The following is a 230,686-nucleotide window of genomic DNA, read 5'->3' as shown; positions in this document are numbered from 1 at the left end:
ATAATGAGAATCTGTTCTAGCTTCGTTACGTGAATGAGTAGTATGTAAATAGTCCGTAATTTCTTGGTTTGCTGCAATTTGCCGGACAATCGCTTGTTTTTCAGAAAACATGCTATTAACGGACTCTGCAGTGGCATTACTTTTTGTTGAAAGCTCTTCTTCAACATCGTGTATAAGAAGAGATTTCGTATAGGTATAATTCATCACGCCAGTTACTGAAAAAACAATGATGATTGCAACTAGAAGTGAAAGTGACAATTTGGTTGAAATACTTTTTTTCAGCCATGAAAGCGCTAACTTGCTTTTTTTCAATTTTATCTCCTGCCTTAGTAAAATTTTTCTGTAATGTAGTTATTAAACAACTTTATTACTATAAACTAGATTGGCAAATGTAGTCAATACTACTAATTCGATTTTTATTGACAATTCTTTAGTTAAAGAAAATAGATTAGGTATTCAGGCTAAAGAATTACTTTTTAATACACTAATTAGTGGAATCAAACAGCTCATATGTGAAAAAATCCTCGCTATGATATGATAAAAGTAAGCAAAAATATTTAAATAGAAGGGCCGTTATTTTATGAATTCAACAATCAATACCTTACTGGCTGAACAGGGTGAAAATGTTTTAAAAAGCATGAAGGAATTAAAACGTCTCGCCAAGAAAAAAGGAAAAGCTAGATTTGATGCGTTCGAAAAATTTTGTGCGAACCAACATTCTTTTGGCGTATATACATTTACTGATCCAGCTATACAAGAGATGGGTGAGATCAAGGATTTCCAAGAGAATATGGAAGCTTTTAGAGATACCTTCCAGGTAGTTAGTACAGACTTTGACGCAACAATGGATATTTCTTTAGTAGATTCTATTTATGAAGCAACCTTCACTTCTTATAATGAGATGGTTATTGAATTTAATTTGTTGGACCGCAGACTAGATGCCAAAAGATTTTAGAAAAGGTGGTTGAAGAATGCCAATTCATAATGTTTTGGAGCCAATTATCGACCAAGATACCCGTGTGCTGATTCTTGGTTCTATGCCCAGCCAACAATCGCTTACCAAGCAGCAATATTATGGCAATCCCCGCAACCATTTTTGGCCAATTATAGGTGAAATTCTAGGTTCTGATATTCCAAATGACTATCAACTGAAAATCCAACTTCTTATTCAGCACAGGATTGGCTTGTGGGACACTATACAATCCTGTGAACGGCAGGGAAGCCTTGATTCTACGATTAAAGAGATCGTTCCGAATGATTTAAGTAAAATACTTAGAATATATCCATCTATTCGCTTGATCTTATTTAATGGAGGAAAGTCTTTTGATGTATTTAAAAAGTATATTGGTTTAGATTTTTTAAAAGATGTAGATGTTGATTTTGCAAAAATGCCTTCCACTAGTCCAATACCTGGAAAGAACATCAAATCATTCAATGAAAAGATAGAAGAGTGGCGGATAATAGAAAGGTATATATCATAAACAAGTGCGAATAATTCACTGGTTTTTTGTATGCATTATACTAGAAGAGTATTTTTTACACTATAAAAAGTCGTAAGCAAGGTTTTTAATGACATAATTATCTGAATATTGTAAAATAAATGGTATATTAAAAGATAATGAGGTGTAGGACGATGAATGTGCCATTAGTGCTTACAGATTTTTTAGATCGTGCAGTGGATTTTTATGGAGAGAAAAAAGCGATTATAGATGAAAATAGAGAGCTTACATACAATGAGCTGAATGGTCGGGTAAACCGATTATCACGGGGGATGCATTCAATGGGAGTTAAAAAAGGCGATCATGTTGCTTATTTAGCTTCTAATACGATTGAAATGTATGAAGGTTTTTATGCCATCTATCAATTGGGAGCAGTCATGGTACCTCTTAATATTCGACTGAAACCTGAAGACTATCTATTTATCCTAAATCATAGTGAATCAAAAATATTGTTTGTTGATCAAGATTTTTATCATTTAATTTTACCTATTAAAGATAAACTAGAAACAGTAGAGCATATTGTAGTTCATTATAAAGAGAATGGAACATCCGAACTTAGTTATGATGAGTGGCTTACTGGTTTTAGTGAAGCTCCTTTTCCAAGAGAGCCGCTTGAAGAAAATGACATAGCAAGCCTCTTATATACAAGTGGAACAACAGGCGATCCAAAGGGTGTGATGCTAACACATAGAAACAATTACTTACATGCAATTACAACAATGCACCATTTACGAGTGACAGATGAAGATGTGCTCCTTCATGTTTTACCGATGTTCCATGTGAATGGATGGGGGTCACCATTTTATTATACAGCCAATGGAGCAACCCAAATATTTTTACGAAAATCTTCTCCAAAAGCAATTTTTGATGAAATCGCTGAACACAATGTCTCCGTTGTCCATATGGCTCCTACCGTATTAAACAGTTTAATTCAATATTTCGATGAAGAACAGCCTGAACGATCTGATAAACTTCGTGTAGTAATAGCGGGTTCTGCTCCTCCAGTAGCATTTGTAGAAAAAGTAGAAAAGGAAATCGGATGGGAATTTGTCCAAGTATATGGCATGACAGAATCCTCGCCACTAAGTACAATTTCACGTATATTACCTCAATATGAGCATCTACCAAAAGAGGTAAAGTATGAATTAAAGGCGAAAGCCGGAACACCCATGATTGGCACAAAAGTAAAAGTTGTAGATGAATTAGGTGAAGAAGTGCCACACGATGGGGAAACAGTCGGAGAAGTCATTGTTCGAGGCAATGGTGTAATGAAAGGATATTGGAAAAATGAACAAGCTACACTTCAAACAGTCAAAGATGGTTGGCTGCATACAGGAGATGTAGGCCATATAAATGAAATGGGCTATTTAACTATTACGGATCGTAAAAAAGATATCATTATAAGCGGTGGCGAGAATATTTCATCTATAGAAGTAGAAGGCGTCTTGTATGACCATCCAGATATCCTTGAAGCTGCTGTAATCGCTGTTCCGCATGAAAAATGGGGAGAGACCCCACATGCATACATTGTATTACGGAAAGGTAGCACATTAACAGAGTCTGAGGTAATTGAGTTCTCTCGATCAAAATTAGCGCATTTTAAAGCAATTACAAGTGTTACATTTATTGATGAATTACCTAAAACAGCTTCTGGCAAAATTCAAAAAGTGCATTTGCGCACTAATTATTCAGATAGCACTCATATTCATAAATGATGGTAAGAAGAGTTCACTTTCTCTTGAAGTGAACTCTTCTTACATAAATGGATTTACATTTTTTTCTTTCAATTCATTTTTTTATAAGGGTGGCATATAAAGGTAGTGATTGATCAATTATAAAAGGAGGTTTTTAGATGAATAAAGAAGAAGTGGATAGCAAAATACAAAAAGTTAAAGATAAGATTTCAAGCTCTCAGCATAAAAAGCAAGCAGATTTTATTTTACGTAACGCAAAAGTAGCGGATGTGTTTAACCTTGTTTGGCGAAAGGCTGACATCGTAGTGAAAAATGAAATGATTGTAGCGATTGATGAAGAGGGTAAATTTGAAGCTTTAGAAGAAGAAGATGCGAAAGGCCAACATGTTATTCCTGGGTTGATAGACACTCACATCCATATAGAATCCACTTTACTACCCCCTTCTGAGTTTAGCCGTGTAATCTTACCATTTGGCGTTACGACTGCTATTACAGATCCCCACGAAATTGCAAATGTTGCAGGTACGCTCGGGGTTCAATATATGCTTTTAAGTGCACGTCAGGCAGAAATGGATATATATACAATGGTCCCTTCCAGTGTCCCTGCTGCTTCTTTTGAACATGCTGGCGCTAAACTAGATGCAGAAGCTGTTGGGCTGTTTATGAATGAATATGATGTGCTTGGATTAGCTGAAGTAATGGATTATGAAGCTTTTTTCAAGAGAGAAGATGATATCCTAAAAAAGATTGTGGAAACCAAGAACCTTGGAAAACTTGTAGATGGTCATGCAGCTGAATTGACGAAGACTCAAATTCGAGGTTATCGGGCGGCTGGCATACATACCGATCATGAAAGTATTTCAGCAAAAGAAGCAAGTATTCGTGTACAACAAGGGATGTATGTTCTTATGAGAGAAGGGTCCGCTGCTAAAAATGTTTTATCTATTTTACCCGCTGTTACCGCAACTAACGCTAGGCGATTTTGTTTTTGTACCGATGATAAGCATGTTGATGAACTAATGAAAGAAGGCAGTATTAATCATGCTGTATCAATTGCGATTGAAGCAGGAATGGAGCCGTTGTTAGCAATACAAATTGCTACGTTAAATGCGGCTGAATGCTATAAGCTAAATAAAAAAGGTGCATTAGCAGAGGGATATCTAGCAGATTTTGTGCTTTTAAAGGATTTAAAAAAATGCGAATCTCAAGCTGTATGGAAAAGTGGAAAAAAAGTCGCTGAAAATGGAAAAATGCTAACTGAGAGAAAAAAAAGAATCCCTGTACCTCATTCAATTTTACACTCCGTAAAACTGCCACTCGTGAAAAAGGAAGATTTGGCGATACCACTTAACCCGAACGAGCAAGTGCATATAATTGAAATTATCCCAAATGAATTAGAGACAAAATTAAAAGTAGAAAAAGTTCCTGTGAAAAATAATGAATTTGACCCTTCACTTAAAGAAGATTTATTAAAATTAGCTGTCATTGAACGTCATCATAATCTAAATTGTATAGGAAAGGGCATTGTCAAAGGTATAGGGATAAAAAGGGGAGCTATTGCTACAACATTTGCACATGATTCTCATAACTTGATTGTATGTGGAACGAATGATGAAGATATGCTGCTAGCTATAAATGAAATAAATAAGATACAAGGCGGCTATGCGATTACAGCAGATGGTGAAGTGTTGAGTTCAATCCCTCTGCCTATCGGTGGATTAATGTCAGATCTAGACGCAAAAGCAGTAGCGGATAAAATGAAAGATCTTCATAAGGCACTAGGTAAAATAGATACAAACCTATCATTTCATTTGTTTATTACACTCTCGTTTCTTGCACTACCTGCCATTCCAGCTTTAAGACTGACTGATCAAGGATTATTTAATACGAAAGAGTTCAAATTCATTCCATTAAATCATAAATAAACTATGTAAAGCAGATTCCTTTAAAAGGAATCTACTGTTAAGCTTTACAAGAACAACCGAACTAAAAAGAGAAGGATAGATAATGCGATTAACACAAGCCCTATCCAAACAAGGACGACTGAACTAAATATTAGCCCGATAAATAATAAGAGTAGCCCTATATTGAATAGGTAAAACTGCCAATTTTCCAATTCTCCGGAATTAGTATATTGATATGCATAGCCAATTACTGCATTAGAAAGCCATCCGAGTATAAGCAGGTGTGCATAAATCACCCAATCATATGTGTCGGTTGCATACATATAGATTCCGTAGCCTACGCTAATTGCAAAATAGATAGATGCTATTCTCAACCAACTAGAAACCATACATTTTCACCTCCTATTCTTTGTATAATATGCTTGTTCATTGCTCAGAGGTTGGGTTAAATGGCAATGCATCAATACTCATAAAAGGGGTTGAATTAAAGGACTCAGTGCATATATCAAACTATTCCAGAACTACATTTTTGAAGAGTATATAAAAAGAGACATTGTCTAATGTAGAACAGACAATGTCTCTTTTATAAGGCTAGAATTAATTGCTATGGGGTTTTTATAAATCATGAAAGATAAACATTTATTTTTCTTAAAAATATTTCAAGATTAAATAAGAACGATTCACTAGGTGCCGTAATATCCTGACTAACCATTGGATAACAATGTAAATGTGACTCAATTCTTTAAAGGCAATTTTTATTGCTGTTTCGCTAAAAAGACCGACAATCCCTTCTCCTAAAAGAGCAGCCATGATAGGGCCTGTTTTAAATTAATCTTCTGTAACTTTTTTTCATGGTGTACTTCAGAAAAGACAAACCAAAAATCATAAGGGTGGGAAGGCAATTCTATATTAATTTATCTACTCATAAGATTAACTAATAAATATTTGCAAGGAGGCGGCATTGTTCTGCTTAGAAAGATGAAAATTATATTTAGTGGCAGTATCTTACTATCCATAGGAATTAATTTATTTTTGGCACCTAATCAAATATTGGACGGTGGCTTTATTGGATTATCATTAATTCTCTATTATCTTTACAATTTAACACCTGGATTAATGATAATCATCTTAAGTATACCTGTCTTTATTATTGCATGGTTTAAAAATCGTGCTTATCTTTATAATAGTATCCATGGCTTAATTATTTCTTCTTTGATGATTGATTTATTTAAGCCTTTACGAGTACTTATGCGGATGGATGCCATGTTTAGTGCAATAATCGGAGGTATACTTATAGGCCTTGGCATTGGAATCATGTTACGTGCGGGTATCAGTACTTGTGGTAGTGATTTGCTTGCTCTCTTTATTAATGGAAAAACCGGTCTAAATGTAGGCCTGCTCATTTTTATCTTTGATAGTTTCGTCATCACGCTTGGCGGGTTATTGCTTTCTGCGAATACATTCTTGCTATCGATTGTGGCTATCTTCTTTGCGGGCATGACAACCAGCTTAGTAACAAGTAGAACATTTACCAGAACATTGGCGTCTTGAAATTCGCAATTGGCAGGTTATTTCTTAAACAACATATATTGATTTATTTCTATAAGAGTAGCATTATAAGAATATGTGTTCTTTCAAGGGCTGACAGTCAAAGTTAAGGAGAGAGACAGGAGGTTGAATGACAATAGAACAAGTTGTTATACTCGCGGAAAAACCTTCGCAGGCTAAGGCTTATGCAGAGGCTTTTCAAGTTGCTAGAAAAACAAAACATTACATAGAATTAAAACCTTCTCCAGTTTTACCTCATGGAGCAACGATTACATGGGGTATCGGCCATTTGGTAGAACTAAAGCAGCCTGCTGATTATAAAGCTGAATGGAAGCGCTGGTCGCTTTCACAATTACCCATGATTCCGGATCGCTATGAATTTAGAGTAGGGAAGGGAAAGTGGGAACAATTTCAAGAGGTGAAACGGTTGTTCAAGGAGGCGAGCCTCTTAATTAATGCTTGTGATGTCGATCGGGAAGGTTCTAATATCTTTTATTCTATATTAAAACAGACAGGTGTAAGAAATAAGCCAGTTCAAAGGCTCTGGATTAATTCCTTAGAAGCAGAGGAAATCAGAAAAGGTTTCTCAAACTTACGCGATAACCGAAAAGATCTGTTGCTCTATCAAGAAGCGCAAACACGCCAAATTAGTGATTGGCTAGTCGGCATGAATGCAAGCCGTTTATATACAATGCTTCTGAAAGCAAAAGGGTACAATGAAACGATGTCCATTGGCCGTGTTCAGTCACCAACTGTTTTTATGATTTATCAGAGACACCTCGAGATTGAAGATTTTAAGCCTGCCAAATTTTATGAGCTAACTGGTGAATTTGCTTCGCAGCAAGGAAAATACCAAGGGAAAGCTAATATAAAAAAGGACAAGCGTGAAGAAGTAGAAGAATTGTTGAAGCAAGCAGGAGTGCAAGAAAATACTCCGTTGAATGGTATTGTTAAAGATGTAAAGAAAGTAAAGAAGTCCATTAGACCGCCAAAGTTGCATTCACTTTCTACATTACAAGCAAAAGCCAACAAGATGTGGAAATATAGCCCGGCAAAGGTGTTGGAAATCGCTCAATCCTTGTATGAAAAAAAACTGATTTCTTACCCACGCTCAGATTGCCAATACATTACGGATGCAGAATTTAACTATCTTTCTGGAGGGCTATCAGGATATCAACAACTCATCGGCCAGCAATTTAAAGCAACTCATACTAAACCACAAAGAAGATATGTTGATGGATCTAAAGTGGAAGAGCATTATGCTATTATTCCTACTAAAACGATTCCTACTTCAGCTAAGTTAAACGGCTTATCGCTTCAAGAAAAAAATCTCTACCTAGAGGTAGTCCGTACGACTATTTCAATGTTCCACCATGACTATCTATATGAAGAGACAACCATTATTACAGATGTAGTTGGTATTGAGTTTAAGACTACAGGAAAAATTGAACTTGTTCGAGGCTTTCAGGAATTATGGCCAGCTCCAGCGAAAAAGAAAGAAGAACCGTATTTGCCTAAAGTTTTAAAGAATGAAAGTGTGGAGGCTATTCTTCATATCCATGAAGGTACTACCCAACCCCCAAAACCTTATACAGAAGGCCAACTAATTCAAATGATGAAAACCTGTGGTAAAATAATCGAGGATTCAGGAGAAAGTGATATTTTGAAAGAGGTGGAGGGTTTAGGGACAGAGGCTACGCGAGCAGGTATTATTGAAACAATAAAAAAACACGGTTATATTGATGTCGCCAAAAACATTGTTTCCATCACAGATAAAGGACGCATACTCTGTGAAACATTAGAAGGCTCACTTCTCGCAAGTCCATCTATGACTGCTAAATGGGAAAACTATTTGCGTAAAATTGGAAATAATACTGGCACGCAAGAAGCTTTTTTAAACAGTGTGAAAAAATTCCTACATCATTTGATAGAGACCACGCCTGATAAAGTGGAGAAGACTGCAATTCAGATCCCACAAGAATCTTTGCGTAAAGAAAAAATAGATATTCTATGTCCACTTTGCCATAAGGGCAAGCTGGTCTCGCAAAAAAATTTTTATGGTTGTTCTCACTATAAAGAAGGTTGTAGCTTAATTATATCTAAAAGAGTGGCCAGCAAAATGCTATCACCAAACCAGATTAAAGAACTATGCCAGAATGGAATCACGAAAGAAATCAAGGGTTTTAAATCCAAAAAAGGTACGACCTTTTCGGCTCAGTTAAAGCTTGAACAAGGGAAAGTAACCTTTGTATTTAATTAGTGGTTGTTATTAAAAGGAAATCGATAGATATACTGGTCGTTTCATATTTGTTAATTTAATAGTTATTCAATTGGGTTGACAATTCGAGAAAAGTAAGAGATAATGTAATTTATGCTGATTAGCTAATTTTAAAGTTATTGGCATTCTACGATGTGTTTTTGAAGATACTTATTCATACTGGCGTGGCTATAGGGCTACAAGGACGCGAAAGTAGGTAGGGTTCGCGTTGCTTAAGTTAGAGAACTTTCCAGTAGGATTTTACCGCGGCAACAGTAAACGTGATAGATATTCCCCGGATGATCGGGTTGAAATAAGAACTTTTTTAAATTAGCTAATAAAATATCAAATCCAAAGGGTATATTTGCCATAACGGCAGATATACCCTTTGTCCAATTTAGGGAGTTTATCCGCATGAATGAATGCTTTTTGTGCATTCTAGATGTGGAGGTGAAAAACATGACTAACAACAAAAAGAAAAAGTCAAACAATTTAGACCGTGAGGAATTTGGTTACGGCTATGATATAAGTCCAGACGATTTAGATGTAATAGGGCAAAATAACTCAGCAAAAGCTAAAAATGATAATGAAAACAAGGATAGACCAACAAATAAAACAAATCCTTCACGTCTCAACGAATAATTAAAAGTATTTATTTGATTCAATGTATTGTTCCAATTAGGCAATTTTTCTACAGGTATAAGAACTCGAAAGTAGTTAGGGTTCGCATTGCTTAACTTAGAGGAAAGAACTTATAGCAGGATTTAACTGCGGTAGCAAGATTGGCCAGGATAAAATAAGAATTTTTTTGATATTAGCTTATAGAATATCGATTCAAGGGGTATATATGCATAACGGCAGATATACCCCTTGTCCACTTGTGGGCATTTATCTGCATGAATGAGTGCTTTTCGAGCATTCTAGATGTGGAGGTGAAGAAACATGGCAAACAATGAAAAGAAAAATTTATCTACCAAGAAAGAAGATCGTGAGGAATCTGGTTTGAGTTTTGATTTGAATCCAGATGATTTTGAGGAAACAAAACATGATAATGCTGCCAAGGCGAAAAGTGATACGTATAATGTAGGTAAACAAACTGAGGCAGATACTTCTAAAAACAACGATTAAATAAAAAGTGCCCATTTGATACAATTTATTTATTGTACCGTTTGGGCACTTTTTTAAGCTTTTAATGTGAAGTAATCTTATTGAAGATAATCAGGATGATCATATTCTTTAGGCTTTTCAGTTAATTCATCAAAAATAGTGGGTTGTTGTGTTGCAGCATCAGTAGTTGTTTGTGAAGAAATATCTCGTTGGTAAGTTTCCATTATTTTTTTAAATTCTCCAACAGTTAAGGGTTTGGCTTCATCCATTAATTCGTAACCAAGCAAACCATTAGGTTCAATAGTAGCCGTTTTAATATCTTGATAACGCGATACACCTTGGTTGCGAAGTCGCATTTCCAACTGGTCTATTGTCAATCGAACTTTCTTGATGTTACGAATGTTTAATTTTCCATTTTCGATCACCACTTTGCTTTTTCCCGTAATAAGTTTTTCTATGGCATTAAACTTTAATTGAAGATATTCTAAAAAAAGAACTAATAATACAAGAATTCCTACAGCCATAATTGTATGAGTGATTCCTTGACCTGCAATCGGTTGGACAAGAATTGTTCCAGTAGAAATCATTAAGATGGTGGTGCTTAAGTTCATCTGTGAAATGGATTTTCTGCCTGAAATTCTTAATAAGATTACACCTGATAAAATGAGAAGCAACGTTTTCAAGATTAATGCCACATCATTCACTCTTTTCAATTGAATTTGTCTTTTTAAACTGTGCAATAATTGTATTGCTATACGAATTATGGTTTTGCAGTATTCCTTTGAAATGTTTTTATGTATAATGATGATGGACTAAAAATATAGAAAGTAGTGATCATAATGGCAACAGCTTCACACACAGTAGAAGTAAATGTTCCACAAAAAGATGTCTGGGATTTTGTTAGCAAAATGGAAAATTGGGCAACTTTAGTGCCTGGCTATAGAGAACATGAAATGATCGATGAGCAACATTCAAATTGGACATTTGCAGGAAATGTTGGTGTATTGAAAAAAGAAGTAAAAGTGGAGATTACTATCACAAGCTGGGATGAGCCTAATAAAATTTCATTTACATTAACAGGTTTGACTGATAAGTTTACTGGTAACGGTTACTTTGAAGGAGAAGCAATTAGTGAAGAAAAAACGAAAATGACTGGTTATCTAGAGGTGAAAGCTGGAGGGTTTGCTGCACCTGTGTTAAACCCGATTTTCCAAGCTGTTCTGCCAAAGGCAACAAGTATGTTGACGAATCGTGTAGCTAATCGGATCGGTTTAGTACACGTATAAGAGAAAACAGTATTTGAAGGTTTTACATACACGTATGTATTTAAAAAAGAATGGATTGCTTTTAGCAATCCATTCTTTTTTTTGCTTCTGGTGTTTTTTTCTTTAAAATGAACATGATCAAGGAAACAATGAACAACATGGGTATTGCGTAAATTTGACCAACAAATAATTTCCAGCCGACTGAATTGTATCCTTCAGGAGCTGGGAGGGTGGTACAAATTATACAAACAATCAGATAAGCTAGTACAGGGGGGACAAAGTAATTCATTTTCATATACAACTGCCTCCTAGCCTTTATCGTACTCTAAGTTATTTCTATTTCTACTATTTTATTCTATCATATACATTTCGTTCCTGAAATAGATTTCAATAATATAAAGAAATTAATTATATAAAATTTACCAAAAGAAAACTATGCATTTTGACTTTTTTCACAGAAAATACTCTTTTAAGATGGAAAGTCTGTGAAGAAAGGTGTATTATTCATTATGTAGGTTAAAAGTGGGGAGAATACTCCATTTAAATATTCGAAGCATACTGATTTTCAAGGCGCTTAACATGATTGGCAAACACACTTTTTGAGTGAAAGTGTGTAATTTGGATGTGTTTTGGCATGCTTGGCCAAAAGCGTCTTATTGTTAGATGTCTAAGGATTGTCAAGTAATGCTTCTTTAGGTTACTTTGAAATATGTAGTTAATAATAGTTATTGCAAAGGAGAATTGGATATGTCAGAAACGACTAATCAATTACAAGCTGAACAAAAAGCTGTAAGCCAAGAAAAACTGGATGTATTGGATCAATTATTGAAACCTGAGGTACAAGAATCAATCACTGCTTTGGTTAATGAATTGCCAAAATTGACAGAAATGATGACTACTCTTACAAAAGTTTATGACTTAGCTCAATCTTTAACAACAGATGAAGTTTTGAAAAACGATATCGTTGGTGCTGTTAGTGAAATGGCCAACCCAGTAGTAAAATCTGCTAAAGGACTAGCAGCAACAGCAATCGAAGCGAAAGACCGTGCTGATGCTAGCACTGAAACAATTGGCCTTTTCGGTATGCTTCGCTTGATTAAAGAACCTCAAGTACAACAACTTTTCCGTTTTGCGAATGCTTTCATCCAAGTGAACGAAGAACATAAACATTTAAAATAGAATTATTAATTCTGAACATGGAGGATTTATTATGTCAAAAAAAATCATCATTTTAGGCGGAGGATACGGTGGCGTTTTAGCTGCATTAACATTCCGCAAATACGCAACAAAAGATGACGCGGAAGTAACGGTTGTCAACCAATTTCCTACTCATCAAATTATTACAGAACTTCACCGTTTAGCTGGCGGCACAATCAATGAAAAAGCAGTTTCTTTCCCACTTGAAAAATTATTCAAAGGTAAAGACATTGACCTTCACATTGCTAAAGTGACTGAAATTTCTCCAGACGGCAAATTCGTTAAATTAGATGATGGTTCATCTCTTTCTTTCGATATCCTTGTAGTTGCACTTGGCAGCCAAACAGGATTCTTCGGAATTCCAGGACTTGAAGAAAACAGTATGGTACTTAAATCTGTTAACGATGCAAACAATATCTTCAACCATATTGAATCAAAAATTAAAGCTTATGCAGAAACAAAAGATCCTGCAGATGCAACTATCGTAATCGGTGGAGGCGGCTTGACTGGTATTGAACTTGTCGGTGAAATTATCGACAATATGCCAAAAGTTGCTGAAAAATATGGTGTAGACTTTAAAGAGTTCAATGTAAAATTAGTTGAAGCAGGTCCAAAAGTGCTTCCTGTATTACCAGATACTTTAATTGAACGAGCTACTGAATCTTTATCAAAACGCGGTGTTGAATTCTTAACAGGACTTCCTGTTACTTCTGTAGAAGGTAACCAAATTTCATTAAAAGATGGTCAAGTGATCGTTGCCAATACATTTGTATGGACAGGCGGAGTTGCAGCACTTCCAGTAGTAGCAGAGTCTGGCTTAGAAGTAGATCGTGGTAAAGCAACAATTAACGAATTCTTACAATCTACTTCACATCCTGATGTATTCGTAGTAGGTGACTCTTCTGTTATGATTCCTGAGCCAGGTGCACGTCCACTGTATGCTCCAACAGCTCAAGTAGCATGGCAAATGGGTGAAACAGCGGGTTATAACTTGTTTGCTCTATTGAAAGGTCAACCAATGAAAACATTTGTAGCAGTGAACTCTGGTACACTTGCATCTTTAGGCCGTAAAGATGGCGTAGCAACAGTTGGTGCTAATAATACACAACTAAAAGGTTTGTCAGCTACGTTAATGAAAGAAGCAAGTAATATTCGCTACTTATCACATATTAAAGCATTATACGGATTAGCTTACTAAGCCGATGATAGCAAAACCGACTTCTTTAATGGAAGTCGGTTTTTTTAAACAAAAGAGGGTGGCAGAATGAAACAACAAATTACCATTATTGATTATGCCTTTCACGGGCCGATAACCTGTTTTATTCATGTTCAAGGATATGACGAAACAAAAGAACAAAAATTTTCAGGAATGATACGTATGGTGGATGGTACACCATATGGAGATATAATTAGCAAAAACAAGAGTCCTTTATCAGCTGAATGCATTCAGTCTATAAAAGACTATGTTATTCAGAAATATAAAAATGGCTATTTTATATAAGTAAGCTTTAAAGGAGGTAAAGAAATTGAATACATACGGAAGTGCTGCTAAAGAAAAAATTATTAACTCAGCAAGAGAATTTGTATACGCAGAACTGGGTGGAGATAGTAGTGGCCATGATTGGTGGCATGTTCACAGAGTAACAGAATTGGCGATGACAATTGCTGAAAAAGAAAGTGCAAATATTTTTATATGTGAGCTTGCAGCCTTATTGCATGATGTCGCAGATGAAAAATTAAATAAAAATGAAGAAACTGGAATTAATAAAGTTAAACTATGGTTGAAAGATAATGGAGTGGATGATGTCACTGCAGCTGACATTCTAGAAATCATTACGACTATGTCATTTAAAGGTGGAACACAGAAAAAAGAAATGAGTACTCTAGAGGGTAAAATTGTACAAGATGCAGATAGATTAGACGCAATGGGTGCCATAGGTATCTCTAGAGTTATGTGCTATGCGGGCTTTAAAGGGCGACCAATACATCACCCTGATATGAAACCTAGAGATAACTTAACATTGGAAGAATATCGTTCAGGTAAAGATACAGCTATTATGCATTTTTATGAGAAATTATTAAAACTGAAAGACACAATGAATACTAATATGGGTAAGGACCTAGCAGAAGGAAGGCATCAATTCCTAGAAACTTATTTAGAACAATTTTATGCTGAATGGGATGCCAAAAGGTAATATTATTCGTATTGAAGATAGCTAACATGGAACTACAGCTCATTGTAAATTTTTTACAGGTGTCTGTGGTTTTTGTTTTTTAATATTATTTTACGGCCATTCGTATTCAAGCTCTAATTTATGCTAGTTCATCGAGTTTACTATGGCTGCTATTTGTAAATATATTTTTCGATAAGCTATATTAAATATCTCGGTTTTGTTAGGAATTTGATAGAATGTTGTATAAAAAGTTCAAAAATTTATTCAAGTTTAATAAATCAATAAATTTGGGTACTTTGGACTAATATATTTCGTATGAAATAATGCTATTATATTAGTACTTAGATATGTCACTATAACTCTAGGTAGATATTGAAGGGTGGGAATTCTATAAGTAGAAGTTAGTAACACAATTACTGGACTTTATTTGTACTTCTATTTGGAATAATAAAGGGGATGAGAGAATTATGTCTGTTCAAAAGAAAATAAGTGTAGGATTTATTGCTTTATTACTCTTTCTACTGATTCTGATGGGTGTAAATGCAAATAGAATGAACAAATTGGTTGGTTCGTTTAATGAACTAATCAATACAAATATACATACGATTAACCAAATCAATGCAATTAAATCAAATCTTGCCTTTGAAGGTTTATATGTGAGAAGTTATTTGTTAGACAGCAATGCATCTAATAAGCAAAAATTATTGTCTTACCAAGAAGCAACAACCAAATCGATTAATGATTTAAAAAAGAATGCTAATACTAAAAAGCTTCGTGACTATTCAGAGATGATGAATGACTTAACAACAGATTACAACAAAGTTATTGATGGGATTGTTCAATCTAAAGAACAAAATATGGATGATAATGCAGCTTCACAATTAACGAGTGCAGAATCTGCAAGTCATGATTTAATGGGGATTGTAGCATCAGCCGATAAGTATGAACAAGACTCGCTGAAGGCTGCACAGGATCAGGTAGATTATATCGCGAAAAATGCGAAAATTTTAAACTTTGTAATAGCAATTCTCGGTATTTTAACAGCCCTGCTATTTATTAATAATGTAAGAAGAATTATTGTTAAGCCACTGTTGGATGTCGTTAAAGGTGCACAACAAATTGCAGCAGGTGATTTGTTGCAAGATGATATTCCTATAAAATCTAACGATGAAGTAGGAAAATTGGCTGCTTCTTTCAATGAAATGAAAAAGAACTTGCAAGGTATTATTCGACATATTGCAGCGGGATCTCACCAGCTCTCTTCTTCGATTGAAGAATTAGCTGCATCCACAGAAGAAATTTCACATGCAGCAGATAAAGTTTCTGATAATGTCGATGAAACATCCCGAGGAGCACAGGACTCGGTAGATGTAGCGCAGGAAGCAGCGAAAGCCATGCAAGAAACTTCACTTGGTGTTCAACGAATCGCAGAGGCTTCACAGACACTCTTTGATAGAGCTAAAAATGCAACAGAACTAGCAAATCAGGGCGGTAAAATCTTAAATGTTGCGAAGAACCAAGTTCAGTTAATTTCAGATTCTACTAATCAGACAAATAACTTGATAATCGGTTTGAAAAAACAAGCTGAAGAGATTCAGCATATGACGAATTTAATAACAGATATTGCAGAACAAACTAATCTTTTAGCTTTAAATGCAGCTATTGAAGCGGCAAGAGCTGGTGACCATGGTAAAGGTTTTGCAGTAGTAGCGGATGAGGTTCGAAAATTAGCAGAAGAATCCAAGAACTCAGCTGTGCAAATTGTAAAACTAACTACCACAATCCAAATGGACACTGAGACAGTTGCAAAATCGGTAAATTCGAATCTTAAAAATGTAGACGAAGGTGTTCATATAATAACGGATGCTGCAAACTCTTTTGATGATATCGTAGAGTCAGTAGATGAAATGACGACACGCTTAGAAGATGTAACTACAACATCAGAGCAACTTTCAGCTGCTGCTGAAGAAGTTACCGCATCTGTAGAAGAGATAGCCACTCGAGCAGAAATGTCTGCCACCTCAGCAAAAAACATTTCTGGTTCTGTGGAAGAGCAAAATGCAACACTGCAAGAAATTAATGGAGTTGTACAAGAACTTAATAAACAAGCGACAGGTCTCCAAGATCTGACCTATAAATTTAGAGTATAAGAAATAGTGGAATAATTAAAAACTGAAGAAAAAGAAAACCTCGTGAGATATTAACTTCTTCCGAGGTTTTCTTTTTTACTATATACGATTTGTGAAAAACATGTATAAAAAGATTCCTGAATAAAACAAGTCTATGTTATTAGGAGATTCAAATCGTAGTTTATTATTTTCACGTTCAACAGCAAAATTTATTGTCTTTCTTTCTCAACCTTTGACTGTGAAAAAATATGCATTTTATAGCGTATACAATACACCTTGTAGAATTATTAGAGACTTTAACTCATCAGTGTAACAAGACATATTTCTCATAATAATCATTACAAAAATGCATGATAAAACATAAGATAATATACTGTACATTATAAATAAAAGGTGTTAGTCTTGATGTAATCTAATTGTGAACAAATATTGAGCGTTTTCCTCAAAATAAAGATTAAAATTGTGATTTTTATTTGACAAGAAATTAACTATTATATGCTCATTATATAAAAAGGAGTTTTAAAAAATGAAGTTATTAGCACCTCAACCATTTACATTAAAAGGGGACCACAGGGCTGTCTTGTTATTGCATGGTTTTACAGGAAGCACAAAAGACGTTAAAAAGTTAGGCCAATTTTTAAACAAGCAAGGCTATACTTGCCATGCGCCTATGTATCGTGGTCATGGGGTCAGCGCTGAAGAAATCTTGAAATATGGTGCGAAGTATTGGTGGGAAGATGTAACACGGGGATATCATCACTTGAAAGAACTTGGCTATCAGGAAATTGCAGTAGCAGGTATTTCTTTAGGAGGAGTCTTCACCTTAAAAGTTGGAGCAGAATTTCCTGTTAAAGGTGTGGTATCAATGTGTGCACCGATCAAACGTAAATCAAAAGAAGGTCTTTTCGAACGTTTATACAATTATGCGCAAGTATATAAAAAACTAGAGGGTAAAGACGAGAACCAAATTCAAATCGAATTAGACGCATTAAAAGCTATGCCAAGACAGGCTTTGGATGAGGTCCAAAAGATGATTCAGCATACTTCTGATGAAATAGAAGAAATCCATTCACCTACATTAGTACTACAAGGCAAATTGGATGACTCTTTATACCAAGAGAGTGCACCATATATATATGAAACTGTTGAAGCAGATGAAAAAGAAATCATCTGGTATCAAAATTCTGGCCATATTATAACTTTAGGTAAAGAACGTGAAAAAGTGTTTGAAGATACTCTACATTTCCTTGATGAATTAGATTGGTCTACTGAAGCACAAATTCTTCATGCCTAGTATTATAGCGGTGAAAATATTTATACAGAGAAAGAACATCACTTTTATAACGTGATGTTCTTTTTTTATATAAAGAGTCATCAAAAAGCCCTATTATTTCAGAACATTCGTTTGCAATATATATGGTATGATAAAGAAAATATTTATCGAATGGAGTGAGACTGTTGAAAATTTTCCATACGGCTGATTGGCATCTAGGAAAATATGTACAAGGGGTCTCCATGATTGAAGACCAAGCATATATACTACAACAATTTATTGCAGAAATTGATAAGGAAAAACCCGACGTTATTATCATAGCAGGAGATTTATATGATCGTGCTGTTCCACCAACTGAGGCAGTCCAACTGTTAGATAACATATTCTTTGAAATAGTGATCAAACGTGAGATACCAGTTCTTGCAATAGCAGGTAATCATGATAGTCCTAATCGTATCCACTTTGGTGCGCGTTTTATGGCTTCACGTGGGCTTCATTTAATTGGGAATCTGACGTTAGATCAAACACCGGTTATTTTAAAAGATGATACGGGAGAAGTTCATTTTCACCTTGTACCATATACAGATCCAACGCAAGTTCGATATCTTTTCCAAGATCCAGCTATAAGAACACAGCAACAAGCGATGGAAAAGATTATCGATTCAATTGTCCCTAACATGGATCCTAAAGCCCGACATATTTTTATTGGACATGCTTTCGTTACAAAGAATGGGGCGGAAGAACAAAATCCTTCTGACGCTGAAAGGCCTTTATCTATAGGGGGATCTGAATGCATTGATGCCAAGCTTTTTGAGCCTTTTCATTACACTGCTCTTGGGCATTTGCACCAAGCACACTTTGTCGATTCAGAAAAAATTAGATATTCGGGTTCGCCGTTGAAGTATTCTATTTCTGAAGAAAATCATAAAAAGAGTTATTTGATTGTTGAAATAGATGGTGCTGGGCAAATTACAACAACCAAGAAACCATTAATGCCAAAACGTGATATGAGAACAATCGAAAATACAATGGAACAAATATTAGTGTCACCGACTTGCGAAGATTATTTGTTTATCAAGTTGTTAGATGAAAGTCCCATTATATCTCCAATGGAAAAGATTAGATCCGTCTATCCAAATGCGATGCATGTGGAACGCATATCCTTTTTGGATTATAGAAATAAACCATTAGAAGAAAATATATCAAAGAGAAAAATGGATGATGTGACATTGTTCGAGTCTTTTTATTATGAAATTACGGGACAAGAACCAGATTCGGATACGCTTGACCTGTTCAAAGAAGTATTACAAGAAGAATTACTTCACAAGCAAGAAATTGAGGTGGAATCCAAATGAAGCCATTACAGCTAAAATTAACCGCATTTGGTCCATACAAACAAACGGAAATCATTGATTTTAGGGAGCTTGGGGAACATAGACTCTTCGTTATTGCAGGAATGACTGGGGCTGGGAAGACAACAATTTTTGATGGAATCTGTTTTGCCTTATATGGTTCTGCTAGTGGGGAAGACAGAGCAGAAATAAGGGAAATACGTAGCCATTTTGCAGCAGAAGATATTCATACATCGGCTGAACTTTTATTTACAATTAAGGGCAGTACTTACCGCATTTTTCGTCAATTAGCTCACAAGAAAAAAGGAAATAAAAATGCTACGGGCGATAAATTGGAATTTGTTAAAGTAGAATCTGATAGTGAAAAGCCAGTAGTTGAATCACAAAAACTCACAGAAATAAATCGGAAAATGGAAGAACTGATAGGTTTATCGAAGGATCAATTTAAACAAATAGTTATGTTGCCACAAGGAGAATTCCGTAAGTTGCTAACGTCAGAAACGGAGAATAAAGAAGCTATTCTGCGGAAAATTTTTAAAACGGAATCCTATCGCCATTTAGCGGATAGTTTAAAAATTAAAAGAGACTTAGCAATGAATTCTTTAGAAAAAGCGCACGCTAAGAGAGACTTATATATTAAACAAATTCAATCCGTAATACCTGAACGTAATTCACATCTCAACGAAGTGTTAAGCGCAGAACATATTAATATTTATCAGTTGCTATTTGCGTTAGCTGAAGAGGTACAATATTACCAAGAGCAGCAGGCTGAAAAAGAAGCTCTAACCCAAGAGCTTAACTTGAAAATCAACTTACATCATACCCTTCTTGTTGAAACAAAAGAGTTTAACAAACGTCTAATATCCTATCAGGGAAAAGAAGCAGAGCTGAAACGGTTAGAAGAACAAAAAGAGCATTTTGAACAAATAAAGCAAAGAATTGAAAATGCTAAAAAAGCCAGCCATATTATTCCGATAGAAGAAAGGTACTATGAAAAATTACAAGATAAGAAGCAGAAAGAACAAGAATTAGCCAAGTTGGAAGAAGAATATCGACTTACAGCAATGGAGCATCAAAAGCAAGAAGTGGAATTCAACGAAGCAAAACAGAATATGCCAAGGATAGAGCAGCTTACTATTGAGCTTTCAACATTGCAAAAGCTTGAGGTGAAGCTCAATGAACTTGAGAAGGTTTCTGAAAAATTATCGAAAAGGCAACTAGATGTTGAAAACTTTGCTAATCGATTGAAGTTGATTACAGCTGACTTAGAGACGGTTGATAATCAACGAAATCAGCATGCAACACAAATTACTGCCCTTCTTAAACCATTAGAAACCTATGATGAAAAGGTCGTCACTCTAACAGAATTAAAAGAAAAACAATCAACTTGGCAAAAGTGGCAGAGACAAATGTTATCTTTAGAACAGTTGCTCATAGATGAAAAAACCAAAAAGCAAATGTATGAATCAAAACTTGAAAACTATGAGCGTGAAGAGAAGAAATGGATCAATAACCAAGCAAGTGTCCTTGCCACGAAGCTTGTGGATGGTGAACCATGTCCTGTTTGCGGAAGCTTGGAACATCGATCGCAAGAAGGCAATCATGATATTTCGCTAACAGAGCAGCAATTGTCTGCGTTGAAATACGAGGCGGATACAGCTTCTACAGCTTACTTTGAATACCAAGCCAGTGTAAATGCCGGTAGACAACAAAGTCTTCAGTGGGAAGAAGAGCTACGTAGATTGGGTATGGCGCCGACAGATGGTGAAAAAATCTCCCAAGAGTTTCAACTATTAGAGCAAGAAGTTAATGATTTAAAGAGACAAAAGAAGAAGTTAGAAGTACTTCGACAAGAGAAGCAGCTACTTGATGATAAGAGGGAAATGTTACAACAAAAATACACAACCCTTGAACAAGAGAAAAATGCTAATCTTGAGGGCTTTTATCAAGTACGAGGAGAATACGAAAGCTTACAAAAGGAGATACCAGCTGGCCTTTCCTCTATACAAGCATTGACCGCAAAAATTAAAGAGCTATCTCTTAAAAAAGATGAGTTAGTTAGGCATTATGAAGTAATAGAAAAGAAAATAGAACAATCGAAGAATAAGGTCGTCTCTCTTAGAGCAACAATCGATAGTGCTGAGAAAAATTATATCTTGGCTAAACAAGCCTTAGAAGAGGCACAAAGTCAGTTTAAAGAAGCGGTCTATTCTGCGGGTTTTGATCAAGGAAGTGCCTATCAAGCAGCGAGAATAAAACTTTCAGACATTGAAACATTGGAATCTTCCTATGAAGCATATAAATTGCATTTATACGCATTGAAGGAGCAAATTAAAGCAGGCTTGGAAGAATATGCAGGCCAACAAACAAAAGATGAAACTAATTTAGAGCGTCAGCTTGCAGCTATTCAATTGGAAGCAAAGAATTTAAATGAACAAATCCACGCTATTAAAAAGTATCAAGCAGATGGGCACCGGTTGGTAAAAGTAATAGAAGAAAGCGGTAAAGAGATACAACAGCTAGAAGAAAAAACCGCGAAAATTATAGATTTGTATAATGTCTTACGTGGTCAGAATTCACTGAAGATTTCTTTTGAACGCTTTTTGCAAATTGAATATTTAGAGCAAATCATCCATGCAGCCAATACGAGATTGCATCCAATGTCAGGGGGACAATATCGACTTGTTAGAAGTGACCGACAAGAAGCAAGGGGAAAACAGAGTGGTTTAGGCTTAGATGTCTATGATGCGTATACTGGACAAAAACGAGATGTAAAAACTCTATCAGGTGGCGAAAAGTTCAACGCATCCTTATCATTAGCTCTTGGTATGTCCGACGTTATTCAATCATTCCAAGGTAATATTCAAATTGACACGATGTTTATTGATGAAGGATTTGGCACTTTAGATGAAGAAGCATTAAACAAAGCAATTCGAACACTGATTGATCTGCAGAATAATGGTAGGATTGTTGGTATTATTTCACATGTGTCCGAATTAAAAGACGCAATGCCCGCTCTATTAGAAGTGAAGAAAAGCAAGGAAGGGCATAGTCATACAAAATTCGTTTTAAAATAGCAAACTTATAAGAAAAAAAATAGCCTAATCTCGATGTTAGGTATATAATGGGGCGATGGGACGTAAAGTCTACAAAGAGCAAGTTTGTATATTAATGTTGAGGTGTGAAAAAAATGATAAAGAAATATTGTATAAATCTAGTATGTTCTGGTATTATAGGACTCACTTTTTTGATGGGACAAGGTTCTTATGCCCATGCACAAACGGCTTCTTCTACCAATTCAATGAGTGTGGAAAGTAATTCAACAACTGTTGCTAGCTCACATGAAGGTAATAAAGCAGAATTTGTACAAAATACACTACCCCAAACAGGTGTAGAAGCAAACCATTCAGGTTTATATTTTTCAATTGCAGGTTTCTTTTTATTATTGGCTTTGATTACAAGCCGTTCTAAAACAGCAAATCGTAGCAATGAAAAAACTAAAAATAAATAAAATAGTCTAATTAAGACAAAAAGCTGTCGATGTATATATACATCAACAGCTTTTTTATTACAGATTTGCATTTTTATTTATCCAATAAAGCTGATAGTTCGCGCGATTTAGCTTCAGCATTTTGTACACAGGCCATAATAATTTCTTTGAAATCATGCTCTTCTAATGCTTTAATGCCTGCTTCTGTTGTTCCGCCGGGACTTGTCACTTTCCTTCTTAATTCGCTAGGCTCTTCATTGGTTTGTTTTAACATTTCTGCAGCGCCGGCAATCGTTTGAACAGCTAAATTGCGTACTGTTTTTTGGCTTAAACCAAATTTCATACCAGCCTGTTCGAAAGCCTCCACCAAATAGTATAGATAGGCAGGACCACTGCCCGATAATGCCGTGACTGCATGCAATTCATCTTCCTCGACTTCAATAACTAATCCAATGGCTTCAAGCATGCCTATAAATACGTCTTTTTGTGAATCAGTGACTAGGCGATTAAACGCTATACCACTTGCAGACATGCCAATTGAAGCAGATGTGTTTGGCATAACACGCACAATGGGCCGTTTGCCAAGTTTCTCTTCAATGGACTGCATAGAGACACCAGCTGCCACCGATAACACAGTGGTATTTACACCTAGATAAGGAAATAAATTCTCCATGGCTCCTTGGATATCTTTTGGTTTCATAGCGAGGATTAAAAGATCTGCTTTCGCTAAAATGGCGCGATCTTCACAAACGATTTGGACTCCATATTTATGAGCAATTTTTTGTAGCTTTTCTTTATCCGATTTATTCATAACGTACATGTTTCTCGGCGGTACGACACCTTCTTTCACAAAGCCCTGAATGATTGCTTCTGCCATTGCTCCAACGCCTGCAAATACAATTGTCTCCATAAAATCGCCTCCTACATGTAATTTTTCTATAAGCGCGGAAATTATACTTGCAAATAAAAAAGCATTTTCATCCCAACTAATAAGGACGAAAATGCAGAATCCGCGGTACCACCTTGTTTCGCTGCGAGTGCAGCACAACTATTGCCCTTTATCGCAGAGTTACGGCTATGTTTGCATAGCAGCTCGGAAGCAGGTTCCAAAGAAATTTGAATATGCAGCTTTCAGCACGTGGCCGCATTCTCTTGAAACAAATTTTCTGTGTACTATTCTTCGTCTTCGCTTTTAGATATGTAAATGAGATTATAGGCAAAATTGTTAAATCTGTCAAATCAAAAGAATGACGATTCCTCTAAAAAGAGATACAATAAAGTGAATAGTAATTCATTTAAGCAAAAGGGGTTTTCGTATGATACAAAAAATAACGACACCTGTTCCATACCCAGAAGGAACAGTTAACTCATATTTACTAAAAGATGATGCGCTTTCCATTATTGATGTGGGAACCAAAACAAGTATTGCTTTAGAAGCAATGGAAGCGGGAATAAAAAATGCCGGTTATCAAATGACTGATATTGAACAAGTAATTCTAACGCATCACCATCCTGACCATATTGGTTTAATAGATGCATTTCCGAACGCCAAAGTATTTGGACATGTTTATATAGATGCATGGCTTCGCCGTGATCCTGTTTTTTTAAATTCTCATAATGACTTTTATCTTGAGCGAATGAAAGAAGAAGGGGTACCAGAAAAATACTTTGGATGGGTAAAAAAAATGACACGTTCAATAGAAATGCTTGGGGAGCGTACCTTGACCGATCTTATACACGAGGGAGATGAAATACCAGGTCATCCCGGACTCGTTGCAATAGAAACACTAGGTCATGCACAAAGCCATTTTGCTTTTTGGAACGAAAAGAAGAGAAGTATTTTTGGTGGTGATCTGCTCCTCGATCGTATCGCTTCTAATCCGTTAATAGAACCACCGTTAAATCCAAAGTCTAAAAGAGCTAAATCATTGTTGCAATATAACAATTCATTGAAAAAACTATTAACATTACCAATAGATGTCCTATACAGTGGACATGGTGGCGATATTCATAATGTTTCAGAACTAGTGAATGCAAGGCTAGAAAAGCAGCATCTTCGAGCAATGAAAGTATTAAGTTTACTAGAAGGAAAGCCTCAAAATACATTTGAGCTGACTAAAATAATCTTCCCTACACATTATGAATCACAACTGGGTCTGACACTTTCCCAAACAATCGGCCAAATCGATTATTTGCTAGATTGTGAGTTAATTAGAGAAGAAACGGATTCCAATGGAGTATTTTGGTATGAAAAAAAGTAAAACCATTTTGGTTACTGGTGCAACGTCTGGAGTAGGACGTCTTATTGCATTAAAGCTTGCAGAACGTGGTGATAATATAATTGCAACAGGCCGAAATTTATCAGCTTTAGAAGAGGTCCGTGCAAAAAATATTACCGTAATACAAAGTGATTTATCAAATGTAGAAGGTGTGTTGGGGTTAGTAAATCAGTTGCCAGAGCTAGATGTGGCAATTTTTTCAGCTGGGATTGGTACGTTTGAGTATGCCACAGAAACAGAGAATCAGGATATTATGGATATGATTTCAGTAAACGTACAGGCACCCATTTTATTAACAAAGTATTTAGTTGCAAAAATGAAGGAAGAAAAAGGAAGCGGGCAGCTGATTTATATAGGCTCGCAAGCAGGAAAAGTAGCAACTCCAAAGTCTGCTATCTATGCAGCGACAAAACATGCACTCATTGGTTATACTAATGCACTGCGTATGGAGCTGAAACCCTATTGCATTGCTGTAACCTGCATACATCCAGGTCCTATTGATACACCGTTTCTAGATAAAGCGGACCGTACAGCCTCCTATAGGAGTGCTATGAAAAACATATTACTCGAACCTGAGAAAGTGGCGGATGCTACAATCCGTACAATAGGAACAAGAATAAGGGAAGTCAATTTGCCGAGTGTTATGGGCATTACGAGCAAATTTTATGCTATAGCACCGGCGTTGATTGAGAAGCTGGGGAAGAGTTTTTTTTATAAAAAGTAAGAGTTTTATTCTTACAGCGGTGATACGTACTATGCGTATTACCGCTATTTTTGTGTTTTAAAAATGAAGATTTCCTATGTTGATAGTACTGAATGAAATTTGAGTAAAGAAGACTGATTCAAGTGAAAAAACAAATAATTTATAAAAATGTATGAACATTCACTTGAATTAATAAATATTACATGTTACTATGAATGCATAAATATAAATTAAATGTGTATAAAAATACATAAAGGAGGAATGGGCAATGTCAAAAAAAGTAGTATTAGCTTATTCAGGAGGCTTGGATACATCTGTAGCAATCCAATGGTTGAAGGACAAAGGATATGAAGTGGTTGCTTGTTGTTTAGATGTAGGGGAAGGTAAGGACTTGGATTTTGTAAAGAATAAAGCACTCGAGGTCGGTGCTTCAGAGTCGTATATGGTAGATGCGAAAAATGAATTTGCAGAGGAATATGCGCTGCTCTCATTACAAGGTCATACATGGTATGAACAGAAATATCCGCTTGTATCAGCGTTATCAAGACCGCTTATTTCAAAAAAACTCGTTGAAATTGCACAAAAAACAGGCGCAACTGCAGTGGCACATGGTTGTACAGGAAAAGGGAACGACCAAGTTCGTTTTGAAGTATCTATACAATCTTTAAACCCAGATTTAGAAGTATTAGCGCCTGTGAGAGAATGGGCATGGAGTAGAGAGGAAGAGATTGATTACGCAAAATCTAAAAACATTCCTATTCCTATCAATTTAGATAGCCCTTTTTCAATTGATCAAAATCTCTGGGGACGTGCAAATGAATGTGGTATTTTAGAAGATCCATGGGCAGCACCGCCAGAAGATGCGTATGAGTTGACTGTATCCCTAGAAGATGCGCCTGATACAGCAGATACATTAGAAATTGAATTTGTAAAAGGAGTACCTGTTGCAATCGATGGAGTAGAGTATAAGTTGGCAGATCTGATTTTAAAACTAAATGAACTAGCAGGCAAACATGGAGTTGGACGCATTGACCATGTGGAAAATCGTTTAGTTGGGATTAAATCACGTGAGGTATATGAAGTGCCTGGTGCTCACACACTTCTTCTTGCTCATAAAGAATTGGAAGATTTAACGCTGGTAAAAGAATTGGCCCATTTCAAACCAGTAGTTGAGAAAAAGTTAACTGAATTAATTTATGAAGGTCTTTGGTTTTCACCATTACGTATTGCCATCGAAGCATTTATTAAAGAAACGCAAAAGTTTGTTAACGGTACCGTACGCGTTAAATTGTTTAAAGGCCATGCAATTGTCGAAGGTCGTAAATCACCCAATTCTCTATATGATGAAAAGCTAGCTACTTATACAAAAGATGATGCATTTAATCATAATTCAGCGATTGGATTTATTGAGTTATTTGGCCTTCCTACAAAAGTTAATGCGATGATCAACAACAAAGAAGCAAAGAAGGTGCAAGTATGAGTAGCAAACTATGGGGAGGGCGCTTTCAAAAATCAGCCGAAAAGTGGGTAGATGAATTCGGCGCTTCCATTAGTTTCGATCAAGAATTAGTCTTGGAAGATTTGGAAGGAAGTATTGCCCATGTAACTATGCTCGGGACAACGGGAATTCTTAATCAAGAAGAAGTTGTCGCTATCAAAAAAGGACTTCATACACTACAGAAGAAGGCAGAAGAAGAAGGGCTCCACTATTCCATTGAGCAAGAAGATATTCATCTAAATCTAGAAAAAATGCTAATCGATATTGTAGGCCCTGTAGGTGGAAAACTTCATACGGGACGAAGTAGAAATGACCAAGTTGCAACGGATATGCACCTGTTTTTAAAAAGACACGTAAAGAAAACAATTGCTCTTATCATATCTTTGCAAAATACAATTATTGAAAAGTCAAAAGAACATATTGAAACGGTAGCTCCTGGTTATACTCATTTGCAACGTGCTCAGCCTATCTCTTTTGCACATCATTTAATGGCCTATTTTTGGATGCTTGAAAGAGATAAATCACGGTTTAGTGAGTCAATCAGCAGAATTGATCTATCACCTCTAGGAGCGGGAGCTTTGGCTGGAACTACATTTCCAATTGATAGAGAGTTGACTGCGAATCTATTGGGATTCTCAGATATTTACCAAAATAGCATAGATGCTGTAAGCGACCGTGATTTTATAATCGAATTCTTAAGCAATAGCTCAATGCTGATGACACATTTATCTAGATTGGCGGAAGAAATTATCCTTTGGTCGAGCGAGGAATTCCGATTTATTGAATTAGATGACTCTTTTTCAACTGGCTCGAGTATTATGCCACAGAAAAAGAATCCAGACATGGCCGAGTTAATAAGGGGAAAAACAGGCCGTGTATATGGCAATTTGATCGGTTTGCTAACGGTAATGAAAGGCTTGCCACTTGCTTATAATAAAGATTTGCAAGAAGACAAAGAAGGCATGTTTGATACACTTCATACAATTACCGGCTCACTGCGTATATTTGAGGGAATGATTCGTACTATGAACATAAATAAAGATAGTTTAAATAAAGCAGTTCATAATGATTTTTCAAATGCTACTGAATTAGCAGATTACTTAGTGACAAAAGGTTTGCCATTTAGGGAAGCACACGAAATTACGGGTAAGTTAGTATACTACTGTATTGAAAGTAGCAATTTTTTACTGGATCTATCATTAGAAGAGATGCAACAAGCGAGTCCTCTTATTGAAAGCGATGTATTCAAAGTATTAGCTCCTGAAACAGCAGTTAGGCGCCGTAACTCTCAGGGTGGAACAGGCTTTGAAGAAGTTCGGAAGCAAATTGAAAAAGCACAAGATATCTTAAGTTCACTAATAAGTATGTAATGAAATTCATGACCAGTTTCCAATGGGAGGCTGGTTTTTCTTCGATTTCAAGATATTGCACCAAAAAGACTTCCCTTTTCTTGTCATTCCGCCTTATAATAATAGCAATAGATTGCCTCATTATAGAAATATTCTGTTGAAAGTATCCAAATGAGGGCCAAAAGTATTGTGTTAAATCGAGAAAAGCCTACTCTATGGAGATCGCTTTAACAACTATAACTTAAATCAATAGGTGTATCATCACAAAGTTCAAAAATATGTCACAACCTAAATTTATGTTATTTCGTACAAAGTTTGTTACGATAGAAACAATAATCAAAAGGAGCGACGTACATAAATGAATACTGACGTTAATGTTTTTCTGGCGTTCGGAGCCGGATTTTTAAGCTTTATTTCGCCGTGCACGCTGCCTCTTTATCCAGCGTTTTTATCTTACATAACAGGTGTATCCTTTGATCAACTAAAGAATCAAAAAGGAATGATGCAAAGAAGAGCCATTTTGCATACCGTCTTTTTCTTAATTGGATTTTCAATGATTTTCATTGCATTAGGCTTTGGAGCATCATTTGTGAAAGGCATATTTGTAAGATATGATGAATTAATACGCCAAGTAGGCGGAATTCTTATTGTTGTTTTTGGTTTAGTGATTACTGGAATTTTTACGCCGAAATTTTTAATGAAAGACCGTAAATTTGAGTTAAAAAGTAGACCATCAGGATACATTGGGTCTATACTAATTGGGTTAGTATTTGCGGCAGGCTGGACTCCATGTACTGGTCCAATTCTGGGGTCTATTATGCTATTGGGTTCTACTCATCCAGATTCAGCAATCTGGTATATGTTGGCTTATGTTTTAGGCTTTTCTATTCCATTTTTTGTTCTTTCGTTCTTTGTTTCTCGTATGAATTGGATTAGAAAAAATAGCCAAAAAATCGTTAAAGTCGGTGGCTATATTATGATAGTAGTCGGCATAGTTCTATTTTTTGATGGTATGACTTATTTTAACCGGTTAATATCGCCACTATTTGGTGGTTTCCAAGGATTCTAGTTTAGGAATGGTGATGGGGTGAAAAGGTGTCAACAGTCTTAGTAGTAGATGACGCAGCATTTATGCGTCAAGCGATATCAGGCATGCTAGTAGAAGCCGGATTTCAAGTTATTGGTGAAGCAGTAAATGGCAAAGAAGCAATTGAGCAATATCTTAAGTTGAACCCTGATATTGTCACAATGGATGTGACAATGCCTATTATGTCTGGTTTGGAAGCAACGAAAGAAATTATTAAAGAAGATCCTAATGCTAAAATTTGCATGGTAAGTGCATTAGGTCAACAAAAAATGATCCTTCAAGCGCTGAAATATGGAGCAAAGGATTTTGTTATTAAACCTTTTGAGAGGGAACGTTTAGCCGCAACTATACGTCAAATGACCGAATAATTATTAAAAGATAGGTGACCTTTATGCTACAATCCATACCTTCTCAATATATGTTGGTAGGCTCAACAGTGGCTGTCGTATTCATGGGCATCATGATGATGTTTATCCGTGCGAGATCTGCTAAAAAGCCTGCAAGTGCAAGGAAGATAATTATACCGCCAATTGCAATGTCTACAGGTGCTTTAATGTTTTGTTTTGATTATTTCCGAGTGCCGTGGCCGCAAGTATTTGAGGTAGTTATTGTTGGAGTTATTTTTTCAACCGTTCTAATAGCTACTTCTAAATTCCATATCGTCGATGGGGAAGTATATCTTAAACCATCAAAAGCTTTCTTCTTTATTTTAATAGGGCTGTTGATAATAAGAACTGTTGTTAAAGTTTATTTAAGCAATACTATCCATTTAGGAGAGCTTGGAGGAATTTTCTTCTTGCTTGCTTACTCTATGATTGCACCTTGGCGTATAGCTATGTTGATCCAATACAAAAAGTTGGAAAAACAATTACACTTACAGCAACAGCCGTAAATAACAAAAGGTTCTTTTCCTTAAAGGAAAAGAACCTTTTGTTATTCTAAAATATCTTCGTAAGGGGATATATCAATTTGCATTTGATTGAGTTTTTTGCGCAAAAACTTATGATCCCTTTTCGGCGAGGCTTGTATGTATCCTCTAATGATGAGATCCATGTTAATTTTTTTTGCTCTTTCTTCAAGAGCAAGCTCACCAATTTTTCCAGCTATCTTTTGTTTTGCTACATCTCGGAATAAATCTGGAACTGGGCTTACTAGCTCATTTAGCAACGCTTTTTCTTCTGGCTGCCACATATGCAAAGTTTTTTGTACATAGTAATCTTGCCAATCAAGTGTGGATTTGCCATCATCTTTTGGCATAGATTTTAAAAACTTGCGGAACATGAAAAAACCACCAATAGCAAATAGACCAACGAGTACAACTACCCAAAATAATATAAAGACTAAAAACCAGCCGTTTAACACACTATTCACCTCATCACCATTATAAAAGGAAAGTAATAAATTTGCATCTATTAGTCTCCTTTTCACTAGAAATGTCTATATAGGAAATGAGTAGGGGGAGTAATTGAATATCTTTGATAATTGAACTACATGAAAGTTAAGTTGCTCAATGATGAAGATTGGATTTTTTGGATTTCAAAATTATTAAAGAAGCTATTTGTGATAAAGGGGTAGGCGCTTTAATAAGGGAGGAGGAAATGCGTTGGCTGAATGGGTCTCACTCATACAAGAAATAGGTTTTCCTATTTTTGTGTCATTCTATCTCATGCATCGAGTGGAAACCAAGTTACAAGCAATTCACGAGGCACTCTTAGATTTGAAGTAGAAGATTCACAAAGTTGACCAAAGAATTTTTTTGTGCGAGTCATATTCTATGATACAATTTAGTTAGGAATATCGTACATGAGGTGAAAGTTATATGAAAAAAATACTATTCTTACCATGTTTATTGATCGTCTCGGCGATTTTATTATCTGCATGCGGCGGTGGCAATTTTAAGGCTGAGACGGATTGGAAAGTACAAAATTTTAACTATACCAACCAAAATGGTGAGAAAGTTTCACTAGACAGCTTAAAGGGAAAACCTTGGCTTGCCATGTTTATCTTTACGAGCTGTACAACAGTGTGTCCACCGATGACCATGAATATGACAGCGATTCAAAAGGATTTTAAAGAAAAGGGATTAAAGGATTACCATATTGTCGGCTTTAGTGTGGACCCTAAAACAGATACACCTGAAAAGCTTAAAAAATATTTAAAACAATATCCTGTTCCAGACACTTCTAAATGGGACCTACTTACAGGGTACTCACAAGATGATATTGCTAATCTTGGACTTAAATCCTTTAAAACATTTGTCAAAGATGATCCTAACTCCAATCAAGTAATTCACGGGTCAAGTTTTTTCCTAGTAAACCAAGAAGGCGTCGTTGTTAAGAGTTATAGTGGTTATAAAGAAGTACCATATGATACGATTTCTGTAGATATGGAAACAATTATTGAAGATGGAAAATAAGTAAATTGAAATTATCTTAATAAATATTTTTAAAGCAGATAATACCCAATCTTCGCGTACAAGTGGCGCGTTGGTTGGGTTTTATTTATTTCTTACTAAACCAAGCATAAATAAAAGGCGAAACATATAAGCCAGATTGTATATGTTCGCCTTTCAAGTTGCTTTTTAACTATTCTTTTTTTCATTTTCTTTTAGCAAATCTCTTATGTCTTTCAAAACATCTTCTGTAGTCTCCACTGGTACATCAGCTGCTTTTTCTTCTTTTTTATGAAATTCAAGTTTCGAGGCTATCTTTGTTACTAAAAAGATGGAAAAAGCGATAATAAAGAAATCTACAACATTTTGAATAAAAACACCATACATGATTTTATGGTAATGTAACTCTTTAAATTCTACTTTTCCAAGGAAAAGTGCAAAAATAGGCATAATAATATCATTCACTAAAGAAGAAACAATCTTGCTAAAAGCTCCACCAATTATTACCCCTATAGCTAATTGCATGACATTACCCTTTAAAGCAAACTTCTTAAAATCTTCCCACAAACTAATTTCCTCTTTCTATTTAAAGTCACAACCATCATATCAAATCTAGTAATTCACCTCTAGGTAAAACACTTATTTCATGATAATATTAATATTTGACGATTATTTATTAGAATAGAGGTTGTATATATGAATAAAGTTTTTGCCGCTGTCTTATTAGCAACGGCGCTGGCAGCGATTGAAGGGACAATCGTATCGACTGCCATTCCAAGTATTACCTCAGACCTCTCGGGGGCTGAACTAATTAGTTGGATTTATTCTGCTTATTTACTAACATCCGCGATTGCCGCTATTATTTTTGGTAAATTAGCAGATTTATTTGGCCGAAAAAGAATGATTATGATAGGTATTAGTATTTTCTTATTAGGTTCCTTATTGTGTGGTATCGCAACTTCAATGGAAATGCTCATCATCTTCCGTGCTATTCAAGGGATTGGAGCAGGATCCATTTTACCGATTACCTTAACTATTGTTGGTGAACTCTTCGAAACAGAGAAAAAACGCGCAAAAGGCCAAGGGTATATCAGTATGGTATGGGGAGTTGCAGGAGTTGTAGGTCCGTTGATTGGGGGCTTCATAGTCGATCAATTAACATGGCACTTTATCTTCCTGCTAAATATTCCATTCGGACTCGGCGCTATATTTTTAATTGCTAAATATTACGAAGAAGAACGTGTAATTGTCAAACGTTCAATCGACTATGCAGGAGCATTTCTTTTCTCTGTCGGAATGGTTTCCTTGCTATATGCTTTGATTACAGGGAGTAATACACAAGAATGGCTTACAGTTAAACAAATTATTATGTACATTCTAGCTTTATTATTCCTAGGTTTATTTATTGCTGTTGAGAGACGGGCAAGTGAGCCAATTATCCCGCTTTCATTATTTAAAAATAAGAAGTTAAATATAGTTAATGGCTTGACGTTATTTTGCTTTGGTATCGTCATCAGCCTATCGGCATACTTGCCAGTATATGCACAAGCTGTTTTAGGGAAAAACGCTACTGCAGCTGGTTTAATGCTAACGCCGTTATCAGTGATGTGGACAGTTGGCGCCATCATTGCAGGTAATTTAATTGGACGTATAACCAGTAAAACAAACATTATGACAGGTACTGTCTTTTTATTGATTGCGACATTTATGCTGATGTTCTTTTCTTCTACAACACAACCGTTATTTGTCTATCTATCAACGGGGCTTTTAGGACTTGGCATGGGTTTTATCGCACCAATGCTAATTATTACAGTACAAGCTTCTGTTAAAAAAGAACAGTTTGGAATTGGAATAGGTTTGAATTCATTCACGAATACATTTAGCCAATCTATTGGCGCAGCGGTATTTGGTGTATTGTTCAATACTGCTACAAGTAGTAAACTTGCTGACATGCATGCAAGCCATATCAATTTAAACGGTACATTTGACACGAAGTTATTTTCACCAGAACAAATCGAAAGTATTATAAATATTATAGCTGGCGGCATTCACTCTGTTTATACAGGGGCATTTATTTTTGCGATTATAGGATTTATTTTCTCCATCTTTATCGCTAAAAGAAAAACCGAAGCATAACAAAAAGAACCCATTAAACGAGTAATTGTTTAATGGGTTCTTTTTTTTTATAAAACATTCGCTCCCAAAGCTTCTTTGAAGTGTCTTAGAGCCCATGTATGGCCATCTTCGTTAAAGCTTGCAACTGCATCAGAATAAATATGAAGGTGATATCCTAAATTGTAAGCATCGACAGCTGTATGTAATACACAGATATCTGTACACACGCCAGCCAAATATAATTCATTAATTTTTCTTTCTCGTAACAGCAGTTCCAGATTGGTTCCGGCAAAAGAGCTATAACGTGTTTTGTCCATCCATTTGACATTAGGCAGGTGTTTTATCTCTTCATACAGAGTCTGGACGCTATGGTATAATTCTCTGCCCTTTGTTCCTCTAATATTATGTGGAGGGAAAAGTGAAGTTTCTGGATGGAATGGATCGTTATCTTCATGTAAGTCGCATGCAAAGATGACTAGTTCGCCATTGTTTACAAATTCATTAATGTGTTCAATCATCTTTTCTTCAATCCTTTGTCCAGGCTCACCACAAGTAAGCAGCCCATCTGCAGCTACAAAATCATACGTATAGTCAATAATAATTAATGCTTTCTCCATTAAATAAACAGCTCCTTTGTGTCTTTACATATATCATGACATAATTAAAGTATAATTGTATAAAAACTTAAAATAAAAAATATTTTGCATATTTATATTATCTAGACTATAATAACAAAAAACAAGAAGGGTGTTGGAGCTAATGGATCATAATGTAGGGAAAAAGTTAAATAAGCAAGCATTGCTCTTTGTTTTTATACATTCTATCTTCTTTCTAAATCTTGCTTTTGATTTTATCGAAATTCCAATTCATTAAAAAAACGTGAATATAAAATGATTTTCTTGGCTGCTCTTATGCAAAATACTGCATAAGAGCAGCCTTTTTAATAGGTCTCTATTTGTACAGAAGCGAAAGTTGTCGAAAAAAACATTGACACTTTCGACAATTTTAAATTATATTTCTAGTATAAAGTTTTAGAAATCAGTAGGCTGACACTTTATTTTAGGTCGCTTTATTGTATAGCGGTTTGAAAACTATATTTGTAGAACACAATGATTAGCAAATTTGCTGCTTTAAAGCCTCATACTAATAAATGTTACCGCTTACAAAGGGGTGTTCTGATTGACTTTGCAACAAGATGAACAAAAAGTGTTGGTTAAACAAGGGGAAATATCTGCGGGAGCACAGGAAGAAACACATTTAAAGAGAAAATTAAAATCTCGCCATTTGACGATGATTTCAATTGGCGGTGCAATTGGTACTGGTTTATTTTTAAGCAGTGGTTCAGCCATTCATACAGCAGGACCAGGTGGAGCACTGCTCGGTTATATGTTAGTTGGAGCAATGGTCTATTTCGTTATGACAAGCTTAGGAGAAATGGCTGCATATATGCCAACTAGTGGATCGTTTAGTTCGTACGCCTCCAAGTTTGTTGACCCTGCTTTTGGATTTTCAATAGGTTGGTTATATTGGTTTAACTGGGCGATGACAATTGCTGCAGAATTGACCGCATCTACAATGATTATGAAATTTTGGTTTCCGGATAGCCCCTCATGGATCTGGAGCGGCGGATTTTTAGCTATTATATTCTTGCTAAATTATTTATCAGTTAAGGGCTATGGTGAAGGTGAGTATTGGCTATCGTTAATTAAAGTTAGTGCTATTGTTATTTTCTTAATTGTCGGAGTCTTAATGATTTTCGGAATTATGGGCGGCGAAGCAGTAGGGTTTAAAAACTTTACAATGGGTGACGCTCCTTTCTCAGGTGGCATCCTAGGAGTATTCGTAGTCTTTATTGCGGCTGGTTTCTCCTTCCAAGGGACTGAGATTGTCGGTGTAGCAGCAGGGGAAAGTGAAGACCCTGCCAAGAATGTTCCAAAAGCAATCAAAAGCGTATTTTGGCGTATCTTGTTATTCTACGTTTTCGCTATCTTTGTAATAGGATTATTAATACCATATACAAATGCCAATTTACAAAATGATTCAGTTATGGTCAGTCCATTTACATTAGTATTGAAAAAAGCAGGGATTGCTTTCGCTGCGTCGCTTATGAATGCAGTTATATTGTCTGCCGTATTATCAGCAGGAAATTCAAGTGTCTACGCTTCAACTCGTATGCTGTTTTCAATGGCGAAGGAGGGACAAGCGCCTCGAATTTTTGGTAAATTAAATAAACGCGGTGTACCAGTAGTGAGTATGATTTTCACTTGTGCAATTGGCGCACTTGCATTCTTAGCATCATTTTTCGGTGATGGAACTGTTTACTTGTGGTTAATGAATGCCATTGGTATTACTGGGTTTATATTCTGGTTAGGTATTTCAGTAAGCCATTATCGTTTCCGGAAAGGATTTTTAGCGCAAGGACATTCGTTAGATGAATTGCCTTATCGTGCAAAGTGGTTCCCGATTGGACCAATTTTCGCGGTTGCATGCGGTATAATTGTGATTATTGCACAAAACTTCCAAGCCTTTTTAGCTGATAAAGTTGACTGGGGTAGTGTGGTAGCAGCTTATCTAGGTATCCCATTATTTTTAGTCTTGTTCTTTGGTTATAAATTTGTCAGAAAGTCTAAAGTTGTTAAACCAGAGGAAATGGATTTTACGTTTAAAGATTAACGATACAGAGAAGCAGGTTTATTCCTGCTTCTTTTTTTGTTGATTTTAATGAAAAGGCTTTCATGTTTTTATTGACAACAGATAGAAAAGATATTATGATTAAACAAATGTTTGATTAATAAACAAATGTTTGAAAGGTGATAAGATGCCTGAAAAAATAACTGATAAAGAGCAGTTGATTTTGAATGCGATACGCAAGAATCCTTATGTGTCTCAGCAAGAGCTTGCAGAGATGTTAGGCTTATCTCGTCCATCAATTGCTAATATGATTTCTGGGTTAACTAAACGAGGTAATATTTTGGGTAGGGCCTATATTTTAAGTGAATCCGAACAGATCATATGTGTTGGCGGAGCCAATATAGATCGGAAATTTCATATCAAAGATAACGCTCAATTAGGCACTTCGAATCCAAGTTATACTACACAAAATGCTGGAGGAGTAGCCCGTAATATTGCAGAGAATTTAGGAAGGCTTGGTTGTGATGTGTCGCTGTTTTCTGCAAGTGGTCTCGATATGGATTGGTCATTCATTGAAGACGCATCATCTCTTTATATGAAGCTTGATACAGTAGCTAAATTCCCTGAAAAGGCGACAGGTTCTTACACTGCTGTTTTGGATGCACAGGGTGAATTAATCATAGCCCTTGCAGATATGGAAGTATATGAAGCTATCACGCCTGATTTGCTGTTAAAAAATGAAGCTTTATTAAGTCAATCCAAATGCATTGTGGCAGATTTAAATTGCCCTAAGGAGACCATTCAATTTTTGTGCAGCTTTGCTAAAATCCATAACTTGCCAATAGTGATAATTCCTGTTTCATCTCCGAAAATGAATCGCTTGCCAGATGATTTGGCAGGGGTATCATGGATTATTACCAACCGAGATGAATCGGAAACTTACTTTAAAACTGAAATTAAAACAAATGAAGATTGGGAAAAGGCTGTTGAAAAGTGGCTAGGTTTAGGTATTGCTAATGTAGTCATCACAAATGGCAAAGAGGGGTCTATGATAGGTAATAGAAATGAAGGAATCCTACATATCCCACCCATACCAGTCGAAGAAATTGCTGATGTAACAGGAGCTGGAGATGCGTTTTCGTCTGCTGTTATTTACTCTTGGTTGGAAGGAAAACCTTTAACCGAAATAGCTAGAGCTGCAAGTGTGAATGCTTCTAAAACATTGGCATCACCATATACGGTTAGACAAAATTTATCCGCAATACAATTACAAAAAGACATGGAGGAATTATCATGAATGAATACATCACTTTATCTGAGGAAGTACGTGCAGCAAAAGAACAAGGGAAACCAGTTGTGGCTTTAGAGTCAACCATTATTTCTCATGGCATGCCTTATCCGCAGAATGTAAAAACAGCACGTGAAGTAGAGCAAATAATCCGTGATAATGGGGCAGTCCCAGCAACGATTGCTATAGTGGATGGAAAAATAAAAATTGGCCTATCAGATGAGGAATTAGAAATGTTCGGCAAGAGCTCGGATGTAGCGAAAGCGTCACGTCGTGATTTAGCTTATTTACTTGCTACAAAAAAACTTGGAGCTACTACTGTAGCTGCAACAATGATTTGTGCAGAGGCAGCTGGAATCAATATATTTGTTACGGGTGGTATTGGTGGTGCTCATAGAGGTGCTGAGAATACTATGGATATTTCAGCAGATTTAGAGGAATTGGGTCAAACAAATGTAGCAGTAGTTTGTGCCGGAGCTAAATCTATTCTAGACTTAGGATTAACTATGGAATATCTTGAAACAAAAGGTGTACCAGTAATCGGTTATAACACGGACGTACTTCCAGCTTTCTATACACGCAAAAGTGAATTCCCAGTCAACTTTAAAGCAGAAGATGTCGAGACAATTGCTTCAACATTAAAAGTGAAGTGGGATTTAGGCCTTAAAGGCGGAGCTGTTATTGCCAATCCAATTCCTGAAGAATATGCAATGGACGAATCTGTAATTAATGAAGTGATTGAATCTGCATTAAAAGAAGCAGTAGAAAAACAAATTACAGGTAAAAATGTAACTCCTTTCTTATTAGGAAAGGTAAAAGAACTAACAAAAGGTAAAAGTCTTGATGCCAACATTGCATTAGTGAAAAATAATGCAGTGATTGGTGCAAAAATAGCTGTCAACTACAATCAACTTTAAGTATCAACAAAGTAGATAAATAGAATAGAAAATGAGTGGCCTTAATCTAAATGATTAAGGCCTTTTATTTTTGAGAAATATTTTTTAAATTGTCGAGTTTCTTCTTTATATATATAAATATAAAAATTATTTTGTTTTGCAGATTATATTATTATATAATTCAGAATAAACTGTATATTAATCATTTGTCAGGAGGAGAGAAAAAGAGATTTATACAGAATCAGAATCAAAAGGGGGCAGGAAAGTTGAAAGCATTAAGATCCATCTTATTATGGGGAGTAATTTCTGCTATTGGGGCAATAAGTTTTGGTTATGTTGCTTTAAAACGTGGTGAAAGTATCAATGCAATATGGATTTTGACCGCAGCTCTTTGCGTTTATGCTATTGCCTATCGTTTTTACAGTAAATTTATAGCGAATAAGGTTTTTCAGCTCAATGATTCTAGACAAACGCCAGCAGTAGTGAACAACGATGGAAAAGACTATGTTCCTACGAATAAATGGGTTTTATTTGGACATCATTTTGCAGCTATTGCAGGTGCAGGTCCGCTAGTTGGGCCTATTTTAGCTGCACAAATGGGCTATTTGCCTGGAACACTATGGATTGTGGTAGGCGTGGTGGTAGCCGGAGCAGTTCAAGATTTTATTATTCTATTCGGGTCAATGCGACGCAACGGAAAATCGTTAGGTGAAATGATTAAAGATGAAATTGGCAAAGTAACAGGCATTATAGCAATGGTAGGAATTTTAGGCATTATGGTCATATTATTAGCTGTATTGGCTCTAGTCGTTGTTAAGGCTTTAGCGGGTAGCCCTTGGGGTATGTTCACCATCGCAGCAACAATTCCTATTGCTATATTAATGGGGATTTATATGAGGTATATCCGTCCTGGAAGAGTGGGCGAAGGTTCAATTATTGGTATTATTCTATTAATTTTATCTCTTTATTTCGGACAATATGTATCAGAACATGAAACGTTAGCGCAAATGTTTACCTTTAAAGGCGAAACAATTGCTCTTATGATGATCGCTTATGGTTTTATTGCTTCTGTATTGCCGGTATGGCTTTTGCTGGCTCCGCGCGATTATTTAAGTACGTTTTTAAAAGTAGGGACTATTGCCGGCCTGGCGCTAGGGATATTAATTGTAGCTCCTTCATTAGAAATGCCTGCTGTAACCAAATTTATTGATGGTACTGGTCCTGTCTTTTCAGGTAACCTTTTCCCATTCCTATTTATTACTATAGCTTGTGGATCGGTATCAGGGTTCCATGCATTAGTTTCATCAGGTACTACTCCAAAAATGATTGAGCGTGAATCACATGCGAGAGCAATCGGCTATGGAGCTATGCTAACTGAATCTTTTGTAGCTGTGATGGCCATGATAGCAGCATGTGTTCTTACACCAGGTATCTATTTTGCTATCAACAGCCCTGCAGCTGCAATTGGCACTGATGCTGTTACTGTAGCTGCTACAATAAGTGATTGGGGTTTTAAATTGACTCCTGATGATTTAACAAGGCTTGCCGATCAGGTGGGTGAAGCCTCTATTCTTTCAAGAACGGGTGGAGCGCCTACATTAGCAATCGGAATGGCAGTCATATTCTCGAAGGTAATTGGCGGAACGACTATGATGGCTTTCTGGTATCACTTTGCCATTCTTTTTGAAGCGTTGTTTATTATGACAACTATTGATGCAGGTACTAGGGTTGGCCGTTTTATCATTCAAGATTTAATAGGGAACTTCTATAAACCATTCGCAAAGACTGATGCCTGGGTACCGAACATTATTGCTACGGCACTATGTGTTGCAGGGTGGGGGTATTTCCTCTATCAGGGTGTTGTAGACCCATTAGGTGGAATTAATACACTTTGGCCGTTATTTGGTATCGCCAACCAAATGCTCGCGGGGATTGCGCTCGTCTTGGGAACAACTATTCTCTTTAAAATGGGGAAAAAAGTTTACACATGGGTCACATTGTTACCGACCACTCTATTGTTAGTTGTAACAATGACAGCGGGGTGGCAAAAACTGTTTCATGACAACCCTAAAATCGGCTTCTTATCACATGCGAAAGTATTTCAAAATGCGCTTGATAAAGGGGAAGTATTGGCACCAGCAGCTACTATAGCTCAAATGCGTCAAGTTTTAGTCAATGATTATGTAGATGCTGCCCTTTGTGCAATCTTTATGATTGTCGTGATTACTGTCTTTATTTCCGCTCTACGAATTTGGTTCAAAGTATTAGGTAATAAAAAAGTAACGCTCCATGAAACCGTGTATAAACGAAGTGCATAAAGGAGGAGCTAATATGCTAACTATTTTAAAAAAGGTTCTAGAACAACGAAATCAATTTATCTCGCTTTTAGTTGGAGTTCCGAGCTATGAAACATATGTAAAACATATGATAGAGGCAAATCCAGATCAGCAAATAAAAAGCAGGAAGGAGTTTTTCTGCGAAGCGCAGGAAGAATGTTACAATGGGAAAGATGGTAAAGTTTCACGCTGCTGCTAGGCTTTCAACTATATAAATAGAAATTTACGAAGCCTCCAATTCTTTTAGAATTGGAGGCTTTTATTATACAAAGAATAGAATATTTTGGTTTTTATTACGTAAAATTTAGCAAAAACGGGTAAACAAAACAAAATTAAATATTACTTTAAGATAGTTATTGTAAATAAACGATTTGTTCAAAGTGAACAAAAATTGAAAATCTATTAGAAAAAATGTACACTAGCTATTGTGTAATTTGTTTAAAGTGTCTAACGACCAACTAATACAAAATGATTATAATAATCTATGTATCTAGTATATGACAAAATTCGAGCGTTTTTACGACGAATCTTTGAACATTTCAAGAATATTAGTAAAGACTTTGCCTCTTTATACGCTGCTTGAATAATAAGTGTTTGCGTATTAAACTAGCTAAGCCATGCAAACTATATTAGAAATAGTCAAAACAGACATTGAGAGGAGAAGGAATTATGACTTCATATGATTTGATTATACGAAACGGCAATATAGTAAGTGCTGATTCTGTTCAGCTAGGAGATATAGCGATTAAGGACGGAAAAATTCAAGAAGTGGCATACGGAAGAAAAATTGACGGAGATGCCCTTAAAGAAATTAACGCAGAAGGTCTTCATGTCTTTCCGGGTTTAATAGACTCACATGTTCATTTTAATGAACCAGGTAGAGCTGAGTGGGAAGGCTTAGAGACAGGTAGCAAGAGTTTAGCTGCAGGTGGTGCAACAACATTTTTCGATATGCCGTTAAATAGTACTCCTCCGACAATTAACGCTGAAAACTTAGCTTTGAAAAAAGCACTTGCGGATCAAAAAGCTGTTGTTAATCCTCGTTTTTGGGGTGGCCTAGTCCCTGAAAATATTAAAGATTTAAAGGGATTGCATGACAATGGCGTTATCGGTTTTAAAGCTTTCATGTCTCCAAGCGGCATTGCTGATTTTAATCACAGTGATGATGAAACCATTTTTAAAGGAATGAAAGAAATTGCTTCATTCGGTTCTATTCTTGCTGTGCATGCTGAAAGCACTGTCATTTGTGAGCAGCTTGCTGAAGAAAAAATTAGTCAAGGTAAAACTTCTGCAAGAGACTATGTAGAGTCTAGACCTATCATTTCTGAAATTGAAGCAGTTAGAAGAATTATTTCTTATTCAGAAGCGACAGGTTGTAAACTACATGTAGTACATGCGAGCAGCCGTAAAGTTGTAAAAATCATTGAAGAAGCAAAACAAAGAGGCGTGAATGTAACAGTTGAAACATGTCCTCACTATCTTGCATTAACAGTAAAAGATTTAGAAGAAAAAGGCGGCTTAGCAAAATGTGCTCCTCCTTTACGCGATGAAGATGAAGTGGAAGAGTTATGGGCTGCACTAGCTAATGGCGAAATTGATGTCATCGGTTCAGACCATTCTCCAGCACCAGCTTCTATGAAAACTATTACAGATAATTTCTTTGAAGGCTGGGGCGGAATCTCAGGTGCACAATCCACACTGAATATTTTGCTTACAGAAGGGTACTATAAACGCAATCTGCCATTAGAAAAAATCGTAAAACTAACAGCTGAAAACCCAGCGAAACGCTTTGGACTTTCTACAAAGGGTAAAATAGCTACAGGCTATGATGCTGACTTGGCAATTGTTGATTTAAATGAAAGCTTTACCCTTCATAATGAAGATTTATACTATCGCCACAAACACTCTCCATATGTGGGCATGACTTTCAAAGGGAAAGTTAAAAACACATTGGTTAATGGCGAAGTAGTCTTTGAAAACGGCAAAATTATAGTCGATAAAGTGCAATAAGCTTATTCTTTATTCGAGAGAGGAGTTCTTAAAGTATGTTTGATTTATTAATAAAAGGCGGTAACGTTGTTTTTCATGATGGCGTACGCAAGGTAGATATTGGAGTCAAAGATGAAAAAATTTCTTGCATTGCAGAACATATCACTGAAGATGCTAAAGAAGTGATTGATGCAGCAGGACAATTTGTAATGCCGGGTATGATTGATACGCATGTGCATATCAGTGAACCAGGTCGTACAGAATGGGAAGGTTTTGAAACAGGCTCTAAATCAATGGCAGCCGGTGGTACTACAAGTTATGTAGAAATGCCGTTAAACGCTCTTCCTGCTACAATTAATAAAGAAGCATTAGATCTTAAACTGGAAGCAGCCAAAACACAAAACTATGTGGATTATGCGTTTTATGGAGGTCTTGTTCCTGATAACTTGGACAAGTTAGAAGAATTAGATGCAGCTGGAGTACTTGCATTTAAATGTTTCTTATCTGACATAACGAGTGATATTCCTGGTGACTTTACAAATGTAGATGATTATACATTGTATAAAGGAATGCAAAAATTGGCTGAGTTAGACCAACTGCTTTGCATACATGCAGAAAATCCATCTGTAACGAAAAAACTTGCTGAAGACATGGTAAGAGAAGGCCGTACTACTGCAATGGATTACGTGGAATCACGTCCTATCTTTACTGAGGTAGAAGCAGTTTCCCGTGCAATCCTTTTTGCCAAAGAGACAGGCTGTAAACTTCACCTTGTGCATATTAGTACATCTGAAGCAGTACAAGTTATCGTAAAAGCACAACAAGAAGGTGTGGACGTAACACTAGAAACTTGTCCTCATTATTTGGCTATTACTGCTGAACAAGTGGAAGAAATTGGGCCACGCGCAAAATGTCAGCCGCCACTAAGAAAAGCAAAAGACCAAGAAAAACTTTGGGATGAGCTAATGAAAGGCAATATTAACTGGATTACATCTGACCACTCTCCTTGTACTGAAGACTTAAAACAAGGCAACATATTTGAAGCATGGGGCGGTATTAGTGGTGTTCAAAATAATGTCGATTTGATGTTTGACTTAGCTGTAAAACAACGAGGTTTACCAGTTAACAAGTTCGTTGACTTAATTGCGACGCATCCATCTGAACGCTTTAACTTGCCAAACAAAGGTGAAATCGCTGTCGGTAAAGATGCGGATATTATTTTTGTTGACCCTGACCAATCTTATGTAGTGAAAAGAGAAGATCTTTACTATAAAAACAAATTTAGTGCCTATGAAGGCAGACAAATTGATTGTCGTGTCACTAAAACAATTGTACGCGGTAACGTTGTGTTCGACTTAAATGAAGGTATTGTCGGGGAGCCAATCGGAAAATTGATGGCTGCTCAAAAATAATTCCTTAAATTAAAAAAGTGAAATGGGCGCGGGTATTGCTGTGCAATGCCCGTGTTAAATGAGAGGGTATTTTAGAATGACAAATAATACAAATGAGGTACAGCCACACAGCGGTGAAGACGAAACTCTACACCCGAAAACGGCTGACAAAAGAACAGTAAATCCACTTTCATATATGTTTATGTGGATTGGTGATGGTGTTAACCTTGGTAATATGACTTTGGGAGCGAGTTTGGTAGTAGCAGGTGCTGCAACATTAAACATGTTCCAAACATTTGCGGCAGCTATTATTGCCATCGCAATTATTTCAACCATTTTCATCTTAAATGACAGACTAGGTTACAAAGAAGGCGTTCCTTATGTTGTACAACTAAGAATGTCATTCGGTTTTAAAGGAACAATCATTTCATCCTTATTGCGAGGAGTTCCTGCGATAATCTGGTATGGTATTCAAAGCTGGATTGGTGGTACTGCATTAAACGAAATCCTAACAATCGCAACGAATGGTGCTTTTGATAATATTGCTATTTGCTTCGTTGCTCTTGTATTATTGCAAATTGTTTTATCTTTATTCGGTTTCCATGCTATTAAATGGGTAGAAACTCTTGCTTCTGTCGTTATCATGGTAGCATTATTGTACGTATTCATCATTTTAGTGCGTTCACATGGTACTGAAGTAGCGAAAAATTGGATCCATGTTCAAGGTTCTTGGGGTCTACATTTCTTCGGTTTCATCATGGTATTCTTAGGTAACTACGCAGCGATTTTCCTAAGTGCTGCTGACTATTCTCGTGAATTAAAAGCAGGTTATAGTGATACAAAACGAGGATTCTTATACTTTTCTCCAATCATGATTGCTTATGGATTTGTTATTACAATTGGTGCAATGCTTGCATCAGTAACTGGTATTACAAACCCTTCAAAAGCATTAGCAATCATTATTAATAATGATGCAATCACAATCGGTGTTTCAGCATTCATTGTGTTAGGTGTTATTGCAACAAACATGGTTGCTAATATTATCCCGCCTGCATACGTTATTACATTGTTAACAAAAGCGAAATACAAAGTAGCTGTTACTGTAACTGGGGTACTTGCACTTGTTTCATTCCCTTGGATGCTTGTTCAAGAATCTTCAGCAAAAGGTTTAAATATGTTTGTTTTAATCTACTCAGCATTCTTAGGACCAATCGTTGCTATTCTATTGGTTGAATACCATATCTTTAGAAAAGGTAAAGTCGACGTTGCGGATTTATATAATGCGAACGGTCCATATAAAGGGTTTAACCCTGCAGCAATCATTGCAATGCTGGTTGGTGCAGCAGCAGCCTTTATTGAAGTAGACTTAGCTTGGATTATTGGTTTCTTCGTAGCTGGTATTGCTTATTACTTAATCACGAAATTTGGATTTAAAAATTCTCCTTTCAAAAAAGGAACAATATTCGAGAAATAAAAGGAAAAGGATTGGAGATTTATCTCCAATCCTTTTTTTAAAATAATATTGACGGATCTTCATTTTCTTCAAGAAGGGTACCAATCAATAATGCCACTCTTATTCGCAGAGAGTCTTGCGGATCGTGAAAAGAACGGCCTAGCATATCTTCTGCTTTTTCAATCCTATACTTTACTGTATTTCGATGAATAAATAATTTTCTAGAGGTTTCAGATATCTCGCAATGTGAATCGAGATAAACTTGGATAGTTTTGACTAATTCCACATCTTCTTTTGATTTAGGATAAGCAAGGGTTTTAAGTGTATTTTCATATAGTTCTTTTAAATTCTTTTTTGGTATCATATTGAATAATTCTTTTATTTCTCTTGTTTTATAAAAATGAATAAAAGAAGTTTTTTTCAAATCGTACCCATTTGAAATAGCTTCGGCTGCCTCTTGGTAGATCAGTGAAATGTCATTGAGCGATGGAGTTGGGTTACTAATTCCAAACGACAATGAAAAATCTCCGTCAATACTTTGGATGTTCTGTACAATATTCAGTAACTTTTGTCTTTCAGCTTCTGAATATTGTTCAAATTGCAAGAGCAGCACAAAATACTTTTCCTTCGTAAATAATGTTCCGTTCATTTCACCGTTAACCATTTCATCTTCTAACTGATCATAAATACTATTATGCAAATCGCTTACCTTTTTTTCATACAGTTGAAGCGTTTCATAATTTCTTCCCACAGGATCAATGTTGCAAACAATGCAAATAGTTTCTAATTGCGGGTATAATCCGTAATATTGGCATCTTCCAATAATCTCTTCCTCTGAGCTAATCCTTTTTTCAATTAAATCTGCAAAAAAGTTATTTTTAAATAATCGAGAGTTTTCCTCAATTGCTTGCTCCTTAACCAGAGTGAAAGAGATGACATTGCTTGCTTGTTCAATCGCCACTTTAGAAGCAGGATAGGGAAGGGTCAAAGCATCTACAATTACTAGCATACTTTCATGCTGTCGTTTTGTTTTAACAGGATAGCTTGCAGCTGACTTATAGCTTTCAGAAGTGAGGGTATACGTTGTTCCATGTCGCGCTTCATAAAGATTATTTTTTACCAGTTGGATGATTTCCTGTTCAACAATCTTCATCGGCTCTTTATTAAATTCATGTGTATGAGCAATTTTTTCTCCACGATGATTTAATAATAAGGCAGGGCGTTTAAGGAAAAATCCTAACTGTTCCACAAGAGCTGACAAAGTGTACCCTTTAATCAACATATCAGAGAACTCTTTATGCACATGCATGGCATAATATAATTGTTCTGACTCCGCATCATTTAAATAATTTAGTATATGTCTTGATACATTTCCTAATGTATGCTCAGTTGGCAAATCGATAATAGGGAAGGCTAATTCATCAGCCAGCATTTTAACCGTTTCAGGCAATTGGCCTAAGAAACGATGTGTCTTAATAATAATACCTGAACAGTTACGTGTATGCATTTGCTGGATAAGTTCATATAGCTTTTCTGTATCGTCTTTAAAAGCGTAACCAGTTGTTAGAAGCAAGTGGTTTTCGTTTAAAAATTGTATCACATCGGGTGTATCAGAAATGTTCACAAATTGTACTGAACGGCCAAGACCTCTATGTCCAGCTAGCACAACACAATCCTTCATAACATCTAATATAAATAAGTCATTCATTGTTTTCATAGTTAATCCCTCATTGTAAGGTTATGTGTAGGTAACTATTATACGTTAACAATAAACAAAAAACAAATGGTTTTTTAGTCATTTTAAACAATGACAAGTTTGTAGTAATGTACTAAACTTATAAGGATGTTTTAATATATAGGCCAATATATCGATAGGAGGGAAGATCATGGAGTGGCAAGCTCGCACAATAAGTGCTGAGATTCATCCTATACTTAAAAATAATCCGCAAGGTAACGTCCATAGTGTATTTAACAACAGTTTTAATTTGGCGTTCGGTGGACATCTCATTCATATTGGGACATCGGAGAACGGTACCCCTCCATTTGGTATTACCTTAAAGGAAGGAGCCCAAAAGCTTGCCCAACAGGTAATCCAAAACGAAGAAGTAATGTGGAATTCCGTATTGGATGCGCTTGTTTTAGCACCGAATCTTTCCATTTCATTGAAGAAGGCAGCTATAACAATTCCTGTTCTTCAACATACAGAGGTTAATTCTACTAGCATAAATGAAATTATCCGGGCAATTGCAGTAGAGCTTACTACAGACAACTGGCAAACGGGTCTTACACAAAACCTAGAAGATAATCAACTTATTAAGGAGTATATCTTAACCAAGAATTTCAAATCGGTTCAGCCGATTTTAAAGGAATTGGATAAGTTAAGTTTGCTTGCCTCTGGTGATGAATCAGTAGAACCGAAAAGCGTTTTCGATTTCTGGATTGGTAGAGGATTGGGCTTAACACCTAGTGGAGATGATTTATTAACTGGTTTATGTGCTGCTCTTACGGCACTCGGTAGTCAAAAGAATAGTTTCCAAAAAAAGCTACACTCGTATTTAGTGGAATATGGGATGAAGCGAACAACTTCTATTGCCTTAGAATACTTAATGTACGCCACACAAGGCAAATTTCATTCCCATCTTATAAACATGATGCAAATCATGACAAATCCACAAAATGAAAATTTACACGACGCGCTTTTGGAAATGAAAAAGTTAGGGCATACATCCGGTACAGACACATTATTAGGGATGTTACTTGGCATTAAAGCTCTTTCTATTTTGGAATAATATTGTATAAGAGGTGTACACATGAAAGAATTATTAAAATCTAGCAACTGGATTTCGGGCTTGCAATGGCTCTTTTTTATTTTTACAAATATAGTAGTAATCCCGATTACGGTAGGTGCAGCATTTGATTTACCACAAGGTAAAATTGTCAGTATGCTACAACTATCATTTATCGTAACGGGTCTTGCTTGTATCGTTCAGGCACTTGTAGGACATAAACGGGCAATCATGGAAGGGCAATCAGGTCTATGGTGGGGCGTAATTTTAGCGCTTGGCACTACTGCAGCTGCTCAAGGAATGCCTTTGGACGTTTTAGGCGGAAGTTTAACTGTAGGTGTCATTATATCAGCTATTTTAACATTTCTTATTGGTATTACTGGTCTTGGTCCACATCTTGCAAAGTTATTTACCCCTGCTGTTATGGGCGTATTTATGTTTTTATTTGGATGCCAAATTATTCGGATTTTCTTAAAGGGAATGCTAGGTATTCCTTTTGGTAACGGAGCAGATAATGCACATATTGATTTGCCGATTTCTTTGTTATCTATCATTATTGCTATACTTGTTATTGTGATTAGTGTTAAAGCTCCGGTCAGCATAAGACGCTATGGTTTGTTAATAGGTATTATTGTTGGTTGGATTGCTTATTCATTGATTTTCCATTCAGGTAATACAACAAGCGAATCAGGTTCATTTAGTCTTGATTTGTTTCCTTTAGGTAAACCAGCATGGGATCCAGGTATTATCATAACTGCTGTCTTAGCAGGCTTATTAAACTCAGCCAATACATTTGGAGCACTAAAAGGGACAGAAAGCATGTATAAGGTGAAAACGACGAACTCAGAATATAGAGTTTCATTCGTTATTACAGGTATATTCACTTTTATTGCGGGTTTGTTTGGACTTGTACCTTATTCTCCATATGTGTCTTCTATTGGATTTTTAAGCCAAACAGGTATCTTGAAAAGAATGCCATTTATTTTAGGTGGATTTATGTTCTTAGTTATGGGGTTAATACCGCCGCTTGGTCATTTCTTCTCATTATTGCCGCTGAGCATTGGTAGTGCAGCGTTGTTTGTTTCTTACTTGCTTCTTTTGAATTCTTCTTTCGCTTTCTTCAGACAAGTTAAGTTCAATACAATCAATGCATACCGTTCTGCGGTTCCATTGTTCGTAGGTATAATCATAATGACACTTCCTGCTTCTTATTTTGAAAGTATTCCAAGTGTTATCCGACCTTTGCTTAGCAGTGGTTTGCTAATGGGAATTATTTTAGCACTCTTAATGGAAAACTTAATCAAATGGGATCGTTACGGTGTAGAAGACGATAGTAAAAAAGCGTAAATATATGTAATGCTAAAAAGAGCTAAAGAATGAAAATTCTTTAGCTCTTTTTCTTATAGGTATTGATCTAAGAATTGAACAACCTCTTTAAAGGCATTTTGGACGTCAGAATTACCCCAATTTTCATCAAAAACATGCTTTCCACCTGGAATGGTGATTAGCTTACTTTGTACACCAGCTTCTTGCAGTTTTTCTTGCATTACAACAGATTGTTCATATGGGACATCTTCATCGTCTGTGCCATGAAGCAACAAAGTAGGTGGAAATTCAGCATTTGCTAAAGCTGCAGGACAATGCTGTAGTAGTTTATCTTTGAATATTACAGGGTGAAGACCGCTGATTTGTTCAATCCAATTGCCACTTTGTCTAGCATACATGTAGATCGCATAGCGTTTCTCTATAGGTCCTACTGATATCGGTTGGTCTGAAACAAGCATTTTTGCAAGCTCTGCCGGAACAGCTGTCATTTTTTGATAATGTGGGCTAGGTTTTGTTGCCCAATTGCCTGTAATGTCGCCATAGCCATAGAAAGAAACGATTGCTTTAGGCTTTTGATTAAATAATCCAGATAAGAGAGCTAAATACCCACCAGCAGAACCACCAATAACAGCTATTCTTTCTGGATCATATTTAAATTCATTAGTGCCTTTATTTTCAAGCCATGAGAGAGCACTTTCGATATCCGTACGAATTTCTGAAATTTTCGTTTCAGGTGCTAGACGATAATCGATAGAAAAAATATTGTAGCCTGCTTCATGGTAAAACTCAATTTGTTCCGCTTTCAAATCTTCGCGTGAGCCCCAAAACAAGCCACCACCATGTATATAGACAATTACTGGTTTATTTGCTTCATCAGCTGGATAGAAGTCTCCCTTCAACTCGAAGTTAAATTCCTTTTTAAAGGAAACAGTCGTTTTTAACATGTACTTCACTCACACTTTCTTTAAATCGTATAACCATATACTGGCTATAACGATCATTTGATTATAGCTAAATGAACTATGTTTTTCATTTGCTGTGTTATTATTGTATAATAATATGATGAATGTTTGCATGTATAAAGCAAAATTCATGTAGCAGTCGTTTCTTAACTAAACGTGCATTATCAAAAACTAGGCTATGCTGCTTAAAAGCTTAGCAGGTTAATGATTAATAAACTAATGTAAAGGACCATGGCAAATGGAATTTAAAGTATCCGACCTATTAAACTTAGCCCCACTTCAAAATGCAATCGTATTAGGTGGTGAGCGTTTTTTAAATAATGATGTTTCAGGTATTACCATTATGGAAGGACCTGATATCGTTGAATGGATTAAAGGCGGTGAAGTTATATTAACTAGCCTCTATTCCATTCGCTCGTTCAATGACAAAGAACAAATTGAGTTTATTGAAAGCTTGGCAAGAAAGAAAGTTAGTGCTCTCGTCATTAAGAATCTTGATACAGATATCTCTAATCCGTTGGTTGGTGCTGCTGAACAATTAGGCATGCCAGTCATACAGATGTCGAAAGAAATTCCTTTTATCGATGTAATGTATCCTGTAATGGGCGAACTATTTAATCGTCAAGTGAAGAAATTGCAATACTATAAAGAAATTCATGACCGTTTTACTGAAATCTCTCTGGCTGATAAAGGTATTGATAGTATAATTGCGACTCTTTCCGATTTGATCGGTAATCCTGTTGCGCTCTTCGATAGAAACTTTCATTGCATTGTTTCAACTGTACCTTACCTTGAAACGTTTGAATTGGTGGAAAAGGTTCATTTTTATGAGGAAACGATCAATATTAAATATCCGCATTATCGTCAAATCGTAAAATATCAAGAGATCCCAAATCAAAAAAGTCACCAAATCGTTGTTCCGCTTGAAACCATCAATCATATAAAGACATATCTGCTAATTGGTGAAATCAATAAGTCGTTAGAAGAACTTGATTTTATCGCTGTTGAAAACTCTGCTAATGCATTATCGCTTGAATTGGTTAAACAATTTGCGGTCTCCGAAGTTGAGAAGAAATTTAAAAACGATTTGGTTGATGAGTTAATTAGCGGTAAAATCCGTTCAATGCAATCCATATACGAAAAAGCAAATGTCATCAGCTGGGATTTTGAAGGTTCTTTTGTAGCTGTCTTATTTAAAATTCATCCACTTACTGAGACGTCGTATTCTAAAGAGAGCAACAAAAGTAATCTCCTAGATCGAAGCCATGCAGCGCTATATGATGCGGTAAATCATTATCTCCCTGGGGGAATTATTACTAACAAAGGCAATATGGTAACTGTGCTGTGGAAAGTTAAAAAGAAAAATGAATATGATGATAAGTCATGGCGAAAGGGCGTTCAAAAAACAGCTGCAAATATTCAACACATTATCGAGAAACAAATTCAAGATGTAGCAGTACAGGTGGGAATAGGAAATGTTGCAGAAAGTATTATCGAAATTTCAAAAAGCTACAAAGAAGCGCAAGATGCTCTCGATGTTGGTGAAAAGCTAAATGGTCAAAAATCTATTACTGCATTTGCAGAGCTAGGGATTTTCAGGCTTTTAAGCCAATTTGATGATCCACAAGTGTTAACTCAATTTATCCCACAATCATTACAGCGCTTGCTTGAATATCCCCAATCGAATCGCACAGATTTGCTGATTACATTGCAAACATTCTTGGAATGCCAACAAAATGCATCTAAGACGGCAAAAGTTCTTTTTATCCATTATAAATCTGTAATGTATCGGTTGGATCGAATAAAAGAAATAACTGGCATTAATTTTGATGATTCAGAGGAAACTCTGTCTGTACAAGTTGGTCTAAAAATCATCAACTTTTTGAAACGCGAAAGAGAAAAGTAATCACATTGTGTTTAAAAACCCTACCAACAAGGATGTTGGTAGGGTTTTTGTCTTATGAGGATAAAAAGATAAATAATATTTATCCAAGTATCATAAAGACTATTTGGATAAAAAAACTTACAATAGGAAGTGGAATTTTTATCACGATATAGGGTAAAAATAAACAAGTACGAATGTCCAAAATTAAATGCGGCATTTTATAAACACAGCTTTTTACAGGCTATGCGCAAATTACATAGTACAGTTCAACCCCATTTTTGGAGAATATGTACTGGTGATTTCCCTATAAAGATAGAAAGGAAGATGAGTGATTTGGCAATAGATGCAATGGATTTTTCTGCATTACCTGAAGAAACAGCTGGAAAGCTAGAATGGCTAGGCAGTTTTGGTAAGGATGCTAAAGGCGGTGTATCCCGTCTGCTTTACTCAAAAGAATGGGTCGAAGCACAACACGCTTTAAAAGAGTGGATGGAAAGCTTTGGTCTTTCTGCTCGCTTTGATGAAGTCGGCAACCTATTCGGTACATTAAAAGGTAAAGATGAATCAGAAACAATTTTAACCGGTTCTCATGTTGATTCCGTTGTTAACGGCGGTAAATACGATGGAGCATACGGGGTTATCGCTGGTATTATTGCGATTAAATATTTAAAAGAAACTTACGGAGAGCCACTTCGAAACATTGAGATTGTTTCAATGGCTGAAGAAGAGGGAAGTCGTTTCCCTTATGCTTTCTGGGGTTCTAAAAACATTGTTGGAAGCGCTAAACGTGAAGAAGTTGAATCAATTAGCGATTTCGAAGGCGTTCCTTTTGTAGATGCAATGAAAAATGCAGGTTTTGGCTTCAGAGATGAAAGCAAAGGACCTCGTGAAGATCTAAAAGCATTTGTAGAAGTGCATGTAGAACAAGGTAGCGTTCTTGAGACCGAAAAGAAATCAGTGGCAGTTGTCAATAGTATTGTCGGTCAAAGAAGATATACAATCGAAATTTCTGGTGAAGCAAACCATGCAGGTACAACACCAATGGGCTACAGAAAAGACGCTATGTATGCTGCAAGCCATATGATTTATGAAATCATTAATATGGCAAAAGAAGTTGGAGATCCTCTTGTAACTACAGTCGGCAAAGTGGAAGTAACGCCAAACATTGTCAATGTAGTACCAGGGAAAGCTCTATTCACAATTGATGTACGCCATACTGATAAAGATGCAATTGTATCCTTTACAGAAAGCATGACTGCTCGAATGAACGAGATTTCAAAAGAGCATGGTGTGGAAACAGATATTGATATGTGGATGGACGCAGATCCTGTTCCAATGGATAAAAACGTGGTTGAACTTATTGAGAAACAATGTGAAGAAAATGGATTGAACTATAAAGTAATGCACAGTGGTGCAGGCCATGATTCACAAATCTTTGCACCGTTTGTACCAACAGCTATGTTGTTTGTACCGAGCCTAAAAGGAATCAGCCACAACCCTGCGGAATTTACCGAGCCTGCTGATTTAGCTGAAGGCGTAAAAGCTCTTATTGGTGCATTGTATGAATTAGGCTATAAATAATCTTCAAAAATAATATAAAAAATAGATTAGGGGATGTATTTAAATGGGTTATCCTAAAGACTTACTTTCAAGCAGATCAATTATTAAACATGGTTTATATGCATTAATCGCTCCAGAAGGTTTAGTAAATAATGTGGTACCTGGTTTTGAAAACTGCTCTATGTCAATCTTAGGTTCACCAAAATTAGGCGCAAGCTTCGTTGATTACATCGTAACAATGCATGAAGGCGGCAAAAACAGCGAAGGCTTCTGCGGCCAAGACGATGTAGAAAGCTTTGTTTATGTACTAAGCGGCCAAGTGAAAGTTAAAGCTGGCAATGAAGAGTACACACTAAAAGAAAGCGGCTATGTATATTGCCCTCCAGGCGTTGCAATGTATTTAGAAAATGTAGAAGCTGGCGATTCTCGCTTGTTCCTTTATAAACAAAAATATAGACCACTTGAAGGTCGTAAACCATGGGTTGTATCTGGCCATTCAAACGATATCGACTACAGAGACTACGATGATATGACAAATGTTCATATCAAAGACTTGCTACCAATGGATATTGATTTCGATATGAACTTCCATATCTTATCATTCGATCCTGCAGCAAGCCACCCATTCATCGAAACTCATGTTCAAGAACATGGCGCTTACCTGTTGTCTGGTGAAGGTATGTATAACCTAGACAACGAATGGATTCCAGTTAAAAAAGACGACTACATTTTCATGGGTCCTTATGTACAACAAGCTGGCTATGCAGTGGGTAGAGAACCATTAACTTATGTATACTCTAAAGACTGCAACCGTGACGCATCACTATAATATCATTTTGCCTTATGCTCAGCGCATTTTAATTTTTGCTGAGGGTTAATATAGCAATCGGGCTGTACGGAACTCCACCTGAGCCTAATAGCTTGAGGTGGGTTAAAAGCCCGTTAATGAGAGATAATATCGAAAGCAAAGAGGTGCTACGATGAGAGTTAGCAAAGAAGATTTAAAAAGTTTAATCAAAAATAAGCTTCATAAAGCAGGGTTAAATGAAGAACATGCCTCAACAGCAGCTGACGTTCTTGTATTTGCGGATGAAAGAGGAATTCACTCTCATGGCGCAATGCGTGTAGAGTACTACGCTGAAAGAATTGCTAAAGGCGGCATGAACACAAATCCTGATTTCAAATTTGAAAAAACAGGTCCTGCAACAGGTGTTTTCCATGGTGATGGCGGTAATGGCCACACAGCAGCTAAACTTGCTATGGATGAAGCCATTAAAATGGCTAAAGAAAGTGGCGTCGCTATTGTAGGCGTACGTGACATTTCACACAGTGGAGCTATTTCATACTTCACAAATCAAGCGGCAGAATCAAACCTAATTGGATTCTCTGTTTGTCAATCCGACCCAATGGTAGTTCCATTCGGCGGAGCAGAGCCTTATTATGGCACAAACCCGATTGCTTTTGCTGCACCAAGCACAGACGATCGTAAAATGACATTAGATATGGCTACTACTGTTCAAGCTTGGGGTAAAATTCTACATGCTCGTTCTAAAAATCAAACAATTCCAGATACATGGGCTGTAGATGGAAACGGTGAACCTACAACAGATCCTTACAAAGTAAACGCATTATTGCCAATCTCAGGTCCTAAAGGCTATGGTTTAGCAATGATGGTGGATGTACTATCTGGTGTATTACTAGGCCTTCCATTCGGTAATAAAGTGTCTTCTATGTATGAAAACCTTTCAGAATACCGTAAATTAGGTCAACTTCACATTGTTATTAATCCAGAATTCTTTATGGGAATCACAGGCTTCCAAAAAGATATTGCACAATCTATGGACGACTTGAATGGCATTAAGCCTGCTCCAGGTTTCGACAAAGTATTGTATCCTGGACAAAACAATGATGTAGTGATTGCAGATTATAAGGAAAATGGTATTGAAATTGTAGATGATATTTATGATTATTTAAAATCGGATGTTATTCATAACAATCAATACGACCATAAAAATCCTTTTGCAGAATAAAATCAAATGGGGATCATAGGGGTGGAGCACAATGAAAGTAACAAAGGAAAAATTAAAAGACTTAATCTCAACAAAACTTCATAAAGCTGGACTCACAGAAGAGCATGCCAATGGGGTTGCGGACGTTCTTGTTCATGCTGATGCTAGAGGCGTTCATTCACATGGAGCTATGCGAGTTGAGTATTATGCCGAAAGAATCGCTAAAGGCGGAATTAATAATGAACCTAACTTCAAGTTCGAAAAAACAGGTCCTTGTACTGCTGTTTTTGACGGCGACAATGGGGTAGGTCATGTAGCTGCTAAGCTAGCTATGGATGAAGCTATCAAAATGGCGAAAGAAAACGGCATTGCTGTTGTTGGTGTTAAGAAAATAAGCCACAGTGGGGCACTTTCTTACTTTGTGGGGCAAGCAGCACATGAAAATTTAATTGGAATTTCTGTTTGTCAATCTGATCCTATGGTTGTGCCATTTGGCGGAGCGGAACCTTACTATGGTACCAATCCTATTGCCTTTGCTGCTCCTGGTAAAGATGGAGACCAAATCACATTTGATATGGCTACTACCGTTCAAGCTTGGGGAAAAGTTTTACATGCACGTTCAAAAAATGAACCAATACCTGAAACTTGGGCAGTAGACAGCAATGGTGAACCTACAACTGATCCATTTAAAGTTAATGCATTATTGCCTATTGCAGGTCCTAAAGGCTATGGTCTTATGATGATGGTGGATGTGCTTTCAGGTATCTTGCTGGGCCTTCCATTTGGCGGCAAGGTGTCTTCTATGTACCACGATTTGACTGAGTATCGTAATCTTGGCCAATTGCATATTGTCATTAATCCAGATTTCTTCACAACTTTAAGTGCATTCCAAGAAGGCATTTCTACTACTATGCAGGATTTGAATAACATAAAACCTGCACCTGGTTATGACAAAGTTTATTATCCAGGACAAAGAAGTGCTGAAAGAGTTAAGAAATACGAAGAAAATGGCATTGAAATTGTTGACGATATTTATGAGTACTTAACTTCAGATGTCATTCACAATAATGCATATGATCATAAAAATCCTTTCGCGGAATAAAGGATGAATAAGGGGCAATTATTTGCCACCCTTATTACAAAAGCAAATTTTATAAAGAGGTGCATAACAACATGCTTCATACAATTATTAAACAGAACTCCTACCAGGATTCAGTAAACTTAATGCTTCTCACAAACAAACTTTCTACAATGGAAGGCGTTAATAAAGTCCAAGTAATGATGGGGACTCCTGCGAATAAAGACATTTTCAAATCATCAGGTCTATACTCTGAAGATCTTGAAAGAGCAGCTGCAAACGATATGTGTATCGTTGTCGATACAGATGCAGACGAAAAAATCGAAGAAATTCTTGAAGAGATTGACACTTATTTAAATAACCAATCTATCAACAACAGCAAAGAAGAATTCCAAACAGTAAAAACTTGGGATAAAGCAATGAAAGCTTTGCCAAATGCAAACATGGCTCTTATTTCTACACCAGGTCAATACGCTGCTGAAGAAGCTGACAAAGCACTTGATAACGGTTTGCACGTTTTAATTTTCAGTGACAACGTAACTGTTGAAGACGAACGTCGCCTAAAAGAAAAAGCACATGATAAAGGATTGCTTGTTATGGGTCCTGACTGCGGTACATCTATTGTTTCAGGTGTTCCAGTTGCATTTGCTAACGTTGTAAAACCAGGCAACATCGGTATCGTTGGTGCTTCTGGTACTGGTATCCAAGAAGTATCTGTACAAGTCGATCGTTTGGGCGGAGGCGTTTCTTCTGCTATCGGTACAGGTGGACGTGACCTTTCAGATAAGATTGGTGCAATTACAATGTTGGATGCAATCAGAGCATTGGCTAACCACAAAGATACAGAAGTCATCACAATGATTTCTAAGCCACCAGCAAAAGAAGTGCGTGATGAAGTTGTTGAATTGCTACAAAGCGTTTCAAAACCAGTAGTTGCTATCTTCTTAGGTGAAGAACCACACAACCATGAAGGTAACATCTATTATGCAAATACACTTGAAGAAACTGCAGCTATCGCAGTAGATCTTGCAAGTGGTAATACAGTTAAACCTAATTACTATGGTGCAGCTATTGAAGTTCCATCTGTGAACCTAAATGCAGACCAAAAAACAATTAAAGGTTTATACTCTGGCGGTACATTAGGTTATGAAGCTGCTACTCTTATCAGCAGAGGCCTTGGATTGGCTCAAAGTGGTCATCATGATGAAGGGTACCTATTAAGTGCAGATGGATTTGAAGTAGCTGACCTTGGTGATGATATTTATACACAAGGTAAACCACACCCAATGATTGATCCAGATACAAGAATTCAATTCTTCAAAAAAGCTGCAGAAGATGACTCAACTGCAATTATCTTATTCGACGTTGTACTTGGTTATGGTTCTCATGAAGATATGGCAAGCGCTTTGGTTCCTGGTATCCAAAAAATTCAACAAGAAGCAAAAGCAAAAGGCAAAGAAATTTACTTTGTTGCAACTGTTTGCGGTACTAACCAAGACCCTCAAGATATTGCAGATCAAAAAGCAAAACTTGAAAGTGCTGGCGTTATTCTAAGAGACAGTAACAACCAAGCTGTTCGCACTGCACTTGGCATGCTTGATATTCAAATTGAAGAAAAAGATAAAGAAGTGGTTGCTGGTAAAGAAACAGCTTCAAAAGACTTCACTGTTTCAGAAGCAATTGAAAAATTATTGAAAGAAAAACCAAGCGTAGTCAATGTTGGTTTGAAAAAATTCACAGAAGCAATTACTGCTAATAATGGTAGAGTTGTTCAGTTCGACTGGCGTCCAGTTGCTGGCGGAAATGAAAGAATGCGCAAAGTATTAAGTGTTCTTCGTTAATCTGCTTAAGCAAGAGAATCAAAAAATGGAAGTACAGTTCTTGAAATTGGAGGAAAAATAGTATGTACGGACAATATAATACAATCGATGAAGCTAACCGCGCCGTGTTAGATAAAATTGTTGCAGGTGCACCATTCTTATTAGATGTGGTTCCAGCAAAATCAGTTATTGAAGAATTAAACGGAAAGGTCTTGCTTCATGCAGGCCCTCCGACTAAATGGGAAAACATGCCAAGCCCAATGCAAGGTTCTTGCGTAGGTGCTGCATTATTCGAAGGCTGGGCATCTAATGCAGATGAAGCTTTCAAAATGTTAGAAAACGGTGAAGTAGAATTCATTCCTTGCCACCACGTAAATGCTGTTGGACCAATGGGCGGTATCACTTCTGGAAGCATGCCTGTTCTAGTTGTAGAAAACCGTGACGGTGGAAACCGTGCTTATTGCACAATGAACGAAGGTATCGGTAAAGTTCTTCGTTTCGGTGCTTACTCTGAAGAAGTAACAAATCGTCTAGCTTGGATGAGAGATGTTCTTGGACCAGTTCTTTCTAAAGCTCTTAAAGAAACTGAAGATGGCATGAACATCAACGTAATGATCGCTAAAGCTATCACAATGGGTGATGAATTCCACCAACGTAATATCGCTGGTTCACTTATTTTCTTAAAAGAAATCGCTCCTTATATTTTAAAAACAGATGCAAGCGAAGAAGAAAAACAAGCTGTAATTAAATTCTTAGCAGATACAGATCAATTCTTCCTAAATATTGCAATGGCAACAGGTAAATCAATTATGGATACTGCTAGAACTATCGAACATGGTACTGTTGTAACAGCTATGTGCCGTAATGGTTACGAATTTGGTATCCGCATCGCAGGTATGGGCGACCAATGGTTTACTGCTCCTGTAAACACACCACAAGGTTTGTTCTTTACTGGCTATTCACAAGACATGGCATGCTCAGATATGGGTGATAGTGCAATCACTGAAACATTCGGTGTCGGCGGTTTTGCTATGATCGCTGCTCCTGGTGTTACACGTTTTGTAGGTGCAGGCGGATTTGAAGATGCACTAAAAACAAGTAATGAAATGCTTGAAATTTGTATTGACCAAAACCCTAACTTCTCTATTCCAACTTGGGATTTCCAAGGTTCTTGCCTAGGAATCGATGCAAGAAAAGTTGTTGAATTAGGAATTGAACCAGTCATCAACACTGGTATTGCACACAAAGAAGCTGGAGTTGGCCAAATCGGCGCAGGTACTGTTCGTGCACCATTAGCTTGCTTCGAAAAAGCAATCGATGCTTATGCAGTTAAATTAGGTCTTATCGACCCACAATAGTCTGATCAAATGATGAAGGAGAGGCATCGTCCTCTCCTTCTTTCTGACAAGAATATTATTATTTTTACTTTAAGGAGAGAAATTAATGAACAAAATTGTTTTAGCAATCGGCGGTAACGCGATTATTAAAGAAGGCCAAAAAGGTACAATTGAAGAACAACAACAAAATATCAATGAAAGCTGTGAACCAGTTCTTAAATTAGTTGAACAAGGTAACACAGTAGTTATCACACATGGTAACGGCCCACAAGTTGGGAATTCATTAATCAAATCTCAAATGGCAGAATCTGTTATTCCTAACTATCCACTTGATGTTTTAGATGCCGAAACTGAAGGTAACTTAGGTTACTTAATCCAACAAGCATTTAAAAACAAAATGACAGAGAAAAACATTAATAAAACTGTTGCAACTGTTATCACTCAATCAGTTGTTTCTCAAGACGATCCAGCTTTTGAAAATCCAACTAAGCCAATTGGTCCTTTCTTTACTAAAGAAGAAGCTGATAGAATTTCTGCAGAAGAAAATGTTAGCTTCGTTGAAGACAGCGGCAGAGGCTACAGACGCGTAGTTGCTTCTCCAAAACCAACTCGCATTGTAGAAAAAGAAGCAATTGAAGCATTATTAGAAAAAGATATCACAGTAGTTACTGCTGGTGGCGGTGGTATTCCTGTAATTGAAGAAAATGGTATGCTTAAAGGTGTAGAAGCAGTTATTGATAAAGACTTTGCAAGTGCTTTGCTTGCAGCTGACATCAATGCTGATTACCTATTCATCTTGACTGGTGTTGAACAAGTAGCGATTCACTTCGGTACACCACAACAACAAAACCTTTTAGAAATGACTATTGATGAAGCATTGCGTTACATGGACGAAGGTCACTTCCCTAAAGGAAGCATGGGTCCAAAAATTGAAGCTGCTATTTTGTTCTTGAAAAAAGGCGGCAAAAATGTCGTAATCACTTCTATCGACAAACTTCAAGAAGCTCTTGAAGGTAAAACAGGTACTCGTGTAACATTATAAAAATTTAAAGTGAAAGCAGGCGGAGAAGAGTTCATATTTCTCCGTCTGTTTTTATTTATCAGTAGCGATATAAAGATAAAAAATGGTATTACAGTTTTGCATAGAATGTATAGTAAAATGAAAAAAGTAAATCTATAAAGCCAGGAGTGGTTGCTTTTGAAAAAGCAGGATAGCAAGTTCCGATGGGTTGTTTTCACAACCGTTTTAGTTACATATCTTTTAATAGCAAGCCAGCGAACTGCCCCAGGCTTAATAACAGATCAATTGATGGGTGAATTTAGTATACCTGCCTCAACAATAGGCCTTTTGACAAGCATACAGTTTATGGCCTATGCCGGTCTGCAAATACCGGTAGGAATTCTTTCTGATCGATTTGGCCCAAACTATTTTTTGGTTGGTGGAGCTATTGTAAATGGGCTAGGCACCCTAATGTATAGTCTATCTTCTAATGAGTTTTTCCTTTTCTTTGCGAGGTTATTAGTAGGAATAGGTGACGCTACTATCTGGATTAATCTAGTACTCATATTAAGTCAATGGTTCAAGTTGAAAGAATTTGTGGGTTTGCTAGGGCTAGCAGGTATGAGCGGGAGTCTTGGATTTTTATTTGCAACTGTTCCATTTTCATCATGGATTACTGCTACAGGATGGAGAACTCCATTCTTAACAGTTGGCATATTGCTATGCCTATGTGGGATTCTTCTCTATTTAGTGCTAGTTAAACATCCTAAAAAGATGGAGAAGAGTATTTCTCGAGACACCACACAGTCAATTAAAAAAGAAAAGCCACAGCGAGAAAAGACTTTGATTTTATTGCGCAGAATTTTTACCGAGCGCCAAGCTTGGGCAACCTTCTTATGCCATTTTGGGTTGGTCGGTACCTATGTCGGTTTCATTGGTTCGTGGGCAGTTCCATTTGGAATGCATCTATATGGTATGAGTCGTCAGGATGCGAGCCAGCTAGTCATGATTGGGTTATTTGGAGCAATAATCGGCGCTCCGCTAACAAGCTGGATAACCAGCCGTATAGGTACAATAAAAAGACCTTATATAATTGTTCAATTGTTTGTCTTTGCATGCTGGACCGCTTTCTTGTTTTTAGGGGGTAAACCTCCCATGGGCATGCTTTATGTACTTTTCTTTATTATTGGATATGGTAATGGAGCGAGTGCATTGACATTCGCCGTGGTAAGAAATTCTTTCGATATAAAAGAAGTGGGCGTAGTATCAGGCTTTGCAAATACGGGTGGTTTTTTAAGCGCTGTATTATTGCCAAGCATTTTTGGTAGTGTTTTAGATCATTTTCATTCGTCGTCTGTAAGTACTGGTTATCAATACGGCTTTATTATACCGGTGATTTTCTCATTAATTGGTGTCATCGGTGCACTTTTGATTCTAGAGAAACGGAAGGACGCTAATGAATCTAACGACATTACCATATAGTTTAGAGTTTTAAAAATAAAATCACTTTCGCTTTAAATAAAAAATCTATTGACTATAGCTTTGTTATTTGTGATAATAGATTTAACTTAATACTGGTACCTTTAAATCAGTCCAGAGAGGCTGACAAGGACAGCGGAATTGCTTAGAAAAAGATGGTGTTAGATTATGCCCTTTTTCTATGCTGAAAAAGAGGCTTCTTGTCAGAATTATGGCAAGAAGCCTCTTTTGTTTTCCCTGCAGGTACGATACCGGAGATCCTATTCTCGGTACCAGTTTTAGATTGTTCTAAAACAGGAGGAATGTTTTGTATGGAAAACAAAAAAGTAGACGCAGACTTTTCATTGCAGGCGGTGCCCGCGTCACACCGAAACGGTTTCTTTAGAATGTTGGTAGTAATGCTTGGCTTTACTTTCTTCTCAGCCAGTATGCTCTCTGGAGGAACACTTGGCTTAGGCTTATCAATGAAACAATTTATTGTCATTGTTCTTTTAGGTAATCTATTACTAGGTGCATACACAGGTACTCTCGCTTATATAGCTGCGAAAACAGGTTTATCTACACATTTATTGACACGTTACGCATTTGGATTAAAGGGTTCTTATCTGTCTTCCTTTATCCTAAGCTTAACCCAAATTGGCTGGTTTGGAGTAGGGGTTGCGATGTTCGCTGTACCTGTTCATAAAGCAACTGGCATAGATACGTATCTTTTAATCATTATAATGGGGTTACTCATGACGGCAACTGCTTTTTTCGGCATGAAAGCACTCACGATCTTAAGTTTTATTGCGGTACCTTTGATTGTTATATTAGGAAGCTACTCAGCATGGGATGCAGTGGACATGCTTGGCGGATTTGACGCTCTCATGCAGCATCAGCCAAAAGAAACAATGAGTTTTGCAGCTGCTCTAACAATTTGTGTAGGATCGTTCATCAGTGGTGGTACCTTAACGCCAGACTTTACAAGATTCTCAAATACGAAAAAGACAAGTGTGATCACTACAGTACTAGCTTTCTTTGTTGGGAATACGTTAATGTTCTTGTTTGGGGCGATTGGAGCGATTGCAACAGGGCAATCAGATATTTCAGAAGTGATGTTTTTACAAGGGCTAATCATCCCAGCAATTATCGTGCTAGGCTTAAATATTTGGACAACGAATGACAATGCCATTTATGCATCAGGTTTAGGGATATCTAACATTACAAAAATAAAGAAAAGTAAGGTAGTTATTGTTAACGGCATTGTTGGGACATTTCTAGCTATGTGGCTATACAACAATTTTGTTGGATTCCTCACTATGCTTGGAGCTGCACTGCCGCCAATTGGTGCGATTATTATTGCAGATTTCTTTATCGTACACCGAGGCATGTATAAAGAGTTTGAAACAATGAAATTTAAAGCGTTTAACTGGAATGCAATTATAGCGTGGGGAATCGGTTTTGTAGCAGCGAAATTCATACCAGGCATACCACCATTGAACGGACTTATCAGCGCAGCTCTAATCTATTTAGTGTTATCCCTTCTATTAAATAAGGAAGCGGAATCTACTGCAAGTGTAAAACCAATGACAATCAATGAGGTGAAAGAAGCATGATCATTAAAAATGCGAAGCTTAGAAAAAGAGAAGGATTATGGCAAATCCATATACAAAATAAGAAGATAGTAAAAATAGCTCAAAAAATTGAAAACAACGACCAACAAATTATAGATGTGCAAGGGTGCCTAGTGATTCCTCCATTTATTGAGCCACACATTCATTTGGATACCACATTGACAGCAGGCGAACCAAACTGGAACGTAAGCGGTACATTGTTTGAAGGGATTCAAAGATGGTCGGAGAGAAAAGAATCTTTAACAGCCCAAGATGTAAAAACAAGAGCAAAAACAGCATTGAAATGGCAAATAGCGCAGGGGATTCAGCATGTCCGCACACATGTTGATGTCACAGATCCAGATCTGACAGCACTAAAGGCTATGCTAGAAGTAAAAGAAGAGATGGCGAAGTTTATTGACTTACAGCTGGTAGCCTTCCCACAAGAAGGGATTCTTTCTTACCCAAATGGCTATGAATTGTTGGAAGAATCATTAAAAATGGGTGCTGATGTGGTTGGCGGTATTCCACACTATGAATTTACACGTGAATATGGTGTGGATTCATTAAAAGCTGCCTTTCAGTTAGCTGAAAAATATGATCGCCTTGTTGATATACATTGTGACGAAATAGATGATGAACAATCTCGTTTTGTGGAAGTAGTTGCGGCAGAAGCATACCGCCTCGGAATGGGCAGCCGAGTAACTGCAAGCCATACGACAGCTATGCATTCCTATAACGGAGCCTATACATCAAAGTTATTTAGATTATTAAAGCTTGCAGATATCAATTTTGTTGCAAACCCACTGGTAAATATACACCTTCAAGGACGCTTTGATACTTATCCGAAACGAAGAGGCATTACTCGTGTGAAAGAACTGCAAGAAGAGGGGATCAACGTATGCTTTGGCCATGATGATATATTTGATCCGTGGTATCCGCTAGGTACAGGCAATATGCTACAAGTGTTACATATGGGCTTGCATGTTACTCAACTAATGGGCTATGACCAAATTGTGAATTCAATTGATTTAATCACAAACAACAGTGCAAAAACGCTTGATATAGAAGAACAATATGGAATAGAAGAAGGGAAGCCAGCAAACTTGATTGTATTAGAAGCAGCTAGTGAATACGATGCAATCCGCAAACAAGCTTCCGTTCTATATTCAATTAGGAATGGTGAAATAATAGCTGAAACAAAGCCTAGAGATACGAAAATCATGCTAGATGGTGTTACAGAGGGAGTTACATTTGATCGATAATATTTTCCTTAAGAGTTTTGAATAAAATGACTGCTGCGGTAAAAGCTTAAACCGAAAGCACTGCAGGAAAGCGAGATTGAAGCCAAGCCCGCGGAAAGCGCCATCTGGAATGGAACACAAAACTAAATTTTCGTGATAATTTTTCTTAATGAATAGGAATCAAGCAAAATAATAATCAGAAATCGAACTAGTATGAGATTAAATGTCATACTTAGTTCGTTTTTTTATTAGTAAAACCTCTTGTGCAAACTCTTTAATTTTTGTATGAGTTAAATTAACGCATATAAATAAAACTGCGGTTATTTGTTTTATATTACTTCTTTATTTCTATATTCCCATATAAGCCCTATCTTCTATATATATTTTTCTAAAAAATAGGTGTATTCATCCTTGTAACAGGGTAGTGACATAATGAGGAAGCATGCTTTTTTATGAAAATTGAGAAGTGATAAGAAAAATTTATATCAATCTATAAAATTAATGTTATTTACTTATGTGTTGTTTTCTATTATTATTGGTATTGGAGAAAAGAAGCTTATATGAAGCCCTTTTCAGTAGATAATTAAAGGGGGAACCGAACATGGCAAACAATAACTTGCACAACAGTCGTTCTTCATTCGAAGTTAACGGTAAATCTTACAACTATTATCGTTTAGCTGCAATCGAAGAAGCTGGTATTGCACAAGTATCACGCCTTCCTTATTCAATCAAAGTTTTATTAGAATCTGTATTACGTCAATATGATGGCTATGTAATTAAAGAAGACCATGTAGAAAACTTAGCGAAATGGGGCAAAGATGCAGACGAAAATGCTGAAGTGCCTTTCAAACCTTCTCGCGTTGTTCTTCAAGACTTCACTGGTGTACCAGTAGTAGTTGACCTTGCATCATTACGCGATGCAATGAAAAAAATGGGCGGAGATCCAAACGAGATCAATCCAGCAATTCCTGTTGACCTTGTTATCGACCACTCTGTTCAAGTTGACAAATACGGTAACGAAGCAGCTCTTAAAGCGAATATGGATCTTGAATTCGAACGTAATGCTGAGCGTTACAATTTCTTGAAATGGGCTCAAACAGCTTACGATAATTTCCGTGCTGTTCCACCAGCAACAGGTATCGTTCACCAAGTAAACTTAGAGTATTTGGCTCCAGTAGTTCACGTGAATGAAAATGCTGATGGCACTTACGAAACATTCCCAGACTCTGTTGTGGGTACTGACTCTCATACAACAATGATCAATGGTATTGGTGTTCTTGGATGGGGTGTTGGCGGTATTGAAGCAGAAGCTGGTATGTTAGGCCAACCATCATACTTCCCAATTCCTGAAGTAATTGGTGTGAAATTAACTGGCAAATTGCCAAGCGGTTCAACAGCTACTGACTTAGCACTTAAAGTAACTCAAGAATTGCGTAAAAAAGGTGTAGTCGGCAAATTCGTTGAGTTCTTCGGACCAGGCGTTTCTGCATTACCTTTAGCGGATCGTGCAACAATTTCTAACATGGCACCTGAATATGGTGCTACATGTGGTTATTTCGCAATCGATGATGAATCATTAAGCTACATGCGCCTTACAGGCCGAGACGAAGAACATATCAATATTGTAGAAGCTTACTTAAAAGCAAACAACATGTTCTTTGACCCAGAATTAGAACCTACTTACACAGATGTATTAGAAATTAACTTAGATGAAATCGAAACTAATCTTTCAGGTCCTAAACGTCCACAAGATTTAATTCCGCTTTCAGATATGAAAACACGCTACCACGAAGTAGTAGTGGCTCCAGCTGGCGTTCAAGGTTTTGGCTTAACTCCAGATGAATTCACAAAAACTTCAACTGCTAAATTTGCAGAGGGTGATGTTGAAATTCCAGCAGGTGCTGTAGCAATTGCTGCAATTACTTCTTGTACGAACACATCTAACCCTTACGTTCTAATCGCTGCAGGTCTTGTTGCGAAAAAAGCAGTAGAAAAAGGTTTAACTGTTCCTAAATGGGTTAAAACATCACTTGCTCCAGGATCAAAAGTTGTTACTGGCTACTTAGAAGATTCTGGTTTACAAGATTACCTAAATACACTAGGTTTCAATACAGTTGGTTACGGTTGTACAACATGTATCGGTAACTCAGGTCCACTATTACCAGAAATTGAAGAAGCAATCATGTCTAAAGATTTATTCGTGACTTCTGTACTTTCAGGTAACCGTAACTTTGAAGGCCGTGTACATCCTTTAGTGAAAGCTAACTACTTGGCTTCACCACCATTAGTAGTAGCTTATGCGCTTGCTGGTACTGTAGATGTAGACCTACGTAAAGATTCATTCGGTAAAGACAAAGATGGAAATGATGTATTCTTTGATGACATCTGGCCATCATCTGATGAAGTAAATGCCGTTCTTTCAAAAGTTGTTACACGTGAATTGTTCCAAAAAGAATATGAAACTGTATTCAATGCAAATGAAAAATGGAATGCAATTGAAACTTCTACAGATTCACTTTACGAGTTTGATGAGAATTCAACTTACATTCAAAATCCGCCATTCTTCCAAAACCTATCTGCAAAACCAGAAGCAATTCAACAGCTTATGGGTATGCGTGTGTTAGCGAAATTTGGTGACTCTATTACAACTGACCATATTTCTCCTGCTGGTGCAATTGGTAAAGATACACCTGCCGGAAAATACTTGCGTGAACATGGCGTAGAACCACGAAACTTCAACTCTTATGGTAGCCGTCGAGGTAACCATGAAGTAATGATGCGCGGTACTTTCGCAAACATCCGTATCCGCAACCAAATCGCACCTGGTACAGAAGGCGGCTTCACTACTTACTGGCCAACAGGTGATGTAGAGTATATCTACGATGCAGCAATGAAATATGCTAAAAACCGTGTAGGCTTAGTTGTACTTACTGGTAAAGACTACGGTATGGGTTCTTCACGTGACTGGGCAGCTAAAGGTACTAACCTTCTTGGCGTTAAAACAGTTATCGCAGAATCATACGAACGTATCCACCGTTCAAACTTAGTAATGATGGGTGTTCTACCACTACAATTCGTTGATGGTGAAAGCTCAGAATCACTAGGATTGACTGGTGAAGAAACATTCTCAGTTAATATTACAGATGAAGTTAAACCTCGTGATATCCTAACTGTGACTGCTACATCTCCAGATGGCGATACTAAAACATTCAAAGCGCTTGCTCGTTTTGACTCAGAAGTAGAAGTAGATTACTACCGTAACGGCGGTATCCTACAAATGGTTTTACGTAACAAATTATCTAAATAATATGGTTCAAACAAGTGCACAATAATTTTGTGCACTTGTTTTAGTTTATAAGACAAAGGAGATTTTATGAAAGAAGAAAAGCTATGGAAGGATTTTCTCCCAAAATAACGGTATACTTAACATGAGGTGAACAACATGTTTGTAAGTGAAAAAGAAATTGAAATTCGTTATGCGGAGACAGATCAAATGGGCGTTGTATACCATGCTAATTATGTTATATGGATGGAATTAGGGAGGACGCAGCTGATTCATGATTTAGGCTTTAGCGTGACTCAATTAGAAGAAGCAGGCTATGTATCGCCTGTTATGAATGTCAATGTTAGCTACAAAGCTGCACTACGTTATGGTGAAAAAGCGATTATACGTACATGGATTGTATCACAGGAACGTCTTCGTACCGTGTATGGCTATGAAATCGTACATAGTGATGGAACGATTGCAGCAACAGCAACATCCGAACATATTGTGGTGAAAAAAGAAAATTTCCGACCTGTTGCTTTTGAACGGATTAATCCGGTGTGGTTTAATAAATATAAAGAAATTGCAGAAATCAAATAACTCTTGGATGAGTAGTTTAAAAAAGCATGCCCGAATTAGGCATGCTTTTTGCTTTCGTTATCTACTTGTAGTCAAATTTAAGTTCATCTAATTGGCGATCTACATCTACATATAAATCATGGTTGTTAAAAAACCATGTATCGTCTTGCTCAATAAAAAAAGTAGTTCCATTATGCTCTAATACAACACTTGGATTAATTGGCGAGTCTTGACTCATGCCGAGAGAAAACCCTTCGTGGAAAGGATTTGAGCCACCATATCTAGCATAAAAACGAATGGTATCTCCTTGCGCTACATCCATTTCATCAGAAAACCACTGAAATGCTTGTTCAGACATGATAATTTTCATAAGAACACTCCTTTTTTATAACCATGTTACTTTTGGTTCAGTTCCCTTTTTTATGCGCGATATATTAGATCTATGGCGATAAAAAATAAAGACTACAATAATGGAAATAATGATAAGTAAAAGATATTCATTATATAAAATACCATAAATAAGTGCGTAAATAAAAGCTACAACAGCTGCAAACATAGATGCTAGACTCACCATTTTATACACTTTTAAGCAAAGAAGGAAGGCGATAAGGAGCAAGATAAAGATTGGCCAATGGTAGCCAAGTAAAATACCTGCAGACGTAGCCACAGCTTTGCCTCCTCGGAAGCCAGCGAAGATAGGGAACATGTGCCCGACGACAGCAATGATGCCAGCAACTAGTGGGTGGATACCACTTCCTTGGAAAACAGCTAGAATAGGAAGTATAGTTGCAAGTGTGCCCTTTAATATATCCATAAGTGTAACGGCTATACCCGCTTTTTTTCCAAGCGTACGGAAGGTATTAGTAGCACCTAAGTTTCCGCTTCCGTGCTGTCTGATATCGGTTTTATAAAAAACTTTACCAACCCATAAACCGGATGGGATGGAACCAATTAGATAAGCCAATACAACAACTAAAATACTATTCATTTAAAACTCCCTCCAACATTAGTAGTTGGTATTATTAGATTATAATAATATTTTATCACGAGACTGTAAGCGTACACAATGACCAACTTTCTCAATAATTGCCGGTTCTTATTGTCCAATAGATTAAACGAATGATACAATAAAACCTGAGTCTAACTGAACAAGAAGTTGACAGTATCTATTATTGTGTATATGATTTATAAAAGTAGAACGGATGTTTGTGTTTAGGGGGAATATTTTTTGACAAATAAACAAACAATCACCTCTTATAGTGAAGATGATATTCAAGTATTAGAAGGTTTAGAAGCCGTAAGAAAACGTCCGGGTATGTATATTGGCTCTACAGACAGCAGAGGCTTGCACCACCTTGTATACGAAATCGTCGACAATGCTGTAGATGAGGTATTAGCGGGTTTTGGCTCACATATTGTTGTGAAAATCCATAAAGATCAAAGTATTAGTGTTAGAGATTATGGACGAGGCATGCCAACTGGGATGCACAAGACAGGGAAATCAACTCCTGAAGTAATCTTTACCATTTTGCATGCAGGCGGTAAATTTGGTCAAGGTGGTTATAAAACAAGTGGTGGTTTGCACGGTGTAGGAGCATCTGTTGTAAACGCCCTTTCTTCATGGCTTGATGTAACCATTTACCGAGATGGCCATAAATACAGCATGCGCTTTGAAAATGGCGGTAAGCCCGTAACTACACTTGCTAATCTAGGCAAAACGAAAGAAACAGGCACATTTATTCATTTTAAGCCTGATCCAGAAATCTTTTCTACAACCAAGTATCAATTCGATACATTGGCTGAACGTTTACGTGAATCAGCTTTTTTATTAAAGGGCTTAAAAATAGAGCTTATTGATGAAGAAACCGAGCGACAAGAAGTGTATCATTATGAAAATGGAATTGAAGCCTTTGTAGCCTATCTTAACGAAGAAAAAGATGTATTGCATCCAGTTAAATATGTTGAAGGCGAACTAGATGAAATTGAAGTTGAATTTGCTTTTCAATTCAATGATGGTTATTCCGAAACTATCCTTTCCTTTGTTAATAATGTTCGCACGCGTGATGGAGGCACACACGAAACAGGCGCAAAAGCTGCAATGACGCGTGTGTTTAACGAGTATGCACGTAAAGTCGGACTCCTAAAAGAAAAAGATAAAAATTTGGATGGTTCGGATATACGTGAAGGGTTAGCTGCCATCATCTCAGTCCGAATTCCTGAAAATCTATTACAATTCGAAGGTCAAACTAAAGGCAAACTTGGCACAGCTGAAGCACGTAGCTCTGTCGATGGTGTCGTATCCCAAAAATTAATGTACATTTTGGAAGAGAATGCGGAGCTTAGTGCATCGCTTGTACGTAAAGCTATTCGTGCACAGCAAGTTCGCGAAGCAGCACGGAAAGCAAGAGAAGACGCACGTCATGGTAAAAAATCCAAAAAACAAACCATCTTATCAGGAAAATTGACGCCAGCACAATCTAAGAATGCTGCCAAAAATGAATTATACTTAGTCGAAGGCGATTCTGCGGGCGGCTCAGCTAAACAAGGCCGTGACCGTTCTTTCCAGGCCATCTTGCCTCTTCGAGGAAAAGTAATCAATACGGAAAAAGCAAAGCTTCAGGACATCATGAAAAACGAAGAAATTGCTACCATTATCCATGCAGTCGGTGCTGGAGTTGGTACAGATTTCAATATTGAAGATGCTGCTTACGATAAAGTTATAATCATGACGGATGCCGATACGGATGGCGCTCATATACAGGTATTACTATTAACTTTCTTCTTCCGTTATATGAGACCACTTGTTGAAGCAGGAAAAGTATATATTGCCTTGCCGCCACTTTATAAAGTATCTAAAGGGACTGGGCGCAAAGAAGTAATTGAATATGCTTGGACAGAGAAAGATCTTCAACAAGCAATTAAGAAAATTGGTAAGGGGTATATTCTTCAACGCTACAAAGGTCTTGGTGAAATGAATGCTGAGCAGCTTTGGGAAACAACCATGAACCCTGAAACACGGACATTGGTTCGCGTTCAAATCAATGATGTTGAAAGAGCAGAAAAAGGCGTTGCCACATTGATGGGTGATAAGGTAGAACCACGAAGAAAATGGATTGAATCGCATGTGGACTTTGGCCTTGAAGAAGACAGTACGATATTAGAAAGCGAATTTATACAACATGATGGAGGGGATCTTACATGACGCAGTCCGAGATATTTCAAGACTTGCCTTTAGAGGAAGTCATCGGTGATCGCTTCGGTCGTTATAGTAAATACATTATTCAAGACCGTGCTTTGCCAGATGCAAGAGACGGTCTTAAACCAGTACAGCGCCGTATTCTATATGCAATGTTTATGGAAGGCAATACACACGACAAGCCCTTTAGAAAATCGGCTAAAACAGTCGGAAATGTAATCGGTAACTATCATCCACATGGTGATAGTTCTGTTTACGAAGCTATGGTACGTATGAGCCAGGACTGGAAAGCCCGCCATATGTTAATAGAAATGCATGGCAATAACGGTTCTGTCGATGGTGATCCGCCTGCTGCTATGCGTTATACAGAAGCCCGTTTATCTTCTATTGCAGCTCTAATGCTGCGGGATATTCAAAAAGATACAGTGGATTTAGTGCCAAATTTTGATGATCAAGATTTAGAACCAACTGTACTGCCTTCACGTTTTCCTAATTTATTAGTGAATGGGTCGACAGGGATATCCGCAGGCTATGCGACTGACATCCCACCGCATAATCTAGCTGAAGTGTTAGATGCAGTATTAATGCGTTTGAAAAATCCTCAAGCTACAGTTCAAGAACTAATGCAGGTATTGCATGGACCTGACTTTCCAACAGGTGGCATTATTCAAGGGATTGACGGGATTAAAAAAGCTTACGAAACAGGCAAAGGAAAGATCATTGTCAGAGCTAAAGCAGAAATTGAGAAGCTCAAGGGTGCTAAAGAGCAAATTGTTATCACTGAAATTCCATATGATGTAAACAAGGCAAATCTTGTTAAAAAAATGGATGAAATGCGATTAGATAAACGCTTAGATGGCATTGCAGAAGTACGTGACGAGTCTGACCGTTCAGGCTTACGAATAGTAGTTGAATTAAAGAAAGAAATCAGCGGAGAACCGATTTTAAAATATTTATTGAAAAATACCGATCTACAGGTTACATATAACTTCAATATGATCGCTATATACAATCGTCGTCCAACTATGATGAGTTTACAGATGCTATTAGACGCATACATTGCTCACCAAAAAGAAATTATTGTAAGACGATCTCGGTATGATTTAGATAAAGCTAACAACCGTTTACATATTGTAGAAGGGTTGATGAAAGCACTATCAATTCTAGATGAAGTTATTGCAGCTATCCGTGCTTCAAAAGATAAAAAAGATGCTAAGCATAATTTGCAAGAGAAGTTTGGTTTTACTGAAATTCAAGCGGAAGCAATTGTTTCATTACAGCTTTACAGATTGACCAATACAGATATCACAGAACTTCGGCAAGAACAGAAAGAACTTGAAGAAAAGATTCTTGAACTTAAGAGTATATTAGAGAGCGAGAAGAAGCTTGTGAGCGTGCTACAAAAGGAATTAAAAGAAGTGAAAAAAACGTTTCAAGAACCAAGACGCTCAGAAATAGAAGAAAAAATTGAAGAAATTAAAGTAGACTTAGATGTTTTAGTGCCAAGCGAAGACGTAGTCGTGACAGTTACTAGTGATGGCTATGTAAAGAGGACAAGTATTCGTTCGTATAATGCTTCAAATGGTGAAGATTTTGCCATGAAAGAGTCCGACCATTTACTGTACGAGGCACAATTAAATACGCAACAGCATGTATTGGCCTTTACAAATAAAGGTCATTATATATTCCTTCCAGTCCATGAGCTGCCAGATATTCGTTGGAAAGATTTGGGACAGCATATTTCAAGTATAATTCCTTTAGACTCTGAAGAAAAAATTATAAATGTTGAAGGCGTTGCAGATTTTAATACAGATCAATATGTTGTCAGCATTACGAAGAATGGACAAATTAAACGAACTGCTTTGGCAGATTTCCAGGTACAACGCTATAATAAGCCATTTAAAATGATGAATCTTAAGAAAGATGATCTTATAATAGCTTCTGGAATAGCAGATTCGGGTGCGGAAGTCTATTTAACATCTTATCTGAGCTATGCTATCAGATTTAAACTCGACGAAGTACCGGTGGCAGGCATAAGGACTGCTGGCGTAAAAGCGATGAATTTATTGGATGGGGATATGGTAAAAGCAGCAAATATCATTCCGCCAAACCATAAAGGTAAGGTAATGATTGTTACAGAACGCGGAGGCGTTAAAAAGATGGCCCTTGATGAAGTAGAGACAGGCAATCGTGCACTACGTGGTGTACTTACACTTCGAGAGCTCAAAAAGCAACCACACCGTATTTATACGGTTGTCTATGTAGAAAAAGGTGAAGGCATTCAAATAATTACTGAGAATGGCTTAAAAGAAGATTTGCGAGAAGAAAATTATAGCTTGTCGGAAAGATATTCAAATGTATCTTATGTAATTGATGTTAAAACAGACGGCTTCATATCTCATATTTTAAAACTATCAGCTAAAGAGGGAAATCCTAAATAAATATGTAAGCATTAATCACTTATTATATGGATGAAATTAGCTGACATTTTTAAGTTGCCACTCTAGCCAATTTTTCTAGGATTACGCAATGATAGTAATGGGCTGGTCCAGTAGAAAACCTGAGCTTGCTATGCCACAGAAAGATAAAACCCTGTGAGAAACTGATTTTCAGTTTTCTCTCAGGGTTTTTGTTTTTTGGAATTAAATTTTAGAGAAATTACAAAAGAATATAGAATGGCTGATAATTGTCGTTGCATCTTTATTTCAAATATGGATACTAGTTATGGTAGAGAGAGGACTTACCTGTAGGAACTATATATGTACTATTTGTAGGGCTAAGAACTTTTGAGAGTATGTATAATCCTACGAGATGATGCAATAAAAGCAAACATCCTGAAGAAGTATATGTAAGGTGAAAAGTAGCGAATGGTTAAACATTCCTCAAAAATAAGCGGCTCATCGAACTGATAAGCCACTTCCATACAAATTGTATTATTGTAATAATGCGATTTGTATATGAGCTAAGTGATGCTCTTCATGCCAAGCTAATTTGGCCAGTTTTGTCGCAACTGTTATTACACCGTTAGTCTGAAGAGTAAAGTATCGATCTAATTGATCTTCAGTTAAACTATTTCCTAAGTATACGATACGCTCATTTATACCTTCTAAAATTTTAATGGAAGCTTCTACAGGAAGTTTTGTATCTGGTTGTATCGCCCACTTTTCTTCATCAAAAGCAGGAACTGTTGCATTCTCATCTGTTAAAGTTAGTTTTAGTCGTTGATACATGTTCAACTGTGAATCTGCGATGTGATGCACAAGTTGACGAACTGTCCAACTGCCATCACGATAGGTTCTGCTTAATTCCTGATCGTTTAATGTTCCTACTGTTTCTCTTAATCGATTTGAAAAAGTCTCGATTTTACTCAGCCATTCTTGTAGATTTTCAACTGTTACTTTATCAGGGACATTTAGTTTACCAATTGGGTATTTTCTATCCATCATATCCATACCTCCTTATAGTTTAAAAGCTATTCACATCATTGTCTTAAAATAATATGGGCCGTTTTTCTTTTAGGCTTGCATAGAGGGAGAAGGCCTTTTCAAGAATGTGAGGTATTTATCCCCAAGTTTCTCTTTCGCTTCTTCAAAGTGGTTAAGTAATTGTTAAATAACTACTTCTATTGTATGTCAACTTCGTTTGGATCAAATAATGGGGAAGGAATATCAGGTTGTTCTGATAAAATAATTAATTTTCCTTTTATTGGATTAACTTTAATTCTATTTTCCCTAATACGCTCGAACTGAAACTTTATAAATTCTACATTCCCTGTGTTCTAACTGGATAAAAATATCATGAAGGCTAGAAGCATTAGTAATAATTTCAATCATAACATTTTCATCATCCTCCAAAAAAAATGATGAATTTCCAATAGAACCAGTTGGAATAGTATAGCCATCTGTCTAATTCAATAAATGCAAGATCAATTATAAATATTTCGTAAAATGGTAATTGTAAAATAATGCGAAGGATTTTTCCTTTTGTTTACTGTTGATATGAAACAGGTGCCTATAGTAATAACTGGATATGAAAGCTCGATTGATTCTTATTATTACTTTTCAAGGCACATTTTAGAAAATAGGTATTATAAGCAAAATTGGTACGGGTATTTTTTTCTTTTTTACAAGTATTCGAGTATTAGTGTTTGCTTTATTGATTTATTCTTAAATTTAAACAAAAATACTTTTTTATCAAAAAACAGTCAATTTTTTAGCGTTCATACCATATTATAGAAAACTTAAATCGCAGTTACGTGGCCTGACAAGTTATAAGGTTCATTTTTTGCGAAATAATAATATGGCTATTCATTACTGAATAGTAGTTAGAGGAAGGGATTGATGTAATGCTAACGTTAACTATTAATAAGGAGAATAAGGATTATGTAGTAGAGTACCTTTCTAAGAAAGAAAAAGGGGTTTTATGGCTCTCTAAGGATTCCCTTTACGAATCTATTTACAAGCTAGGTCGCAACATTCATCTTAACGATGTGCATTTTCGTATAACGAAGGATTTGCGATTGCCTTTACTTTCTTTTCTGTCGATTGAATATCCTGGTGAACTTTATGAACACAAAATCACCATTATGGATTAAAAATTCAAAGCAAAATTCTAACTAGTATTCCTTGTCATTTCCTTATAATAGGCTGGGAAAATCCTTTCCTTTGGCAAAACCTACACTTTTGTGTAGGTTTTTTATTTTATCCGAAATCCTTTTTATTTGTATTTTAATTAAAATTCTGTTTATTCATTGACGTTTTTTATGTTAATGAATATAATGTAGTCAATACTATATATGAGCATTTGTTCATATATTGCTAGTGAAGTAATTAAGGGCTTAAATTTGCATACATTTAACATATGAATATTTGATCATATATTATTGAGAGGTGATGGGAATGCAAATAAAAGTAAATAGCTTGGTTAAAAAGGGTAGGGATTGTATGAAAGAACAGAAAAAAGAGAAAGGAGGATGAGTAAATTGGAAAACAAAGTAAAACATAAATTTCTGTTAGAAGGACTTGATTGTGCAAATTGCGCGATGAAAATTGAAAAAAGTGTAAATGGTATTCAATCCATTACTTCTTGTAATGTTAATTTTGCCACGAAAACATTGACGATGGAGATGGATAAGGCAAAAGAAATAGATACCATTGAAGAGGCAAGGCGTAATATTCATAGGCTAGAGCCACACATCAATATATTAGAAAAAGGACGGAAAGCAAGAAATACTCATAACCACACTCTGTACTTGGATGGACTTGATTGTGCAAATTGCGCAGCAAAGATAGAAAAAAGTGTAGGAGAATTAGAAGGAGTTACCAGTTCCTCTGTAGATTTTGTATCGAAAAAATTAATAATAGAAGTTTCCGAATCCGCCACTTCGGAACAATTGGTGATAAATGAGGCAGTGAAGCTAATTAACCGGATTGAACCACACGTGAAAGCCATAGAAGAATACGATAAAGATCCCCATGAACACAATCATGAAACTGGAAATATAAAAAAAGTGTTGGTTCGACTGGGAATTGGTATAGTTATAGGCTCGCTTGGCATGTTTACTCCTGTTTCAGGTATATATGAGTTAGCTATATTTCTTCTCGCCTATTTAATCGTAGGTGGGGATGTCATCTATAGGGCCTTTAGGAATATCTTGCGTGGTCAAGTATTTGATGAGCATTTTCTAATGGCTCTCGCAACCATTGGCGCGTTTGCAATCAAGCAATATCCAGAAGGTGTGGCTGTTATGCTGTTCTACCAAGTGGGCGAATTATTCCAAGGCATTGCTGTAAACCGTTCTCGGAAATCCATTGGCGATTTGATGGATATCAGACCGGACTATGCCAATATAAAAGTCGGAAATGAAATAAAAAAAGTTTCCCCTGATGAAGTAAAGATTGGGGATATCATTGTCATTAAACCAGGCGAAAAGGTTCCATTAGATGGAAAGGTCTTAGAAGGAAACTCCATGGTAGACACATCCGCGCTAACAGGTGAATCAGTTCCCAGAGAAGTGCAGTCTGGTTCTGATGTACTAAGTGGGTTTATCAATAAAAGTGGGCTATTGAGTGTAGAGGTAACTAAGGTATTTGGCGAGTCGACTGTTTCTAAAATACTAGATCTCGTACAAAATGCTAGCAGTCGAAAAGCACCAACCGAAAATTTTATTACGAAATTTGCTCGTTATTACACACCGGTTGTCGTTATTGTAGCTGCTGCATTAGCTTTCATACCACCGCTATTGTTAAATGGCGCAACTTTTTCGGATTGGATTTATCGGGCGCTGGTATTCTTAGTTATCTCTTGTCCTTGTGCGTTGGTGGTTTCTATTCCATTAGGATTCTTTGGGGGAATAGGAGCAGCATCTAAGATGGGTATCTTGGTCAAAGGAAGCAACTATTTAGAAGCTCTAAATAATGTGAAGTATGTTGTGTTCGACAAGACGGGTACCTTAACCAAAGGCGTATTTGAAGTCACGACCATTTGCCCATATGGTAATATTTCGAAAGAAGACCTATTGGAATATGCTGCTTTTGCTGAAACTCATTCCAATCACCCAATCGCACAGTCAATACGAAATGCATATGGGAAAGAATTAAGCGTTGACAAGATACAAGAGTACAATGAAATTTCAGGCCACGGTACTGCTGTAACAGTTGATGGAAAAGAAATTTTAGCTGGAAATGCAAAACTAATGAACAAAGAAAACATAGCATTCAAGGAACCTAGTGAGATTGGAACGATTGTTCATATTGCCCTAAATCGTAATTATGCTGGGTATATTGTTATAGCAGATGAACTAAAAGAAGATTCTGTTCAAGCAGTTCGTTCTTTAAAAGAACTAGGCATAAAAAAGACCATCATGCTGACTGGTGATGCAGCATCTGTAGCGAAATCTGTGGGCGAGAAACTTGGGCTTGATGAGGTGCATGCTGAATTATTGCCGCAACACAAAGTAGAAGAAATCGAAAAAATTGATGCCCAGAAAAATTCTAAAGAAAAGTTAATTTTTGTTGGGGATGGTATCAATGATACACCTGTATTAGCTCGTGCTGATGTCGGAATGGCAATGGGAGGATTAGGATCAGATGCAGCGATTGAAGCAGCAGATATCGTTATAATGACCGATGAACCTTCTAAGATACCAGCAGCTATAGGTATTGCAAAACGGACTCGAGTGATTGTGTGGCAAAATATTCTCTTTGCATTAGGTGTGAAAGGTATATTCCTGCTATTAGGTGCCTTTGGCATTGCCACTATGTGGGAAGCAGTTTTCTCTGACGTTGGGGTTACATTGCTAGCTGTGTTAAATGCTATGCGTGTCCTTCGAGTACCGAACCGCTAATTTTCTACCGCAAGAACCCTAAAACTCTAAGTATTAAAAGAGTTTTAGGGTTCTATTTATCAATATTGAGGGCTTTTTTAGTAGATTTTTAATTCAACAAAATAAAAAAAGTTTTAAAAATAGATTGACAGTCAAAAAAAATTCAATTACTATAAGCCTTAGCAAAATAAAGTTGCTCTTATTAAAAACCGTTGAGACGAGGGGTCTAAGATACGGTGGCAAACCAAACTGATATTTATCAGTTCATGGGGCTCAACCTGAGCACAAAATGTACAAAGTTTTGTGAACGATAAGAGGATAAGCAGTTGATATTAATCGAAGCTTTCCTTCTAATGGTTGGAGAGCTTTTTTGTATGCTAATATTTACATTTTTTAGTAGGAGAGGATTATATTGACTGAAAAAATTTTATTTACTTCGGAATCGGTGTCAGAAGGACATCCCGATAAAATCGCAGACCAAATCTCGGATGCTGTATTAGATGCAGCTTTAGCTCAAGATCCATTTTCAAGAGTTGCATGTGAAGTGTTTACGACAACAAATATGGTTATTATCGGGGGAGAAATCACAACTTCTGCCATATTAGATATTGAGAGAATTGCTCGTGACACATTACTTGAGATTGGTTACAGTGATGCACAATTCGGTATTGACGGACATACTTGCAACATTCAAGTACTTGTTCATACACAATCACCAGATATTGCAATGGGTGTCGATTCTTCAAGTGATCTAAAGGAGATTGGAGCAGGAGATCAAGGGATAATGTTTGGCTATGCAACGGATGAAACAGAAACATATATGCCGCTTGCAATTGAAATCGCTCATACCTTGATGAAAAAAGCTTCTTTCTTAAGAAAAATTGGAGACTTTAAATGGGCACGCCCAGATATGAAATCTCAAGTGACGATCGACTATACAAATCCGACTAAACCAAGAATAGAAACAATATTACTCTCTATTCAGCATGATGAAGATGTAAATATGGCTGAATTCAAGAATTATATAAACGAACAGATTGTACAAGAAACAATTCGCACATTTGGAATGAATGAAGATGTAAATACATTAATCAATCCAACAGGACGTTTCGTTATTGGAGGACCACATGGCGATGCAGGTCTTACCGGCCGTAAGATTATCGTGGATACTTATGGAGGAGCAGCAAAACACGGAGGCGGCGCATTTTCAGGGAAAGATTGTACAAAAGTAGACCGCTCAGCAGCTTATGCAGCTCGTTATGTTGCTAAAAATATTGTAGCTGCTAAATTTGCCAAACGTTGTGAAATCCAGCTGTCTTACGCCATAGGGGTTAGTGAGCCAATAAGTATCGCGATTGATACCTTCGGAACAGAAACCGTAGACAAAGATCAACTACTGCAAGCTATTCGCAAGACATTCGATTTAACACCTGGAGGAATTATCAATATGCTTAATCTTCGGAATCCTCAGTTCAAACAGGTAGCAGCATATGGACACTTTGGGCGACATGATTTAAATTTGCCATGGGAACAGCTTGATAAAGTAAGTGCTTTAAGGGAAGCCGTTGCAGGCGATTTAGCAGGAGCAACTCGTTAATGGCACAAGTGCTGCAAGAAATCCTTAACGAAAAATATGATATTTGTTCCCAAGAACGGATGCCGTTGTTTGAAGCGCTCGTTAACTATGCAAAGAAAAATACCACCCCTTTTGATGTGCCGGGGCATAAAATGGGAGCTTTAAAAAGCCCATTAAACGATGTCTTTAGTGACTTTACGATGAAAATGGATGTCAATTCGATGAAAGAATTGGATTTATTAAGCCATCCGTCATCAGTCATTCAAGAGGCACAACAGTTAGCAGCAGAAGCTTTTAGGGCAAAAGAGGCGTATTTTTTAGTCAATGGAACATCGATTGGTATCTTAGCTATGATTCTATCGGCGTGTAAGCCAGGGGATCATATACTGGTTCCAAGAAACTGTCATAAATCAGTAATGAATGGCATAATTTTGAGCGGCGCCTGTCCAGTATTTTTAGAGCCTGAAGTGGATCAACACTTTGGAATTTCCCATGGTGTCTCTGTTAGAACGATTGAAAAGGCATTAACATTACATCCAAACGCAAAAGCTCTGCTCGTTACGTATCCAACTTATTTTGGGACGATGAATGATTTGGAGAAAATTTGCACACTTGCACATAAGCAAAATATAACAGTGATTGTGGATAGCGCCCATGGAACGCATTTATCATTTGTTGACTCTTTGCCCGACCCCATCCAAGCAGGAGCAGACTTGGTCACAATGAGTATGCATAAAACTGGTGGTTCGCTAACGCAAAGTTCTATCTTGCTTTTAAACAGCGATCGAATTTCGAGAGAACAAATTCAAAAATCATTGAATATGCTCCAGTCGACAAGTGCTAGCTATCTTCTAATGAGTTCCTTGGATGTTGCTAGGCATGAATTAGTATTATATGGTGCCATTCGTTATCATTCTTTAAAAGAAATCATTGAACAAACAATCATTGAAATAGAAGAACATACTTCCTTTGAAGTATTAAAGAATAGCTATGTAAAACATAGATTTAGTCAATTGCATGATTATACAAAGCTTGTCATCAGAGTGAATGAAAGCGGACTATCAGGTTTTGAAGTGTATACGCTTCTAAAAGAAAAATATAATATTCAAATGGAATTAGCAGAAGGTTATGTTGTTATGGCTGTAATCACTCCAGCTGATACAAAAGAATCTCTAGAAAAGCTAGTGACTGCTTTAATTGATATTGAGCGCAAATACGGCAAAGGGAAAAGTATCCGATACCCGCATGTTACGCCTTTTAGTGCAAACACTTTACTTTTAACACCGAGAGAGGCTTACTATGCAGAACATGAAGAAATACCCATTCACGAAGCAATAGGAAGAATAAGTGCTGATTCTCTCATGATTTACCCACCAGGAATACCTCTTGTTATACCTGGAGAATACGTTTCAAAAGAAGTTATCGAACAGTATCATTATTATATCCAGAATTTTGGTAATATTTTATCAGATTCACCTAGAAAAAATCATATTACGGTCGTAAAGGAGAAAAAGTAAATGGGTTTAGAATTAAATACTTTAGGAAGACATGTATTAATTGAGTTATACGGGTGTCCAAGTGAAATAATAGAGAATAACGCATTAATTGAACAATATATGTGTGAAGCAGCAGACTATTCTGGTGCAACAATAGTTGAATCTGTTTTTCATCATTTTAATCCGTATGGAGTTTCGGGAGCTGTGATTATATCTGAATCTCATTTAACCATCCATACATGGCCTGAGTATGGTTTTGCATCTGTAGATGTTTATACTTGCGGAGAGTCAGTTAGCCCATGGAAAGCCGGAGATTACTTAGCTGAAAAGCTTAAAGCAAAAAAAGTGGAATCCTTTGATTTTCCTCGAGGAACGGTTGAAAAAATTCGCCAATTTGCTAATCGTGAATTAGGCAAAATTCAAGTGAAACCAGAAGAATATGAATTAGAAGGTGCAAAATAATGAATTGGTATACAGAACAATGGAGCGAGGACTGTAAGTTTTCAATTTCCTATGATGAGCATTTGCATAGTGAGCAATCGCCCTTTCAAAAAATCGATTTCTATAAAGGTAAAGAGTTTGGCACATTTTTCACACTTGATGGACTAATGATGGTAAATGAAAAAGACCAATTCATCTACCACGATATGATTGTCCATCCTGCTTTTGCTACAAACCCAAATATCAAGAAGGTTTTGATCATTGGGGGAGGGGATGGCGGTACTGCGCGTGAAGTATTGCGTTATCCTACAGTTGAAGAAGTAGTTATGGTGGAAATTGATGAGCGGGTGTTTCGCTTGTGCCAAGAATATTTACCTGTCACTGCTGAAGGGGTAGAAGAAGATCCACGCATGTCTCTAAAATTTGAAGACGGCCTAGCTTATGTAAAAGAAGCAGCTGATGCATCATTTGACTTGATTATTGTGGACTCAACAGATCCAATTTCTGTGGGAGAAGGTTTGTTTACAACTGCCTTTTATCAAGAGTGCTACAGAGTTTTAAATACTGATGGAATCTTAATCAATCAACATGAATCACCTTATTTTGCAGAGTATGCGGACAATATGAAAAAAGCACGGCATAAACTATCAACCATTTTCCCAATTGCTGAAGTTTACCAATATCATATGCCAACATACCCTTCAGGCCATTGGCTATTCGGATTTGCATCAAAAACAAAACACCCGATTACTAATATAGATCCACAAAAGTGGAATGCATTCGGTTTGAAAACGAAATATTATAATACAGATTTACACCTTGGAGCTTTTGCATTGCCTAGCTATGTAAGGGAGGCATTGAAGATTGCAAAGTAAAACAATGAATATATCAACATTTATTGGCTGTGACAACAGCTATGAGGAGTCTGAACTGACTCTATTTGGGATTCCATTTGATGGGACAACTAGTTTTCGTCCAGGTACCCGTTTTGCAATGCAAGCTATTCGTCCTGACTCATATGGGTTAGAAACGTATTCTCCTTACCTTGATCGAGACTTAGAAGATATTGCTGTGCATGATTCTGGCGATCTTGATTTACCACTTGGTAATACTGAAAAAACAATGAATGAAATTCTACTATTTACAAGAGGCCTTGTTGATGACGGGAAAAAGTTTGTAATGGTCGGTGGAGAGCACTTGGTAAGCTACCCAACCATCCAAGCTGCATTCGAAAAATACCCGGATTTACATGTTATTCATATTGATGCACACACAGATCTTCGAGAAGACTATATGGGTGAAAAACTATCACATGCTTCTGTTATTAGACGTTGCCATGAATTCTTAGGCGACGGACGCATCTTTCAATTTGGCATTCGTTCAGGCCTTAAAGAAGAATTCGAATGGGCGAAATACCATACCTATATGGAACGTTTTTCAATAGAAACTTTACCTGAAATCGTAAAAAAATTAGAGAATCTTCCTATATATATAACTATCGATCTCGATGTATTAGATCCGGGCACTTTCCCAGGCACTGGAACACCTGAACCAGGTGGTATTACGTATAAAGAATTGTTAGCTGGATTAAAGGTACTTGATGATTTGAATCATGTGGTAGGAGCAGATGTTGTGGAGTTATCCCCTCCTTATGACCCAACAGGCGCATCCACTGCTATTGCATGTAAAACGATTCGTGAATTATTATTAATCGTAGGAAAATAGATTAAGAACACTGCCACACTTATTATAAGTGTGGCTTTTTTAGTAAATAGCTTCATCTTTAGAAAACTTCTTAGGCACACTTTTAGATTATTAACATAAAGTAACAAGGACGCATTTCAAAAAAGAGATGCGTTTTTTTATAACCCTATTTCTAACAATTTAAAAAACACTTTACTAAATGAATATTTATGCTATTATGTTTATAAATATAATATAAAGTCAATTCAGTTAATAAGGAGGTCATCATGGAGAGTTGGTTAGAATTATATGAACAGATGGGCGATTATCTAGCTCCTAGTATGGCAAAAGATCATCCAAATTTACCGGTGATAAAGGAAGAAGGGTGTTACTATTTTGGAGCAGACGGCAAGACATATCTTGATTTCACTTCAGGCATTGCTGTAGCAAATACTGGTCATCGTCATCCGAAAATTGTTCAAAGTATAAAAGATGCAGCAGATCAATTAGTCCATGGTCCATCTGGCGTTATTATGTATGAATCTATATTAAAGTTATCGAAGAATCTAGCGGAAATCACACCGGGAAATTTAGATTGTTTTTTCTATGGAAATAGTGGTACTGAAGCAATTGAAGGAGCAATAAAATTAGCGAAATTTACTACAGGGCGACCTTATATAATTTCTTTCACAGGTTGTTTTCATGGCCGTTCTCTTGGTGCATTAAGTGTGACAACATCCAAAAGTAAATATCGTAAATTTTTGAACCCATCTAATGTCTATTCGATAGCGTATGCCAATGTAGATGATGCTCCCACGGGCTTTGATCCAGTGCAATATACAGTGGATCTGCTTGAGAAAAATGTAAAGACACTCTTTAAGCATCAGGTTACACCAGAAGAAGTGGCGGCATTTATCGTAGAGCCTGTGCTAGGTGAAGGGGGCTATATTATACCGCCGAAAGAATGGCTACAAAAACTCCGGGAACTTTGCAATGAGTATGGTATTTTGCTTATTTTTGATGAAGTTCAAACTGGTTTTGGGCGCACAGGAGAATGGTTTGCTGCACAAACATTCGGTGTTACACCAGATATTATGGCAATAGCGAAAGGGATTGCTTCAGGTCTGCCTCTAAGTGCAACTGTTGCAAGCCGAGAACTTATGGAGAAGTGGCCAATGGGCTCACATGGGACGACATTCGGTGGTAATCCAATTTCATGCTCAGTTGCATTAACAACGCTTGAAGTAATGAAAGAAGAAAATTTGCTCGAGAATACAAAAGAAGTAGGGGCTTATGCAGTCGATTTTTTAAAAGGCATTCAAGAAAAATATGACGTGGTCGGGGAAGTTCGAGCAATTGGCTTAATGATTGGTATTAACATAATCGATCCAAAAACAGGGTTAGGGGATGGGATAGCATTAAAGGAGATATTGGATAATGCACTCAAAGAAGGCGTCCTCTTTTATCTTTGTGGTAATGACAATGATGTGATACGAATGGTACCTCCTTTAACAGTAACGAAAGAACAAATAGATGATGGCTTAACAATGCTTGATCATGCAATACAAAAATATATGGATAAACGGAGTGAGTAGAATGAAAAAATGGTTATTTGCTGCAATAGCCTTGCTAGCGGTATTGTTGGTAGGCTGTGGAACAAAAGATACGGAGAAAAATTCGGATGCACAAGCAGAAAATAAAGAAAAAGTTCTTGTTATGGGCACAGCAGCAGACTATGCACCTTTCGAATACATTGATGCGAAAGTTTCTGATGAAATAATAGGTTTCGATATTGATCTAGCCAAAGCGGTTATGAAGAAATTAGGTTATCAAGTTCAAGTGAAGGATATGGAGTTTAGTAGCCTTATTCCTGCGCTTCAAGCGAACAAAGTAGATTTTGTACTTGCTGGTATGACGCCAAATGAAGAACGTGATAAGGTAGTAGATTTCTCAAGTTCCTACTATGATACAAAGGAATACATTCTTACGAAGAAAGGAAGCGGTATAGAAAAAGACTCAGATCTTGCAGGGAAAGTGTTGGGTTCTCAAACTGCATCTATTCAAGAGAAATTAGCGAAAACATTAGCGAAAAAGTACAAAGGTGTTAAATTAGTAAGCCGAGATCGTATTCCTGAACTTGTGCAGGAAGTAAAGTTAGGGAGAATAGATGCGATCATAACAGAAGATATAGTAGCAGACAATTATCTAAAAGATAATAAGGATTTAACCTATTATGTTATTGAGGAGCAAGAAGATCAATCCAAATCAGCTGCTTTTCCTGAAGGTAGTAAACTAACAGAGAAATTTGACCGTGCTATGGAAGAGCTAGAAAAGGAAGGTAAAGTAGAAGAATTGAAGAATAAATGGTTTAAAGTAAAGTAATCGTATGCCCTGTTTTCTTAACGAGAGCGGGGCTTTTTTGTATCTAATTAAGAATGGAGGTATACTAGAAGACGTATTTTCTGTTAAGGGTTGTGTTATTATGATTGTACTAACTACGATAGTCTGTATATTTATTCTCTTGAATTTATTTATTAAAGTAAGTGAAGTTTCTATTCCTACACCTGCAGGAGCTGTAGTGATGGCAATGGGGATTTTATCAATCGGTATTATTCAGTTATTTCCCCATTATCATGAAGTGATTGGTTTGATATATGCTTGTGTTTTATTCATCATCTATACTTTACTATTTGTTTTATTGCTTCTCAATCTAAAGAGAGGAGATTTTGCAAAGAAACATATTGTAGACCCAGTCAACAGTTTTGGAATAGGGACATGGATTGCTGCTACATCCATTGTTTTATTGAATATGGACAATCACTTATCTCAGATGAAATGGGATCAAATATTTCTCTATTCTATGGCTATTCTTCTGTATGTAGGATATATTGTCATAGTAGTTCGGAATTACTTATTTTTATTTAAAAATAAATCTTTTGCAAATAAGATAAATGGTGTAGCACTATTGCCAAGCGTAGCGACCCAATCGTTAGTGATTGCAGGTTTTACATTATTCCCGGACCTATTTAATAAAGGGAGTATTTCATTCATTTTGCTTATAGATCTGATCTTTTACTGCCTGAGCATATGGCTTTTAATAAGAGCGATGCGTTCACAATCATTTCGTGAACAGATAAAAGAGTGGAAAAGCACAAATTGTATTATTCACGGAGCTCTTTCAATCACTGGATTATCTCTATGTATTACGAAAATATCAGACGGCAAAAGCTTATTTGTACTTTGGATTATTGTCTCACTTATATTTCTTATAGTAGAGAGTATTGAAATATTACGTTTAATTGAACGGTTGAAGGCATATGGAATAAAAAAGGGAGTACTTCAATACCAAACTTCACAATGGGCAAGAAACTTTACATTTGGTATGTACTTAAGCTTTACGATGCATTTGCCGACGGGTCCATTAAGTTCAATTAGATATTACATTATCGATGTAGGGAAATATTTGGTCATTGGTTTCTTTTTGTTTGAGGCCATGCTAATGGTAAGATATTTATTAAAGGTAAAAATTTACAGATTCCACTAGAAGTAATATAAAGCATTTAACCAGTACCTAAATGGAACTGGTTTTTTATGCATAAAAAACAGGAGATATAGAAGTGCCTTAGTTGATTAAGAATTACACTTTAAACGAGGTTAAAAAGTATTTTACTATGCATATAGCTAATGAATAGGTTTAGATTTGCAAGAGTAATCGAGAAGAAATTGGCAAGAAGCCAATTGATGCTTTATTGATATCCAACTACCTGGCTATCAAAACGTTATGTAGCTATGAAAAGCTAAGAAAGGTTACAATAACTAAATAAATAATATTAGGGAATTATAAAAAAACGCGGTTTTAGCTTTAACACCGCGTTTTTTATCTTAGCATAGTTAATCTGCAGGTCTAGGTCCTCTAGAGCCTTGTTTAATTTCTGAAGTTATAATTGGCTTAACAGTTATGTCTTCAATGACACGAATTTGACAAGATAAACGTAAACAATCTTCATATAAATTCTCGTCAATATTCTTAATAGCAAAGGCGTTTTTTTCTACTTTCGAAATATCTTTGTATTCGCCAGCTAAGACTTCCACTCTACAAGTAGTACATTTAGCTTTTCCGCCACACTGGTGAAAGATTTCAATTCCATTATCTTCAAGGGCTAAAACTAATTTTTTACCAGCTTCAACTTCAAATGTTTCTCCTCCAAATACTGTGACAAGTGGCATTTATGAATACTCCTTTCAATTTCCGCATTATCAGGTTTTACGAAGTAAATGTTAATATCAGTTTGTATTAATCTGACTATTCTCATACAAAAAACATTCATTGACGGAAGCTATCGGTTTAATGAGTGTCCGAATGGTGGTTAGTTTGAAGAAGGCTTTTTAAATGTAGTTATATTTAATTGGTTAGCTGTATAAAATAAATTTCATGCAAGATAATGAAGAATATGCCATCAATTATTAATGCATGGGAAGCCAATAAATTAAGGTGATAAACTCGCTGATATCATAAAATACATATTGGAAATACAGAGTATCACGACTAAATGAGATTTCTGATAGAAACCTGGCTGAATCTTGCTTTAGACTGCCTTCATAACATTATCTATTGAATTCGAAATGATTATTGCCTGAGGAATAAGGTAATTAGACAAAATAATACAAATGTAATTGTAATTATTTAAAGATTCTGTTAATATATTTTTAATAGAATCTATTTATTTTTATGCAAAAAATACTTTTATTTTTTTATTAATATGTTATTATAATTATAAATTAAAATCTATAATTATTCATTTGAATTCATAATAAAACACGACGTTACATAGAGTGGTTTTATTGAAACAATGACGAGATAGGAGATTTGGACAATGAAAAAGAAATGGTTATTTACAGCAGCAGCAGTTTTATCATTAACTCTCGCAGGGTGCGGATCAGATTCCAGCAAGGATGGTTCATCTTCCGATAACAATCAAAAAAAGGTTTTAGTGATGGGCACATCAGCAGACTTCGCACCATTTGAATACATCGATGCAGCAAAGTCAGATGAAATTATTGGATTTGACGTTGATTTCGCCAATGCAGTAACTAAAAAAATGGGTTATCAATTGAAAATACAAGATATGGAGTTTAATAGTTTAATTCCATCCGTACAAGCAAAAAAAATTGATTTTGCGATGGCGGGCATTACACCAGATGAAAAACGTGCTAAAGTGGTGGACTTTACGGATTCCTACTATGATACAGAAGATTATCTCATTACTAAAAAAGATGTGTCATACGACAAACTTGAGGATTTGAAAGGTAAAAAAGTCGGTGCGCAGGTTTCATCCATTGAAGAAGATACAGCCAACGAAATTGCAGATAAAGTGCCAAGCGTAAAAGTAGAAACGCGTGACAGAGTACCAGAATTGATTCAAGAAGTGAAATTAGGAAGACTAGACGCCATTGTACTAGAAGATATTGTAGCTAAAAATTATGTTAAACAAAATAAAGATCTAAAATTCTCGACGATTGACGGTGTCGATAACCAGAAAAAAGCAGCAGCTTTCCCTAAAGGTAGCAAATTAGTGAAAGATTTCAATAAAGCTGTAAAAGAATTAAATGACTCTGGCGAAATCGATAAGATGAAAGCCAAATGGTTCAAAGTTGATTAATTAAGGGAAGTAGGTAGTTTAGATGAATCTAGATTTTTCAGCCATTGCAGACTCCATCCCTTATATATTAAAAGGGATTGGCGTGACGCTTGAGATAGCCGCGTTCGCATGTGTTTTTGGCTTTATTTTGGGTGTATTATTATCACTCATTAAGTTAAGTGGAATAAAACCGTTACAATGGCTTGCAGATTTTTATACATCTGTATTCCGCGGTACACCGCTTGTTTTGCAATTAATCATTATTTATATGGGAATTCCGCAAATGTTCCCAAGCATTGACATAAGCCCTATGCCAGCAGCAATATTAGCTTTCTCACTTAATTCAGCTGCTTATATTTCAGAAATTATTCGTGGCGGTATTATGGCCGTAGATAAAGGGCAGAGTGAAGCTGCCCAAGCGCTTGGTGTATCCTATACGAGCATGATGAAAGACATTATCTTGCCACAAGCATTAAAAAATATTATTCCTGCTTTAATGAACGAGTTCATCTCGTTAACAAAAGAATCCGCAATCGTTACAGTAATTGGAGCACTCGATATTATGAGACGGGCTTATATTGTGGGTGGAGCTACATTCCACTACATCGAGCCATTGCTAGTAGCAGGTTTAATCTATTACATTATTGTTCTGATACTATCATATGCAGGAAAATTGGTTGAGAAAAGGATGAGAATAGGTGATTAAAGTACAAGACTTGCACAAAACATTTGGCAATAATGAAGTGCTAAAAGGAATCTCAACAACTGTTCAAGATGGAGAAATAATTGCGATAATCGGCCCATCCGGCTCTGGTAAATCAACATTTTTACGCTGTATCAACATGCTAGAAACACCAACCAGCGGTGATATCCAAATTAACGATCAGTTGATCACTGAGAAAAAAACAGACTTAATGAAAATCCGTGAAAAAGTAGGCATGGTATTCCAGCATTTTCACCTGTTTCCACATAAGACGGTAATGGAGAATTTGACGTATGCTCCCATGAAAGTATTGAAAATTTCAAAGGAGAATGCTGAAAAAAGGGGAGAAGAGCTGTTAAAGCAAGTAGGTCTTTTGGAGAAAAAAGATGAATACCCAAATCGGTTATCTGGCGGCCAAAAGCAGCGTGTAGCCATAGCAAGAGCATTGGCGATGGAACCTGATCTTATGTTATTTGATGAACCTACATCAGCGCTAGATCCAGAGATGGTCAAAGAAGTGCTAGATGTAATGAAATCGTTGACTAAAACAGGGATGACCATGTTGATCGTCACGCATGAAATGGGATTTGCTCGTGAAGTGGCAGACAGGATATTCTTCTTGGACGGTGGCCAACTCATTGAAGATGCTGCACCAACAGACTTCTTTAACAATCCTTCCACACAGCGTGCAAAGGATTTCTTAGAAAAAGTATTGTAGTAGAAAAGAAAACAGGCAATCCTTAAGTCCGAAGAACTTAAGAATTGCCTGTTTAATTATTTATTTAATTTTTCCATGAGTTTCTCTTTTTCTTTGAGATACTCTTCTTCTGTTAAATCCTCTTTTTGTAAGAGTTCTGCTAATCGCTGTATTTCCTTTAGTAGTTCTTCAGGTGAATAAGTTTTTTTATCTGGATGTTGTAATGACATGAGACAACCTCGTTTCCTCGTTAAATCTTACTCTTCTTATTCTACAAAGAATATAAAAAGATTTCAAAAGATTTTCTGCCTTTCAACCAAATTTTAAAAAAATTAAGCCTTTTGATCATCCTTCATTTTCCAGAGTGTAAACAAATTAATCAATATAAATAAAGCAAATGGGAGAATAACGCCAAGCATCATATAAATCTGATTTTGATCATTTTGCAGATACTCTCTTGTTTGAGGAATTCTTAATAATAGACCAAAGATTCCTAAGGTTAAGATAAAAGCAAGGGCGCCATAGAATTCTCGTTTTTTTTTGGTAGAGATATACAAGACAGCAGTCAAAACGACACCAATGATCAGAATCCAATCTATTGGAGGACCAACTTTCACGATACCTTGCTTAGGTGCATAAAACTGAATGAGGAAAAAGACGCCGAATGATAGCATAGATATCAACCATAATATGAAAAATTGTATAAACTTCGGTAATTTTGCCTTCATATAAATACTCACATGTATTAATTTAAACACACCATAGATCAAAGCAATTGAAAACACCCCGTTCATTAAAAGAACAAAGATGTTTATTTGTAAAAGGGGAGCTGTAAAACTTCCTATGAATACAAACAAAGAACTAATTAAGAATAGCCAGCCACTCATTTTAAAGATGGATTTCCAAGAGGGTCTATCATACTGTTTTGTTATTTGGTCTACCAATTCTTTAGGATGTTTTCCAAAAAAGCTTTCTGCAGATTCACCATGTTTCTGTGCTTCTAATATATCTTGTAATATCATCATTAATTGCTTTTCTGTTTCCAATTCATTATAGAAAAGACCAAGAGTACGCATATATATTAAAATATCTTCATAGTACGCCTTATTTTCTTTGGACAACAGTTCTCTAAGATGATTATTTTGTTCAACCAATTGTTCGGCTGAAGAATTTGCCACTTTATTCACTCTCCTCATTTTCTACTATTCGGTTAACCTTTATTATTAATGAATTCCATTGTTCTTCAAAATTCATTAATTGCTCTTCACCATAAGCTGTGATAAAAAAGTATTTCCTATTAGGCCCATCTGGTGAAGTTAACTCCTTGCTCTTAATAAGCCCTTGTTTTTCTAATTTCTGCAGTAAAGGATAGATGGTCCCGCCTACAATTGTATTAAATCCATAATCCCTCATAATTTGTACTAGCTCATAGCCATAAACTTGTTGTCGCTTAATGATGGCTAAAACACAGCCCTCCAATACGCCCTTTAACAATTGGGTTTCTTTCATTTGCTCGCCTCACTACTTTGTATAACATAATAGTACTGTATCATATGTTAACTACTTTGTAAAACATACTAGTGGAGAAATTATTTTATTTTCTGAAAAAACAAGGTTTTTAATTGGGAGATATTGTATTAATATATAGACTGAACGAGTTTCCAAGGGGGATTTCAACTTGACGATACTAAATTTTAGGGAAGAAATGAATGAGATAATTAATTTAACATATTTTGATTCAACAGATTATTTAAGAGAAAAACCCACTAACCGTTCCAAAGTAAAAGAATTGATTATTCAAGCTCAATACTTATTGAAACAGGATTTGAAAGAGGAGGAATTATATATTTTAAATGGAGCATTAGGCAATTTATATAGAATTAATGGAAAGCAAAAGAAGGCCATTGCTTGTTTAAAATACTGTCTTTTGTATGCTCAGAAAGAAAAAAGCACAACAAAAGAAATTATTACTTCCATTCGACTTGGCGAGGCGTATAAGTATGATAATGAACATGGAATAGCTATAGAGCATTTTAATTTTGCGATGAAATTAAGCAAAGAAAATAAAACCGATGAATATCTGGACTTTGTTTTGCAGCACAAAGGAAATGTCTCTTAGAATTAACGAGATTAGATGAAGCAGAAGCCTGTTTTATAGAAGCTATGAAGTTAAGAGTCAAGAAGGGTAAACCAGCTTTAATTCAATCAACTCAAGATGCACTAAATTTATTAAAGAGAATCAGAAATGAATTGTAGCTTGCTATAGATTAATACTTTATTTTCCAGTAATATAATTTTTCTTCAAATTTCTGTTGATTTTTATTTCTGTCTTAGTGTACTATTTAATTAGGACACTAAGACAGAGTGACAGAAGGATGTGTATTACATGTTAGCTTTTCAAGGGCTATTGAAAAAGGACTTTCATATTTCAAAAAATTGGTTCTTTTTATGGATTGGATTTCTTGCGTTGTTTTTGATTTTACCATTCGCACTAGAAGTTTATTTTCACCAGCCATTATCTTTTCTTCCAATAGCCGTCATCATGCTACTTGGTTTTCATGTATTTTTCTTGCCGGGGATGCTACTATCTATGCTTCGTTTAGAAGGGAAAACCCAATTATGGCTTTATAACCCTCAAAACAGCAAATTATTGATTCTGTCAAAGATAGTTATTTCCATTGCATATCAGCTGATTGCTCAATTATTTATAACTTGCGTTGGGTTAGTGATCTATCTGTTCTTCAAAGATTTATTTATTTTGGATAAAGCAGATTTATTTATCGAATTGACCACACTAAATGCCGGTTTAGTATTGATAAGCTTGTATTTTTCTCTCTGGTGTTTGTTTTATTGGACGGTTTATCACTCATTAGGTAAATATCCGAAAATGAAAAATTGGCGCTGGCTCTTCGTGTTTGTTTTATTCATACTGCTGAGCCTAATTTCTTCTTTTTTAGAAAGTATCGATGTTTTACAAGTCATATTAACTAAATGGAAGATCCCCGTTATAATGGGTGCGAGTTTTAAATACAGTCATGCGGGTTATACGCTTGGATTAAATACAATGAATTTACCGGTTTTAACTCTTGTTTTGTATGTGGCTATTTCTGTTGGATTATTTGTAATATCCTGCCTGCTTCTCGACCGGAAAGTTGAGGTGTAGAAGATGACAAAAGAATTTCAAGCATCAAAGCCCATCTATATCCAAATAGCCGATCATTTGTCATCCCAAATCGTAAGAAGAGAGATCAAACCAGGCGAGAAACTTCCGTCTGTACGAGAAATGGCGATCGTATCAGGTGTTAATCCTAACACAGTCCAAAGAACGTATAGTGAGATGGAAAGGATGGGAATTGTGGAAACGAAGCGTGGCCAAGGAACATTTGTCATACAAAATGAAGAGATTGTGGATTCATTAAAAACTCAGTTACAAAGAGAAATTATTGATCGTTTTGTCCAAAGTATGAGAGGACTTGGGCTCTCGGAAGAAGATATAACGGAAGGGTTAAAGCAATATTTAAGGGGGGAGCAGGATGGCCGTTAAACTAAGCAATGTTTCGAAAAAGTATGGAAAAGAATTTTCTTTAAAGAATGTTTCTCTTACATTCGAAACAGGCAAAATTTATGGGCTACTGGGACCTAATGGCAGTGGGAAGTCCACTACTCTAAAAATGATTGCTGGTCTTGTTTATCCAAATAGCGGCAAAGTGGAAGTTGGAAATGAAGAAGTATCAAGAAAAATTTCTAAAAATGTGGCTTATTTAACAGAACTTGATATGTTTTATCCAGGCTTTACAGTAGCGAATATGATAGATTTTTATACTACTCAATTTACTGATTTTGATCCTGTAAAAGCAGAAGAACTATTGAAAGAAATGAAGCTAGAACGAGAAAAAAAGATAAAACAATTATCAAAGGGAACTAGGGGCCGGTTAAAACTTGTTTTGGCGCTCTCAAGAAATGCACCTGTACTTCTTTTAGATGAGCCATTTTCAGGTCTTGATCCAATGGTTCGCGATTCCATCGTGAAGAGCTTATTGTCCTATATTAATTTTGATTTACAAACAGTGATTATTGCGACACATGAAATCGACGAAATCGAACCTCTACTTGATGAAGCGATTGTCATTTTCCACGGGAAAATAATTGGTCAGAAAAATGTAGAGGAGTTAAGAGAAGAAGAAGGACTATCGGTATTAGATTGGTTTAAGGATACTGCAAAGAATATGGAGGCGAAGATGAATGGCTAGTCCGGTTGTGCAATTGAACCATGTAACTAAAGTAATCAAAGGGAAGAAAATTATTGATGATTTGAGCTTCAGTATTGAAGAGGGAGAAGTATTTGGTTTTCTTGGTCCTAATGGAGCGGGAAAAACAACAACTATTCGTATGATGGTTGGATTGATGGGAATCACATCAGGCGAAATCTTAATTTGCGGAAAAAATGTAGAAAAAGAATTCGAAGCGGCTCTGATGAATATTGGAGGCATCGTAGAGAATCCAGAGATGTATAAATTTTTAACTGGTTATCAAAATCTTATGCAATATGCTCGTATGATAAAAGGTATATCTAAGCAAAAGATCGACGAAGTAGTCGAATTTGTTGGTTTAAAAGAACGTATTCACGATAAAGTTAAAACGTATTCACTTGGAATGAGACAACGATTAGGCCTGGCCCAAAGTTTACTTCACGATCCAAAAGTAATGATTTTAGACGAACCTACAAATGGTCTTGACCCAGCAGGGATAAGAGAAATTCGAGATCATTTGAAAAAGCTGACGAAAGAAAAAGGAATGTCGGTAATTGTTTCTAGCCATCTATTATCTGAAATGGAAATGATGTGTGATCGTATAGCGATTATACAAAATGGAAAGCTCGTAGACATTCAAAAAGTTCACGATTATGTAAATGACACAAAGCAAAAATACTTCTTCGAGGTCAATTTGGAAAATGACGGTATACTAGAAAACATTCCATATGAAAGAGTAGACAAAGGATATGAGATCGAGCTTGAAAAAGAAGATGTACCGAAAATGATTCAAAAATTCATTGAAGCAGGTATTGCAATATATGAAGTAAAACCAATAGCTAAATCATTAGAAGATCGATTTATAGAAGTTACAACAGGGGGGGAGAAGCATGCTTAATCTTATTAAGAATGAATGGATAAAGATATTTAAACGACCTGGAACTTACGTGATGATCGGGCTACTAGTCCTTGCAGTGCTAGGGACTGGCATCCTGACAAAAGTTTACGGAGATTCAGGCCAGAGTACAAATCCGCAGTGGAAGCAGGAATTACAACAGGAAACAAAAGAGTATAAGAAAGAAATAAAAGAGCTTCCGAAATCAGCAAACACCTATAAACAAAGCCTAGAAAGAGATATAGCTATTAATCAATATCGTTTAGATCATAATTTACCTCCTGAGCAAGAGGAAACAGGGTGGTCATTTATTTATGACAGTGCGTCGTTCATTTCCTTTGCTGGATTGTTTACGATCATTGTCGCAGCAGGAATTGTGGCAAGCGAGTTTGGATGGGGAACGATCAAGCTATTGCTTATACGTCCAATCAAACGAACGAAAATTCTATTTTCGAAATATTTAACTGTTATTTTATTTGATGTATTTTTATTAGCTATTTTATTTATCACCGCTGCCATTTTAGGATTTGCATTATTTGGTACAGGTGATGGAAATAATGCGCACCTTGCATATGCCAACGGTACAGTTGTTGAACAAAATATGCTGCTGTATTTAATTAAGAGATATTTGTTAGCTTCAATCGATGTTATCATGATTACTACTATGGCATTTATGATTTCTGCTGTATTTAGAAATAGCTCTCTAGCAACAGGCTTATCCATCTTCCTTTTATTTATGGGAAGTTCAGTTACAGCAATCATTGCTTCTCAATACAATTGGGCTAAATATATCTTATTTGCCAATACAGATCTATCTCAATACTTCGATGGAATCCCAATGGTTGATGGTATGACGCTAGGATTCTCTATTACAATGTTATTAATTTACTTCATTGTCTTTATGCTTCTTGCATTTGGTGTATTTACAAAACGAGATGTAGCTGCGTAAGACTAAGAGAAATAATAGTTTAGAACATTATTTAATGGTGTCTGATCCCATTTTTCATGAAAATGGGCAGGCACCATTTTAGATTAAAAAAATCCTTACAATTATTTGCTTAATTTCAATCAACCTTATCTAGTTTATTTATATAAGAGTAATTTTATAAACCTCGCTAGTCTATATAAAAATAAAAAAAATGACAGTAACAAATTATTTTAAATTCTTTTAAAAAACGATTGTAAAATTGCTATTTGAAAAATACAGTAATAATAATGAAGTAAACAGAACTATTTTTCAAAGAAAATTTATAAGAGAACGTAACTTGTAACATTGAACGATGTACAAGAGAAAAAGTGGAGGTGAAGAATTGAACTTGATCGCCTGGTTGATCGTTGCTTGTGAAATCGCATTTTGGGTGGTTATATTAGTCGGACTGACTTTAAGGTATGTATTTAAGCGAAAAAAGTTAAGCCTATTGTTTTTTACGTCTGTCCCTTTAATCGATTTAATATTGCTGGTTGTAGCAGGATTGGATATTTACTTTGGTGCTAAGCCTACAGCTGCACATGCTATCGCCGCTGTTTATATTGGCAGTTCTATCGCATTTGGTAAAAGCATGATTGCTTGGCTTGATGAGAAATTTCGGTATTATATTATGAAAGATGGCTCTAAACCTGTTAAAAGATATGGGATGGAATTTGCTCGTCATGGTATGAAATCATTTGGACAACATGTTTTTGCTTATATAATAGGTGCATTATTATTATTTGGTATGATTTTAATAACGAATAATCACGTGCAAAATGCGCCTTTTTATGAAATCCTACAATTATGGACTTTGATAATAGGTATTGACTTTGTAATATCGATTTCATATTTTATTTGGCCAAAGAGATCTTTATAAATGAATTAACAATATTTCCTGGTGAAACAATAGATGAACAAGATAAAAGTTGATAAAAAGCCTGTAAATTCTTTTACTAAGATTTTATAGGCTTTTTTATTTTTGTTTATATTGAATTTATGATTATGATTTTGATTGTTTACCCTGGTCAATCGCGGTTTGTGCCAGCTTCGTAATAGTCATGTCATCCATTGGTGGATTATGAAGACCAGCTCGGACATCTCGATAATAGCGTTGTAAAGGATTTGAATTTTGAAGACTTTTTGCGCCTGCAATTCGCATAGCAATATCTACAATTTCAATTGCTGCGTTAGTAACAGTGTGTTTCGCCACAGCCAGTTCATTTGTTAAATATGGACGCCTTTCTAAATCATCGTATGCCTCGGCAGCCCCATATAAAGTAAAGCGTGCTTGATCCAGCTTTAATTCAATATTTCCTATATGCTGCTGTACGTTAGGAAGAGTAGCAATCGGCGCATTCAAGCTATTAGGTTGATGATGATTGGCAAAGTTTATTACATAGTCACGTGCAGCCTGGGCAATCCCAAGATATGTGGCAGGGATTTGCAAAATCCAGCCATTGATATGCGTGCCTCCAAAGGGACTTTGCGGATATTCAACAAGTGCTGAAGCTTCCACCTGGACATTTTCAAGCACTAAATCATGGCTGCCCGTACCTCGCATGGACATTACATCCCAAGTTTCTTCGATTGATAACCCGGGAACATCCTTATCGATGAGGAAAAAGCCGATTACTTGTTGTTCCTTAATCCAAGCGCTTACTAGGAAATAGTCTAAAATTGGTGAAGCAGTTGTGAAAATTTTACGGCCGTTTATAGTCCAACCATTCTTTGCACGTACAGCATGTGTAGCAGGACGGCCGCCCCGCGTTGGGCTACCGGTATGAGCTTCACTTACGGCCCGATTAATAAAGATATTTTTCTGTACTTCTTTTGAAAATGATTCTAATAGTGCTGGATCCCATAGCTTATGTTCATAAAGCTCGCCGATAATGCCTAGTGTCCAGCCAATTGCTAACGAAGTATTTGCGTCATAGCTTGCTAACGTTTCTTGAAGAAGAATCATGTCATACACAGAAAAACCTTCTCCGCCATATTCTTTAGGTAAAGTAATTTTGGGATAACCCGCTTTTCTGAGAGTTTCAAGGTTTCTTATTGGAAAAAGAGCATTTTTATCAATTTCTAAAGAATCTGCGGAAAGCTCGGCTCGTAATGTTTCAAGTTTGTGCAGCCAGCTACGCTGTAGATCAGTTCTTATAAATATCTCTTTCATATATACACCCCACAATTAAAATAAATAAGACTTAGAGGTTTACTAGGATTATAGTTAAAATAAAATCCACTCAATTTAAAACAGGGTGGACTACTATAGATGTTTAATATTCTAATTTATATTATCAGATAATAAAGTCTATACGCAATTAAATATGTATCTAAATTGACTTATTTTATTAAGAGGTGTAAAGGAGTAAACTTAAGGATTTAATAAGTTTCTTTATCATATACTATACTTTAAATAACAAGGATGTGAGAAGGAATAATGAACATAGGGCATATTATTTCTAATTTAGATAAAAACTTAGATAATTTAACAGATATATATGGTGTGCAAATTTACATTTTCTTATTTCTAGTTGTTTATTTAAAAACCGCGTTTATTGTTTTAACATTTTTGCCGGGGGACTCTATAGTATTTGCAAGCGCTGCACTAGCTGCAGTAGGGAAATTGAATCTATGGATATTATTAGCTCTCTTTATATTTGCAACAATAAGCGGAGATAGTCAGAACTATTATATAGGTACTTTAATAAGAAAATGGCAGCAAAAAAAACCGAGGCTGAATTTCTTAAAGGAGAACCAAGTTCAATCAGCAGAAGCATTTATCCAACGTTACAGAAATATTTCTATAATCTTTTCTCGGTTTATTCCGTTTATGCGAACAACCATTCCTTTTGTAAGTGCGTATACAAATTATCCATTTTATACTTTTTTAAAATTCAATAGTATAGGCGCAGTTCTATGGACGTTCTTTTGGGTTACTTTAGGCTATGTTTTGGGCAATCTTAAGTGGGTTGAAAACCATTTAGCGGTGTCTCTGGCTATTATTTCAATGATACCTATATTAGTTCCTGTAGTTTTTATAATAGTAAAAAAGGGAGGAACGTTTAGAAGAAAGGGAAACATGCAATGAAAATGAAAGAAAACCTTTCTTTACAATATTGACCACCTATATTTTACTGCAATCAAATACAAAACTGATAAGTACTTATTCATCCATAAAAATATCCGAACTATTCACGGTGCTGATAAAGTGCCTTGGGTCAGTTCGGTTTTTTTAGTATCACTTATTGGTTTCTTTAAACTTAATTCCGATTAATTCTCCAGTTGTATTATCAATTTTAAGATCAACATACACTCCAAATTCTTTATTACTATCTTTTATCCAAAATCTAAACTTTTCTATAGAGTAATCTGTTATGGAAACTTTTCCAATATGAAAATAATCAATAATTTTAGCATGAGGATATTGCTCTTTTGTTTTTTGAATAGCAACTTGTCCCCATTTGTAATAAGTAGAAATCGTATGTTTATTATTCGTAATTTGATCCAAATCATTATGTGAAATATCACCAAAAAACGTTGAAAAAAGAGCGAATTGGATTAATGAAATTGTTTTCATATCATTGCTCCCTTTGAAATTAGTCTTTGAAATTGACGGATGATTATTTATATAGTCTCATGAAGGATATAGACGCTTTCATAACGAACCTATATATGAGAATAAATTACAAAGAATGCTAAATTTGGAGGGATGAAAAGTCATTAAGAACTCCTATAAATACTCGTTTACGATTATAGTTCTCCTTATTATCGTAGTAATATCTGTCATTTATACTCATAAAAATGCTGAAAAATCATGGTTAATAACCCATAGTCATAAAATTAGCTCGTTGACATCCAATGATTATTCAGACTTGAAATTTTTGTCGCCAATATTAAAGGACAAACAGTATGTTTTTCTCGGTGAAAGTTCACATGGCATCTCTGAATATAACCAGTCCAAAGTAAGATTAATAAAATACTTGCACGAAGAATTAGGATTTGATGTTGTGCTATTCGAAGGAAATATTGGTGAGGGAGCTGCTGTTTCTGCAGAAAGTTCAATCAACCAGTATATGAATTCAAATGAAATATTATCTGCATTTCTTTCTCCGTGGAATAATCAAGAAACAAAACCCTTAATTGATTATTTAATACAACAACGAAACACAAATGACCTATCTTTTGGAGGATTTGATATGAGGGTTTCAGGTTATTTTATTCAATTTCTAAGTAATTGGATTAAAACCTATAATAATGATCTTGCGCAGCAATATAAAAAGCTAGAATTTAACTGGCGTGAAACATATGATAATACAATGGAAGAGGGAATGAGCCTCTCAAAGGAAATATTAAGTAATTATAAGAAATCCTATCAAGAGTTAATAGCATTCATACATGCCCATTCAGAAGAATTAAGGCGTGAATATCCGAACGAAAAAAATCTTGAAAAAGTAATAGTAAAAACTTTAGAAAACCGCTTTGTGATGTTGGAAAAATATTATAAGGTTAAAAAAACAGAGGAAACCACAACAGAGGAAACCGGTAGTATAATTAGAGATAAAATGATGGAAGAAAACTTGCTATGGTTATCTACTCAGGTTTACCCAGATAAAAAAATAATAGTGTGGGGACACAACAATCATGTCCGAAACCGTCAAATCGAAATTGCAGGAAAAGATATTGATAGGAATATCTTTCAGAAATGGAAAATACAATCTATGTATGAGAATCTACCAAGCGATTATAAAAAGAAAAGTTATATAATGGGTTTTTATATGCATGATGGAACAATAGCAGAAAGATATGCTACAGTCTCTAATCAAGTGAATTTTGATAAAAAGTATAGCAAGAATAGTCTTGAATTTATCCTAAATGAGATACCTTATGACTACTCATTCATTGATTTAAAGTATCAGAAAAAAGAGAAATATAATGAGTGGATGTTCGAACCAATCACTGCATTAAATCAAGGATATTGGGAAGACCGTATGATCATCAGAAACCATTACGACGGTATTTTTTTCATTAAACATGTAAGCCCCTCTCATTATTTTCAATAGGGTTAAATTGTATTATAATTTGAATTGTATTTATATAGTAAAATTGCAGAAATAATTTAATCGGTTTATAAAAAAGTTTATTAATTATATTGACAAAAAATTTATTAAGTATAAAATTAAAAACAATTCAAAAACATTTGTATAAAACAAAGGCTATGAAAAGAAATAGTATCAATTCATTTTTACAAACAGAAAGTTACCGGTTGTTGAGAGGTGCATGTAAAAAGATTGAGAATTCATCTTGGAGCTGTGTACCGAAAAGATTTTTCTTAGTAGGCTATACCGGTAAGCATCCGTAATCATGTGCAAGAGTATCGTCAGTAAATGACTGGCCGTACTTTCTAAGGTAAGCAATGTGAGTTGCTTACAAATTAAAGGTGGTAACACGAGTTGAATCGTCCTTTTGGTTAATCCAAAAGGGCGTTTTTTTTTATCCTTTTTGCACAAAACATTTTGAAAATTTCACAGGGTGAGGAGTAAGGAAGTATGAAAGAAAATTATCAAGATTCACAGTTGAAACGTGGTTTAAGTAACCGTCATATGCAATTAATTGCTCTCGGTGGTTCGATTGGCGTCGGGTTATTCTATGGTTCAAGTTCAACGATTCAATTAGCAGGTCCTGCTGTATTGCTAGCGTATTTAATTGGCGGATTAGTCATCTTTACGATCATGCGTGCATTGGGCGAAATGGCTGTTGCTGAACCTGTCTCTGGCTCATTCAGCAAGTATGCCGATAAATATGTAGGGAAATTCGCGGGCTTCTTAACAGGATGGACATATTGGTTCATGTGGATTGTCGTTGGGATGGCAGAATTAACAGTGGTAGGCGTATATATTAACTACTGGTTCCCAGATATACCACAATGGGTGACAGCACTTGTCGTTCTTGTCGTCATGACACTTGTTAACTTAGCGAATGTAAAAATGTACGGTGAATTCGAATTCTGGTTCGCGATGATCAAAGTTGTAGCAATTGTTGCAATGATTATTGTAGGTTTATGTATTATTATTTTCGGTGTCGGTAATAATGGCGAGCCAATGGGCTTAAGTAATCTTTGGGAACATGGCGGTTTTATGCCAAATGGTCTTGAAGGATTGTTAATGTGTTTCGTCTTAGTAATGTTCTCATTTGGTGGCGTAGAACTAGTTGGTATCACAGCTGGAGAAGCGAAAAATCCCAGTAAATCAGTGCCAAAGGCAATTAACAATATCGTTTGGCGTATTTTAATTTTCTACATTGGCGCTTTAGGTGTTATGATGGCCATTTATCCTTGGGATGAAGTTGGTTCAAGTGGCAGCCCATTCGTTCAAATATTCGATTCAATCGGTATTCCCGCAGCAGCACATATTATTAACTTCGTTGTCATTACAGCAGCGGTATCAGCATTCAACAGTGGACTATATGGTTCAGGCCGCATGTTATACAACTTAGCATTACAAAATCAGGGATCAAAAGTGTTCAAGCGAGTAAGCAAAAATGGTACACCTGTCCGTGGTATTTTATTCTCGTCTGCGATGTTGTTAATAGCCGTTGTCTTAAACTATGTCGTACCAGAGCAAGTATTCACATACATCTCAGCGGTGGCAACTGTTGCCGTTGTGACGAGCTGGACAATAATTTTATGTACACAAATTAAATTCCGTAAAGCAAAATCAAAAGAAGAAGTTGCAGCGCTGAAATTCAAAATGCCTTGGCATCCAATTTCTTCATATATTGCCCTAGCATTCTTATTAATGGTCGTTGTCTTAATGGCGTTCATTCCTGGTATGCGGGTTGCATTGTTTGTTGCACCGATTTGGTTCTTGATTCTTTACATTGGATACAAATTAATAAAGATTAAACGGTAGATAGTTTATTCTATTGAAAAATGAAATTCAAGTAAATGTCTTTACTACCCATGGTGAGACATTCTGAATGATATATTTATAATGGTTAAACTAGATAATTTCTTTAATGTTGAAAAAGGTGACATTAGCGTGGAATCTATTTTCCAAGCTAATCCAGACCCGTTAATTATTCCTGATTTACGAGAAACCCAATTCGTTTCGCTGGATACTATTATCACAACGAGACAAAGAATTATTACTTACAGCCGAGACTATGAAGAGGCGATTTTACTGAAAATCAAGTTTTTCTGCCTTTATTACCAAGAAGAACATAATCTGGAATGAAGCAATACCTATAATGAACAAAGTATATAATAAGTGAAAAAAGAAGAAAGTAAAAACACGAAAAAAATGGTGGTGGTAATTTATGCATGATAACCCTATATGGAGTATACTTTTTCTTTTATTACCAATTTTCACCATCTGGTTTGCAACCCGTAAGAAAACAAAGGAACAATTTTTTTATGACCCAGAATGGGAACCGTTTCGAAAGATAACTCCTTTTTCGACAAAATTTAACTTTTATTTATGGACTAACTTTCTATTTTGGGGATCCATATTTCTCATAATTGTGTTGATAATTAAAATTTTGTATGACGCATCAATTCTTGATTAAGATATTCTTTCAATATTACAATATTTTTATAGATTCTTGAAAGACAATTGGGATAATTCTTATACAGAGCTGGACTAAGTTATGCTATCAGAATTGCAAATGAACACTACCAAAATATGGTTATATAAAAAATAAAAGGATTCTAAATTGTTAACTATGAAAAGGAATATGATATTTATGTTAATTAATTATAATTAACTTGGTTTACTCTATTATTTTAAAAGATATATATAGACCTTAATCTCTTAGGGGATTAAGGTCTTTTAAGTTAAAGAAGGAAAAGAAGATGCTAAAAATACAATTGTATTGGCATTTCATTATTCTTGTCTCTAGTGCAAATAATAGTTCAATTATGTATTACAAAAGATAGAAATAAATTCATAGAGACTCGTCAAGCAAAATTCGTTAGTAAGTCTTTAACAATTCAGAAAAGTTTGATTTATTTGTTTTTCTAATTGAGCGAGGCGTCATAATGTAAAAATCACAATACAAGCTCACTACAAGTAGTGAGCTTTATATTTCTTATAGCTGCAACCTTGCCATCTGGTTGTATACGAAGTTTTTAATGTACTATCATTCTTAGAAGAGTTTGACCTTGAAGTATCGATGGGTCAAAATAAAACAGAGTGATTTAAAAAGTTTGTAACATATCCCGTCATTTTATACGGTTGTTAATAGCTGCTTTGTAAAGATGGCTAATTCTCCATTTGCTGATCCATAGCAAATGGAGAATTGTTATTAGTAACTCTTTTTTTGGTTTAATGTATATTTCATTAAAGAATGATTTAGTAGATGTAGTATCAAATATAGTGTTAGATCCTAGAAATAAGTAATTAGGGAATAGGAAGAGGGGGAATTCTTGAATAATGCTTGATTTAGAATTTTTTTTATAAGGATTATTTGCTTTAGTTTTTTTGATATCCAGTATCTATATTAGTTCTCAAGAAAAATCTATTCTTTGGAAAATTATTAAATATGTTTCTATTTTCTTTTTGCTAGGCACACTTGGTATGTTGATTGGAGGATTATATGAAATTATTATTAATGGATATCGTCCTTAATAGTAATTAAAAACAAAGAAAAAAACATAAAAATTTATCGTAAATTTCTTGATAAGTAGGATGGTGAGTTATAGTAAATGACTAGATAGTGATATTTCTAGTTATTTTGCAAAGCTGGAGACTTATAATCAAGTATTGAATACAATAGGAGCCTTTGTTTATGCTTTATTTTTAATTTATTTGCTAGTAGTAATAGAATCAAGAGGATATAGAGTTATAAGGACTTCTAGCCAGTTTTCTGAGAAGATAGAAGATAAAATTCCAGTCTGATATAGGCTGGGTTTTTTGTTTGGTTTAAAATACCGAGACCTGAAATACCTAAAGATGATTTAATTTACTCCTCCTTTTCGAGGATTTATAACTACTGAGCGATTTACAACCGTCTGGCAAGTTTACTGCAAAAGGGAACAATATTTAAGTGTAATTCGTAACGTCTTTACGACCCTTCTCTATTTGTTGATTGGTGGGTAACTTATTCCTATTAAGTAGTTGTAGAGTACGGCACGGTAGGGACATTTAATAAAGAGCCCATGAGGATGGTCTGTGTCAGGGAACAATATTTATTCCTGTACCAAGCAGATGCTATTCAATCTGTTCTACAAAGCATCTTGTTAAGTGACTTTTAAAAAATGGGTTGGTTGGAACTTTATAGAATATAAGTATTTATGGACAGATACCTTCTATGATAAAATGGTAGAAATATAATCTGTGAATCAAATCAGTTCGTATAATGGGAGGAGACTTTAACATGAAGAGTAAGGTTATTCAGTGGGTTGTTGCTTCTGCGCTTCTGGGCTCTGCACTTACCGCCGTGCCAACATTTGAGGCAAAAGCAGCAACAAATATCTCGGCATCTGTATCTAAAGCCGTGAAAAAAGCAAAAGTTGCACAAGATACTTATATCAATTCGCCAAGAGTAGTGTCAGGATCAGATGTTAACATTAGGTTTATGATAGGGATGAATTATTATAAGGCAACCAAAAAACTTGTAGAAAAAGACAAGAGCAAGAATAAAGAAAAGTATGTGAAAGATCTGAAGAAAGCACATTTATATCTATTGCATGCTAAGAATTATATAAAAGCGTTAAAATACGGCAAACATATGAATGCGCTAGGTTCAAACTTTAATGGGATTTTACGTATTGAGACGAGTGTTTATGAAAAAAAAGCAAGGAAAAAAATTCGCGATGGTTATGCGGATTTTGGAAAAGAAATGGCACATGCTGAACGAGAGATACGACAGCTCGTTTATGGCAGTAATGCTGAAGAGTTAGTGGTTGATGAATATCTTTCCTTGCCAAAAGAAGTGCAGCCATTAACGAGAGCATATTATCTTTCAATGAAAGCGGAAAAAGATATAGCTAATGGCAATCTGGCATCCGCACAGTCTCGCCTAGCAGATGCAAAGGCAGAGCTTTTGCGCAATAAAGGAAAAGAAGAGACAGTGTCTAAGGATACACGCGTAGCAGCAACAGAAAAGTTGCTTGAGGTGAATAAAACTTTAGAAGGTGCACAACATCCAGCGATACAAAAAATTCGAGCAGTGAATCCTACATTGATTGAAGTCAGTTTTAGTGCACCGATGGATAAAGAGACTGTGAATCATTCTGTTTCCATAGACAATATCACAGTAGAGAACACGTCGAGTTATGTGCTGTCAAAAGATAGAAAAACACTACAAGTGCGTGTACCGCAATTGAAAGTAGACCAAAACTATACCATACGTGTTAAAAACGTAAAGTCAGCTGTAGGCAAAGCTGTGCCAAATGGTGAAATAGAAATCCTATTCAATGATACGGAACCGCCAGGTCCAATGAAATTTAAAACAACAAAAGATGCCGCAACAGAAATGGCAACTGTTGAACTTACATTCACTGAAGATGTAATTGCGACTGAAGAAAATTTCCTTGTTGATGGTATGGTGCCTTCTAAAGTAATAGTGGATAAAAATAATGTCACCATCATAGCTCAGTTGAATAAAAATACCGCAGGACACACTTTAGAAATAAAGGAAATAGAAGATTTATCAGGTAACACATCGAGTTCTCAATGGTCGTTACATCCTTAACAACTTTGTGAGGTCTTCGCGTTGAATAATAGTCTTTAGTGCAAAGTTCTGAAGCCATTCTCGTTGTGTAGAACAGATAGTGACTGAAATAGAAAAAACATAGTAAAGGAACCTTTTTATCTATCTTCGATAGATGAAAAGGCTTTTTTATTGAGCAAAATATCACATGGAGGGAGTTTACCGCCGTTTAGAGAAATTTATATCCACCAAGTCAAATGTACTAGACTGATACTTATTAGTTACTGTATTTGAGTTTGTTCTTTAAATATACAAATTGTACTACTTCCTAATGACATCTAAAAAAATATGTATTAATTTCAAACTAATGGTTAAAAATTTAACATTTTATACTGTTTTTTTACAATATATATATATTTATTAATAAATTTAATATATGATGGTTTTTTGTTATTTGTAACATAAATATTCCATGGAGGTAACAAATGAATAAAAAATTTATTAAATCAGTTTCTGTTTTTACTATTCTTGCAATGTTAGTAAGCTTTATTCCTCAATTTGCAATCGATGCATTTGCTCAAAGCAATAGTGAACCTTCTACTGATTCAGAAGAAACAAAAGGAACTGAAGCGACTGATAAGTTGGACACATCAGCTTTCAGAGAGATTAAAAAAGAAAGAACAGAAACCACTAAGACGTTCAAAGACAATAACGGAAATTATTATAAGGAAATATATTCAGATCCAATTCATAAGAAAGATGCAACTGGCTATGAAGACATTTCTGAGAATCTAACTTCTACAGGAACGGGCTATGTATCTACTGAAAAGACATCATTAGAATCTATGTTTCCTCAATCAATAAAAAGTGATTCGACAATTGAGTATAAAAAAGGCGATCATTCTCTAGAATTTACATTAAACTCCGCTTTAAAAGATGGTGAATCCATTGCTCCTACACTCAAAACGAAAAATATCACTGAAGAAAATAAAAGTACTTATGAAGACATCTATCCTCAAATTGATTTACGCCACATTACATTTAATGAAGAAGTAAAAGAAGATTGGATTGTCAAGAAATATACAGGTATTCACCAATTTAAATATACAATTCAAACGGATTTAATTGCGAAATTAGAATCCGATGGTTCCATATCATTTAAAGAGAATGCGAACAATGTAGACGCCATCTTTACTCTTCCTCGTCCTATGATGATGGATTCTAATATAGATGAAGCTAAAGGGGAAGGGGTTTACTCAGACAAAGTTCATTACGAACTTACGAAACAAAAAGATAATACTTATGAGTTAACTTTAAATGCAAATGAAGATTGGTTAGCTTCTTCTAAAAGGGTTTATCCAGTTTATATCGATCCATCCGTCAGCACTAAAATGACCGCTACTGCGCTAGGGGATACGTATGTAACAAGTAAATATCCTACGGCGAATTTCAATAAAACGTGGGATCCTACACAGGGTGAATATGTTTTACAAACAGGTTATTATGATGCAACATCTGGTACTAACTATGCTTTTATTAAATTCGACATAAATGATTTAAAAGGTGCTACTATTGATCAAGCACAATTAAGTACGTATGTTACACACGCTTATTATGCAAGTGAAAAGAACGGACTCTGGGTTGATGCTGTCAATGATATTTGGCATACTGCTGATTTGACTTGGAATAACAAACCATCTTCTACAAAGATTACAAGTGTAAATGTAGGACGAGATGAATGGGCAAATTTTAATGTTACTGGCACAGTACAATCATGGATGTCTGGAGAAACACGTAACAACGGGTTTAAATTACACACGAATGGTCACGGAAAAACATATTGGAAGAAAATTAGCGCTGAAGAAAATGCAAACAAACCAAAAATCACTGTTTCCTATCATTATGAAGACAGTCCAAAACCAACTGTTACGGCAACGGCTTATAATGATGGTTCAAATAATGGCTATACAAATGTGAAATGGCCATCTGTTTATGGAGCTAAAGGCTATAAATTGTTGTTATATGATGGAGCAAAGTACGAAGAAGTCTATTCAGGGACAGCTAACAGTTGGACTTCAAAAGGCAAAAAAATATTCCCTAAAAGTCCTTATAAAACAACTACTACGTTTACAGCAGAAGGGGCTGGCGTAGAGTTTCCTGATGATCCATCTGGCTTTTTTGCTGCAAAGGGAACAGCTAATTATAAAGAGTATAAGTTCCGTGTTGTCGCAGTCTATCCAACAGGAGACGGTCCACAGTCGGAGTTTGCTAAAAAGGTGATACCCCTTGCTTCAAATGCACCAGAGAGACCAATTGTAACTGGTTATCAATATCCTGAAACTGATAATGAAAATGCCGGACGCGGTTGGCTTGATATTAAATGGAAGCCAGTTGCAAATGCAACGGGTTATAAAATTTTAATTTGGAATGGAACAAAATATGATGAATTTACAGTAGGGAAAGATATCACTTCTATTAGCACAAAAGGGAAAAAGATCTGGCCTACTGACGCTGAGATTGCAGCAGGTAAAAGTACACTTCATCAAACTGCTTTAGATAAAACGACTAGTAGTGGTACAGGTGCTGAGCTACCAATGTATCCAGGTCTAACATATGGTAATACATCGAAACGTTACAGCATTCGAATCATTGCCACTTCTCCAGCTGGTGATTCTGAACGTTCAGATATAAATTATGGTTATATACCTTTGTATGCTCCTAAAAATGTGACAATTGCTTCAAATGACGATGATTTAACTGAAAATAAAACAAGTTTATCAGTGAAGTGGGATAAAGTAGAGAATGCTAAATATTATGAAGTGAATGTGACAGGGACTAAATCCGGTGTCATAGAAACTTCCCAAGTTAAAAGTGCGACAACTTATACCACCAAAAAGATGTTTAATTTAAATGATAAAAATAAGGTTACCGTAAAAGCTTATTTTTATGATGATAAGGAAGCTCCTGCTGACGAAGAAGATAATCCTCTAATGGATGGCATACAACGAGGAATAAGCCCTGATTCTTCTGAAGTGACGGCCAATCTAGATTTACGAGAAGACCTATTGGGTTTAGAAAATTATTTTACGTATGATGAAAACCAATTTGGTAATGCGACGGCAAATGTCAATGTAACAACCGGGAATATGGCGTTGCAATTTACAGATGAGTCACTCTATACACGCAGTGATTTAGGATATGACTTCACACGTACGTATAACTCTCGCTCAACTAAAGAATCTGCCTTAGGAATAGGGTGGACTTTTGACGGAAATGAGACATTGACCGCTTTAAAGAATGGAGACATATCTTACACAGATGAAGATGGAACAGTCCATCTATTTATAAAAAAAGATGATGGATATGAATCACCAGCAGGTCTTTATGAAACTTTAAAAAGCGTAGACGGTACAGTTTATACCATGGCGGATAAAAATCAATTCGTGAAAACGTTCAAATTAGGGGATAATTCAGCGCAATATTTCATTGCATCATATAAAGATGAATACGGCAATAAAATTGATTTCACAAGGAATAGTCAAAACCAATTACTTGAGGTCTCAGAAGCAAAAGGAATTGAAAAACAAGAGAAGATTCATCTTTCTTACAATGAAAACGGAAAAGTGAGTAAAATAGCTTTTGCAGATCATTGGACAAAATTTGAATATGATGGAGAATTACTTACCAGTACTCAAATTGGCAGTAATAGCCCTAACACTAAAACTATATCGGAAGTATTTGCGTATGACAAAAATGGACAGCTGAAGTCATATACTGATGGTAAAGGCCAGACGAAGGAATTTTCCTATGTAGGAAATGAACTAACAATCTACGATAAACTTTCAGCAAATACGAGAACTGCTTCAAATACGTATCAATATGAGAAAAAGAAAAATACATCCATAATTATAGTTGATGGCGATATAAATTCAATGTTTGTATGGGATGAAGCATCTTATGTAGTCAAAAAAGTAACAGAGTCTTCTGAAGAAGATTCTGCAATCCCAACATCTTATACTTTTGATGACAACTATAATATTTTAACAGTAACAAATCCAGATGGTTCAACAGTAAATAATGAATACAAAAAAGAAAATGGAAATCTTCTAAGCTCTACTTCTTCAGAGGGCACTGAAACCTATGAATATAATGTTCAAAACAACAAAGTAGAAAAAATAATTGCCACAAATGGGGAAATAACGAACAATAATTTTGAGGGTCCTTATTTAAAATCTACTACGGTGAATGATGAAACTACTCATTATGACTATGACGAGTTTGGTCGCATGACAAAAATGACATTTCCAAATGGAACATATTCGCAGACAGTATTTGAGGATAACGAGCGCAAAGTGACACTGATAGAAGGTAAAATGGATAATAATAAAACTACATCCATTACGTATACCGTTTATGGTCAAAAACAAGCTGAAACAGATGCAGTAGGGAACACTAAATTCTATACCTATGACCCTCTCTATCCTGATACCATTACATCTATAACATCTATTGTGGATGGAAAAGAATATACTACGAAATATGAATATGATGCTAATAATAATTTACACATCTTGACAGACGCATTAGGACGTACTAAGAAATATGAGTATGATAAAAATGATCAAGTAACAATGGTAGAAATGCCAAAAATGAAATTTCAATATCACTATGACACAAATGGTGAAATGGATGAATCTATTCTCCCTTCAGGTCTTAAAACAGTATTTAGCTACTCTGATGGACTAGTTGAGACTGTCCAAATAAAAACATCGACAGATGAAATCTTATCATCGACTGCCTATCAGTATGATGAAAACGGCAATACAAGTAAAATTACGCTAGATGGAAAAGAATTAAAAACATTCGACTATACAGCTGAAACAAGTTTACTTAAGCAATATACAGTAGGTTCATTTACACAAGGGTATAACTACAATGATTCGGAGAATCCTGAACGTGAAACACAACGTAAAACACTCTACGGTAAAGAAGGATTTTCCATTACAGAAGATTTTTCTTTTAAAGAAAAAAGTGATGATCTTGATCATGTAAGAGTTGGATATGGTGAAAAACCGGTCCATGATTATCAATTTGAACAAAAGACAGCAGAAAATCTAGCAACTGTTACAATTAATAATGATTTGCTGAAACAAGAAGCACAATTTAATACTTCTAACTTATTATCTTCTTTAACTTATACAACAAAAACACAAAAACCGTTTGAAATTACTTATGATTATAAGAAAAACGGCAATATTTCGAAAGAAACAATTCAAGGTCAAACAACAGCGTATGAATACGATAGAAATAATCAATTAGCAGAAGAATTATTCGATAATGGTCAAGTCAATTCATATCACTACGATGAAGTAGGCAATCGTAAAGAAGTTACTATAAACGGGAATACTGATACATTCGAATATAACGAAGCTAACCAAATTAAAACAAAAAATGGTGTATCTTATCAATATGATACGGATGGTAATTTAACACAGGATGAGAATTACGTGTATATTTACAATCCAGCTCAACAATTAACGAAAGTCCAAACATTTACAGGTAAAGTAGTGGCAACATATACCTATGATGAAAATGGGCTACGTTTAACAAAAACGGTTGGCGATACAACCCATGAATACTTTTATAACGATGAAGTTTTAAACATGGAAGTTGTTAAAACAAATGGAAAGACGCAATATCGTTATTATGAATGGAATGGCTATACACCCCTTGGTATGATAGTTAAAGAGGATGGAGAAGAAAAGGCTTATCAGTTTATTACCAACCAGCGCGGCGATGTATTAAGCATCCGAGATGAACAAGATCTAGAAGTAGGTTCTTATCAGTATGATGCATATGGGAATGTTTTGTCGGTTGAGGGAGATATGGCTAAGAAAAACTCAATTCGTTATGCAGGATACTATTATGACGACGAGACAAAAAATTATTATTTACACGTAAGATATTACAATCCAGCGAACGGTGCTTTCTTAGCCCTCGATCCACATCCTGGGGACGATGATGAACCATTATCGCAAAATGGTTATACTTATGGGAATAATAGTCCTGTTATGTATGTAGATAATAATGGTAGATTTGCTGAAACTATTTTAGACGTATTTAGCGTAGGCTATAGTATATTTAAATTTGTCTCGAAGCCTTCTTGGGGAACATTTGGATACTTAGCTTGGGATACAGCGTCTGTCTTTATACCTGGATTACCCGGAAGTTATGTTGCTAAAGGAGCAAAATCTTTTAGTAGTTTAAAAAGATTTTTAGGGTCAGCTGGAAAAGGATATGCTTGGCATCATATTGTAGAGCAAAACCCTTCGAATATGAAGAAATTTGGTGCTGAAAATATTCATAATACATTAAACGTTATAAAGGTACCACATGGTAAGGGGAGTATACACTCAAAAATAAGTGCTCATTATTCTTCCAAACAAAGCTTTACTCATGGTAAAACAGTAAGGCAATGGTTACAAACAAAATCATATAAATACCAATATCAATATGGTGTGAAAATTCTTAAGAAGTATGGTGTGAAAATAAAATGACAATCCAGATGATAACAGTATAGAAAAAATCTATTAACCTTTATATTAAAGTTAGGACAAATAAAGGGGAAATACTTTAAACAGCTTTTCAAACTTTATTAAAACATAAAATTACCATAACTCTAGAATATTAAAGAAATGAAAGAGAATTTTGTCCTAAAATTTCACAAACTAAGGATACTATAAAAATTAAAAGGACCTTTAAAGGTCCTTTTAATTTTTATTATCTATTTATTTAAGATACTCTTTTAAATTTCCTTCGTCCCATTCGCTAAGTAACATTTCTACGGCAAAACCAAAAAGTTCAGGTTTATTCTCTAATTGTTTTAATACTTTTTTTGCTTTTCCCTCATTTATTGACAAGAAATGCGTTGCTGCACTGAGTTTAACATAATCATTTGGATGTTCAAGTAATTTTTCCAGTTCATTAATACCTTTTATTTTTACACTTTTTAGTTCTTTAAAGTTTTTGAAACATTTATCATATAACTTATTTGTTTTTTTTGGTTGCTCAACAATTTCATATGCAGAAATACCATAGTCAATAGCTGATTCAATACACTTTTCTACCAAGAGACTTATTTCCATAAGACACACTCCACATTTTACAATTTATTTAACTTTCATTTAAAGTGATACCTATTTTTCTATCTTTAAATTGATTACAGAAAAAACATTATTTTTAAATTAAACCTATAGATCATAATTATAGCTACTCCAATCAATATAGCATAGTTATTTGTTAATAAGAAGCATAACACTTTATGTTGCTCTCCCTATGGCAACCTACAACATGCTGCATTAGTGTACTATTAAAGTTTTACCATTTATAGTACTTTTGATGTTATTTATGAGAGATTAAGTAATTAAAAATATTAATATAAAAATACAAATACGACATTCCATTCATATGAATTGTCGATTAATAAACATTGAACATCCCATGAGCCCAGAGAGTCATTTACGTATGCAGGAAATGAACTAACAATTTACGATAAACTTTCAGTAAATGAAAGAACTGCTTTTACCACTTATCAATTTAATAAAAAAGATAATCAATCCACAATTAAGACGGATGGCGATATAAATTCAATGTTTGTATGGGATGAAGCATCATACGTAGTCAAAGAAGTAACAGAGCCTTCTGAGCAAGAGTCCGAAATACCAACATCTTATACTTTAGATGAAAACTATAATATTTTATCAGTAACAAATCCAGATGGTTCAACAGTAAATAATGAATACAACAAAGAAAATGGAAATCTTCTAAGCTCTTCTTCTTCAGAGGGCACTGAAACCTATGAATATAATGCTCAAAACAAAGTGGAAAAAATAATTGCCACAAATGGTGAAATCACGAACAATAATTATGAGGGTCCTTATTTAAAATCCTCTACGGTGAATGATGAAACTACTCATTATGACTATGATGAGTTTGGTCGCATGACAAAAACGACATATCCAAATGGAACATATTCGCAGACAGCATTTGAGGATAACGAGCGTAAAGTGACAATGATAGAGGGTAAAATGGATGATAATAAAACTACATCCATTACGTATACCGTTTATGGTCAAAAACAAGCTGAAACAGACGCAGTAGGGAACACTACATCCTATACCTATGACCCTCTCTATCCTGATACCATAACATCTATAACATCTATTGTGGATGGAAAAGAAAATACGACGACATACGAATATGATGCTAATAATAATTTACACATCCTAACAGACGCATTAGGACGTAATAAGGTGTATGAGTATGATAAAAATGATCAATTAACAATGGTAGAAATGCCAACAATGACATTCAAATATCACTATGACACAAATGGGGAATTGGATGAATCGATTCTACCTTCAGGGCTTAAAACTTTATATAGCTACACTGATGGTCTGGTTGATACTATTCAAATAAAGTCATCAGATGAAATCTTAACATCGACAGCCTATAAGTACGATGATAACGGCAATACAAGTAAAATTATGCTAGATGACAAAGAAATAAAATCATTTAGCTATACACCTGCAAACTTACTTGAGAAATATACCTTAGGTTCATTTACACGTATATATAAATACGAGGATGAAAAACACCCAGAACGGGAAACACAACGCCAAACATCTTATAATAACGTAAGCATCACTGAAGATACTACTTTCAAAGAAGATAGTGAAGATATTGATCATGTGAAATACAGAGTTGGTGAAAAAACAATACATGATTATCAATTTGATCATAATACTACTGAAAATCAAGCTACCACTACTCTTAACAATGATTTACTTAAACAAGAAGTTAAATTCAATAGCGTCAACTTATTAACATCATTAACATATACAACAAAAGCACAACAGCCATTTGAAATTACCTATGATTATACAAATAACGGCAATATTTCAAAAGAAAATATTCAAGGGGATACTGTAACCTATGAATATGATGGCAATAATCAATTAAAAGCAGAAATATTCGATAATGGTCACGTTAATTCATATAAGTATGATGAAGTAGGTAACCGTAAAGAGGCTACTGTAAATGGGCAGACTAATACATTTGAATATAACGATGCTAACCAAATCAAAACAAAAAATAGTGTATCTTATCAATATGATATGGATGGTAATTTAACACAGGATGAGAATTATGTTTATACTTACAATCCAGCCCAACAATTGACGAAGGTCCAAACTCTTACAGGTAAAGTGGTGGCAACATATTCCTATGATGAAAATGGGCTACGTTTAACCAAAACAGTTGGAGATACAACACATGAATACTTTTACAATAATGAAGTATTAAACATGGAAGTCGTTAATACAAATGGAAAGACGCAATATCGTTATTATGAGTGGAATGGCTATACGCCACTTGGAATGATTGTTAAAGAGGATGGAGAAGAAAAAGCTTATCAGTTTATTACCAACCATCGCGGCGATGTCTTAAGTATTCATGATGAACAAGATCAAGAAGTGGGTTCTTATCAGTATGATGCGTATGGGAATGTGTTATCAATAAAAGGCGATATAGCAAAAGAAAATCCTCTTCGATATGCGGGATACTATTTTGATGTTGAAACAAAGAATTATTACTTACAGGCACGATATTATAATCCAGCAAACGGCGCTTTCGTTGCCTTGGATCCACATCCTGGTGATGAAGACGAGCCCTTATCACAGAACGGTTATACTTATGCAAATAACAATCCAGTTGCTAATATTGATTACAATGGTGCATGGAGTTTACCAACAAGAGTAATTAAGACTGTAATTGATTTAGCAGTTACGGCTATACCCGCTTTATGGGGAATAAATAGACTTATGAGTCTAAGAAAGATGACACCCGTTTATAGATTATGGAATGGAAATAAAATTAGAGTAACAACCACAGTTACAAATACTTTTACACGTCTCGGTCTAAGTTGGACTCTTGCAAGAGCTATTTCAGGCATGATTGCAAATTCTATATTAACTATATTTGATACCTCAGTAGGTGGAATAGCTGTTAAAGTACTAAAGAAATATTTTTTTAAAACTTATAAAAAGAAACAGAAAAAATATTTATATTGGGGACCAATAACTAAGGTTGAATATATAAATTTTAGTAAGCGTAAATAATGGATTGGAGACACATTTTATATGATTGAAACTTTGTATAAAGCTAGCTTTTTATTACTCTGGATTTATTTATTATGTCTATTTGTTGTTAATGTATTATTAAAGAAAAATGAGCCAATTTCTAATAAAAGTGCATATAGATGGATAAGCGTCTTGGTAGTCATTCTTATATTTATAATAATAATGACTATATTAAAAGGCTGAAGACCGTAAATACTATAGAATCCTTTTGATATATTATTAACCATTAGACAGTAGTAATCTATGCAGTGAAAACTTATTTCGCCGGTTCTGATAGAGTATTAGCATCTAAGTAGCGTTTTATTCCTAAGCACTCTCACAAAACCGTAAGAGTGAAATCCTAGCTCAATTCATATGAATTGTTAATTAATGAACATTGAACTTCCCATGAACCCAGAGAGTAAAATCTCTGGGTTTTCTTTTTGTAAGTCCACAAAAGTTAGATTTTGAAAAGGGGAGAAAATTTATAGGGATTAAGATGTTAGAAATTCGATTGTTCGCAAAATACCAATTTAACGAATAATCAATTGTAGTTTTAATTTTGCTTCATTTATATTATGTCTTCGCTTAAGTGTTGTCAAAGATGATTATTGTAAAATAATTCCGAAAGAAAATAAATTACCAACAGATATAAGTGTGCTTCAAGATACCTTTTCTAGAAAAACAATTTCAAAAAACGCAAAAATCTCTTTTCTAGTTTAGATGCCGGAGAGAACTAAGAAAACAATATCGAAATCTCCTTCGTTTCATTACATATTATTGTAAAAAAGCCAGCAAACAATATAGAATTGCTAGCTGGTTCGTATATCGAATATGTAAATGGCTAAAAGAGAATCACCTTATTTTTCCTTTTTTTGTCTTTCTGGCATAAACTCTTACTTTGGCAAAGTAAGTATAATTTTAGTGCCAGCTGCTACTTTTTGCTCTTTCTTATCAAAAATATCACTCGTTTGAAGGGTGAATTCCCTGGGGTTGCTACCATTTTCTAAAATATAACCAATATTACCTTTTTTCGTTTCATGCGGCTTGATTTCTCCTGTTAAATCGTCCAGGTATATATCATGTTCAAACGTCCACTTTTGTCCGGTATTAGCAGTCAGTGATCCAACAGGGGAGAAAAGTAAACTCTTATCGCTATTATTCGTGATTTCTACGAATGCTTTTACTACGCTAAATGTTTCATCTTGTGTTAAAACATGAAAATAATCCATCATGCTATACGTTGGTTCAAGATGAATTTTTTTTACATCACGAATGGTTAATGTGATGTCTCCAAGTTTATAGTTTTTTTGAGCTAGATTAAGACTCTCTAATTTTGCATATCCACGTTTGTCAGTTATATCATCCGCGGTTTTTAAAAGTGTACGATCGTCTGTTACTTGAGGATTAGGTTGATAAGTTTTTAGGTAATCCTTATTACTTGCAGCTTCAACATGTGTATCAGTTGAAGAGTTTGATTGGAATGAGCAGCCCGCAGTTAATGTGGCAAAGCAGAGACATATCAAGGTCATAGATAACAATTTTTTCAAAGAAAACCCTCCAACTTATGAAAAGAGGCGCCATTTAGACGCCTGCTTTCTCACAGATTTAATAGAAAATATACCTGTTTTGGGATGAAAAGATATTAAAAGCTGAGTATTATTTATCTTTAATCTTTGTTTTATTCTTTTTATTTTTCTCAATTAGATGAAAGATAATTTTCGCTTGATCTGTATTATCGATTTGGCCTGCAAATTTTGTTGATTCTGGACCAAATGCATAAACATTTACATCTTCTCCAGTATGCCCGCCAGTAGTCCAGCCTGTGTTTGAACGCTTATCGTAAATTTTTTCGATGGCATTATCGATATCTGTTACTTTACCTGTGTTGGCTTCTTTTACAGAATTGATTTCATCTTCCGTTAAAGACAAACCGCTATATTTCTTTAATGTACCTTCAACATCGGCTCCACCAGCAATTTGTGCTGCCATAAAATCAGGGGTTTTCTTTGCAGCTTTAATGGCTTCAGGGAACCAATTATAGTCATCATTTGCTGCTAACGAAAATCCGCCAGTAGAGTGATCGGCAGTTGCCACAACTAATGTGTTTTTGTCTTTTTTAGCGTAATTGATAGCAGCTTGAAATGCTTTTTCAAAATCCTTCATTTCACTCATAGCGCCAACGATGTCGTTGTCATGGCCTGCCCAATCAATTTGGCTTCCTTCAATCATTAAGAAGAAGCCGTCTTTATCTTTGCTGAGCTGTTTTATTGCTGAATTGGTCATATCTGCGAGAGAAGGGGTTTCGGCATTTCTATCAATCATCTTGTCCATACCGCCATCAGCAAATAATCCGAGTAATTGATTATTCTTATTCTTTTGTAATTCAGCTTTCGAGGTAACATAATTATAGCCATCTTTTTTAAATTCTTTTGTCAAATCACGATCTTCACGTACGAAATTAGATTTGCCTCCGCCGAGTAATACATCAATTTTATGTTTTCCTTTTACTAATTCATCAAAGTAATCATCTGCAATACCGTTCATATTCTTACGGCTTTCCTCATGTGATCCGAAAGCAGCGGGAGTAGCATGTGTAATTTCAGAAGTAGCAACTAAACCAGTTGCCTTACCCATTTCTTTTGCTGATTCGAGGACTGTTTTCACATCTTTCTTATTATTATCGACTGCTATTGCATTATTGTACGTTTTTACCCCTGCTGACATAGCCGTTGCTGCAGAAGCAGAGTCGGTTACATTTTGTAACGGATCTTCTGGGTAAGTCATTTGTTGACCAACTAAGTACCTGTCAAATGATGTTTGGTTTTTAAACTTTGAGTTTGAAGAATTTTTCAAATACCGGTACGCGGAAGTATATGAGTTCCCCATACCATCACCGATTAGGAAAATGACATTTTTAGGCGTTGTTTTCTTAGAAGTACTTTTTGCCTCTGCCTCTGACCCAGCAGTAGTAAAGCTGCTAAGTGCTAGAGTAGATACGGCTGCAATCGAGATTAGCTTTTTTGATAAGAATGATTTCATCAATAACATTTCCTCCTTTATTTGGTCTAACTATACTTTAATCAATTATTATTAAGCAGATATTGATAGAAAGATAAGATATTGTAAAGAAGGGGTATTTTGGTTAAAAAATTTTTGGGAGGGACTATTTTAATAGAGATCCAGCTTTTGTGCGAAAGTATGTTGAAAATAGCTGGCTTCAGGAAATATGCCAGCTATTTTTCTAGCTATAGGTGCTCTGCAACAACAGATGAGAGTTGGTAGAGGCTGGTGAGGCAAATCTTGGGTCATGTACATGTGAAAACTGTGAGAAATAGGAAGAGAATGATATAATTAAGTAAAATATTAATTAAAAGGATTGGAAAATGGATATAATAACAAATTTTTTTGAAAAGTGGCTAATACTACTAAACTTTAATACTAATATAATACATAATACGGCTCTAATCATACTCTACCTCCGTTTATTATATTTACCTATCAAGATGATTTATATAGTAGCGAAGAAGAGAAACGAAGAAACTGTGCCTTCTTCAATAATTAAGATTTTTAAAAAAATAATTATTGTACTGTTCTTTAATTTTCTACTCGGTTCGGCCTTACTCAAGTTCCTGCAGCCAAATTATCTAGCCAATTGGATGCCAACAGGTTGGCGGTCTGATTACATTCTGTTAACAGTGATTGCTGCCTTAGTTATCCTATTATTATTTATTTTTATACCTCGCCAAATTTATCAATTGAAGAAAAAAGAACAAACCTTAGGTAAAATGTTCTTCAAATTCAGCTCGTTTTTAATAACGGTGTTTTTCGTTTTTTCATGCTTGTTATGGGGTTTTAATGGACTTTTCGCACCTAAAAGAATCGAATTAGAATCACCTGTTGTACTATTCGATTTAAAAGGAAAGCCAATATCCGTCGTTAAAATAAGTAAAACTACTCCCAATGGAACAGAAAATGGAATAACCACCAACAGCAAAGGCTTCTTAATGAGTGCTATTGATCTTCATACTGGTAAAAAGCTGTGGAGTAGGATCTCTACTTGGCAAGAATACTTAATAGGAGAGACTAGTGAAGGCCTGTTGGTGTTAAATAATAAAAAGAAAACCCTTTATTTTATAGATCCCAAGACAGGGAAAAAGCAAGCAGATGAAAAAGACTTTCTGCATAAATTCCCTGTATTAGCAGATAATTTAAGCTACATGTATACTGACTATTCCATTAAAGGTCCAAATAAAGTCTATCTTTACGGCTTAGATGGTCGTTATTTTAAATTAAATTTAGCTACGAATGAGATAAAAGAAGATCCGAGTTATGCTGATAAAATACGTACTTTACCTGTAGGATGGGATGAACGTGTAGCTGGCGTTGAAAAGCGAAGCGATAAAATAAAAAAACTTTACCCCGAGCTAATGGGCGTAAGGCTAGTTGAAAGTAAACCTGTTGAAAAGCAGCTCATTGTTTATCAGAAAAAGCGAAACGATAATCGTCAGACCTTAGCCTTGCTTGATCTTACGAAAAGAGACTTGATTTGGGAGCAACTTTTAGATGCTCCACTTGAAAATGCCACCACTTCATTAGAAGTATTCGCTGACACAAAGTTTGTCTATGCTTGGACGGGGCGTTATCAATATAAAATCAACAAAGAGACAGGGAAAGTAGTTTATCAGTATGATTATAAGCTTGGAAAATAATTATTAAACGAAATTACTAAAGTCTCTTTCTTCTACTTTATTTACTATAAACATCTATAAAAGCCGATGAAATTCTACTTAGCTGTAAAATTTCATCGGCTTTTAAATTGGAAAGAGTATTTTTCCACTTTTATTTGTAAATTTCATATCCACTAGTAATCAAAAAAGAAAATAAACATAAACCTAAACAACCCAATGCAACACCCATAAAAATAAATGTTACTGTTAAATTTTTATTCATTGATCGGAAGAAATTAACTAAGAAAATGACTAAACAAATGATAAAGAAAGAAGTCCAATAAGGTAGCAATGTACGAGTAAGACCTAAAATAAGAAAATTAAGAAGAAATACAAAGCTTACAAGCAAAAAAAAAGTCAGTATTTTTTTCATAGAATTACTCCTTTGTAAAATGTGGGTAATAACATTTTAACAAAATTTTCTAAAATATATAGTGCTTATTAGATAAATAATCATTGAAAATAGATAAAAATAATAAATATATAAACCTCGTTAGTCTATATAAATAATAAAAGAAACAGCAATAAGAAAAATAAAAATCTTTTAAAATATTATTTTATATTGACAATTCAAAAATGACCATGTATAGTAAAAATCAATCAAATAATCATTTTTCTTATCCAGAGAAGCGGAGGGACTGGCCCTGTGAAGCTTCGGCAACGGACATATGCACCGTGCCAATTCCAGCAAGCGATTAAGCTTGGAAGATAAGAACACGTATTTGTACATATGAAGCCATATGTCTTTGTGTCCTTCTTCTTCCATGGAGAAGGATTTTTTTATGGCAAAATTAATTTGAAAGGGGGAATTAAAAACACAGTTTAGCAGATGTACCACATATACTTAATTAAATATTGCTCTTATCAAGAGAGGTGGAGGGACTGGCCCTTTGAAACCTCGGCAGCGGACATTTTTGCACCGTGCCAATTCCAGCAAGCGATTAAGCTTGGAAGATAAGAAGACGTTTCCGTACATATGAAGTCATATGTCTTACTGTCCTTCTTCTTCCATGGAGAAGGACTTTTTTGTTGAAAAAATCGGAAGGAGATTGAACGGATGATAGAATTCCAAAATGTTTCTAAAGTGTATAACAGCGGAGGAAAGGAGATACGAGCATTAAATTCGATTAATTTAAAAGTTAATAAAGGTGAAATATTTGGCGTAGTCGGCTTCAGTGGTGCAGGAAAAAGCTCCTTAATTCGTTGTGTAAATTCACTAGAAAAACCTACTTCCGGAAAAGTCATAGTAGACGGCCATGACTTAACAACCATTAGCAAAAAGCGAATTCGCGAAGTAAAGAAAAGCATTGGTATGGTATTTCAACACTTTAATTTGCTCAATTCCAAAACAGTATATGCAAATGTAGCCATGCCGCTTATTTTAAGTAAAGTTCCTAAGGATCAAATCAAACAAAGGGTTTCAGAATTACTTGAATTCGTTGGTTTAGGTGACAAAGCTCAAGTCTATCCTGATCAACTATCCGGCGGCCAGAAACAACGCGTAGGCATAGCGCGGGCTTTAGCAACACAGCCTTCAATTCTACTTTGTGATGAAGCGACCTCTGCTCTAGATCCACAGACAACGGGTTCCATATTGGAACTCTTGAAGAAGATTAACAAAGAGTATGGGATTACGATTTTAATGATCACGCATGAAATGGCTGTAATTCGAGAAATATGCGACAGAGTGGCTGTGATGGAAGCGGGGAAAGTGATCGAGGAAGGAACAGTATTTGATATCTTTTCCGCGCCGAAAACTAACACTGCTCAAAACTTTGTTAGTACCGTAATGCATGATCAAATTCCACCATCAATTCTCAATATGATGGAACGCAAGCAAGCACTAAATCATATTTTCCATATTACGTTTGTCGGCGAGTCTACAGGCAGTCCTTTTTTATCACAGTTATCTAAAATTCTCGATGTGGAAATCAATGTGCTATTCGGCAATATTACTGAACTGCAAGGTATTCCTTTTGGCAAACTGATTGTTGAAATCCAAGGAGCCGATACGGAAGTGAAACGAGCATTATCATATATGCAAGCTCAACAAATTCTTTACAAGGAAGTGGTAGCACATGCTAGTTAATTCTGAACAAATCATTGAAGCGCTCATTCAAACTATTCAAATGGTTGGTTTTTCATTTATCTTTTCCATCATTATCGGCCTTCCGCTAGGCATCCTGTTATTTGTCACTCGTAAAGGACAGATCATTGAGAACCTTCCAGTATTCACGGTTTTAAATGCAGTGATCAATGTTTTCCGATCTGTGCCCTTTATTATTTTGCTCGTAGCCATCATCCCAGTTACCCGGCTCATTGTCGGAACATCTATTGGAACATCTGCAGCTATTGTTCCACTAGTCTTCTACGCAGGCCCTTACATTGCTCGATTAGTTGAAAGCTCGCTACTAGAGGTTGATAAAGGTGTTTTAGAGGCGGCAGATGCTATGGGGGCTACTCCATTTCAGACAATTTTCAGGTTTTTACTGCCTGAGGCTCTTAGTTCACTTATTGTGAATTTTACCATCGCGACAATTGGTCTGATTGGCGCATCGGCTATGGCAGGAACCGTAGGCGGCGGTGGTATTGGCGACTTAGCCATAACGTTCGGCTATCAACGTTTTGATACGACCACCATGCTAATTACCGTAGCCATACTAATTGTTTTGGTTCAGGGGCTACAGTCATTTGGCAACATTTTATCGAAAAAAATAAGAAGAGGTTAATCTAAGGAGGAAATTAAAATGAAAAAATGTTTACTATCCATTCTTGTGCTGTCACTAGTTATTTTTACGGCAGCCTGTTCAAGCGAATCCAGCGGGAAGGAGGCAGATGGAAAATCAAAAACATATAAAATCGGCATTACGGGGACAGATACGCAAATTTGGGATTATGTAGCGAAAAAAGCAGCTAAAGAAGGAATCAAAATTAAGCTTGTATCTTTTAATGATTACGTACTTCCAAATACAGCGTTAGCAGATGGTGAGTTGGATGCCAATTCATTCCAAACTGTTGCTTATTTTGACCAATTTATTAAAGAACATAATCTTAAACTTGTTCCAATTGCTACAACATGTTTAGCACCAATGGCTGTTTACTCAAACAAATTGAAGGACATTAAAGATATCAAAAAAGGTGCAAAGATTGCTTTGCCAAATGATGTTTCAAATCAAGGGAGAGCCCTTTTATTACTACAGCAGGCTGGCCTTATAAAATTAGTAGATGGTTATGATGGCTTAGGTTCTATTAAAGATAGTGTTATTGAAAACCCTAAAAATATTGAGCTTATTCCTACTGCTCCTGCTCAAATACCGAGAGCATTAGAAGATGTGGATGCAGGCGTTATTAATAATGGTATTGCTCGAGATGCAAGCCTTAATCCAATCAAAGATTCAATTTTCCATGAGAGCGAGACAGCAATTGATTATCTGAACATTATCGCAGTGAATGACAAAGATAAAAACAACAAAACATTAAAACGAATTGCAGAGTTATACCAAGAGGAAGATACAGCGAAATTTATCAATAAAGAATATGGCGGCACACTGATCCCAACATTTGTACCATTGAAGAAAATAGGTTGGTAGAAAGATTGTTGCTAGAAGTTTAATAAAATATGAGGAGAATCTAATATGACACATGTACTTATACATTTAAGTGAGGCAATAACTACCAATGTTGATGTTAATCAAGGAAGGTATATTGAAACAAGCCACAAGATTCATAATAATCCAGAGATCGGAAATGAGGAATTTTTTGCTTCTGAAGAATTAACAAACCTTCTCCAAGAAGAAGGTTTTGCAGTAGAGAGGGATGTGGCTGGTCACAAAACAGCATTTGTTGCTCGCTATAAATCTACTAAACCAGGTCCATCAATTGCTTTTTTAGCTGAATATGATGCTCTTCCTGGAATCGGTCATGCATGTGGGCATAATATTATTGGAACCATGAGTGTTGCTGCTGCTATCAGTTTAAGCAAAGTGCTGGATGAAGTTGGTGGAGAAGCGGTTGTCTTTGGTACACCTGCTGAAGAGGGAGGACCAAATGGAAGCGCGAAAGGTAGCTTTGTGAAACACGGATTAGTAGAAGGAATCGATGCGGCAATGATGATTCATCCCCAAGGTGTAACCAATCTAACATCGCCTTCGCTTGCAGTAGATCCGCTCGATTTCGAGTTTATCGGAGCAGCGGCGCATGCAGCAGCAACCCCTGAAAAAGGTATCAATGCACTAGATGCTGTTATTCAATTGTTTAATGGCATTAATGCCCTACGCCAACATGTGACAAGTGATGTTCGTATTCACGGCATTATTACACATGGTGGAGATGCACCGAATATTGTGCCTGAATATGCAAAAGCTAGATTCTTCATTCGAGCAGCAACAAGAAAAGGTTTGAACGAAGTAACCAAACGTGTAAAAGCTATCGCTGAAGGAGCAGCACTCGCAACTGGGGCAAAACTTAATATAATTGCCTTCCAAAATGAAGTAGATAATCTGTTGCTTAATGATACATTCAATGAAGTGTTTAAAGACATAATAGAAGAGTTAGGGGAAAAGGTTGCTGGCGGACGTGATGGAATCGGCTCTACAGATGCAGGTAATATCAGCCAGGTAGTCCCTACTATACATCCATATATTAAAATTGGTCCAGATGATCTTGTACCTCACACGATTGAATTTAGAGAAGCTGCAAGATCTAAAAAGGGTGATGAAGCGTTAATTAAAGGTGCTAAAGCACTTGCTCTTACAGCATTACGCTTGATAACTGAACCTTACTTGTTAGATGCAATCAAAAAAGAATTTAACCAGAAAAAAGCAGACGAAGCAGAATAGAACTAAAAACCCCTCAGTAATTAGCTGAGGGGCTTTATTTTATCTAGATACAGAAAATTATTATTAAGGATGATAAACTATAGCTAATTCATTTGGAAAACCACTCTATTTGTTTGGAACCTTACATAGTAAATAATATAAGGAAAGAGATGATTATATGATAAATGGACAAAATGAGATAATTAAACATCATCAATATGCTATAGAATTTGTGCGATCATTGAATAATTTAAGAGAAGAGAAATGGAGGATGAAAATAGAAGAAGGGAAATGGACTGTAGCTGAAATCATTGGACATTTAATTCCTTGGGATGAATTTGTCCTAAATAATCGTTTACCTTACCTATTTTCAGTTCAGGAACTTCCAATAGGGCCGGATGTAAAAACATTAAATGCTACATCTGCTGGTAAAGCTAGAGAACAAGAAAAAAAGGTAATTATAAACGACTTTATTTCAGTAAGAAGTGAACTTCTTCAAAAAATAGAGGGAATTCCAGATACACGTTGGAATGAAGAGATAACTATTGGACAAACAAAGCTAAATTTATATGATTACTTTAAAGGTCTTGCAGAACATGATCTGCATCACTTCAATCAAATAAAATACAAAATTAACCAATAATGAGCTTAGGGTGGGGATATCTCATCCTTTTTTATTTTGTACAATTGAATAGTTAAACATAACCAATATTTATATACCTCGTCAGTCCATATAAAAAATATAAACACTACAATAAGAAATATATAGTTTTGATATTACTCAGGTTTTATTGTATTTCTGAACAATTTTTTTATATTTAAGGTTTAATTAAGGTTTAGATTAAAACAGTGTAAGGTAGGCCCTTTATAATCTGAAATGTAGTCATTAAGGGAGGACATTTCAATGAAAAACATCTTATCCGCAAAAAATGTTCAAAAAGTGTATGGGACAAAAGGAAATCAATATAAAGCATTAGAGGATATTGACTTTAAAATAAATGAAGGTGAATTTATTGGTATCATGGGTCCTTCAGGTGCAGGGAAATCTACATTGCTGAATATATTTTCTACCATCGATACACCCACTTCAGGAGAAGTGATCATCGCTGGGCAAAATATTGTAACCATGAAGGAAGAACAGTTATCAGATTTTCGACGCAATAACCTCGGTTTTATTTTTCAAGATTATAATTTGCTAGATACTTTAACAGTAAGGGAAAACATCTTATTACCTCTTGCATTGTCCAAAGTGTCTCCAAATATAATCGAAACCCGTGTAAAAGAAATAGCCGAAACGTTTGGTATTCAAGGAATACTTGATAAATATCCATATCAAATCTCTGGCGGGCAAAAGCAGAGAACAGCTGCTTCAAGAGCAATGGTGACAAAACCAAGTCTTATTTTGGCGGATGAGCCAACAGGGGCTTTGGATTCAAAATCTGCTACTGATTTACTGGAAAGTTTAACAGCTCTTAACGAGCAGAATCATTCAACCATAATGATGGTCACACATGATGCCTTCGCAGCAAGCTTCTGTAAACGCATTTTATTTATCAAAGATGGAGGAATCTATGCGGAAATTCAAAAAATGCAACTTTCCCGTGAAGAATTCTTTCAAAAAATACTAAATGTCCTTGCTTCTCTTGGAGGTGGACAATAAAATGACGCTATTTAGCATCGCCCGAAAGAATATTCGAAAAAACTTTGCTAACTATTCTTTGTATATAGGCTCAATGATTTTTAGTATCATCATTTACTTTACCTTTGTTTCTTTAAAGTATGACCAATCAATACAAGAAACCACAGAATCATCCGATAAAATTAGCTCAGTCTTTAATGGTGCTTCCATTGTGCTAATCATATTCGTTGCTGTATTTATTTGGTATTCAAACTCATTTTTTGTGAAGAAACGTAAGAAAGAAGTCGGTCTCTACTCTTTACTTGGAGTTCGCAAGAAGCAAATAGGCCGAATGCTATTTTACGAGAATTTTATTATGGGTCTCATTGCTTTAGTGTTCGGCATTATCCTTGGTTTGTTCCTGTCAAAGGTTTTTGTCATCATTTTAATGAAAGTAATGGGATTTGAAGCCATTGGAAGTCTAGCTATTTCTTCTCAAGCAATTGTAAATACGATTATCGTATTTTTACTGATCACCGCTGTTACATCAATACACGGATATCGGTTAATTTATCGGTTTAAATTAATTGAGTTATTTAAAGCGGAGCAAGAAGGCGAAAAAGAACCCAAGTCGTCTGTAATCACTGCCATACTTTCGGTTCTCTTAGTTGGGATTGGATATTGGCTTGCACTACAAAATATTTTAGTGTCTGAAGTATGGAGAAAAGTTGGTTTTTTGGTAACACCAGTTATCATCTTAGTCACAGTTATTTTGGGTACGTATTTGTTGTTTAGTACATTAACAGTTTATTTATTAAAACTATTAAGAAAAAATAAAAACCATTTTTGGAATGGTATCAATTTAATCAGTACATCACAACTACTATACAGAATAAAGGGAAATGCACGTACATTAACAATTATTGCTGTTCTAAGTGCAACTACATTAACTGCGGTTGGAGCTGCTTATAGTTTATATTATAACAATCGTAGTAATGCAGAAATAGTTAATCCTAATAGCATGATGTTTATCGCTAAAAACAAGAATGTATCTCAGCAGATCGAAGGGCAGGTATCGGGAGCTAGAAATCATAAAATTGTCTATCATGAGACGTTGCCTACAATCATGTTGGATGTCAATATAACAAATCTCCATAACAACAATTTACCAGATGAAATGGAATACAGCATTATCAACAACAAAACCTTTAACCAATTAGCTAAATTACAAAAAAGAGATGAAACTTTATCATTACAGGGAAATGAAGCAGCTGCACTAGAAGCTGGCTATTCAGAAGGTTTCTCACCCAAGTATGTTGGAGCATCGATTCCTTTAAAAGTGAATGATGAAAATGAGAAGATTACCTTCAAAATCTTGAAGAAATATAATGTGTTGAATACACCTACAGCAGGTATGACAATTGTAATTAGTGATGAACTATTTTCAAAATTTGCAAGTAACACAAAACTAGTTAATATGGAAGTTTACAAGATAAGTAATGAAGAGGATGCCAAAGTTTTAACAAAAAAAATAGAAAACTTGTTACCCGAGGAAGCAAATTTCTCTAGTTTTTATTCAAATTATGCCCAAGGGTTGGAATCAACAGGTTTAATCATTTTCATTGCAGGATTTTTAGGATTAGTATTCCTAGCAGCAACAGGAAGCATTATCTACTTTAAACAATTAACGGAGGCTACCTTAGATAAAGATCGTTATGCAATTTTACACAAAATTGGTGTAAACAAAAAAGAAGTGAAAAGGTCCATTTCAAAACAAATCTTATTCATTTTTGCATTGCCATTAATAGCAGGTATTGCTCACTCTATCGTGGCATTAACCATGCTATCAAAGTTAATGCAAACAAATTTGATGATCCCTGTCAGCATCTGTATAGGCGCTTATGTTTGTATTTACATTGTCTATTATTTCTTAACAGTAAGGAACTACTACAAAATAATCATTAAATAGAAAAGAGGAAAAATCATGAAAAAATTAATTGGATTTATTGTAGCAATTGTCATTATAGTCGGCGGATTAGTTATTCTTCAGAATGTTAACTTCAATAGGGTAGGAGCAGAACAGTACTACACTCAAATTATTGGAGAAGGAACGATGTTAAAAGATAAAGATGATAATGGTAAAACATATGTATCTTATGAGTACAAACTCCCCGCTTTTGACAAGGATGGTAAAGCTAAAACATTAACATTTACTGCTCAAAAGCAGCTTCGGAAAAATGCTTATTTAACTTTATTTGAAAAAGCTGATAAAGGAGTCACTTCATATCAGGAAGTAAAAAAAGGCGATATTCCCAAAAAAGCTAATGAGAAGTTGGTAAAATAATTATTATGAAGGAATCCTTATGAAAAAGGATTCCTTTTTACTATAATATAATAAGCAGAAGACAAGTCTGGAGGTCATACAACGTGGCAACAAATAATAAGGTTCTAATCATTGATGATGAGGAAGATATTTTACGCCTCATCAAAACCGTACTAAAAAAAGAAGGAATTGAAAACGTCATAACGGCAACTACTTCTAAAGAAGGGTTGGAACAATTCCAAAACAATAGTCCAGATCTTGTTATATTGGACATTATGCTACCAGATGGTGAAGGCTATGATGTCTGTAAACAAATCAGAAATATTTCCAAGGTACCTATTCTATTCTTATCAGCTAAAACGGAAGAAATAGATAAGATATTGGGCTTTGCCATTGGTGGGGATGATTATATTACAAAGCCATTTAGCCCTAAAGAGCTTGCGTATCGCGTTAAGGCTCATTTACGTCGCACAGAATACATGAAGTCTGAAGCAATAGTAGAGAGAACATTCAAGGCAGGTCCATTTGAATTAAACGAAGAAAAGGCAGAGTTGAAAAAGAATGGGCAAGTGATTGAATTGAAACCAAAAGAACTTGGATTAATAAAGGTTTTCCTACAAAACAAAAACAAGGTAATTAGCAAAGAACAGCTTTATGATTCAGTATGGGGAGAAGATTTTTTCGGGATGGATAATACAGTCATGGTTCATATACGTAGGCTTCGTGAAAAAATCGAAGAAAACCCTTCTCAACCACAATTTCTGATGACCGTTAAAGGCTTAGGTTATAAGCTGGTTATAGAGGAAGCATAGATGAAGTGGAAGCTGACAGGAAGATATTTATTATCTATTGTATTGGTAGTTATTTTAATTATTTTCATTAATCTATTCCTTGGGATTGGTATGCTAATAGCACAGAAAGCTTTTGGTGTTCCAATTTTTCAAAATCATGAAATATCACCCGAACAATTCACAAGAACCTTTAATAAAGAAATCATCACTCATAAGCAAGCAGCTACAATTTCTAAAGATGGACAAAAGAAATTAGAAAAAAAGAATGCCTGGATTCAAATCTTAGATGAAAACGGCAAAGAGGTATATGGGTTTAGAAATCCTCCGAATAGTAAGAGAAAGTATATACCTGCGGATATTATTCAAATGTATAAATATAAAGAAATAAATGGAAAAACAGTCGTTTATGTAGGGGAAAAGAATATAAATGGACGCCAGTTTAGCTATTTGATAGGAATTGAAAATCAACACTTAGATCGCCAATTTATCTCTTACAACAATCAAGATATCATTAGATTATTTAATATTGGGACAATTATTTTCCTTGTAGATATCTTAATTGCGTTAATGATCGGCTATTTCTTCAGCAAAAGGTTAACACAGCCATTATATACCTTAATTGAAGGTATCAAAAAACTCGCTAATCATGAATTTAATCACCACGCTAAGCCAAGAGGATTATATAAAAATGTTTTTTATAATTTAAATCATTTAGCTGACCAGTTAAAGTTAAGTGAGAAAGAAAGGAAAAGACTCGATTTAATGAGAGAGGAATGGATTTCCAACATTTCTCATGATATTAAAACTCCACTCTCCTCCATTCAAGGCTATGCAGAAATGATGAAAGATAAAGATTATACTTTTTCTACTGATGAAATAAGGGAATATGCAGGAATAATTGAGGAAAAGTCAAGATACATTAAAGACGTCATGGAAGATTTAAATTTATCAACTAGATTAAAGAACAAAGAACTTTCCTTGAACAAAAAAGAAATGAATATTGTTGCTCTTTTGCGGACAATTGTGATTGATATATTGAATGACCCCAAATACGGGAACCGACAAATACAATTTTATGTTAATCAAGAGGTCATAATGGAAGAAGTGGATGAAATTCTTTTCCGAAGGGCAATTAATAATCTAATTTATAATGCTATCGTTCATAACAATGATCATGTAAAAATAGAAATAAGCATTGATAAGAAAGACCATACACATATTTTGATTAAAGATAATGGAAAGGGTATTAAAAAGCAGGAGCTAGAAAGGATTTTTGATCGCTACTATCGGGGTACAAATACTGGAGCTGCACATAAGGGGTCTGGACTAGGAATGGCGATTGCACATGATATAATAAAAGCCCATGACGGACAAATCACCATTCAAAGTGAGATTGACTCCGGCACATCGATTGAAATTAAAATATAACCTTTTAATTGTTTCTCTAAAAGGCATAAGCTGTAAGGGCTTGTGCCTTTTATTATTAATTATTGTTGTCCTACTCAACTATTAAAGATTTAGAATGAGGATGATAATATTTAAAAAGAAGTGGTATGATAAATAAAGTTTAAAGGACTTAATAAGGAGCTTACATATGGCATTTACTATTTTATTAATCGAAGATGATACGTCAATATTTCAACTAATAAAACAGCAATTTACAAAGTGGGATTTAAACGTGAAACAGCCTGAAAGTTTCAAGGATGTCATGCATTCATACCATGAAATAAATCCCCATCTTGTTTTGATAGATATTCAGCTTCCTGCATACGATGGATTTCATTGGTGCAGAGAAATTCGTGCCATTTCTAATGTGCCAATTCTCTTCTTGTCATCTCGCGATCAGCCCATGGATATGGTGATGGCAATGGGCATGGGAGCAGATGATTATATTCAGAAGCCATTCCATATGGACGTTCTATTAGCAAAGGTACAAGCTATTTTACGAAGGACCTACGCTTATGCAGAGGAAGGAGAAAAAGATGAGTATGTAATATGGAATGGAGCATCAATCGATTACGCTTCTAGCACTGTTACATACCAAAACCAAACCGTTGATTTAACCAAGAATGAGCAATCGATATTGCGAATTCTATTGAAGTATAAAAACCAAATTGTCTCTAGAGATGATTTAATGCGTGAGCTTTGGGATGACGAACGATTTGTCAATGACAACACACTGACAGTTAATATTAACCGATTAAGAGGCAAACTAGAACAATTGAACTTGGTTGATGTGATTGTTACAAAAAAAGGACTTGGTTATATGGCGATTACAAGGGATGTGTCCTAATTGTTTTTATTTTATCTAAAAGATCGGCTTCCTTGGATTCTATTTTTTATCGGCTGCTTAGTATGGATTAATTTTTTAATCTACCTAGATACAGGCTTTAAACTGATTTCCATCATGTATATAAATTTAACGACAATCTTCCTTTTCCTAGTGTTTTTGTTGTGGCGTTACTTTAGAGAATCTATTGCCATTAAGGAAATGGATGAAGATCTTAGCGAGTATCAGTGTATGAATGATATATTTCTCGCTAGAATCAAGGGAATGGAACGGGAGTTTGAGCATTATCAAAATGAACTGAATATAAGAAGATTGCAAGAGCGCGATGAGCATTTAGCATGGATCCATGAGGTGAAAACGCCTCTCACAGCAATGAAACTTATGATTGAAGATTTGCCAAGAGAATATCAAAAACCACTTCAAGTTGAATGGCTCAGAATTCATTTACTTCTAGATCAAACGCTTCATACTTTGCGACTGGCTGAAATCGAGCAGGATACTATGATGCAGCAGATAAACCTTTCATCTGTTATTATGCTTGAAGTAAAGGAGCTACAATCCTGGTGCCTTGCGAAAAATTTGGCTATTGAAGTAGAGGGTAATGAAGAAAAGGTTTTAACAGATCAAAAATGGTTATCCTTTTTGCTAAGACAAATACTAACCAATGCGGTGAAATATAGCCATAATGGAGATGTTATTACAATCCGTATGTCTACTGACGAAAAAGGACATAAAATACTGTCCATTGAAGATACTGGAGAAGGGATTGCTCCTTCTGATTTACCTAGAATTTTTGATAAATCCTTTACAGGAACGACGGGACGAAAGCAGAGCGCATCAACAGGAATGGGCCTTTACCTCGCAAGGAATGCGGCTATTAAATTAGGAATTAATCTAGCTGTACAATCTTCAATAAATGAAGGGAGTACGTTCACACTTACTTTCCCGACATCCAATCCTTACTTGGAAACCATAGCAAAGTGACATTTTTGTCACTTTGCTTTTTTAAATGTCACGTCAATCGAACGATTATTGATCAAGAGTTTTGTAAAATATAAATAGTTAATCAGGAGGCGATAATATGGAAATTTTAAAAGGACGTAAAATCAAAAAGATATATGGAAAAAAACAGTCTGCACAAGAAGTGTTAAAGGGGATTGACTTAGATGTAGAAGCAGGGGAATATGTTGGGATCATGGGGCCATCAGGTTCTGGGAAAACAACGCTTTTAAATGTACTCTGTTCAATTGATAATCCTACCCAGGGGACAATAGAGATCAATGGGCAAATGCTACAAAAAATGAAATCAAAACAACTTGCTTCATTTCGCCGTACTGAGATGGGTTTTATCTTTCAAGATTACAACCTTCTAGATACGCTAACAGTTAAGGAAAATATCTTACTTCCACTCGCGGTTGGTAAAACAAATGAAAAAGAAGCAGAAAACCGGTGCCAAGAATTAGCTAAGCAATTGGGGATTGTAGATTTATTAAATAAATACCCAAATGAATTATCAGGCGGCCAAAAACAACGTACAGCAGCAGCTCGTGCGCTAATTATTAAACCGAGTATTGTATTTGCAGATGAGCCCACAGGCGCACTTGATTCAAAAGCTGCTTCGTCTCTATTAGAGAACTTAGCATCTTTAAATAAAACAAATGGTGCAACTATTATGATGGTCACTCATGATCCAGTCGCTGCTAGTTACTGCAGCCGCGTTCTTTTCTTAAAAGATGGACAAATTTACACACAATTATATAAAGGCGACAAAAAACGCACGCAATTTTTCCAAGACATCATGCATACGCAAGGTGTTCTAGGCGGTGATGGCTATGAAGATTAGTACATTAATTCTTCGCAGCATGCGAAAGAACATTAAACATTACTATCTCTATTTTTTCGCATTAATTTTCAGTTCAGCCCTTTATTTTTCATTTGTGACATTGCAGCACAATGATGCGATTGATCAATTAACTCAGTCAAGCATAAAGGCAGGCGCAGGCTTTAAAGTAGGCGCTGTTATGCTCGTGGTTATTGTCTTTTTCTTCGTCTTCTATGCGAATCAGTTATTTTTAAAAAGACGAAGTAAGGAAATTGGATTATACCAAATTGTTGGAATGCCAAAGTCAACAATCTCTTATATTCTTGCACTTGAAAACTTATTGCTTTGGGTGGCTGCCTTAGTAGCAGGCATTCTAATCGGGTTCCTATTTTCACGTTTCTTTGCGCTAATTTTCTTGAAGATTATACATGTTGATGGATTAGTAATGCTAGATTTTTCATTCATAGCACTAGTCCAAACACTAATTGTTTTTGCTGGATTATTTATTATTGTATTGATTCAAACAACATGGGTTGTAAATCGTTCAACGTTGTTACAGTTATTCCATACAACAAGTAACAGTGAGCAAAAAATGAAAAAGATGAGTCCAATTCAACTCATTTTAGGTGCAGTAGGCCTAGCAGCTATTGTGTATGGGTACTATTTATCAACTACCATTTTTAATATAAACGAGAGTGCAAACGAAAACACATTATTTATCAAAATGGGAGTCGTATTGGCTAGTGTCATTATTGGTACTTATTTCGTCTTCCGTTTTTCTATTGCTTTAATTATGAATGCCATTCGCAGCTCTAAAAATGGACATCTCTCATTAAAAGATGTCCTGGCTGTATCGCCCATTATGCATAGAATGAAAAGTAATGCATTGTCATTATCAATTATTACGGTCTTGACGGCACTCGCGCTTACAGTTCTTTCTCTATCGTCCATTACCTACTATTCAATAGGGGCACAAATAGAGCAATATACTCCCTATGATATGAGTGTTGTCAATGATGAAGGTAGTGCTTTTGAAAAATCACTACAAGCAAAAGAAATCAATTATAGAACAGATCATTATGAATTATTAAATGTCCCTATCGATTTCACACCAGTGATGAAAAATGAAGAAGCAAAACAAGCGAGCAAAGGTAATCAGTACTCTGATACAATTGTTCTAAAAGAAAGTGATGTAAAGAAAAAATTACCTTCTATTAGCTTAAATAAAAACGAAGCTTATATACTGGGTTACAACTCCATATTCCAAAAAATAATGCCATTAGAAATCGGTAACCAAATGAAATTAAGAGTAAATAATTCGATTAAACATTTGAAGTTAATAGGGGTTGAAGCAAAGAATAGTGTCCCTTCAGAAATAACATATGGCGGAAAAAAAACAATTGTACTGTCAGATCAGTTGTTTAATCAAATTAAGACTAATAAACAAATTCTTAAACAAACAGGCTGGCGTACCTATACTGGCTACACGATTATTAATAGTGAACAGATGGATAAAGCCATTTCACTTTATAAAAAGTCAACAAAAGGTGGTATTTTCACATCACATAGTAAAGGGGATTTTTCTCCGGAAGAACAATTTTCCATCAAGAGCGAAACATACAAGCATTCTCTAGAAAATATTGGATTACTCATTTTTGTGACTGGCTTCTTAGGACTAGCATTCTTGCTTGCGACGGGCAGCATCCTCTACTTTAAACAGATGACAGAAGCAGAAGAAGAGCGGGAATCCTTTAAAACTCTTCGTAAAATTGGTTTTACGACAGACGAAATCATGAAAGGAATACGTCGCAAGCAACTCTTTAGTTTTGGCATCCCACTAGTTGTTGGTGTTTGCCATAGCTACTTTGCAGTAAAATCTGGTTGGATGTTATTTGGAACAGAATTAGTAATCCCACTAGTTGTAACGATTGGCATCTATATTGTTCTTTACTCTATCTTCGCTATCCTTTCAACAAAATACTATCGTAAAATTGTCAACGACAGTTTACCTCAATAAAAAACAACAAAAGGCAAAAGCTCTAAGAGCTTTTGCCTTTTATGATTAATTATTGAAGTTATATTCGTCAGGATTCGGACCGAAATGGAATCCTTCGTTTAAGGATGAGATTTTGTCGATTTCATCTTGTGTTAATTCAAAATCAAATAACTCAAGATTTTCACGGATTCTTGATGGTGTCATTGATTTGGGAATCGTAATAACATCATTTTCTAAGTCCCACTTTAATACAATTTGAGCTGTTGATTTATTATATTTTTTTGCGATATCAACAAGAACTTCATGGTTTAAAATTTCGCCATTCATAAGAGGAGACCAAGCTTCAACTTGAATGCCATGTTTTTTGCAGTATTCTCGTACTTCCACTTGTGTTAATTTAGGTTGGAATTCGATTTGATTTACTGTAGGAACTACTGATGTTTTTGAAAGCAATGTTTCTAGGTGATGAACATGGAAATTGCTGACACCTATGTTTTTGACTCTTTTATTATTATAAAGTTCTTCAAGCGCCTTATAAACTTCTACATAATTTTCATCTAGTCCTGGCCAGTGAATAATATAAAGATCTAAATAATCCAATCCTAATTTACGAAGGCTTTCTTCATAAGCTGCGATTGTTTCATCATATGTAAGCCCGTCATTCCAAACTTTTGAGGTTACAAATAACTCCTCACGAGTAACAAGTCCTTCATCGATTGCTTTTTTAATACCTAGACCAACACTCTCTTCATTTTGATAGATGTGTGCTGTATCAATGTGGCGGTAACCTTCTTTGATAGCTACTACAACCATGTCTGAAAGCTCATTGCTATCTTTTACACGAAATGTACCGTAGCCTACTGCAGGCATTTCATTGCCATTATTTAATGTAACTGTTTGTTTTACCATATTATTCACTCCTTCTTTTACCATTATCTATTTTATCTTAATTGTAATCATTTTACCAAATTTTCATCTTATCAGGTTTAGAAACATACATAATAATTGTATAATTGTCCAATCTAACCATAACTTTTATAAAAAGAAGCGGGGAGATTTAGCATGAAACACCATACAACTTTTCAAGGAAGAAGCCTTTTGTTGTTGCAACTCGTCAATTTAAGTGGGTTTGGACTATTTGTAGTTTCTGCTTCTTATGTATGGTTTATGTTCTCAAGCATTCCATTGAAAGTACCTATTGATTTTGGGATAAGAGGAGAGCCTATAGAACTCGGCTCACGCGTTTTCTTGCTTTTCCTTCCATTATTAATTGGCATTCTGGCTGTGGGACTATATTGTTTAGAAAAATCACCAAGCTATCATAAGAACCCGCACATCCAGCTTACTAGCGAACAGCAAAGAGAAACGAAACAAATGGTGTGCCTTTTAGTTTTTATTAGAACAATGCTATTTCTCTTTCAATCGGTTTATATCTGGCAATCTATACAAATGGCAATAGGAAACGACTCAAATTTAGAGGGAATGCTGTGGGTTTTTGTCATTCTCATGATTGCTATTCCGACCATTATGTCTTTATCAGGTATTAGGAGAGCTTGAGACATCTCTCCTTTAATAGCATTGCGTAAGGAAGGGAGTATAGATAATAATAGAACTAACCACAACCATATTCTTAATAGAAATTAGGCGATTTTAGTGAAAAAATATGCTGCATTAATAGAGGACTTTAAATATTTTATTTTTACTCTTGTAGTAATGATTCTTTTGGTGATGCTCTTTCGGACTTTTTTTACGCCCGAGGTCGTCGTAGGAGATAGTATGGAAAACAGTTTACATGAAGGGGATTACCTGCTTTCCAGCAAAGTTTCCTACGAATTTCATGCACCAAAATATAATGATATTGTCAGTTTTGATGCTGACATTATAGCGGGCCATGACTTATATATAAAACGTGTCATTGGTTTGCCGGGAGACCATATTCAAATTAGAGGAAAAACACTCTATCGCAATGGAAAAATGGTTAAAGAGCCATACATAAAAGAAACAATGGATAGTCCGTCAATTGATATCGTGATTCCAAAACGTAAAGTCTTTGTTATGGGAGATAATCGCAATCATTCTATGGATTCTAGAGACTTTGGGCCGATCGATTATAGGAAAGAGATCAGAGGAAAAGTATTGCTCCGTTTTAAACCTTTCAATCAGTCTTGGCATTAAAGAAGTTTTATAAAAGTTTTCGAATAATGGCAGGGGTTTGCTGTTACTTTATCGAACTTTATAGTGTGAACTAAAATGTGGGGGTCGCTATATTGTTATTATACTTTTGATTAATCATCTGCTTCTATGATGTTGAAAAATACAATTCAGGAGTTGACTGATGATGATTTATACAAATTCTCTAGATAACATTTCTTCAGATATGCTACAAGGCTTTTTCGTGGATTGGCCAAACCCGCCTAGTCTGAAAACACATCTACAATTACTAAAAAATAGCAATAAAGTGGTGCTTGCACTTGATAAAGAGAAAAATAAGGTAGTAGGTTTTATAACGGCGATTAGCGATGGTGTGTTGTCCGCGTATATTCCACTTCTAGAAGTGTTACCTGAGTATAAATGTAAAGGTATCGGCAAAGAATTGGTAAAGCGCATGTTGCATGAATTAGAAGATATCTATATGGTGGATTTATGTTGTGATGATGATTTAGTAGCTTATTATGAACAGCTCGACATGAAACAAACCAATGGTATGATAGTAAGAAATTACGCGATGCAAGCTGGAAATGTAAACTAAGCTATTAATTTAGTTTCAGGGGGGAATTAGCGATGAGCTATAGAACACTCATCGTACTTCTTGTTGTAGTATCTATTTTCGTGACAGCGTGCGGTACCAAGGTAAAGGAAACACAGAATGTGAGTGCACCGCCTACAGCAGCGGAAGTATTAAAAGAAGATAATAATGCCGATCTGTTAATGGTCCATGATACTCTTTATCAAACAAATATTGATTGGGTTAATCAATTGGAAGTAACCAAAGATAAAGAAATTGGCAAAGTGGAAAGTAAATATGGCTCTGGCCAAACCTTTAAGAATAAGATGGCTAACAATATTCCAGTAGGAACTAAGATATACTCAACGAAAGAAAGAAATGATGTTTTAATCGTTGAAATTAACGGAATAGAAAAGAAGTACTATGCTTTAACAGAAGGATAATATAAAACACCAGTGCATTCCCGAAATATTTGGGGAGTCGCTGGTGTTTTTAAATTATATTTAACGTTCAAGATACCTATATAAGGTTGATTTGCTGATACCTGTTTCATTTTTTATTTCTGTAAGACTATGTTGCTTACTTTGATACATTTGGATGGCGCGCTTCACATTTTCATCCGGTTTTTTTGGACGCCCAGCTGATACTCCTTTTTGTTTTGCTCTATCTAAACCCTTTCTTGTTCTTTCACTAATGACGTCACTTTGAAAATCAAGTAAATGTTTTACAATCTCCTCAAATGAATAGCCGCCTTCGCTACTTGTATCGATACCCTCGTGAATCGAATAGAAGAAAGCACCTTTAGCATGGGCAATCTCTAATAGTTCAACTAAATGGCGCGTCGAATCTGCTAAGATAAACAATCTGTTTACAAGTATTTTATCTCCAGATTGAATGTTTTCCATCATCTTTTGCAAATGTATCCTTTTCTTTGCAGACGAATGTTCTTCTTGAATCAACTGATCACATTGAAAGCTTTGAAGTGTTTGGATTTGTTTTTCACAGTTTTGATCCTCAATATAAGGCCTCATATATCCTATTAACATATTGGCTCTCCTATATAAAAGTCGTTTTTTCTATTATAACATACTATAAGTCATCAAAAAATAGTTCCAAAATGGTTCTATTTTGGGAAGTAAGGTGTTATACTTCATTTTGTTGTCTGAAAAAGTTAAAAAGCTTCAAGCTATATAACTCTTAAACAGATATTATCGAAATGAGGTGAATATATGTTAGAAAGTATCCAGAAACAATGGTTTTCTAATGTAAGAGCGGATATTCTTGCAGGTATGGTGGTAGCTTTAGCTTTAATTCCTGAAGCACTTGCTTTTTCAATCATTGCTGGCGTTGACCCAATGGTGGGGTTGTATGCTTCTTTCAGCATCGCAGTTATTATTTCTTTTGTCGGAGGAAGACCAGCAATGATTTCTGCTGCTACTGGTTCTATGGCATTGTTGATGGGCCCATTAGTAAAAGAGCACGGACTTAACTATTTGTTGGCAGCCACCATTTTAACAGGGGTTATCCAAGTACTATTTGGCATATTTAAAATAGCAAAGCTGATGAAATTCATTCCTCGTGCAGTCATGATTGGTTTTGTTAACTCGCTTTCCATCTTAATTTTCATGGCTCAAGTGCCGAACTTTATTCATATCCCTAATATGACATATGTCTTTATAGGTATCACATTGTTAATTGTCTATATAGTACCTAGATTTTTTAAGGCAATTCCTGCACCCTTAATTGCTATAGTTATCTTAACAGCGATAGCGATGAATACACATATGGATCTACGTACAGTTGGTGATCTAGGTGAAATTACTAAATCATTACCTAATTTCTTTATTCCTGATGTTCCTTTTTCGTTTGAAACATTGAAAATTATTTTCCCTTATTCGTTCGCCTTAGCAATCGTTGGTTTATTAGAGTCTTTGCTAACAGCATCAATTATAGATGATATGACTAAGACAGAAAGCAATAAGAATAAAGAAGCGAGAGGACAAGGTATTGCCAACATTGTAAATGGCTTTTTTGGCGGTATGGCAGGATGTGCAATGATCGGCCAATCGGTCATAAATGTAAGCTCCGGTGGGAGAAGCAGATTGTCAACATTCGTAGCAGGCATTTTCCTTATGTTCTTGATTGTTGTTCTTGGTGATTTGGTTGTTCAAATTCCGCTGTCTGTTTTAGCAGGTATTATGATTATGGTCTCAATAGGAACCTTTGATTGGTCGTCCTTTTCATATATAAGAAAAGCTCCTAAGATGGATGCGATAGTAATGCTTGTCACGGTTGTTATTGTGATAGCTACCCATGATTTATCAAAAGGTGTTTTTGCAGGCGTCATTTTAAGTGCATTATTTTTCGTAGCGAAGATATCCCGTTTGCAAGTAAAAGAACAACAAGTGAATGAAGAAATTATTTGTATAGTCAAAGGGCAACTATTCTTTGCTTCATCAGACCGTTTCATTAATTCTTTTCATTACAGTGTAGAACATAAAGAAGTGATAATAGATTTTTCCAATGCTCAAATATGGGATGATTCAGCGGTTTTGGCCATTGATAAAGTAATTCAGAAGTTTCACGTTAATGGTAATACAGTAACACTTAGAGGGTTATCTTCATCCAGTCAAAAAATGATGGACCGGTTTGCTATACACAACAATTTAAAGGTATAAAATGAACAAACCTTGTTTATTTATAAAGAATGGTAGTTATATGTTTATTCATCCCTTTATCTGCAAATACTATTGCTAATACTATAAAGGAGATGAAGAACATGTCTAAATGGCCTGCTATTCTTGCGATTCCTCTTTTAGCTGCTTCACTAATGGGCTGCGGTGATAAAGATAAAGCATCAAATGTACACAAGAATGCACCAGTCTCTAACAGCGGTGAAAACGAACCTGTCACAACTGCGCCACCAAATAGTAACGATACTACTAATAAAAAAGTCAACGGTGCTCCTTTTAGCTTCTCCGAATTTGATTTAGAAGTAGATTATGGGGCTAATCAATTTTACAATATTGAATATGAAAATGAACGTGACGGGGCAGAGGTAAAAGTAGAAAATAATCGTAAAAATCAATTGTTAGAAGGTAACGCGGCGTACGAACATGTACAAAAACTATTTAAAAAGTTAACATTCGATTCAAAAACCCCAGACCAAGAGGTTTTAAATGAAGTTATCTCTGTCTTCCATTTAGGTTCAGATTACAAGAAAATTGAATTAGAAATTAAATTTGAGGATAATGTGGAAAGACATTATACTTTCACGAAATAAAACACGCTGGCCTTTTTTCAAGGGCCTGCGTGTTTTTTTGTAAAAACATCTAAATATGAATCCTTTATTCGTTTCTAAAAGCACAATTAAAAATTAATAGTGAAAAAGAATATATTTTTATTGAAAAACGATAAATAAATTAGTATGATAGCTGTAATAACAAAATATGGAGGTTCTTTATGAAAAGGGGATCGTTAATTTTTTTGAGGTTTTCTATTATTGTGATTGGCCTATTCCTCTTAATATGCTGCGTTTTTTGGTTACCGAGCATGGCCAGTCAAGCTACAGAAGCTAACCCAACATATGCTTACTTGGCATTACCTCTTCTAATAGGCATTTATATCACTGCAATACCTTTTTATTTCGCTTTATATCAAGCTTATCGATTACTAAATTTTATTCAGGAGGAAACCGCCTTTTCAAAGGTAGCTGTGGAGGCATTAGAATGTATAAAGAAGAGTGCGTTAACGATTATTTCAATGTATACAATCGGTGTGCTCATCCTTCTCCAACAAAATGCTCTTCACCCAGGCCTCGCACTTATTGCGGCTGCTATCATTTTTGTTACTGTTGTCATTACTTTGTTCGCAGCAGTCCTACAAGAAACATTAGAAAGAGCTCTTCACATAAAAGCAGAGAATGATCTGACCGTCTGAAAAAACCGAATGCCGATCTATGGCCTTTTAAGCCTGCCACAAACAATTATCTAACTGAAAAGTTGATTAAAGGGGAGTAGTATTATGACGTCTATATTAATGATTGGATGTATCGGAGTTTTACTCATCATTTATTTTAGAAAGGCATTCATTGAACATTTTGGTAAAAAAAGTAATCTTGTACATAAGTTAAAAAACGCAAACTGGTTCCAAAACCATTGGCTCTCTGGCCTATTTTTATTTTGTATGAATGCTGTATTGTTCTTCTCAACAGGCCTAATTCTTTACCTATTGATTTTCTGTCCCATCCCATATCTACACATAATATTAATGTTTGCAGCAGTATTGACTAGCATTCTTCTATGGATAGCTATAAATAAAGCTTGGCAAGGATCCAAACGAAATCGTCTAAAAATGAGCGCAGTTGGTAGCAGCTTTTACTTTTTCCTTTTAATGCTATTCATCTATTGGTTTGTTACCATCAAGCCTTCTTATCAAGGGGAGGACATATTTATGAAGGGTTTTGGATTATTGTTCGGCATGATTGTTTCATCCGTTGCATGTATCACCTGTTTTGTTTTTACGGCAAGCAACCAAAATATTAAGAAAAAAGCCTAGCATAGTGGATATGATAGGTCTTTTTCTTTTGCTTATTTTGAGAGAGTCCCAGAAATAGATGCTTCAATCCTCCATTAAGTTTTTTTTATATGCTAACGGAGTCATGTTCATTGATCTCTTAAATTTTTCAATAAAATAGCTGGTACTATTAAAACCTACTTCATAAGCAACTTCAGTCACACTAGTCTCTTCTTGTTGTAAAAGGAGAAGGCTTTTTTGAATTCGATAATCAATTACATAATTTAATGGAGTCGTTTTTAAAGTTCGCTTGAAGTATCTACAGCATTCAGAGCGGCTCAATTGACCGGCTTTAGCAATATCCTCTAATTTGATTTTCTCACTATAATGAACCTGAATCCAACTTAACATTTGCTTCATTCGTTGACTTTTTAACTTTTCTGTCTGAATATATTCTGGTTGGAAACCATTACAGATTAGGTTTTTCCAAATCACCGTTAGTTGCATATTTATATCCATTTCAAAGAACTGCTCTTTTTGTTCCATCGACTCTTTGATTTTAAGAATGGCTTCTACTATGTTTTTACCCCACTGCGTATTCGAATCAACGAGGATGCAAGATAAGTTAGTTGCTTGAATAAAAGGAAGAACATAAGTCGTATAGAGTTCTTGTGGGAGGACGAAATGAGGCGATACATTTAAACAAATGTAGACACAGTCTGTTTTTTTCTTATCTTCTGCCATATGCAAGCAGCCACTATTTATAAATACACCTTCTCCTTCTCGTACTATTAATTTCTCTTCGTTTATTTGAAAAGTTGCTTCACCGCTCACAACCAACACAAATTGAATTTCCTCATGCCAATGGAGCGGTATATAACCATGAATGTTTTGGTTTATCTTTGTCTCATAACATGCAATTGGTAATTCAACAGTACGATGTTGGGTTAGCTCTTTTAAACTTTGATTTACTTCGAAATTGTTCACCTGCACATCATCACCTCAATATATTTATATTTTTTCATTCTTTTTATGTATTATTATAATTATTTTTTACTTATTATAACACTATTATTATATAAGAGGTGGAGTATGAACATGCGTAGAACTACTAGAAGAAAAGGATTGTTACTCGTAATTATGGGGGCTATATTTTGGGGAGTGGGAGGTACAGTTGCACAGAAAATTTTTCACCAAAGCAAGATTGATGTAAATTGGCTCGTTACGACACGATTGCTCATAGCCGGATTCTTGCTTTTAAGCATACAGTTCTTTGGAAAAAGCCGTTCCCAAGTTTTTGGCGTCTGGAAAAATAAAAGAACAGCTGTTCAACTCATTATATTCGGGTTACTAGGTATGCTTTCGGTCCAATATACGTATATGGTATCGATTAAATACGGGAATGCTGCCGTTGCAACACTATTACAATACTTAGCACCTGTGATGATTATTATTTATTTGGTTTTACGTAAGCAGGCTGTATTTACAAGACAAGATGTATTAACTGTTTTTCTTGCATTAGGAGGGTGCTTTTTCTTATTAACAAATGGATCAATCTCAAGTCTATCTGTACCAATACCCGCAATTGTGTGGGGTGTCTTGTCTGGATTAGCTCTTGCGTTTTATACATTATATGCAGTTCCTCTTCTTGCACAATTTGAATCACTTGTCATTGTTGGTTGGGCAATGGTTATTGGGGGTTTTACATTAAGTTTTATCCACCCTCCTTGGCAAATGGACTTTACTAGCTTAACAGTGGAATCTTATTTATATTTAGTTTTAGTTATTATTTTTGGTACAATGATGGCATTCTGGTTTTATATAGAAAGTTTGCAAAGTCTTTCCCCTAAAGAAACAAGCCTCTTAGGGAGCCTGGAACCGTTAGCGGCCGTTTTAACAACAGTCTTTTGGTTAAAAGAATCTTTTGGTTTTTTTCAATGGGTCGGCACTGCCTGTATTATTGCGATGATATTATCGGTGGCTTTGAGTAAAGATCCATCTTCGCATACTAAGCAATCTTCATAACAGTGTATATACTGATAAATAGGAGTGACGATATTGTTTATTAAAGGATTCAATCATTTTTTATTTTCTGTGTCTAATTTGGATCAATCTATATCATTTTATCAGGATGTCATTGAAGCCAAGTTATTGGTTAGAGGAAGAAGTACAGCTTACTTTGATTTAAATGGCATGTGGCTAGCCCTGAATGAGGAACAGAATATTCCTCGTAATGAAATAAGTGAATCATACACTCATATAGCTTTTTCCGTAGAAGAAGCGGAAATCGATGATATCTATAGCAAATTAGAGAAATTAGGAGTAAACATACTTTCGGGTCGCCCTAGAGACGAAAAGGATAAAAATTCTATATATTTTACAGATCCAGATGGCCATAAGTTCGAATTTCATACTGGTACACTGCAGGACAGATTAGATTATTACAAAGAAAATAAACCTCATATGGAATTTTTCAATTAAGCATAGGTAACATTAATAGAAGCTATTGATAAGAAAGAAGTAAATAGAATCCGCATTATAAATTTGATCAACATTATTCTTAATTTCATACACCTAATGTCAATTTGACTATTTATGCGAATACATAGTAGAATTTTATGTTAAAGAAATTATTATGTAACAAGCTTTTTAGAGATATATTAGTTTATGCATAAATTTTAATCGGAAAGCCATAATAAAATGCTGAATAGGTGGAATAGAATGAAGAATAATAATGATTTTATGGAGTACTGGTTGGTCATAGATTCTATACAAAGTAAATTAAAGAAAGAATTAGAGGATGTCCTACAAATAGATTATAATTTGTCATTAAAAGCTTTCTACGTACTCTACCACCTTTCTAAAGCGCCAGAAAAAAAGCTCAGATTACAACAACTACAAGAGATGGTAGGATTGAGTCAAAGTGCAATGTCTAGGCTTGTAGGCAATATGGAAGCGAATAGCTGTGGGGCATTAGAAAAACAAGTTTGCACGGATGATCGTAGGGGTACTTATACACGTCTAACTAATATAGGTGAGCAAAAACTTCAAGGAAGTTTAGCCTCTTTCCATAAAATACTAAAATCAAATCTCTCTACTGTTAATTTTGAAGTTGTAATGAAACAGTTAACAGAGGGGTTATAAGAAAATCTAATGGTCAAAGAACCGCATTTTAGATGAAGTACTTTGTCTTGACATGAAGTATTGTTTAGCCTTAAATTAAATGCATGCGTTATGCATTTAATTTACGAAAGAATCTTTTTCATTTATTAAATCGATTAAATTTAAAGATAAAGGAGTTTTCAAATGGAACATTTATTTAGTCCTTATAAGTTCAAAGGTTTAGAGTTAAAGAACCGTGTTGTCATGCCTCCTATGTGTCAATATTCCGTTGAAAAGAAAGACGGCATTGCTACAGATTGGCATTATATACACTATATATCTCGAGCAATTGGGGGAACAAGTTTTATTATTATTGAAATGACAGATGTAGAACCTGATGGACGAATTACTGACTTTGACTTAGGTTTATGGTCAGATGAACAAATTGCTCCATTAGCACGCATTGTAGAAGCTTGCCATCAACATGGAGCCAAAGTAGGTATCCAGATTGCTCACGCTGGACGTAAAGCAGAAGATGCTGAAGTACCGGTTTCTGCTTCTGCAATTCCATTCGATGAAAATTCTAAGACACCAAGAGCCCTTTCAACTGATGAAGTAAAAGAAATGGTCGAAAAATTTCGTAAGGCTGTAGAACGTGCAGTAAAAGCTGGAGTAGATGCCATTGAAATTCACGGTGCTCATGGCTATTTAATTCATCAATTCCATTCTCCATTAACAAATAAGAGAGAGGACGAATATGGAAAAGATCTGACTAAGTTTGGTCGGGAAGTTATTGAAGCAGCTAAAAAAGAGATACCTGAAAATATGCCATTAATTATGCGAATATCTGCAAGTGAGTATGTGGATGGGGGATACGGCATTAATGAAAGTATTCAATTTGCGAAAGAATACCAAAATGCAGGCATAGACATCTTCCATATCTCTTCAGGTGGAGAAGGGCCAATTGGTGCAGGGGGTAGACCTGGTACACAGGCAGCTTATCAAGTACCGCTAGCTCGTAAAATCAAGGAAGCCCTTAATGTTCCTGTTATTGCTGTGGGAAGATTAGATGATCCTATTCTAGCCAATGCTGTAATCGGGAACGAAGAAGCTGATTTAGTTGCTGTTGGTCGTGGTATGTTGCGTAATCCATATTGGGCATTAGATGCAGCCGCAAAGCTTAAAAAGGAAATAAATGAACCCAAACAATATGAACGTGGCTTTAGATAAATGCCTTAATACCTTCAGATAGCGTGCTTTACTAACGTAATACGTTAATTTTATAAGTTAAAAGATGATGTCTGCAATTTCGGGCATCATCTTTTTATATTTCCTTTTTTATTTTCTAGCTAATGAACTAAACCAACTAATAATACTTTATATTAGAGGTTTTTATGAAAAGAGGAAGAATAGTATAAATACTGATAGAAAGGAAAATTAAATAGATGAACTTCGCTAAAACATTAGGATAAAAAAGACGTATCCCACTGTACAAGTTGAAAAAAAGCACAGAATAATATAGACATACCCGACAACGGATGTATATGCTGAATCACCGCAAACTCTATTTGAAATAGCAATATGTTAAATTTATTCTACAGAAAGTACGATGACGAAGTTACAAGGAGGGCTGAAATTGTTCAATTTTTTTCGTAAAAAAGAATGTATTGAAATTGATGTAAACAGGTTTAATGCAATGCTGATAGCCGTTTTAGAAAAACTACCAAGCGAATATTCGATTTATCTGAAACAAATAAAGGAAGGAATTTTGCAAGATATAGTTCCTGTAATTGGAGATTCGGATTATTTTTTTGGCGTTTCATATAAAAGGGAAGTTAAAAGAAAATATGAAAAAAAAGACGAGAAAGATTATTCTATTACTGGTATAAAAATATTTAATGAAAAAACAAGCAACGAAACCCAACTTGAGATTTTTTTTAGCTCCGGAGTAATTGCTGGTGTTTCATCCAATAATGAATTAATTCTATCTGATTTAAATCTACATAAAATTAACATTGATTTTATTAAAGTGAAAGAAAAGGAAATGGATGAAAATTTAAAAGAAACTATGTTATCTTTAGGAATTAAAAAATTTAATCCGAGTGATGTATTTGAAGTAAAAGTAAAAGACCGTAGAATGTTACATTTAAGAGATTTATCTGATGGAGATTTCTTGGCTATTGAAGATGGAAATTACTATCTAATCAGTATTTCCCTTAGAGAGGTATTAGAGATTTCAACTTCACATTACGACACAATTAGAATGAATTTATTTGATCTTTCCGAGGATGATATTTATTCATTTATTAAAGATTAAAATTTACAAATAAATTTTAGAACAGTATCTTTAGCAAAGGATAAATGTTTTTAAAAATGTTAAGCTTTATACATTAAAGCCTGAAGAAACGATTTATGCATCATGAAATTACAAACGGAAATAGCTGTAGGAGATTTTTTTATCTGGCATCTCTTCGGGGAGTTATAGTGAAGTAATACCTGTATTTAAGGTAAATAAGCTAGTCTAAATAATTTACTTTTACCCATAAAGAAACCCGGATAGAAAATACTCTATTTTCCATCCGGGTATTATTTTTAGTAGTGTTATTTTGAGAAAATCTTATCAATTTGATTTAGCATTAAATTCGCAGCAAGAACGCCACCTGCTGTATTCCAAATAGAATCATCTACTCTATATGCATGACCTTTTTTTACTGCTGATAGATTTTTCCATAGTGGATCATGTGTCCATTCTTTTTCAGTTGCTAATGCTGAATCATCACCAGTTGGAAGGTATGTAAAATAGAAAATTAGATCACCATCCATTTTAGGAATAGCTTCTTTTCCTACTTCAATAGCAAGATTACCTAGCTTACTGTCAGCTTTAAACATTTTGTCTTGTTCAGGCACTCGTTTAAATCCAAGCTCATTAAAAATGACACCAGAAAATGAGTCAGTATAGTAAATTCGAGATTTATCGGCCAAAAAGCGAACAACTGATACTTGTTGATTTGTTTTATCTCCCAGTTTAGCTTTTAAAGCTTTTACTTTATCGTCGTATTTTTGTAAAACGTCTTTACCCTCAGATTCTTTATTTACGGCTTTGGCATAAAGTTCAAAGTTTTCTTTCCAATCACCGCGTAATGTTTCTGAGAAAACAGTTGGGGCAATTTTACTTAGTTTTTCATAATCCTTTTCTTGTCTCATTTTATTACCAATGATCAAATCGGGTCTTAATGAAGCAATTTTTTCAATATTAATTGCGCCCTCTTCGCCAACTACTTCCACATTATCCATTTTACCTTTAATATGATCATACCAAGGGTTTCCTACCCATGATTTTACTGCTCCTACTGGTTTTACACCCATTGCTAGTAAAGCTTCTGTTCCTTCATTTGTCAATACAACAATACGTTTTGGCATACCTTTTACTTCTGTTGATCCCATTGCATGTTTAACTGAATATGATACTATTTTTTCTTTTGAAGCAGCATGGTCTTTATTTTTTTCTTTTGTATTTCCACAAGCAGCTAGTGTAAATACAGCAATGATTGCTAACAGTGCAATCATTTTACGAAATGTACTTGGCATCTCTTTTCTTCCTCCAATGTATATGATAAGATAATAACTGAATTCGATAATGATAATCATTATCACTTGCGTTGTAATAATCATATGGCACGATATTTTCGATGTCAATAACTATTTAGGAAATTATTTCATACGCTTTGAATATTAAATTTAGGAAAGAGATTTAACTACATATGATATTTAAGAATACTATTTCGAAGACAATAGCTTTATTGATTAGCGTTATCATCCTGATACTATGTATAGGAATTAGCATTGTATATGGTTACGCAGATACCTCTATTGAAACTGCATTACATGCTTTTACGCAATTTGACCACTCAAATGAGCATATTATTATTAGAAATTTACGCATTCCTAGAGCATTAATCGCTGCAAGCGTTGGAGCTTCTTTAGCTATAACAGGCGTTCTTATGCAAACGCTAACAAAAAATCCGCTAGCCTCGCCTGGTATTTTAGGTATCAATGCAGGTGCGGGATTTGCAGTCGTTTTCTCTATGGTTTTCTTTAAAATTTCTGGTTTACAGTCATTTGCTTGGATGGCCTTTTTAGGAGCTACTATAGCTGCAATTGCAGTATTAGGAATTAGTTCTTCCGGAAGGGACGCAATAACTCCTATTAAAATCACTTTAGCTGGAGCCGCTATAAGTGCACTATTTTCATCTTTCACTCAAGGTTTACTAGCAACCAACGAAGCAGAACTTGACCAGGTATTATTTTGGCTTGCCGGTTCTGTGCAAGGAAGAAAACTAGAGATATTAACCTCTGTTTTTCCTTACCTGGCTTTGGGTTGGATTGCTGCTTTATTCATTTCTCCTAAAATGAATGTACTAGCATTAGGTGACGATATAGCAAAAGGATTGGGCTTGAATTTAGGTTTTATCAAAGTAATTGTTGGTATAATCGTTATCTTACTTGCTGGAGGCTCTGTTGCAGTTGCTGGTCCAATCGGTTTTATCGGAATTGTTATTCCACATATTGCTAGAAAATGTGTTGGTAATGACCATAAGTGGCTAATACCTATGGCAGCTTTATTCGGGAGTATTTTGTTATTAATATCAGATGTGGCTGCCCGTTATATAATCATGCCTCAAGAGGTACCTGTCGGAGTTATGACAGCATTCATTGGAACACCATTCTTTATTTACATTGCAAGAAAGGGGTTCAAAAAAGCATGAATCACTTCAAAACAATTAGACTCCTTAAAGATCGATTATCTTTTTTGCTTGATATAAAAGCATATAAGAAAATCATACTTTTAGTATTTCTAACGATAGCGATATTCATTTTTAGTGCTTCAGTTGGGGATTCCTATATTAATCCTTTGAACGTGTTACAAATCTTATTTGGTAGAGGTAATGATTTTGATCAATTAGTCGTGATAGATTTTAGATTACCTCGAATTTTTATCGCTGCTTTTGCAGGAATGGCTTTAGCAGTAGCTGGTGCGATATTACAAGGAATGATAAAAAATCCACTGGCGTCTCCTGATATTATTGGGATTTCGCCTGGCGGTGGAGCAGCTGTTGTTGCCTTTTTAGCTATTTTCAGTGATTCGAACCATTCATTAACGGTAAGTATTCAATGGCTTCCTGTTGCAGGATTTATCGGTGCTACTAGTATTGGCTTTTTAGTATATATTTTCGCTTGGAAAGATGGTATTACACCAATTCGACTAGTTTTAATCGGTATTGGAGTATCTGCATTTATGCAGGCTATGACGACGATGCTAATGTTACTTGGACCAATCTATAAAGCAACTGAAGGGAATATGTGGATTACAGGGAGCGTTAGTGGAGCTAATTGGGATCAAGTAAAAATGCTTATTCCATGGACAATTCTTTTGTTGCTTATTACTTTCTTTATAACGAGACATTTAAATGTTCAAGAATTTGGAGATGACACTGCATCTAGCCTTGGACACGCCGTTCAAAAAATGCGTTTCTTACTTTTATTTTTGAGTACTGCCTTAGTTGCAGGGGCCATTGCTTTTGCTGGAGCTATAGGCTTTGTTGGATTAATGGCACCTCATATCGCACGTCGACTAGTAGGTTCATCTTTTGGTGTTTTAATCCCTACTGCCGCTACAATTGGTGCACTTCTAGTAATGATTGCAGATGTTATAGGACGTACTGCCTTCAGTCCACTTGAAGTACCAGCAGGCGTTTTCACTGCCGCTATTGGTGCGCCTTACTTTATTTATTTATTATTTAGAAACCCCAAAAAGTAAAGGAGTCCGAAGAAACTATGACAGAAACAATTGAAGCAAAATCCCTAACGCTTAGCTACGGAAATTCTATCATTATAAAAAACCTCGACCTATCTATTCCAGTAGGCGAAGTGACAATTTTAATTGGTTCTAATGGTTGTGGTAAATCGACACTTCTACGTTCCATCGCTAGACTATTAAAACCTAGTGAAGGTTCCATATTATTAGATGGGAAAAACGTCTTCAAACTTACAAATAAACAAGTTGCTAAAGAACTTTCTATTTTACCACAGTCACCGGTTGCACCAGAAGGGCTAACCGTTTTACAGCTTGTTAAACAGGGGAGATACCCTCATCAAAGTTGGCATAGTCAATGGTCACAAGAAGATGAAGAAATCGTTATGAATGCTTTAAAATCTACGGGTGTTGAACACTTGAAGGATAAACCTATCGAAGAATTATCTGGCGGTCAAAGGCAACGGGCTTGGATTGCTATGACACTAGCTCAAAATACGGATATTATTTTATTAGACGAGCCAACTACTTACTTAGATTTAACTCATCAAATAGAAATATTAGATTTATTATATAAACTAAATAAACAACAAAAGCGAACAATTATCATGGTGTTACATGATATTAATCTAGCCTGCAGATATGCTGACTATATTATTACTGTTCGTAATCAAACTGTATATAAAAAAGGGAAACCTGAAGATATTATAACAAAGTCACTCGTGAAAAATGTCTTTGATTTAGAGAGTGAAATCATCAATGATCCGATTTTTGGTACACCCATGTGTATCCCATACGGAAAAGGACGAAGCATCTTAAAAGGGGAAGCGGTATTAAATGGAGTCGCATCTTACTGAGCAGGAGAAACAACAATTACGAGAATTTCGATTTACTTCAACAAAGAGCCGATCAGAGCTTTCGATTGAGTTAGCGCAATTAATGGACAGGGATATGCTCTCTATTTATTTGGAGAAACTATCGAATTTGATTGTAGCACCGAATCTCCAAACAACAGCATCTATTTTTATGAAGAGATACGCATTTTTAGCTGTTATCTTTCTTTATTCAATGACTGTTTATAATAAAAAACTTGATATTTCATTTCAAAATATTTCTTTAGAGAGTATTGAAAATCAGGAACAATGGCTTCCAAAGATTTATTTTAACCACACAACAACTTTTGCTTCAACTGAAGATAGAAATGAATGGAGAAAAGAATGCATCAAAGAACTCTTTGCTGAACATTTATTTCTTATAGTGAACCATCTAAAAAAAGAAACTAAAGTCTCTAAAGATATTCTTTGGGAGAATATTGCGATTTATATTTATTGGCTTTATGAGACTCTTTCGACTCATTACAACATAGAAATCAGAATTCGTGCTAAGAAAGATATCCATTACCTTATTCATGAAGCACCTGAAAATGTTTTAGGTATTTCTAACTCGAATTTTTTAAATAAGTATGGTTACGATTTTATTAAGGACAATGCTAACATCAGACAAAGAAAAACATGTTGTTTATCTTATAGGTTAAAGTGCGGAAGCAGGCGCTGTAACACATGTCCCCTTAGTGGAACTAAGTATAGGGTAGATAAAAAATAAAGCGAATCTCCACTAAATAGGAGAACGCTTTATTTTTTTATGCAATTTTTTGATTACTGCCTGAAATTATTAGGGCATAACTATATTTGTTTTTGTTTATAGACTAATTATACCGATATATGAATGATCGAGATAATGATGGGATTGTAGGGGAATGGGCATTTAGATTATGTCAGGCGTAAAATAGCTAGATTGTATATTGTATTAAATCCCATTCGGTACAAGAGAAACATACTACTATAAATAATAGACAATAATGTAATTCCCGCTTTATCATCTTCAGATATCGCTACCACTAGCAAAGCTTTTATTGAAGCACAATAAAGAATAATGAAATTGATTCAAATCGTTGATTACTCATTCAAACGGCAGAAGTTCATTCCACATTTAACTGTCAAGGTAATACCTTTATCCAATGATTCAATTATTGATTAAGTTGTGGATTGACTAAATATAAATTGTTCACCTATTCATAGAAAGGGTAAAAACATCCTAGAGATGCCTTTACCTTTTCTTCTTTAAGAAGCAAAAGGAGCAGGTTACAGTATGCCAATAACGAGGAAACACCGAGATAATGATGTATGGTAGGGGAATAAGCACTCAGAAATAAGGCTAATTAAATAGCCGAGAATATATGCTAAGGCTGTAAAAAAGTTATTAACATGTATTTTTATTTTTTCTGGTCGTATCTACGCGGAGCTGAGGACAGGCAATGAATAAAGGAAGCCTTTGCCATCCCGTTACACGCTTTAAGTTTTTTTGCTATATTTAATATATCTTAAATTAGTATGAAAGTTAGAAATATATTAAATAAGGAATGATTTAATGAAAAAAATTTATTTTATTCTTTTGGCTGCAGTTTCTTTGGCTGTTGTTTTTGTTATAACCAATAAAGAAGAGAAGCAGGCCAAGGCTAATACTAAGGCTATATACGTTGCGACAAATGGAAGTGATCAAAATATTGGTACAAAATCAAAGCCATTTCGCACACTCAAAAAAGCAGCATCAGAAGCAAATGCAGGTACTACTATTCTTATACGTAAAGGAATTTATCATGAAAAACTTATCGTAAAACATAGTGGTACTAATACAAAGCCAATTTTATTTAAGGCCTACAATAAGGAGAAGGTTATTTTAAGTGGAAAGAACATGAAAGATGGTGAAGAGGATACCGCTTTAGTGACGATTAATAACAAAAATTATGTTACCATCAGTGGGCTAACTATCCAGGATCTATCTACTGATTTAGAAGACAAAACAGTAATGGGGATTTATGTAACGGGGACTAGTAGCCATATTAAATTAAGAAATAATACAGTCCAACGCATTGAAACTCGTACAGATGATGGGAATGCCCATGGGATTGCTATATATGGAACAGGCAAAATAAAAGATATAAATATTTTTAATAATACGTTGCAGGATTTGAAACTGGGATTAAGTGAATCTCTTGTTCTAAATGGAAATATTTACGATTTTAAAGTGGAGAATAATATAGTTCGGCGGAGTAATAATATCGGGATTGATCTGATTGGTTATGAAGGAACTTCCAATGACGAAAAAGTGGACTATGTGCGAAATGGAATCGTAAAGAACAATATAATTTATGAAATATCCTCTTACGGCAATCCAGCATATGGAGAGGATTATTCTGCTGGTGGTATTTATGTAGATGGGGGAAAGAATATAACTATTGAACGGAATACTATTTATAAAAGTGATATTGGAATTGAAGCAACCTCTGAGCATGCTAAAAAATACGCTAGTCATATTAATATAATAAACAATACTATATATGAAAATTTTTACACTGGGATATCAATTGGTGGCTATGATAAACATCGGGGAGGTACAACCGATTCTACTATCTCTCAAAATATTCTTTATCGGAATGATACAAAGGGGTTAAATGGAGGACAGCTATTATTTCAGTATGATACAAAAAACAATGTAATTGAGAAGAATATTTTAACTGCTGGCCCTTCACGGATTCTTATCTCTAACTATTTTACAACCAATCAAAAAAATAAACTAGATAAGAATATTTATCATAAAGAAAAAGGAAAAATCGGTATTTGGATATGGAAAGAGAGAGAACTTAAATCTTTTCCCGAATTTCTAAAAGCTTCAAAAAGTGATAAGAAATCAAGTTATATAGATCCAAAATATCAAAATGAAAACAAATATGACTTTAGACTAAAAAAAGATTCTCCTGCCAAAAAAATTATATTCTAACTTTGTATTAGATATTTCCCTATACATGTTTGCTTTTTATCTGATCGTAATTATATGTATAGATGCACTTGAATTTATTTAAGAAACCTATAGGGGCTAACACCGTTTGGATGATGAAGGTGAGTCAGCGTTTAGTTAGTTCGTAATAACACCAAACTTTGTTGTTGTGGTAAATGAGCTCATTTGATGTACAAATAGGATAGATGAATACAGACCTTTCAGCTATTCATCTATCCTCAATTCTCGTTCCTTATCTCTTTCATAACGTCTTTAAGCAAGGGGAGAGTCGAGTAAATTACCATAATCATTTTTAATGAATTTTAGGAACTTGAAAATTTCTTCATCATCTAAGATGATTGAGCTGATATTTCTTGCTCGTCTATTAGTTGTTTCACGCTTCTTATGGATAACTATTTTATTCATAACATTCCTATAGAAGTAACAATCTCCGTTTTCCATTTCTGATTCCTTCGTTAAGTAATTAAACAAGGATATTAAAGCATGGATAGATAACTCTACAATTGCAGGTCCACGATGCTCAACTTGATCTCCTTCAGCTATATTTTCCTCTCAAATAATCCAAGTAAAATTAAATCGTTTCTTTTTTCATAATTTCTAATTCTTTATAGTCAATTGAAGTTACATCTGCAGCTTCTACAATCCCATCAGACAGCAACCAATTAAAAAAGTGTCTATATCTATATAGGTATTGCAAAAGCGTGTTAGCGGACAAAGCAGAGCGTTTTTTCGATAATATGCATTCCTTAACGTAAAAGGGCATAGGCTCCAAGCATATATTCCAACACTTATCTTTTAACTTTCAGTTCAGATGAAAAGTGAAATCAAGTGTTACAAAATAATTAAAAAAATTTTAAGTTTTTATTTAAATTTTTTTGATTTATAAATGAATGGAATGCATATACATAGGAAATAGTGGGAATAGAAAAGATATAGGAGGTTGATCAGTGGTTTTGGTATATCTTGGAGCAATTTTTATTCTAGCACTTATTCCTTTTTTATTGCTTGACATTAAATTCAAGTTGGAAATGAATCAATATACAAAAGCTATCCAAAGATTAGAAATGCCAGATGAAGAGATTTCAAAGCGCCATGAAAAGCATCAAAAATGGCTGCAACATATCCAATCGTTCAAATGGTATAAATTTGGAGTAAAGATTAAAGAAAAAATTTGGAACACAGCCAACTCAATGATTCATTCTAAAAAAGAACATGTTAAAGCACGTCATAAAAATCCATAAACAAAAAGCCTAGCTGAAATGCTGGGTTTTTTGTTATAAAAAATCTCAAATATCTCACTATTATAAGTATACTTTATTATGAAATATAACTTCCTATAATTTATATTATGTAAACTAAAAATTTAAAAAAGAGAAATACGTGATTCCCTGCAATCTATATTGGGAATCTTTTGATTCATAACCACTTTTCATTAAGACGAAAATTCTTATACGTAAACGTTAGATTTCTTATGTAAGGCATAACTTGCGCATTTAGTATTTATTTATCACGACATATTATACCTAGATAACCTATTATCAATTTAACTTCATTAACCATCTCTCGTTTATATTTATCATAACTATTCTTTACGTCAATTAGGTATAGATGCTTAAAAATAATTGCTAATGCCTATTTGAACAGATAAATTATACATAAAATGAAAATGACCTGTTTTGTCTTCTATAATGCAACCACTTCAGCTGTAATTATGTGAAGTCCTCTCAAAACTAAATTATAGAAAGGAGACATAAAAATATGCATAGAGAAAATTTTGAAAGGTTCAAGTTTAAATCTAATCCAAATTGTCATTGCCATTGTTGTGGTTTTTGTTGTCCTTGTAAATGTAAGAATCCCTTCATACCTGAGCCACCAACGCCAGTGTGCCATTTTCTAGTGTATGTGACAGACGCGGGTCAGCTAGAAACACCTGATAATATGGTATCTGTTATTGATACATCGACAAATACCATAGTTGCTACTATACCTGTCGGAACAGCACCTCTAGAAGTAGCTATTACACCAAACGGGGCATTTGGCTATGTCCCTGCCCTCTTCTCGAATAATGTAACGGTATTTAATACTGCCACAAACACTGTAGTTGCTACTATACCTGTAGGTCCCGAACCTCTTGGAGTGGCAATTTCCCCTAATGGATTGCTTGCTTATGTATCGAATCACGGAACCAACACTGTATCTGTTATTGATACTACCACAAATACCGTAATCGCAACTATTACAGTGGGATTGCAACCTCAAGGTATAGCTTTTACTCCTGATAGTGCTTTTGCATACGTTGCGAATGAAAACTCCAACTCGGTATCAGTTATTAACACAGCGACAAATACTGTGGTTGCTACAATTCCTGTCGGCACTCGCCCTAGATCAATTGTTTTTACACCAAACGGTCAATTAGCTTACGTTACAAATGAGAGCAGTAATACTGTATCAGTTATTAACTCAGTGACAAATACCGTTGTTGCAACCATTCCTGTTGGAACTGGTCCAGTCGGAACAGCAATAACGCCTGACGGTTCACTTGTTTATATCGTGAATAAAGGCAGTAATACTGTATCAGTCATAAGCACCTCAACAAACTTAGTAATTGATACAATCTCTGTAGGTGCATCCCCTGACCAAGTAACTATCTTGCCGGATGGAACATTAGCTTATGTTACAAATCAGCTTGACAATACTGTCTCTGTTATAGATATCGCGACAAATACAGTAATTGATACAATACCTGAATTTAATGGGCCTACGGGTATAGATACTGGAACTATTTGTCTAACTTCATAACTAAATGCTCTCCTATATCCTAAAAAAAGGCAGCTTTCCTAGGGTTGGTATAATGGTAAAGACCAAAACCGAAACCACATGGAATAGATGCCTAAATTGTACCCTATCAGATAGACCATATGAGCGTCTATTTTAGGGTACTTTTAGTATACATAATAATTTTATACATTTTTTTCTTTATTTATTTCTTTGCTTAACATATTCAATTTTTCATCCAAGTCATCAAGAAGGCGTAGTTTTTGATCTAACTGCTTTTCAAATGAAATTGATTCAACCAATACCTTTTTTACCTGGAAGTCCATTTGTGAAAGAGAATCTGGTTGGATCATAGATTTATTTTTTTTCTCCTCCGTTAACTCCTCCGTTAATTTTTCTATCTCATAGCTTTTTTTCTCTATTTCTTTTAATAAATATTTATTATGTTTGTCAGAATTGGCTTGATCCATAGAAAATCTTTCAAAAGCCTCATTTATTGTAGTCATTTGTAAGTTCATTTCTCTCGTAAAAGTGTTCCACTTATTTTCAAAGTAATCTGCTGTTATTTTATAATTAGCATCTGATTTAATGGTAAAGAATTGATTTATAGTTAATTTTAATGTCTCTTTTATTAGTTTATTTTCTGCACGAAGTTTATCTACTTGTTTTAATAAACGTTCGATTGAAGAAATTTGTTTTCTCTTTTGAGTGTCCATTGCTTGAATATTTTCATGATAGGATTTTAATTTTCTTTCATTTTCTCTTTTTAGCTTTAAAATTTCTAGAGAAAGTTCCTTTTTTTGTTTTACTAATTGCATATTTTCTCTTTCTAATCTTAGTACTAATGAGTTATAATCACTATTCCTGAGTCTATTAGCTTCATTTTTATATTTCGCTAATTCGGCTTTTAAAAAGATTATCATTTGCTGCAATTGAATAGGATCTTTATTTTTCACTGCTTCATTATCCATTCTTGCATCTCCATTCACGATAACTTTTCAAGTAACCTAATCACTTCTTCAAACTGCTCCTTACTATCCCCTATAGCTTTATCCAGCTGCTTAATAATCTTTCTATCTATTTTTTTATGATTAATACTTAGAGGTTTTTTCTTCTCATCTGATATTAAATAGGCAATCAATAGATTCAATGTGTTTTTTTCAAGATAAGCAAAGCTATTATTATTCTCCTGTGAAATATTAGTAAGGTGTTCCCTCATAAGATCATGGACGTAATTCATTTTTTCAAACTCACTCATAAATATCCTCCTGTGCTGGACTAATTCCATTGAGATTAATAGGATTTAATACCGTTATACCTTCTTTAAACTGATCACAATATGTAACACCCATAATACTTCCTGAATAGGATAAATTATGTGCCCATTTTATCTGAAAGTTTGAGAATGACAGTGTTTCATTAGGCTCAATCGCTGTTTTCCCTACAGGTTTAAGCCAAAATTCATCTTTACTTGATTGATCATTGAATCGCTCCCAACTACCTGTCGCTTTTAATTCTGTGGCGAAATGTTCATTAACATACCTTCCTGAGAAAGAGAATGGAGAATTTTCAGGGAGCTTAATTAGTATAGAGGGATTAGTTATAGGCTGATTACCTAAATTGCGAATATGATAAGTTCCCAAGCATATACTCTCATCATCGAGAATATAAGAAATATTGAATGAGGCTGTAAAATAACTAATGACACTTACTTGATCAGGAACCATAATCTTTTCTACCTTTTGTTTGATTTCCTGAATATAAAAATCTGTTTGTTTTTTCAACTCATTAATCTTCTCTTCGACATGATTCATTATGAGTACCCCCTTGCAAAAATTGATTGCTCATTTAAAACAAAAAAAAGAGAGGATTATCCTCTCTTTACAATATGATTTACTTCTATTGGATAGCACTATAATTCTCTCTCTATTAGCACTTTTAAACTTCTGGGAAAATAAGTGGGCACTGCGCCGGACGAACCGGTCCAGGACATGCAAATGGCAAATCTGCTCTTGGTTCGCAGAAAGTTGCTAAGAACTCAACTGTAACCGGGAAAGTAGATTGAATACTTTGGCAAACAGATACAGTAATCGTTAATGCAGAGAACGTAATTGTACCTGCTGCAGCTGTTAGAGTTCCAGTAGTACATACGAAACAGTCTAGATCAGTGAATAAAATCTCTACATCTGTTCCATTCGGTGCGCATAGTGTAACTTGTTCGCAACGTGAAACTGGAATTGTATTACTTGTGAATCTCGTGCCATTCGGTAATGTAACAACAATTGTCAAAACAAAGTTCTTTTGAATGTTTAATTGTTGAAGACATACCGTTGAACCGTCGATAGAGAATTCACGATTTTCACGGCTCAAAATAACAATTGGATTAGTTGCTGCTGGAACTACGTTACATCTAACAATTGCACCTGTTAGATCAGTTGTTGGTGTTACGCCTGGGAAGGTAATTGTACCCGTAGGAGAAATATCAAATGACATTTCTTTTACGATCCAGTCATAAACCTTATCAACGTTAATACAAATTTGCTCCTGCAACTGGTTTGGAATCACATGCTTCATTTTGTCACCTCCGTAGATTTATTTGTCTTTCGTTTGTAGCATATGTTTTCAAGCTTTAAGTGCATAGGCAAAAAAATAGTTCAGCTTAATATTTATAATAATTAGTAGGTTTTAATTTATGTTGACGGCTGTTTACATAAAAAAAGGAATAAATTTATAGGTATTTCTCTATTAGTAACAGAAATCAAGTGATTTAAATAAAATATGAAATGAAGGGGGTGAAACGGTATGGAAGATTCAAAATTATACTCTAATCAAGAGATTGAAAAGTTAAAACAAAGCATTCAATCTTATAGAGAGACATTAACTTCATTAAAAGTTGGCAAGCCAGTAGAAGATTACTTATATATGAAAAAAGAGTTTGATGACCTAAAAACTCAAATAGGAGAATTAAAAGGTATTACAGAAGAAACGGATGGAAATCAGAATGCTCGAATAAAAGGTAACAAAGAGCTTTTAAAACATGTTTCCACCCAAATAGAATCACTGAATCAAACAATTGTGGAAATGAATCAGGAAATACTAACAATTTTAAATAAATTATTAGCTGACAAGAATAATAAAAGACCAAAAGCAACTTATAAGGATACCTCCTCCCATAATTATTCAAATAGTAAATCTACATCTGATCAATCTACAATGAATTCCAAACAGCCTTCTTATAAAATGCTACAAAGCCTAGCAGGTAAAGCAATAAAGAACCAACTAGATGTAAACAAAGGAACGTCTTCTTCTCAGAATGAAAATCAATTTATTCGCTCTGATGAACGACATTTTAATCAACAATATTTTCAATCGTTCAACAGTTACCCTAGCGAAATATACAATGGTTTATATAGAAACACCACCAATGAATACACGATCCATTTTAAGAACACATCGAATTCGCAGGAGTTACCAAAGGATGTTTATGAATCGAATTCTTTGTCAAACGATGAAATTCAGCAAACTACAAAAAACGAACTTGATACGAATGATCTAATTGAAGATGAACAAACAGACATCATAAATTTAGATAACAAAGTCATTACTGACGAAAACAGTAACATTGAGACATTAAATAATAATGTTGGTGTTGAATTTTTTGAAAAGTCCTATGAAGAGTCTGAATTAGATATATCATCCTCTTTACAAGATACTGGTGTTGATATCTACGAGCCTAAGATTGAAGAATTTGAAAATGAATCTCGACAAGAAATCAATCAGCAATTTGAAATAATTGTTGACCCCATTGGTGAAGAGACTAAAAAAGAGAAGAATGCGTCGCTTTTTAATTTCTTTCGAAAATGGAGTTAATTTAAACCTAAGAGGTCGTGGTTAACTTTCAATAAAACTACAAGTGCATATGCTAATTGGTCCAATAAGTATGAATATACATATTGGACTTTATTTATGTTGGAATGAAAGTATGAGCACTGATAGTTATCAACCCAAACAATTAAAATTACAAAATAAAAGTTCTAATATTCTCTTATATAAAACCTAGAAAGTAGATAACTGCCCTTACCAGATAATCCTAGCTGAATAGAATAACGAAGAAAGGGGGTGAAAAAATGTGTATAAATAATTCAATGTGTGGCTGTTCTTCAAATAATAATATGGAATGTACTGCACAACTTGGTCCATTCGAAGCTATTGACGCAGCATGTATTACTACACCAGTAGCGACAGGCTCGATTATTCCATTTTCTTCAGGTATTGCACCTGTTATCCTAACAACGCTTGTAGGTGGTTTAGTTGGTACAGTAAGTTTGATTGGATTCGGTGGGGCTATTCCAGGAGTGACATTAGCTGGGACAAATATTGACTTAACAGGTGTTACTGATACAGAAGCATTCTCAGTTCCACGTGCAGGAACTATAACATCTATTTCTGCTTCTTTCTCTGCAACAGTAGCATTAGATTTATTGGGAACAGCTCAAGTTAGAGCGCAAATTTACCGTGCTCCAGCAGGAAGCAATGTCTTCAGTCCTACAACAGCATTTGTTGATTTAACTCCAGCTCTATCAACAATTGCAGTAGGAACAATTGCATCTGGAACAGCAAACGTAGCTCCAGTCCCAGTTGCGGCTGGTGATCGTTTATTAATGGTGTTCTCAGTAACTACTACAGGTATTGCAGTTGCTACGACACTTACTGGTAATGCAAGTGCTGGTATTAATATTGTATAAAAGATAGTTTCTTTAAATAAGAATCAATCTACCTTGCAGTATTAATATACAGTTGTAAGAGATTCCAGATGACCAGGCTCACTAACAGTGAAAGCCTGGTCATTTGTTTAAAATAAATGATATGTTAACACTTTTTAGATAAAATCCATTAGCTAATATAATTCTTTCTTTTTTATTATCTATTGAGGATATTTAACTTAACTAACTTATTAAATTTAAATAGACATTACCCTATAAAATGTTCGTCCATTAGACATTGCCTAGATAGCTTCGCGTTATGTTTTGGAGAGCAATCTTTCCTTTTTTACTATATTTTTCGAATAACTGTGATAGGAGGAAAACAAATCTTTCATACTCTTCGTCATCTTTTTTCAGTGCATAAGATGCTGATAAATTTCTTCCCAAAAAACCTTCATAATCAAAAAGCATCTCACTTGAATATTTTTTAAACTCATACTTACCTTCTTTAAAAAATTTGCTAAATACTTCTGGCGTTTCCTCTATTCCACCGCTAAATCCTTTGAAATTTGAACAGATCCTTTGGCAAATCTCTTCATTTTCTTTAATTACCGGGCTAGTTAAATCTCTGCTGTTCCACACAAGAGCAACATTTGCCTTTTGTTTCAAAATTCGTTGACATTCAATTTTGAATGCTTCCTTATCAAACCAATGAAAGGCCTGAGCAACCGTTATTAAATCTACACTGTTCCCTTTCAGTGTGGTATTTTCTGCAGTTGCTTTTACTGAAATATAACGAGCATATTGGTTTAACGAATGCTCAGCCATCGTTCTCATGTCATCATTTGGCTCTACGCCAATCACATTTAAGCCTCTTTCAAGCAGCTGACGGCTAAATATGCCAGTACCTGAACCAATATCAGCGACTATCCGATCATCTTTCAAATGGTTAGTTGAAAATAAATAATCGATGTATTCTTTAGGGTAACTAGGGCGATATTTCGCATATACATCAGCCTTGCCTGAGAAATTTCCAGATGTCTCCAAAATACTACCTTCTTTCTTAAGACATTATGTACAAAATAATTTCGAACCAGTTAGGGTGAGCTGGTTAATCGTTAATCCTCTTATCTAAGTATCTCTTCATCTTTACCCTTCTTCACTTACGCAAGAAACCTTCCATCTGTTTCCGTGCTACTGCGGGTGGTATCAGTTGGATATGTTCACCTTTATCATTGCAGGTGAAAATCCCTTTAAAAACATCAGGCATGATATGGTACTGTTTCTCTAGCTGTTCATTAAATTTTTTGAAACAGTCATAAGGATACTTTTCCACCAGGTAGGGCATTAAAAAAGCTGATCGCAAAATTTCATATTCCTCATAATTATATGGCGTAGTTTCAGAACGCTTTTTTAAGATTTCTAACATCTTGTTTATTAAAACGGCCACTTCTTCTTCACTTGCGAAGGCAGCGTATCCTCTAATGGCAGTAAGCCGCATATCCAAATATCGTTCTTTTTTATATGCTTTTAGAAAAAAGTCCTTTCCTTGCTCTGGCAAGTCAAATACAATTTGCTTTAATAGAGCATTTCGCTTGGCAATATCCTTTGTATTAAAATATGTTTCCATCTTTGTTTCTTCCATTTATCCCGCCTCCATTTGAGTATTAAGAACATAATTCGAACTAAATTCCTGCCCTCTTATTATACCCATTTGAGGGGTTTATCTTTGCATAACAGCATCTATATGAAAATTATTAATATTCTTTAAAACCTTCATGCTAAAAAATCTACGACAGAACTTTTTCTCGCTCTGTCGTAGATTTTTTATTTTATAATTTTTAAATTTTTGGTTAGTGTTAAATTTACCTACTTGTCTTTAGTGTTTCGATTGATATAACTTGCCTTTATGCATTAACATTCTGTTTTTCGGCAGTCTCGCTATTACTTCTGCACTGCAGCTTGCATCAACAAATACGAAACTAGCTTCTGTACCTACTTTCGGCCATTGTTGTTGTCCTTCTGTGCATAAGGGAGTTACACCTTGTGTAATCAAGCTTAAACTATTGCGTAAGGCACGTTCGCTAGATTTACCCGTATATTGGCAAAAATTATGTACCTTTTCTAAAATATCGCCTGAGAAATACGGACTCCAAGAATCATAAAAGCCATCACAGCCTAAAGCCACTTTAACACCTTCTGTTTTCAAAATATCTATAGGTATTAGCTGATGATTAATTGATATAGGAACAGTAGACATGATTTCCACTTCATACTCACTTAACTTTTCCGCAAATTTCTTTTGTGAAGGTGGCGTTAATTTACTTAACCCAAATGCATGACTGAAAGCTGTATGCCCATTATAATTTTGTTCCTTCACCATATCAAGCCATTTATCCATCGTATAAAAACCTACTTGTCCTCTATCGTGTAGATGCATATCCACATCTACATTGTAGTCCTTAGCAATATCCATGGTGACTTGTAATGACTTTTCAATATCTTGATCAATACCAGCTGGATCAAGCGCTCCTAAGATTGTGGCACCAGAATCTAGTGCTTGTCTTAATAAGTCAGGCATTTTATCATGAGCTAGCAAGCCATGTTGCGGAAATGCAACGATTTCATAGGTTAAATATTGCTCATAGGACTCCAGTGCTTTTTTAACGCCCTCTAGATTTTTTAGCTTTATAAAAGGGTCGATATTGACATGTGTTCGGATATGATTCACACCATTATTCAAATGTAATTCAATCATAGCAGAAGCTCTTTGCGTCACCGTCTCAGAAAGGACTTCTAATTCTGCCGCTTCCAACTCTAATCTTTCGGACAAACTATTCACAGGACGACAAGCCTTCCACCCTACAGAAAGATAGGTTTTATCCAAATGATTATGCATTTCTTTAAATGCAGGAAGGGCCAATTTCCCTTGCATGTCGATTGAATTTGTTTTAGGTACATTCGATGAAGCAGGCAAGATTTCTTGAATCAATCCTGCTTCTGATACTTGAATGTGAAACAAACTTGTCTCGGTTTTAATACTGCCATCTTCATATGTTGTTTCCCCTGTTTCCAGTCGAACATTCCGTACCCATGTGCTCATCGAAATTCCCCCCTTAAATCTATCTCTTCTTCATGAATGACCTTCCCGTTTGAGATTACTGTGGAAATAGGACATTGTCTAGCAATCAGATGTGCGGAGCTAACTGCATCTACAAGTAGTGCATTCGCTGTATCTCCAATTTTTGGCCATTGTTGTTCTCCAGCAAGATTTAAAGGTGTGATTCCGCCTGTCGCATATTTTAAGGATTGTCCTATATGCCATTCATCTATATAACCAAAGCGCTCTATAAATTGATTTAATTTTTGTATAGTATCTCCACTTCCGAAAGGCGACCAATGATCCACCAGGCTATCATGGCCAAATGATACTTTTACGCCCCTATCATACAAATACTTCACAGGGATTGTAATAGGACCTGGACCAATAGGAATAGTTGTCGTTAAACCAACTTTATTGGTAGCCATTCGACTTATTAACTGATTTAGTGACTTTTCAGATAAGTCTGCAAAAGCGAACGCATGACTAATCGTTACATCCTTTTTAAAAGAGCGTTGTTCCATTTCGTTTAGAATTTGTTGAATGTCAAATTCACCTAATGTATTTTGCTCATGTAAATGAATGTCGATACCTACCTCATATTTTTCAGCTAAATCAAAAGTTGTTTTTATCACTTCTCTACTATTCCGATCTACTAAAGCTGGGTCTACCCCTCCGATATGAGTCGCCCCCAATTGTAATGCTTTCTCGAGAATTGATAAAAAGTAAGAACCATTACGTAATAGACCATGTTGTGGGAATGCCACTATTTCATACGTAATTTGATCTTGATAGCTTTCTAATACATGCTTAACTATCTCTATATGTTTCGTCTCAATTTGTGGATCAACATTCACATGTGTTCGAATATGTGTATGTCCTTTTTTAATATAGTGCTGGACCATCGCGTGTGCCCTATCTTCTGCTACATGCAATTGCTTCGGTAATAATAATGCTTCTTCCTTTAAACGAGAAAAAATCCCTTCTGTAGGTACAGTGGGTGCCTTCCATTCGCCACTGAAGTAGGTTTTATCAATATGTGTATGCATTTCTTTAAACGATGGGACTAGTAGCTGCTTCTTGGTATCTATTACAACTGCATTGCTTACTTCAATCTTGGGAGCAATTTCAATAAATACTCCATTTTCAATCAAAACATCAAATATATTCGTTTTTGTCGCTGTGACAAATGTTTGGTCATACAAATATCCTGTTTCCAAACGTACATTTTTTAGTAATAATTGCAAAAAAACCACTCCCCTTTATTTCTCAGTAAGTTTGTGTTAAATCAAATAAAGGCTATTGCAAGCCCTCAACACTTTACTTCACTTTTAGTGGCATAAAGCATCAAATTAATCCCTATAAATTCCCCTAGTATTCATGCTGTCTATGTATAGATTATCTTTCCGGTTAAAAATAAATATAAGTTTGCCTATGAATACTTGTATGTTGCCAAGTATTCATAGACAAGAAAATCCTTCACAAACTTAGAACATTACACCCCTTATGCTCTTAGTATGCTTCGAGTGAACCTGCAGTCATTTCACCATTAAAAAACGTAGCTACTCGTTTAGATCTGCGAGCAACAGCTTCTGCAGAACATGATGCTTCGACCAAAACAAGATTTGCCTCATCGCCAACCTTTGGCCATACTTGTTTTCCTTCTTGATTCAAAGGTGTCTTACCGCCCGTAATATAATAAAGTGCTTGTGAAAGTGAACGTTCATCCACCCAATGAGAAATCTCAGCCAAACGTCCAACCCGTTCTAATATATCTCCATTGCCGAAAGGTGACCAAACATCAAAAATGTTATCACACCCTACTGCAACCGGTACGCCATGCTCGCGCAATAAGCCCATCGGAGGGAATTTGCGATCAATCGGTACACTAGAGATAATGGTGATTCCGGCATCAGCTAGTAATCCAGCCATTTCTTCTGCTTGTGATATTGGAATATCTCCGAGACCAAACGCATGGCTAATCGCTACTTTCCCTTGTAAACCTGCTTCTTTTGTTAACTGAGCTAGTTTTTTCATTGTGTAAATCCCCAAGTGATCTGGGTCATGCAAATGTAAGTCGATTCCAGCATTAACTTCTACGGCTAACTCCACCATGGCTTTTAGGGAAGCATCTATATCCCCGTCCACTGTAGCCGGGTCAACACCACCTACAAAACTCGCTCCGTTTTTTAATGCTTCTCTAATTAAGTCTCTTGAAGCTGTACGTAGCAGTCCATGCTGAGGAAAGGCTACAATTTCATATGTTAATTTCCCCTCAAATTTTCGTAATGCCTTTTGGACATTTTCTAAATTCTTTAAACCTACCTCAGGATAGATATCTACATGTGTACGAACATGAGTAATGCCAAATTCCACATATTTTTCAAGCAACATTTCTGCACGTTCTTGTGTAGTAGTCTCTAGAGAAGGAAGAACTTGTTTTTCAATTTCCAAACGTTCAAAAATATTTCGAACTGGTGTCACAGGTCGCCAACGGTCGCCAAGTAAGGTTTTGTCCAAATGACAATGTTTTTCAATAAAAGAAGGTAGAGCAAGTAGTTGTTTCGCATCTTTTTGCGGTAGATTGTCTGTGATCTCTTCAGAAGCAGCAATTATCTTTGTTATTTTCTTATCTTTAATCAATAAATTGAAATTTTCTGAATTTATTCCTGTTACCTTACCTTCATTGACTAGATAACTTGTCTCTAGACGTGTATTTGTTAACCAATAAGTAGAATTCACAGACACCGATCCTTTCACCTTTTATTATGAGTTTAACTCGTTCCAACGTTGATACACTTTAATACTATCTTCATTCGCCTGTTGAACCATAGGTAATCGGCGTTCTTCAATAGGTTTACTATATTCATCATAAAATGTTTCCAATTCAAAGTACTTGCGATCATCCTTATAATATGGAGCGTAATCCTCACGAGTCGTTATATAGATTACTTTTCTAGGGCTGCAATAATACATTGCACCTAAGCACATAGGACATGGTGTAGTGAGGATGTAAATATCACAATCTGTTAAATGTTCAGTTTGCAGCTTTTTACACGCTTCTCTAATAGCGACTATTTCAGCATGTGCAGTCGGATCATTCGTTTGTGCCACTAAGTTTGGACTCTCAGCAATAATCTCACCGTCTCGAACTATTACTGTAGCGAATGGGCGTCCACCTGCTTCCACATTTTCACGCGCTAAATCGATTGTTCGTTGTACAAAATCCATTTGAATTCACCTCATCTTAAATTGTCTAACCATTAACGGCAGTAATGACTCTGTTTTAGGAGTGCCTTCGCCGATATAAATATGTTATCACGCGCTTAAATATATGAAAAATATTAATAAAATTAGTTTTAATTATGTTTTTCATATATCATTTAACTATAAGGAGGGAATATCATTGATTGATATAAGACAATTGCGCTATTTTATTGCCATGGTAGAGGAAAGGAAAATTTCTGCTGCTGCTAAAAGGCTTCATATGTCTCAACCCCCATTAAGCCAGCAATTGAAAGCAATGGAAGATGAGCTGGGCTCAAAATTATTCGAGAGAAGCGGGAAATTTTTAGAAATGACTGAGGCAGGAAAAGCATTATATAAAAATGCTTTGCAAATAACTCAATTAATGGAGGAAACCAAAACCGAGGTAAAAGAAGTAGGTGAGGGGGTAAATGGAAGGCTTACTATAGGTGTTAACACATTTTCTGTTAGTGGGTTGCCCAAGCTGCTGGAACAATTTCAGAACCAGTTCCCAAAGATTACATATAAAATTCAACAGAATGAATCGTCCCACCTTTGTCAGTTAGTCAGAGACAGGGTGGTGGAGCTAGCTATTATTCGATTGCCCCTAAATCTGGACGATTTTTCTGTACTTCATTTATGTAATGAGCCATTTTATTTCATCACATCCAAGAAGCAAACTTTAACAGATCAAGAAGTATCACTTGTTGAAATAGAACAATATCCTCTTCTATTTCCAAGTACAGAGGGATTAGGTGTACACTACTTAATTGTAGAAGCTTTTTCTCGCGCGAAGCTACAGCCGCATATTGTTGGTGAATGTTCAGATATTAGTTTGTTGATGGATCTCATCGCATCTGACTTTGCAGCCTCTATTGTTCCAGAAACCCTTCTTGAAAGATATGACGGATATCCGGTTAATGCTTACCGAATATCACATACACCAGAGTTAACAGGATCAGTTGGATTAATATGGCTCAAGGATCATAGCTTATCGCAGGCAGCAGAGAATTTTATTGAGATGTTAAAAAAAATTTAATATATTGTCACCAGCCAAACGAGAACATTTGTTCTTTGATGATTATATTTGCCAAGGTGGACATTGGATAAATAGTTTAAAATGATAATATTGTAGCTATTTGAATAATAAAAGAGCATTTATTTAATAAAAATGCTCTTTTATAGTATACAGAACAGGTGTTCCCTTCATAGCTTCATCTATTGGTTTTCCATAAAAAAGAATCCCAGCTTTTCTTGCTTTTCAAATCGAGTATTTCACAAAATTCATAGGCGAAATAATCAGTGGTATCAATTTCAAATTCTACAGTTTGAATCCCTTCTGCTTCTAAATCTATTAATTGTTTCTTCAATAATCCAGGCAAAATATCAACGTGCCTTCGTTTTCCCATCCATCCAACTTCATAATGACATTCTTCCGTTTTATGTAAGAACATATAAGCTGATATTTGATTATCGTTCACAACAATATAACTTAAATCAAGATCTGGATCGTTTAAAAGTTTTTCTCGCCAAAGCTCCCATGAAATATCCTTTGCCTCATTAGCCAAATGTGTTTGTTCGTAATTATGTTTCAATAAATGAAATAAATCTTCAGTTAATCGGGCGTCTATCAATACTTCACGTAATGAATAACCTGTATGCGGTATTGGAGTGGCTTGTAGTCTATTTATAATATACTTGATTGAATATCTTTCTATATAAGTTTTCCTAAAAACTGAAAAACCAGATTCCTTTGCGATTTCAATTTTATCTATCTCATCTTCCCAACAAGAAAGTATAACTTTATTATGCGGTGCTGAATATTTCAATAATCTTTCCATAAGCTGAGGTATAGGAATAGCAGAACAGAAATCTATATATTTTGCAGTGGGATGGTTTGAGTTAGTCCAACTAATACCAAAACCTTCAATACTTGAATCTTTTAACGCTACAAAGAGTTCTTCGTAATTATTAGAGTTAATTCGCCCATTCATCTTTTTTAGGCCTTCAATGATTCTTTGATTTAAATACTGAGATTCTATTTTGTCAACTTGAATTATTTTATACATGATTAAACCTCTCTTTAAGAGTATTAATACTAGATTTAATTCAACATATTAGTAAATATCTCCTCTAAATTAGCCTCTATTAGTAATTGAACTTCTTTGCCATTCCCTATTCTTACTCCAACCTTTATAATGAAGCTATCTACATAAGGAAAGGTTGATGAAATTGGGCAATGTTGAGAAGATGGTAGAGCATGCGTTAAAGTTGCGAAATGAGGGTCAATACGATCAGGCATTGAATATGTATACAGCAGCCATCAAAGAACAACCTTCAAACAGCGACTTATACCGAGGCATTGGAAAAGTTGCCTATTTAATGGAGCAGAATAAGTTAGCTGTTGCAGCTTATTTATCTGCATTACATATTGAAATAGCAAAGATTGAGCATTTTGGCCTTAATGAGGAAACGCAAAAAATGTACGATTCACTCCCGGAATCATTGGTAAAAGATTTACCGGTAAAAGGAGCGTTTATACTCTATTACGATACAAATACACTCCGCCACTTAGCACATGCCATAGCAGATTTCGATGAAGCAGCACTAAGTCAGGAACCTGAGCTATTGGCTTATAAAGAAATCTACACGGCTCATTTAAAAGGGCAAGATCTGCAAGAAATTTTATCTATTTATAACCGAACAGAAAGTGATTATACTGAGCAAGAATCTACTTTTTATATTCAAATTGGTAAGGAATTAGCTCTTGCATGGATTAAGTGGGATCGACTTGGTAGTCTCGATGTGGGACATTTATATTTTTAGTTAGGAATGAATGTGGCTGTCTTTAAAATGATAGCTTCATTTTTTCTATATTAGTTTACATAATATAATTATTTAAAAAATAAAAACCCCTCTAGATTTCTCTAAAGAGGTCTCTTTTAAAGCTGCTCTACTTTCAGGTCAGTGAAGAATTTCAGCATATAATGCAGATATCTTCTAATAGTTGTAATACGTTCTTGCAAATTCATAGCGATCGTTTTGTAAAATGATGCCCCTTCATCTGTACTCCTCAGGTTACGCACTGTTCGCTTCTCATCCGGCCAAGAACCAACCAAGTATCCTTTTTCTTCTAGTTCCCAGGCAATTTGGTAGAGATATCCATTGGAAGGACACCAGCCAAAGAGATCTTCTAGTTGCTGACCTACCTCCGCCATATAAAAACTCGAACGTGTTTGGCTTAACTTTAAGGCTAAATAACGTACCGCGTCTTTCACCGAAATCAGCTTTGAAAAATAGCTTCGAAATTCTTCGGGTAATGGATGAGCTGGCCTTGGAGGCTTTTCGCCATTTCGGGTTAATTCGTAATAAAAGCGATCTAGGACTAAAACAATTTCATGGAAACGACCGTAATATAATTCGTTATAACGTGTTAAACGCTTTCGACCAAGCTCTGTAATACTATAAAGAATTTTTTTATGTTCTTGCCTTGATGACAATGCCCCTTCTGCTTCAAGCCTTTTAGCAATACGAGCTACATATTCATACCCTACTTTACGACCAGGGAACTCATTTTCAAATTCTTGATGGATTTCAACTGAATATTTTGCTTTAGATTGTGTGGCATAGAGCCAATAAAGTGCCAATGTGTCCTTCACACTAAAGCCCACTGTTTGTTGAAAATTCTTTTCTTTCATAAAGGAACCTCCTTTTGGGCCTTTAACAATATTATACCAATATTTTTCTAAATAGTGGTAATATTTAAGGCTTGCGAGGTCTTACTTTTTTGTTGGAATTTTCGGTAATTGTGCCAATCCATAACCATATTTACTGTCTTTCCCTTTTGCTCCTAAATCCAATGCGCTTTTCTTTAATTTGTTGATAATAGTGGTTGATGAGCTATTTGGATATCTTTCTATTAAAAGTGCCACGAGTCCCGTCACATGAGGTGCAGCAAATGAGGTGCCTGATGTGACAATTTTTTCTCCAACCACGTTCAACGTTGCGACATCATCGCCTGGTGCCGCGAAGTCCACTGAAGCACCTCTGTTTGAGAAAGGACTGCTTTTTTTATCTTTACCAATAGATGCAACCCCTATCACATTTTCATAACGAGCCGGATAGGTAGGCGCATCATGCGGGCCATCATTACCGGCGGATGCTACAATAATAATTCCTTTTTTAGCAGCTTGGTTAATTGCCTTTTTTAGGCCTGGATGGTCTGTATAGATACTAGATGAAATATTAATAATCTGCATATGATGCTTTATGGACCATTGAATAGCTTCAATCATATCGCCGATTTGTCCATTGGATGTTCCGTCTGCATATTTTAAAGAATAGATTCGTATATTAGGAGCAACTCCTGCTACATTCAGATGACTAGAACTTTGTGTTTTTTTATCGAGCTGTGAACCAAGAATAGCCGCTACGCTTGTTCCATGTCCATCGCCATAATTTCCACGGTCATATGGGTCTGATTCATCTATATCTTTTGTTGCTGGATTATCTTTCGAAAAGGATATTCGCTTAACCACATTTCCTAATCCCTCTACTTCGTTTACTCCAGTATCAATAATGGCCACTTTAACACCTTTTCCGAGATATCCCTTTTTCCAATAGGTAGGTGCTTTGACATAATTCATATTCCATTTTGGTTTGTAATTCGGCGCTACTGATTTAATGGTTGAAGTGGAAGCAATATGCATCTTATCTGTACTGGTTTTGACCCATTCTATATGGGGATTATTTTTTAATAGACGATATTGTTTTGTATTTACATTAGCTCTAACCATCTTCATATCACCTAAGTGTTTCTCTACATGCTCTACATGTTGTTCCGCATACTGTTTACCTTGATGATCTTTATAGGAAATAAGTACATCCTGTAGATGAGTTGACGTTTCTTTTGCTTGGGTAGTAGCTGTTTGTATTAAGAAACAGCAGCCAGTGGCACAAGCAGCTGATATCAATTTTTGTTTGAATTTCATATGTATCCTCTCCATTCGGATGCTGTAATTATACTAAAAAAATTAAAAGTATATTATACTATGCCCGTTTCAAGAGAATTTAGAACCTATTTTCACAAAAAAACCAAGCTTCTAAGAAGAAGCTTGGCAAAATATTAAATGATATGCTGTTTTTGATTCACTTTATGACGTGTGAATATACTAATAACGACATAGGTAATCAACGCAAATAAAATTGGCAATGTAACAGGATGCATGCCCAATATGTCTGGAATGTTTTTCTTCAGTGTAATATCGTAAAGCGTAATGTAACTTATTAAACCGACAATCATAGATGCTATCGCACCGTATTTATTTCCCGTCTTCCAATATAGGCCAAACACAACTGGCCATACAAAAACAGCTTCTAAACCACCGAATGAGAATAGATTTAGCCATACAAGTAAACTTGGAGGCTTTAACGCAACAAATATAACAGCAATCCCGATGACAGCTGTTACTAGGAAACTGATTCTTTTGATTTCAGGATCAGTCGCCTTTGGTTTAATAAAATTAAGATATATATCTTTTACAATTGTTGAGCTCACAAGCATAAGCAATGCATTGACCGTCGACATGATCGCTGCCATTGGCGCAGCCAGCACGATACCTGCTAAATATGGCGGAAGAACTTTTAATGTTAAAAGAGGCATTACTTTATCACCTATTTCAATGCCAGGTAGGACTGGACGAGCTAAAACGCCTGTTAAGTGCATACCGAACATAACAGTACCAAGAGCAATAGTTCCAATGATGATTGCCGCATGCATGCTTTTTGTATCACGATATGACATAGCCCGAACAGCAATCTGTGGTAAACCGATAACGCCAATCCCAATTAAAATCCAAAATGTTGAAACATATAGGGGGGTAAGACTGTTATCTGCACCGAATGGTGATATTAATTTCGGATTTTCAGCAACTAAATCATGCATAATATTAGAAACGCCACCACCTGCGATAATCGTTCCTACAAGTAAAATGATACTACCAACCAGCATGACAGAACCTTGGACAGCATCTGTCAATGCCACAGCACGGAAACCGCCGATAATGACATACACGAGTACTACAGCGGCAAAAATAAAGAGAGCAGTTGTATAATGTAAGCCAGTCAACGATTCAATAAGCCGTGCACCACCCACCCATTGGGCCGCCATGGAAGAAAATAAAAAGATAATAATACTTAATGCAGATACCACTACAACAAAACTGCTTTGGTAGCGTTCACGCAAAAAGTCAATCAACGTAATCGCTTTGTATTTCCTTGCGATAATAGCAAACTTTTTCCCTAAAATCATCAGTACAAAGTAGCCTGCAGGCAGTTGAGCCATTGAAAGTAATACCCATCCAAGACCGGTATTATAAGCGACACCTGGACCACCTATAAAACTAGAAGCACTACCGTAAGTAGCCATCATGGTCATTGCCAGTAAGAAACCACCCATATCTCTCCCGCCTAAGAAATATTCCTGCAAGAAAGAATTCGAATTCATTACATGTTTATTTGCCCATATACCTATTAAAAAGATGATAACCAGAAAAATAAAGAGCGGGAAAATTACCTGCCAGTGCATCATGACTTATCACCGCCTTCATCGTCAAAAGGCATACCTCTGAAAAATACCTTGATGACAAAAATAATTAGTAAAATCATAAAGATTGTTCCTGCAATGCAACTATAGAAAAACCAAGCCGGAAAACCGAAAACATATGTATATTCTTTCGGGTCCGCTGATCCAAGCCCATATGCAAAGCCAAACCATATTGCAAAATTGATGAGCACGAGCAAGACCCCAATTACTGCTTCTCGGTGAGCAATCTTAAAACGCGGATCATTCATAGAAACTCCCCTTTTATATCAATAGAATTCCTTACTATTTTACTTTTTTAAAGTGAAAAATGAAAGTTTAGAGGACAAATAATGTTATAATAGAGAGACAATAGTATAGGATTTCTCAAGGGTGGTCGGCTCACTCCCCGTTAGAAAGGGGGTGGTGCCGTATGACAGTTTTCGAAGCGCTTATGTTTGCTGTAGCTTTTTCTAGCTTAATTGTTGCAATGCTGTCATTTAACCAAAAAAAATAATCCACCCTTGAGTTAGCAGCTCGGTGGATTATTTCCTCTACTAGCTGACCCCTTTGATGGAGCCTGCTATTGTTATACCGTTAGTGTACCCGCACTAACGGTATTTTTAATATATGCATCTATGCCTATATTATAGCTGAAACAAAGCGAAAAGGAAAATAAATCGGATCTTTATAACATTTATCATTGAACCCATTTAATTTGAGAGGATAAAAATGCCTCCACAATGAGAAATCGGATAAAATTCAAAGAGATTTTTGAAGGACTGTTTTAATTCCTCATATACAAAATAATATTCATCAGGATCCCAATAAGCTAAGCTTTCTTGGCGACATTTCTCCAATTGCTCTCTCGTTTCAAAGGCAATATCACCAATTAACACTTTACCATCTTTTTTTAAAAGAGGTAGCAAACTATTGATGAATGTTACCTTTTCTTCATCTGTCAAATGGTGCAGCGTATACGTACTAATAATATAATCGTACATGTTTGTTAAGATTTCAGCGGGCAAGCCTTTAGATATATCCCATTCCATGAGGTTTGCTTTAGGCATCTTATCTTGGGCAATGGAAAGCATTTCAGTTGAAAAATCAATGCCATTTATTTGATGACCATTCACATACAATTTATTCGTCAGAGTGCCTGTTCCAAAACCGATATCTAGCACTTTTGAATTCTCTTTTTGCATCACTTCATTATAAATGCCATTTAGAATCTCTTTGTAGCCTGCAAACGGATACAAGTTATTTTCCTCACTTACTTGTACTGTTCCCTCATAATGGCCTGCCCACAGATCAAAACCTTTTTTATTTAACATGAATGCTCCTCCAGTAATTTAAAAATTTGCGAGCATTCTAATTGAATGTTGAATTACTCGCAGTTCACCTTATCCATACAAATTTGTTCAAAGAAGTTAGCACATTTCATATCAATCACACCTTTCTATTAATAGAGTTCAATTATAACATAATATTTTAAAAATTCAGTAATTCTTTCATTAAAACTTAAAAAGGTCTAAGAACGCAATTTAGCAGTACAGTAAATAATAGAAAGACATTTATGTATACCATGAGAATTGCGATTCCATGACTCCAATACCACTGAAACTTTTATAATGTAACGCCTCGTAACGGTGAATGGATATCGACCGGCGTACATGATTTCCTCATGGGATTATTAAAAAATACTCAAATCATATGTCTTTGAAAGTTTTTCAATACATTTCATCCCTGCTACACTATTCCCTATCTCATCAATTCCAGGACTAAAAACACCAATCCCTATTTTCCCTTTAAGTTGCTCCACTTTTCCATCGGGTACTGAACATAAGACTCCGCCAGATACACCGCTTTTCATTGGAATTCCAATAGAAGCAGCATACTTGCCTGAAGCATTATACAGTCCACAAGTTGTCATTAATGCTTTAGTGACTTTAGCAGTTTGGCGAGTGATTATTTCTTCTTTTGTTAATGGATAAATACCATTTCCTGCTAACATTAATCCTATTTTTGCTAGATCTCTAGTTGACACTTCCAAGGAGCATAAGTAGATATAAGTCTCTAGCGCTTTTTCTACATCATCAAGTAAATAATTATTTGCCTTTAGATAGTAAGCAATTGCACGATTTCGGTGGCTTGTTTCAATTTCCGAACTATAGATTTCTTCATTTACTTTATGAATACTGCCAGTAGTCCGGCTTAAAAAGTTTGCAACATAAGCGACGCGTTCCTCGGGCGTTTTTCCGGGTAACATGGAAGCGATTGTAATAGCTCCTGCATTAATCATCGGATTGAAAGGCTTTCCAGGAATAGAGCTCTCTAATCGCATTATCGAATTAAAAGGATCACCAGTTGGCTCTACATCAACTTTATCCAGAACAAAATCTAAACCATGATACTCACAAGCAACCATAAAATTGATTACTTTTGAAATACTTTGCAATGTGAAAAGAGTATCTGTTTCTCCGCTTTCAAAATAATTTCCATATTCATCTATTAAAGATATACCAAATTGATCTACAGATTGGTGCGCTAGGGCTGGAATATAAGATGCCGGTTTTCCTTCTTTAGTATGTAATTTGGCTTCGTTTATAATTTGTTCTAACATCACTTCTACCTCTTTCTCTATCTATAGCTAGAAGGAGATGTTCTAAAAAAGTACATCTCTTTCACGTTTCATTATTTACTTGGAATTAGTAAAACATACGCATTTCCTTTTAGACAGGCCATCCTTTTTTCTTATTTTTATATTATCCAAATAATATCGTAGTTCTGCTATGATATCACCTGCAAAAAATCAAATGTATTTAGGTAAGAATTATCTTTAGGACACTTTTCATATGTGTTTTTCCTAGTACCAAGTAGGAGATTGCGCATTACTAGTAACGCACATTATAATTCTACCCTAACGGTATTGAACCAAGTATGCAACTATAATATTAGTCACTTTAAATACATATTATATATAACATAGAGAATTAATATTCCCATAATTATCATTCCGCCAATGGCGGGAGTACCTATAAAAGATCGATTAAATACATCATTGCTTTCTTTCTTTGTTTTTTCAAAATCCTCTTTGTTTTTTATATCATCTTTTTTCATATTAACCTCCTTTTCTACGTAATTAAATTTAGAAGCAATATCCTATACAACCGGTAATTTTCGTTATCCGTTTAAAACTAAAATGATAGTAAAATTGAAGAAAAACTTCTATGTTTCGCTGGTCCTGCTTCTTCCATTTCCTTCTTAGCTATTAATTCAGAAAGCAATAAGTACCCTCTCATTTAGAAGATTCTGTTAAAATAGTTTATCATAGGTCGTGCTAACAAGAATAGATCCACATTAGTCAGATGGAAGGTAGCCTTCTAAAAGTATATGTTTCTTACCAAACTAAAAGGCAACCTCATCACCTAAGATTGCTTAAACAATAAACAATACTATTTTTCAGTTTTACCGGTGAATAATAATTCTGCTCCTCCTGCAAGAATAGCTTTCTTGCCTCTTGCTTTGATCAATATCTTCAGCCATCAGGAACCAAGACGTTTACACTGCCAAAAACCTCCCATAAAAGGAGATTTAACCCGGTGGAAATATTAAATTTTTTGCTTCAACAAAACAAAAAGATTGAACCTCTATACTGAGGTTCAATCTTTTCTAATAACTTCGTCATGTTAATACATTAAATGGTAGATTAGCGTATATCCAAGGACAATTAAGACAATTCCTAAAACGACGAATCCGATTGTCCGTATTGCTTTTGGTTGTCTTTCCGGAGGATTAGGGCCTGTTTCAGATTCCGGTTGGCCAATTGTAACTCCTTCATCTACTAATGACTCATCTTCTTGTTGATTGTTCTGTTTTTCAGAAGCCATTTCTTTCACTCCACTTCTGGTTATGTTTGCTGTACAGCTTATCTATTCCCTTTTTTAAGTAAAATAAACGATATAGAATGTGAAGTGATTTATTAGTTTGCATAATAAAATCATTTTAAATCTAAAGGTTTTTTCAATCCTATGCAGAATCACTAATCAATCATTACACTTTACAAATCATGTTAGTTTTGAACAATTTTCAACTGAGCATTTGCCTCAATAGAACTACAAAAACGGCTAATATGATTGAAGAAATTCTAAATCGTATATAGAAATTACTCATGTCTTTTTTGCTATCATTCCTAAGACATTATAAAATCAATAATATGCTAGGCATATAAAGTTGAAAAAAGTAAATTATTAGGAGTGGGTCCGTGTGAAGTTATTAAGGATAATCTTCTTTTGCTTGACTCTCCTTGGAGTATATTTCATTATTCAAAAGGATCAAATTAATACTAAGGATCTGTCATCTGTTTCAAATACCTTTAGAGAAGGTTTTGATTTTATAACAGCAAAGGTACACGACTTAAAATTAACATCAAAAAAGCAGGATACGCTTGAGAACGTCGAAAAGCCTAATCTAAAAATACCTAATCATCAAGCCCTCTCTGTACACAATATAGAAATTGGGAACACAAAAGAAAGCGTCGAAAAACAGGTGGGAAAAGCGCAGCGTTCTACCTATAATGAATATGGCGCTAAATGGTACAAGTATCATAAAAACTATCAAAACTTTTTTATGGTCGCCTATGATTCCAATCACCTTGTGGCTGGATTATACACAAATCAAAATTTGGTATCTTCAAAACAAGGGATACAAATCGGTAATTCTAAACAATCTGTCGAAAAGAAACTTGGCACTCCCTTAAAAGGTATTAAAAAAGGTTTTGTCCTTTATCAAATGCAAAATAACGGAGAGTATGACATATACGAAATGGACAGTAGCTACGTAACAGTATTTTTCGATAAACATAATAAGAATACGTTAACCGCAGTACAAATTATTAGTAAAAATTTAGAGGAGAACAAGAAAAACTTTTACCCTCAAAGCAGTAAACGCCTTACAAAAGGCTTTGAATATCAATTATTTGACCTTACAAATGCAGCACGCGTAAAAAATGACCTGCCTCCTCTCTCTTGGAATGCTCAGGTCAAAGTGACGGCTCAAAAACATAGTGATGATATGGCTTCTCACCAATATTTCAGCCATATAGATTTAAATGGTGGATCACCCTTTGATCGGATGAAGAATGATGGAATTGCTTTTATGACAGCTGGAGAAAATATAGCTGAAGGGCAAATCAGCAGTGTCTATGCACATGAAGGATTAATGAATTCACTTGGCCATCGTAAAAACATTTTAAATAATAAATTTGACGCGCTTGGTGTAGGCGTGGCATTTGATCAAGCATCTAGGCCCTTTTTTACCGAAAATTTTTTAGGGAATTGAGTGATAAAAATACATCCATTAAATCAATCTTTTTTGTGATAATGGTGTAGTCACAAAAAAGTTAAGACAAACACACTTTTAAACCTTACTTGTTTAAGATTAATAAGAAGCATCCATTTTGAAAAAAGATAATCAAAATGGATGCTTTTTTAGTATTTTTTATGTTGTTTTTAATAAAAAGCTTTTAGTTAAATTAAAAATATATCAAAAATTACGCTCCATATCATTTACTTATAATTAATTCAAATTCTTCCTCGTCGTCCCAGTCATAGAATTTTAAAAGTTGTTTCATTTGAATTCAGACCAAAGACTATACGTGGTAAACTGATTCTATGATGCAATTTTGAAAGTAGGTTATTCTATGGAATTTGTCATCTTTTTTATGATTGGAATTATAGGTAATATAGTCGGTACATTGGTCGGAGGAGGGGGACTGATTAGTTTACCCACTATGTTACTTATGGGGTTACCTGTACATTCAGCAATTGGTGCAAACAAGGTTTCCAATACTATCAGTTCACTCTCAAGCTTTCTTGTCATATTAAAGAAAAAAGAAGTTTCCACAAAAGAAGCATTATTAGTCCTAATATTTTGTCTTGGAGGAGGTATTTTAGGTGGACTCATTGCTTCCTTTTTAAGCGGAAGTGCCCTAACGCTTATCGCAATCATTTTATTAAGCTTTGCATTTGTAACTTCCTTCATGAATACAGGTAATTTTGATGGAACTGAACAGTTTCATGCAAGTAAAAAACCAGGAATTGCACTAATTGGTATAGGAATGTATGACGGAATGTTTGGACCAGGAAGCAGTACACTTGCGTTATATTTATATGCAAGCCAAAAAATCTCCTATATCCGAGCAATTGGCTTAGCAAGAGTTGGGGTTTTTGCAAGTTGCTTTGGTTCTGCCATCACTTACATATCAACAGGTAAAATTTTATGGCCACTTACAATAGCATTAATGCTTGGATCCATTGTTGGTGCACAGTTCGGAGTTAGATTAGCTCGTAAATTAAAAACGAAACATGTAAAACCACTTCTTAGATTAGTAACAGTTCTTTTAGTTGTACAAATGATTGTAGATTACTTTGATTTTTAAGAGTAGATTTTTTGAAGATTCTAATTGAAATACAAATCTAACTACACAAATAAGACGTCCATAACACTTTTGGATTGAACCCTCACGTTGTTTTAACGATAAGATTTATTGGACTTCTTTTAAAAGAATTAATATTCTAATTCACTTGTACTTAAACTATACTGCCCCATTAGTTTAAGTACATTTTTGATTTAATATTACCTATAATACCTTTTGCATTTACATATAGCTACAATAAAAAAGGTTCAACATCTAGTAGTTTGATCATAATATTTAACGCTTAATAAAGAGTTTTAACGGTGGTTTTTAATATTATTAAATATAAGATTAATATTATGGTCTCGCTGTTTATTGGTAGCCATAACTTAACCGTTTATATAATGTCTCTGTTTAATTGTTTACATAATATTATTATTTATAAAATGTTTAGAGGATTGTTTTCAATTACTCGTTGGATCTCTTCATTCTCCACATGTGTATAAATTTGAGTCGTTGATACGTTAGAGTGGCCTAAAATTTGTTGCAGGCTTCTAATATCTGCTCCACTTTTATACATCATTGTAGCAGATGTATGGCGTAATTTATGTGGCGACAGCTTCTTTTTTTCTAACCCTGATGATAAATTGATTGCTTTTACAATCTTTGCAATTCGCTGCCTTGTTAAACGTGTTCCTTTTTGAGAAAGAAATAAAGCCTCATTTTTATCAGCATTCTTCATTTTGTTCCTTTCATGCTCTAAATAAGTTTTCAGCGCTTTAAGGCATGCATCATTGAGATAAACAGACCTTTCTTTATCCCCTTTCCCTCTCACAGTCAGTGTACGCTCATGGATAGAGTCCATATTTAGATTACATAATTCAGATACACGAATACCTAAATTCAAAAAGAATGTCATCATGCAATAATCTCTATCATAATGTGCGCTGGACTGGATGCCGCCCATAAATGTCTTCGCTTCATCTAAACTGAGATAAATCGGCTGCTTTTTTCCTATTTTAGGTGTTTCCAAATCATCTGCCGGGTTTTCTTCTATTATATGGCGCTTGGATTTCAAGTATTTAAAGAATGAGCGCAATGTCGCTACCTTCCTTGCCCGGGTATGTGCGCTATTTTTTCGTCTCTCCTCGCAGTATTCTAAAAAAAGATACATATCTTCGAGTGTTATTTCCTTTAAGAACGAGGCATCAATTGAATGTATATCTATTGTATCAATTTGCTCTAATTTATCTTGTTGTACGCTAAGAGTAAACCGCAGAAACAAGGTCAAATCGTATTCATACTCATCTCGAGTGCGTTTTGACTTTCCTTTAATAGCTGTTAAATAAATTAAAAAATCTCTAAGTATTTTTGGTTTTTTTTGATCCATCTCACGTCACCTCAATATCTTTTATTCTATCATAAATAACTTTCCCAAATATACATTTGGGAACCTTTTTAATGAAAGAAGAAAATAAAAAGTCGAATCCTCTACTCAGAAGACTCGACTTTGTCGAAATGTAATGGTTAACTATTCTACTAATAAAAATTAATTCTCTTAGGAAGCGTAATTAAAACAATCGAGAATAATTTAATTTTTAAGTAGAAATTATAAGTATAAACGAGAATAAATAGACTATTTAATTGGAATCATAATCTTAGTCACATAATTCTCTGCACCATTGACAGCAACCTCATCTAAAATATATTCTTCATACGCAAAATTTTTAATTGCTAATTGATGCTCTTTTACAAATTCAAATATTCGGTGATAGGATGGAGCAATTTCCTTATCGTTTCCTTTATGATAGGCAATAATATACTGTCCTGCTGGTCGAACAATTGTGGAGACCTTTTCAATACTCGAAGGCATTTCGGTATAAAGATAACTATAATTTCCAAAGTTCTCAGCCAATATTTCTTCCTCTGCTAAAATGGCTCCGATTGGATGCCCCGTATATAATTCATGCTTATTGCACAAATCAATAAAATCAGTCACAGCATTCAAGTATTGACGATTTGTTGCATGACGTAGATGCTGGCTTATGAGCAATGTTCTCTCAGGAAGATTTTCAACAGTAATACTTTCCCAATCCACTTCTAATGCTTCTTTGATAATTTTGATAGTCGTTTCGGCTATTGTTCTAATATGCTGAAGCTTACTAATCTTATTGTCAATTTCGTCCAATTGGCTAGTAAGTAATTGAATAGCTTCAATTGGCGTTTTGTTATTTAAAAAATTACGAATTTCTTTAAGAGGCATGCCTAAATCTTTCAGCAGTTCAATTACTATATAAACTTCGTACTGTGAATAGGTATAATAACGGTATCCATTGTCCTCTTTAATATAGGGTGAAAGTAAACCGATTTCATCGTAATAAAATAAGGTCTGTTTTGATATATGGCAAAGTTTAGCAAACTCTCCAGTAGTAAAATATTTGTGTGATTGTTCTGACATAACATTCCACCTCTCCATTAAGTGCATACGTATTGACTATATAGTAACTATATACTTTAAAATCATATTAGAAAAGGAAAAGAAACGTTCTATCTAGAAAGGAAGTGCTCCATTTTACGGAGGCATCTATGAGTGATACATCAATCAAATTAACGCAAACCCCAATTCACAAACTATTTTTATCGTATTTATTCCCCTCACTACTCGGTATGATTTTAATGTCTGTCAATATTCTTGTTGATGGCATTTTTGTCAGCAACGGAGTCGGACCGCTTGCCTTAGCGGGAGTCAATATAGCAGTTCCTATTTTCTCTATATTGTTATCCATTTCTCTATGGATTGGAATGGGAGGTGCAACCCTTTACTCTATCGAAATGGGCAAGGATAACATACAGCAAGCTCGCTCCATTTTTATGCAGAGCCTATTAATGACCGTGAGCATTGTTGGTGTACTTGTTATTATTTGTCTTTGGAAACAAAAAGAGATTGCACTGCTATTCGGCGCAAGTACTAAAGTTCTTCCCTATGTTGAAGACTATCTTCACGTCATTCTTCTTTTCGGTCTCATATATGTATTAGAAAATGTTTTAAGCATTTTTATACGAAACGATGGAAATCCGAAACTAGCTATGATTGGTTTAATCACCACATCAGTCTTAAATATCATCCTGAACTATATCTTTATCTTTCAGATGAACATGGGCGTTAGTGGAGCTGCATATGCAACAGCCCTTTCAACAGTCGTAGGTTTATGTGTACTTCTTTTGCATTTTTTACGAAATGATAGCCATTTACGTTTTAATTTGAAAACATTCCACTTTAACTTTAGTAATATGAAAGAAATTTTAAAAATTGGCTCACCAAGCTTTATTACAGAAGGTTCTACCGCTATTGTAGTCGTAGGCTATAATATTGCCTTTAGTCATTTCGTTGGTGAAATTGGAGTCACCTCTTATGCTGTAATCAATTATTTACATGCCGTATTTATCATGCTTTTCTTTGGTATAAGTGCAGCCATACAACCAATTGTAAGCTTTAGCTATGGGGCAAAATTAACAGAACGACTCAAAGCTGTCTTGAAATTGGGGCTTCTAGCTGGGATTATTGCCGGTATACTCATTATTCTTGTTGGATGGCTCCTTGATGATCAGTTAATCCAAGCATTTAGCGTGCATGACCCTGCAATTATAGAGTTTACAAAGCAAGGCATACATCTTTTCTTTATTGGCTATTTGTTTCTTAGTTATAACTTGCTGTATGCAGAATTTTATCAATCGATTAAGAAAATACGTTTATCGATGATTATCATTCTTATGCGTTCCCTCATACTATTCCTCCCATTGCTCTATTTATTGCCTGCAGCATTTACGGGTAAAGCACTTTGGCTAGCCTTTCCTATTGCAGAAGGAATGACTGCCATTGGTATACTGTTATATCAGTTTAAAAATAATCGAAGCAAAACGGTACATGAATAAGTTTCTTCTATTATATAGGTAGCCACTATTTCTTCTTTAGAAATAGTGGTTTTTACTTATTTTCCAAAAATAATTAATTTTCTAAAAAATGTTGCTATTTTTGTCAAATTTGCATATGATTATTTCAAGGGATTGGAAGCACTTCCAACTTCATATTTTTAAAGGGGGATTTTGTATGAGTCAAAACTTAGCTCACTCGTTAGAAGAAAAACAAGTTGTGAGCGATCATTTGGGGGATGAACCAAATGTTTTAAAAGGCCTGACAGAAGAAAAGTATATATCTATTTCAGAAAGTTCTGAATTTAAAACTCTAGTAAAAAAGAAAAACAGGTTTATTGGATCCATTTCAATTCTATTTTTAGGTCTCTACATTCTATTGCCTATCTTAACCTCTTTCACAACAATTTTGGATGGAAAATCCTTTGGTGACATTACATGGGTATGGATTTATTCTTTAGGATTATTTATTATGACGTGGGTACTCTGTATGCTTTATGTCAAAAAAGCAAATGTATTTGATCAAGACAGTCAAAAAATTATTGAAAAAGCGAAGGATGGTGGCTATTAATGGGAGCTATTGGGATCTTATTCTTCGTGGCAATTGTAGTGCTCACTTTGATTGTTACGTATATTGCATCGAAAAGAACAAATTCAGCTAGCGAGTTCTACACTGCAGGCGGTGGCTTAACGGGTTGGCAAAACGGTATTGCGATTGCTGGTGACTATTTATCTGCTGCTTCATTTTTAGGAATTGCAGGTGCTATTGCTTTATTTGGTTTTGATGGTTTCTTTTATAGTATTGGCTATTTAGTCGCCTATTTAGTTGTTTTATATATTGTAGCTGAACCTTTACGAAATCTGGGGCGCTACACATTGGCGGATATGATTACTGCACGTTTTAATCAAAAGAAAGTTCGTGGTACTGCTGCTATAAGTACAATAGTAATTGTGTTATTTTACATGATTGCACAATTAGTTGGAGCTGGTGCACTTATACAGCTTTTGCTTGGAATTGACTATTGGATAGCTGTATTGTTAGTTGGCGTCATGATGACGATTTACGTTCTATGGGGCGGGATGGCCGCTACAAGTTGGGTACAAATTATTAAAGCTGTACTTTTAATGATCGGTACTGTTATTATCTCATTCCTTGTACTCTTAAAATTCCATTTTAATATTCTTGAAATGTTCCAAACTGTTAAAACATCAACATCACATGGTGAAGCTTATCTCAACGCTGGTGTAAAATATACTAACGGCTTTGATACATTATCCGTGATGATTGCTTTGGTTTTAGGTACAGCGGGTTTACCTCACATACTAATGCGATTCTTTACTGTAAAAGATGCAAAAACAGCCCGGAGCTCAGTTGTCAGCGCAACATGGATTGTTGGTATCTTTTATGTCCTCACTATTTTCCTTGGTTTTGGAGCAGCTGCATTTGTAGGGTCTGAAAAAATTGTTTCAGCCAATGCAGCCGGAAATATGGCCGCACCACTTCTTGCTCAAGCTTTAGGCGGAGACTTGTTAATGTCATTTGTTTGTGCAGTTGCTTTCGCGACTATTTTAGCAGTTGTTGCTGGATTGGTATTATCAGGTGCTTCTGCTTTCGCACATGATATTTATGGCCAAATTATTCGTAAAGGCAAAGCAACAGAAAAAGAACAAATGAAAGCTGCACGTTATGCTTCTATAGGGGTTGCGTTAATTTCTATCCTTCTTGCATTAGGCGCTCAAACACTAAATGTAGCTTTCTTAGTATCGCTAGCATTTTGTATAGCAGCAAGTGCAAACTTGCCAGTTATTATTTACACTATCTATTATAAGAAATTCAACACAACAGGTGCTGTCTCAGCAATGGTAACTGGACTAGTTGTAGCATTGATTCTTGTAGCATTAAGCCCTAACATTTGGAGTCCAGAAGGAACGGCAATTCTAAAAGGGACAGCATTGTTCCCTCTTACAAATCCAGCAATCATTTCAGTTCCGTGCGGTTTCTTAGCAGGTTGGATTGGTTCACTAGTAGGTCAAAAATCAGATGTTCGCAAGTATGCAGAAGTAACTGTGAAAGCGAATACTGGACTTAAAAATAGCTAATAGCTAATAAAAAAGAGATTGGAGGTTGATTCCCCTAATCTCTTTTTTATTTTCAAAATTACTTAGTCATTATTCTATCTCTAATGAAAAAACATAAGCCGCATCCCCATGGTATTGTTTCTCTTTTTCATCGGTATCCCACCATACACTATATACATAATAATATACACCCTTTTTAGTTGGGGTTTTGAATTGCCCGTTATCTTTTAACTGTATTTTCTTTTCGTCATCACCTTCCATTAAATACAAGTGAACTTCTGTTGGCTGTGGCTTATAATCCATTTTAATCTGGGCTATTGCCTTAGATGTACTCCTGATTGGCTTTTTATTTTGTAATAATTCTGGAGGACCTACCTTGTCAACACACATATTTGTCCAGCAGTATGAACCTTGAGTGGTGCTATACTTATCCCCATTCAATTCCACAAAAACAGACGGAGGACGGTCACCTGGTAATCCCTTCTCATTGGATGTATTGCAGCTGCTAAGTATACAGCTCAATAAAATACAAACCAATATCAATCTTTTTTTGATAAAAATTCACCCCCAAATTTATCTATATGCTAGACCTAAAAAACCAAAGACAATATAAAAAAACATCCGCCCAATGTGTTTTCACTGAACGGATCTTCATACTCTTTCTTGGTATTAGTATAACATAAGAAAATTTTAGAAAACTTAATTTAATCCATATTTTTTAATTCATGGTGGTCTTCATCAATTTTTTATTCGGTACATTATGTTTAAAGCCAATTGTATTTAGCTGTCTGATCAATTGCGTCTCTGTCATACGTGTACTGTTTTTTTGGATATATTCAACCGGAAAACTTGAGGGATGAAATACTTTTGCACCTTCAAATAACCATTTAATTCGATAACTATCATGGAATTCCTGGATCCTTTTTCTTGCTTGGCTGGATTGGTCATCATAACCAAATTGAAATCCACAGCACTGGCAAATTTCACCAGATCCACTAAGGTTACTATCATACGGTTTCTTTGCTAAACCCATAAAACCACATACAGGGCATCTAAACTTTTTCATATTCCTCACCTCATTTTGGTTTTTTAACGTTAACCAAACTTTAACCTAAAAAATTACAAAAATCAACACGAGGTGACGTTGAGAAGTATTTTCAGATTTCCTTCCATAGGTAAAAGGTTCTTTTTACAATCATTAACTTGTACCAAAAGTATGCATTAAATTCCCTCAAATAGTTCTTATGAATATAAAACCTTTATTAACCATAAGGTAAATAGACATTAAAAAAGAAGAAAAAATTTTTTTGGTTCTTTTTTCCTCTTTTTTTAAAAGTTTTAAATTTTAATAATATTCCCTACTATCATAGTGTTTAAACGTTATTGATTTGAAGAATTCTTTTTAAAAAACTGTATCACTTCTTCTTGGATATATGGAGGTACTCCATGACCATCTTCGAATCCCTTAAAAGTTACTTCTGCATCATAGCTTAAGAAGAAGCCTTTGCTTTCTTCCCCCCATTGATATGGAAGAACGTAATCCATAGTGCCATGTGCAATATAAATTGGAAGGCTTTCAACGGATTGCTTTTTATAATCTGTCTTTACAAAGTCTGGAATATACCCACTTAATGCTACAACTCCCGCTAGTTTTTGATTTCCCATTACAAATGCTAAAGAATTGGCAAGCACGGCACCTTGGCTAAAGCCCAAAATATACAGCTCTTTTAAGTTAAGCGGGAACTCAGTAGCTGCTTCTTCTATAAATTTTGCAATATGGATAACAACTTGATCAAATACATGGCGATCCGGTTTTCCGAATTCTTTGTCATGATAGAAAGCATATCCTGGTTCTTGAAGGATTGGACCCTGCAAGCTAAATATAAAGTAATTTTCTTTTAATTCTTGCACTAGCTGTGGCAAGTCTTCTTCATTGCTTCCCATTCCGTGCAGTAAAAATATTGCAGGATATTTCTTTCCTTCTACGATAGTTGTTGGAGCAGAATAAATAAATGTAAATGGTGATTTCATAATCATCTTCCTTTCAAGGATTATCTACTACTATCATAGCATAATTTTTATATTCGACTTTTGACTATATCCTAATAGAATTTCTATAGATTTCACCAGATATCTTTTGAAACGCGTATACGGAAGTAAAAATAGCGTGACTATGTTTGCCACGCTACTCATTGTTCGCTTTATATTCTTTTTCCTCTATCTCTAGCTGCCATTCGTTTTTGCGGCCAACAAAACCTAGACAAAATGAAATGAGATGAACTAGCAAAAAGGAATTTTCATTAAAATACCAATTCACTGTAAAATAATTAAAATAGCTTTGATGTTTCAAAACAGACATTATGGTTTTCCCTTTTTTTTCAAATCCATTGATTGTCTCTTGAATTGTCTGATATTCACCTGTAATGCCAATAACCAAAATAATGATTATAGCAATGAGTAATATCCCCGGTCTTCGCAACGGTCTAATAGCAAAGTACTTTCTTCCGACTGTCCAGGTTATAAATAAACTTAATAACAAAAAAGGAATTAATAATACTATTGGTACAACAGCTGTATTGGCATGGTTGATTGACTGCGTAGGCTTTCCTGTGAAGAAAAACTCGATCGCAAGACAGCCAAAAAACGAGATGGCCAGTGAAATATACCAGGCTAGATTGCGCACTGCCATCTTCCTTTCTAATCTTTATATTTTTTATCGCATATCATTTAGAATTTCAGGAATCCCTTCTATTATAGCATTTGGAGTTACACTGTAATGGGATAATTTCTCTGCTTTCACTTCCGCAGCTCTAGCATGTAAAAATGTAGCGCATACTAACGCTTGTTCAGGGCTTGCATGTTGACATATAAAGGACAGAATAAGGCCGGTTAATACATCACCGCTTCCTCCCCGTGCTAGCGCATCATGTCCATGGGGATTTACCCATGTATTACCATCTGGAACTTCAACAATAGAGCGATGACCTTTCAATAATACGTATACACCATGCTCTTTTGCAAATTGCTTTGCTACCCCTAATCTATTACTTTCAATTTCTTCGACACTACACTCTAAAAGCGCCGCCATTTCACCCGGATGGGGTGTAATAATAACAGGACCCTTGTATTCCTTCACTAAATGGAGATAATCCTTAAGATAGAATAGGCCATCCGCGTCTATAATAATAGGCTGATCATGGCATTTACTAAATAAGATCTCCAATATTTTTCCACCATGTTTAAAACGACTTAGTCCAGGGCCAATAGCAATTGCCTTATATGTAGAAAATGAAATATCAGAAAGCGATGCTGGAGATATGTGGTCATCTTTATTTGAAAGCTTTATATATAATGCTTCTGGCAACTGAGATGCTGAGATTGTATAATTTTCTTCCGGCACAGCTAATGTCACAAGCCCAATTCCTGAGTGAAATGCAGCTTTGGCGGAATAAATAGGCGCCCCTACATATGAACTAGAGCCCCCTATCACAATACCATGGCCAAATGTTCCTTTGTGACTGTTAGATGGTCTTTTTGGCAATTGTGCATAGACATCTCCGTTTGTAATTAGCCTTGGCAGAGATTGAGTGGATTTTTCTGCAAGCTGATAAGGTACTGAGATATCTGCAATTTCCCATTCACCAATATACATTGGTCCGTCTTGCAAGAAGAATCCTTTTTTTGGCATCACAAAAGTAACAGTACGATCAGCCTTGATGGCCATTTCTGTAACTAGTCCGGTATCAGCCTCCAAGCCTGAAGGAATATCTACCGCTAAAACATAAGCAGTAGACTCATTTACCATTTCAATGACTGAACGAAATGGGTCTTTAATTATGCCCTGCATCCCTGAACCTATCATTGCATCTATAATAATAGTAGCACAGTTTATTTTTGTCTGAAGCTTATCCTTATCCATTGTTGCCATTGTTGAATAGGGAAGACCTCTATTTTTATAGACTAAAAAGTGGGTAAGTGCATCTCCTTTTAACGTCTCCTCTTTAGGCAGAAGGCACAATTCCACATTATATCCATGATCACATAACTTTCTGGCAGCTACAAATCCATCGCCGCCGTTGTTACCGTTACCTGCTAACACAAGAATGCGTGCGTCTAGGTCATGGTACGATGACAAAACTGCAGACACGATAGCAGAACCTGCATTCTCCATTAATACAGCACCTGGAAGCCCGACCTATTCTATTGTAAATTGGTCAAGTGCAGCTAAATCTTGCCGACCGCCTATGTACATGATAATCACTTCTTCCCTTTTTTGTATATGTACTATGTATATGTACTTTATATATTATAATAAGAAAATCTTAATGTTGCCAATGCACTTATCAGAATATTTAAACCTCTATACTCTTTTCATTCATTTGAAGAAAGAAGTCAAAAAACCAATTAACACTAGCTACATTTTATCTAAACATTCTATATCTACTCAATAGATATCTATACTTTAATTAGCCCTATAGCTATTATACCTAAATTTTAATCTTTCGCCTACTTAGTTTAGGGACTAAAGACCTTATATATTTTACTTTATGATTCTAAAACAAAATAAAGAGGAAGTTAAAAACTTCCTCTATATTCAAATTCCTATTTTTTAGCTATTCTTTTTTATATTTTTAAGTAATCCTCCATCATCCTTATAAGTAATTTGAGCAATCTTACCTTCTTCAGGTAAAGTAGCAATCCCTTTAATCTGATACTTCTTTATTGCATGATCACCCTTCTTATAGTTAACACTCACAACAAAATGATAGTTGTGATTTTTATCCGTTTTTTCTATCTCCATATCTTTAACATTTATTTTTATATCCTTAGATTTCAGCGTATAGTTAAATGCTGATGTTACAAAAAAAGAGGAGAATCCAGTTTTTGTGAAGTATGGCTTGTATAATCCCTCAACATAATTATGCAGTTCACTACCGTATGAAGCTTTCAGCATTTTCTTTCCTTCTATTATTGTAAAGTTTTCAGGATTATGAAGGATTTTATTATACTCCTGCTTAGGGCTTGTAAATTCTGTTTTTAATACATGCTTTATTGATTGTACATTTTTATCGACGATGTTCTCATTTTCTTCTACCATAACTCCCGCTTGTACTTTTTTTCCTTCTATCAATTTAGCGCTCGAACATCCTGCTGCTATTGATCCTACAATGGCAATCCCAAAACACATACCCATTAAACGTAAGTAACTCAAAGATTTTCTAATCATCATACATCACCTTTCTTTTTTTAAAATGTACCTATGAAGAAGACTTCTAAATCTGTAGTCTATTATGCTTTTTTTGTTTGCTATACATCTTACGTAGCGGTAAAAGCATTTAGCATTACAGGAATTTTAAAAATCAGGCTATGCTGACATCTAAATGTAATAAATAAGATCCTTTTTTAATTCATAATTTGTATGTTTTAGTTGAACAAAGCAATATGTATAGGAAGACTTAGATATTAAATTAACCATAAACCAAATTTCCTGTTCGCATTTTCTTGCATATATTAAAGTGAATTAACAATTTAGCAAGCATAGACGGACGACCTTCAATAGTACCCCCATTTATTCTTTTTTAATCATTTAGACTGAATTGTAACCAATAAAGATAGAAAGAACCTCATGTCATAAAATGAAAGCTTCAACACTTTTAGACCATTTCATACTACAGTGTTATTGCAGTATAAAATAGGGTATGATAATAGAAATAATTGTTGAAAGAAGGACCAATAAAATGAAGAAATGGCCAGTGTTATGTTCGCTATTTTTAGCTGCTTCAGTTCTTACAGCTTGTGGTAACGATGCGAATCAAAAAAGTCAGGATCAAAAAGAAGATGCTTTCTTAACGGAAAAATCGAAGGATGCTATATCTAAAGCTGATAAGCACCAAACTAAAGATATAATTGAAACCAAAGTAACAGGTCAAAAAATGTCAAAAGCAGAACAAGAAAAATTAACTCAGTTTATTTCTGACTATCCTGTTATGCGTTCCGAAGCTATTGCCTCAGGCAACTTTGAACCGCTTGCAAACGAAGCAATCATGCATGACACAAAGTTATATGAAAATTTATCAAACCAAATTCCAAAAAAACATAAGCAAGGCGATCAAGAGGAAGTCAATAAACTAGAGATTGTTTCTATTGACCGTAAAAGTGATACGGATTTTGTTGTGAAAACCAAAGAATATATTAACGAAACGAAAAATGGAAATAAATCTCTAAATGCCTATGACAGAACATATTCTGTATATTACGATTATGTGGATGGCGATGAAAATAACAGCTTTTTCAAAATTTCCGATATAAAAGAAACTAAATTTTAAAAGGAGTAAGCATTTGCTTACTCCTTTTTTTATTACTTATAACTCCCTATTATCTTTACTGCTTCTTCTGTTAGTGAAGTATCAATTGCCTTATCAAATTCAAATGTTCCCTTTGTTGCCCCATTTTCTTTATACATATTATATTGATTCTGAATATCCTCCATACGCATTTCACCATTCGGATCTAATCCCGTTACATTTACCTTATCCCATATGGCTGGATCTTTTAGAGCTGTATATTTTGTCATAATACTGACAATCTCCGCTTTTCCTTTTCCTTTCGTAAAGGCATCATTATAATCACGGACACCTTTTAGATAAGCAAGCATAAAGCGAAGTGACACCTCACGGTCTGTGCTCACGAATTTCGGTGAAGCCAAAACTAAAGCAATCTGCGAATCTGGAGCAAAATCAGTTGCATCCTTAAAACGATGGATAATCCCTTTTTCAACACCTTGTGCAATCAGGGGCTCTATGCTAAGTGCAGCGTCAATAGAACCGTTTTGTAACGCTCCTAGCATACTACCAAAGTCAGACATAACAACTGTTTCTACATCTTTCTCAGTAAGTCCCGCATGGCGAAGCATTAATTCATAGATATAACCATCAATTGAGTTTCTAGAAGAAATCGCAATTTTTTTACCTTTCATATCTGTATAATCCTTAATTACATTTTTCATTTTATCGCTTACAACGAATGTAAAATAGGATTTACCTGGCATATTATGCCCCTTATCCCCTACTATTTTTACATCAATTCCTTGAGCAATTGCATTAAAGAATGATGCTGTAGAAATGCCGCCCGCCATTTCAACTTCTCCAGCAGCAAGTGCTGGCAACATATCATCACTATTTGCAAATTGAGCAAATTCTACCTCTATATTGTAATCTTTGAAATACCCTTTTTCATTGGCAATATAAAATCCTGCACCAGATGCCGCTCCATCTTCAGCAATTTTTACTTTCACCTTTTTCTTTAACGGTGCAAGATCGCCTGATGGATTTTCTTTACTCACAGTATTATCTACTGGTTTTTTTGTATCACTTCCCTTTTCTGTGCAACCTGCAATCAATATTGCTAGAAGTAGAAGTGGTAGTACCAGCCCTCTTTTAAGCCATTTCTTCAATTTATTCCCTCCATCCTAGCTTCTAGACTTTTGAACTTCCTCATGCAGATGGTTTAATATCTCTATAAAATGTTCTGCAGTTTTTTGATTTGCGCGCATCTGTTCCATCTTCCTCGGTCTCGGGCTATCATTTTTTATTTCTTTTATTATCTTACCGGGTTGTGCACTCATTAATAGAATTCTGTCACTCAGCAGGAGCGCTTCATCTATACTATGTGTAATAAAAATAACTGTCTTCTTTGTCTCTTCCCAAATCGAAAGTAATTCTTCCTGTAAGATGAATTTATTCTGTTCATCAAGAGCCGCGAAGGGTTCATCCATTAGTAAAATTTCCGGATCATTGGCAAAGGCTCGAGCAATACTAACTCTTTGCTTCATACCACCAGACAGTTCTTTTGGATAGAGCTTTTTAAACTGATCAAGGCCCACTTTTTGCAAATAATAATCTGTTCGTTCTTTTACTTGCTGTATGGGCAGATGCCGCATTTTTAAACCAAAGGAAACATTCTCTTCTACTGTCAGCCATGGGATAATACCTCTTTCTTGAAAAACCATTGATTGAAGAGGACGATCTTTCTTATCTTGTTTAATTTCAATTTTCCCCGCGCTTAATGTTTCCAAATCTGCCAGTATTCGAAGCAAAGTTGTTTTCCCACAACCGCTTGGCCCTACAATACAGACAAACTCTCCTTCTGTGATATTCATCGATACCTCATCTAAAGCTGTAACACTTGCATTTTTTTTATAAAATACTTTAGTTAAATTCTCAATAGAAATTTTGGTGTCCACTTACTCACCTCCAAGGTAATATCTTCTTTTGGATAAAACGAAGCAGCAAAGAAAATAAATAGCCAAAAAATGAGATGAGAATAAGCCCTACAAACATTTCCTGTAGCATAAATGCTTTGTAAGAAGTCCATATCAAATAGCCTATGCCAGATGTGGCACCCATCATTTCAGCTGCTACGATTGTTAATAACGCAATTGCCTGCCCCATCTGAATACCTTCCATCATAACCGGGAGCGATCCAGGAAGCGCAATCTTAAAGAAGAAGTCCTTAGAGCTCGCGCCATAATTTTTTGCAACATCTAAGTAAATGGAGTCAATGTTTATAACTCCTGCAGTCGTGTTGATTACTACTGGGAAGAATACACTACCTGCAATCGTCACCACTTTGGAGAAATCGCCAATTCCAAAAAGAATAATAATAATTGGCAAAAGCGCCAATGTTGGTATTGGCATCAACGCCATGACAATTGGTGATATAAAATGTCGAATGGGAGAGTATAGGCCCATTAATAAGCCAATGACAATACCTGGTATTGCCCCGAGTAAGAAACCACAGAATATCCTGTAGAGAGAAACCCACATATGGTGAAATAATTCACCGCTATAAATCATAGAAAAAAGAGTTCCAATAATCTTAGTTGGAGGCGGAAAAAATCGAACATCAATTAAATTGGTTCGGGAAAGGCATTCCCACACCAACAAGAGAATAATTGGTGAAGCAATCGTAAGCATCTGCTTCATGCGTTCTTTTAACCGTCTCTTCTTCCATTCTTGTTGTTCAACTTCAACCGCTTTATGAGAAATTTTCATATTTTCTCCTGGTCTCATCCTTCACCACCTCTTCACTTAAAGGATATGTCACTATTTAAAAAAGTGTGTCGCTAGCCTATAAAAAGAAAAAACATGATCAGCATAAACTGATCATGTTTTTTGGTGGTGATTGCACAATATCTACATGGATTAAAAATGTCTTGCCTTTGCAAGGGTTCTCAAAATTCGATTAGACAAGGTTACTTCTGTCTGACCGTTAACTTGAGATTTTTGATGTTTAATCCTACTCCAGAGCTGATGAACTTTTTGAGATTTTGGATCAAGCTGTTGTTGTTTACTCATTATGTTCTTCCTCCCGACATGTAGTTTTAAAATTGTGAATCCTAGATAGTATTGATAACTCTCATGATTTTATTCAAAAAAGTACATAAAAAAGCCCGGGAAATAAATTCCCCGAGCTTGATTTCACTTATCCTCTTCGGCGATTAAATTATGCAAGCTTCATTTTTGACCTTTTAATCTAGCCCACAGTAGCTGAACTTCCGCAAACAGTGGAACAATCGTTCTACATGCTCATCGGACTTCACTCTCCTGATCATATGGTTTACGATGATTAAAAATAACTGATAAGTCTACACCACGAGTCTTCACTCCGTTTCAACTTGATCATTACTATTTAATCTGGTCTAGAGATTTTGAATTCTTGTTTGTTAGCGCTTTTTTGGCGGCATACTCATGGAATTCTTCCTCCTCATCATCGAAATGACGATTAAATGGTTAAAGAATCGCTATGTTGCCCAAGACTACTCCACGGGTCTTCACTCCGTTTCCTTTCTTTGGCATGGTACATTTTAATCTGCGGTCGAGCTTTACTACTCACCTGGACTTGGTTCACCCATTGGTTAACCCCTCCTACCAGAAAAGGATTTATAAGTGAAATCATTAATAGTATACCTTCTGTACATTTTTTTAAACCAATTATTTAATTTTATTTCGAAAAAATTTATTCTATCTATGGTTAAATTATTTATTCAAATAGGATTTTTAAGGTTATTTTAATCATTAAATAACCTTTTGTGCTTCTTCATATCTCGTAACAAGTACTTGCTTTTGATGATCTTGGCGTTTTATTAGAATACTTATCATTTGATACCATTGATTACATGCTTTAAAAGCATCTTTATATTCGTCTGAATCAGGGTCAACAGGTTCTTCACTTTCAAAAAAGATAAATTCAAAAATAGGATGTGCTAGGTTGTCCAATACTAATTTTAGGCTTACTTTCGAAATGCCATCTTCTATATCATCTTGCTCTTCTTCACTAAATTCTTCATCATTTAAATCATCGTCTTCTTTCTGGGTATCGAAAACTTCGATATGATCTACGTTCTTCAATAAAGAGCCCCCAAGTATTCCGCCTCTTGCTATAAAAGCAAGTTGGTTCCCATCTTCTTCAATCGCGGCTTCATACACTTCAGGAAATAGATATTCTTTCACATCAAAAGATTCCCCCGTATCCTTTCTTATGGCAGTGAAAAGGGTTTGGGAAGCCTCATCTATAAATAATGCTTGCAGATAATCATCTGATATCGTTTTATGTGTAAAAGGAAGATGTTGTAATAAATCCTCTACTTCCTGTTCTAATTCGGCAGTTCTTTCTTTTTCAGATTGATTTATCATATAAATTCCTAATCTAAATAATAACAATGAACCAATTAAACATAGAAATTTCGCTTCAAGTGTAGGAACAATGAAAGTGAAAACAAAAGCGGCAATACTGGTTAGAAATAGTAGTATAAATTTCATATGCTGACCCCTTTTTATTTTATTAAGCAAAGGTTGTCTATTGCTTACACATTATTCCTATGCACTGTTCCTATTCAATATGTCGAATGTATAAAAAATATGCTATTAATGTTCATTGCTCTCTTCCCGAGAAAGGTTGCTTACTTTTTTCCTTTTTCTACTGTTTTTACCCGGTACCCTTCTTTTAGCTGTTCAATACTTATACCAAATGTCATCTGAAAATGTGGATCATCTTTAAAGCTCGGCCAATCACCGCCCCATTCCAAGCCTAATTTTTTTCCAAGATCAGCTACTTCGTACCAATCTGCTTTGCCGTTTTGGTTACCGTCATATTGCGTATTCCATATAATATTGCCAGAATGATCAACCAACGCAAAATCAAATGCAAGTCCATAATTATGGTATGACTCCCCGGCTTTTGTATAAGTAACAATTCGCCCTGGTCTAGAGCGTCCTTGTTGATAGATTTGATCTTGCTTTGCAAATGATCGAATTCCTTCTGTGATAACTATATCGATTTTCTTTTTTGCTGCCTGATTAATTAATGTATTTTTCTTTTCTTCTACAATTGGGTTTAGTTCCGTTGGAAGGGGCGCATTCTTCCCTAAATAAGTGTATGATTTTTCTTCCTGATGAATTGATGTGAAAAGCTTGGGATAAAAAATTAAAATAAGCAAACTAATAATAATCATAATGGGCAATAGAAGAAGTGCATAGTAGTATGCCTTCAATTTTATCGACTCTCCTTTGAATTTGAAATAGCTGTGTCCTTTTACTCTTATGTTATATGTAAATAGGAAGTTTAGTAAAAATTTCATTTACTTTTTCACGTCTATTCTTATCATTTTTTTAGGTTATATACGGTTTTGTTGGATTTTGCTCTTTAGTGCTTTGTTTTGTTTTTATTATATATACTAGCGAGGTATATAAAATTAATAAAAATATAGTAAATTCGTTTTTTTAAACCTTAATTAATATTATGTAAACTAATAATTATTAAAAAGAACAAAAAAAGAAGCTTTTTATGTCTTTTTGACATAAAAGCTTCTCTCACTATTAAGCTTCGTTTATCTTTACCAGTTGCTTTTTAACTATTTTTTTTATGCTTGTTTGATATTCATCTATTAATTGAGCAACTAGCTCTGAAACTGGCAAAATTTCTTTTATGCTTCCAACTCCCTGGCCCGCACTCCAAATATCCTTCCAGGCTTTTGCCTCATCAGCTTTGTGTACAATCTCTAGTTGTTGAGGCTTTTGTAAATCAGTTGGTTCTAACCCAGCATTGACAATACTCTGTACAATAAAGTTTGCATTTACCCCACTAATTTTATCCGTGTAAATGATATCACTGGCGCTTGCTTCAACAGTCATTTCTTTATATTTTCCGCTTGCCATCGATTCAGCAGTAGCAATTAGCCTTGTCCCCATATAAGCAAAATCAGCACCTATCACTTGAGCAGCAAGTATATCTTCACCACATGATATAGATCCCGCTAAAATAATAATGCCGTTAAAGAATTTTTTCACTTCATGCACGAAGGCCATAGGATGTAATGTACCTCCGTGACCACCTGCTCCAGCACATACTAATATAAGTCCGTCAACTCCTGCTTCCATTGCCTTTTTCGCATGTTCTATGCTGATGACATCCGAAAAAACAAGTCCTCCATACTCATGTACGGTGGTTGCAATATCTGTTGGTTTTCCCAAAGATGTAATAACCAGCGGAGGCTGATATTTTTTTACCAGTTCCACATCTTCGTGATAACGTGTATTTGTATGATGTACAATCAAATTGACTCCCCACGGTGCAACAAGACTTCCTTTGTTTTCTGCATCCTCTAACTGGGAAGTGATTTCTTTCATCCACTTCTCTAGCTCTTCATTCGTTCTTGCATTTAATAAAGGAAAAGTGGTCGCTATACCCGATTTGCATCCTTCAACAACTAACTCAATTCCAGACACTAAAAACATAGGTGCAGCAATGACAGGCAATTCCATAGAATTTAGGCGTTCCTTTACACTATTATGATTATACGACATTTTACTTAATAGCCTCCTTTATCCAATTTTACTCTACTATAATATTACACAATTCTGAATTTTTGTACAGAAAACTATTTAATTATCATAATGAGGATTGTAAAACCAATTATAAGGGAATAGTTTAAAAAGCACATGCATATGATAGCGAGTATGCTTTTAAAAGAGGTTAATTACTCTCTAGGCTTATTAGCCGTGATGCTTCTTTTACAAATAAAAATGTTTAAACAGAATTTGGAGGTCATACAATGATTGTCAAACAAAAATATGTAAATAAGCATGATGTTATTTTTTGCAAGGAAAGTGATTCAATTTCATCTGTGTTAAAAAAGCTTTACTCCTCGGGTTATCGTTGCATTCCAATTTTAGATGATAAAGAAGAAAAGTTTGTTGGTAATGCCTTTAAGGTCGCAATTTTAGAGTATAAGTTAGAACATGGTAATAATGAAGATATTCCTATCCGTGATTTAGCGGCGGATCCTGATGGTACTATCGGAATGGAAAGCTCATTTTATGAAGTGTTTTTTACAATCAAGCGATTACCATATTTAACGGTACTAGATGAAAACGATAATTTTGCTGGTATTCTTACACATTCTCGTGTCTTTGAACTATTAGAAGAAGCATGGGGGTATAAGACAGGAAGCTGTGCGTTAACGATTGCTTTGCCAGATCAAGAAGGTATCCTTGCAAAAACCTTATCAGTGATCCGCAAAAAATGGCCTGTCCATTGCGTGTTCTCTATTGATGATGATGATTGGTACTTAAGGAGAGTTATCGTGACACTCGCCAAAGGAGCAACAGATCAAACAGTCAAGGAAATTGAGGGGATATTGCATAAAGCTGGTGCCCGCCTTGTAGATGTTGAGGTATTTAAAAAAGATAAGATTGAGCATCACTAGTACAGTATCAATATAACCAAGTTTGCCTCTTGACTTTATAAGAATTCGGCGTTACACTATATATGTCATTAAGGCAAACGGGCGTATGGCGCAATTGGCAGCGCACCTGACTCTTAATCAGGGGGTTGTGGGTTCGACTCCCACTACGCCCATAAAAATTTTCATGATATCTAAACTGTAGATAGACACTAGTTTGTGTTTGTCTGCAGTCTTTTTTTTATGAATGAATGAATTATTACTTATTACCTTCCTAATAGAATTTCTTCTATTGTATAGATGTAGCATGATCTAATATTTCTTGAAAAAGAATATTCCATTCGCTATGATACGCTGAAACCTCCTCAGGATTTATAAATATTCGTTGTGTAGATTCATACTTTCCTTCAAACGGAAGTAGACGTGTTATTTCCATTTTGTAAAATACCTGAAATCCTATTTGGGGATATGGGCTGTCATCTGTCCATGCAGGATTTTCACTATGGTCAACAATAATTTATCCTAACAAAGTGCACTCCCCTTCAATATAAGCTTCTTCCCTCGCCTCCCGCTTAAAGCATTCCTCTGGTGTTTCACCAACTTCAATATGTCCACCAGGAATATCCCATCCTCTATGTTTTAAATCAACCAACAAAAAATTATCATCGTAAAAACATAAACCATGTACACTTGTTATTTCATTAATTAGGGGAAGTAAGTAGTCTTTTTTCCAAGTTAATTTAACTCTAGATTCTCCCCATTCTACATAGGTAGTTGTCATATTTCACCTCCCAAAAACAAATTTAATTAACGCCTTTAAAATATACTGAATATTATAATTTTATATTATATACTATTATAAAAAGAATAATGTATTTTTAATTTTGAAAAAAACAAGGAAACCTTAGCTAAGGTTTCCTTTTCAATTAAAACTTTGTGTTTTACTTTAATCTGCGCTTGACGATTTGATTGATCATTTTTTCAAGCAATGCATGTTTTGCTCTGCTTCTTCCCAAGGAACAGCATACCCCTTGCCTCTCGCGCAAAAAATGCTGGATGATGAATATTCCGGATCAGCGTCTTTTCGATAATTAATTCTTTCAATGGTGTCTTCAGGATTATGACATTGATCAAACCCGCAAAAATTCAATGTTATTGCACCTTTGCCATTTGTATATGCAGCAAATACAGTACTATACTCCATAAAGGTAGAGACAGGTACTTTTCCTTCCAAAATAGCTTGATTGCCATTCATAATCGGCGCTTCAAAAGTACCGCTTGCCTGCTGAACATCTGTCATCATTCGTCCGATATGAACTTGGTCCGCCTTCATTTTAAAGTAATAGTATGGTTCTAATAATTGGATACTCGCTTTTTCGAGTCCCTGCCGTATTGCACGAAAAGTGGCCTCACGAAAATCCCCACCCTCTGTATGTTTTTCATGTGCACGGCCCGTCAGTAATGTAAATTTGACATCTGTTAGAGGGAAGCCTGTTAAAAGTCCATTATGCGGCCTCTCAAAAATATGGTGTTCGATTAAACGCTGATGCCCGGTAGATAAATCATCATCATGACATCTATTTTCAAATAATATGCCTGCACCTCTTTCGGCTGCCTCCATCAGAAGATGTACTTCTGCATAATGTTTTAACGGCTCAAAATGGCCGTACCCAGTTACAGTATTACTGATGGTTTCCATGTATAAAACTTGGGGGCTTTCAAAATGGATATCGAGAGAAAAACGCTGTTTTGCTACTTCTTTCAGTACTTCAAGTTGAATAGCTCCCATGACATGAACACGGATTTCTTGAAATCTCTCTATCCATCTCACTTCTAAAGAAGGATCTTCTGCTTCTAATAATCTAAAGCATGCTAATACGTCCTTAATATGATCAGTCCCATCATTCACAACAGTAGATTGCAATGTTGGTATGAGTTCAAAAGGTATTTGTGCCATGCTCTTTGTTCCAACGACATCTCCAATATTTGCATTTAAAATGCCAGTCACTGCAAATATTTCTCCTGCTTGCACTTCTTTAACTACCTTATAATCATTCCCATTGTAAAGCCTAATTTCGGTTACTTTTTCAGGAGTTCCACCTAGTTCTAGTACATCTCGAACCGTTAACTTTCCTGCTTGTGCTTTCATAAATGTAATTCTTTGCTTTTTATCATCATGGCGGATTTTAAACACATTCGCTGAAAATGACAGTGCCTCATCATAGCTGGTTCTCGCTAAAAGCATAATTTGCTCAAAGAATTCGGTAATCCCTTCATCTTTTAAGGCAGAGCCAAATGCACAGGGAAAAGCCTTTCCTTCTATCATCATCTTTTGAAAAGCTTTCTTTACATCCCCTTCAAGTAGAGATTGGTTGAAATAATTTTCAAGTATTTCTTCATCTCTCTCTGCTATCCATTCAATCAGTTGATCTGATACTCTACCATTTGTAAATTCGTTTGTTATTGGAACAATGTTCTTTGACAAGTTTTGCCGCAACTCATGTAAAAGTGCCTCGCCATTTGCAGTATCTGCATCCATTTTATTAATAAAAATAAAGGTGGGGACGTCATGTTTTCTAAGTAAAGACCAAACTGTTTCTGTATGTCCCTGTACACCATCTAAAGCGCTAACAACAAGTATGGCATAATCCATTACAGCAATTGCTCTCTCCATTTCTGGAGAAAAATCGACGTGCCCTGGCGTATCGATAATGGTATATGTATCGTCTCCCATTTCAAGCCTTCCTTGTTCTGCAAAAATCGTAATGCCCCGTTCTCTTTCAATGGCATGATGGTCTAGAAAAGCATTTTGGTGGTCCACCCGACCTCGTTCTTTTATGCTATTAAATTGATATAATAAATTTTCGGATAAGGTGGTTTTTCCAGCATCCACATGCGCTAAAATACCAATAGTCACAAACACATATAATCCTCTTTTCTTGTATCTTCTTTCGTCTATTATAACAAATAGAAAGATAAGCAATAGAGAATGAGAGTTAACCTATGCCCATTCATAAGGTGTTTCTTGATAAACATAGTAGTTAAGCCAGTTTGAGAACAAAAGATGTGTATGCGAACGCCAAGTATTTAACGGCTGATTATTAGGGTTATCGTCTGGATAGTAATTACTCGGTATAGCTATGTCATTACCCCTAGCCAAATCGCGTTTGAATTCATCACTTAAAGTTTCAGCATCATATTCTAAATGACCTGTTACCATAATCATTTTTTCATCGTTTGATATAGCAATAAACAAACCTGCTTGTTCTGATTTAGAGAGTACAGATAAATCAGGATGTTCTTCCACTGCGTGAACCGAAACAGAAGTATGGCGTGAATGTGGTGCTACAAACACATCATTAAATCCTCGTATTAGTTTGGCTGTTGACTCCTGAACAGTATGCTGGAAAACACCAAAACATTTTTGATCTAATGTGTATTTTTCAACTCCATAATGATAATAAAGCGCTGCTTGCGCTCCCCAGCATATATGAAGTGTAGTCGTGACATTAGGTTTGGACCATTCAAGAATTTCTTTCATCTCTTCCCAGTAATCCACCTCTTCAAAGGCCAACGTCTCAACTGGAGCACCTGTAATAATTAATCCGTCAAAACGAAACTCTTTTACTTCATTAAATGTTTTATAGAATGTATCTAAATGGGATTTGCTAACATTTTTAGAGATATGCGTAGCGGTATGTAAAAATGTAACAGTAACCTGTAATGGTGTATTGCCTAAAAGTCGAAGCAGCTGCATTTCAGTTTTTTCTTTCTCTGGCATTAGGTTTAAAATAGCAATGTTTAGAGGCCGGATATCTTGTTGATTTGATCTACTTTCGTCCATGACGAAAATTTTCTCTTTTTTTAATAAATCTGTTGCCGGCAAATCTTTCGGAATATTAATTGGCATCAAATAACCCCCTTTTCTTTATAAAACAAAAACCCCTTTTCCTTACAAGAAGAAAAGGGGCATTGATATGCGTGCACTCTTATCTTCCAAGATTTAATCTTGCAGGATGTAGCACCTTTCTGCATACACAGAGGTTGCTGAAGCGTCATAGGGCCTTCCCCTCAGCTTCTCTTGATAAGAAATATAAAATTATAGTGATTGTACCATGCTTATTATAAAAATTCAAATAATTCAAAAACTATAAATTAAACTTTTGGATCGATTCAGAAAGTTTGTTATTCAAGTGTGAAAGCTTCTCTGCCGAATTTAAAACTGCTTCAATTGCTGCCAATTGTTCGGAAGAAGAGGCACTTACTTCCTCACAAGCTGCAGCTGATTCTTCAGAAGTGGCTGTCATCTCTTGAATCATGTCTATTACTTCATCTTTATAGCTTGTGATCTTAAATGTGTCATTTGATATATTATCAATGGCCTCTTCTAACTGCAAAACTAAAGAAGAGATATTGTTAAACAATTCACTAGTAGAATCTACCACAACCAACTGCTCTTGAAATTTGTCTTTCGTTGAATGCATTTGTTCAGTGACTATTTTGGATTCTCTTTGCAGAGCCTGTACTGTTTCTCTTACTTCTTCTGTGGCTTTAGCAGTTTGCTCAGCTAATTTTCTTACTTCTTCTGCTACAACTGCAAACCCTTTCCCTTGATCACCAGCACGAGCCGCTTCGATGCTTGCATTTAAAGCCAACAAATTCGTTTGATTTGAAATATTTCGTATGGTTTCCATTACTGTATCAATAGAGAGTATTTGTTTTTCTAAAGATGCTATTTTTTCCGCCATACTAATTAAATTATTTTCCCAGCTAGAAAAGGCAGCCTGAAATTGTTCCATTTGAGATTGGCCTTCTTTGTTAACTCCTTGTGCTTGTTCAGCAATGTCTTGCATTGATATTGTCTTATTCTTTATTTGGTTAATTTGGTTACTTAAAGCATTAGCATGTTCAAATGCAAGATCTGACTTTTCAGCTGAGTTACTCACTCCTTTAGCAATCTCTCCAATTGCAGCAGTCACTTCTTCGCTCGAAGCTGTTGTTTCTTCGACAAGCTTGTTAAGTTGCTGAGAGTGGTGGCCTACTTCTTGCGATGTTCCATTTACCACTTGAACAATGGATTTCATGCTGTTTATCATGGAGTTAAAATCATTCGATAGCTGTCCTACTTCATTAGAACCATTATAGGTTGCAGCAACATTTAAATCTCCGCCAGATGCCTTGTCCATTAACTTTCTTAAAACAGCAATAGGTCTAGTAATTGAAGAAATAATAAGAATTAAGACAATAAATAAAAGGGCTAATAATATAATAGAAAAAATAAGAAAGAAGTTTCTTATATCGTGTGCTGCCTGTTCTACTTTTTCCTTTTCATAAACAGCAGCGACCTTCCAATTCAAGTTAGGTAATGTGTTATACACCGTAATCATTTTTTTGCCTTGATTTGATGCTTCCACCACACCAACCTTTTCTTTGTTTACCATCATTTTTTTCACATAGCTGTATCGGCTTAAGCTTTTTCCCTCTTTTGAAGGGTGAACAATAGCTGTCCCATCCTCTGCAATTAATACAGGATAACCGTCAAAACCAAGTTTTCTTTTTGACAATTCTTTCGATAAATCTGAGAGTAGGATATCTGCACCTACAACACCAATTAACTTACCGTTCTTCTCTATTGCTTTAGCTGCAGTAATGGTATATGTTTTGGTGGCTTCATCTAAATAAGGCTTTGTCCAAAAAACATTTTTGGGGTCATTCACAGCATTTGTATACCATTCTCTCGTTGTAGGATCAAAATCATCTCCTAATTCTACAGAAGGCTGAATTTCAAGTTGCTTATCAGGTTTTGCGAAGTAAACAGAGGTAGCTCCATCATAATTATTTAAAAATTCTGACAGTTTTAGGTTGATTTGTTTCGCATTTCCCTCAAGCTCTTGATTTGCTGAAAATTGAACAACACCTTTTTCATATCCTTGTAAAAAGTAATCAATAGATGCCGACATCTCTGTTACTATTGCTTTGCTTTGTGAAATAAGATTGTTGTTAGTTTTCTCATTAACAATATATGTACTAAATAGATTCAAAACCACTAGACTAATTAGTACCAATACCATAACTGCACTAATAATTTTCCACTTTATCGTTTTCCCCATCACACTAACTCCTTTCATACTTATTAATTAGAGCAAAGGCTTCTTTTTATAAAGCTTGAAATTAACCTCTATGCGTTAAAAGTAAATAGTTTTTAATAAAGCCGATTAATAAAAAGCTGCTCTATCAAAAAAACTCTACCTTCACTAACAAAACTATAATGATAGTTATTTAGACACATAGACTAACTTCCCCATTAGTATATCAAAAATTATGCAAATATACCTCGCTGTTTGTAAAAATTTTTCGAATAAATTAAATTTACTAAAAATAGTAAAACTTCATTCATCTGTATCATACTAATTTCATCTGTATTATAGCAGCTTATCGTGATAAAATTATATGAAAAATAAACGGAGCTTAACTAATGAGATTTCTATTATTTCTCTCTAGTTTTAGCCTCGTTCTATAATCTTTATGAGTGTAAATATAGTAAGCTCATAGAGAGTTAATAAGATTAGGAGTGAATTCAATGAAAATCGAACGTTCATCAAAAATGGCTATGTTTAAAAGAGCCATATTCGGAGATTTAAAAGCTGCCGCAAATAAAAAGGCAGCGATGGGAACGTCATTAATCGATTTAAGCATCGGCAGTCCTGACCTGCCACCTGACGAAAGAATTCGCCAAGAGCTATCAAAACAAGCAGCTAAATCAGATTCGTATGGCTATACATTAAGCGGCACAGCAAAGTTTACACAATCTGTTGCTGATTATTATAAACGCAGATCAAATGTGGAATTGAATCCTCAAACGGAGATCCTTCAAACAATGGGGTCGCAAGAGGGCTTAATCCATCTACCGATAGCATTTTGCAACCCAGGAGACTATGTACTCACAACAAATCCTGCATATGTAGCATATGATGCAGGAATACATTTGGCTGGAGCAACCCCTTATTATATGCCTCTTTTAGAAGATAATCAGTTCCTACCGGATTTCTCCGCAGTACCAGAAGAAATCGCATCTAAGGCAAAATTGCTTATTTTAAACTTGCCAGGTAATCCTGTCCCAGCAAATCCTTCGGATGAGTTTTTCTTGGAAGTGGTTGAATTTGCCAAAAAGCATAATATTATAGTTATTCATGATGCTGCTTATTCTGAGTTTTACTTTGAAGGAGATCGCCCGATAAGCTTTTTGGCTACGCAGGGCGCAAAAGAAGTAGGTATTGAAATTAACTCGCTATCAAAAAGCTTTAGCCTTGCAGGGGCGCGAATCGCATATATTGTAGGGAATGCTGAGATTATCTCTATTTTCCATGAGTTAAAATCAAATCTCGATTTTGGCACATTCCAACCAATACAAGACGCAGCATGTGTAGCATTAGATCATGCTGAAGAGATTACTGAAAGATTACGCCTTATCTTTAAAAAACGTCATCAAATCCTAGTTGAAGGACTAGAGGGGCTTGGCTGGAACGTTACGCCTTCAAATGGTGGGATGTTTATTTGGGCTAAATATCCTAATCAAGAGCTAAATGATATTGACTTTGTATTTGATACGATAGAGCAAACTGGAGTTGTTCTAGTACCTGGCTCTGTCTTTGGAGAAGCTGGTAAGAATTATGTTCGAATTGCACTTGTGCAAGATGAATCATTGCTTCAAGATGCAATTGGACGGCTTGCAACACTCAATAAAGTGCACGCATAAAAAACATCCTGCAGATGAAAACGTATCATCTGCAGGATGTTTTTATTTTTTACTTCATTTCTCTTCTTCTCTAAGTTTTGCCCAATCATCCAGTTCATAATTCAGTGAAGGCTGATCGTTATATTTATTGTAACGTCTTTTGAATAGATAGAATAGATGCGATACGAGTACCTTAAGGACTGCATACCCTGGGATTCCCAAAACCACTCCTGGTACGCCAAATAGCGATCCAGATGTCAGTAATACAAAGATAATTGTTATTGGATGCACATGTAGGGATTTCCCCATTATTTGAGGTGAAATAAATTTACCTTCCACTAATTGGACAATTGTCCATACAACAGCCAACTTCAGTAACATGATAGGAGCGTTGACGACTGCAATGATTGCTGCAGGCGTAATGGCAATAACAGGACCTAAATATGGCACTACGCTTGTCATCATCGCTAATACCCCTAATATAACAGCATACGGTAAGCCAATGATTAGAAATCCAATTGTCACCATTATACCGATGCAAATGGCCACTAGGATTTGTCCTTGTATATAGCTACTAATTTGATGGTCAGCTTCGTGCAAAACATGAGCAGTATCTTTTCTCATGCGTGGAGGCAAAAGCTTCAATAGATAATTCGGTAGATTTTCGCCATCCTTTAAAAGATAGAACAAAATAAATGGAACAGTAACAATTGCCAAGATAATTCCTGTTAAGGTTGAAATAAATCCGGTGACGCCGCTAGCTAGACCTGTCCCAATCTCACTACTCGCATCTTTTACCATTTCATTGAGCTGATTCGAGATATTATTCAACACAGAATTCAAATCAAAATTATATTTTGCAAGTGTTTCACTTAATCTTGAGTCTTCCAAAAGGTGTTGTACAGAATGTACTACCTGCATAAAGTAGCTTGGGAATTCTTGAATCAAATTCATAAATTGTTCTTTTAAAAATGGAAAGATGAGCGTTACAAAGAGAGAAATTAATCCAATTCCTACAATATAAATCAAGAAGATACCGCCCACTTTTGGAACCTTCCACTTTATAAGAATTTTAAGAATCGGCCTCAATAAATAGTAAGCAATCACCGCTAATATAACCGGCAGGACGACTGTTCTTAGAAAAACAACGATCGGATAAAAGATGAAGGATATTCTATCATAAATCCAAATAATACATCCTGCTAATAATAAAGTAATCAAACCAAATAATAAATTTTTACCACCCATAAATTGGATGAAGCGAGTGGTAAAAAATGATTTTTTCTCTGTCTGCAATCAAGATCCCCCTCTTTGCGAGCTTACAATGTCTACAACCATTATAACCCTTTCTAATTACTAAGAATCAAGAAATTTATCTAAGGCTTGCTGGTTTTGCTCAATATTAATATTGAGGACTGAGCCTGCTTGAGGATAATATCCATACTCATAACTATGCTGCACTGGAATAGTCAATCGCGTAATATCTGGATTGCCTCCTTTTATGATAGAAAGCATTAATGCAAGTTCTTGCTGATCTGTTAAGTCTGACTGCACATATCCTTGAATAGCGCCTAATAGTTTTGGATAATTTTTAAAGTTTCTTGGTGACATTGCTTCTTTTTTTAGTGCTTCTAAAGCTTTTTGCTGGCGATCAACACGACCGAAATCACCTTTATTATCATGGCGAAAACGAGAAAACCCTAGCAATTCCTTACCATTTAGCGTTTGTTCACCTTTCTTCAATGAAACACCAATGTTTTCAGACATATCATGATCAACATATACATTTACACCATTCGGAGCCACTATATCTACTAACTTTTCAAAACTTTTAAAATCAATTAATGCATAATGGTTAATCTCTACGTCGAACATATTTTGGATCGTCTTTTTTAATAAGTCTACTTTTCCTAGATAGTATGCTGTATTTAACTTGTACGATTGATATCCTGGAATGCTTGCATATATATCACGCATAAATGAGACCATTTTAATTTTGTTTGTATCTTTATTCACTGAAACCAATATCATTGAATCGGTTCTTGAGTTAGCCTCGCCTCTTGAGTCCACGCCAAGCAATAAAATATTTTCTACATTTTTTTTAGTTTGTGGATCTCCGTTAAATTTAGCGATTTTCTGCATATCCCCTGATGTTTTCGCTAAATTCAATCCTGCTTTATATTGAGTAAACGCAAATGCTCCTGCTGCTATGAGCACTACAATGATAAGTAAGAAAAAGACTCTACCTTTTCTTAATTTCCGTTTCTTGCGTATGTGCTTATGTCTTGTTTCTTTCATAACGCTTCTCCTTCCATTGCTACTTACTTTTGAAAAAGTTATTATATTAACTACATACTAAAGATAGAAAACAATCAAGTATGAATACTATTATTATAGGGGGCCACAATTATGACAAATACAAACCTTTCCACTGCAACTTTTGCTGGGGGCTGTTTCTGGTGTATGGTAAAACCTTTTGTTGAATGGGATGGCATAGAAAGTGTTGTTTCAGGCTATATGGGCGGCCATTTAGAAAATCCAACATACGAGGACGTAAAAAAAGGCACTTCTGGTCATCTAGAAGTTGTGCAAATTGTATTTGACGAAAGCATCTTCCCGTATGAAAAATTACTTGAAATTTATTGGCAACAGATTGATCCCACTGATGATGGAGGCCAATTCCAAGATCGCGGAAGCAGTTACCGTACAGCAATCTTTTATCATAAGCCAGAACATAAAGAATCAGCCGAAAAATCAAAAATAGATTTAGCAAACAGCGGCCGCTTCCAAAAACCTATTGTGACTGAAATAAAGGCAGCTGAGACATTCTATCCTGCTGAAGATTACCACCAAGATTTTTATAAAAAGAATCCAGATCATTATCAACAAGATCGCGCTGAATCGGGTCGAGATGAATTTATTAAATCCAACTGGTAATCCCCCTATATAAACGTATAAACACACAGAAAGGTTCTACTTAAATGTAGACCTTTCTTATTTTAGTTACATAGTCAGCATTTTATAAGACTTCCCCTATTTATTCTCTCTTAATCCGAGAAATCCTTTAATTTTACGTTTAGAAACTTCTCAATAGGTTATAGAAAAGTATTAACCTAAATCTTACGTCATTATTTGTAGAATGAATACATATAGATGATTGAGGAGGAATGAACATGAAAAGAAAATTACTACTATCGATGGCTCTATTTTCTACATTTACATTCGGGACATATTCTATTGCAGCACAGTCAGCCCAATCCAATGCATCTGCGGTCTCTAAAACAACCAAGGATCCATATACAACCGCTTCTCTCAAATCGTTTAAATTAGCAACCACAAATACAAAGATATACGAGAAACCTTCAGCCAAAAGCTCTGTCATTCAGAAATTAAAAAAAGGGCAAGGTATTGCGGTATTACAAGGATCAAAAAAAGGATGGTCAAAGGTTTCTCTTTATTTTGGTAAAGGCTATGTTAAAACAAGTGATCTCGATTCATTAGCTCCCCATAAAAATACGCACTATGCACGCAATATTAACAAGACATATGAATATCGAACACCTTTTAATAAAGGGTCGGAATTTAAAGAAACACATAAAACAACATTCCAAAAAGTTTATGCCGACAATCGTACAGTTACAAACTTTTGGCTACATAAAGCTGAACCGGACAACTATGGCATGATGGAATATGAAACAACAAAAGGGCTATTTACAGGTTACAAAGAGGATGGTATTGCAACTTTAGCCATTAAATACCCTATAAAAAAACAACAAACATGGCAAGGTTCCGATGGCCAAGTAATGAAAGTTCTTGGTACCAACCAAACAGTTAAAACGAAAGCCGGCAACTTCAAACACGTAGTTATGGTGAAAAACGGAAAAGGAAAAAATTATTCTTACTATGCTCCTAATATTGGTCTTATAAAAGAGGTAGCAAACGGAAAAACAATTACCGAAATTTCTGCTTTCAAGTAAAAGACGGTCGGTCATTCTTTTAGAGAATGACCGACTTTTTTTTCTGCTTCAAATAATGCTATAATGAGAGCTATGTTTTGAAAGAAAGGCGTGGAAAGTATTGAATTTTAAAAAATTGCCTAAAAAACTGCATAATTATGAACATATTCATCTTATCACTCATACAGATTTAGATGGAGTAGGTCCATCCATTGTCCTCCGTGCCTATGGAATCCCACATACCCCTTATTATGTAGAAACCCGAAAAGTTGATGAAACTGTACAAGCTAAATTAAATGAACTGAATGATCAGGAATTACTGATTATTACAGACCTTAGCGTAAATGATGAAACTGCGCAAATGATTGATCAAATAAACAAACATCCAGACGGACGTTATATTGTGTTAATTGATCATCACCAATCAGCTATTGCTTTAAATGATTATGAATGGGCTTCGGTAATCCCTACATTAAATGATGTAAAAATGTCTGCTACTACTCTCATTTTCAAGGCCTTACACCAAGCGGATTATGAAGTATCTCCTCTCCTTCAAATGGAAGAAGATGAATCTCTTGAAAGCTCAATTACTACTAATGAATATACTGATAAAGAAAAAGCAACATACTATAACCGGTTAGTTCAATTAGTTGAAAAAATCCGTTTATATGATACATGGGATTGGCATATTTTATCAATACAAGAAGCAGCAGACTTAAATACAATTTTTTACGCAAGGCGGAGACACGAATTTATTAAAGCCCGTTTAGATTATATTATACACGGCGAATTGTTTACACCTGAAGACTCAGCTTATTTAGAATTTTCTAAGGAAGAGCTTCAAAAAGTTTTGAAGAAAAAGTCAAAACAAATGGTGATCGTAAAAGAGTATAATTTGAAAGGCCATGAAGGAACACTAAATATTGGTGTTGTGGAAACGGATTCCTATTATAGTGAATTAGGAAACTTTTTGGCAGAAAAATATTGCGAAGAAATTGATGCTGTTTTTATCATCAGTCTTGTTAAAAATCGGGTATCTTTACGTTCAATCGGCAATAAAGTCAACCTTTCAAACATCGCCAAAGCCTATCAAGGCGGTGGCCATCCAAATGCCTCTGGCTGTGACCTTTCAGAATTAGGCATTGATTTTTTACAAGCTGTATTAAAAGCTAATTCAGAACAATAAATAATCCTATATCATCTTGCCCTCTTTAGCATTTCGAATGTTTAAGGAGGGCTTTAATTTTTTTACACTTAAAAATTAAAATCTCAACAAAATAATCCATTTCTAAAATTTCATGTCACCCAGAAAAATATTTTCAAAAATAATTTTAATATAATTTAATATAAATCTAATCATTTGCTAATTTTAGACGCCTTTCGATAGCACGCTCAAATATAAGCTTCTAATTCCCATGAATTTTCTATTATTTGCAGCAAAATTCTAAATAGCACTTTAATCTTCTAAATCAATCAAATTAATATAGTATAAAATATATTACTTTAAAATTCACATTTTGTAATAATTACCTTTTTTAAATAAATAATAAATTTATTCCATTATTCTAATATCATTTATTAGTTTATTCTCTTTATTTACAAAGGTTTTATTCTTTTTTTGGGATTATAAAATTGGAAATTAAAAAGCAAATTTAAAAGAAAAAAAGATAATTAAATGAATTTAAATAACTGAATTTTATAAATAATTTTTATTGTCTAAAAAAATTTTAGAAAAAAATAGTGGATAAAAAGATTAGCATATGTAAAAATATATACAGAAACCGATTTCATTTATTGTTCAGAATGTTATAAATGATTCAGCCTACATTTCAATTTACATAGACTCATATATATCATATTAGCATTCAATCTCAACTTGAATTAATATATTATCATAACAAGTTGGAAGAACAATACACTTAGGAGGTAATGAAAAATGGAAGCAACATTTGAAAATCGTATTGGAATGAAAGAATTAGCTGGCAAAGTTATGTCAGCAAAAGAAGCTGCTGCTCTCATTTCAGATGGCGATGTAGTAGGCATGAGCGGTTTTACTCGTGCAGGCGATGCGAAAGTAGTGCCAGCTGCCTTAGTTGAACGCGCTAAAAATGAGAAATTCAAAATTGATGTATACACTGGCGCTTCATTGGGACCAGAAGTTGACCACGACTTAGCTATAGCTGGTGGGATTCGCAAACGCGGACCATTCCAAGCGGATAAGGGTATTCGAACTTTAATCAACAATGGTGAAATTCTTTTTGCTGATATGCACTTATCTCATGGCGCTGAGCAATATCGTCAAAATATTTTTGGTACATTCAAATATGCTATTATTGAGGCTACTGCAATCACAGAGGATGGCTATTTAATCCCTACTACTTCTGTCGGTAACAATCCTATTCTTGCGGAAGTTGCTGAAAATATTATTATTGAACTGAATGTAGCACAGCCCGAATCTTTAATTGGTGTGCATGATATTTATGTACCAGGAGAACAAGGCAACCGTGAACCAATCCCATTGACAAAAACTTCTGACCGCCTAGGTGTGAAAGGCATTAAGCTCGATCCATCTAAAGTAAAAGCAATTGTAATCTCTGAAAACCTTGATGCACCATCTACAATTGTTCCACCAGACGAAGAAACACAAATTATGGCTAACCATATTTTAGATTTCTTACGTTCTGAGATTAAAGCTGGCCGTTTAACAAATACTTTAGCACCAATCCAATCAGGTATAGGATCTGTCGCAAATGCTGTTCTAGATGGCTTCAAAGAATCTGAATTTGAACATTTAGAAGTTTATTCGGAAGTATTGCAAGATGCTGTATTCAACCTGATTGATGCTGGTAAAGTAGATTTTGCTTCAGCAACTTCTATTACTCTTTCCGCTGAAAAAGGAAAAGAAGTATACGGTAACCTTGACAAATATGCAGATAAATTAGTATTACGTCCACAAGAAATTTCAAACCAACCTGAATTAATCCGTCGTTTAGGCCTTATTTCAATCAATACTGCCCTAGAAGCTGATATTTATGGAAACGTTAACTCTACACATGTATCAGGTAGCAAAATGATGAACGGAATTGGCGGTTCAGGCGATTTCGCTCGTAACGCGCGCCTAGGTATCTTTATAACAAAATCTTATGCTAAAGGTGGAAGCATTTCTTCTATCGTGCCAATGGTTACGCATGTAGATCATACAGAACATGATGTTGATGTACTTGTTACAGAACAAGGTGTTGCAGATCTTCGTGGATTAGCACCAAAAGAACGTGTACCGCTAATTATTAATAACTGCGTACATCCTGACTTTAAAGAACAATTATGGGAATATTATAATGCAGCTGTTGAAGCAACTGGCAATGCACAAACACCCCATATTTTAAGTCGAGCATTTGAAATGTATGAACGTCTAGAAAAAACAGGTTCAATGAAAAAATAAGTTTTTTGAAGAGAGTAGACTACTCTCTTCTTTTTTGTATTCTTAAGATGAGTAGTTTTAGAAGCGATTCGTTAAAGAGAAGATTAAAGAGGTAACAATTAGGAAGCTTCTACAGCAATGACCGTGTTAAAAAATAGTTAGTCTTAGTAATTCTAATACACAAAAAGTGACATCAATATTAAATCGTGATAGCTACCATCAAATTTCTTTATTGCTTTCTTTTTACTACCTTCTTCAATAAAGCCAAAATTTTTATAATGTTTGATTGCAGTTTATCTGCACATACCTCAAGACATATTTTTTCTTTTGATTGTTTATTTTTAACCCATTCCAAAAGTAAATCTATTAAGGCTTTCCCTATCCCTACTCCTTAGCTTCCATTCCCTCTTAACGCTTTATAACAAATGAACCTTTATGCTGTATTTGTTGTCTGTTTCCATTATGAAAGTCTAAAAATCCTATAATTTCATTTTGTCATTCAGCTTCGTAGTCAACTAATAAGGTGCTTCTCCCATAATATATTTTGTTTAGATTATTAATTTCTCTATATCTTCTGGTAAATCTGTTCTTATTTCAAACTCCCCCACTTCCATCATTTCAAACAACTTTGCTCCTATTTCTCATATATTAATTTCCCCCTACTTATTTAAGTCTATAATTAATATTTATCAACAGAATAAACTAAAATTTACGTTCCTTTCTATTTCCTATGAATTAACTACGAAAGAAATTTAGAAGCTTGTTTTTACTAATTAGCTACTTTTCCCTATCTCGACCGAATGCATTAGATTCTGAATCAGCAGTTTTTACTTGAGGGTTTGGCTTTCTTATTTTCCGTGATATAATAGATACATTGTGAATAAGGAGGTACTTACATACATGATTCAAGTAAGTAACGTAGGACTTCGCTATGGCGACCGTAAATTGTTTGAGGATGTAAATATTAAATTTACACCAGGAAATTGCTACGGTTTAATCGGTGCCAATGGTGCAGGTAAATCAACATTTTTAAAAATATTATCAGGTGATATTGAACCACAAGATGGCCATGTCAGCATGAATCCTGATGAACGTCTTGCTGTTTTAAAACAAAACCACTTTGAATATGAGGACTACCAAGTTTTAGAAACAGTAATGATGGGTCACAAACGATTATATGATGTGATGCAAGAGAAGAATGCCATCTATATGAAAGATCCTTTTACAGATGAAGACGGTATTCGTGCCGCTGAATTAGAAGGTGAATTTGCAGATATGAACGGCTGGGAAGCTGAGTCTGATGCAGCTATTCTTTTACAAGGATTAGGTGTTCCTGAATCGATGCATTCTATGACAATGCGTGATTTAACAGGATCCGAAAAAGTAAAAGTTTTGTTAGCGCAAGCCCTATTTGGTAAACCCGATGTTCTTCTATTGGATGAGCCGACAAACCATCTTGATTTAAAAGCTATTCAATGGTTAGAGGAGTTCCTTATCAACTTTGAAAATACAGTAATCGTTGTTTCCCATGACCGTCATTTCTTGAATAAAGTATGTACGCATATTGCTGATTTGGATTATAGCAAAATCCAAATTTATGTAGGGAACTATGATTTCTGGTATGAATCAAGCCAACTTGCTCAAAGAATGCTAAATGATCAAAACAAGAAAAAAGAAGAAAAAATAAAAGAGCTCCAAGAATTCGTTGCACGTTTCTCTGCGAATGCATCCAAATCAAAACAAGCTACTTCCCGTAAGAAAATGCTTGAAAAAATTCAACTGGATGATATCAAACCATCTAGCCGAAAATATCCGTATATCAACTTCCAAGTGGAACGCGAAATTGGAAATGATGTATTAACTGTTGAAGGCCTAGGTAAATCAATTGAGGATGAAGTACAATTTAAAGATGTACGTTTCTCAATGAATAAAGAAGATAAAATTATCTTAATCGGCGATGCTCTTGCAAAAACAGCACTTCTTAAAATTCTTGCTGGAGAAGACGAAACCTACGAAGGATCATTCAAATGGGGTGTAACTACTTCTCAAAGCTACTTCCCGCTTGATAATGAAGATTTCTTCCAAGGTAATGAAAAAACATTGGTTGATTGGTTACGTCAATTTTCACCTGAAGACGAAACAGAAACATTTCTACGTGGCTTCTTAGGACGTATGCTCTTCTCTGGAGAAGAAGTAAAGAAATCCCCTGCTGTTCTTTCAGGTGGCGAGAAAGTTCGTTGTATGCTTTCTAAAATGATGCTTTCTCATTCCAACGTACTTTTATTAGATGAACCAACTAACCATTTGGACCTTGAATCCATTCAAGCGTTAAATGAAGGATTGATCAACTTTAAAGGTGCTATGATTTTCACTTCTCATGACCATCAATTTATCCAAACGATTGCAAATCGTGTTATCGAAATTCGTCAAGATGGCTCTATTTTAGATAAACAACTTTCGTATGATGAATTCCTTGAATGGAAAGAAGAAAATAAATTAGATTAAATAAAAAGTGTGTTCTTAAATGAACACACTTTTTATTGTGGTTTTTGTACTTTACTACTCTCTCTTCTGTTTCTATTAAAAACTACATAAAAAAAGCATCCATAAAGGATGCTTTTGAAAGAATTAAAGTTTTACAACGTTTGCAGCTTGTGGTCCGCGGTTGCCTTCAACAACTTCGAATTCTACTTTTTGGCCTTCTTCAAGAGTTTTGAAGCCTTCGCCTTGAATTGCTGAGAAGTGTACGAATACGTCATCTTCACCTTGAACTTCTAAGAAACCGAAGCCTTTTTCTGAGTTAAACCATTTTACTGTACCTTGTTTCATGTGAGAAAACCTCCAAAAATAAATTTAATACGCAAGTTTCAATCGAAATTAAAATTTTACATATTACAAAAAGCATCTTTTATAAGCTACTCTTTGTAATATATAAATATAAAACTATCTATTTAAAGGAAAGGGGTAAGCAAGTTACCCCTGTTAGTTGTGAATTAAAGTTTTACAACGTTTGCAGCTTGTGGTCCGCGGTTGCCTTCAACAACTTCAAATTCTACTTTTTGACCTTCGTCAAGTGTTTTGAAGCCATCACCTTGGATAGCTGAGAAGTGTACGAAAACATCGTTTTCGCCATCTACTTCGATAAAACCGAAGCCTTTTTCTGAGTTAAACCATTTTACTGTACCTTGTTTCATGTGAGAAAACCTCCAAAAATAAAGTGAACAAATAAAAATCATTACCTAAAACAAAAATTCACATATTACAGAAAGTACCGAGACAAGCCGATCACTTTTTGTAATATGTGAATGGAAGTTTGCGGTAAATCAATTTCATTTGTTAAATTAAGTATAACACGTTAATTTCCAATGTCAACAATTTTGGTGATTTTTCAAAAAGTTTATAACTTTTTAGTGTGTTGCCCTATTTCTTCCCACACGACCCCGTGGTACGTCTGGATATCTTCATCACAGGCCTCGCAAAATTCAATTTCATCTTCTGACCAAAATGCCCAAAAACGCTCTTTTTTCATCGCTTTAAATGGAAATTTATTCTCAAAATTTGTTAATATTTTTTCCAAATATTTCTTGGCCTCTGCTAAATCATCAAACTCTTTTACTGATTGTATTGTTTGCTCCCAACCATCAAATTGCCACCATGGTTCATAATCTGCTTTCATATAAATAACCTTGTACATGCTTGTCAATCCTTCATTTTTACTTTTTAACAGTTCGTATACATAACAGTAGTCTAAAAAGTTATATTCTCTTCCTTAGGAATATATTTCATTGTATTACGTGAATCGTTGGTTGCCAAAATATTTGCCTAAGCGTTCCCTTTCGCATTTAAGCAACGAATAGATTAAAATAATAGAAACAAATAAATTATAAAACAAATCCTTCGGTGAATAATGAAACTTTCTAATCAATCATTCGTATTTAATATTATGGCAGGAGGAGATAAAATAATGCTTAACTTTAAACAAATAACAATTCGACATATACTTAATATCCTCGTGATGGTTGCAACATGGTCAATTAGCTTATGGTTTGACGTGAATTTTGGAATCAGTACGTTGTTAGGGGTCGTTGGTTATGGGGTATCAAATGTTGTAATAAAATATGTACAGCAGTTTCGATTTCTAAAAAAATGGGGTCTTACCCATTCTGAATATAAACATATCGAAATGCAATTGAGTGAAGCGAACACTGAGCTTCGAAATATTAATCGCTGTTATACAAAGATTCGATCCATTTCTATATTTAAGCAATTGTTAGAAATGAATCGGATGGCAAAAAGAATCATTAATATAGTACGCAAAAACCCAAGGAAGTTTTACCAAGCAGAACAATTTTTCTATGCACATATTCACTCTGCAAGCGAATTAACAGAAAAGTATGCTCTTCTCTCCACACAGCCAATCAAAAGTGCAGATGTACATTTAACATTACAAGAGACACGAGATACATTAGAAAGCTTGAATAACGTAATGCAAGAGGATTTACAGACAGTTCTGGCATCCGATATTGAAGAGCTCAGAATGGAGCTAGATTTTGCAAAACTGAACACAATGCCAAAAGAAAAATTGATGCATCGAGAGGAGAATTAGCATGAAGGATTCACCTTCCAATACTTCACATTCAATAGATGATTTACTTAGCAATCCCTTTGATTTGCAGCCAGAGTCCGCACAAACAAAGGCAATTTCAAATGAAACTAAAAAGACAATGCTCGATACATTGCCAAAAGAAGAGCAAGAAAAAGCAAAGCAACTAGCCGAACAAATTCCAGTTGGAAATTATGAAGCGATTTTAACTTATGGGGCTAACGCACAAACTGAATTGTCGCGTTTCTCTCATCAAATGCTTGATCATGTACAAGGAAAAGATATAGGTCCTGTCGGAGATGTTTTGAAAAGTTTAATGGATAAACTAAATGAATTAGAGCCTGAAGCTTTGCACCAAGAAAAGAAAACAGGCCTCAGAAAATTTTTTAGTCGCGTTTCGCACTCGATTCAAGAACTCATGACAAAATATCAAAAACTGAGCACGCAAATCGATCGCATAGGCATTCAACTCGAACATTCTAAGGCTGGTTTAGTGGAAGATGTTCATATGCTTGACGGATTATATGAGCAAAACAAAACCTATTTTAAAGCACTGAATGTTTATATTGCAGCTGCTGAACTTAAAAAAGAAGAAATTATGACTGACCTTCTTCCACAATTAAGACAAAAAGCTGAAAATTCACAAGACCAAATGGATGTACAAGAATACAACGATCTCACTCAATTTGTAGATCGTCTTGAAAAAAGAATTTATGATTTGCAACTGTCACGCCAAATCACTATTCAAACTGCGCCTCAGATCAGAATGATTCAGCAAACAAACCAAACCCTTGCTGAAAAAATACAATCATCCATTATGACGGCAATCCCGTTATGGAAAAATCAAATAGCCATCGCTTTAACGCTTAATAACCAACGCAAAGCTGTGGAAGCACAAAAAGAAGTAACGAAAACAACTAACGATCTGCTACTTAAAAATTCTGAAATGCTAAAAATAAACACTATCGAAACAGCCAAAGAAAACGAACGTGGATTAGTTGAAATCGATACACTCAAGAAAACACAAGAAAATCTTATCTCCACTATAGAAGAAACTCTGCAAATCCAACAGGACGGACGCCAAAAACGGAAAGCAGCCGAAATTGAAATTGCCCGAATGGAAGAAGATTTAAAACAGCGTTTATTAGCAATCCATACAAATCAACAACAAAAAAGAGAAAACTAATTAAGAAAGACCAGATCCAATTAGGGTTTGGTCTTTCTTGCTTTCATTCTACGGTTGTGGGTCTTGCTTCTATATACGGGATAATAAATCATTAAGAATTTTTCTTCAACAAATTTATAATATTCCCTCGGTTCTGCAACAAGCCATACAAAACCCGTTGTCTGACACATAAAACTGGAATTAACTGCCACTCTTTTCGACAAATACCATATAAGTATCGGTTGTTTTAGGATTCTTAAGAACTCTCTTTAGTTCTACTCTTTTTAAAATTTTTATAATAGAGTTCGATTCACTTTCATCAATCTCTATTCTCCTATCTGTTTGCGTATCATATAGTTATTTTGCTTGAACTTTATTAAAATTAACCTCACTTAAAATATCCTTAGGAAAGGATTTTGTTTTACGGAATTCGTGTAATAATCATTGCTAAAACAATAATTAATAAAGCAAATAAACCTAAACTTTCTTCATTTTCCACCTCAGCCCTTAGATTTCTACCCTCTTCTCAAAAAAATTAGGTTCCTTTATTTCTACTTTACCTTCTATCACTTTCTACATAAAAATATAAATTGATGAAGAAAATCTTTAATTCAGCATTCTTATATGACAGATAATACAATTTAAGGGTTGATCTGACCATATATTTAAATAAAACTGTAATGAAAGAAATGGAATATAACAGATATAATTGATTTATTGAAAAAAAAGATCAGAGAAATAGAGGTGAAAATTGGTAGTACTGATTACAAGTTAAGAATAACAGGATGAGATCGTTGTAGATAAAGCATTAAATTTCGAAATGCCCAACGAGAGTAGACTATATTCTTGGTTTTTTGATGTGGGTAAATAGATATTTATTAATAGAGATAAAAAAGCAACATTGTTGCTTTACATCTATGGAACACAAAAATTGAATACATCTTGGAATCTTAATGTCGAATACTCAGTTTATTATTTAATTTATTAACTAGAGGTGGGTTACTAATTGAAAGCACAATCACAAAATTTGAACAAAATTATTGCAGCAACATTAGCATTAACTGTAGCAATTCCATCGGTTAGCGCTAGCGCGGAATCGTTGAATGATTTAAAAACACAACAACAAGAATTAAATCAAAAAAAATCAGACTTATCTTCAAATATTAAACGAAAATCTTCAAAAATAAATCAAACTAAATCTAAAATTGCTGTATTCATGAACCAGATTAACAAGCTAAATTCAAAAATAAATAATATGGACCAAAAAATCAATAAAGTCCTCGCAGAAATTGAATCTACAACAAGTTACATAGAAAAACTAAATGCATCAATTACAAAATTAGAAAAAAACATAAAAGAACGTGATGCTTTATTGAAGGATAGAGCTCGCTCTATTCAAGAAAATGGTGGCTCTGTTAGTTACGTAGATGTATTACTAGGTTCTGATAGTTTTGTTGACTTTATAGACAGAATTTCAGCTGTCAATACATTAGTAGCCGCTGATCGTGATATTATAAATGAACAAAAAAATGATAAAAAGAAACTTGAAGAACAAAAAAAAGAACTCAAACAAAAACTTGTTGAACAACAAAATAATCGCGATCAATTAAAAGCATTACGGAATTCATTAGAAAGTCAAAAGAAAAATAAAAATAAAGTGATAGATCGTTTAGAAGCAGAACAAGCTAAATTATTAGCTGGTAAACGGTTAGCTGAAAAGGAATATTCAGAGGCACTAACAATTAGCAAGAAAGTACAAGCAAGTATCGTAAAAGAACAAGCACGTTTAGCAAAAGTAGCTCGTCAGGAAACTGAAAGAGCTCGTCAAGAAGCTGAAAAAGCCCGTCAAGAGGCTGAAAGAGATCGTCAAGTTAAATCAGCCCGACAAACAAATTCACATGTAAAAAATCCAAGTATTGCAAAAACAGCTTCGGTTTCCAAGCACAGTGAACCAGCAATTTCACCTAATGTATCAAGCGGTACTTGGACTAGACCAACAACTGGCACTATAACTTCTAACTCTGGTGTCCGTGATATTGGTGCAGGTGCTGAAGTCCACTACGGAACAGATATTGCAAATGTACAAGGTACACCAATCGTTGCTGCTGCAGATGGCGTTGTCTTCCGCGCAAGCCCATTATCTACTTATGGGAATGTAATAATGATTACTCACTCAATTGACGGGCACATTTGGACAACCGTATACGGGCATTTAAGCGGTTATAATACAAGCGTTGGACAATCTGTTAAAAAAGGACAAGTAATTGGTTATATGGGTTCTACTGGCCGTTCAACTGGTAGCCACTTACATTTTGAAATGCATAACACATCTTGGCAAGGGCAAAAAGTGGGACTAGTAAATCCTTTACGTTACATTTCATTTTAATGCAGAATTAATGTTGATTTTAACGCCTTAATTCCTAATTCTATGTAATAAAAAAAGGGCTTATTCTAATGAATAGCCCTTTTTTATTTAATTAAAACAATTATATAATCATAGGTGTAAATAAAGATACTTTGCTCTCTTTTACTCAGCCGAAATAACAAGCGAAATTAATTTACGAAGTAGCCTGATAGTTATTTCAGTAAACTTTTCTACACTATTAGCTGAAACTGTGTGCGTACCATAAATTGTGTGGAAAAGGTGGAGCTGCTCCTCGCTAGGCATATCTGTGTTTAAAAAGAGATGCAGTACTTGGATACCATGCTTTTCAGCCTCCAGTACGGCCTCTGCCGTATCTTTAATCCCATTTTGTGCATAATCGAATGCAGAAGGCTCACCATCTGAGAAGATCAGCAAGAAGCGGTGCTTTTCATCTCTATTTTTTAACTGCTTCATCATCCAACGGATTGCAAAGCCATCACGGTTGTCTTCATGAGGTTCTAAAGCCATTATAGAAAGACCATTGTCCTTCTGCCCATCCT

202 protein-coding genes, 1 tRNA gene, 3 pseudogenes, 4 riboswitches and 1 other annotated feature (2 of these 211 running past the window's edge) are annotated in these 230,686 nt (G+C 35.3%); of the genes and pseudogenes, 136 read left to right on the top strand and 70 right to left on the bottom strand.

Going from position 1 to position 230,686, the window contains the following annotated elements; translation table 11 throughout:
* On the bottom strand, positions 1-312 hold the 5' end (the start) of the coding sequence (locus RCJ93_RS04095) for a methyl-accepting chemotaxis protein (protein ID WP_446738458.1). The gene continues 1,749 nt to the left of window position 1, outside the view; only the first 312 of its 2,061 coding nucleotides appear in the window; its start codon is at positions 310-312; its stop codon lies off the left edge, out of view.
* 268 nt (positions 313-580) lie between these two features.
* Here RCJ93_RS04095 and RCJ93_RS04090 point away from each other — a divergent pair, with 268 nt between their 5' ends.
* The 4 genes from RCJ93_RS04090 to ade all read left to right on the top strand — a co-directional run bounded on the left by RCJ93_RS04090 (position 581) and on the right by ade (position 5,118).
* Positions 581-955: a hypothetical protein gene (locus RCJ93_RS04090; protein ID WP_251646201.1), complete on the top strand. Its 375-nt coding sequence runs from the start codon at positions 581-583 to the stop codon at positions 953-955.
* Between the two features lie 16 nt (positions 956-971).
* Positions 972-1,481, top strand: coding sequence for a DNA-deoxyinosine glycosylase (locus RCJ93_RS04085; protein WP_251646202.1), 510 nt, complete (start codon positions 972-974; stop codon positions 1,479-1,481).
* Positions 1,482-1,633: 152 nt separating this feature from the next.
* Positions 1,634-3,214: a long-chain-fatty-acid--CoA ligase gene (locus tag RCJ93_RS04080; protein WP_446738457.1), complete on the top strand. Its 1,581-nt coding sequence runs from the start codon at positions 1,634-1,636 to the stop codon at positions 3,212-3,214.
* A gap of 137 nt (positions 3,215-3,351) precedes the next feature.
* Positions 3,352-5,118 carry an adenine deaminase gene (gene ade, locus RCJ93_RS04075; protein WP_446738456.1) on the top strand — a complete coding sequence of 589 codons (1,767 nt, stop codon included), beginning with the start codon at positions 3,352-3,354 and terminating at the stop codon, positions 5,116-5,118.
* 44 nt (positions 5,119-5,162) lie between these two features.
* Here ade and RCJ93_RS04070 read toward each other — a convergent pair whose 3' ends face one another.
* The gene (locus RCJ93_RS04070; RefSeq protein ID WP_066786871.1) at positions 5,163-5,486 is read right to left on the bottom strand and encodes a hypothetical protein; all 324 of its coding nucleotides are present in this window, start codon (positions 5,484-5,486) and stop codon (positions 5,163-5,165) included.
* 589 nt (positions 5,487-6,075) lie between these two features.
* Between RCJ93_RS04070 and RCJ93_RS04065 the strand changes: the two genes are divergently transcribed.
* The 4 genes from RCJ93_RS04065 (at position 6,076) to RCJ93_RS04050 (ending at position 10,030) form a co-directional block, all read left to right on the top strand.
* Positions 6,076-6,648 (top strand): YitT family protein, encoded by a 573-nt coding sequence (locus tag RCJ93_RS04065; protein WP_066786874.1) that lies wholly within the window; start codon positions 6,076-6,078, stop codon positions 6,646-6,648.
* Positions 6,649-6,775: 127 nt separating this feature from the next.
* The gene (gene topB / locus RCJ93_RS04060; RefSeq protein ID WP_446738455.1) at positions 6,776-8,905 is read left to right on the top strand and encodes a DNA topoisomerase III; all 2,130 of its coding nucleotides are present in this window, start codon (positions 6,776-6,778) and stop codon (positions 8,903-8,905) included.
* Between the two features lie 456 nt (positions 8,906-9,361).
* Positions 9,362-9,544, top strand: a complete 183-nt coding sequence (locus RCJ93_RS04055; protein ID WP_251646206.1) for a hypothetical protein — start codon at positions 9,362-9,364, stop codon at positions 9,542-9,544.
* Between the two features lie 300 nt (positions 9,545-9,844).
* On the top strand, positions 9,845-10,030 hold the full coding sequence (locus tag RCJ93_RS04050) for a hypothetical protein (protein ID WP_066786881.1): 186 nt from the start codon (positions 9,845-9,847) through the stop codon (positions 10,028-10,030).
* A 77-nt stretch (positions 10,031-10,107) separates the two neighbouring features.
* Here the strand turns inward: RCJ93_RS04050 and RCJ93_RS04045 are convergent, their stop codons facing one another.
* The gene (locus tag RCJ93_RS04045) at positions 10,108-10,704 is read right to left on the bottom strand and encodes a DUF421 domain-containing protein (protein ID WP_251646208.1); all 597 of its coding nucleotides are present in this window, start codon (positions 10,702-10,704) and stop codon (positions 10,108-10,110) included.
* Between the two features lie 144 nt (positions 10,705-10,848).
* On the opposite strand from RCJ93_RS04045, the gene RCJ93_RS04040 reads away from it, so the two are divergent.
* Complete coding sequence (locus RCJ93_RS04040; protein ID WP_251646209.1) at positions 10,849-11,295, top strand: CoxG family protein; 447 nt, start codon at positions 10,849-10,851, stop codon at positions 11,293-11,295.
* Between the two features lie 61 nt (positions 11,296-11,356).
* Here the strand turns inward: RCJ93_RS04040 and RCJ93_RS04035 are convergent, their stop codons facing one another.
* The gene (locus RCJ93_RS04035; RefSeq protein ID WP_150284925.1) at positions 11,357-11,563 is read right to left on the bottom strand and encodes a DUF4017 family protein; all 207 of its coding nucleotides are present in this window, start codon (positions 11,561-11,563) and stop codon (positions 11,357-11,359) included.
* A gap of 458 nt (positions 11,564-12,021) precedes the next feature.
* Here RCJ93_RS04035 and RCJ93_RS04030 point away from each other — a divergent pair, with 458 nt between their 5' ends.
* The 9 genes from RCJ93_RS04030 (at position 12,022) to RCJ93_RS03990 (ending at position 22,910) form a co-directional block, all read left to right on the top strand.
* Entirely contained in the window at positions 12,022-12,453 is a 432-nt protein-coding gene (locus RCJ93_RS04030; protein WP_066786888.1) for a DUF1641 domain-containing protein, read from the top strand.
* Positions 12,454-12,484: 31 nt separating this feature from the next.
* Positions 12,485-13,669 carry an NAD(P)/FAD-dependent oxidoreductase gene (locus RCJ93_RS04025; protein ID WP_150284288.1) on the top strand — a complete coding sequence of 395 codons (1,185 nt, stop codon included), beginning with the start codon at positions 12,485-12,487 and terminating at the stop codon, positions 13,667-13,669.
* Positions 13,670-13,735: 66 nt separating this feature from the next.
* Positions 13,736-13,972, top strand: coding sequence for a hypothetical protein (locus RCJ93_RS04020; protein ID WP_147193532.1), 237 nt, complete (start codon positions 13,736-13,738; stop codon positions 13,970-13,972).
* A 25-nt stretch (positions 13,973-13,997) separates the two neighbouring features.
* On the top strand, positions 13,998-14,666 hold the full coding sequence (locus RCJ93_RS04015) for an HD domain-containing protein (RefSeq protein WP_251646210.1): 669 nt from the start codon (positions 13,998-14,000) through the stop codon (positions 14,664-14,666).
* A gap of 446 nt (positions 14,667-15,112) precedes the next feature.
* Positions 15,113-16,795 carry a methyl-accepting chemotaxis protein gene (locus tag RCJ93_RS04010; protein ID WP_066786897.1) on the top strand — a complete coding sequence of 561 codons (1,683 nt, stop codon included), beginning with the start codon at positions 15,113-15,115 and terminating at the stop codon, positions 16,793-16,795.
* Positions 16,796-17,300: 505 nt separating this feature from the next.
* Positions 17,301-18,068: an alpha/beta hydrolase gene (locus tag RCJ93_RS04005; protein WP_066786900.1), complete on the top strand. Its 768-nt coding sequence runs from the start codon at positions 17,301-17,303 to the stop codon at positions 18,066-18,068.
* A gap of 164 nt (positions 18,069-18,232) precedes the next feature.
* Positions 18,233-19,402, top strand: coding sequence for an exonuclease SbcCD subunit D (locus RCJ93_RS04000; protein WP_446738454.1), 1,170 nt, complete (start codon positions 18,233-18,235; stop codon positions 19,400-19,402).
* Positions 19,399-22,476: an AAA family ATPase gene (locus tag RCJ93_RS03995; protein WP_446738453.1), complete on the top strand. Its 3,078-nt coding sequence runs from the start codon at positions 19,399-19,401 to the stop codon at positions 22,474-22,476. The genes RCJ93_RS04000 and RCJ93_RS03995 overlap by 4 nt, the downstream gene beginning before the upstream one ends.
* Positions 22,477-22,589: 113 nt before the next feature.
* The gene (locus RCJ93_RS03990) at positions 22,590-22,910 is read left to right on the top strand and encodes an LPXTG cell wall anchor domain-containing protein (RefSeq protein WP_251647290.1); all 321 of its coding nucleotides are present in this window, start codon (positions 22,590-22,592) and stop codon (positions 22,908-22,910) included.
* A gap of 73 nt (positions 22,911-22,983) precedes the next feature.
* Here the strand turns inward: RCJ93_RS03990 and proC are convergent, their stop codons facing one another.
* Positions 22,984-23,799, bottom strand: a complete 816-nt coding sequence (gene proC / locus RCJ93_RS03985) for a pyrroline-5-carboxylate reductase (protein ID WP_150284293.1) — start codon at positions 23,797-23,799, stop codon at positions 22,984-22,986.
* 406 nt (positions 23,800-24,205) lie between these two features.
* Here proC and RCJ93_RS03980 point away from each other — a divergent pair, with 406 nt between their 5' ends.
* The 7 genes from RCJ93_RS03980 (at position 24,206) to RCJ93_RS03950 (ending at position 30,697) form a co-directional block, all read left to right on the top strand.
* Complete coding sequence (locus tag RCJ93_RS03980) at positions 24,206-25,150, top strand: MBL fold metallo-hydrolase (protein ID WP_446738452.1); 945 nt, start codon at positions 24,206-24,208, stop codon at positions 25,148-25,150.
* A complete protein-coding gene (locus tag RCJ93_RS03975) occupies positions 25,137-25,892 on the top strand; it encodes an SDR family NAD(P)-dependent oxidoreductase (RefSeq protein WP_446738451.1) in 756 nt (251 codons plus the stop codon). The genes RCJ93_RS03980 and RCJ93_RS03975 overlap by 14 nt, the downstream gene beginning before the upstream one ends.
* Before the next feature lie 247 nt (positions 25,893-26,139).
* The gene (locus tag RCJ93_RS03970; protein ID WP_446738450.1) at positions 26,140-27,351 is read left to right on the top strand and encodes an argininosuccinate synthase; all 1,212 of its coding nucleotides are present in this window, start codon (positions 26,140-26,142) and stop codon (positions 27,349-27,351) included.
* Positions 27,348-28,739, top strand: coding sequence for an argininosuccinate lyase (gene argH, locus RCJ93_RS03965; protein ID WP_251646220.1), 1,392 nt, complete (start codon positions 27,348-27,350; stop codon positions 28,737-28,739). The genes RCJ93_RS03970 and argH overlap by 4 nt, the downstream gene beginning before the upstream one ends.
* Positions 28,740-29,076: 337 nt before the next feature.
* Complete coding sequence (locus RCJ93_RS03960; protein WP_150284298.1) at positions 29,077-29,787, top strand: cytochrome c biogenesis CcdA family protein; 711 nt, start codon at positions 29,077-29,079, stop codon at positions 29,785-29,787.
* 26 nt (positions 29,788-29,813) lie between these two features.
* A complete protein-coding gene (locus RCJ93_RS03955) occupies positions 29,814-30,173 on the top strand; it encodes a response regulator (RefSeq protein WP_173668472.1) in 360 nt (119 codons plus the stop codon).
* Between the two features lie 23 nt (positions 30,174-30,196).
* On the top strand, positions 30,197-30,697 hold the full coding sequence (locus RCJ93_RS03950) for a CcdC family protein (RefSeq protein ID WP_066786926.1): 501 nt from the start codon (positions 30,197-30,199) through the stop codon (positions 30,695-30,697).
* Positions 30,698-30,738: 41 nt separating this feature from the next.
* On the opposite strand, the gene RCJ93_RS03945 is transcribed toward RCJ93_RS03950, so the two are convergent.
* A complete protein-coding gene (locus RCJ93_RS03945; RefSeq protein WP_066786929.1) occupies positions 30,739-31,167 on the bottom strand; it encodes a DUF2621 domain-containing protein in 429 nt (142 codons plus the stop codon).
* 241 nt (positions 31,168-31,408) lie between these two features.
* On the opposite strand from RCJ93_RS03945, the gene RCJ93_RS03940 reads away from it, so the two are divergent.
* Both RCJ93_RS03940 and RCJ93_RS03935 read left to right on the top strand, forming a co-directional pair.
* Entirely contained in the window at positions 31,409-31,531 is a 123-nt protein-coding gene (locus RCJ93_RS03940) for a YvrJ family protein (protein ID WP_084246878.1), read from the top strand.
* Positions 31,532-31,624: 93 nt separating this feature from the next.
* Positions 31,625-32,221 carry an SCO family protein gene (locus RCJ93_RS03935; protein ID WP_446738449.1) on the top strand — a complete coding sequence of 199 codons (597 nt, stop codon included), beginning with the start codon at positions 31,625-31,627 and terminating at the stop codon, positions 32,219-32,221.
* Between the two features lie 165 nt (positions 32,222-32,386).
* Here the strand turns inward: RCJ93_RS03935 and mscL are convergent, their stop codons facing one another.
* On the bottom strand, positions 32,387-32,764 hold the full coding sequence (gene mscL / locus RCJ93_RS03930) for a large conductance mechanosensitive channel protein MscL (protein WP_066786935.1): 378 nt from the start codon (positions 32,762-32,764) through the stop codon (positions 32,387-32,389).
* A gap of 129 nt (positions 32,765-32,893) precedes the next feature.
* Between mscL and RCJ93_RS03925 the strand changes: the two genes are divergently transcribed.
* Positions 32,894-34,333: an MDR family MFS transporter gene (locus tag RCJ93_RS03925; protein WP_446738448.1), complete on the top strand. Its 1,440-nt coding sequence runs from the start codon at positions 32,894-32,896 to the stop codon at positions 34,331-34,333.
* A gap of 47 nt (positions 34,334-34,380) precedes the next feature.
* Here RCJ93_RS03925 and RCJ93_RS03920 read toward each other — a convergent pair whose 3' ends face one another.
* A complete protein-coding gene (locus RCJ93_RS03920) occupies positions 34,381-34,929 on the bottom strand; it encodes a cysteine hydrolase family protein (protein WP_251646226.1) in 549 nt (182 codons plus the stop codon).
* Between the two features lie 673 nt (positions 34,930-35,602).
* On the opposite strand from RCJ93_RS03920, the gene RCJ93_RS03915 reads away from it, so the two are divergent.
* From RCJ93_RS03915 to RCJ93_RS03880, 8 genes are all read left to right on the top strand, one after another.
* Positions 35,603-36,985, top strand: a complete 1,383-nt coding sequence (locus RCJ93_RS03915) for an amino acid permease (protein WP_084247010.1) — start codon at positions 35,603-35,605, stop codon at positions 36,983-36,985.
* Between the two features lie 145 nt (positions 36,986-37,130).
* Positions 37,131-38,240, top strand: a complete 1,110-nt coding sequence (locus tag RCJ93_RS03910) for a carbohydrate kinase (protein ID WP_446738447.1) — start codon at positions 37,131-37,133, stop codon at positions 38,238-38,240.
* Entirely contained in the window at positions 38,237-39,148 is a 912-nt protein-coding gene (locus RCJ93_RS03905; RefSeq protein WP_251646228.1) for a pseudouridine-5'-phosphate glycosidase, read from the top strand. The genes RCJ93_RS03910 and RCJ93_RS03905 overlap by 4 nt, the downstream gene beginning before the upstream one ends.
* Before the next feature lie 245 nt (positions 39,149-39,393).
* On the top strand, positions 39,394-41,445 hold the full coding sequence (locus RCJ93_RS03900) for a carbon starvation CstA family protein (RefSeq protein WP_150284307.1): 2,052 nt from the start codon (positions 39,394-39,396) through the stop codon (positions 41,443-41,445).
* 13 nt (positions 41,446-41,458) lie between these two features.
* Complete coding sequence (locus RCJ93_RS03895; protein ID WP_446738446.1) at positions 41,459-41,662, top strand: YbdD/YjiX family protein; 204 nt, start codon at positions 41,459-41,461, stop codon at positions 41,660-41,662.
* 470 nt (positions 41,663-42,132) lie between these two features.
* Entirely contained in the window at positions 42,133-43,473 is a 1,341-nt protein-coding gene (locus RCJ93_RS03890; RefSeq protein ID WP_066786953.1) for an allantoinase, read from the top strand.
* A 35-nt stretch (positions 43,474-43,508) separates the two neighbouring features.
* Positions 43,509-44,864: an allantoinase AllB gene (gene allB / locus RCJ93_RS03885; RefSeq protein WP_446738445.1), complete on the top strand. Its 1,356-nt coding sequence runs from the start codon at positions 43,509-43,511 to the stop codon at positions 44,862-44,864.
* Positions 44,865-44,940: 76 nt separating this feature from the next.
* Positions 44,941-46,317, top strand: a complete 1,377-nt coding sequence (locus RCJ93_RS03880) for an NCS1 family transporter (protein WP_066786959.1) — start codon at positions 44,941-44,943, stop codon at positions 46,315-46,317.
* Between the two features lie 37 nt (positions 46,318-46,354).
* Here RCJ93_RS03880 and RCJ93_RS03875 read toward each other — a convergent pair whose 3' ends face one another.
* Positions 46,355-48,013 carry a PucR family transcriptional regulator gene (locus RCJ93_RS03875; protein WP_446738444.1) on the bottom strand — a complete coding sequence of 553 codons (1,659 nt, stop codon included), beginning with the start codon at positions 48,011-48,013 and terminating at the stop codon, positions 46,355-46,357.
* 169 nt (positions 48,014-48,182) lie between these two features.
* Between RCJ93_RS03875 and RCJ93_RS03870 the strand changes: the two genes are divergently transcribed.
* Complete coding sequence (locus RCJ93_RS03870; RefSeq protein WP_150284310.1) at positions 48,183-49,085, top strand: DUF2877 domain-containing protein; 903 nt, start codon at positions 48,183-48,185, stop codon at positions 49,083-49,085.
* 21 nt (positions 49,086-49,106) lie between these two features.
* On the top strand, positions 49,107-50,429 hold the full coding sequence (locus tag RCJ93_RS03865; protein ID WP_066786968.1) for a uracil/xanthine transporter: 1,323 nt from the start codon (positions 49,107-49,109) through the stop codon (positions 50,427-50,429).
* 53 nt (positions 50,430-50,482) lie between these two features.
* On the opposite strand, the gene RCJ93_RS03860 is transcribed toward RCJ93_RS03865, so the two are convergent.
* A complete protein-coding gene (locus tag RCJ93_RS03860; protein ID WP_251646242.1) occupies positions 50,483-51,352 on the bottom strand; it encodes an alpha/beta hydrolase in 870 nt (289 codons plus the stop codon).
* A 256-nt stretch (positions 51,353-51,608) separates the two neighbouring features.
* On the opposite strand from RCJ93_RS03860, the gene RCJ93_RS03855 reads away from it, so the two are divergent.
* From RCJ93_RS03855 to RCJ93_RS03795, 13 genes are all read left to right on the top strand, one after another.
* Complete coding sequence (locus RCJ93_RS03855; protein WP_066786975.1) at positions 51,609-53,276, top strand: PucR family transcriptional regulator; 1,668 nt, start codon at positions 51,609-51,611, stop codon at positions 53,274-53,276.
* Between the two features lie 327 nt (positions 53,277-53,603).
* Entirely contained in the window at positions 53,604-54,836 is a 1,233-nt protein-coding gene (gene allC / locus RCJ93_RS03850; RefSeq protein WP_150284926.1) for an allantoate deiminase, read from the top strand.
* Positions 54,837-54,879: 43 nt separating this feature from the next.
* Positions 54,880-55,644 (top strand): (S)-ureidoglycine aminohydrolase, encoded by a 765-nt coding sequence (gene allE, locus RCJ93_RS03845; protein ID WP_066786979.1) that lies wholly within the window; start codon positions 54,880-54,882, stop codon positions 55,642-55,644.
* Positions 55,645-55,795: 151 nt separating this feature from the next.
* The gene (gene allD, locus RCJ93_RS03840; RefSeq protein ID WP_150284313.1) at positions 55,796-56,845 is read left to right on the top strand and encodes an ureidoglycolate dehydrogenase; all 1,050 of its coding nucleotides are present in this window, start codon (positions 55,796-55,798) and stop codon (positions 56,843-56,845) included.
* 31 nt (positions 56,846-56,876) lie between these two features.
* Positions 56,877-57,926 carry an ureidoglycolate dehydrogenase gene (gene allD / locus RCJ93_RS03835; protein WP_150284314.1) on the top strand — a complete coding sequence of 350 codons (1,050 nt, stop codon included), beginning with the start codon at positions 56,877-56,879 and terminating at the stop codon, positions 57,924-57,926.
* A 71-nt stretch (positions 57,927-57,997) separates the two neighbouring features.
* Positions 57,998-59,743 carry an acyl-CoA synthetase FdrA gene (gene fdrA / locus RCJ93_RS03830; RefSeq protein ID WP_066786992.1) on the top strand — a complete coding sequence of 582 codons (1,746 nt, stop codon included), beginning with the start codon at positions 57,998-58,000 and terminating at the stop codon, positions 59,741-59,743.
* Between the two features lie 62 nt (positions 59,744-59,805).
* Positions 59,806-61,080, top strand: a complete 1,275-nt coding sequence (locus RCJ93_RS03825) for a DUF1116 domain-containing protein (RefSeq protein WP_150284315.1) — start codon at positions 59,806-59,808, stop codon at positions 61,078-61,080.
* A gap of 85 nt (positions 61,081-61,165) precedes the next feature.
* Positions 61,166-62,101 carry a carbamate kinase gene (gene arcC / locus RCJ93_RS03820; protein ID WP_066786998.1) on the top strand — a complete coding sequence of 312 codons (936 nt, stop codon included), beginning with the start codon at positions 61,166-61,168 and terminating at the stop codon, positions 62,099-62,101.
* Positions 62,102-62,257: 156 nt separating this feature from the next.
* Positions 62,258-63,541, top strand: a complete 1,284-nt coding sequence (locus tag RCJ93_RS03815) for an MFS transporter (protein WP_446738443.1) — start codon at positions 62,258-62,260, stop codon at positions 63,539-63,541.
* 308 nt (positions 63,542-63,849) lie between these two features.
* On the top strand, positions 63,850-65,133 hold the full coding sequence (gene codB / locus RCJ93_RS03810; protein WP_446738442.1) for a cytosine permease: 1,284 nt from the start codon (positions 63,850-63,852) through the stop codon (positions 65,131-65,133).
* Positions 65,130-66,395 (top strand): cytosine deaminase, encoded by a 1,266-nt coding sequence (locus RCJ93_RS03805; protein ID WP_251646248.1) that lies wholly within the window; start codon positions 65,130-65,132, stop codon positions 66,393-66,395. The genes codB and RCJ93_RS03805 overlap by 4 nt, the downstream gene beginning before the upstream one ends.
* A 580-nt stretch (positions 66,396-66,975) precedes the next feature.
* A complete protein-coding gene (acnA, locus tag RCJ93_RS03800; RefSeq protein ID WP_066787014.1) occupies positions 66,976-69,681 on the top strand; it encodes an aconitate hydratase AcnA in 2,706 nt (901 codons plus the stop codon).
* A 135-nt stretch (positions 69,682-69,816) separates the two neighbouring features.
* Positions 69,817-70,239 (top strand): acyl-CoA thioesterase, encoded by a 423-nt coding sequence (locus RCJ93_RS03795; RefSeq protein ID WP_150284383.1) that lies wholly within the window; start codon positions 69,817-69,819, stop codon positions 70,237-70,239.
* Between the two features lie 61 nt (positions 70,240-70,300).
* On the opposite strand, the gene RCJ93_RS03790 is transcribed toward RCJ93_RS03795, so the two are convergent.
* The gene (locus tag RCJ93_RS03790) at positions 70,301-70,588 is read right to left on the bottom strand and encodes a HesB/YadR/YfhF family protein (RefSeq protein WP_150284384.1); all 288 of its coding nucleotides are present in this window, start codon (positions 70,586-70,588) and stop codon (positions 70,301-70,303) included.
* A 15-nt stretch (positions 70,589-70,603) separates the two neighbouring features.
* Positions 70,604-71,206: a glycerol-3-phosphate 1-O-acyltransferase PlsY gene (plsY, locus tag RCJ93_RS03785; protein ID WP_066787024.1), complete on the bottom strand. Its 603-nt coding sequence runs from the start codon at positions 71,204-71,206 to the stop codon at positions 70,604-70,606.
* Between the two features lie 240 nt (positions 71,207-71,446).
* On the opposite strand from plsY, the gene parE reads away from it, so the two are divergent.
* On the top strand, positions 71,447-73,420 hold the full coding sequence (gene parE, locus RCJ93_RS03780; RefSeq protein WP_446738441.1) for a DNA topoisomerase IV subunit B: 1,974 nt from the start codon (positions 71,447-71,449) through the stop codon (positions 73,418-73,420).
* Positions 73,417-75,855 carry a DNA topoisomerase IV subunit A gene (parC, locus tag RCJ93_RS03775; RefSeq protein WP_446738440.1) on the top strand — a complete coding sequence of 813 codons (2,439 nt, stop codon included), beginning with the start codon at positions 73,417-73,419 and terminating at the stop codon, positions 75,853-75,855. The genes parE and parC overlap by 4 nt, the downstream gene beginning before the upstream one ends.
* A gap of 492 nt (positions 75,856-76,347) precedes the next feature.
* On the opposite strand, the gene RCJ93_RS03770 is transcribed toward parC, so the two are convergent.
* A complete protein-coding gene (locus tag RCJ93_RS03770; protein WP_446738439.1) occupies positions 76,348-76,857 on the bottom strand; it encodes a YfiT family bacillithiol transferase in 510 nt (169 codons plus the stop codon).
* Positions 76,858-77,759: 902 nt separating this feature from the next.
* Here RCJ93_RS03770 and RCJ93_RS03765 point away from each other — a divergent pair.
* The 10 genes from RCJ93_RS03765 to RCJ93_RS03720 all read left to right on the top strand — a co-directional run bounded on the left by RCJ93_RS03765 (position 77,760) and on the right by RCJ93_RS03720 (position 89,478).
* Positions 77,760-78,008: a hypothetical protein gene (locus RCJ93_RS03765; protein WP_147193494.1), complete on the top strand. Its 249-nt coding sequence runs from the start codon at positions 77,760-77,762 to the stop codon at positions 78,006-78,008.
* A gap of 387 nt (positions 78,009-78,395) precedes the next feature.
* The gene (locus tag RCJ93_RS03760; RefSeq protein WP_446738438.1) at positions 78,396-80,759 is read left to right on the top strand and encodes a heavy metal translocating P-type ATPase; all 2,364 of its coding nucleotides are present in this window, start codon (positions 78,396-78,398) and stop codon (positions 80,757-80,759) included.
* A 175-nt stretch (positions 80,760-80,934) separates the two neighbouring features.
* Positions 80,935-81,055: riboswitch (SAM riboswitch) on the top strand.
* Between the two features lie 92 nt (positions 81,056-81,147).
* Positions 81,148-82,335 carry a methionine adenosyltransferase gene (gene metK, locus RCJ93_RS03755; RefSeq protein ID WP_149031991.1) on the top strand — a complete coding sequence of 396 codons (1,188 nt, stop codon included), beginning with the start codon at positions 81,148-81,150 and terminating at the stop codon, positions 82,333-82,335.
* The gene (locus tag RCJ93_RS03750) at positions 82,335-83,831 is read left to right on the top strand and encodes an aminotransferase class I/II-fold pyridoxal phosphate-dependent enzyme (RefSeq protein WP_446738437.1); all 1,497 of its coding nucleotides are present in this window, start codon (positions 82,335-82,337) and stop codon (positions 83,829-83,831) included. Before metK ends, RCJ93_RS03750 begins: the two co-directional genes overlap by 1 nt.
* Complete coding sequence (gene speD / locus RCJ93_RS03745) at positions 83,832-84,272, top strand: adenosylmethionine decarboxylase (RefSeq protein ID WP_066787050.1); 441 nt, start codon at positions 83,832-83,834, stop codon at positions 84,270-84,272. It begins immediately after the preceding gene.
* The gene (speE, locus tag RCJ93_RS03740) at positions 84,272-85,126 is read left to right on the top strand and encodes a polyamine aminopropyltransferase (RefSeq protein ID WP_251646256.1); all 855 of its coding nucleotides are present in this window, start codon (positions 84,272-84,274) and stop codon (positions 85,124-85,126) included. The genes speD and speE overlap by 1 nt, the downstream gene beginning before the upstream one ends.
* Positions 85,127-85,130: 4 nt before the next feature.
* Positions 85,131-85,976: an agmatinase gene (gene speB / locus RCJ93_RS03735; protein WP_446738952.1), complete on the top strand. Its 846-nt coding sequence runs from the start codon at positions 85,131-85,133 to the stop codon at positions 85,974-85,976.
* Between the two features lie 245 nt (positions 85,977-86,221).
* Entirely contained in the window at positions 86,222-87,529 is a 1,308-nt protein-coding gene (locus tag RCJ93_RS03730; RefSeq protein ID WP_446738436.1) for an aspartate aminotransferase family protein, read from the top strand.
* Between the two features lies 1 nt (position 87,530).
* Positions 87,531-88,316, top strand: a complete 786-nt coding sequence (locus RCJ93_RS03725) for a transporter substrate-binding domain-containing protein (RefSeq protein WP_066787066.1) — start codon at positions 87,531-87,533, stop codon at positions 88,314-88,316.
* A 100-nt stretch (positions 88,317-88,416) separates the two neighbouring features.
* On the top strand, positions 88,417-89,478 hold the full coding sequence (locus tag RCJ93_RS03720) for an SLAC1 family transporter (RefSeq protein ID WP_446738435.1): 1,062 nt from the start codon (positions 88,417-88,419) through the stop codon (positions 89,476-89,478).
* 347 nt (positions 89,479-89,825) lie between these two features.
* Here the strand turns inward: RCJ93_RS03720 and RCJ93_RS03715 are convergent, their stop codons facing one another.
* Positions 89,826-90,161 carry a 2Fe-2S iron-sulfur cluster-binding protein gene (locus tag RCJ93_RS03715; protein WP_150284391.1) on the bottom strand — a complete coding sequence of 112 codons (336 nt, stop codon included), beginning with the start codon at positions 90,159-90,161 and terminating at the stop codon, positions 89,826-89,828.
* A gap of 647 nt (positions 90,162-90,808) precedes the next feature.
* Between RCJ93_RS03715 and RCJ93_RS03710 the strand changes: the two genes are divergently transcribed.
* Genes RCJ93_RS03710 through RCJ93_RS03700 form a run of 3 tightly spaced genes read left to right on the top strand, consistent with a single transcriptional unit; the run spans position 90,809 to position 92,994 of the window.
* The gene (locus tag RCJ93_RS03710; RefSeq protein WP_251646266.1) at positions 90,809-91,594 is read left to right on the top strand and encodes a transporter substrate-binding domain-containing protein; all 786 of its coding nucleotides are present in this window, start codon (positions 90,809-90,811) and stop codon (positions 91,592-91,594) included.
* Between the two features lie 22 nt (positions 91,595-91,616).
* A complete protein-coding gene (locus RCJ93_RS03705) occupies positions 91,617-92,279 on the top strand; it encodes an amino acid ABC transporter permease (RefSeq protein WP_066787081.1) in 663 nt (220 codons plus the stop codon).
* Positions 92,272-92,994, top strand: a complete 723-nt coding sequence (locus RCJ93_RS03700) for an amino acid ABC transporter ATP-binding protein (RefSeq protein WP_066787084.1) — start codon at positions 92,272-92,274, stop codon at positions 92,992-92,994. Before RCJ93_RS03705 ends, RCJ93_RS03700 begins: the two co-directional genes overlap by 8 nt.
* A gap of 56 nt (positions 92,995-93,050) precedes the next feature.
* Here the strand turns inward: RCJ93_RS03700 and RCJ93_RS03695 are convergent, their stop codons facing one another.
* From RCJ93_RS03695 to RCJ93_RS03685, 3 genes are all read right to left on the bottom strand, one after another.
* Complete coding sequence (locus RCJ93_RS03695; RefSeq protein WP_184117487.1) at positions 93,051-93,203, bottom strand: hypothetical protein; 153 nt, start codon at positions 93,201-93,203, stop codon at positions 93,051-93,053.
* A 102-nt stretch (positions 93,204-93,305) separates the two neighbouring features.
* Positions 93,306-94,151: a DUF1129 domain-containing protein gene (locus RCJ93_RS03690; protein WP_150284393.1), complete on the bottom strand. Its 846-nt coding sequence runs from the start codon at positions 94,149-94,151 to the stop codon at positions 93,306-93,308.
* A 1-nt stretch (position 94,152) separates the two neighbouring features.
* Positions 94,153-94,482: a PadR family transcriptional regulator gene (locus tag RCJ93_RS03685; protein ID WP_446738434.1), complete on the bottom strand. Its 330-nt coding sequence runs from the start codon at positions 94,480-94,482 to the stop codon at positions 94,153-94,155.
* A 169-nt stretch (positions 94,483-94,651) separates the two neighbouring features.
* Between RCJ93_RS03685 and RCJ93_RS03680 the strand changes: the two genes are divergently transcribed.
* The 7 genes from RCJ93_RS03680 to RCJ93_RS03650 all read left to right on the top strand — a co-directional run bounded on the left by RCJ93_RS03680 (position 94,652) and on the right by RCJ93_RS03650 (position 99,965).
* Positions 94,652-95,092: a hypothetical protein gene (locus tag RCJ93_RS03680; RefSeq protein WP_446738433.1), complete on the top strand. Its 441-nt coding sequence runs from the start codon at positions 94,652-94,654 to the stop codon at positions 95,090-95,092.
* 267 nt (positions 95,093-95,359) lie between these two features.
* The gene (locus tag RCJ93_RS03675; protein ID WP_446738432.1) at positions 95,360-96,136 is read left to right on the top strand and encodes a hypothetical protein; all 777 of its coding nucleotides are present in this window, start codon (positions 95,360-95,362) and stop codon (positions 96,134-96,136) included.
* Between the two features lie 3 nt (positions 96,137-96,139).
* Positions 96,140-96,517 carry a GntR family transcriptional regulator gene (locus tag RCJ93_RS03670; protein WP_446738431.1) on the top strand — a complete coding sequence of 126 codons (378 nt, stop codon included), beginning with the start codon at positions 96,140-96,142 and terminating at the stop codon, positions 96,515-96,517.
* Entirely contained in the window at positions 96,507-97,223 is a 717-nt protein-coding gene (locus RCJ93_RS03665) for an ABC transporter ATP-binding protein (RefSeq protein ID WP_150284397.1), read from the top strand. The genes RCJ93_RS03670 and RCJ93_RS03665 overlap by 11 nt, the downstream gene beginning before the upstream one ends.
* A complete protein-coding gene (locus tag RCJ93_RS03660; protein WP_150284398.1) occupies positions 97,216-98,121 on the top strand; it encodes an ABC transporter ATP-binding protein in 906 nt (301 codons plus the stop codon). The genes RCJ93_RS03665 and RCJ93_RS03660 overlap by 8 nt, the downstream gene beginning before the upstream one ends.
* Entirely contained in the window at positions 98,114-99,067 is a 954-nt protein-coding gene (locus RCJ93_RS03655; protein WP_446738430.1) for an ABC transporter permease, read from the top strand. The genes RCJ93_RS03660 and RCJ93_RS03655 overlap by 8 nt, the downstream gene beginning before the upstream one ends.
* Before the next feature lie 361 nt (positions 99,068-99,428).
* On the top strand, positions 99,429-99,965 hold the full coding sequence (locus tag RCJ93_RS03650) for a hypothetical protein (RefSeq protein ID WP_147193473.1): 537 nt from the start codon (positions 99,429-99,431) through the stop codon (positions 99,963-99,965).
* Positions 99,966-100,088: 123 nt separating this feature from the next.
* Here RCJ93_RS03650 and RCJ93_RS03645 read toward each other — a convergent pair whose 3' ends face one another.
* Positions 100,089-101,258 carry an acyl-CoA dehydrogenase family protein gene (locus tag RCJ93_RS03645; RefSeq protein WP_446738429.1) on the bottom strand — a complete coding sequence of 390 codons (1,170 nt, stop codon included), beginning with the start codon at positions 101,256-101,258 and terminating at the stop codon, positions 100,089-100,091.
* Between the two features lie 267 nt (positions 101,259-101,525).
* Between RCJ93_RS03645 and RCJ93_RS03640 the strand changes: the two genes are divergently transcribed.
* Positions 101,526-102,176 carry a DedA family protein gene (locus tag RCJ93_RS03640; RefSeq protein ID WP_446738428.1) on the top strand — a complete coding sequence of 217 codons (651 nt, stop codon included), beginning with the start codon at positions 101,526-101,528 and terminating at the stop codon, positions 102,174-102,176.
* Between the two features lie 150 nt (positions 102,177-102,326).
* Here RCJ93_RS03640 and RCJ93_RS03635 read toward each other — a convergent pair whose 3' ends face one another.
* The gene (locus RCJ93_RS03635; RefSeq protein ID WP_446738427.1) at positions 102,327-102,665 is read right to left on the bottom strand and encodes a DUF3889 domain-containing protein; all 339 of its coding nucleotides are present in this window, start codon (positions 102,663-102,665) and stop codon (positions 102,327-102,329) included.
* A gap of 271 nt (positions 102,666-102,936) precedes the next feature.
* Between RCJ93_RS03635 and RCJ93_RS03630 the strand changes: the two genes are divergently transcribed.
* The 5 genes from RCJ93_RS03630 (at position 102,937) to RCJ93_RS03610 (ending at position 116,295) form a co-directional block, all read left to right on the top strand.
* Positions 102,937-104,148, top strand: coding sequence for an erythromycin esterase family protein (locus tag RCJ93_RS03630; protein WP_446738426.1), 1,212 nt, complete (start codon positions 102,937-102,939; stop codon positions 104,146-104,148).
* Between the two features lie 146 nt (positions 104,149-104,294).
* Positions 104,295-104,554: a binding site (T-box leader), on the top strand.
* A gap of 80 nt (positions 104,555-104,634) precedes the next feature.
* Positions 104,635-105,996, top strand: a complete 1,362-nt coding sequence (locus RCJ93_RS03625) for an amino acid permease (protein WP_446738425.1) — start codon at positions 104,635-104,637, stop codon at positions 105,994-105,996.
* Between the two features lie 81 nt (positions 105,997-106,077).
* Positions 106,078-106,320 carry a hypothetical protein gene (locus RCJ93_RS03620; RefSeq protein WP_446738424.1) on the top strand — a complete coding sequence of 81 codons (243 nt, stop codon included), beginning with the start codon at positions 106,078-106,080 and terminating at the stop codon, positions 106,318-106,320.
* Between the two features lie 2,140 nt (positions 106,321-108,460).
* The gene (locus tag RCJ93_RS03615) at positions 108,461-109,780 is read left to right on the top strand and encodes a hypothetical protein (RefSeq protein ID WP_446738423.1); all 1,320 of its coding nucleotides are present in this window, start codon (positions 108,461-108,463) and stop codon (positions 109,778-109,780) included.
* Between the two features lie 443 nt (positions 109,781-110,223).
* The gene (locus RCJ93_RS03610) at positions 110,224-116,295 is read left to right on the top strand and encodes a DNRLRE domain-containing protein (RefSeq protein ID WP_446738422.1); all 6,072 of its coding nucleotides are present in this window, start codon (positions 110,224-110,226) and stop codon (positions 116,293-116,295) included.
* Between the two features lie 231 nt (positions 116,296-116,526).
* Here the strand turns inward: RCJ93_RS03610 and RCJ93_RS03605 are convergent, their stop codons facing one another.
* A complete protein-coding gene (locus tag RCJ93_RS03605; protein ID WP_446738421.1) occupies positions 116,527-116,883 on the bottom strand; it encodes a DUF2019 domain-containing protein in 357 nt (118 codons plus the stop codon).
* 504 nt (positions 116,884-117,387) lie between these two features.
* Here RCJ93_RS03605 and RCJ93_RS03600 point away from each other — a divergent pair.
* Complete coding sequence (locus RCJ93_RS03600) at positions 117,388-119,916, top strand: RHS repeat domain-containing protein (RefSeq protein ID WP_446738420.1); 2,529 nt, start codon at positions 117,388-117,390, stop codon at positions 119,914-119,916.
* Between the two features lie 896 nt (positions 119,917-120,812).
* Here RCJ93_RS03600 and RCJ93_RS03595 read toward each other — a convergent pair.
* Positions 120,813-121,466, bottom strand: coding sequence for a DUF4352 domain-containing protein (locus RCJ93_RS03595; protein ID WP_446738419.1), 654 nt, complete (start codon positions 121,464-121,466; stop codon positions 120,813-120,815).
* Positions 121,467-121,575: 109 nt separating this feature from the next.
* Positions 121,576-122,958: an alkaline phosphatase gene (locus RCJ93_RS03590; protein WP_446738951.1), complete on the bottom strand. Its 1,383-nt coding sequence runs from the start codon at positions 122,956-122,958 to the stop codon at positions 121,576-121,578.
* 344 nt (positions 122,959-123,302) lie between these two features.
* Between RCJ93_RS03590 and RCJ93_RS03585 the strand changes: the two genes are divergently transcribed.
* The 15 genes from RCJ93_RS03585 (at position 123,303) to RCJ93_RS03515 (ending at position 140,324) form a co-directional block, all read left to right on the top strand.
* Positions 123,303-124,628 (top strand): PA2928 family protein, encoded by a 1,326-nt coding sequence (locus RCJ93_RS03585; RefSeq protein ID WP_446738418.1) that lies wholly within the window; start codon positions 123,303-123,305, stop codon positions 124,626-124,628.
* A 632-nt stretch (positions 124,629-125,260) separates the two neighbouring features.
* Positions 125,261-125,361: riboswitch (SAM riboswitch) on the top strand.
* Positions 125,362-125,504: 143 nt separating this feature from the next.
* A riboswitch (SAM riboswitch) is annotated at positions 125,505-125,607 on the top strand.
* A gap of 96 nt (positions 125,608-125,703) precedes the next feature.
* Entirely contained in the window at positions 125,704-126,735 is a 1,032-nt protein-coding gene (locus RCJ93_RS03580; protein WP_150284414.1) for a methionine ABC transporter ATP-binding protein, read from the top strand.
* Positions 126,725-127,375, top strand: a complete 651-nt coding sequence (locus RCJ93_RS03575; RefSeq protein ID WP_066787149.1) for a methionine ABC transporter permease — start codon at positions 126,725-126,727, stop codon at positions 127,373-127,375. The genes RCJ93_RS03580 and RCJ93_RS03575 overlap by 11 nt, the downstream gene beginning before the upstream one ends.
* Before the next feature lie 18 nt (positions 127,376-127,393).
* Positions 127,394-128,236 carry a MetQ/NlpA family ABC transporter substrate-binding protein gene (locus RCJ93_RS03570; RefSeq protein WP_147193461.1) on the top strand — a complete coding sequence of 281 codons (843 nt, stop codon included), beginning with the start codon at positions 127,394-127,396 and terminating at the stop codon, positions 128,234-128,236.
* Between the two features lie 45 nt (positions 128,237-128,281).
* Entirely contained in the window at positions 128,282-129,484 is a 1,203-nt protein-coding gene (locus RCJ93_RS03565) for a M20 family metallopeptidase (protein WP_446738417.1), read from the top strand.
* Positions 129,485-129,641: 157 nt separating this feature from the next.
* Positions 129,642-130,106, top strand: coding sequence for a DinB family protein (locus RCJ93_RS03560; protein WP_066787155.1), 465 nt, complete (start codon positions 129,642-129,644; stop codon positions 130,104-130,106).
* 261 nt (positions 130,107-130,367) lie between these two features.
* The gene (locus RCJ93_RS03555) at positions 130,368-131,123 is read left to right on the top strand and encodes an ABC transporter ATP-binding protein (protein ID WP_066787158.1); all 756 of its coding nucleotides are present in this window, start codon (positions 130,368-130,370) and stop codon (positions 131,121-131,123) included.
* A 1-nt stretch (position 131,124) separates the two neighbouring features.
* Positions 131,125-133,050, top strand: coding sequence for an FtsX-like permease family protein (locus RCJ93_RS03550; protein ID WP_446738416.1), 1,926 nt, complete (start codon positions 131,125-131,127; stop codon positions 133,048-133,050).
* Between the two features lie 15 nt (positions 133,051-133,065).
* The gene (locus RCJ93_RS03545; protein ID WP_446738415.1) at positions 133,066-133,425 is read left to right on the top strand and encodes a YxeA family protein; all 360 of its coding nucleotides are present in this window, start codon (positions 133,066-133,068) and stop codon (positions 133,423-133,425) included.
* An 83-nt stretch (positions 133,426-133,508) separates the two neighbouring features.
* On the top strand, positions 133,509-134,216 hold the full coding sequence (locus RCJ93_RS03540) for a response regulator transcription factor (protein WP_446738414.1): 708 nt from the start codon (positions 133,509-133,511) through the stop codon (positions 134,214-134,216).
* A complete protein-coding gene (locus tag RCJ93_RS03535; RefSeq protein ID WP_150284420.1) occupies positions 134,217-135,623 on the top strand; it encodes a sensor histidine kinase in 1,407 nt (468 codons plus the stop codon).
* Between the two features lie 166 nt (positions 135,624-135,789).
* Positions 135,790-136,488, top strand: coding sequence for a response regulator (locus RCJ93_RS03530; RefSeq protein WP_446738413.1), 699 nt, complete (start codon positions 135,790-135,792; stop codon positions 136,486-136,488).
* Complete coding sequence (locus tag RCJ93_RS03525; RefSeq protein ID WP_150284422.1) at positions 136,489-137,469, top strand: sensor histidine kinase; 981 nt, start codon at positions 136,489-136,491, stop codon at positions 137,467-137,469.
* A 97-nt stretch (positions 137,470-137,566) separates the two neighbouring features.
* The gene (locus RCJ93_RS03520; RefSeq protein ID WP_150284423.1) at positions 137,567-138,328 is read left to right on the top strand and encodes an ABC transporter ATP-binding protein; all 762 of its coding nucleotides are present in this window, start codon (positions 137,567-137,569) and stop codon (positions 138,326-138,328) included.
* Positions 138,318-140,324, top strand: coding sequence for an FtsX-like permease family protein (locus RCJ93_RS03515; RefSeq protein ID WP_446738412.1), 2,007 nt, complete (start codon positions 138,318-138,320; stop codon positions 140,322-140,324). Before RCJ93_RS03520 ends, RCJ93_RS03515 begins: the two co-directional genes overlap by 11 nt.
* A gap of 45 nt (positions 140,325-140,369) precedes the next feature.
* Here the strand turns inward: RCJ93_RS03515 and RCJ93_RS03510 are convergent, their stop codons facing one another.
* Positions 140,370-141,212: an aldo/keto reductase gene (locus tag RCJ93_RS03510; protein ID WP_304621414.1), complete on the bottom strand. Its 843-nt coding sequence runs from the start codon at positions 141,210-141,212 to the stop codon at positions 140,370-140,372.
* A gap of 153 nt (positions 141,213-141,365) precedes the next feature.
* Here RCJ93_RS03510 and RCJ93_RS03505 point away from each other — a divergent pair, with 153 nt between their 5' ends.
* The 4 genes from RCJ93_RS03505 to RCJ93_RS03490 all read left to right on the top strand — a co-directional run bounded on the left by RCJ93_RS03505 (position 141,366) and on the right by RCJ93_RS03490 (position 143,471).
* A complete protein-coding gene (locus RCJ93_RS03505) occupies positions 141,366-141,860 on the top strand; it encodes a DUF1648 domain-containing protein (protein WP_150284425.1) in 495 nt (164 codons plus the stop codon).
* A 96-nt stretch (positions 141,861-141,956) separates the two neighbouring features.
* Positions 141,957-142,478, top strand: a complete 522-nt coding sequence (gene lepB, locus RCJ93_RS03500; RefSeq protein WP_084246884.1) for a signal peptidase I — start codon at positions 141,957-141,959, stop codon at positions 142,476-142,478.
* Positions 142,479-142,641: 163 nt separating this feature from the next.
* Positions 142,642-143,052, top strand: coding sequence for a GNAT family N-acetyltransferase (locus RCJ93_RS03495; protein WP_446738950.1), 411 nt, complete (start codon positions 142,642-142,644; stop codon positions 143,050-143,052).
* Between the two features lie 32 nt (positions 143,053-143,084).
* Positions 143,085-143,471 carry a hypothetical protein gene (locus RCJ93_RS03490; protein WP_446738411.1) on the top strand — a complete coding sequence of 129 codons (387 nt, stop codon included), beginning with the start codon at positions 143,085-143,087 and terminating at the stop codon, positions 143,469-143,471.
* 60 nt (positions 143,472-143,531) lie between these two features.
* Here RCJ93_RS03490 and RCJ93_RS03485 read toward each other — a convergent pair whose 3' ends face one another.
* Positions 143,532-144,074: a recombinase family protein gene (locus RCJ93_RS03485; protein ID WP_066787203.1), complete on the bottom strand. Its 543-nt coding sequence runs from the start codon at positions 144,072-144,074 to the stop codon at positions 143,532-143,534.
* A 183-nt stretch (positions 144,075-144,257) separates the two neighbouring features.
* Here RCJ93_RS03485 and RCJ93_RS03480 point away from each other — a divergent pair, with 183 nt between their 5' ends.
* From RCJ93_RS03480 to RCJ93_RS03465, 4 genes are all read left to right on the top strand, one after another.
* Complete coding sequence (locus RCJ93_RS03480; protein WP_446738410.1) at positions 144,258-145,706, top strand: SulP family inorganic anion transporter; 1,449 nt, start codon at positions 144,258-144,260, stop codon at positions 145,704-145,706.
* 101 nt (positions 145,707-145,807) lie between these two features.
* Positions 145,808-146,311, top strand: coding sequence for a YusW family protein (locus RCJ93_RS03475; protein ID WP_066787209.1), 504 nt, complete (start codon positions 145,808-145,810; stop codon positions 146,309-146,311).
* A 269-nt stretch (positions 146,312-146,580) separates the two neighbouring features.
* Positions 146,581-146,967, top strand: coding sequence for a DUF2975 domain-containing protein (locus RCJ93_RS03470; RefSeq protein WP_446738409.1), 387 nt, complete (start codon positions 146,581-146,583; stop codon positions 146,965-146,967).
* Positions 146,968-147,051: 84 nt separating this feature from the next.
* The gene (locus RCJ93_RS03465; RefSeq protein ID WP_446738408.1) at positions 147,052-147,585 is read left to right on the top strand and encodes a hypothetical protein; all 534 of its coding nucleotides are present in this window, start codon (positions 147,052-147,054) and stop codon (positions 147,583-147,585) included.
* A gap of 63 nt (positions 147,586-147,648) precedes the next feature.
* Here RCJ93_RS03465 and RCJ93_RS03460 read toward each other — a convergent pair whose 3' ends face one another.
* Positions 147,649-148,536: an AraC family transcriptional regulator gene (locus RCJ93_RS03460; protein WP_446738407.1), complete on the bottom strand. Its 888-nt coding sequence runs from the start codon at positions 148,534-148,536 to the stop codon at positions 147,649-147,651.
* Between the two features lie 105 nt (positions 148,537-148,641).
* Here RCJ93_RS03460 and RCJ93_RS03455 point away from each other — a divergent pair, with 105 nt between their 5' ends.
* From RCJ93_RS03455 to RCJ93_RS03435, 5 genes are all read left to right on the top strand, one after another.
* Positions 148,642-149,568, top strand: coding sequence for an EamA family transporter (locus RCJ93_RS03455; protein WP_446738949.1), 927 nt, complete (start codon positions 148,642-148,644; stop codon positions 149,566-149,568).
* 33 nt (positions 149,569-149,601) lie between these two features.
* Entirely contained in the window at positions 149,602-150,024 is a 423-nt protein-coding gene (gene fosM, locus RCJ93_RS03450; protein ID WP_446738406.1) for a FosM family fosfomycin resistance protein, read from the top strand.
* A 240-nt stretch (positions 150,025-150,264) separates the two neighbouring features.
* Complete coding sequence (locus RCJ93_RS03445) at positions 150,265-150,687, top strand: MarR family winged helix-turn-helix transcriptional regulator (protein ID WP_446738405.1); 423 nt, start codon at positions 150,265-150,267, stop codon at positions 150,685-150,687.
* Between the two features lie 162 nt (positions 150,688-150,849).
* Positions 150,850-151,875, top strand: coding sequence for an NADH:flavin oxidoreductase/NADH oxidase (locus RCJ93_RS03440; protein ID WP_446738404.1), 1,026 nt, complete (start codon positions 150,850-150,852; stop codon positions 151,873-151,875).
* 406 nt (positions 151,876-152,281) lie between these two features.
* A complete protein-coding gene (locus tag RCJ93_RS03435) occupies positions 152,282-152,962 on the top strand; it encodes a hypothetical protein (protein ID WP_446738403.1) in 681 nt (226 codons plus the stop codon).
* A 284-nt stretch (positions 152,963-153,246) separates the two neighbouring features.
* On the opposite strand, the gene RCJ93_RS03430 is transcribed toward RCJ93_RS03435, so the two are convergent.
* On the bottom strand, positions 153,247-154,233 hold the full coding sequence (locus RCJ93_RS03430) for an ABC transporter substrate-binding protein (protein ID WP_446738402.1): 987 nt from the start codon (positions 154,231-154,233) through the stop codon (positions 153,247-153,249).
* A 173-nt stretch (positions 154,234-154,406) separates the two neighbouring features.
* On the opposite strand from RCJ93_RS03430, the gene RCJ93_RS03425 reads away from it, so the two are divergent.
* The 7 genes and pseudogenes from RCJ93_RS03425 to RCJ93_RS03395 all read left to right on the top strand — a co-directional run.
* Positions 154,407-155,411 carry a FecCD family ABC transporter permease gene (locus RCJ93_RS03425; RefSeq protein WP_150284436.1) on the top strand — a complete coding sequence of 335 codons (1,005 nt, stop codon included), beginning with the start codon at positions 154,407-154,409 and terminating at the stop codon, positions 155,409-155,411.
* On the top strand, positions 155,408-156,463 hold the full coding sequence (locus RCJ93_RS03420; protein WP_446738401.1) for a FecCD family ABC transporter permease: 1,056 nt from the start codon (positions 155,408-155,410) through the stop codon (positions 156,461-156,463). The genes RCJ93_RS03425 and RCJ93_RS03420 overlap by 4 nt, the downstream gene beginning before the upstream one ends.
* 17 nt (positions 156,464-156,480) lie before the next feature.
* Entirely contained in the window at positions 156,481-157,314 is an 834-nt protein-coding gene (locus tag RCJ93_RS03415) for an ABC transporter ATP-binding protein (RefSeq protein ID WP_150284438.1), read from the top strand.
* A gap of 127 nt (positions 157,315-157,441) precedes the next feature.
* Entirely contained in the window at positions 157,442-158,059 is a 618-nt protein-coding gene (locus tag RCJ93_RS03410; RefSeq protein WP_446738400.1) for an IucA/IucC family C-terminal-domain containing protein, read from the top strand.
* 825 nt (positions 158,060-158,884) lie between these two features.
* Complete coding sequence (locus tag RCJ93_RS03405; RefSeq protein ID WP_446738399.1) at positions 158,885-160,294, top strand: DUF1565 domain-containing protein; 1,410 nt, start codon at positions 158,885-158,887, stop codon at positions 160,292-160,294.
* A gap of 965 nt (positions 160,295-161,259) precedes the next feature.
* Complete coding sequence (locus RCJ93_RS03400; protein ID WP_446738398.1) at positions 161,260-161,553, top strand: hypothetical protein; 294 nt, start codon at positions 161,260-161,262, stop codon at positions 161,551-161,553.
* Between the two features lie 622 nt (positions 161,554-162,175).
* Positions 162,176-163,111, top strand: a pseudogene (locus RCJ93_RS03395) (beta-propeller fold lactonase family protein); the annotation flags it as partial.
* A 161-nt stretch (positions 163,112-163,272) separates the two neighbouring features.
* Here the strand turns inward: RCJ93_RS03395 and RCJ93_RS03390 are convergent.
* The 4 genes from RCJ93_RS03390 to RCJ93_RS03375 all read right to left on the bottom strand — a co-directional run bounded on the left by RCJ93_RS03390 (position 163,273) and on the right by RCJ93_RS03375 (position 165,661).
* Positions 163,273-164,058 carry a hypothetical protein gene (locus RCJ93_RS03390; protein WP_446738397.1) on the bottom strand — a complete coding sequence of 262 codons (786 nt, stop codon included), beginning with the start codon at positions 164,056-164,058 and terminating at the stop codon, positions 163,273-163,275.
* A 14-nt stretch (positions 164,059-164,072) separates the two neighbouring features.
* The gene (locus tag RCJ93_RS03385) at positions 164,073-164,345 is read right to left on the bottom strand and encodes a hypothetical protein (RefSeq protein WP_446738396.1); all 273 of its coding nucleotides are present in this window, start codon (positions 164,343-164,345) and stop codon (positions 164,073-164,075) included.
* Positions 164,338-164,901 carry a hypothetical protein gene (locus RCJ93_RS03380; RefSeq protein ID WP_150284445.1) on the bottom strand — a complete coding sequence of 188 codons (564 nt, stop codon included), beginning with the start codon at positions 164,899-164,901 and terminating at the stop codon, positions 164,338-164,340. The genes RCJ93_RS03385 and RCJ93_RS03380 overlap by 8 nt, the downstream gene beginning before the upstream one ends.
* Before the next feature lie 124 nt (positions 164,902-165,025).
* On the bottom strand, positions 165,026-165,661 hold the full coding sequence (locus tag RCJ93_RS03375; protein WP_150284446.1) for a hypothetical protein: 636 nt from the start codon (positions 165,659-165,661) through the stop codon (positions 165,026-165,028).
* 228 nt (positions 165,662-165,889) lie between these two features.
* On the opposite strand from RCJ93_RS03375, the gene RCJ93_RS03370 reads away from it, so the two are divergent.
* Entirely contained in the window at positions 165,890-166,957 is a 1,068-nt protein-coding gene (locus RCJ93_RS03370) for a hypothetical protein (RefSeq protein WP_446738395.1), read from the top strand.
* Positions 166,958-167,214: 257 nt separating this feature from the next.
* Positions 167,215-167,832, top strand: a complete 618-nt coding sequence (locus RCJ93_RS03365) for an exosporium glycoprotein BclB-related protein (protein WP_446738394.1) — start codon at positions 167,215-167,217, stop codon at positions 167,830-167,832.
* Positions 167,833-168,081: 249 nt separating this feature from the next.
* On the opposite strand, the gene RCJ93_RS03360 is transcribed toward RCJ93_RS03365, so the two are convergent.
* The 6 genes from RCJ93_RS03360 to RCJ93_RS03335 form a co-directional block, all read right to left on the bottom strand.
* Complete coding sequence (locus RCJ93_RS03360) at positions 168,082-168,837, bottom strand: class I SAM-dependent methyltransferase (protein WP_446738393.1); 756 nt, start codon at positions 168,835-168,837, stop codon at positions 168,082-168,084.
* Between the two features lie 112 nt (positions 168,838-168,949).
* Complete coding sequence (locus RCJ93_RS03355; protein WP_446738392.1) at positions 168,950-169,435, bottom strand: hypothetical protein; 486 nt, start codon at positions 169,433-169,435, stop codon at positions 168,950-168,952.
* Positions 169,436-169,669: 234 nt separating this feature from the next.
* On the bottom strand, positions 169,670-170,893 hold the full coding sequence (locus RCJ93_RS03350; protein WP_446738391.1) for an amidohydrolase: 1,224 nt from the start codon (positions 170,891-170,893) through the stop codon (positions 169,670-169,672).
* Positions 170,890-172,146: an amidohydrolase gene (locus RCJ93_RS03345; RefSeq protein ID WP_446738390.1), complete on the bottom strand. Its 1,257-nt coding sequence runs from the start codon at positions 172,144-172,146 to the stop codon at positions 170,890-170,892. Before RCJ93_RS03345 ends, RCJ93_RS03350 begins: the two co-directional genes overlap by 4 nt.
* Positions 172,147-172,402: 256 nt before the next feature.
* Positions 172,403-173,632, bottom strand: coding sequence for an amidohydrolase (locus RCJ93_RS03340; protein ID WP_446738948.1), 1,230 nt, complete (start codon positions 173,630-173,632; stop codon positions 172,403-172,405).
* A 24-nt stretch (positions 173,633-173,656) separates the two neighbouring features.
* Positions 173,657-174,121: a nucleoside deaminase gene (locus RCJ93_RS03335; RefSeq protein WP_150284453.1), complete on the bottom strand. Its 465-nt coding sequence runs from the start codon at positions 174,119-174,121 to the stop codon at positions 173,657-173,659.
* 178 nt (positions 174,122-174,299) lie between these two features.
* Here RCJ93_RS03335 and RCJ93_RS03330 point away from each other — a divergent pair, with 178 nt between their 5' ends.
* Entirely contained in the window at positions 174,300-175,175 is an 876-nt protein-coding gene (locus RCJ93_RS03330) for a LysR family transcriptional regulator (protein ID WP_446738947.1), read from the top strand.
* A gap of 175 nt (positions 175,176-175,350) precedes the next feature.
* On the opposite strand, the gene RCJ93_RS03325 is transcribed toward RCJ93_RS03330, so the two are convergent.
* Entirely contained in the window at positions 175,351-176,205 is an 855-nt protein-coding gene (locus tag RCJ93_RS03325; protein WP_446738389.1) for a hypothetical protein, read from the bottom strand.
* A gap of 157 nt (positions 176,206-176,362) precedes the next feature.
* Between RCJ93_RS03325 and RCJ93_RS03320 the strand changes: the two genes are divergently transcribed.
* The gene (locus RCJ93_RS03320) at positions 176,363-176,962 is read left to right on the top strand and encodes a hypothetical protein (RefSeq protein ID WP_251646409.1); all 600 of its coding nucleotides are present in this window, start codon (positions 176,363-176,365) and stop codon (positions 176,960-176,962) included.
* A gap of 116 nt (positions 176,963-177,078) precedes the next feature.
* Here the strand turns inward: RCJ93_RS03320 and RCJ93_RS03315 are convergent, their stop codons facing one another.
* From RCJ93_RS03315 to RCJ93_RS03280, 8 genes are all read right to left on the bottom strand, one after another.
* Positions 177,079-177,834: a helix-turn-helix transcriptional regulator gene (locus tag RCJ93_RS03315; RefSeq protein ID WP_150284456.1), complete on the bottom strand. Its 756-nt coding sequence runs from the start codon at positions 177,832-177,834 to the stop codon at positions 177,079-177,081.
* An 81-nt stretch (positions 177,835-177,915) separates the two neighbouring features.
* Positions 177,916-179,127 carry a S8 family peptidase gene (locus RCJ93_RS03310; protein WP_446738388.1) on the bottom strand — a complete coding sequence of 404 codons (1,212 nt, stop codon included), beginning with the start codon at positions 179,125-179,127 and terminating at the stop codon, positions 177,916-177,918.
* Between the two features lie 134 nt (positions 179,128-179,261).
* Complete coding sequence (panF, locus tag RCJ93_RS03305) at positions 179,262-180,722, bottom strand: sodium/pantothenate symporter (RefSeq protein ID WP_446738946.1); 1,461 nt, start codon at positions 180,720-180,722, stop codon at positions 179,262-179,264.
* Positions 180,722-180,988, bottom strand: a complete 267-nt coding sequence (locus RCJ93_RS03300) for a YhdT family protein (RefSeq protein WP_446738387.1) — start codon at positions 180,986-180,988, stop codon at positions 180,722-180,724. Before RCJ93_RS03300 ends, panF begins: the two co-directional genes overlap by 1 nt.
* A 441-nt stretch (positions 180,989-181,429) precedes the next feature.
* On the bottom strand, positions 181,430-182,050 hold the full coding sequence (locus tag RCJ93_RS03295; protein WP_446738386.1) for a class I SAM-dependent methyltransferase: 621 nt from the start codon (positions 182,048-182,050) through the stop codon (positions 181,430-181,432).
* Between the two features lie 359 nt (positions 182,051-182,409).
* Positions 182,410-183,339 carry a glutaminase A gene (gene glsA / locus RCJ93_RS03290; RefSeq protein WP_446738385.1) on the bottom strand — a complete coding sequence of 310 codons (930 nt, stop codon included), beginning with the start codon at positions 183,337-183,339 and terminating at the stop codon, positions 182,410-182,412.
* A 335-nt stretch (positions 183,340-183,674) separates the two neighbouring features.
* Positions 183,675-183,836, bottom strand: coding sequence for a hypothetical protein (locus RCJ93_RS03285; protein ID WP_446738384.1), 162 nt, complete (start codon positions 183,834-183,836; stop codon positions 183,675-183,677).
* A 569-nt stretch (positions 183,837-184,405) separates the two neighbouring features.
* Positions 184,406-184,606 (bottom strand): hypothetical protein, encoded by a 201-nt coding sequence (locus RCJ93_RS03280; protein ID WP_066787299.1) that lies wholly within the window; start codon positions 184,604-184,606, stop codon positions 184,406-184,408.
* Positions 184,607-184,982: 376 nt separating this feature from the next.
* Here RCJ93_RS03280 and RCJ93_RS03275 point away from each other — a divergent pair, with 376 nt between their 5' ends.
* Positions 184,983-186,056: a CAP domain-containing protein gene (locus tag RCJ93_RS03275; protein WP_446738383.1), complete on the top strand. Its 1,074-nt coding sequence runs from the start codon at positions 184,983-184,985 to the stop codon at positions 186,054-186,056.
* Between the two features lie 361 nt (positions 186,057-186,417).
* Positions 186,418-187,155, top strand: a complete 738-nt coding sequence (locus tag RCJ93_RS03270; RefSeq protein ID WP_446738382.1) for a sulfite exporter TauE/SafE family protein — start codon at positions 186,418-186,420, stop codon at positions 187,153-187,155.
* 415 nt (positions 187,156-187,570) lie between these two features.
* On the opposite strand, the gene RCJ93_RS03265 is transcribed toward RCJ93_RS03270, so the two are convergent.
* Both RCJ93_RS03265 and RCJ93_RS03260 read right to left on the bottom strand, forming a co-directional pair.
* Complete coding sequence (locus RCJ93_RS03265) at positions 187,571-188,521, bottom strand: tyrosine recombinase XerC (protein WP_446738381.1); 951 nt, start codon at positions 188,519-188,521, stop codon at positions 187,571-187,573.
* Positions 188,522-188,767: 246 nt separating this feature from the next.
* Positions 188,768-189,589 carry a MerR family transcriptional regulator gene (locus RCJ93_RS03260; RefSeq protein ID WP_066787311.1) on the bottom strand — a complete coding sequence of 274 codons (822 nt, stop codon included), beginning with the start codon at positions 189,587-189,589 and terminating at the stop codon, positions 188,768-188,770.
* Between the two features lie 128 nt (positions 189,590-189,717).
* Here RCJ93_RS03260 and RCJ93_RS03255 point away from each other — a divergent pair, with 128 nt between their 5' ends.
* The 3 genes from RCJ93_RS03255 (at position 189,718) to RCJ93_RS03245 (ending at position 193,161) form a co-directional block, all read left to right on the top strand.
* A complete protein-coding gene (locus RCJ93_RS03255) occupies positions 189,718-191,064 on the top strand; it encodes an MATE family efflux transporter (protein ID WP_446738380.1) in 1,347 nt (448 codons plus the stop codon).
* A gap of 175 nt (positions 191,065-191,239) precedes the next feature.
* Entirely contained in the window at positions 191,240-191,632 is a 393-nt protein-coding gene (locus RCJ93_RS03250) for a DUF485 domain-containing protein (RefSeq protein ID WP_446738379.1), read from the top strand.
* Entirely contained in the window at positions 191,632-193,161 is a 1,530-nt protein-coding gene (locus RCJ93_RS03245) for a solute symporter family protein (RefSeq protein WP_150284466.1), read from the top strand. Before RCJ93_RS03250 ends, RCJ93_RS03245 begins: the two co-directional genes overlap by 1 nt.
* Before the next feature lie 69 nt (positions 193,162-193,230).
* Here the strand turns inward: RCJ93_RS03245 and RCJ93_RS03240 are convergent, their stop codons facing one another.
* From RCJ93_RS03240 to RCJ93_RS03215, 6 genes and pseudogenes are all read right to left on the bottom strand, one after another.
* On the bottom strand, positions 193,231-193,662 hold the full coding sequence (locus RCJ93_RS03240; RefSeq protein WP_150284467.1) for a hypothetical protein: 432 nt from the start codon (positions 193,660-193,662) through the stop codon (positions 193,231-193,233).
* Between the two features lie 196 nt (positions 193,663-193,858).
* On the bottom strand, positions 193,859-194,206 hold the full coding sequence (locus RCJ93_RS03235) for a hypothetical protein (protein WP_066787322.1): 348 nt from the start codon (positions 194,204-194,206) through the stop codon (positions 193,859-193,861).
* 314 nt (positions 194,207-194,520) lie between these two features.
* Positions 194,521-195,171 carry an alpha/beta hydrolase gene (locus RCJ93_RS03230; protein ID WP_446738378.1) on the bottom strand — a complete coding sequence of 217 codons (651 nt, stop codon included), beginning with the start codon at positions 195,169-195,171 and terminating at the stop codon, positions 194,521-194,523.
* A gap of 154 nt (positions 195,172-195,325) precedes the next feature.
* Entirely contained in the window at positions 195,326-195,823 is a 498-nt protein-coding gene (locus tag RCJ93_RS03225; protein ID WP_150284469.1) for a hypothetical protein, read from the bottom strand.
* A gap of 30 nt (positions 195,824-195,853) precedes the next feature.
* Positions 195,854-197,320: pseudogene (locus RCJ93_RS03220) on the bottom strand (NAD(P)H-hydrate dehydratase); the annotation flags it as partial.
* A gap of 429 nt (positions 197,321-197,749) precedes the next feature.
* Entirely contained in the window at positions 197,750-198,367 is a 618-nt protein-coding gene (locus tag RCJ93_RS03215; RefSeq protein ID WP_150284471.1) for a hypothetical protein, read from the bottom strand.
* A gap of 511 nt (positions 198,368-198,878) precedes the next feature.
* Between RCJ93_RS03215 and RCJ93_RS03210 the strand changes: the two genes are divergently transcribed.
* On the top strand, positions 198,879-199,466 hold the full coding sequence (locus RCJ93_RS03210) for a TcaA NTF2-like domain-containing protein (protein ID WP_251646441.1): 588 nt from the start codon (positions 198,879-198,881) through the stop codon (positions 199,464-199,466).
* A gap of 32 nt (positions 199,467-199,498) precedes the next feature.
* Here the strand turns inward: RCJ93_RS03210 and RCJ93_RS03205 are convergent, their stop codons facing one another.
* From RCJ93_RS03205 to RCJ93_RS03175, 7 genes are all read right to left on the bottom strand, one after another.
* Positions 199,499-200,593 (bottom strand): ABC transporter substrate-binding protein, encoded by a 1,095-nt coding sequence (locus RCJ93_RS03205; protein ID WP_446738377.1) that lies wholly within the window; start codon positions 200,591-200,593, stop codon positions 199,499-199,501.
* A gap of 15 nt (positions 200,594-200,608) precedes the next feature.
* The gene (locus RCJ93_RS03200) at positions 200,609-201,382 is read right to left on the bottom strand and encodes an ABC transporter ATP-binding protein (RefSeq protein WP_066787341.1); all 774 of its coding nucleotides are present in this window, start codon (positions 201,380-201,382) and stop codon (positions 200,609-200,611) included.
* A gap of 4 nt (positions 201,383-201,386) precedes the next feature.
* Positions 201,387-202,193, bottom strand: a complete 807-nt coding sequence (locus RCJ93_RS03195) for an ABC transporter permease (RefSeq protein ID WP_066791871.1) — start codon at positions 202,191-202,193, stop codon at positions 201,387-201,389.
* Positions 202,194-202,343: 150 nt separating this feature from the next.
* The gene (locus RCJ93_RS03190; RefSeq protein WP_084246889.1) at positions 202,344-202,496 is read right to left on the bottom strand and encodes a YpzG family protein; all 153 of its coding nucleotides are present in this window, start codon (positions 202,494-202,496) and stop codon (positions 202,344-202,346) included.
* Positions 202,497-203,216: 720 nt separating this feature from the next.
* The gene (locus RCJ93_RS03185) at positions 203,217-203,960 is read right to left on the bottom strand and encodes a hypothetical protein (RefSeq protein ID WP_251646445.1); all 744 of its coding nucleotides are present in this window, start codon (positions 203,958-203,960) and stop codon (positions 203,217-203,219) included.
* 140 nt (positions 203,961-204,100) lie between these two features.
* Positions 204,101-204,691 (bottom strand): M15 family metallopeptidase, encoded by a 591-nt coding sequence (locus RCJ93_RS03180; protein WP_446738376.1) that lies wholly within the window; start codon positions 204,689-204,691, stop codon positions 204,101-204,103.
* A gap of 325 nt (positions 204,692-205,016) precedes the next feature.
* Positions 205,017-206,003 carry an NAD(P)H-dependent flavin oxidoreductase gene (locus RCJ93_RS03175; protein ID WP_446738375.1) on the bottom strand — a complete coding sequence of 329 codons (987 nt, stop codon included), beginning with the start codon at positions 206,001-206,003 and terminating at the stop codon, positions 205,017-205,019.
* A gap of 248 nt (positions 206,004-206,251) precedes the next feature.
* On the opposite strand from RCJ93_RS03175, the gene cbpA reads away from it, so the two are divergent.
* Both cbpA and RCJ93_RS03165 read left to right on the top strand, forming a co-directional pair.
* Entirely contained in the window at positions 206,252-206,905 is a 654-nt protein-coding gene (gene cbpA / locus RCJ93_RS03170; RefSeq protein WP_446738374.1) for a cyclic di-AMP binding protein CbpA, read from the top strand.
* A gap of 79 nt (positions 206,906-206,984) precedes the next feature.
* Positions 206,985-207,057: transfer RNA gene (locus RCJ93_RS03165), tRNA-Lys, on the top strand.
* A gap of 113 nt (positions 207,058-207,170) precedes the next feature.
* On the opposite strand, the pseudogene RCJ93_RS03160 reads toward RCJ93_RS03165, so the two are convergent.
* The 4 genes and pseudogenes from RCJ93_RS03160 to RCJ93_RS03145 all read right to left on the bottom strand — a co-directional run bounded on the left by RCJ93_RS03160 (position 207,171) and on the right by RCJ93_RS03145 (position 212,991).
* Positions 207,171-207,662: pseudogene (locus RCJ93_RS03160) on the bottom strand (NUDIX hydrolase).
* Between the two features lie 192 nt (positions 207,663-207,854).
* Entirely contained in the window at positions 207,855-209,804 is a 1,950-nt protein-coding gene (locus RCJ93_RS03155; protein WP_446738373.1) for a GTP-binding protein, read from the bottom strand.
* A 78-nt stretch (positions 209,805-209,882) separates the two neighbouring features.
* A complete protein-coding gene (gene metA, locus RCJ93_RS03150) occupies positions 209,883-210,791 on the bottom strand; it encodes a homoserine O-acetyltransferase MetA (RefSeq protein WP_446738372.1) in 909 nt (302 codons plus the stop codon).
* A gap of 76 nt (positions 210,792-210,867) precedes the next feature.
* Positions 210,868-210,972, bottom strand: a riboswitch (SAM riboswitch).
* A 57-nt stretch (positions 210,973-211,029) separates the two neighbouring features.
* The gene (locus RCJ93_RS03145; protein WP_446738371.1) at positions 211,030-212,991 is read right to left on the bottom strand and encodes a methyl-accepting chemotaxis protein; all 1,962 of its coding nucleotides are present in this window, start codon (positions 212,989-212,991) and stop codon (positions 211,030-211,032) included.
* A 470-nt stretch (positions 212,992-213,461) separates the two neighbouring features.
* On the opposite strand from RCJ93_RS03145, the gene RCJ93_RS03140 reads away from it, so the two are divergent.
* Positions 213,462-214,637 (top strand): aminotransferase class I/II-fold pyridoxal phosphate-dependent enzyme, encoded by a 1,176-nt coding sequence (locus RCJ93_RS03140; RefSeq protein ID WP_446738370.1) that lies wholly within the window; start codon positions 213,462-213,464, stop codon positions 214,635-214,637.
* A 54-nt stretch (positions 214,638-214,691) separates the two neighbouring features.
* On the opposite strand, the gene RCJ93_RS03135 is transcribed toward RCJ93_RS03140, so the two are convergent.
* Positions 214,692-215,912, bottom strand: coding sequence for an AI-2E family transporter (locus RCJ93_RS03135; RefSeq protein WP_066787364.1), 1,221 nt, complete (start codon positions 215,910-215,912; stop codon positions 214,692-214,694).
* Positions 215,913-215,972: 60 nt separating this feature from the next.
* Positions 215,973-216,914: an LCP family protein gene (locus tag RCJ93_RS03130; protein WP_446738369.1), complete on the bottom strand. Its 942-nt coding sequence runs from the start codon at positions 216,912-216,914 to the stop codon at positions 215,973-215,975.
* A gap of 111 nt (positions 216,915-217,025) precedes the next feature.
* Here RCJ93_RS03130 and msrA point away from each other — a divergent pair, with 111 nt between their 5' ends.
* From msrA to RCJ93_RS03105, 5 genes are all read left to right on the top strand, one after another.
* Entirely contained in the window at positions 217,026-217,553 is a 528-nt protein-coding gene (gene msrA, locus RCJ93_RS03125; RefSeq protein WP_446738368.1) for a peptide-methionine (S)-S-oxide reductase MsrA, read from the top strand.
* 236 nt (positions 217,554-217,789) lie between these two features.
* Positions 217,790-218,593 (top strand): SH3 domain-containing protein, encoded by an 804-nt coding sequence (locus RCJ93_RS03120; protein ID WP_446738367.1) that lies wholly within the window; start codon positions 217,790-217,792, stop codon positions 218,591-218,593.
* Positions 218,594-218,693: 100 nt separating this feature from the next.
* Positions 218,694-219,758 (top strand): DHH family phosphoesterase, encoded by a 1,065-nt coding sequence (locus RCJ93_RS03115; RefSeq protein ID WP_446738366.1) that lies wholly within the window; start codon positions 218,694-218,696, stop codon positions 219,756-219,758.
* A gap of 750 nt (positions 219,759-220,508) precedes the next feature.
* Complete coding sequence (locus RCJ93_RS03110; RefSeq protein ID WP_147193386.1) at positions 220,509-222,014, top strand: succinate CoA transferase; 1,506 nt, start codon at positions 220,509-220,511, stop codon at positions 222,012-222,014.
* Between the two features lie 879 nt (positions 222,015-222,893).
* Complete coding sequence (locus tag RCJ93_RS03105; RefSeq protein ID WP_446738365.1) at positions 222,894-224,498, top strand: ABC-F family ATP-binding cassette domain-containing protein; 1,605 nt, start codon at positions 222,894-222,896, stop codon at positions 224,496-224,498.
* Between the two features lie 123 nt (positions 224,499-224,621).
* Here the strand turns inward: RCJ93_RS03105 and RCJ93_RS03100 are convergent, their stop codons facing one another.
* From RCJ93_RS03100 to RCJ93_RS03090, 3 genes are all read right to left on the bottom strand, one after another.
* A complete protein-coding gene (locus RCJ93_RS03100; protein WP_066787382.1) occupies positions 224,622-224,822 on the bottom strand; it encodes a cold-shock protein in 201 nt (66 codons plus the stop codon).
* 164 nt (positions 224,823-224,986) lie between these two features.
* On the bottom strand, positions 224,987-225,187 hold the full coding sequence (locus RCJ93_RS03095; protein WP_066787385.1) for a cold-shock protein: 201 nt from the start codon (positions 225,185-225,187) through the stop codon (positions 224,987-224,989).
* 203 nt (positions 225,188-225,390) lie between these two features.
* Positions 225,391-225,687, bottom strand: a complete 297-nt coding sequence (locus RCJ93_RS03090; protein ID WP_150284486.1) for a DUF1033 family protein — start codon at positions 225,685-225,687, stop codon at positions 225,391-225,393.
* 270 nt (positions 225,688-225,957) lie between these two features.
* On the opposite strand from RCJ93_RS03090, the gene RCJ93_RS03085 reads away from it, so the two are divergent.
* The 3 genes from RCJ93_RS03085 to RCJ93_RS03075 all read left to right on the top strand — a co-directional run bounded on the left by RCJ93_RS03085 (position 225,958) and on the right by RCJ93_RS03075 (position 230,147).
* Entirely contained in the window at positions 225,958-226,599 is a 642-nt protein-coding gene (locus RCJ93_RS03085) for a 5-bromo-4-chloroindolyl phosphate hydrolysis family protein (RefSeq protein WP_446738364.1), read from the top strand.
* Position 226,600: 1 nt separating this feature from the next.
* On the top strand, positions 226,601-227,782 hold the full coding sequence (locus tag RCJ93_RS03080) for a toxic anion resistance protein (protein ID WP_446738363.1): 1,182 nt from the start codon (positions 226,601-226,603) through the stop codon (positions 227,780-227,782).
* 985 nt (positions 227,783-228,767) lie between these two features.
* Complete coding sequence (locus RCJ93_RS03075) at positions 228,768-230,147, top strand: murein hydrolase activator EnvC family protein (protein ID WP_446738362.1); 1,380 nt, start codon at positions 228,768-228,770, stop codon at positions 230,145-230,147.
* A gap of 141 nt (positions 230,148-230,288) precedes the next feature.
* Here the strand turns inward: RCJ93_RS03075 and RCJ93_RS03070 are convergent, their stop codons facing one another.
* Positions 230,289-230,686: the 3' end of a vWA domain-containing protein gene (locus tag RCJ93_RS03070; protein ID WP_446738361.1), read on the bottom strand. Its footprint extends 1,504 nt past the window's final position; only the last 398 of its 1,902 coding nucleotides appear in the window; the start codon falls outside the window, past its right edge — the gene reads right to left on this strand; its stop codon occupies positions 230,289-230,291.

The organism is Rummeliibacillus sp. BSL5 (genome assembly GCF_052928305.1).
Note: the sequence above shows the minus strand (reverse complement) of the source record. Positions and strands in the feature narration are given on the sequence as shown.

Bases quoted from the DNA above. Each gene is read 5' to 3' on its own strand.
- RCJ93_RS03580 (WP_150284414.1), top strand. From the start codon at position 125,704: ATGATAGAATTCCAAAATGTTTCTAAAGTGTATAACAGCGGAGGAAAG.
- RCJ93_RS03590 (WP_446738951.1), bottom strand. From the start codon at position 122,958: ATGAAATCATTCTTATCAAAAAAGCTAATCTCGATTGCAGCCGTATCT.
- RCJ93_RS03215 (WP_150284471.1), bottom strand. From the start codon at position 198,367: ATGATTAGAAAATCTTTGAGTTACTTACGTTTAATGGGTATGTGTTTT.
- metA (WP_446738372.1), bottom strand. From the start codon at position 210,791: ATGCCAATTAATATTCCGAAAGATTTGCCGGCAACAGATTTATTAAAA.
- RCJ93_RS03465 (WP_446738408.1), top strand. From the start codon at position 147,052: ATGACGTCTATATTAATGATTGGATGTATCGGAGTTTTACTCATCATT.
- RCJ93_RS03245 (WP_150284466.1), top strand. From the start codon at position 191,632: ATGGGAGCTATTGGGATCTTATTCTTCGTGGCAATTGTAGTGCTCACT.
- RCJ93_RS03430 (WP_446738402.1), bottom strand. From the start codon at position 154,233: ATGCCAAGTACATTTCGTAAAATGATTGCACTGTTAGCAATCATTGCT.
- RCJ93_RS03920 (WP_251646226.1), bottom strand. From the start codon at position 34,929: ATGGAGAAAGCATTAATTATTATTGACTATACGTATGATTTTGTAGCT.
- allD (WP_150284314.1), top strand. From the start codon at position 56,877: ATGAAAGTAACAAAGGAAAAATTAAAAGACTTAATCTCAACAAAACTT.
- RCJ93_RS03610 (WP_446738422.1), top strand. From the start codon at position 110,224: ATGAATAAAAAATTTATTAAATCAGTTTCTGTTTTTACTATTCTTGCA.
- RCJ93_RS03975 (WP_446738451.1), top strand. From the start codon at position 25,137: ATGAAAAAAAGTAAAACCATTTTGGTTACTGGTGCAACGTCTGGAGTA.
- RCJ93_RS04030 (WP_066786888.1), top strand. From the start codon at position 12,022: ATGTCAGAAACGACTAATCAATTACAAGCTGAACAAAAAGCTGTAAGC.
- allB (WP_446738445.1), top strand. From the start codon at position 43,509: ATGTTTGATTTATTAATAAAAGGCGGTAACGTTGTTTTTCATGATGGC.
- fdrA (WP_066786992.1), top strand. From the start codon at position 57,998: ATGCTTCATACAATTATTAAACAGAACTCCTACCAGGATTCAGTAAAC.
- RCJ93_RS03175 (WP_446738375.1), bottom strand. From the start codon at position 206,003: ATGTCGTATAATCATAATAGTGTAAAGGAACGCCTAAATTCTATGGAA.
- RCJ93_RS03865 (WP_066786968.1), top strand. From the start codon at position 49,107: ATGAAAGAATTATTAAAATCTAGCAACTGGATTTCGGGCTTGCAATGG.
- RCJ93_RS03250 (WP_446738379.1), top strand. From the start codon at position 191,240: ATGAGTCAAAACTTAGCTCACTCGTTAGAAGAAAAACAAGTTGTGAGC.
- plsY (WP_066787024.1), bottom strand. From the start codon at position 71,206: ATGAATAGTATTTTAGTTGTTGTATTGGCTTATCTAATTGGTTCCATC.
- RCJ93_RS03890 (WP_066786953.1), top strand. From the start codon at position 42,133: ATGACTTCATATGATTTGATTATACGAAACGGCAATATAGTAAGTGCT.
- RCJ93_RS03090 (WP_150284486.1), bottom strand. From the start codon at position 225,687: ATGTACAAGGTTATTTATATGAAAGCAGATTATGAACCATGGTGGCAA.
- RCJ93_RS03145 (WP_446738371.1), bottom strand. From the start codon at position 212,991: ATGGGGAAAACGATAAAGTGGAAAATTATTAGTGCAGTTATGGTATTG.
- RCJ93_RS03370 (WP_446738395.1), top strand. From the start codon at position 165,890: ATGGAAGATTCAAAATTATACTCTAATCAAGAGATTGAAAAGTTAAAA.
- RCJ93_RS03270 (WP_446738382.1), top strand. From the start codon at position 186,418: ATGGAATTTGTCATCTTTTTTATGATTGGAATTATAGGTAATATAGTC.
- RCJ93_RS03110 (WP_147193386.1), top strand. From the start codon at position 220,509: ATGGAAGCAACATTTGAAAATCGTATTGGAATGAAAGAATTAGCTGGC.
- RCJ93_RS03675 (WP_446738432.1), top strand. From the start codon at position 95,360: ATGTTAGCTTTTCAAGGGCTATTGAAAAAGGACTTTCATATTTCAAAA.
- RCJ93_RS03210 (WP_251646441.1), top strand. From the start codon at position 198,879: ATGAAGAAATGGCCAGTGTTATGTTCGCTATTTTTAGCTGCTTCAGTT.
- RCJ93_RS03505 (WP_150284425.1), top strand. From the start codon at position 141,366: ATGAAACACCATACAACTTTTCAAGGAAGAAGCCTTTTGTTGTTGCAA.
- RCJ93_RS04020 (WP_147193532.1), top strand. From the start codon at position 13,736: ATGAAACAACAAATTACCATTATTGATTATGCCTTTCACGGGCCGATA.
- RCJ93_RS03100 (WP_066787382.1), bottom strand. From the start codon at position 224,822: ATGAAACAAGGTACAGTAAAATGGTTTAACTCAGAAAAAGGCTTCGGT.
- RCJ93_RS03935 (WP_446738449.1), top strand. From the start codon at position 31,625: ATGAAAAAAATACTATTCTTACCATGTTTATTGATCGTCTCGGCGATT.
- RCJ93_RS03995 (WP_446738453.1), top strand. From the start codon at position 19,399: ATGAAGCCATTACAGCTAAAATTAACCGCATTTGGTCCATACAAACAA.
- RCJ93_RS03390 (WP_446738397.1), bottom strand. From the start codon at position 164,058: ATGGATAATGAAGCAGTGAAAAATAAAGATCCTATTCAATTGCAGCAA.
- RCJ93_RS03720 (WP_446738435.1), top strand. From the start codon at position 88,417: ATGATTGTACTAACTACGATAGTCTGTATATTTATTCTCTTGAATTTA.
- RCJ93_RS04040 (WP_251646209.1), top strand. From the start codon at position 10,849: ATGGCAACAGCTTCACACACAGTAGAAGTAAATGTTCCACAAAAAGAT.
- RCJ93_RS04055 (WP_251646206.1), top strand. From the start codon at position 9,362: ATGACTAACAACAAAAAGAAAAAGTCAAACAATTTAGACCGTGAGGAA.
- panF (WP_446738946.1), bottom strand. From the start codon at position 180,722: ATGCACTGGCAGGTAATTTTCCCGCTCTTTATTTTTCTGGTTATCATC.
- RCJ93_RS03915 (WP_084247010.1), top strand. From the start codon at position 35,603: ATGATTTCAATTGGCGGTGCAATTGGTACTGGTTTATTTTTAAGCAGT.
- RCJ93_RS04090 (WP_251646201.1), top strand. From the start codon at position 581: ATGAATTCAACAATCAATACCTTACTGGCTGAACAGGGTGAAAATGTT.
- RCJ93_RS03265 (WP_446738381.1), bottom strand. From the start codon at position 188,521: ATGGATCAAAAAAAACCAAAAATACTTAGAGATTTTTTAATTTATTTA.
- RCJ93_RS03190 (WP_084246889.1), bottom strand. From the start codon at position 202,496: ATGAGTAAACAACAACAGCTTGATCCAAAATCTCAAAAAGTTCATCAG.
- RCJ93_RS04070 (WP_066786871.1), bottom strand. From the start codon at position 5,486: ATGGTTTCTAGTTGGTTGAGAATAGCATCTATCTATTTTGCAATTAGC.
- RCJ93_RS03750 (WP_446738437.1), top strand. From the start codon at position 82,335: ATGGCACAAGTGCTGCAAGAAATCCTTAACGAAAAATATGATATTTGT.
- RCJ93_RS03970 (WP_446738450.1), top strand. From the start codon at position 26,140: ATGTCAAAAAAAGTAGTATTAGCTTATTCAGGAGGCTTGGATACATCT.
- RCJ93_RS03695 (WP_184117487.1), bottom strand. From the start codon at position 93,203: ATGTCATTACAACATCCAGATAAAAAAACTTATTCACCTGAAGAACTA.
- RCJ93_RS03950 (WP_066786926.1), top strand. From the start codon at position 30,197: ATGCTACAATCCATACCTTCTCAATATATGTTGGTAGGCTCAACAGTG.
- RCJ93_RS04025 (WP_150284288.1), top strand. From the start codon at position 12,485: ATGTCAAAAAAAATCATCATTTTAGGCGGAGGATACGGTGGCGTTTTA.
- RCJ93_RS04065 (WP_066786874.1), top strand. From the start codon at position 6,076: ATGAAAATTATATTTAGTGGCAGTATCTTACTATCCATAGGAATTAAT.
- RCJ93_RS03895 (WP_446738446.1), top strand. From the start codon at position 41,459: ATGCTAACTATTTTAAAAAAGGTTCTAGAACAACGAAATCAATTTATC.
- RCJ93_RS03710 (WP_251646266.1), top strand. From the start codon at position 90,809: ATGAAAAAGAAATGGTTATTTACAGCAGCAGCAGTTTTATCATTAACT.
- RCJ93_RS03660 (WP_150284398.1), top strand. From the start codon at position 97,216: ATGGCTAGTCCGGTTGTGCAATTGAACCATGTAACTAAAGTAATCAAA.
- RCJ93_RS03570 (WP_147193461.1), top strand. From the start codon at position 127,394: ATGAAAAAATGTTTACTATCCATTCTTGTGCTGTCACTAGTTATTTTT.
- speB (WP_446738952.1), top strand. From the start codon at position 85,131: ATGAATATATCAACATTTATTGGCTGTGACAACAGCTATGAGGAGTCT.
- RCJ93_RS03350 (WP_446738391.1), bottom strand. From the start codon at position 170,893: ATGAGCACATGGGTACGGAATGTTCGACTGGAAACAGGGGAAACAACA.
- RCJ93_RS03315 (WP_150284456.1), bottom strand. From the start codon at position 177,834: ATGAAAGAAAAGAATTTTCAACAAACAGTGGGCTTTAGTGTGAAGGAC.
- proC (WP_150284293.1), bottom strand. From the start codon at position 23,799: ATGGAGACAATTGTATTTGCAGGCGTTGGAGCAATGGCAGAAGCAATC.
- RCJ93_RS03235 (WP_066787322.1), bottom strand. From the start codon at position 194,206: ATGAAAAAGTTTAGATGCCCTGTATGTGGTTTTATGGGTTTAGCAAAG.
- RCJ93_RS03535 (WP_150284420.1), top strand. From the start codon at position 134,217: ATGAAGTGGAAGCTGACAGGAAGATATTTATTATCTATTGTATTGGTA.
- RCJ93_RS03490 (WP_446738411.1), top strand. From the start codon at position 143,085: ATGAGCTATAGAACACTCATCGTACTTCTTGTTGTAGTATCTATTTTC.
- RCJ93_RS03990 (WP_251647290.1), top strand. From the start codon at position 22,590: ATGATAAAGAAATATTGTATAAATCTAGTATGTTCTGGTATTATAGGA.
- RCJ93_RS03080 (WP_446738363.1), top strand. From the start codon at position 226,601: ATGAAGGATTCACCTTCCAATACTTCACATTCAATAGATGATTTACTT.
- RCJ93_RS03440 (WP_446738404.1), top strand. From the start codon at position 150,850: ATGGAACATTTATTTAGTCCTTATAAGTTCAAAGGTTTAGAGTTAAAG.
- RCJ93_RS03280 (WP_066787299.1), bottom strand. From the start codon at position 184,606: ATGGCTTCTGAAAAACAGAACAATCAACAAGAAGATGAGTCATTAGTA.
- RCJ93_RS03925 (WP_446738448.1), top strand. From the start codon at position 32,894: ATGAATAAAGTTTTTGCCGCTGTCTTATTAGCAACGGCGCTGGCAGCG.
- speD (WP_066787050.1), top strand. From the start codon at position 83,832: ATGGGTTTAGAATTAAATACTTTAGGAAGACATGTATTAATTGAGTTA.
- RCJ93_RS03295 (WP_446738386.1), bottom strand. From the start codon at position 182,050: ATGTTAAATAAAAAAGGTTTTGATCTGTGGGCAGGCCATTATGAGGGA.
- msrA (WP_446738368.1), top strand. From the start codon at position 217,026: ATGACAAATACAAACCTTTCCACTGCAACTTTTGCTGGGGGCTGTTTC.
- RCJ93_RS03880 (WP_066786959.1), top strand. From the start codon at position 44,941: ATGACAAATAATACAAATGAGGTACAGCCACACAGCGGTGAAGACGAA.
- RCJ93_RS03805 (WP_251646248.1), top strand. From the start codon at position 65,130: ATGATCATTAAAAATGCGAAGCTTAGAAAAAGAGAAGGATTATGGCAA.
- RCJ93_RS03550 (WP_446738416.1), top strand. From the start codon at position 131,125: ATGACGCTATTTAGCATCGCCCGAAAGAATATTCGAAAAAACTTTGCT.
- allE (WP_066786979.1), top strand. From the start codon at position 54,880: ATGGGTTATCCTAAAGACTTACTTTCAAGCAGATCAATTATTAAACAT.
- RCJ93_RS03905 (WP_251646228.1), top strand. From the start codon at position 38,237: ATGAATGAATACATCACTTTATCTGAGGAAGTACGTGCAGCAAAAGAA.
- RCJ93_RS03495 (WP_446738950.1), top strand. From the start codon at position 142,642: ATGATTTATACAAATTCTCTAGATAACATTTCTTCAGATATGCTACAA.
- topB (WP_446738455.1), top strand. From the start codon at position 6,776: ATGACAATAGAACAAGTTGTTATACTCGCGGAAAAACCTTCGCAGGCT.
- RCJ93_RS03825 (WP_150284315.1), top strand. From the start codon at position 59,806: ATGTACGGACAATATAATACAATCGATGAAGCTAACCGCGCCGTGTTA.
- RCJ93_RS03555 (WP_066787158.1), top strand. From the start codon at position 130,368: ATGAAAAACATCTTATCCGCAAAAAATGTTCAAAAAGTGTATGGGACA.
- RCJ93_RS03260 (WP_066787311.1), bottom strand. From the start codon at position 189,589: ATGTCAGAACAATCACACAAATATTTTACTACTGGAGAGTTTGCTAAA.
- RCJ93_RS03565 (WP_446738417.1), top strand. From the start codon at position 128,282: ATGACACATGTACTTATACATTTAAGTGAGGCAATAACTACCAATGTT.
- RCJ93_RS03790 (WP_150284384.1), bottom strand. From the start codon at position 70,588: ATGAAAATTATCATGTCTGAACAAGCATTTCAGTGGTTTTCTGATGAA.
- RCJ93_RS04010 (WP_066786897.1), top strand. From the start codon at position 15,113: ATGTCTGTTCAAAAGAAAATAAGTGTAGGATTTATTGCTTTATTACTC.
- RCJ93_RS03230 (WP_446738378.1), bottom strand. From the start codon at position 195,171: ATGAAATCACCATTTACATTTATTTATTCTGCTCCAACAACTATCGTA.
- RCJ93_RS04050 (WP_066786881.1), top strand. From the start codon at position 9,845: ATGGCAAACAATGAAAAGAAAAATTTATCTACCAAGAAAGAAGATCGT.
- RCJ93_RS03875 (WP_446738444.1), bottom strand. From the start codon at position 48,013: ATGAAAACAATGAATGACTTATTTATATTAGATGTTATGAAGGATTGT.
- RCJ93_RS03105 (WP_446738365.1), top strand. From the start codon at position 222,894: ATGATTCAAGTAAGTAACGTAGGACTTCGCTATGGCGACCGTAAATTG.
- RCJ93_RS03335 (WP_150284453.1), bottom strand. From the start codon at position 174,121: ATGGATTTTGTACAACGAACAATCGATTTAGCGCGTGAAAATGTGGAA.
- RCJ93_RS03405 (WP_446738399.1), top strand. From the start codon at position 158,885: ATGAAAAAAATTTATTTTATTCTTTTGGCTGCAGTTTCTTTGGCTGTT.
- RCJ93_RS03575 (WP_066787149.1), top strand. From the start codon at position 126,725: ATGCTAGTTAATTCTGAACAAATCATTGAAGCGCTCATTCAAACTATT.
- RCJ93_RS03620 (WP_446738424.1), top strand. From the start codon at position 106,078: ATGGTTAAACTAGATAATTTCTTTAATGTTGAAAAAGGTGACATTAGC.
- RCJ93_RS03355 (WP_446738392.1), bottom strand. From the start codon at position 169,435: ATGGAAGAAACAAAGATGGAAACATATTTTAATACAAAGGATATTGCC.
- RCJ93_RS03615 (WP_446738423.1), top strand. From the start codon at position 108,461: ATGAAGAGTAAGGTTATTCAGTGGGTTGTTGCTTCTGCGCTTCTGGGC.
- RCJ93_RS03765 (WP_147193494.1), top strand. From the start codon at position 77,760: ATGCTAACGTTAACTATTAATAAGGAGAATAAGGATTATGTAGTAGAG.
- RCJ93_RS03795 (WP_150284383.1), top strand. From the start codon at position 69,817: ATGTTTGTAAGTGAAAAAGAAATTGAAATTCGTTATGCGGAGACAGAT.
- RCJ93_RS03195 (WP_066791871.1), bottom strand. From the start codon at position 202,193: ATGAAAATTTCTCATAAAGCGGTTGAAGTTGAACAACAAGAATGGAAG.
- RCJ93_RS04085 (WP_251646202.1), top strand. From the start codon at position 972: ATGCCAATTCATAATGTTTTGGAGCCAATTATCGACCAAGATACCCGT.
- RCJ93_RS03185 (WP_251646445.1), bottom strand. From the start codon at position 203,960: ATGAAATTTATACTACTATTTCTAACCAGTATTGCCGCTTTTGTTTTC.
- RCJ93_RS03455 (WP_446738949.1), top strand. From the start codon at position 148,642: ATGCGTAGAACTACTAGAAGAAAAGGATTGTTACTCGTAATTATGGGG.
- RCJ93_RS03625 (WP_446738425.1), top strand. From the start codon at position 104,635: ATGAAAGAAAATTATCAAGATTCACAGTTGAAACGTGGTTTAAGTAAC.
- RCJ93_RS03510 (WP_304621414.1), bottom strand. From the start codon at position 141,212: ATGGTAAAACAAACAGTTACATTAAATAATGGCAATGAAATGCCTGCA.
- RCJ93_RS03310 (WP_446738388.1), bottom strand. From the start codon at position 179,127: ATGAAATTCAAACAAAAATTGATATCAGCTGCTTGTGCCACTGGCTGC.
- RCJ93_RS03705 (WP_066787081.1), top strand. From the start codon at position 91,617: ATGAATCTAGATTTTTCAGCCATTGCAGACTCCATCCCTTATATATTA.
- RCJ93_RS03420 (WP_446738401.1), top strand. From the start codon at position 155,408: ATGAATCACTTCAAAACAATTAGACTCCTTAAAGATCGATTATCTTTT.
- ade (WP_446738456.1), top strand. From the start codon at position 3,352: ATGAATAAAGAAGAAGTGGATAGCAAAATACAAAAAGTTAAAGATAAG.
- RCJ93_RS03130 (WP_446738369.1), bottom strand. From the start codon at position 216,914: ATGAAAGAAACAAGACATAAGCACATACGCAAGAAACGGAAATTAAGA.
- glsA (WP_446738385.1), bottom strand. From the start codon at position 183,339: ATGTTAGAACAAATTATAAACGAAGCCAAATTACATACTAAAGAAGGA.
- RCJ93_RS03585 (WP_446738418.1), top strand. From the start codon at position 123,303: ATGGATATAATAACAAATTTTTTTGAAAAGTGGCTAATACTACTAAAC.
- RCJ93_RS03320 (WP_251646409.1), top strand. From the start codon at position 176,363: ATGAAATTGGGCAATGTTGAGAAGATGGTAGAGCATGCGTTAAAGTTG.
- RCJ93_RS03910 (WP_446738447.1), top strand. From the start codon at position 37,131: ATGCCTGAAAAAATAACTGATAAAGAGCAGTTGATTTTGAATGCGATA.
- RCJ93_RS03685 (WP_446738434.1), bottom strand. From the start codon at position 94,482: ATGAAAGAAACCCAATTGTTAAAGGGCGTATTGGAGGGCTGTGTTTTA.
- RCJ93_RS03325 (WP_446738389.1), bottom strand. From the start codon at position 176,205: ATGTATAAAATAATTCAAGTTGACAAAATAGAATCTCAGTATTTAAAT.
- RCJ93_RS04005 (WP_066786900.1), top strand. From the start codon at position 17,301: ATGAAGTTATTAGCACCTCAACCATTTACATTAAAAGGGGACCACAGG.
- RCJ93_RS03365 (WP_446738394.1), top strand. From the start codon at position 167,215: ATGTGTATAAATAATTCAATGTGTGGCTGTTCTTCAAATAATAATATG.
- acnA (WP_066787014.1), top strand. From the start codon at position 66,976: ATGGCAAACAATAACTTGCACAACAGTCGTTCTTCATTCGAAGTTAAC.
- RCJ93_RS03520 (WP_150284423.1), top strand. From the start codon at position 137,567: ATGGAAATTTTAAAAGGACGTAAAATCAAAAAGATATATGGAAAAAAA.
- RCJ93_RS03665 (WP_150284397.1), top strand. From the start codon at position 96,507: ATGGCCGTTAAACTAAGCAATGTTTCGAAAAAGTATGGAAAAGAATTT.
- RCJ93_RS03415 (WP_150284438.1), top strand. From the start codon at position 156,481: ATGACAGAAACAATTGAAGCAAAATCCCTAACGCTTAGCTACGGAAAT.
- RCJ93_RS03530 (WP_446738413.1), top strand. From the start codon at position 135,790: ATGGCATTTACTATTTTATTAATCGAAGATGATACGTCAATATTTCAA.
- RCJ93_RS03980 (WP_446738452.1), top strand. From the start codon at position 24,206: ATGATACAAAAAATAACGACACCTGTTCCATACCCAGAAGGAACAGTT.
- RCJ93_RS04080 (WP_446738457.1), top strand. From the start codon at position 1,634: ATGAATGTGCCATTAGTGCTTACAGATTTTTTAGATCGTGCAGTGGAT.
- argH (WP_251646220.1), top strand. From the start codon at position 27,348: ATGAGTAGCAAACTATGGGGAGGGCGCTTTCAAAAATCAGCCGAAAAG.
- RCJ93_RS03475 (WP_066787209.1), top strand. From the start codon at position 145,808: ATGTCTAAATGGCCTGCTATTCTTGCGATTCCTCTTTTAGCTGCTTCA.
- speE (WP_251646256.1), top strand. From the start codon at position 84,272: ATGAATTGGTATACAGAACAATGGAGCGAGGACTGTAAGTTTTCAATT.
- RCJ93_RS03640 (WP_446738428.1), top strand. From the start codon at position 101,526: ATGAACATAGGGCATATTATTTCTAATTTAGATAAAAACTTAGATAAT.
- RCJ93_RS03285 (WP_446738384.1), bottom strand. From the start codon at position 183,836: ATGAAAAAAGATGATATAAAAAACAAAGAGGATTTTGAAAAAACAAAG.
- RCJ93_RS03960 (WP_150284298.1), top strand. From the start codon at position 29,077: ATGAATACTGACGTTAATGTTTTTCTGGCGTTCGGAGCCGGATTTTTA.
- RCJ93_RS03445 (WP_446738405.1), top strand. From the start codon at position 150,265: ATGAAGAATAATAATGATTTTATGGAGTACTGGTTGGTCATAGATTCT.
- codB (WP_446738442.1), top strand. From the start codon at position 63,850: ATGGAAAACAAAAAAGTAGACGCAGACTTTTCATTGCAGGCGGTGCCC.
- RCJ93_RS03255 (WP_446738380.1), top strand. From the start codon at position 189,718: ATGAGTGATACATCAATCAAATTAACGCAAACCCCAATTCACAAACTA.
- RCJ93_RS03485 (WP_066787203.1), bottom strand. From the start codon at position 144,074: ATGTTAATAGGATATATGAGGCCTTATATTGAGGATCAAAACTGTGAA.
- RCJ93_RS03605 (WP_446738421.1), bottom strand. From the start codon at position 116,883: ATGGAAATAAGTCTCTTGGTAGAAAAGTGTATTGAATCAGCTATTGAC.
- RCJ93_RS03385 (WP_446738396.1), bottom strand. From the start codon at position 164,345: ATGAGTGAGTTTGAAAAAATGAATTACGTCCATGATCTTATGAGGGAA.
- RCJ93_RS03870 (WP_150284310.1), top strand. From the start codon at position 48,183: ATGGAGTGGCAAGCTCGCACAATAAGTGCTGAGATTCATCCTATACTT.
- arcC (WP_066786998.1), top strand. From the start codon at position 61,166: ATGAACAAAATTGTTTTAGCAATCGGCGGTAACGCGATTATTAAAGAA.
- RCJ93_RS03715 (WP_150284391.1), bottom strand. From the start codon at position 90,161: ATGCCACTTGTCACAGTATTTGGAGGAGAAACATTTGAAGTTGAAGCT.
- RCJ93_RS03670 (WP_446738431.1), top strand. From the start codon at position 96,140: ATGACAAAAGAATTTCAAGCATCAAAGCCCATCTATATCCAAATAGCC.
- cbpA (WP_446738374.1), top strand. From the start codon at position 206,252: ATGATTGTCAAACAAAAATATGTAAATAAGCATGATGTTATTTTTTGC.
- RCJ93_RS03545 (WP_446738415.1), top strand. From the start codon at position 133,066: ATGAAAAAATTAATTGGATTTATTGTAGCAATTGTCATTATAGTCGGC.
- allD (WP_150284313.1), top strand. From the start codon at position 55,796: ATGAGAGTTAGCAAAGAAGATTTAAAAAGTTTAATCAAAAATAAGCTT.
- RCJ93_RS04035 (WP_150284925.1), bottom strand. From the start codon at position 11,563: ATGAATTACTTTGTCCCCCCTGTACTAGCTTATCTGATTGTTTGTATA.
- RCJ93_RS03855 (WP_066786975.1), top strand. From the start codon at position 51,609: ATGGAATTTAAAGTATCCGACCTATTAAACTTAGCCCCACTTCAAAAT.
- RCJ93_RS03730 (WP_446738436.1), top strand. From the start codon at position 86,222: ATGGAGAGTTGGTTAGAATTATATGAACAGATGGGCGATTATCTAGCT.
- RCJ93_RS03470 (WP_446738409.1), top strand. From the start codon at position 146,581: ATGGCCAGTCAAGCTACAGAAGCTAACCCAACATATGCTTACTTGGCA.
- allC (WP_150284926.1), top strand. From the start codon at position 53,604: ATGGATTTTTCTGCATTACCTGAAGAAACAGCTGGAAAGCTAGAATGG.
- RCJ93_RS03120 (WP_446738367.1), top strand. From the start codon at position 217,790: ATGAAAAGAAAATTACTACTATCGATGGCTCTATTTTCTACATTTACA.
- RCJ93_RS03480 (WP_446738410.1), top strand. From the start codon at position 144,258: ATGTTAGAAAGTATCCAGAAACAATGGTTTTCTAATGTAAGAGCGGAT.
- RCJ93_RS03770 (WP_446738439.1), bottom strand. From the start codon at position 76,857: ATGGATAGAAAATACCCAATTGGTAAACTAAATGTCCCTGATAAAGTA.
- RCJ93_RS03645 (WP_446738429.1), bottom strand. From the start codon at position 101,258: ATGAAAGAGATATTTATAAGAACTGATCTACAGCGTAGCTGGCTGCAC.
- RCJ93_RS03655 (WP_446738430.1), top strand. From the start codon at position 98,114: ATGCTTAATCTTATTAAGAATGAATGGATAAAGATATTTAAACGACCT.
- RCJ93_RS03560 (WP_066787155.1), top strand. From the start codon at position 129,642: ATGATAAATGGACAAAATGAGATAATTAAACATCATCAATATGCTATA.
- RCJ93_RS03725 (WP_066787066.1), top strand. From the start codon at position 87,531: ATGAAAAAATGGTTATTTGCTGCAATAGCCTTGCTAGCGGTATTGTTG.
- RCJ93_RS03425 (WP_150284436.1), top strand. From the start codon at position 154,407: ATGATATTTAAGAATACTATTTCGAAGACAATAGCTTTATTGATTAGC.
- RCJ93_RS03095 (WP_066787385.1), bottom strand. From the start codon at position 225,187: ATGAAACAAGGTACAGTAAAATGGTTTAACTCAGAAAAAGGCTTCGGT.
- parC (WP_446738440.1), top strand. From the start codon at position 73,417: ATGACGCAGTCCGAGATATTTCAAGACTTGCCTTTAGAGGAAGTCATC.
- RCJ93_RS03300 (WP_446738387.1), bottom strand. From the start codon at position 180,988: ATGAATGATCCGCGTTTTAAGATTGCTCACCGAGAAGCAGTAATTGGG.
- RCJ93_RS03375 (WP_150284446.1), bottom strand. From the start codon at position 165,661: ATGAAGCATGTGATTCCAAACCAGTTGCAGGAGCAAATTTGTATTAAC.
- RCJ93_RS03085 (WP_446738364.1), top strand. From the start codon at position 225,958: ATGCTTAACTTTAAACAAATAACAATTCGACATATACTTAATATCCTC.
- RCJ93_RS03140 (WP_446738370.1), top strand. From the start codon at position 213,462: ATGAAAATCGAACGTTCATCAAAAATGGCTATGTTTAAAAGAGCCATA.
- RCJ93_RS03635 (WP_446738427.1), bottom strand. From the start codon at position 102,665: ATGAAAACAATTTCATTAATCCAATTCGCTCTTTTTTCAACGTTTTTT.
- RCJ93_RS03515 (WP_446738412.1), top strand. From the start codon at position 138,318: ATGAAGATTAGTACATTAATTCTTCGCAGCATGCGAAAGAACATTAAA.
- RCJ93_RS03600 (WP_446738420.1), top strand. From the start codon at position 117,388: ATGTTTGTATGGGATGAAGCATCATACGTAGTCAAAGAAGTAACAGAG.
- RCJ93_RS03860 (WP_251646242.1), bottom strand. From the start codon at position 51,352: ATGTTAAAAACGACTGTTTCCTTTAAAAAGGAATTTAACTTCGAGTTG.
- RCJ93_RS03380 (WP_150284445.1), bottom strand. From the start codon at position 164,901: ATGAATCATGTCGAAGAGAAGATTAATGAGTTGAAAAAACAAACAGAT.